General features: G+C 62.6%; 212 protein-coding genes, 5 pseudogenes and 1 riboswitch (2 of these 218 running past the window's edge). Of the genes and pseudogenes, 107 read left to right on the forward strand and 110 right to left on the reverse strand.

Annotated elements, in window-relative coordinates; translation table 11 throughout:
* From A9K68_RS13130 to A9K68_RS13150, 5 genes are all read right to left on the reverse strand, one after another.
* On the reverse strand, positions 1 to 59 hold the 5' portion of the coding sequence (locus A9K68_RS13130; protein WP_065010926.1) for an ABC transporter permease. The gene continues 802 nt to the left of window position 1, outside the view; 59 of the gene's 861 nt are visible here — the first part of the coding sequence; the start codon lies at positions 57 to 59; its stop codon lies beyond the left edge, outside the window.
* Positions 60 to 70: 11 nt separating this feature from the next.
* Positions 71 to 859: an ATP-binding cassette domain-containing protein gene (locus A9K68_RS13135; RefSeq protein ID WP_065010927.1), complete on the reverse strand. Its 789-nt coding sequence runs from the start codon at positions 857 to 859 to the stop codon at positions 71 to 73.
* Between the two features lie 99 nt (positions 860 to 958).
* Positions 959 to 1,534: a hypothetical protein gene (locus tag A9K68_RS13140; RefSeq protein ID WP_246811360.1), complete on the reverse strand. Its 576-nt coding sequence runs from the start codon at positions 1,532 to 1,534 to the stop codon at positions 959 to 961.
* Positions 1,492 to 2,433 (reverse strand): YVTN family beta-propeller repeat protein, encoded by a 942-nt coding sequence (locus tag A9K68_RS13145; protein WP_065010928.1) that lies wholly within the window; start codon positions 2,431 to 2,433, stop codon positions 1,492 to 1,494. The genes A9K68_RS13140 and A9K68_RS13145 overlap by 43 nt, the downstream gene beginning before the upstream one ends.
* Before the next feature lie 65 nt (positions 2,434 to 2,498).
* Positions 2,499 to 3,749 carry an ABC transporter substrate-binding protein gene (locus A9K68_RS13150; protein WP_065010929.1) on the reverse strand — a complete coding sequence of 417 codons (1,251 nt, stop codon included), beginning with the start codon at positions 3,747 to 3,749 and terminating at the stop codon, positions 2,499 to 2,501.
* A 225-nt stretch (positions 3,750 to 3,974) separates the two neighbouring features.
* Between A9K68_RS13150 and A9K68_RS31710 the strand changes: the two genes are divergently transcribed.
* From A9K68_RS31710 to A9K68_RS13175, 4 genes are read left to right on the forward strand one after another with little or no spacing between them, the layout of a single operon-like run.
* The gene (locus A9K68_RS31710; protein ID WP_082982636.1) at positions 3,975 to 5,816 is read left to right on the forward strand and encodes a (5-formylfuran-3-yl)methyl phosphate synthase; all 1,842 of its coding nucleotides are present in this window, start codon (positions 3,975 to 3,977) and stop codon (positions 5,814 to 5,816) included.
* A 3-nt stretch (positions 5,817 to 5,819) separates the two neighbouring features.
* Complete coding sequence (locus A9K68_RS13165) at positions 5,820 to 6,371, forward strand: flavoprotein (protein ID WP_065010930.1); 552 nt, start codon at positions 5,820 to 5,822, stop codon at positions 6,369 to 6,371.
* On the forward strand, positions 6,364 to 7,758 hold the full coding sequence (locus tag A9K68_RS13170; RefSeq protein ID WP_065010931.1) for a DUF6513 domain-containing protein: 1,395 nt from the start codon (positions 6,364 to 6,366) through the stop codon (positions 7,756 to 7,758). The genes A9K68_RS13165 and A9K68_RS13170 overlap by 8 nt, the downstream gene beginning before the upstream one ends.
* Before the next feature lie 3 nt (positions 7,759 to 7,761).
* The gene (locus A9K68_RS13175) at positions 7,762 to 8,352 is read left to right on the forward strand and encodes a DUF447 domain-containing protein (RefSeq protein WP_065010932.1); all 591 of its coding nucleotides are present in this window, start codon (positions 7,762 to 7,764) and stop codon (positions 8,350 to 8,352) included.
* A 407-nt stretch (positions 8,353 to 8,759) separates the two neighbouring features.
* On the opposite strand, the gene A9K68_RS13180 is transcribed toward A9K68_RS13175, so the two are convergent.
* Entirely contained in the window at positions 8,760 to 9,782 is a 1,023-nt protein-coding gene (locus A9K68_RS13180) for an IS110 family transposase (protein WP_065010339.1), read from the reverse strand.
* A 653-nt stretch (positions 9,783 to 10,435) separates the two neighbouring features.
* On the opposite strand from A9K68_RS13180, the gene A9K68_RS13185 reads away from it, so the two are divergent.
* A complete protein-coding gene (locus tag A9K68_RS13185; RefSeq protein WP_065009291.1) occupies positions 10,436 to 12,349 on the forward strand; it encodes an adenylate/guanylate cyclase domain-containing protein in 1,914 nt (637 codons plus the stop codon).
* Here A9K68_RS13185 and A9K68_RS13190 read toward each other — a convergent pair.
* Together A9K68_RS13190 and A9K68_RS13195 are read right to left on the reverse strand one after the other, a co-directional pair.
* Positions 12,346 to 12,873, reverse strand: a complete 528-nt coding sequence (locus A9K68_RS13190; protein ID WP_246811361.1) for a YHS domain-containing (seleno)protein — start codon at positions 12,871 to 12,873, stop codon at positions 12,346 to 12,348. The two genes, A9K68_RS13185 and A9K68_RS13190, sit on opposite strands and share 4 nt — an antisense overlap.
* 373 nt (positions 12,874 to 13,246) lie before the next feature.
* Complete coding sequence (locus A9K68_RS13195; RefSeq protein WP_065009292.1) at positions 13,247 to 14,281, reverse strand: hydantoinase/oxoprolinase family protein; 1,035 nt, start codon at positions 14,279 to 14,281, stop codon at positions 13,247 to 13,249.
* Positions 14,282 to 14,337: 56 nt separating this feature from the next.
* Here A9K68_RS13195 and A9K68_RS13200 point away from each other — a divergent pair, with 56 nt between their 5' ends.
* Positions 14,338 to 15,036, forward strand: a complete 699-nt coding sequence (locus A9K68_RS13200; RefSeq protein ID WP_082982481.1) for a HisA/HisF-related TIM barrel protein — start codon at positions 14,338 to 14,340, stop codon at positions 15,034 to 15,036.
* Between the two features lie 245 nt (positions 15,037 to 15,281).
* Here A9K68_RS13200 and fae read toward each other — a convergent pair whose 3' ends face one another.
* The 7 genes from fae to A9K68_RS13235 form a co-directional block, all read right to left on the reverse strand.
* The gene (fae, locus tag A9K68_RS13205) at positions 15,282 to 15,788 is read right to left on the reverse strand and encodes a formaldehyde-activating enzyme (RefSeq protein ID WP_029350398.1); all 507 of its coding nucleotides are present in this window, start codon (positions 15,786 to 15,788) and stop codon (positions 15,282 to 15,284) included.
* A gap of 168 nt (positions 15,789 to 15,956) precedes the next feature.
* Positions 15,957 to 16,811, reverse strand: a complete 855-nt coding sequence (locus A9K68_RS13210) for a triphosphoribosyl-dephospho-CoA synthase (RefSeq protein WP_348640720.1) — start codon at positions 16,809 to 16,811, stop codon at positions 15,957 to 15,959.
* Entirely contained in the window at positions 16,808 to 17,764 is a 957-nt protein-coding gene (locus A9K68_RS13215) for a RimK family alpha-L-glutamate ligase (protein WP_065009295.1), read from the reverse strand. Before A9K68_RS13215 ends, A9K68_RS13210 begins: the two co-directional genes overlap by 4 nt.
* An 85-nt stretch (positions 17,765 to 17,849) precedes the next feature.
* On the reverse strand, positions 17,850 to 18,806 hold the full coding sequence (gene mch / locus A9K68_RS13220; RefSeq protein ID WP_082982482.1) for a methenyltetrahydromethanopterin cyclohydrolase: 957 nt from the start codon (positions 18,804 to 18,806) through the stop codon (positions 17,850 to 17,852).
* On the reverse strand, positions 18,803 to 19,933 hold the full coding sequence (locus A9K68_RS13225; RefSeq protein WP_246811362.1) for an ATP-grasp domain-containing protein: 1,131 nt from the start codon (positions 19,931 to 19,933) through the stop codon (positions 18,803 to 18,805). Before A9K68_RS13225 ends, mch begins: the two co-directional genes overlap by 4 nt.
* Positions 19,911 to 20,804 carry an NAD(P)-dependent methylenetetrahydromethanopterin dehydrogenase gene (locus tag A9K68_RS13230; RefSeq protein ID WP_065009297.1) on the reverse strand — a complete coding sequence of 298 codons (894 nt, stop codon included), beginning with the start codon at positions 20,802 to 20,804 and terminating at the stop codon, positions 19,911 to 19,913. Before A9K68_RS13230 ends, A9K68_RS13225 begins: the two co-directional genes overlap by 23 nt.
* A 41-nt stretch (positions 20,805 to 20,845) precedes the next feature.
* Positions 20,846 to 21,814 (reverse strand): beta-ribofuranosylaminobenzene 5'-phosphate synthase family protein, encoded by a 969-nt coding sequence (locus tag A9K68_RS13235; protein WP_065009298.1) that lies wholly within the window; start codon positions 21,812 to 21,814, stop codon positions 20,846 to 20,848.
* A gap of 156 nt (positions 21,815 to 21,970) precedes the next feature.
* On the opposite strand from A9K68_RS13235, the gene A9K68_RS13240 reads away from it, so the two are divergent.
* From A9K68_RS13240 to A9K68_RS13260, 5 genes are all read left to right on the forward strand, one after another.
* Complete coding sequence (locus tag A9K68_RS13240; RefSeq protein ID WP_065009299.1) at positions 21,971 to 22,351, forward strand: 4a-hydroxytetrahydrobiopterin dehydratase; 381 nt, start codon at positions 21,971 to 21,973, stop codon at positions 22,349 to 22,351.
* 118 nt (positions 22,352 to 22,469) lie between these two features.
* The gene (locus A9K68_RS13245) at positions 22,470 to 23,564 is read left to right on the forward strand and encodes a tungsten formylmethanofuran dehydrogenase (protein ID WP_065009300.1); all 1,095 of its coding nucleotides are present in this window, start codon (positions 22,470 to 22,472) and stop codon (positions 23,562 to 23,564) included.
* Complete coding sequence (locus A9K68_RS13250; RefSeq protein ID WP_065009301.1) at positions 23,558 to 25,189, forward strand: formylmethanofuran dehydrogenase subunit A; 1,632 nt, start codon at positions 23,558 to 23,560, stop codon at positions 25,187 to 25,189. Before A9K68_RS13245 ends, A9K68_RS13250 begins: the two co-directional genes overlap by 7 nt.
* A complete protein-coding gene (fhcD, locus tag A9K68_RS13255; protein WP_065009302.1) occupies positions 25,177 to 26,085 on the forward strand; it encodes a formylmethanofuran--tetrahydromethanopterin N-formyltransferase in 909 nt (302 codons plus the stop codon). Before A9K68_RS13250 ends, fhcD begins: the two co-directional genes overlap by 13 nt.
* The gene (locus A9K68_RS13260; protein WP_065009303.1) at positions 26,082 to 26,891 is read left to right on the forward strand and encodes a formylmethanofuran dehydrogenase subunit C; all 810 of its coding nucleotides are present in this window, start codon (positions 26,082 to 26,084) and stop codon (positions 26,889 to 26,891) included. The genes fhcD and A9K68_RS13260 overlap by 4 nt, the downstream gene beginning before the upstream one ends.
* Before the next feature lie 65 nt (positions 26,892 to 26,956).
* Here A9K68_RS13260 and A9K68_RS13265 read toward each other — a convergent pair whose 3' ends face one another.
* Genes A9K68_RS13265 through A9K68_RS13275 form a run of 3 tightly spaced genes read right to left on the reverse strand, consistent with a single transcriptional unit; the run spans position 26,957 to position 30,525 of the window.
* A complete protein-coding gene (locus A9K68_RS13265) occupies positions 26,957 to 27,781 on the reverse strand; it encodes an alpha/beta hydrolase (protein WP_065009304.1) in 825 nt (274 codons plus the stop codon).
* 11 nt (positions 27,782 to 27,792) lie between these two features.
* Positions 27,793 to 29,280 (reverse strand): NAD-dependent succinate-semialdehyde dehydrogenase, encoded by a 1,488-nt coding sequence (locus tag A9K68_RS13270; RefSeq protein WP_065009305.1) that lies wholly within the window; start codon positions 29,278 to 29,280, stop codon positions 27,793 to 27,795.
* 18 nt (positions 29,281 to 29,298) lie between these two features.
* Positions 29,299 to 30,525, reverse strand: a complete 1,227-nt coding sequence (locus A9K68_RS13275) for an iron-containing alcohol dehydrogenase (RefSeq protein ID WP_065009306.1) — start codon at positions 30,523 to 30,525, stop codon at positions 29,299 to 29,301.
* Between the two features lie 139 nt (positions 30,526 to 30,664).
* Between A9K68_RS13275 and A9K68_RS13280 the strand changes: the two genes are divergently transcribed.
* Entirely contained in the window at positions 30,665 to 31,366 is a 702-nt protein-coding gene (locus A9K68_RS13280; RefSeq protein WP_065009307.1) for a GntR family transcriptional regulator, read from the forward strand.
* A gap of 174 nt (positions 31,367 to 31,540) precedes the next feature.
* On the forward strand, positions 31,541 to 32,134 hold the full coding sequence (locus A9K68_RS13285) for a DJ-1/PfpI family protein (protein ID WP_065009308.1): 594 nt from the start codon (positions 31,541 to 31,543) through the stop codon (positions 32,132 to 32,134).
* An 87-nt stretch (positions 32,135 to 32,221) separates the two neighbouring features.
* Here the strand turns inward: A9K68_RS13285 and A9K68_RS13290 are convergent.
* A pseudogene (locus A9K68_RS13290) lies at positions 32,222 to 32,887 on the reverse strand (FGGY-family carbohydrate kinase); the annotation flags it as partial.
* On the opposite strand from A9K68_RS13290, the gene A9K68_RS13295 reads away from it, so the two are divergent.
* The gene (locus A9K68_RS13295) at positions 32,821 to 33,654 is read left to right on the forward strand and encodes an ABC transporter ATP-binding protein (RefSeq protein WP_082982484.1); all 834 of its coding nucleotides are present in this window, start codon (positions 32,821 to 32,823) and stop codon (positions 33,652 to 33,654) included. The pseudogene A9K68_RS13290 and the gene A9K68_RS13295 overlap by 67 nt on opposite strands.
* Positions 33,655 to 33,660: 6 nt before the next feature.
* Here the strand turns inward: A9K68_RS13295 and A9K68_RS13300 are convergent, their stop codons facing one another.
* From A9K68_RS13300 to A9K68_RS13325, 6 genes are all read right to left on the reverse strand, one after another.
* Positions 33,661 to 35,169, reverse strand: coding sequence for a tripartite tricarboxylate transporter permease (locus tag A9K68_RS13300; RefSeq protein ID WP_065009310.1), 1,509 nt, complete (start codon positions 35,167 to 35,169; stop codon positions 33,661 to 33,663).
* Between the two features lie 10 nt (positions 35,170 to 35,179).
* Positions 35,180 to 35,641, reverse strand: a complete 462-nt coding sequence (locus A9K68_RS13305; protein ID WP_065009311.1) for a tripartite tricarboxylate transporter TctB family protein — start codon at positions 35,639 to 35,641, stop codon at positions 35,180 to 35,182.
* Between the two features lie 76 nt (positions 35,642 to 35,717).
* Entirely contained in the window at positions 35,718 to 36,689 is a 972-nt protein-coding gene (locus A9K68_RS13310) for a tripartite tricarboxylate transporter substrate-binding protein (protein WP_065009312.1), read from the reverse strand.
* Between the two features lie 451 nt (positions 36,690 to 37,140).
* Positions 37,141 to 38,349: a mannonate dehydratase gene (uxuA, locus tag A9K68_RS13315; protein ID WP_065009313.1), complete on the reverse strand. Its 1,209-nt coding sequence runs from the start codon at positions 38,347 to 38,349 to the stop codon at positions 37,141 to 37,143.
* A 163-nt stretch (positions 38,350 to 38,512) separates the two neighbouring features.
* Complete coding sequence (locus tag A9K68_RS13320) at positions 38,513 to 39,619, reverse strand: glycosyltransferase (protein WP_065009314.1); 1,107 nt, start codon at positions 39,617 to 39,619, stop codon at positions 38,513 to 38,515.
* Positions 39,620 to 39,627: 8 nt separating this feature from the next.
* Positions 39,628 to 41,193, reverse strand: coding sequence for a GumC family protein (locus A9K68_RS13325; RefSeq protein WP_065009315.1), 1,566 nt, complete (start codon positions 41,191 to 41,193; stop codon positions 39,628 to 39,630).
* 204 nt (positions 41,194 to 41,397) lie between these two features.
* On the opposite strand from A9K68_RS13325, the gene A9K68_RS13330 reads away from it, so the two are divergent.
* Complete coding sequence (locus A9K68_RS13330) at positions 41,398 to 42,678, forward strand: VpsF family polysaccharide biosynthesis protein (protein WP_246811363.1); 1,281 nt, start codon at positions 41,398 to 41,400, stop codon at positions 42,676 to 42,678.
* Between the two features lie 18 nt (positions 42,679 to 42,696).
* On the opposite strand, the gene A9K68_RS13335 is transcribed toward A9K68_RS13330, so the two are convergent.
* Positions 42,697 to 44,139, reverse strand: coding sequence for a hypothetical protein (locus tag A9K68_RS13335; RefSeq protein WP_246811364.1), 1,443 nt, complete (start codon positions 44,137 to 44,139; stop codon positions 42,697 to 42,699).
* Between the two features lie 200 nt (positions 44,140 to 44,339).
* On the opposite strand from A9K68_RS13335, the gene wecB reads away from it, so the two are divergent.
* From wecB to A9K68_RS13350, 3 genes are read left to right on the forward strand one after another with little or no spacing between them, the layout of a single operon-like run.
* Positions 44,340 to 45,494: a UDP-N-acetylglucosamine 2-epimerase (non-hydrolyzing) gene (gene wecB / locus A9K68_RS13340; RefSeq protein ID WP_065009317.1), complete on the forward strand. Its 1,155-nt coding sequence runs from the start codon at positions 44,340 to 44,342 to the stop codon at positions 45,492 to 45,494.
* Positions 45,487 to 46,824: a UDP-N-acetyl-D-mannosamine dehydrogenase gene (wecC, locus tag A9K68_RS13345; protein ID WP_065009318.1), complete on the forward strand. Its 1,338-nt coding sequence runs from the start codon at positions 45,487 to 45,489 to the stop codon at positions 46,822 to 46,824. Before wecB ends, wecC begins: the two co-directional genes overlap by 8 nt.
* A complete protein-coding gene (locus A9K68_RS13350; RefSeq protein ID WP_065009319.1) occupies positions 46,821 to 47,633 on the forward strand; it encodes a WecB/TagA/CpsF family glycosyltransferase in 813 nt (270 codons plus the stop codon). The genes wecC and A9K68_RS13350 overlap by 4 nt, the downstream gene beginning before the upstream one ends.
* An 86-nt stretch (positions 47,634 to 47,719) precedes the next feature.
* Here A9K68_RS13350 and A9K68_RS13355 read toward each other — a convergent pair whose 3' ends face one another.
* Positions 47,720 to 49,159 carry a polysaccharide biosynthesis C-terminal domain-containing protein gene (locus tag A9K68_RS13355; protein ID WP_065009320.1) on the reverse strand — a complete coding sequence of 480 codons (1,440 nt, stop codon included), beginning with the start codon at positions 49,157 to 49,159 and terminating at the stop codon, positions 47,720 to 47,722.
* 152 nt (positions 49,160 to 49,311) lie between these two features.
* Here A9K68_RS13355 and A9K68_RS13360 point away from each other — a divergent pair, with 152 nt between their 5' ends.
* The gene (locus A9K68_RS13360) at positions 49,312 to 50,430 is read left to right on the forward strand and encodes a glycosyltransferase family 4 protein (protein ID WP_082982485.1); all 1,119 of its coding nucleotides are present in this window, start codon (positions 49,312 to 49,314) and stop codon (positions 50,428 to 50,430) included.
* 98 nt (positions 50,431 to 50,528) lie between these two features.
* Here the strand turns inward: A9K68_RS13360 and asnB are convergent, their stop codons facing one another.
* Positions 50,529 to 52,418, reverse strand: a complete 1,890-nt coding sequence (gene asnB / locus A9K68_RS13365) for an asparagine synthase (glutamine-hydrolyzing) (protein WP_065009342.1) — start codon at positions 52,416 to 52,418, stop codon at positions 50,529 to 50,531.
* A 275-nt stretch (positions 52,419 to 52,693) separates the two neighbouring features.
* Positions 52,694 to 53,935: a cellulase family glycosylhydrolase gene (locus A9K68_RS13370; protein WP_065009321.1), complete on the reverse strand. Its 1,242-nt coding sequence runs from the start codon at positions 53,933 to 53,935 to the stop codon at positions 52,694 to 52,696.
* A 117-nt stretch (positions 53,936 to 54,052) separates the two neighbouring features.
* Here A9K68_RS13370 and A9K68_RS13375 point away from each other — a divergent pair, with 117 nt between their 5' ends.
* From A9K68_RS13375 to A9K68_RS13385, 3 genes are all read left to right on the forward strand, one after another.
* A complete protein-coding gene (locus A9K68_RS13375; RefSeq protein WP_065009343.1) occupies positions 54,053 to 55,960 on the forward strand; it encodes a heparinase II/III-family protein in 1,908 nt (635 codons plus the stop codon).
* 238 nt (positions 55,961 to 56,198) lie between these two features.
* Positions 56,199 to 57,194 carry a sterol desaturase family protein gene (locus tag A9K68_RS13380; RefSeq protein ID WP_065009322.1) on the forward strand — a complete coding sequence of 332 codons (996 nt, stop codon included), beginning with the start codon at positions 56,199 to 56,201 and terminating at the stop codon, positions 57,192 to 57,194.
* A complete protein-coding gene (locus A9K68_RS13385; RefSeq protein ID WP_065009323.1) occupies positions 57,191 to 58,321 on the forward strand; it encodes a GNAT family N-acetyltransferase in 1,131 nt (376 codons plus the stop codon). The genes A9K68_RS13380 and A9K68_RS13385 overlap by 4 nt, the downstream gene beginning before the upstream one ends.
* Positions 58,322 to 58,419: 98 nt before the next feature.
* Here the strand turns inward: A9K68_RS13385 and A9K68_RS13390 are convergent, their stop codons facing one another.
* From A9K68_RS13390 to coxB, 6 genes are all read right to left on the reverse strand, one after another.
* Positions 58,420 to 59,781 (reverse strand): sorbosone dehydrogenase family protein, encoded by a 1,362-nt coding sequence (locus A9K68_RS13390; RefSeq protein ID WP_065009344.1) that lies wholly within the window; start codon positions 59,779 to 59,781, stop codon positions 58,420 to 58,422.
* A 62-nt stretch (positions 59,782 to 59,843) separates the two neighbouring features.
* Positions 59,844 to 60,929, reverse strand: a complete 1,086-nt coding sequence (locus tag A9K68_RS13395) for a c-type cytochrome (RefSeq protein ID WP_065009324.1) — start codon at positions 60,927 to 60,929, stop codon at positions 59,844 to 59,846.
* Positions 60,929 to 61,552, reverse strand: coding sequence for a cytochrome c oxidase assembly protein (locus A9K68_RS13400; RefSeq protein ID WP_065009345.1), 624 nt, complete (start codon positions 61,550 to 61,552; stop codon positions 60,929 to 60,931). The genes A9K68_RS13395 and A9K68_RS13400 overlap by 1 nt, the downstream gene beginning before the upstream one ends.
* The gene (locus tag A9K68_RS13405; RefSeq protein ID WP_065009325.1) at positions 61,549 to 61,929 is read right to left on the reverse strand and encodes a hypothetical protein; all 381 of its coding nucleotides are present in this window, start codon (positions 61,927 to 61,929) and stop codon (positions 61,549 to 61,551) included. Before A9K68_RS13405 ends, A9K68_RS13400 begins: the two co-directional genes overlap by 4 nt.
* A gap of 7 nt (positions 61,930 to 61,936) precedes the next feature.
* The gene (gene ctaD, locus A9K68_RS13410; protein ID WP_065009326.1) at positions 61,937 to 64,453 is read right to left on the reverse strand and encodes a cytochrome c oxidase subunit I; all 2,517 of its coding nucleotides are present in this window, start codon (positions 64,451 to 64,453) and stop codon (positions 61,937 to 61,939) included.
* The gene (gene coxB / locus A9K68_RS13415; RefSeq protein WP_065009327.1) at positions 64,450 to 65,427 is read right to left on the reverse strand and encodes a cytochrome c oxidase subunit II; all 978 of its coding nucleotides are present in this window, start codon (positions 65,425 to 65,427) and stop codon (positions 64,450 to 64,452) included. The genes ctaD and coxB overlap by 4 nt, the downstream gene beginning before the upstream one ends.
* A gap of 1,000 nt (positions 65,428 to 66,427) precedes the next feature.
* Here coxB and A9K68_RS13420 point away from each other — a divergent pair.
* From A9K68_RS13420 to A9K68_RS13430, 3 genes are read left to right on the forward strand one after another with little or no spacing between them, the layout of a single operon-like run.
* The gene (locus A9K68_RS13420) at positions 66,428 to 68,377 is read left to right on the forward strand and encodes a PrkA family serine protein kinase (RefSeq protein ID WP_029350511.1); all 1,950 of its coding nucleotides are present in this window, start codon (positions 66,428 to 66,430) and stop codon (positions 68,375 to 68,377) included.
* 19 nt (positions 68,378 to 68,396) lie between these two features.
* Positions 68,397 to 69,707: a YeaH/YhbH family protein gene (locus A9K68_RS13425; protein WP_065009328.1), complete on the forward strand. Its 1,311-nt coding sequence runs from the start codon at positions 68,397 to 68,399 to the stop codon at positions 69,705 to 69,707.
* A 9-nt stretch (positions 69,708 to 69,716) separates the two neighbouring features.
* Positions 69,717 to 71,321, forward strand: coding sequence for a SpoVR family protein (locus tag A9K68_RS13430; RefSeq protein WP_065009329.1), 1,605 nt, complete (start codon positions 69,717 to 69,719; stop codon positions 71,319 to 71,321).
* Positions 71,322 to 71,698: 377 nt separating this feature from the next.
* On the opposite strand, the gene A9K68_RS13435 is transcribed toward A9K68_RS13430, so the two are convergent.
* Positions 71,699 to 71,905 carry a hypothetical protein gene (locus A9K68_RS13435; RefSeq protein WP_029350518.1) on the reverse strand — a complete coding sequence of 69 codons (207 nt, stop codon included), beginning with the start codon at positions 71,903 to 71,905 and terminating at the stop codon, positions 71,699 to 71,701.
* A gap of 98 nt (positions 71,906 to 72,003) precedes the next feature.
* Positions 72,004 to 73,995 (reverse strand): protein-L-isoaspartate(D-aspartate) O-methyltransferase, encoded by a 1,992-nt coding sequence (locus A9K68_RS13440; RefSeq protein ID WP_065009330.1) that lies wholly within the window; start codon positions 73,993 to 73,995, stop codon positions 72,004 to 72,006.
* Between the two features lie 262 nt (positions 73,996 to 74,257).
* Between A9K68_RS13440 and A9K68_RS13445 the strand changes: the two genes are divergently transcribed.
* The 5 genes from A9K68_RS13445 to A9K68_RS13465 all read left to right on the forward strand — a co-directional run bounded on the left by A9K68_RS13445 (position 74,258) and on the right by A9K68_RS13465 (position 79,400).
* Positions 74,258 to 76,669, forward strand: coding sequence for a phosphoketolase family protein (locus A9K68_RS13445; RefSeq protein ID WP_065009331.1), 2,412 nt, complete (start codon positions 74,258 to 74,260; stop codon positions 76,667 to 76,669).
* Positions 76,669 to 77,841, forward strand: a complete 1,173-nt coding sequence (locus tag A9K68_RS13450) for an acetate/propionate family kinase (RefSeq protein WP_065009332.1) — start codon at positions 76,669 to 76,671, stop codon at positions 77,839 to 77,841. The genes A9K68_RS13445 and A9K68_RS13450 overlap by 1 nt, the downstream gene beginning before the upstream one ends.
* Complete coding sequence (locus A9K68_RS13455) at positions 77,834 to 78,265, forward strand: hypothetical protein (protein WP_156768391.1); 432 nt, start codon at positions 77,834 to 77,836, stop codon at positions 78,263 to 78,265. Before A9K68_RS13450 ends, A9K68_RS13455 begins: the two co-directional genes overlap by 8 nt.
* 230 nt (positions 78,266 to 78,495) lie before the next feature.
* On the forward strand, positions 78,496 to 79,137 hold the full coding sequence (locus A9K68_RS13460) for a ThuA domain-containing protein (RefSeq protein ID WP_065009346.1): 642 nt from the start codon (positions 78,496 to 78,498) through the stop codon (positions 79,135 to 79,137).
* 86 nt (positions 79,138 to 79,223) lie between these two features.
* Complete coding sequence (locus A9K68_RS13465; RefSeq protein ID WP_156768392.1) at positions 79,224 to 79,400, forward strand: hypothetical protein; 177 nt, start codon at positions 79,224 to 79,226, stop codon at positions 79,398 to 79,400.
* Here the strand turns inward: A9K68_RS13465 and A9K68_RS13470 are convergent.
* The 3 genes from A9K68_RS13470 to A9K68_RS13480 form a co-directional block, all read right to left on the reverse strand.
* The gene (locus tag A9K68_RS13470; RefSeq protein ID WP_065009334.1) at positions 79,390 to 80,055 is read right to left on the reverse strand and encodes a DUF6064 family protein; all 666 of its coding nucleotides are present in this window, start codon (positions 80,053 to 80,055) and stop codon (positions 79,390 to 79,392) included. The two genes, A9K68_RS13465 and A9K68_RS13470, sit on opposite strands and share 11 nt — an antisense overlap.
* Positions 80,056 to 80,874 carry an aldo/keto reductase gene (locus tag A9K68_RS13475; RefSeq protein WP_246811412.1) on the reverse strand — a complete coding sequence of 273 codons (819 nt, stop codon included), beginning with the start codon at positions 80,872 to 80,874 and terminating at the stop codon, positions 80,056 to 80,058.
* A 294-nt stretch (positions 80,875 to 81,168) separates the two neighbouring features.
* On the reverse strand, positions 81,169 to 81,609 hold the full coding sequence (locus A9K68_RS13480; RefSeq protein WP_245485654.1) for a hypothetical protein: 441 nt from the start codon (positions 81,607 to 81,609) through the stop codon (positions 81,169 to 81,171).
* Between the two features lie 463 nt (positions 81,610 to 82,072).
* Between A9K68_RS13480 and A9K68_RS13485 the strand changes: the two genes are divergently transcribed.
* From A9K68_RS13485 to A9K68_RS31310, 3 genes are all read left to right on the forward strand, one after another.
* Positions 82,073 to 82,918 (forward strand): hydrolase, encoded by an 846-nt coding sequence (locus A9K68_RS13485; RefSeq protein WP_029350534.1) that lies wholly within the window; start codon positions 82,073 to 82,075, stop codon positions 82,916 to 82,918.
* Positions 82,919 to 82,967: 49 nt separating this feature from the next.
* The gene (locus A9K68_RS13490; RefSeq protein WP_246811365.1) at positions 82,968 to 84,536 is read left to right on the forward strand and encodes an ABC transporter substrate-binding protein; all 1,569 of its coding nucleotides are present in this window, start codon (positions 82,968 to 82,970) and stop codon (positions 84,534 to 84,536) included.
* 630 nt (positions 84,537 to 85,166) lie between these two features.
* Complete coding sequence (locus A9K68_RS31310) at positions 85,167 to 87,620, forward strand: hypothetical protein (RefSeq protein ID WP_203546905.1); 2,454 nt, start codon at positions 85,167 to 85,169, stop codon at positions 87,618 to 87,620.
* Between the two features lie 167 nt (positions 87,621 to 87,787).
* Here A9K68_RS31310 and A9K68_RS13500 read toward each other — a convergent pair whose 3' ends face one another.
* The 6 genes from A9K68_RS13500 to A9K68_RS13525 all read right to left on the reverse strand — a co-directional run bounded on the left by A9K68_RS13500 (position 87,788) and on the right by A9K68_RS13525 (position 94,123).
* Positions 87,788 to 88,207, reverse strand: coding sequence for a hypothetical protein (locus A9K68_RS13500; RefSeq protein ID WP_163603025.1), 420 nt, complete (start codon positions 88,205 to 88,207; stop codon positions 87,788 to 87,790).
* Between the two features lie 533 nt (positions 88,208 to 88,740).
* A complete protein-coding gene (locus tag A9K68_RS13505; protein WP_065006632.1) occupies positions 88,741 to 89,478 on the reverse strand; it encodes an MOSC domain-containing protein in 738 nt (245 codons plus the stop codon).
* A gap of 25 nt (positions 89,479 to 89,503) precedes the next feature.
* On the reverse strand, positions 89,504 to 91,165 hold the full coding sequence (locus tag A9K68_RS13510; RefSeq protein WP_065006633.1) for a dipeptide ABC transporter ATP-binding protein: 1,662 nt from the start codon (positions 91,163 to 91,165) through the stop codon (positions 89,504 to 89,506).
* Between the two features lie 11 nt (positions 91,166 to 91,176).
* The gene (locus A9K68_RS13515; RefSeq protein WP_065006634.1) at positions 91,177 to 92,004 is read right to left on the reverse strand and encodes an ABC transporter permease; all 828 of its coding nucleotides are present in this window, start codon (positions 92,002 to 92,004) and stop codon (positions 91,177 to 91,179) included.
* Positions 92,001 to 92,942 (reverse strand): ABC transporter permease, encoded by a 942-nt coding sequence (locus A9K68_RS13520; protein ID WP_029350549.1) that lies wholly within the window; start codon positions 92,940 to 92,942, stop codon positions 92,001 to 92,003. The genes A9K68_RS13515 and A9K68_RS13520 overlap by 4 nt, the downstream gene beginning before the upstream one ends.
* Positions 92,924 to 94,123: a C45 family peptidase gene (locus A9K68_RS13525; RefSeq protein ID WP_065006635.1), complete on the reverse strand. Its 1,200-nt coding sequence runs from the start codon at positions 94,121 to 94,123 to the stop codon at positions 92,924 to 92,926. Before A9K68_RS13525 ends, A9K68_RS13520 begins: the two co-directional genes overlap by 19 nt.
* A gap of 135 nt (positions 94,124 to 94,258) precedes the next feature.
* Between A9K68_RS13525 and A9K68_RS13530 the strand changes: the two genes are divergently transcribed.
* Entirely contained in the window at positions 94,259 to 95,191 is a 933-nt protein-coding gene (locus A9K68_RS13530; RefSeq protein ID WP_163603027.1) for a GntR family transcriptional regulator, read from the forward strand.
* 118 nt (positions 95,192 to 95,309) lie between these two features.
* On the opposite strand, the gene A9K68_RS13535 is transcribed toward A9K68_RS13530, so the two are convergent.
* Positions 95,310 to 95,495 carry a hypothetical protein gene (locus tag A9K68_RS13535; RefSeq protein WP_036267210.1) on the reverse strand — a complete coding sequence of 62 codons (186 nt, stop codon included), beginning with the start codon at positions 95,493 to 95,495 and terminating at the stop codon, positions 95,310 to 95,312.
* A 303-nt stretch (positions 95,496 to 95,798) separates the two neighbouring features.
* Here A9K68_RS13535 and A9K68_RS13540 point away from each other — a divergent pair, with 303 nt between their 5' ends.
* On the forward strand, positions 95,799 to 96,233 hold the full coding sequence (locus A9K68_RS13540; RefSeq protein ID WP_082982175.1) for a hypothetical protein: 435 nt from the start codon (positions 95,799 to 95,801) through the stop codon (positions 96,231 to 96,233).
* Between the two features lie 184 nt (positions 96,234 to 96,417).
* Here A9K68_RS13540 and A9K68_RS13545 read toward each other — a convergent pair whose 3' ends face one another.
* Entirely contained in the window at positions 96,418 to 98,124 is a 1,707-nt protein-coding gene (locus A9K68_RS13545; protein ID WP_065006637.1) for an HAD family hydrolase, read from the reverse strand.
* A gap of 197 nt (positions 98,125 to 98,321) precedes the next feature.
* Positions 98,322 to 98,606 carry an acylphosphatase gene (locus tag A9K68_RS13550; RefSeq protein WP_065006638.1) on the reverse strand — a complete coding sequence of 95 codons (285 nt, stop codon included), beginning with the start codon at positions 98,604 to 98,606 and terminating at the stop codon, positions 98,322 to 98,324.
* A gap of 147 nt (positions 98,607 to 98,753) precedes the next feature.
* Between A9K68_RS13550 and A9K68_RS13555 the strand changes: the two genes are divergently transcribed.
* Both A9K68_RS13555 and A9K68_RS13560 read left to right on the forward strand, forming a co-directional pair.
* The gene (locus A9K68_RS13555) at positions 98,754 to 99,566 is read left to right on the forward strand and encodes a nucleotidyltransferase family protein (protein ID WP_029350560.1); all 813 of its coding nucleotides are present in this window, start codon (positions 98,754 to 98,756) and stop codon (positions 99,564 to 99,566) included.
* Positions 99,559 to 100,311, forward strand: coding sequence for a metallophosphoesterase (locus tag A9K68_RS13560; protein WP_029350563.1), 753 nt, complete (start codon positions 99,559 to 99,561; stop codon positions 100,309 to 100,311). Before A9K68_RS13555 ends, A9K68_RS13560 begins: the two co-directional genes overlap by 8 nt.
* Positions 100,312 to 100,327: 16 nt before the next feature.
* Here the strand turns inward: A9K68_RS13560 and A9K68_RS13565 are convergent, their stop codons facing one another.
* From A9K68_RS13565 to A9K68_RS32260, 5 genes are all read right to left on the reverse strand, one after another.
* Positions 100,328 to 101,518 carry an NADH-quinone oxidoreductase subunit D gene (locus A9K68_RS13565; protein WP_065006639.1) on the reverse strand — a complete coding sequence of 397 codons (1,191 nt, stop codon included), beginning with the start codon at positions 101,516 to 101,518 and terminating at the stop codon, positions 100,328 to 100,330.
* A gap of 72 nt (positions 101,519 to 101,590) precedes the next feature.
* A complete protein-coding gene (locus tag A9K68_RS13570; RefSeq protein ID WP_246811366.1) occupies positions 101,591 to 101,989 on the reverse strand; it encodes a hypothetical protein in 399 nt (132 codons plus the stop codon).
* 240 nt (positions 101,990 to 102,229) lie between these two features.
* Positions 102,230 to 102,619: a hypothetical protein gene (locus tag A9K68_RS13575; RefSeq protein ID WP_246811367.1), complete on the reverse strand. Its 390-nt coding sequence runs from the start codon at positions 102,617 to 102,619 to the stop codon at positions 102,230 to 102,232.
* Positions 102,620 to 102,954: 335 nt separating this feature from the next.
* On the reverse strand, positions 102,955 to 104,073 hold the full coding sequence (locus A9K68_RS13580; RefSeq protein ID WP_065006641.1) for an NAD(P)/FAD-dependent oxidoreductase: 1,119 nt from the start codon (positions 104,071 to 104,073) through the stop codon (positions 102,955 to 102,957).
* 2 nt (positions 104,074 to 104,075) lie between these two features.
* Entirely contained in the window at positions 104,076 to 104,198 is a 123-nt protein-coding gene (locus A9K68_RS32260; RefSeq protein ID WP_281409500.1) for a hypothetical protein, read from the reverse strand.
* A 150-nt stretch (positions 104,199 to 104,348) separates the two neighbouring features.
* Between A9K68_RS32260 and A9K68_RS13585 the strand changes: the two genes are divergently transcribed.
* Entirely contained in the window at positions 104,349 to 105,725 is a 1,377-nt protein-coding gene (locus tag A9K68_RS13585) for an aspartate aminotransferase family protein (protein WP_065006642.1), read from the forward strand.
* Positions 105,726 to 106,785: 1,060 nt separating this feature from the next.
* Here the strand turns inward: A9K68_RS13585 and A9K68_RS13590 are convergent.
* Complete coding sequence (locus A9K68_RS13590; protein ID WP_082982176.1) at positions 106,786 to 107,154, reverse strand: DUF2934 domain-containing protein; 369 nt, start codon at positions 107,152 to 107,154, stop codon at positions 106,786 to 106,788.
* 324 nt (positions 107,155 to 107,478) lie between these two features.
* Positions 107,479 to 107,590, forward strand: a riboswitch (TPP riboswitch).
* Between A9K68_RS13590 and A9K68_RS13595 the strand changes: the two genes are divergently transcribed.
* Positions 107,581 to 108,189: a YkoF family thiamine/hydroxymethylpyrimidine-binding protein gene (locus A9K68_RS13595; protein ID WP_065006644.1), complete on the forward strand. Its 609-nt coding sequence runs from the start codon at positions 107,581 to 107,583 to the stop codon at positions 108,187 to 108,189. Its footprint overlaps the riboswitch before it by 10 nt.
* Positions 108,190 to 108,198: 9 nt before the next feature.
* Here the strand turns inward: A9K68_RS13595 and A9K68_RS13600 are convergent, their stop codons facing one another.
* From A9K68_RS13600 to A9K68_RS13615, 4 genes are all read right to left on the reverse strand, one after another.
* Complete coding sequence (locus A9K68_RS13600; RefSeq protein ID WP_065006645.1) at positions 108,199 to 109,308, reverse strand: alcohol dehydrogenase family protein; 1,110 nt, start codon at positions 109,306 to 109,308, stop codon at positions 108,199 to 108,201.
* Positions 109,309 to 109,316: 8 nt separating this feature from the next.
* A complete protein-coding gene (locus A9K68_RS13605) occupies positions 109,317 to 110,696 on the reverse strand; it encodes an aspartate aminotransferase family protein (RefSeq protein ID WP_065006758.1) in 1,380 nt (459 codons plus the stop codon).
* A 34-nt stretch (positions 110,697 to 110,730) separates the two neighbouring features.
* The gene (locus A9K68_RS13610; protein WP_065006646.1) at positions 110,731 to 112,224 is read right to left on the reverse strand and encodes an NAD-dependent succinate-semialdehyde dehydrogenase; all 1,494 of its coding nucleotides are present in this window, start codon (positions 112,222 to 112,224) and stop codon (positions 110,731 to 110,733) included.
* 130 nt (positions 112,225 to 112,354) lie between these two features.
* The gene (locus A9K68_RS13615) at positions 112,355 to 112,834 is read right to left on the reverse strand and encodes an Lrp/AsnC family transcriptional regulator (RefSeq protein ID WP_065006759.1); all 480 of its coding nucleotides are present in this window, start codon (positions 112,832 to 112,834) and stop codon (positions 112,355 to 112,357) included.
* Between the two features lie 92 nt (positions 112,835 to 112,926).
* Between A9K68_RS13615 and A9K68_RS13620 the strand changes: the two genes are divergently transcribed.
* The 10 genes from A9K68_RS13620 (at position 112,927) to doeB (ending at position 122,670) form a co-directional block, all read left to right on the forward strand.
* Positions 112,927 to 114,312, forward strand: coding sequence for a PLP-dependent aminotransferase family protein (locus A9K68_RS13620; protein WP_065006647.1), 1,386 nt, complete (start codon positions 112,927 to 112,929; stop codon positions 114,310 to 114,312).
* Between the two features lie 124 nt (positions 114,313 to 114,436).
* On the forward strand, positions 114,437 to 115,222 hold the full coding sequence (ehuA, locus tag A9K68_RS13625) for an ectoine/hydroxyectoine ABC transporter ATP-binding protein EhuA (RefSeq protein ID WP_065006648.1): 786 nt from the start codon (positions 114,437 to 114,439) through the stop codon (positions 115,220 to 115,222).
* A gap of 72 nt (positions 115,223 to 115,294) precedes the next feature.
* A complete protein-coding gene (gene ehuB / locus A9K68_RS13630) occupies positions 115,295 to 116,146 on the forward strand; it encodes an ectoine/hydroxyectoine ABC transporter substrate-binding protein EhuB (RefSeq protein WP_029350588.1) in 852 nt (283 codons plus the stop codon).
* Between the two features lie 186 nt (positions 116,147 to 116,332).
* Complete coding sequence (gene ehuC, locus A9K68_RS13635; RefSeq protein ID WP_065006649.1) at positions 116,333 to 116,992, forward strand: ectoine/hydroxyectoine ABC transporter permease subunit EhuC; 660 nt, start codon at positions 116,333 to 116,335, stop codon at positions 116,990 to 116,992.
* 16 nt (positions 116,993 to 117,008) lie between these two features.
* Entirely contained in the window at positions 117,009 to 117,668 is a 660-nt protein-coding gene (gene ehuD / locus A9K68_RS13640; RefSeq protein WP_029350592.1) for an ectoine/hydroxyectoine ABC transporter permease subunit EhuD, read from the forward strand.
* A gap of 6 nt (positions 117,669 to 117,674) precedes the next feature.
* Positions 117,675 to 118,448 (forward strand): ectoine utilization protein EutA, encoded by a 774-nt coding sequence (gene eutA, locus A9K68_RS13645; protein WP_029350595.1) that lies wholly within the window; start codon positions 117,675 to 117,677, stop codon positions 118,446 to 118,448.
* Between the two features lie 16 nt (positions 118,449 to 118,464).
* Positions 118,465 to 119,457: a hydroxyectoine utilization dehydratase EutB gene (eutB, locus tag A9K68_RS13650; RefSeq protein WP_065006650.1), complete on the forward strand. Its 993-nt coding sequence runs from the start codon at positions 118,465 to 118,467 to the stop codon at positions 119,455 to 119,457.
* Positions 119,454 to 120,446, forward strand: a complete 993-nt coding sequence (gene eutC, locus A9K68_RS13655; RefSeq protein WP_065006651.1) for an ectoine utilization protein EutC — start codon at positions 119,454 to 119,456, stop codon at positions 120,444 to 120,446. Before eutB ends, eutC begins: the two co-directional genes overlap by 4 nt.
* Before the next feature lie 38 nt (positions 120,447 to 120,484).
* Complete coding sequence (doeA, locus tag A9K68_RS13660) at positions 120,485 to 121,663, forward strand: ectoine hydrolase DoeA (RefSeq protein WP_065006760.1); 1,179 nt, start codon at positions 120,485 to 120,487, stop codon at positions 121,661 to 121,663.
* Between the two features lie 5 nt (positions 121,664 to 121,668).
* Positions 121,669 to 122,670 (forward strand): N(2)-acetyl-L-2,4-diaminobutanoate deacetylase DoeB, encoded by a 1,002-nt coding sequence (gene doeB, locus A9K68_RS13665; protein WP_082982177.1) that lies wholly within the window; start codon positions 121,669 to 121,671, stop codon positions 122,668 to 122,670.
* Between the two features lie 239 nt (positions 122,671 to 122,909).
* Here the strand turns inward: doeB and A9K68_RS13670 are convergent, their stop codons facing one another.
* The 3 genes from A9K68_RS13670 to cueR form a co-directional block, all read right to left on the reverse strand.
* On the reverse strand, positions 122,910 to 123,578 hold the full coding sequence (locus A9K68_RS13670; protein ID WP_065006653.1) for a phytochelatin synthase family protein: 669 nt from the start codon (positions 123,576 to 123,578) through the stop codon (positions 122,910 to 122,912).
* A gap of 110 nt (positions 123,579 to 123,688) precedes the next feature.
* Entirely contained in the window at positions 123,689 to 124,240 is a 552-nt protein-coding gene (locus A9K68_RS13675; RefSeq protein WP_246811368.1) for a cytochrome c, read from the reverse strand.
* Positions 124,237 to 124,635 carry a Cu(I)-responsive transcriptional regulator gene (gene cueR, locus A9K68_RS13680; RefSeq protein ID WP_029350608.1) on the reverse strand — a complete coding sequence of 133 codons (399 nt, stop codon included), beginning with the start codon at positions 124,633 to 124,635 and terminating at the stop codon, positions 124,237 to 124,239. The genes A9K68_RS13675 and cueR overlap by 4 nt, the downstream gene beginning before the upstream one ends.
* An 870-nt stretch (positions 124,636 to 125,505) precedes the next feature.
* On the opposite strand from cueR, the gene A9K68_RS13685 reads away from it, so the two are divergent.
* The 3 genes from A9K68_RS13685 to A9K68_RS13695 are packed head-to-tail and all read left to right on the forward strand — an operon-like array spanning position 125,506 to position 128,518.
* Positions 125,506 to 126,573 carry a type III polyketide synthase gene (locus tag A9K68_RS13685; protein WP_065006655.1) on the forward strand — a complete coding sequence of 356 codons (1,068 nt, stop codon included), beginning with the start codon at positions 125,506 to 125,508 and terminating at the stop codon, positions 126,571 to 126,573.
* Entirely contained in the window at positions 126,570 to 127,283 is a 714-nt protein-coding gene (locus A9K68_RS13690; RefSeq protein ID WP_065006656.1) for a methyltransferase domain-containing protein, read from the forward strand. Before A9K68_RS13685 ends, A9K68_RS13690 begins: the two co-directional genes overlap by 4 nt.
* Positions 127,280 to 128,518: an NAD(P)/FAD-dependent oxidoreductase gene (locus tag A9K68_RS13695; RefSeq protein ID WP_065006657.1), complete on the forward strand. Its 1,239-nt coding sequence runs from the start codon at positions 127,280 to 127,282 to the stop codon at positions 128,516 to 128,518. Before A9K68_RS13690 ends, A9K68_RS13695 begins: the two co-directional genes overlap by 4 nt.
* Before the next feature lie 65 nt (positions 128,519 to 128,583).
* Here A9K68_RS13695 and A9K68_RS13700 read toward each other — a convergent pair whose 3' ends face one another.
* Both A9K68_RS13700 and A9K68_RS13705 read right to left on the reverse strand, forming a co-directional pair.
* Positions 128,584 to 128,880 (reverse strand): hypothetical protein, encoded by a 297-nt coding sequence (locus A9K68_RS13700; protein WP_082982178.1) that lies wholly within the window; start codon positions 128,878 to 128,880, stop codon positions 128,584 to 128,586.
* A 349-nt stretch (positions 128,881 to 129,229) separates the two neighbouring features.
* A complete protein-coding gene (locus tag A9K68_RS13705) occupies positions 129,230 to 129,493 on the reverse strand; it encodes a hypothetical protein (RefSeq protein ID WP_203546906.1) in 264 nt (87 codons plus the stop codon).
* A 210-nt stretch (positions 129,494 to 129,703) separates the two neighbouring features.
* Between A9K68_RS13705 and A9K68_RS13710 the strand changes: the two genes are divergently transcribed.
* From A9K68_RS13710 to A9K68_RS13740, 7 genes are all read left to right on the forward strand, one after another.
* Positions 129,704 to 131,143: an FAD-binding oxidoreductase gene (locus A9K68_RS13710; protein WP_065006659.1), complete on the forward strand. Its 1,440-nt coding sequence runs from the start codon at positions 129,704 to 129,706 to the stop codon at positions 131,141 to 131,143.
* 452 nt (positions 131,144 to 131,595) lie between these two features.
* The gene (locus tag A9K68_RS13715; protein ID WP_065006660.1) at positions 131,596 to 133,092 is read left to right on the forward strand and encodes a tlde1 domain-containing protein; all 1,497 of its coding nucleotides are present in this window, start codon (positions 131,596 to 131,598) and stop codon (positions 133,090 to 133,092) included.
* A 382-nt stretch (positions 133,093 to 133,474) separates the two neighbouring features.
* Positions 133,475 to 134,260 carry a ThuA domain-containing protein gene (locus A9K68_RS13720; RefSeq protein ID WP_065006661.1) on the forward strand — a complete coding sequence of 262 codons (786 nt, stop codon included), beginning with the start codon at positions 133,475 to 133,477 and terminating at the stop codon, positions 134,258 to 134,260.
* Between the two features lie 78 nt (positions 134,261 to 134,338).
* Positions 134,339 to 135,397 (forward strand): Gfo/Idh/MocA family oxidoreductase, encoded by a 1,059-nt coding sequence (locus tag A9K68_RS13725; protein ID WP_065006662.1) that lies wholly within the window; start codon positions 134,339 to 134,341, stop codon positions 135,395 to 135,397.
* A gap of 228 nt (positions 135,398 to 135,625) precedes the next feature.
* Entirely contained in the window at positions 135,626 to 136,438 is an 813-nt protein-coding gene (locus tag A9K68_RS13730) for an N-formylglutamate amidohydrolase (RefSeq protein WP_246811413.1), read from the forward strand.
* A gap of 50 nt (positions 136,439 to 136,488) precedes the next feature.
* Complete coding sequence (locus tag A9K68_RS13735; protein WP_246811369.1) at positions 136,489 to 138,303, forward strand: flavohemoglobin expression-modulating QEGLA motif protein; 1,815 nt, start codon at positions 136,489 to 136,491, stop codon at positions 138,301 to 138,303.
* A gap of 14 nt (positions 138,304 to 138,317) precedes the next feature.
* On the forward strand, positions 138,318 to 139,364 hold the full coding sequence (locus A9K68_RS13740; protein WP_065006665.1) for a glutathione synthetase: 1,047 nt from the start codon (positions 138,318 to 138,320) through the stop codon (positions 139,362 to 139,364).
* A gap of 231 nt (positions 139,365 to 139,595) precedes the next feature.
* Here A9K68_RS13740 and A9K68_RS13745 read toward each other — a convergent pair whose 3' ends face one another.
* From A9K68_RS13745 to A9K68_RS13770, 6 genes and pseudogenes are all read right to left on the reverse strand, one after another.
* Complete coding sequence (locus tag A9K68_RS13745; RefSeq protein ID WP_065006666.1) at positions 139,596 to 142,307, reverse strand: CoA-binding protein; 2,712 nt, start codon at positions 142,305 to 142,307, stop codon at positions 139,596 to 139,598.
* A 12-nt stretch (positions 142,308 to 142,319) separates the two neighbouring features.
* Complete coding sequence (locus tag A9K68_RS13750) at positions 142,320 to 143,546, reverse strand: ATP citrate lyase citrate-binding domain-containing protein (protein WP_246811370.1); 1,227 nt, start codon at positions 143,544 to 143,546, stop codon at positions 142,320 to 142,322.
* A gap of 248 nt (positions 143,547 to 143,794) precedes the next feature.
* Entirely contained in the window at positions 143,795 to 144,571 is a 777-nt protein-coding gene (locus A9K68_RS13755) for an ABC transporter permease (RefSeq protein ID WP_065006667.1), read from the reverse strand.
* Positions 144,555 to 145,385 (reverse strand): annotated as a pseudogene (locus tag A9K68_RS13760) (ABC transporter ATP-binding protein). Before A9K68_RS13760 ends, A9K68_RS13755 begins: the two are co-directional and overlap by 17 nt.
* A 13-nt stretch (positions 145,386 to 145,398) precedes the next feature.
* The gene (locus A9K68_RS13765; RefSeq protein ID WP_065006763.1) at positions 145,399 to 146,400 is read right to left on the reverse strand and encodes an ABC transporter substrate-binding protein; all 1,002 of its coding nucleotides are present in this window, start codon (positions 146,398 to 146,400) and stop codon (positions 145,399 to 145,401) included.
* 47 nt (positions 146,401 to 146,447) lie between these two features.
* On the reverse strand, positions 146,448 to 147,530 hold the full coding sequence (locus A9K68_RS13770) for a 4-oxalomesaconate tautomerase (RefSeq protein ID WP_065006668.1): 1,083 nt from the start codon (positions 147,528 to 147,530) through the stop codon (positions 146,448 to 146,450).
* Between the two features lie 104 nt (positions 147,531 to 147,634).
* Between A9K68_RS13770 and A9K68_RS13775 the strand changes: the two genes are divergently transcribed.
* Entirely contained in the window at positions 147,635 to 148,555 is a 921-nt protein-coding gene (locus tag A9K68_RS13775) for a LysR family transcriptional regulator (RefSeq protein ID WP_065006669.1), read from the forward strand.
* A gap of 494 nt (positions 148,556 to 149,049) precedes the next feature.
* On the opposite strand, the pseudogene A9K68_RS13780 reads toward A9K68_RS13775, so the two are convergent.
* From A9K68_RS13780 to A9K68_RS13785, 3 genes and pseudogenes are all read right to left on the reverse strand, one after another.
* A pseudogene (locus A9K68_RS13780) lies at positions 149,050 to 149,731 on the reverse strand (amino acid ABC transporter ATP-binding protein).
* Positions 149,710 to 149,886, reverse strand: a complete 177-nt coding sequence (locus A9K68_RS31315) for a hypothetical protein (RefSeq protein WP_156768199.1) — start codon at positions 149,884 to 149,886, stop codon at positions 149,710 to 149,712. Before A9K68_RS31315 ends, A9K68_RS13780 begins: the two are co-directional and overlap by 22 nt.
* A 5-nt stretch (positions 149,887 to 149,891) precedes the next feature.
* On the reverse strand, positions 149,892 to 150,824 hold the full coding sequence (locus tag A9K68_RS13785; RefSeq protein WP_065006670.1) for a LysR family transcriptional regulator: 933 nt from the start codon (positions 150,822 to 150,824) through the stop codon (positions 149,892 to 149,894).
* A 93-nt stretch (positions 150,825 to 150,917) separates the two neighbouring features.
* Here A9K68_RS13785 and A9K68_RS13790 point away from each other — a divergent pair, with 93 nt between their 5' ends.
* Entirely contained in the window at positions 150,918 to 151,748 is an 831-nt protein-coding gene (locus A9K68_RS13790) for an NAD(P)H-dependent oxidoreductase (RefSeq protein WP_065006671.1), read from the forward strand.
* Between the two features lie 56 nt (positions 151,749 to 151,804).
* On the opposite strand, the gene A9K68_RS13795 is transcribed toward A9K68_RS13790, so the two are convergent.
* The 3 genes from A9K68_RS13795 to A9K68_RS13805 form a co-directional block, all read right to left on the reverse strand.
* On the reverse strand, positions 151,805 to 152,530 hold the full coding sequence (locus A9K68_RS13795; protein ID WP_065006672.1) for a 3-keto-5-aminohexanoate cleavage protein: 726 nt from the start codon (positions 152,528 to 152,530) through the stop codon (positions 151,805 to 151,807).
* 112 nt (positions 152,531 to 152,642) lie between these two features.
* The gene (locus A9K68_RS13800) at positions 152,643 to 153,998 is read right to left on the reverse strand and encodes a sigma-54 dependent transcriptional regulator (protein ID WP_065006673.1); all 1,356 of its coding nucleotides are present in this window, start codon (positions 153,996 to 153,998) and stop codon (positions 152,643 to 152,645) included.
* 13 nt (positions 153,999 to 154,011) lie between these two features.
* Entirely contained in the window at positions 154,012 to 155,886 is a 1,875-nt protein-coding gene (locus A9K68_RS13805) for an ATP-binding protein (protein ID WP_156768204.1), read from the reverse strand.
* Positions 155,887 to 156,122: 236 nt separating this feature from the next.
* On the opposite strand from A9K68_RS13805, the gene A9K68_RS13810 reads away from it, so the two are divergent.
* The 3 genes from A9K68_RS13810 to A9K68_RS13820 all read left to right on the forward strand — a co-directional run bounded on the left by A9K68_RS13810 (position 156,123) and on the right by A9K68_RS13820 (position 159,830).
* Positions 156,123 to 157,454: a dicarboxylate/amino acid:cation symporter gene (locus tag A9K68_RS13810; RefSeq protein WP_065006764.1), complete on the forward strand. Its 1,332-nt coding sequence runs from the start codon at positions 156,123 to 156,125 to the stop codon at positions 157,452 to 157,454.
* A gap of 485 nt (positions 157,455 to 157,939) precedes the next feature.
* Positions 157,940 to 159,004, forward strand: coding sequence for a glycosyltransferase (locus A9K68_RS13815; RefSeq protein WP_065006675.1), 1,065 nt, complete (start codon positions 157,940 to 157,942; stop codon positions 159,002 to 159,004).
* A gap of 271 nt (positions 159,005 to 159,275) precedes the next feature.
* Positions 159,276 to 159,830 (forward strand): suppressor of fused domain protein, encoded by a 555-nt coding sequence (locus tag A9K68_RS13820; protein ID WP_163603028.1) that lies wholly within the window; start codon positions 159,276 to 159,278, stop codon positions 159,828 to 159,830.
* Positions 159,831 to 159,876: 46 nt separating this feature from the next.
* Here A9K68_RS13820 and A9K68_RS13825 read toward each other — a convergent pair whose 3' ends face one another.
* From A9K68_RS13825 to A9K68_RS13845, 5 genes are all read right to left on the reverse strand, one after another.
* The gene (locus tag A9K68_RS13825; RefSeq protein WP_065006676.1) at positions 159,877 to 160,683 is read right to left on the reverse strand and encodes an ABC transporter permease; all 807 of its coding nucleotides are present in this window, start codon (positions 160,681 to 160,683) and stop codon (positions 159,877 to 159,879) included.
* Positions 160,683 to 161,516 (reverse strand): ABC transporter permease, encoded by an 834-nt coding sequence (locus A9K68_RS13830; RefSeq protein ID WP_065006677.1) that lies wholly within the window; start codon positions 161,514 to 161,516, stop codon positions 160,683 to 160,685. Before A9K68_RS13830 ends, A9K68_RS13825 begins: the two co-directional genes overlap by 1 nt.
* Before the next feature lie 26 nt (positions 161,517 to 161,542).
* Entirely contained in the window at positions 161,543 to 162,655 is a 1,113-nt protein-coding gene (locus tag A9K68_RS13835; protein ID WP_065006765.1) for an ABC transporter substrate-binding protein, read from the reverse strand.
* Between the two features lie 91 nt (positions 162,656 to 162,746).
* A complete protein-coding gene (locus A9K68_RS13840) occupies positions 162,747 to 163,841 on the reverse strand; it encodes an ABC transporter ATP-binding protein (protein WP_065006678.1) in 1,095 nt (364 codons plus the stop codon).
* A gap of 274 nt (positions 163,842 to 164,115) precedes the next feature.
* Positions 164,116 to 165,003, reverse strand: a complete 888-nt coding sequence (locus A9K68_RS13845) for a LysR substrate-binding domain-containing protein (RefSeq protein WP_029350660.1) — start codon at positions 165,001 to 165,003, stop codon at positions 164,116 to 164,118.
* A gap of 76 nt (positions 165,004 to 165,079) precedes the next feature.
* Between A9K68_RS13845 and A9K68_RS13850 the strand changes: the two genes are divergently transcribed.
* Positions 165,080 to 166,675 carry a peptidase M20 gene (locus A9K68_RS13850; RefSeq protein WP_065006679.1) on the forward strand — a complete coding sequence of 532 codons (1,596 nt, stop codon included), beginning with the start codon at positions 165,080 to 165,082 and terminating at the stop codon, positions 166,673 to 166,675.
* Between the two features lie 22 nt (positions 166,676 to 166,697).
* Positions 166,698 to 167,630 (forward strand): dimethylarginine dimethylaminohydrolase family protein, encoded by a 933-nt coding sequence (locus tag A9K68_RS13855; RefSeq protein ID WP_065006680.1) that lies wholly within the window; start codon positions 166,698 to 166,700, stop codon positions 167,628 to 167,630.
* A gap of 88 nt (positions 167,631 to 167,718) precedes the next feature.
* On the opposite strand, the gene A9K68_RS13860 is transcribed toward A9K68_RS13855, so the two are convergent.
* The 3 genes from A9K68_RS13860 to A9K68_RS13870 all read right to left on the reverse strand — a co-directional run bounded on the left by A9K68_RS13860 (position 167,719) and on the right by A9K68_RS13870 (position 169,658).
* On the reverse strand, positions 167,719 to 168,120 hold the full coding sequence (locus A9K68_RS13860) for a GNAT family N-acetyltransferase (protein WP_246811371.1): 402 nt from the start codon (positions 168,118 to 168,120) through the stop codon (positions 167,719 to 167,721).
* A 251-nt stretch (positions 168,121 to 168,371) separates the two neighbouring features.
* Positions 168,372 to 168,755 (reverse strand): SgcJ/EcaC family oxidoreductase, encoded by a 384-nt coding sequence (locus tag A9K68_RS13865; RefSeq protein ID WP_065006681.1) that lies wholly within the window; start codon positions 168,753 to 168,755, stop codon positions 168,372 to 168,374.
* Positions 168,756 to 168,908: 153 nt separating this feature from the next.
* Complete coding sequence (locus A9K68_RS13870; protein ID WP_065006682.1) at positions 168,909 to 169,658, reverse strand: glucose 1-dehydrogenase; 750 nt, start codon at positions 169,656 to 169,658, stop codon at positions 168,909 to 168,911.
* 97 nt (positions 169,659 to 169,755) lie between these two features.
* Between A9K68_RS13870 and A9K68_RS13875 the strand changes: the two genes are divergently transcribed.
* A complete protein-coding gene (locus A9K68_RS13875; protein WP_065006683.1) occupies positions 169,756 to 170,649 on the forward strand; it encodes a LysR family transcriptional regulator in 894 nt (297 codons plus the stop codon).
* A gap of 43 nt (positions 170,650 to 170,692) precedes the next feature.
* Here the strand turns inward: A9K68_RS13875 and A9K68_RS13880 are convergent, their stop codons facing one another.
* Positions 170,693 to 171,115 carry a VOC family protein gene (locus A9K68_RS13880; protein ID WP_065006684.1) on the reverse strand — a complete coding sequence of 141 codons (423 nt, stop codon included), beginning with the start codon at positions 171,113 to 171,115 and terminating at the stop codon, positions 170,693 to 170,695.
* A gap of 212 nt (positions 171,116 to 171,327) precedes the next feature.
* Between A9K68_RS13880 and A9K68_RS13885 the strand changes: the two genes are divergently transcribed.
* The 4 genes from A9K68_RS13885 to galE are packed head-to-tail and all read left to right on the forward strand — an operon-like array spanning position 171,328 to position 174,850.
* Positions 171,328 to 172,530, forward strand: a complete 1,203-nt coding sequence (locus A9K68_RS13885; protein ID WP_065006685.1) for an MFS transporter — start codon at positions 171,328 to 171,330, stop codon at positions 172,528 to 172,530.
* A gap of 15 nt (positions 172,531 to 172,545) precedes the next feature.
* Positions 172,546 to 172,893, forward strand: a complete 348-nt coding sequence (locus A9K68_RS13890; protein ID WP_156768201.1) for a hypothetical protein — start codon at positions 172,546 to 172,548, stop codon at positions 172,891 to 172,893.
* A gap of 11 nt (positions 172,894 to 172,904) precedes the next feature.
* Complete coding sequence (locus A9K68_RS13895; protein ID WP_065006686.1) at positions 172,905 to 173,879, forward strand: UDP-glucuronic acid decarboxylase family protein; 975 nt, start codon at positions 172,905 to 172,907, stop codon at positions 173,877 to 173,879.
* A complete protein-coding gene (galE, locus tag A9K68_RS13900) occupies positions 173,876 to 174,850 on the forward strand; it encodes a UDP-glucose 4-epimerase GalE (protein ID WP_065006687.1) in 975 nt (324 codons plus the stop codon). The genes A9K68_RS13895 and galE overlap by 4 nt, the downstream gene beginning before the upstream one ends.
* A 245-nt stretch (positions 174,851 to 175,095) precedes the next feature.
* Here galE and A9K68_RS13905 read toward each other — a convergent pair whose 3' ends face one another.
* The 5 genes from A9K68_RS13905 to A9K68_RS13925 all read right to left on the reverse strand — a co-directional run bounded on the left by A9K68_RS13905 (position 175,096) and on the right by A9K68_RS13925 (position 181,062).
* On the reverse strand, positions 175,096 to 176,331 hold the full coding sequence (locus tag A9K68_RS13905; RefSeq protein ID WP_065006688.1) for an ABC transporter ATP-binding protein: 1,236 nt from the start codon (positions 176,329 to 176,331) through the stop codon (positions 175,096 to 175,098).
* A gap of 5 nt (positions 176,332 to 176,336) precedes the next feature.
* Entirely contained in the window at positions 176,337 to 177,965 is a 1,629-nt protein-coding gene (locus tag A9K68_RS13910; protein WP_065006689.1) for a glycosyltransferase, read from the reverse strand.
* A 241-nt stretch (positions 177,966 to 178,206) separates the two neighbouring features.
* A complete protein-coding gene (locus A9K68_RS13915; RefSeq protein ID WP_163603030.1) occupies positions 178,207 to 179,157 on the reverse strand; it encodes a glycosyltransferase in 951 nt (316 codons plus the stop codon).
* An 88-nt stretch (positions 179,158 to 179,245) separates the two neighbouring features.
* Positions 179,246 to 180,091, reverse strand: a complete 846-nt coding sequence (locus A9K68_RS13920; protein WP_051695003.1) for an ABC transporter permease — start codon at positions 180,089 to 180,091, stop codon at positions 179,246 to 179,248.
* Entirely contained in the window at positions 180,091 to 181,062 is a 972-nt protein-coding gene (locus A9K68_RS13925; protein WP_065006691.1) for a polysaccharide deacetylase family protein, read from the reverse strand. Before A9K68_RS13925 ends, A9K68_RS13920 begins: the two co-directional genes overlap by 1 nt.
* A gap of 315 nt (positions 181,063 to 181,377) precedes the next feature.
* On the opposite strand from A9K68_RS13925, the gene A9K68_RS13930 reads away from it, so the two are divergent.
* Complete coding sequence (locus A9K68_RS13930; RefSeq protein ID WP_065006692.1) at positions 181,378 to 182,553, forward strand: glycosyltransferase family 2 protein; 1,176 nt, start codon at positions 181,378 to 181,380, stop codon at positions 182,551 to 182,553.
* 80 nt (positions 182,554 to 182,633) lie between these two features.
* On the opposite strand, the gene A9K68_RS13935 is transcribed toward A9K68_RS13930, so the two are convergent.
* Complete coding sequence (locus A9K68_RS13935; RefSeq protein ID WP_065006693.1) at positions 182,634 to 182,819, reverse strand: hypothetical protein; 186 nt, start codon at positions 182,817 to 182,819, stop codon at positions 182,634 to 182,636.
* Positions 182,820 to 182,831: 12 nt separating this feature from the next.
* Between A9K68_RS13935 and A9K68_RS13940 the strand changes: the two genes are divergently transcribed.
* The 5 genes from A9K68_RS13940 to A9K68_RS13960 all read left to right on the forward strand — a co-directional run bounded on the left by A9K68_RS13940 (position 182,832) and on the right by A9K68_RS13960 (position 186,338).
* Complete coding sequence (locus A9K68_RS13940; protein WP_065006694.1) at positions 182,832 to 183,128, forward strand: hypothetical protein; 297 nt, start codon at positions 182,832 to 182,834, stop codon at positions 183,126 to 183,128.
* A 113-nt stretch (positions 183,129 to 183,241) separates the two neighbouring features.
* Positions 183,242 to 183,733, forward strand: a complete 492-nt coding sequence (locus A9K68_RS13945) for a hypothetical protein (RefSeq protein WP_065006695.1) — start codon at positions 183,242 to 183,244, stop codon at positions 183,731 to 183,733.
* Entirely contained in the window at positions 183,733 to 184,539 is an 807-nt protein-coding gene (locus A9K68_RS13950; protein ID WP_065006696.1) for a hypothetical protein, read from the forward strand. Before A9K68_RS13945 ends, A9K68_RS13950 begins: the two co-directional genes overlap by 1 nt.
* Positions 184,536 to 185,408: a hypothetical protein gene (locus A9K68_RS13955; RefSeq protein ID WP_065006697.1), complete on the forward strand. Its 873-nt coding sequence runs from the start codon at positions 184,536 to 184,538 to the stop codon at positions 185,406 to 185,408. Before A9K68_RS13950 ends, A9K68_RS13955 begins: the two co-directional genes overlap by 4 nt.
* A 216-nt stretch (positions 185,409 to 185,624) precedes the next feature.
* A complete protein-coding gene (locus tag A9K68_RS13960) occupies positions 185,625 to 186,338 on the forward strand; it encodes a class I SAM-dependent methyltransferase (protein ID WP_065006698.1) in 714 nt (237 codons plus the stop codon).
* Here A9K68_RS13960 and A9K68_RS13965 read toward each other — a convergent pair.
* The 4 genes from A9K68_RS13965 to A9K68_RS13975 form a co-directional block, all read right to left on the reverse strand.
* Entirely contained in the window at positions 186,331 to 187,017 is a 687-nt protein-coding gene (locus A9K68_RS13965; RefSeq protein WP_281409501.1) for an acyltransferase, read from the reverse strand. The genes A9K68_RS13960 and A9K68_RS13965 overlap by 8 nt on opposite strands.
* A 339-nt stretch (positions 187,018 to 187,356) precedes the next feature.
* On the reverse strand, positions 187,357 to 187,527 hold the full coding sequence (locus A9K68_RS31320; protein WP_203546907.1) for a hypothetical protein: 171 nt from the start codon (positions 187,525 to 187,527) through the stop codon (positions 187,357 to 187,359).
* A gap of 137 nt (positions 187,528 to 187,664) precedes the next feature.
* Positions 187,665 to 187,874 carry a hypothetical protein gene (locus A9K68_RS13970; RefSeq protein ID WP_065006699.1) on the reverse strand — a complete coding sequence of 70 codons (210 nt, stop codon included), beginning with the start codon at positions 187,872 to 187,874 and terminating at the stop codon, positions 187,665 to 187,667.
* Between the two features lie 422 nt (positions 187,875 to 188,296).
* Positions 188,297 to 188,476 carry a hypothetical protein gene (locus A9K68_RS13975; protein WP_065006700.1) on the reverse strand — a complete coding sequence of 60 codons (180 nt, stop codon included), beginning with the start codon at positions 188,474 to 188,476 and terminating at the stop codon, positions 188,297 to 188,299.
* A gap of 99 nt (positions 188,477 to 188,575) precedes the next feature.
* Here A9K68_RS13975 and A9K68_RS31325 point away from each other — a divergent pair.
* The 3 genes and pseudogenes from A9K68_RS31325 to A9K68_RS13985 form a co-directional block, all read left to right on the forward strand.
* A pseudogene (locus tag A9K68_RS31325) lies at positions 188,576 to 188,724 on the forward strand (hypothetical protein); the annotation flags it as partial.
* An 82-nt stretch (positions 188,725 to 188,806) separates the two neighbouring features.
* Positions 188,807 to 189,154, forward strand: coding sequence for a hypothetical protein (locus A9K68_RS31330; RefSeq protein ID WP_065006767.1), 348 nt, complete (start codon positions 188,807 to 188,809; stop codon positions 189,152 to 189,154).
* A gap of 83 nt (positions 189,155 to 189,237) precedes the next feature.
* Positions 189,238 to 189,531, forward strand: coding sequence for a hypothetical protein (locus tag A9K68_RS13985; RefSeq protein ID WP_065006701.1), 294 nt, complete (start codon positions 189,238 to 189,240; stop codon positions 189,529 to 189,531).
* A gap of 72 nt (positions 189,532 to 189,603) precedes the next feature.
* Here the strand turns inward: A9K68_RS13985 and A9K68_RS31335 are convergent, their stop codons facing one another.
* Entirely contained in the window at positions 189,604 to 189,750 is a 147-nt protein-coding gene (locus tag A9K68_RS31335) for a hypothetical protein (protein WP_082982190.1), read from the reverse strand.
* Positions 189,751 to 190,021: 271 nt separating this feature from the next.
* On the opposite strand from A9K68_RS31335, the gene A9K68_RS13990 reads away from it, so the two are divergent.
* The 4 genes from A9K68_RS13990 to A9K68_RS14005 all read left to right on the forward strand — a co-directional run bounded on the left by A9K68_RS13990 (position 190,022) and on the right by A9K68_RS14005 (position 191,538).
* Positions 190,022 to 190,330 (forward strand): hypothetical protein, encoded by a 309-nt coding sequence (locus A9K68_RS13990; RefSeq protein WP_065006768.1) that lies wholly within the window; start codon positions 190,022 to 190,024, stop codon positions 190,328 to 190,330.
* Between the two features lie 322 nt (positions 190,331 to 190,652).
* Positions 190,653 to 190,952 carry a DUF1236 domain-containing protein gene (locus A9K68_RS13995; protein ID WP_065006703.1) on the forward strand — a complete coding sequence of 100 codons (300 nt, stop codon included), beginning with the start codon at positions 190,653 to 190,655 and terminating at the stop codon, positions 190,950 to 190,952.
* A gap of 97 nt (positions 190,953 to 191,049) precedes the next feature.
* On the forward strand, positions 191,050 to 191,256 hold the full coding sequence (locus A9K68_RS14000) for a hypothetical protein (RefSeq protein WP_065006704.1): 207 nt from the start codon (positions 191,050 to 191,052) through the stop codon (positions 191,254 to 191,256).
* Positions 191,257 to 191,328: 72 nt separating this feature from the next.
* Positions 191,329 to 191,538 carry a DUF2934 domain-containing protein gene (locus tag A9K68_RS14005; protein WP_065006769.1) on the forward strand — a complete coding sequence of 70 codons (210 nt, stop codon included), beginning with the start codon at positions 191,329 to 191,331 and terminating at the stop codon, positions 191,536 to 191,538.
* Between the two features lie 87 nt (positions 191,539 to 191,625).
* On the opposite strand, the gene A9K68_RS14010 is transcribed toward A9K68_RS14005, so the two are convergent.
* Entirely contained in the window at positions 191,626 to 191,916 is a 291-nt protein-coding gene (locus A9K68_RS14010; RefSeq protein WP_065006705.1) for a hypothetical protein, read from the reverse strand.
* 295 nt (positions 191,917 to 192,211) lie between these two features.
* Here A9K68_RS14010 and A9K68_RS14015 point away from each other — a divergent pair, with 295 nt between their 5' ends.
* From A9K68_RS14015 to A9K68_RS14055, 9 genes are all read left to right on the forward strand, one after another.
* Positions 192,212 to 192,937, forward strand: coding sequence for a GntR family transcriptional regulator (locus A9K68_RS14015; RefSeq protein ID WP_065006706.1), 726 nt, complete (start codon positions 192,212 to 192,214; stop codon positions 192,935 to 192,937).
* A gap of 2 nt (positions 192,938 to 192,939) precedes the next feature.
* On the forward strand, positions 192,940 to 193,974 hold the full coding sequence (locus tag A9K68_RS14020; protein ID WP_065006707.1) for an ADP-ribosylglycohydrolase family protein: 1,035 nt from the start codon (positions 192,940 to 192,942) through the stop codon (positions 193,972 to 193,974).
* Positions 193,971 to 194,945 (forward strand): PfkB family carbohydrate kinase, encoded by a 975-nt coding sequence (locus A9K68_RS14025; protein WP_065006708.1) that lies wholly within the window; start codon positions 193,971 to 193,973, stop codon positions 194,943 to 194,945. Before A9K68_RS14020 ends, A9K68_RS14025 begins: the two co-directional genes overlap by 4 nt.
* Positions 194,946 to 195,001: 56 nt before the next feature.
* Positions 195,002 to 196,063, forward strand: a complete 1,062-nt coding sequence (locus tag A9K68_RS14030) for an ABC transporter substrate-binding protein (protein WP_065006709.1) — start codon at positions 195,002 to 195,004, stop codon at positions 196,061 to 196,063.
* 25 nt (positions 196,064 to 196,088) lie between these two features.
* Entirely contained in the window at positions 196,089 to 196,958 is an 870-nt protein-coding gene (locus A9K68_RS14035; protein WP_065006710.1) for an ABC transporter permease, read from the forward strand.
* Positions 196,958 to 197,746 (forward strand): ABC transporter permease, encoded by a 789-nt coding sequence (locus A9K68_RS14040; protein WP_065006711.1) that lies wholly within the window; start codon positions 196,958 to 196,960, stop codon positions 197,744 to 197,746. Before A9K68_RS14035 ends, A9K68_RS14040 begins: the two co-directional genes overlap by 1 nt.
* Positions 197,746 to 198,813, forward strand: a complete 1,068-nt coding sequence (locus A9K68_RS14045; protein ID WP_065006712.1) for an ABC transporter ATP-binding protein — start codon at positions 197,746 to 197,748, stop codon at positions 198,811 to 198,813. The genes A9K68_RS14040 and A9K68_RS14045 overlap by 1 nt, the downstream gene beginning before the upstream one ends.
* A 65-nt stretch (positions 198,814 to 198,878) precedes the next feature.
* Positions 198,879 to 200,126: an aconitase X gene (locus A9K68_RS14050; RefSeq protein WP_065006713.1), complete on the forward strand. Its 1,248-nt coding sequence runs from the start codon at positions 198,879 to 198,881 to the stop codon at positions 200,124 to 200,126.
* Positions 200,123 to 200,611 carry a DUF126 domain-containing protein gene (locus A9K68_RS14055; RefSeq protein ID WP_065006714.1) on the forward strand — a complete coding sequence of 163 codons (489 nt, stop codon included), beginning with the start codon at positions 200,123 to 200,125 and terminating at the stop codon, positions 200,609 to 200,611. Before A9K68_RS14050 ends, A9K68_RS14055 begins: the two co-directional genes overlap by 4 nt.
* A 246-nt stretch (positions 200,612 to 200,857) precedes the next feature.
* Here the strand turns inward: A9K68_RS14055 and A9K68_RS14060 are convergent, their stop codons facing one another.
* Entirely contained in the window at positions 200,858 to 201,889 is a 1,032-nt protein-coding gene (locus A9K68_RS14060) for a LacI family DNA-binding transcriptional regulator (protein ID WP_065006715.1), read from the reverse strand.
* A 371-nt stretch (positions 201,890 to 202,260) separates the two neighbouring features.
* On the opposite strand from A9K68_RS14060, the gene A9K68_RS14065 reads away from it, so the two are divergent.
* The 14 genes and pseudogenes from A9K68_RS14065 (at position 202,261) to A9K68_RS14130 (ending at position 216,031) form a co-directional block, all read left to right on the forward strand.
* Positions 202,261 to 203,874, forward strand: coding sequence for an extracellular solute-binding protein (locus tag A9K68_RS14065; RefSeq protein ID WP_065006716.1), 1,614 nt, complete (start codon positions 202,261 to 202,263; stop codon positions 203,872 to 203,874).
* 80 nt (positions 203,875 to 203,954) lie between these two features.
* The gene (locus A9K68_RS14070; RefSeq protein ID WP_065006717.1) at positions 203,955 to 204,815 is read left to right on the forward strand and encodes a carbohydrate ABC transporter permease; all 861 of its coding nucleotides are present in this window, start codon (positions 203,955 to 203,957) and stop codon (positions 204,813 to 204,815) included.
* Positions 204,812 to 205,771, forward strand: a complete 960-nt coding sequence (locus A9K68_RS14075; protein WP_065006718.1) for a sugar ABC transporter permease — start codon at positions 204,812 to 204,814, stop codon at positions 205,769 to 205,771. Before A9K68_RS14070 ends, A9K68_RS14075 begins: the two co-directional genes overlap by 4 nt.
* The gene (locus A9K68_RS14080; RefSeq protein ID WP_065006719.1) at positions 205,768 to 206,466 is read left to right on the forward strand and encodes an ABC transporter ATP-binding protein; all 699 of its coding nucleotides are present in this window, start codon (positions 205,768 to 205,770) and stop codon (positions 206,464 to 206,466) included. The genes A9K68_RS14075 and A9K68_RS14080 overlap by 4 nt, the downstream gene beginning before the upstream one ends.
* A 4-nt stretch (positions 206,467 to 206,470) precedes the next feature.
* Positions 206,471 to 207,560 (forward strand): annotated as a pseudogene (locus A9K68_RS32475) (ABC transporter ATP-binding protein).
* Positions 207,561 to 207,596: 36 nt separating this feature from the next.
* Complete coding sequence (locus tag A9K68_RS14090; RefSeq protein ID WP_065006720.1) at positions 207,597 to 208,694, forward strand: Gfo/Idh/MocA family oxidoreductase; 1,098 nt, start codon at positions 207,597 to 207,599, stop codon at positions 208,692 to 208,694.
* A 26-nt stretch (positions 208,695 to 208,720) separates the two neighbouring features.
* Positions 208,721 to 209,635, forward strand: coding sequence for a sugar phosphate isomerase/epimerase (locus tag A9K68_RS14095; RefSeq protein WP_065006721.1), 915 nt, complete (start codon positions 208,721 to 208,723; stop codon positions 209,633 to 209,635).
* 37 nt (positions 209,636 to 209,672) lie between these two features.
* Positions 209,673 to 210,611, forward strand: a complete 939-nt coding sequence (locus A9K68_RS14100) for a substrate-binding domain-containing protein (protein ID WP_065006722.1) — start codon at positions 209,673 to 209,675, stop codon at positions 210,609 to 210,611.
* 85 nt (positions 210,612 to 210,696) lie between these two features.
* Entirely contained in the window at positions 210,697 to 211,677 is a 981-nt protein-coding gene (locus A9K68_RS14105; protein ID WP_065006770.1) for an ABC transporter permease, read from the forward strand.
* Positions 211,674 to 212,456 (forward strand): ATP-binding cassette domain-containing protein, encoded by a 783-nt coding sequence (locus A9K68_RS14110; protein WP_203546927.1) that lies wholly within the window; start codon positions 211,674 to 211,676, stop codon positions 212,454 to 212,456. Before A9K68_RS14105 ends, A9K68_RS14110 begins: the two co-directional genes overlap by 4 nt.
* A 16-nt stretch (positions 212,457 to 212,472) precedes the next feature.
* Complete coding sequence (locus A9K68_RS14115; protein ID WP_065006724.1) at positions 212,473 to 213,657, forward strand: aldose 1-epimerase family protein; 1,185 nt, start codon at positions 212,473 to 212,475, stop codon at positions 213,655 to 213,657.
* Between the two features lie 88 nt (positions 213,658 to 213,745).
* Positions 213,746 to 214,834: a fatty acid desaturase family protein gene (locus A9K68_RS14120; protein ID WP_065006725.1), complete on the forward strand. Its 1,089-nt coding sequence runs from the start codon at positions 213,746 to 213,748 to the stop codon at positions 214,832 to 214,834.
* Positions 214,835 to 214,878: 44 nt separating this feature from the next.
* Positions 214,879 to 215,193, forward strand: a complete 315-nt coding sequence (locus tag A9K68_RS14125) for a MocE family 2Fe-2S type ferredoxin (RefSeq protein WP_065006726.1) — start codon at positions 214,879 to 214,881, stop codon at positions 215,191 to 215,193.
* Positions 215,194 to 215,230: 37 nt separating this feature from the next.
* On the forward strand, positions 215,231 to 216,031 hold the full coding sequence (locus A9K68_RS14130; protein ID WP_065006727.1) for a 3-methyl-2-oxobutanoate hydroxymethyltransferase: 801 nt from the start codon (positions 215,231 to 215,233) through the stop codon (positions 216,029 to 216,031).
* 59 nt (positions 216,032 to 216,090) lie between these two features.
* Here the strand turns inward: A9K68_RS14130 and hutH are convergent, their stop codons facing one another.
* The 12 genes from hutH to A9K68_RS14190 form a co-directional block, all read right to left on the reverse strand.
* Entirely contained in the window at positions 216,091 to 217,572 is a 1,482-nt protein-coding gene (gene hutH, locus A9K68_RS14135; RefSeq protein WP_065006728.1) for a histidine ammonia-lyase, read from the reverse strand.
* A complete protein-coding gene (locus A9K68_RS14140) occupies positions 217,569 to 218,570 on the reverse strand; it encodes an ornithine cyclodeaminase family protein (protein ID WP_065006729.1) in 1,002 nt (333 codons plus the stop codon). Before A9K68_RS14140 ends, hutH begins: the two co-directional genes overlap by 4 nt.
* Before the next feature lie 470 nt (positions 218,571 to 219,040).
* Positions 219,041 to 219,928 (reverse strand): amidohydrolase, encoded by an 888-nt coding sequence (locus A9K68_RS14145; protein WP_065006771.1) that lies wholly within the window; start codon positions 219,926 to 219,928, stop codon positions 219,041 to 219,043.
* Positions 219,928 to 221,046 carry a VWA domain-containing protein gene (locus A9K68_RS14150; RefSeq protein ID WP_246811375.1) on the reverse strand — a complete coding sequence of 373 codons (1,119 nt, stop codon included), beginning with the start codon at positions 221,044 to 221,046 and terminating at the stop codon, positions 219,928 to 219,930. The genes A9K68_RS14145 and A9K68_RS14150 overlap by 1 nt, the downstream gene beginning before the upstream one ends.
* Positions 221,047 to 221,192: 146 nt before the next feature.
* Positions 221,193 to 222,074, reverse strand: a complete 882-nt coding sequence (locus A9K68_RS14155) for a MoxR family ATPase (protein WP_065006731.1) — start codon at positions 222,072 to 222,074, stop codon at positions 221,193 to 221,195.
* A 9-nt stretch (positions 222,075 to 222,083) separates the two neighbouring features.
* Positions 222,084 to 223,088, reverse strand: coding sequence for a molybdopterin cofactor-binding domain-containing protein (locus A9K68_RS32265; protein ID WP_065006732.1), 1,005 nt, complete (start codon positions 223,086 to 223,088; stop codon positions 222,084 to 222,086).
* A 1-nt stretch (position 223,089) separates the two neighbouring features.
* Positions 223,090 to 224,457, reverse strand: coding sequence for a xanthine dehydrogenase family protein molybdopterin-binding subunit (locus A9K68_RS32270; protein WP_065006733.1), 1,368 nt, complete (start codon positions 224,455 to 224,457; stop codon positions 223,090 to 223,092).
* Positions 224,458 to 224,471: 14 nt separating this feature from the next.
* Positions 224,472 to 224,954 carry a (2Fe-2S)-binding protein gene (locus A9K68_RS14170; protein ID WP_065006734.1) on the reverse strand — a complete coding sequence of 161 codons (483 nt, stop codon included), beginning with the start codon at positions 224,952 to 224,954 and terminating at the stop codon, positions 224,472 to 224,474.
* Between the two features lie 50 nt (positions 224,955 to 225,004).
* The gene (locus A9K68_RS14175) at positions 225,005 to 225,796 is read right to left on the reverse strand and encodes an FAD binding domain-containing protein (protein WP_065006735.1); all 792 of its coding nucleotides are present in this window, start codon (positions 225,794 to 225,796) and stop codon (positions 225,005 to 225,007) included.
* Positions 225,797 to 225,812: 16 nt separating this feature from the next.
* Positions 225,813 to 226,256 carry an SRPBCC family protein gene (locus A9K68_RS14180; protein ID WP_029351643.1) on the reverse strand — a complete coding sequence of 148 codons (444 nt, stop codon included), beginning with the start codon at positions 226,254 to 226,256 and terminating at the stop codon, positions 225,813 to 225,815.
* A gap of 115 nt (positions 226,257 to 226,371) precedes the next feature.
* Entirely contained in the window at positions 226,372 to 227,199 is an 828-nt protein-coding gene (locus tag A9K68_RS14185; protein ID WP_065006736.1) for an AraC family transcriptional regulator, read from the reverse strand.
* Between the two features lie 175 nt (positions 227,200 to 227,374).
* Positions 227,375 to 227,677, reverse strand: the final stretch of a protein-coding gene (locus A9K68_RS14190; protein WP_029351638.1) for an ABC transporter permease. It continues 696 nt past the right edge of the window; the window shows 303 of its 999 coding nt (coding positions 697-999); the start codon falls outside the window, past its right edge; its stop codon occupies positions 227,375 to 227,377.

The raw sequence follows: 227,677 nt of genomic DNA on the forward strand, positions 1-227,677 counted from the left end.
TGGCGCAGGCCGAATTTTTCGAACTTCACCGGGATGATGCCGGCGACTTTCTCGGGCATTGCGGGAGCGCTCATGGCGATATCTCCGCGATGCCGGCTGCCTCGATGCGGCTGAGCCTCGAAAAGGCGTCGCCGATCGAACCGGCGCCGCTCGTCCTGACGACATCGGCAACCTTGCCCTTGGCGACCAGTTCGCCCTGCCGCAGCACGACGACATGGTCGCCGTCTTTGACCTCGTCGATCAGATGCGTCGCCCACAGCACGCCAATGCCCTCGGTTTCGACGAGCTTGCGGATGGTGGCGAGAATGCCCGCACGCGACTGGATGTCGAGACCGACGGTCGCCTCGTCGAGCAGCAGCAGGGAAGGGCGGTGGAGCAGCGCCCTGGCGATCTCGATGCGCCGCATCTGGCCGCCGGAAAGACTGCGTGCCTTGTCATGCTGACGGCCCTGCATGTCGACCGTATCGAGCAGCGCGGCAATGCGCTGCCGGGCCTCGCGTCCGCCGATGCCATGCAGCGCGGCGTGATAGGAGAGGTTCTGGTGGACACTGAGATCGAGGTCGAGCGTGCGGGCCTGGAACACGATGCCGACACGCCTGAGTGCTTCGCCAGAAGCGCGGCTGACATCATGACCGAAGATGCGGATCGATCCGCGGCGCGTGTCGTAAAGATGGCTGATCAGCGAGAACAGAGTTGTCTTGCCGGCGCCGTTAAGGCCGAGAAGGACGGTGAAGGTCGCCGGCGCGATCGAGAATGAGACGTCGTTGAGCGCCCGCTTCGGACCATAGGAATGGCTGACGCCGACCACGTCGAGCGCCGCCACCTCATCTCCTGGTCCGCTTGTCCTCACATGCTGCACGCGGCTGGCTCCTTGTCGTCGACGATAGTCTAGCGCACCTAGCGCACCAGGAGTCTAGCGCACCGGGCCCGATCGCGAAGGTCCCGCTTTCCGGTGACCCTACTTGATCGTGATTGTGCCTTTCATGCCTCTGTCGGCGAGGTCGGGCACCGACCATGTGTAGATGCCGGGCCTCACGGTGGTGAACTGCACCTGGATGGTGCCGTCGGCGTCGAATTCGAGCCACGCGGGTGCGCCGTTCATGTGCACCTCGAGGTCATTGATCACGATCTGGTTGTTCCACACATTGCGGAAGAGGTCGGTATGGAATTTGTACTCCAGCCCGCCCGCCGCGGTGATCTTCCAGCGATAGCCCTGGCCGGCAATCAGCTGGAAGTCCTTCTGGTTGGCGGTGAACTGGTCTTCCTTGCTGCCGAGGATAAGTTCCGGCACGTCCTTGCTGGCCCGGGTTGCCTTCTCGGCTTCGGGGCTGGCGTCAGTTTTGGTGGCCGCACCGGCAGCTGCGTCGTCGTCATGGTCCTGCGCCCAGACCTGGCCCTGCGTGAGTGCCATGCCGACCAGCGCAGCGAAAGTGACGGCCCGAAATATCCGCATGATTTCCTGCCCTTCTGCTGTTTTTCTGTCTGTTTGATTCAATTGGGTTGATTCAAATTGGGCGAGACGACGACGCCCCATGGCAGCGCGCCGACGGTCACCGACTGCACCGGCTCGTCGGTCTCCACGTCGATGAAGGTGATGTCGTTCGACACGCCGTTGGTCGAGATGATGGTTTTCTGGTCCGGAGTGAAAGCGAGCTGCCAGACGCGTTGGCCGACCAGCACGTATTTCTCGACCTCGTATGTCTGCGTGTTGATCACCGCGACGCGGTTGGCCGGTCCGAGCGCTACATAGGCTTTCTTGCCGTCGGCGGTGATGCGCACACCGACCGGCTGGATCGATTCGGCCCTCAGGCCGGCAATCTCGAAGGTGATCTTCTGGACAACTTCGCGCGTTTGATTGTCGATCACCGAAACAGTGCCGCCGATCTCGGCAGTCACCCAGGCCTGCTTGCCGTCGGGGGTGAACTCGACGAAGCGCGGACGCGCATCCACCAGCACGTTGTCGGTGATCTCGTGGGTCGACGTATCGATGAAATGCGCCATGTTTGTCGTTTCGGACGTATTGATCATGATCTTTCCGTCCGGGCTGACGCCCATGCCTTCCGGTTCGACACCGACCGGAATTTCAGCCAGCACCTTCTTATTCTCGATGTCGATGACGGTGACGAGATTGTCGTCCTCATTGGCGACATAAAGCGTCTTGCCGTCAGGCGAGAGCACGAAGAGCTCCGGGTCGGGCCCGGAGGGCAAGGTATCGACGATCTCCAGCGACGCCGTGTCGATCACCTCGATCGAATCGTCGTCGCTGGCGCAGAGATAAATGTGCTTGCCGTTATGCGAGATGGTGATGCCGCGCGGACGTTGCCCGACATTGACGGTCTTCACCACCTGCATCGTCGCGGTGTCGACGACGGACATCGTGTTGTCCTTCTCGTTGGAAACATAGGCCATGTAGGCCGACGCTGGACAGGCCATGAAGCCGGTCGCGAGAATGGCGAGTGCGCAAGCTCGTCTCTGCACTGAATTCCTCCCAATTGGTTCTACTCAAGCACGCATTTTGTTTCGGGTTCATCGACCCCGAGCGTATCGAGCTCCGACACCTGGTGCAAAAAACCTTCCTGCGGCGACGTCGAGACGACCGACCTGTTGTCGCCGAGGAAGATCGGCTGCCGCAACTGCTGGTTCCACTTGCGGAAAGTCAGTTTCTGCCCCTTGAACGCGGCGATCGAAAAATCGTCGGAGCGGATGAAGTCGGCCATCTTGCGCGGGTCGGCACCCTGCGTGCGGGTCGCCGCCTCGCCGAGGATGCGCACCGCGGTCCATGCCGCCATATCCTTCGACATCATGCGGCGGCCGTTTGCCTTGGCGAAGCGGTTCTGGATCTGGGTGCCGCCCCATTGCTCGCTGGCCGGATGCCAGGCCGACGGGGTGAGGCCGGCGGTGCCGGCGACCGGCCGCGGAGTCCAGGTGCGGAACGGAACATAGGTGCCGAACACCTCGCTTTCGTCGGCGACCAGCAACACATCGTGCTCCGGCAGATCCTGGGTGAAGACAGGCATCTGCCGCTGGATTTGGACGACGCCGGAATCGGTCCGCCGTGCCGTCCCGGTATCCTCGAACAGCTTTTCGCCGACGATCTCGCCGCCGAAGCGCGTCGCCGCCCGGCGCAGGGCCTCGGCAAAAAGCTGGTCGCGCTGGTGCGAGCCGTAGATCAGCACCCAGCGCCGCCATTGCTTCCAGATCAGATATTGCGCCAGCCCGTCAGCCAGCATGCTGCGCGTCGGGATGGTGTGGAAGATGTTGGCGCGGCATTCCTCCTCGCGAAGACTGTCGTCGGTGGCGCCGGCATTGAAGATCAGAACGCCGTTGTCGCGGGCAAGGTCGGCGATCGACAGCAATTGTTTGACCGAGAGGTCTGTGATTACGTAGCGGTCGCCTTTGGCGATCATTTCCTGGAAGGCCGCAACGACATCCGCGTCCGGCTTTACCTCGATCACGTCGAGGCTGAATTTCTGGCCGAGGAAGCTGCCGGTCGTGTTGTTGTCGGCAATCGCGACATTGCCGCCGGCAACGCCTTCATCGCGGGGCGGGACGTCGAGCACCGACAAAGCGAGCTGCGGCGCATAGGCGCGTAAATAGCCTATCTTGATTTCGGTCAGCTTTTTTTCCGGCTTGGCCGTTGCGGCCGGTTGCTTGCCCGTCGCTTCCTGGGCCAGCGCGCCCGGAACGTTGACGGTCAGGGAAAAAAAGCACAAAAAGGCCGCGAGAGTGCCCGGCACCGCGCTCGTCATCGATAAAATTACCCGTTCTTGCGCTAAAGTCCGATTGTTGCCGGACCGGCGCGAAGTCAAGGTGCCCGTGATGAGCTTAGCTGACCCGCAAATTTTATCAAACCCTGAAAGTGGACTTCTCGCGTCTGCTTTAGTGGCATGCCTGCTCGCCGGAAGCGCAACTGAGCGGATTTCGGTCTCCGGACCCGAGAGCGCCCTGTCCCTCATGCCGGAGAAAGTCTTCCAATGACCAGAATGCTGGCCAGTGTCACCGGCGTCGACGAGGCGGAGATCGCGCTTTCGGGTGGCGTCGACATCGTCGACCTGAAGGATCCGAAGGCGGGGGCGCTGGGCGCGGTATCCACGCGAACCATCCGCCGGACGATTTCATTCATCGCCGGCCGGGCGCCGGTCAGCGCGGTCTGCGGCGACCTGCCGATGGAACCGGAGACAATCCGCGGCAAGGCCGAAGAGATCGCCGCGACCGGCGTCGATTACGTCAAGATAGGCTTTTTCCCGTCGGAAAATGTCTCCGCCTGCGCGGCGGCGCTCGAGCCGCTCGCCGCGCGAACGAAACTGATCGCCGTGCTTTTCGCCGACCTGGCGCCGGATTTCGAGCTTCTGCCGATGCTTGCCAAACATCGCTTCCATGGCGCCATGGTCGACACTGCGATCAAGGCAAACGGGCGGCTGCTCGACCATCTGCCGCCCGAGCGTATCCCGGGTTTCATCGATCGAGCCAAATCGCTCGGTCTGATTGTTGGCCTGAGCGGATCGCTGGAAACCCCTGATATCCCGCGCCTGCTGCCCTTCGCTCCCGATTTTCTCGGCTTTCGCGGGGCACTGTGCGGCCACTCCGGCCGCGTGGGTTCGATCAGTGCCGAGGCCGTTGCGCAGATCCGCGAATTGGTCCCGGAAGAATCCTGGGCCGGCGGCCCGTCGAGCGTCGACTACCGCCTGCTGGCGGCGAGGGGCTATTCGCCGGGCACCGACCCGACACTGGGCACCGACAAGATCTTCGTGCGGGACTTTGTCCTGCCGGTTCAGATCGGCGCTTACAGCTTCGAGCACGGCCATACACAGAAGGTGCGTTTCGACGTGACCGCCGACGTGCTGCAAGTCACCGACCATCCCGAAGACATGCGCCATGTGTTCTCCTACGACATCATCATGGACGGCATTCGCACCATCGTCGCGCGGGGCCACGTCCAGCTCAGCGAGGCCTTGGCCGAGCAGGTGGCGACCTACATTCTGGAGAGCCCGCGTGTCGTGCGCGTCACGGTAAGGGTGGAAAAACTCGAACTCGGCCCAGGCGGCGTCGGCGTCGAGATCGAACGCAAGCGCCAAGCGGCAGGCCGCGGCGTCGCCTCCGGCCCTGCCGGCCGAAAAGGCCAAATCGCTGCCTCCCAGCCGCGACAAGAAAGGCCTGAGGCCATCAGGCGAGCCGCCGTCAAGCCGTCCGTCGTCAAGCTTGGCGGCAGCACGGTCCATGCGGCGGAAATGGAAAGCTGGATCGCGGCGCTGGCGGGTTCCAAGCTGCCTATCGTCATCGTGCCCGGCGGCGGCCTCTTCGCCGACCAGGTGCGTGAGACGCAGTTCCGGATGGATTTTTCCGATACCGCTGCCCACGCCATGGCGATCCTCGCCATGGAGCAGTTCGGCCAGGTCATACTCGACCGTGACGAAAGGCTGGCGCCGGCACGGTCGCTGGAAGAAATGGTTCGAGGGTTGGATGAAGGGAGGGTACCGGTGTGGCTGCCGTCGTCATTGGCCCTGTCGGCGCCGGACATTCCGGCGTCCTGGGACATTACCTCCGATTCTCTTGCCGCCTGGCTTGCCGGCAAGCTCGGCGCGAATACGCTGCTGCTGATCAAGCAGACCGGCGCCTTCTTCGGCAGCGACACGATCGACGGCCTGGCAGTCAGAGGCATCGTCGATGCCGGCTTCGCCGCTATGCTGCCCGACGGTGTCGATTTCCATCTCGCCGGTCCGAAAGATGCAGCCGAAGCCGGGGCGCTGCTCGCGTCGGGCAATCTGCCCGGGATCCGGATCGCGGCTCCGATCCGGTCGGCAAGAAAAGCAGGGTAGGCGATGGCGACGCTGCATACGCCGCGCTGGGCATGGGTTTTGACCGGTTCCGGTCATTTTTTTACGGAGAGCTTCGCACTCATTCACCAGATAGAGCATTGCGATGTCTTTGTGTCGAAAGCCGCCAACGAAGTGCTGCGCATGTACAAGCTCAAGCTCGATTTCCCGGAGACGACGCGCGTCCTGCACGACAAGACGGCGAGCGCGATCCCGGTCGGGGAATTCTATCACGGTGTCTATCACACGGTTGTGGTGGCGCCGGCCAGTTCCAATACGGTCGCCAAATGCGTGCACGGCATTTCCGACACGCTCGCCACCAACGTCTTTGCCCAGGCGGGAAAATGCCGGGTGCCGGCCATCGTCTTTGCCTGCGACACCGCGCCGGAACTCGAAACCATGGCGCCGCATGGGCTGGTCAAGGTCTATCCGCGCAGGATCGACCTGGAGAATACCAACCAGCTGAAGAGTTTTGAGCGAACACAGGTGGTCGAGTCGCTTGCCGATCTCGAAGCCTCGGTCAGACGGCGCTACGCCGAACTCGCACGCCATGGCTGAGCGGCTGGTCTTTCTTACCGGCCATCTGGCAAAAGTCCGGCTGGAAAGGCTGCTGGCCGGACTGGGCGAAACCGAATTTGCCTGGGAGATCATCGACATCGGCGTCAAGGTTGCGGCGCTGATGAGCGAAGACATCATCAAGCGGCGGCTCAGCCTGACGGGCGGCATCGACCGCCTCATCCTGCCCGGCCGCTATCGCGGCGACATCGAGCATCTGTCGGAGCATTTCGGCGTGCCCTTCATACGCGGCCCCGACGAGATCGCCGATCTGCCGACCTTTCTCGGCCGGGCGGGCGAGCCGCCCGACCTTTCGCGTCACGACATGCGCATCTTCGCCGAAATCGTTGATGCGCCGATGCTATCGATCGAGGCGCTGGTGGCGAGGGCAAGGATGCTGGCTGCGGCCGGCGCCGACGTCATCGATCTCGGCTGCCTGCCGGAAACGCCGTTTCCATTGCTGGAAGCGGCCGTGCTGGAGTTGAAGGCACAGGGATTTCTGGTCAGTGTCGATTCTGCCAGCACGGACGAACTGTCGATCGGCGCACGCGCCGGTGCGGACTATCTTCTCAGCCTCGATGAGAACACGCTGCCGTTGGCCTTCGACCACAAGGCTGTACCGGTGCTGATCCCGTCCACCCCCGGCGACCTGGATTCGCTCGGACGGGCCATCGAAGCGGCGCAAAAGGCCGGCATCGCCTTCATCGCCGATCCCGTGCTCGACCCGATCCATTTCGGCTTTGCCGCCTCACTCGGGCGCTTCATCGAGGCGCGCCGCCGCTGGCCCGAGGTCGAACTGCTGATGGGCACCGGCAATCTCACCGAATTGACCGACGCCGACAGTTCCGGCGTTACCGCCGTTCTAGCCGGGCTCTGCTCGGAACTTCAGATCCGAAACGTGCTTGCCGTGCATGTCAGCCCGCATACGCTGCGAACGATCGAGGAGCACGACATTGCCCGCCGCATCCTGTTTGCCGCCAAGAGTGACGGTGCGCTGCCGCGGAGTTACCATCCAGGGCTGCTGCAGGTTCACGACCGCAAGCCGTTTACGGCCTCGACCGAGGATATCGCAGCACTCGCGGCGGAGGTGCGCGACACCAACTTCCGCATCATGACTGCCGAGGACGGCATCCATGTTTTCAACGGCAAGGGGCATGCGGTTGCCAAGGATGCGTTCGAACTCTTTGCCGGGCTCGGCGTTGAAGCGGATGGAGCACACGCGTTCTATCTCGGCGCGGAGCTGATGAAGGCCGAGATCGCGTGGCGCCTCGGCAAGCGCTATGTGCAGGACGAGCCGCTCGCATGGGGCGTTGCCGCGCCGGCTCCCGAAACCGACCGCAGCCGTCTTGCCGAGGCGGGCCACACGCTTCGCGCGAAGAAAGAGCGCTAAACCATGCCCTACATTCGCGAATCGATCATCACCACGGTCAACAAAGCCGGCGACGTCCACATCGCGCCGATCGGCATAATCGCCGAGAAGGACGGCTGGGTCATCGCGCCGTTTCGACCGTCGATCACGCTCGACAATCTCGCCGAAGTGCCGTTCGCCATTGCCAATTACACCGATGACGTGCGCATCTTTGCCGGCTGCCTGACCGGCCGCAAGCTTTGGCCAACCGTTGCCATCGACGGCTTTGCGGTGCCGCGGCTCGCAGCGGCGCTCGCCCATTCGGTCCTCGAAGTCGAAAGCGTCGATGACGATGCCATGCGGCCTCGCCATTTTTGCCGCGTGGTGCAGGAGGAAACGCATGCGCCGTTCGCCGGCTTCAACCGCGCCAAGGCGGCGGTGCTGGAACTGGCGATCCTGGTCAGCCGGCTCGGCATGCTGCCGCGCGACAAGATCGAGGCGGAAATCGCCTACCTTTCGATTGCCATCGAAAAGACCGCGGGCGAGGGCGAAAAGGAAGCCTGGGGCTGGCTGATGCAGCGTGTCGGCGAGCAGCTGTCGGTCAAGGATGCCAGCGGCGAGGATGCGCGGGGGTGAACCGGATGTGCTGGGTAAGCGTCCGGGCTGATGCGTTTTAGCATGGTACGCGGTGGCGGTGGCCCCTGATCTCAAACGGCAGTTTTCGATCCTTTTGCGGGCATTGAGCCCGGTATGCACGATGACTGGACTGGGGGGCCGTGTATGGACGGCTCTCCGTTGGCAAGGGTTTATTTGAGCATTTTGCAGTTGCTGGTTGGTGCGGCCATGTATCCGACCTGTAAGTGCGGCTTTTCACGCGCCGCTGGCCATAATGCCATTCGCGCGGCTCAGGTCCCGATCGAAAGCTCGCACTCGAGGTGCACGGCCCCAGTGGGTTTTCCTGATCCGGCGGTTTCAACCGGCTCTGTGCATTAGCTCCTGTTCGCCCTTTCCAACTCGTCGGCGATCACTCGCCCTATCTCGATTTATGCGATGATCGGCTCCTTGTAGCGCTCGCCGTTCGTCATCAGTGCCCAGACCATCCGGGCGGTCTTGTTGGCGAGCGCGACCGCCGCCACCTTCGTCGTTCGTCGGGCCATCAGCTGCACGAGCCAGGGTCGCCTCGTCCCGTGCCGCTCGGCATAGCGGATGACCGCCATCGCTCCGACCACGAGCAGCTGGCGCAGGTATCGATTGCCGGCTTTGGAGATGCTGCCGAGCTTCTCCTTGCCCCCGCTTGAGTTCTGCTTGGGAACGAGCCCGATCCAGGCCGAGAGGCATCGCCCCGACTTGAATGCGAGCGGATCGGCGACGGTCGCGACGAACGCACTCGCCAACAGCGGGCCCACCCCTGGTATCTCCATCAACCTGCGACCCAGCTCGGTCTCTCGTGCACTCGCCCGCACCCTGCGATCGTTCTCGAGGATCTGTGCCTTCACGACTGTGAGCTGCGCCTCGAGCATCCGCAGACAGAGCCGCGCGTCAGCCGGTATCCTCGTGTCGTTATCGTCGTTAATGACGACAAGCAGTTGCTCGATCCCGATCCGCCCGATCGGCGCCACGACTCCGAACTCGGACAGATGGGCCCGCAACGCGTTCGATATCTGCGTGCGCTGGCGGTTGAGCATCAACCGAACCCGGTGCAGCATCATCACGCTCTGCTGCTCGGGTGACTTCACCGGGACGAAGCGCATGGTCGGCCTGGTCACCGCCTCGCAGATGGCCTCGGCATCGGCCGCATCGTTCTTCTGTCGCTTCAAATAGGGCTTCACATACTGTGCCGGCAGCAGTCGCACATCATGACCTCGTGCGGTCAGCTCTCTCGCCCAATAGTGCGAGGAACTGCAGGCTTCGATCCCGACCAGACATCGCGGCAGCTTCTCGAAGAACCCCAGCACTCGCCCACGGGTCAGCTTCCTTCGAATGACAACCTGGCCCACGGCATCTACGCCGTGGACTTGAAACACGGACTTCGCGATATCCAGACCAATCGTCGTACCCTTGTCCATCTCAGCTCTCCTCCAGCTCTGGCCCAGCGACTATAGCCGCAAGGCGGAGGAGAGCCGTCCACCGCATCAGAAGCGGACTGACAGCTTCGGGACTTCCGGATGGTAATAGCTGACGTTTTGCTTGGGGCGCTTGAAGTCTCGACCTGACCCAATCCTGACCTTCAGGGACGCATTTCCTTCCAGAAACCAGACATTGAGCCGAACCAGAATTCCTGACCCATTCCAGACCTTCCGGTGCATGCACAGCCAAAGGGCCTTGCGGCGATACAATGCCTCCGACTTCTGCTATGGTGCATTCCTCGGGCATAGGTGGTCTTAAAGAACGCCGTCGTGGATCGCAAGCTTGCTGCCATTCTTGCTGCCGATGTGGTGGGCTACTCCGCGCTGATGGAGCGTGACAGCCAAGCAGGCGGCCGACGCGCGCATGTGGGCCGGGGTCCATTTTCGCTCCGATGTGGTTGCGGGCCAAAAGATCGGTGAGGGTGTGGCCGAGCAGGTCATAGCGTTCGCGGTTCCACCGCCCCAGCGGTGGGCGCGACGCTCGCCTTCGATTGGGGCTCCTTGGGGCTAAGCACTACGGAGCCCCAGGTTCCGTAGTGCTTAGCCCAGAGCTATCGGAAAAAGGTGGCCGAAGCGCACGGGGGAGAGTCGGATTGTCAACCGAGCATGTAGAGCGGCGACTTACGGCCATTCTAGCGGCCGACATCTCCGGCTACAGCCGGCTGATGGGCAACGACGAGGAAGGTACGCTCGCCCAGCTGAAGGCGCATCGGCGTGCTCTGGTCGACCGAAAGATCAACGAACACCGCGGGCGGATTGTCAAGACCACCGGCGATGGGATGCTGGTCGAGTTCCCGAGTGTGGTCGAGGCCGTGCGCTGCGCCGTCGAGATTCAGCGCGGCATGGCGGAACGCAATGTCGCGGTGCCGGCAGGACAACGTATCGAGTTCCGCGTCGGCATCAATGTCGGCGACATCATCATCGAGGATGACGACATTTTCGGGGATGGCGTCAACGTGGCGGCTCGCTTGGAGGGGCTCGCGGAGCCTGGCGGCATCTGCGTCTCGGGCCGCGTGCAGGAAGACGTGCAAGGCAAGCTCGACATTGCCTTTGAGGATATCGGCGAACAGAAGCTCAAGAACATCGCTCGGCCGGTGCGCGGCTTTCGCGTGCGGCTCGACGCCACGGCCGCTCCGGCGCCCGCCGGCTGGCGCCGGGGATTGTTCGCCGCTCTGGCTCTGATGATTTTGCTTATTGTAGGCGCGCTGTGGGCCGGTCTTGGCTCTGAGTGGAAATTTCTCAGCATTCTGCGCTCTGGCGATCAATTCACAAAAAGTGCTGAAGTCAGCACGAAACCCGCGATCGCCATTCTCCCGTTCCTGAACCAGGGCGACGATTCGGCTCGTCAGTATTTCGCGGATGGATTGACGCAGGATATCATCAACGCACTGGGTCGGTTCTCCGCGCTGACCGTAATGTCGTGGAACGCTGTCTTCCCCTACAAGGGAAAGCCCGCAAGCCCGGAGGAGATCGGCCGCGGTCTCGCCGTCAACTATCTGGTCGAAGGCAGCGTCCGCCAGACCGGCGACCGCGTGCGGGTCATCGCGCAACTCGTCGACACAAGGCAGGGACGGGTGATTTGGTCTGCACGCTTCGAGGAGGCGCTGGCGGACGTGTTCGCGCTGCAGGACAACATTGTCACTCGCATCGTCAGAGTCCTGGCGATTCGCGTGACCCGGATTGAGCAAAATCGCGTGTTCGCGAAGCCAACCGAAAATCTCGCAGCCTATGATTACGTGCTGCGCGCCAGGCCGGCATTGCAAAGCCCGACGCATGCAAACAATGTGGAGGCGCGCGCCCTGCTCAGACGCGCCATCGAGCTTGACCCGAACTACGCTGCTGCATATGCGGCACTTGCCGAAACCTATCACATTGCCAGCTCGATGGGCTGGGCGGAATCGCCAACCGCCTTCCTGAGCCGTGCCGAGGAACTGGCAATCAAGGCGCTGAGCCTTGATGATTCCGACGTGCGCGCGCGCATCACTCTCGGCCACATCCACCTCTTTCGTCAGAGATACAACCAGGCAGAGGTTGAGATCGAGCGCGCCATTGCGATCAATCCGAACGATGCTCACGGCCTCGCCGGGCGCGGCACCATCCTGTTGTGGCTGGGACAGACGGATGCGGCGATCGAGGCCTTGGAGCAGGCGCAGCGTATCGACCCCGATCTCAATGCGATCGATCGCTTTGCGCTGAGCCTGGCCTACTATCTGAAACGGCGTTACGACGCGGCGATCGAACAGGCGGAACTTAGTCTTCGAACAACCGCAGGCGCGAACTTCAGCCGTATCCTGCTGGCGGCCGCCTATGCACAAGATGATCGAGCGGAGGACGCCGCGCGTGTCGTGACGATGATACGCCGCATCGACCCAACCTTCGACCCGCAGGAGTTCGGAACCAAGTTTCTAAGCGCTGGCGATCTCGAACATCTGCGCGACGGATTCCGCAAGGCCCGCCTCTACCCCGTCACAGGCGACCTGCCACCGGCCGAGAGAATGAACCGCTAATGTCCTTGAAGTAGCGCGCGGTTCTGGTTGGCCTTCGCGATGTTCGCGGCAAGGTCCTGCAGGAAGAGCGCGGGTCCCATCGGGGCCGGTTTGCCGAAAATATAAAGCTTTCCGTCGCTGATCAGCCAGTTCTCCGGGTTGGCCTCGTCGAGCTCGCCCAGGGCCAGCGCCATTGCACAAAAATTTCCGAACTCTGGCGCGTAGCGAACAGGATCGGCCTTGAAAAGCTCGCGATGCTCGGCGTTCGCGAAGAGGTAGCGGTGCTCATCCCATTCGTACTCGATCTCCGGCAGCCCGCGCGTGGGGCTTCCGATGGTGAAATAGGCGACCGGGTCATAACCCTTGATCGCCAGCGGAACCGCTTCCGTGGCAAAAGAGGGCATCGAGGTCGCAAACAGGGTGGCTGTGACCGCCAGAACGAGGCGAATGGCATTTCGCCGAGAGACATTGTGCATGGCGAATTCCCTGATTTGACCGTCCCGGGCCGCTCCCAGCCCCGCGGCAAGCGAAGCCGTCTGCGTCATTCCGTTCGGGCACTAATTATCGCTCTTGTAGCGCTCGGCCGCAACACGTTTCGGAGATTTTCGGAGTTCGAGTGTGGTGAGGCCGGCGCCCATTGCAGGGGCGCCGGGCTCCATTCTTCGTCTGCTTAGTCCGCAACCGCGACCTCCAGCGTGGTCGCCCCTATCGTCCGCTTTCAGGCGGTGGCAAAGGCATTCTCTACGGCCGAGATTGGGCGCGAACCGGACATGCGCCGAGCGGGTGCCGAACGTCGGGTTTCCACCCTGTTGCGATCCGATTTTGGATGCGCTGGTACGGGTTGAGATCTTTCAAGCCGGGCCAATTCCAGGGCGGTACCTCATCGATCCGACGGATGGGATGGCCATGATATAGCACCTACGATTGCGATCCCGCCAGCAGCGCCACCGCTGACGCAGGCGCCACGCTGCTGGCTTCGCCGCGAACGGCGTCATCTGCGGGGATGATCTCGGCGAAATCGACGAAGCGGCGTTCCATGCGTTCGGCCAGCCGCCTGATCTGCCAGCGGCCGGTTCCGGCGCCGACGATCGGCACATCCCAAGCCAGGGATCCGGCAACCAGGGATGCTGCGTCGTGGATCTTGCGCAACTGCTGTTCGCTAAACCAGCGTGCGACTTCACGCCATTCCGGCGGTGTCAACTCGGCCGCGTCGCGCCCGATCATGCGCGCCAGCCGCGCGATCGAACCGTCGACGGTTTTTTCCTTGCCATCGGCGGAAGCGTGCCTGTCGTCCTTTTCGTCGAGCACCCCCAGGATTCGGTGTGCGTCGGCGATCGAGGCGAAATACTCGTTCATCAGCGGTGTCAGCCGGCCGCGGACGGGGGCCGACGAGGCCACACCGAACAGGAACGTCCTGGTGAAGCCGGTATAGACCAGTTCGCCGCTCAGCAGCCGTCCGGCATCGGTGTAGCCGTCATTGGCGACGGCGCCATTTTTGATGGCGATGATATCGGTGGTAGTGGAGCCCATGTCGACGAACAGGGCATCGCCGGCGAGTGTCGCCACCAACGACGCTGTCGCATGCCAGTTGGCGGACGCGACATCGGCGCTCAGCCGTGCTGCCTGCTCGGCCCCGACAAAGCCGGACGGACCGGCATAGATCAACTTTTCGCCTGGGACCCGCGCTGAAATCTCATCCAGAAGAGCCGCGACGCCGGCATCGCGGGACGGAAAGACGTCCGCCAGTTCGCCGGTCATGGTGAATGCGTTGAGGTCGGCGCCGGTATAGATCGGAGCCGTTTCCTCGAATGCCAAGGTCAGGGTATGGAGCCCTTGCCAGAGCGGCGTGGCGATCGTGACTGCCTCGACGATGCGGCCGTCTTGCGCACGAGTCACCTTCAGATGCGCGCCGCCAATATCGAAGCCGGCAACGATGCTCTTTCTTTTTTCCACAGTTCAAGCTTTCATCACAGTTGGTCAGGGGCAGTTGGTCAGCGAGAAAAACAGCGTTGCGTATCATTCCGGTTCTTGACCTGAAAGGCGGCGAGGTGGTCCGCGCCGAGCAAGGAAAACGCGATCGCTACAGGCCGATCGTCACGCCGCTCAGCCAAACTTCCGATGTCGTCGCGGTCACTGAGGGCCTGCGCCGGCTTTATCCTTTTCCGACCTTCTATATCGCCGATCTCGATGCCATCAAAGGCGGAACGCCAAACAGTGCCGCGCTTGCCCGGCTGAAGGCGATGGCGGAGCCGCCGGAGCTTTGGGTCGATGCCGGCTTCGCCGACGAGAAAACACTTTCGGCGGCACTTGCCGAACCCTGGCTTTGCCCGGTGCTGGGATCCGAATCGCAGCAGGACGACGCGCTGTTGCGGCGTTTTTGCGATCATCCGGAGCTTATCCTGTCGCTGGATTTCTTCGACGACGGGTTTCGCGGTCCGGCATCGTTTCTCGACGAGCCGGCGCTTTGGCCGCAAAAGCTGATCGTCATGACATTGGCCCGGGTCGGTTCCGCCTCCGGTCCCGATTTCACGCGGCTCAAGGCGATCAAGGCGAAGGCTGGAAGCCGCTCCGTCATCGCAGCCGGCGGGGTGCGCCACGCGGCTGACATTCGCGCCCTTTCGTCGCTCGGTATCGCCGCGGCGCTGGTTGCGACCTCGCTGCATGACGGCACGCTCACGCCGGGGCACCTCGCAACGCTTGGCACCTGATATTCGCGTGGCCTCGACTTCGGCCTCGGAAACCCGAGCCTTGCAGAGCGGCGGGCCGTCAAGTCGATTGTCCCGCCGCTCTTTCTCTTTGCTGGAGCATCGGATTTCCCAAAACAAGTCCCACCCTCGGTCAGGCCCGAGGGCAGTTTTGGGTCCGAGCTCTAAAGGCCCAGAAGCTTTTTCAGGCGGCGCAACAGACCATCCGGCTCTGCGGAGGGTTTTGTCTGTGCGGGGCTGTCTCTTGTCTAAGCCGCGAACGGATGCTTCACCTGATCCCGCTTGGCAGTGGCCTCGGCGGCCGTCGGCGTTCCCGAGACCGCGCGCTGGATGGCTTCCTTCGTCGCTTCGTAATTGTACTTCTGGATCTTGGCGTCGTCGGCGGCGTCCCAATGGATGAAAACGCCGACGCAGATGAACAGATCGTCCGCCTCATTGGCGGGAATGATGTCCTCGGCGACGGCATCCTGCACTGCCTTGGCGACCGCATGCTGGGCCGGGCCGAACATCTGCACGGCCTGCTTGGCGCCCTTGATCGTGACCTTGTTGAACATCACGGTGTTGGGCTTGCACTGAAGATTGGGCGCGATGACCGCCAAAAGGGAGGTGAAACCGTCCTTGTTGTTGGTCAGCGCGTTGCAAAATGCTGTTTCGACTGCGCTCCCCCGTGGGCCGATGAGCAGGTCGACATGCGCCACTTCGTTGCCGTCTCCTACCAGCGATTCACCGACCATTACTTTCGAGATCTTTGCCATGCCAATTCTCCTCCAAGACACAGTTATGGTGTCCAAAGACGCCGCAAACCGAGCGAGCGCTCGATGGACAGCTATCCTTGTTGGCAGCGCCCGGAGATCCGGACCGGTTGGCTGGATAGCCGCGGAAGCCCAGCTTCCGCTCCCGAAAGTCAACCACCAACGTTGCGATTATGCAAGCTGAACGCCGAGAGTGTGGACTAAAAGAGTAGCCACGGTCAGGTCGGCCGAGGTGCCGGGATTGACGTTGTTCGCCTTCAGCCGGCGGTCGAGTTCCATGAGCAGACGAATGCGTGATGCCTCGTCGTCGTCGGCATGCAGCGCCGCTTCAACGGCAAGGGCTTCTTGCCGCGCCTGATCTGCGGCTTCAGCGCCATGCTTGCGCACCACATGGCTGTCTGGAAAGCCGGCAAGAAACGCCATGTAGGCGAACACCGTCGGCCACATGCCGCCTTCGCCGCGTGCCAACGCCGCGTCCAGAGCCGCAAGCCCGACGCCGAACACTTCGTCGAAACCGGTAACATACTGGCGGGCGATCATGTCACGGTCGGCCGCCTCCCGCATGGCTTCGAGCAGATGAACCTTCGGCTCCTGCCGCACATCGTTCGCGGCCTCGCCAAGCCCGCCCGGCGCGGCCGCGACGATCGCCTCGAACACCGCCCTGGTATCGTCCATGCTCATCGCGCGCAGCACCGCGTCGAGATTGTCATGTAGTGCGCCGCCGGTCATTTGGGCGGCGCATAGCAGAGGCCCTGCCAGAAGGATGATACCGAGATTGGTGTTGGTCGCGACCGCCAGACGTGTCGCGCGGACCGCTTCCAGCATGCGCTGTCCGACCGGCAGGCGAGGATCGGTCAGCGGCGCGGACGAGACCTCTGCGCTCGTCATGAATTGGGCGGCGGACATGCCGTGTCCGTCGGCGAATAGATGGACGTTGCCGGGTTTGAGCGCCTCGATCTCCATCCGGCAGGCGTCCTTATAGGCAGCCCGGAGGCGTTCTCGCGAAAGCGCCATGCCGTCGGTCACGAATTCGCCGGCGCAGTGAGGCGGGAGGGTCGCGCTGCCGCCGCCTCGGTACGATCGGCCAGGAATTTCAGCAGGGCGTCGGCAATCGCATCGGCGATGTTCACCGCGACGACCGATTGGAGCCCGGACCAGGCGGGCATGCTGTTGACCTCCAGCACGAACAGCTTGCCGTCGGCCGCCGGTACGATGTCGACACCGGCGAAATCAGCGCCGATAGCGGCGGCGGCGGCTCTTGCCAGCGCCGCCAGTTCGGTTTCCGCATGCACCGAAACCTGCCCCGAGACCTGCTCGGGAACCGCCCCGCGATTGACGTTGGTGATCCAGTCGTCGCCACGGCGGCTCATCATCGCCAGGACTTCGCCGGCGCAAACGAAAACGCGAAAATCGCGGAAAGGCGGGCCGGGACGCGGCACATAGTGCTGGAGATAATAGACGCCGTTCACCTCGTCCTCGGCGGGGAGATCGGACAGTGTTTCGATCAGCCTGATGCCGCGGCCCTGCGCGCCGAAAAGCGGCTTCAGCACCAGCGGCGTGAACGGCAGTTCGCGTTCGGCGATCGTTTCGGCCATGGCACGTCCCTCGACCGCTGTTGTCGGCGGCGTCGGCAGGCCGGCATTCTTCAGGAGGAAGGTCGTCATCGACTTGTCGACGCAGCGTTCTATCGCCTGTGCGGAATTCCATACCGGAATGGAAAGCTTGCCGAATGCGTGCAGCACGCCGAGGCGCCGGGTGACCGCTTCGAACGATCCGGCGGCGATCGAACGGACCAGCACGGCGTCGGGCAGCGCGCCGTCGAAGCCGGGGATCGACAGTCCGCTCGGGCTGCCGGTATCGAACGCGATCGCCGCCAGCGGCACGGTTGCGACCACCGCGCCGCGCCGGTCCAGCCTTGCCGCCAGGCCCTTGGCGCGGGCGTCCGAGACGTCGCTGACGATCAGGATGCGGGGGATCATGTCACGCCTCGGATACCGGATATCGAAGGCGCGAGCGGGCGGCCCGGCAGGCGGATGAACGAGGAATCCATTGCAGAGCCATGGTCTAACCGAGGCTCCGTTCGAGCATCTGCAGATCACGCTCGCCGGCGCGAAACGTATCGCCGGTTTCGATCGCCGTGACGATCACTTCGGCCGGGCTGAACAGCAGCGGATCGATGGCATAGAAATCGCCATTGAACCGCTTGAAGACCTCGGCGAAGGGGTGGCCGTGGTCCCGCGAGGCGCGGCTCGGCAGTTGCTCGGCGAGCTCCCTGGCGTCTTTCGACGAGCCCTTTACGAAGAGCTGGACGCTGCCGCCATAGATGATGGCGTCGTTGGTTCTGCCCATGGCGGTCAGGAAATCCGGATGGGGGGCGGGGATAGGCGCCGTTCCGATGCCGTCGACGACGTTCTCCAGCGGAAACTTGAGATCGTTGGTCTTGTGCAAGGCAACCTCGAGCGCGCGCGCAACGATCTGCACGCCGCCCGCAAGGCTTTGTGTCGGCGCGTAGAGGAAGGTGAGCTTTTCGGTTGCCAGTCCGGTTGCCTTGCCGACCTTCTCGACAATCGCCTGGGGCGGCGGTTCGGCCGTCTCCAGGATAAGCACGGCGGATGAGGCGGTGTCGCGATAGGAAAGAGCTTCGAACAGCGGTTCGACGCGGGCGAGCGCCCGCGCCGGGCCGGATCCCATGGCGAAATAATCCTGGCTCGACAGGTTCCAGCCCGCATACTGGCTGCCCAGGCAGGCAAGCACCGGCTGCGAGGACCGCACTTCGACGGTGAGCGGCCATTTCTGCGACGCGCGGTCCATACAGAGCGAAACGCTGCCGAGACCCCCCATCGCGGCTTCCGCCATGCGCAGCCCGGCCTCGACGCCGCCAGCGGCTTTGGCGCCGGCATCGATCAGGCACTCGCCCAATGGCCCGGTGGAAACGGCGATACGCAGGCGTTCGGCGTCGCCGATCATGCCGTCGATGATGCGCTGCGCATTGTCATTCAGGAACGCCGAACCATCTTTCATGTCCGGTCTCCTTCCCATTGGTGTTGCAATCGGCTGGCTTGTTCCTTGATGAGCCGCCTGGTCAAATCGGCGCTCGGACCGCGCGCGAAGATGGTGCAGACAGGATCGCCGGCGATCAGGCGGGTGCCAGGCGACTGATGGTCGGCAGTCCATTCAGGCCAGGCAACCGATGGAAACCGGGCGATCGGCGTCGCGGCGTAGGTCACCATCGATGCCATCGAATCGACGAAGCGCGGCAGCCGGCAGGCCCTGCCTGTCGCGGCGCGCAGATGCGCTTCGATCAGAGGCGCGTCGGCATCGTCGAAAATGTCGAGCGTGGCGCCTGGCCTCGGATTGATCTCGATGAGCTTGTAGCCATCCGGTCCGCGAATGAGATCGGCGCTGCACAATCCAACCAGGCCGGCGCGGCGCACCAGACCTGAAAGCCAGCCGCGGATGATTGCCGCCTGCTTGCGATCGAAGCGTCTCAACCGCACGGCGCCGCCATAGCGATAGGGCGCTGCCGGGGCGGGGGACGCCCATTGTTGGCTGAAGCCGACGATATCAGCGGTTTGGCCGTCGCCGACGAAGAGGGCCGAGATGCTGCGGCCGGGAACGAAATGCTGGAAATAACGGCCGGTGGCCGGGGCTTCTCCGGCGGCCCGTCTGATATGCGTGCCGCCGGCGCCGCCCGCGGTCTTGACCACCCAGTTCTCCGGATCAGGCGGTCGGTCCCATCGGAATTGCGGATGCGGAATGCCGAGCTCGGCGCAATCGGCGGCCAGCAATTGCGGGTCCTTGATCCTGCGGATCGCCTCACCGCTATTGCCGGCGAGCGGAAAATGGCGCGCGACCTCGTCTACGGTCTCCGTCATCCGCTCGAAGCCAGCACCCAGGACGATGGCGACCGGCTGGTCGTCTCCTGCCAATTGCCGAAGCGTCTCAATGATGCGCGCGCCGTCGATGCCGCCCTGTAGGTCGCCCGGCAGCATCGTCGCGCGTTCGGCAAGCGCGACCGTGTCCGTGTCGCAAAAGAAATCGGCGACCAGCGGACGATAGCCGGCGCGACGCGCAGCGGCAGCCAGCGCCCGGCCTGAAATCGCCGCGATCAGGAGAGATCCGGCATTATTTGGCGGTTTCGCGTGCAAGGGAAAATGCTTCCTGGAAATCCAGCGTGATGGTTTTTTCGGCTTCGATCATTCTTTTGAAGAGGCCGAATTCGACCTTGTATTTCACGTTGCCGATGGCAAGCGGACCAATGCCGACAGCTTTTGCCGCTTCGAGCGGATCGCCATTGGCATTGACGGCCACGCCTTCGATGCCGGCCGGCGGAACCGCATTGACGTCGGCGGCAATAAGCAGACCATTGCCTTTCAACTGGGCTTTCGAAACCACCTGGACGCCAGCCTTGGCGCACGCCAGGATCACCTCGCTCGCCTCGACCAGCTTCGTCTTGCGGGCCTCGCTCGACCCGTCAGCCGCATCCACGGCGATGTTGAAACGGCTTTTGATCTCGGCCGCGATCTCCTTCACCCTTTCGATGCCGTCATGCCCGACAAGCGTCACCCCCGCGCCTTCCCCGGCGGCGATGACGGCAGTGCAGAAGCCGACGACGCCGGTGGCGCCGAAAACAGCGATCCTCGTGTCCCTCAGCCCGCGCTCGAATTTCTTCTCCAGCGCTTTTTCGACCTTGGCCACCATCGCCGCGGCCGTGGTGAACGAGCCGGCCGGATCGGCGAATACCGAAACCTGGAAAGGCGGCACCATCGCCTTTCGCGCTGCGTCGAACATGTCGAGCGCCAGCGAGGCGTCCTTGCCGGCGATAAAGATGCCGGTATCAACGCCCGCATCGGGCGGGCGCGAGAAGATCGCGTCCTGAACGAGGCCTGTCACCTCGCCCAGGCTTACACCGACATAGGGGACGACGGCGTCGAAACCTGCATCGAGAGCCATGTTCACGTCGAAAGGGCTCATATGCTTCAACGGCGTCAGCATGTGCAGGATATGTTTGCGGGCCATTTCTCGCCTTTCCTCTTGAACCTGATCGTGTTGCCGGGCCGTCAGCTGCCGACGAGATCAAGTTTGGTCGAACTGATCTTCGCGCCGGAATTCCTGCCCTTGACGATCCTGATCTCGATGCTGTCTTCAACTGTCTGCTGAACCGCGCTGACGAAGCTGACTGCGGCGTCTTGCGATGGGGCGAAGGCAAATCCTGTTGGTCCCCACGAGCTTTGGCCGATGCCGACGGCGCCTGCTTCATTGAGACCGTGGGCCACCCTCTCGACCCGCTTGGAGGTGAACACGCCGCCTTGCGCCGGGGCAAAATGGGTGCCGATCAGCATTTGGATCGCGGCGACGGCGGCGCCGAAGGCTGGAAGGTCGTGCTCGATCAAAGCCGGCATAATGCCCATCAGCACCCGCCGGCAGATCTCGCCGCTGCCGGACGCCGGGAAGGGTTGCAGCGAACGAAACGCCGCGATCTCGGCATCGCCATGCAGTCCATGGCCGCCGTGGTCGAGGATCAGGAGGACGCGCCACTCTTCCGGAAACGGCAGGCGCGCCACGACCGGCGGCGGCCTGCCGCTGTCGTCCTTGCCGGCGTCGACAATGACACCACCGCGTTCGAAACTGGCGATGCCGATGCCGGATCGGCCGCCGCGCTCGAGCAGGGTCGCGTCGCCGCCGATATCGAGAGGTAATTTGTGGAGCGTGCGCAGCGCCGAGGCGACGGCAAGGGCGATCTGCGTGCCGGAGCCCAGGCCGGCATGGCTCGGGATCGACTGTTCGACCACCAGTCGGTGCTGGCCGCGAATGCCGAGATGGCTGCAGAGCGTCGACAAATGCTCGCCGGCGCGACGGCTTTCGGTGCCTTCGACGATGGTCTCGCTGGACCGCGACAGGGTGACGACGGTTTCGGGTTCGCTTAATGGTAGCCCGACGCTGCCAAAGCGGCGGCCGGAATCGCCATTGAGATCGAGGAAGCCGAGGTGCAGGCGGGCGGGCACTCGTATGGTAACAGAATTCGACATCTACCCCCCGATGGGTGCATCATAGACGCATCATGGAAGTTTAGGTGCCCGTCACCATGATAGCTGTTTTCGTCGAAGGGGCAAGCCGGAGAGAGTGCATTCGTTTTATCTGTTTTGGCCCCGGCATGACAGACCGGGCAGTTCGCGGAGATCGAGATGAGCGAGACAGCTAAGGAGAAGGTCTATTCGGAAGCCGAGATTGCTGACCGGCTCGAGAAGGAGCTGCCGAAATGGCGGTACGAGAACGGCTGGATCCGGCGCAAGTACAAGACCCACAGCTGGAAATCGACACTTATGGTCATCAACACGGTCGGCCATCTCGCCGAGGCGGCGTGGCACCATCCCGACATCACCGCCTCCTATGCCTGGGTCGAGGTGCGCCTGATGAACCACGCAGCGAAGGGGATCACCGACAAAGACTTCGAGCTGGCCAAAAAGATCGAGGAGGTCGTCCAGTGGCAGCCGGCCAGGGAAGGCGGGGCGCTGGACGGCACTCCGCCGACGGATCAGCGCTTCGCTTACATCAAATATGATTAAGCGCGATCGGAATTTGTTGATGGCGTATGAAAACATTCGCTCATCTGCTGGCAGGCGGGGTTCACGGCCAATCCAGTTTCGTCTAGGATCGGGCCGGCACCAGAAAGTAGCGTAGTGGATGGCGGTTGCTTGGATCGGCAACCGGGAAACGCTGGTCGAGCGCGCGGCGGCACATGCCGCCGCGCTGTTGGGGTCGAGCCGGTGCCCGGTTTTCAGCTTGGATACGGATATACACGGCACCAGGGCGGCGATCGCGCTGGCTGAGCGGGTTGGCGCGGCATACGATCATGCCGCCGATGGCGCGGCACTTTCGCGGGAGACCGCGCTTTTTACCGACAAGGGCGCGATGACCGTCGCGCCCGGCGAGACGCGCCGGCGCGCCGATGTCGTGGTGATTGTGGGCGAACTCCCGCAAATCCATCATGAATTTGTCGGCGAGCTTGCTGAGACGGTTCCCGATCTCTCGGCCAAGAATCAACGCGAAATCTTTCTGGTCGGATCGAAAGGGGCGTCTGCTCCGCCGCTGAACAACGGGCGGACGGCGACGCTCCTTTCCTGCGGCGAGGCAAGCCTCGGCGCGACGCTGGCGGCGCTGAGGGCGCAGTGCAGGGGGTGTCGGACATCGCAACCGGTCTCGAATTTCGACGATTTCGGCAAAGCCCTGGAGGCTGCGCATTTTCCCGTCTTCCTGTTTTCAGGCGACGCAACCGAAGGGCTGGCGCTGGAGATGCTGCAAGGACTGATCGCCGATCTCAACCGCAAGTCACGCGCATCCGGCCTTCATCTGCCGGCGAACGAAAACGGCTGGGGAAGCGCGCTCGCCTCGACCTGGATGACGGGTTTTCCGTTGCGCACCGGCTTTGCGCGCGGCTTCCCGGAATTAGACCCCTGGCGTTACGATGTCGCGCGCATGATCGCTGCCGGCGAAGCCGACCTGCACCTGCGGATCTCTTCCTCAATTGTCCAGCCGCAGAAGAAAAAGAACCGCATGGCGCTGATTGTGCTGGCGAAAACGCAGGAGCCGATCGCGGGTGCTGCAGTCACCATCGCCATTGGCGAAGCGGGCGTCGATCACGAGGCGGTGGTCTATTCCAGCCGCACCGGTTCGCTAAGGTCGGTCGATGCGCGAGCGGCGTCGGAACTGCCCTCCGCTGCAACTGTTATCCGCCTGGTCGCCAGTCATGTCTCCGCCGAGGCCGCGTTGCCATGCTGACGAAAATCTCGGGCGGCGACATCATCGATCCGGTCAACGGCCGTCTCGGCAAGGGCGACCTCTGGATCAGGGACGACAAGATCGTTGCCGCGCCGGCGGGGGGCGCTGCTGACCGGACCATCGACGCTGCCGGCTGCATCGTGATGGCGGGCGCCATCGACATCCATTCCCACATCGGCGGCGGCAACGTGAATACGGCACGGCTGCTGTTGCCCGAGCAGCATGCCGCGCATCAGGCGCGGCCGGCGACGACGCCGCTCTCCAACGCGGGCTGGTCGACCTTCCAGACCGGCTGCCTCTACGCCAAAATGGGTTTCACGACGGTCGTCGAGCCGGCGATGTCGCCGGGAGCCGCACTTCACACCCACCTCGAACTGGCCGACATCCCGATCATCGACAAGGCGACGCTCGCCATTCTCGGCAACGACGATTTCCTGCTGTCGATGATCCGCGACGACGCCCCCTCAAAGATGATCGAAGACTATGTCGCCTGGACGGTTGCCTCGACGCGGGCGCTTGGGGTCAAGGTGATCAACGCCGGTGCGGCGGCCGCCTTCAAGGAAAACGTCCGCACCTTCTCGCTGGACGACGTCGTGCCTTCCTATGGCGTCAGCTCGCGCAAGATCGTCAAAACGCTGCAGGCGGCCGTCGACAGTCTCGGCGTCCCGCATCCTCTGCATGTCCATTGCAACAATCTGGGCAGCCCCGGATCGGCGGATACGGCGGCCGCGACGATCGCGGCGGCGGAAGGACTGCCGCTGCACCTCGCGCATCTCCAGTTCTACGGCTACGGCACCGAAGGCAAGCGCAGGTTTTCCTCGGCCGCGGCGCGTCTTGCCGAACTGGTCAACGCGACGCCGGAAGTCACCATCGATATCGGCCAGGTGATGTTCGGCCAGACGGTCACTGTCTCCTCCGACGTCATGCGGCAGTTTTCGGCGCGTGGCAGTGCGCAGCCGAAGAAATCCGTCATTCATGATGGGGACGGCAATGGCGGCGGCATCGTGCCCTACAGCTATGGCAAGGATTTCTATGGCACGATGCAGTGGGCGATCGGGCTCGAGCTTTTTCTCCTGATCGACGATCCGTGGCGTGTCTTCTTCACCACCGATCATCCCAATGGCGCGCCCTTTACCGTCTACCCGGCTCTGTTCGAGCTGCTGATGAGCCGGGAAGCGCGCGCCGAAATGATTGCCGAATTTCCAAAATCCGCCATGGCGCTGTCCACCCTGGCCGCAATCGACCGTGAATACACGTTCGAGGAAATTGCCATCATGACGCGCGCGGCCCCAGCCAAGCTGCTCGGGCTGACGGATCGGGGCCATCTCGGCGTCGGCGTCACAGCCGACATCGCTGTCTACCGCAGGGACGAGAGTATTGCGAAAATGTTGGGGCAGGCGGCGTATGTCTTCAAGGATGGCGCTCTCGTCGTGCAAGATGGGGAGATCACCCATTACCGCTGGGGCAAGGCGCTCAGGCTCAATCCGTCGCCGGACAAGGCGATGGTGCGGCGGCTGGAGGACTATCACCAGCAGCGTTACGGCCTGTCGCTGGACTGGTTCAATTTCCCGGATTCCGCGATAGCGCGCGAACAGCCGTTCGGCGAGGTTGCATGCCGAATGTGAGCGTACATGGCATAACGATCGACGATACCTTTGCCGAGGCCTTCGGCATGCGCGCGACCGCCATCATCATCACCGCGCCGAACCGGAAATGGGCGCGCCAGGCGGCGATCACGATGACCGGCTTTGCCACCTCGGTGATCGGCTGCGGCTGCGAAGCGGCAATCGATGTCGAACTGCCGCCATCGGCCACACCGGATGGCCGGCCCGGCTGCCGCGTGATGATTTTCGCGATGGGAACAGACGAGCTGCAGAAACAACTGCTCAATCGCGTCGGCCAGTGTGTCTTGACCTCGCCGGGTTCGGCCTGCTTCGCCGGACTGGAGGGCAGCGCCGAGTTGAAGCTCGGTTCGGCGCTGCGCTATTTCGGCGACGGCTGGCAGATCTCCAAGAAAATCGGCGGCAGGCATTTTTGGCGCGTTCCCGTCATGGATGGCGAATTCCTGTGCGAAGCAACGACCGGGCTGACGAAGGGTGCCGTCGGCGGCGGCAATTTCTTTGTCATGGCTGAAAGCAGCGCCAAGGCCTTGGTTGCTGCCGAGGCCGCCGTTGCCGCGATAGGCCTGGTGCCCGGCGCGATTGTGCCGTTTCCGGGCGGCATCGCCCGTTCGGGCTCCAAGATCGGTGGTAAATACAAGGGCATGATCGCCTCGGCCAACGAAGCCTACGCGCCGACACTGCGCGGTGTTGTCAGGAGTGAGCTCGGGCCCGACATCAACGCCGTCCTGGAAATCGTCATCGACGGCGAGACCAACGAAGCCGTTGCCGCCGCGATGAAGGCCGGCATCAAGGCCGTCATCGAGCTTGGGCCGAAGCGAGGCGCGGTTCGCATAAGCGCCGGCAATTACGGCGGCAAGCTCGGCAAGTTCATCTATTCGCTGAAGGATATGCTGCCATGAAGGCGCTGACCTTCACCCTTGTCGCCGAGCCGCCCGAGCGCCTTGACCTGTCGCCGCTGACGCCGGAGCGGCTTGCCGGGATGGAAAGGCGCGATATCGAAAAAGTCCAGATCGGCATGTCGAAGCATGGATCGAAGGTCGGCGATATCTTTCGCGTCGCCGGCAACGATCCGCTGGACATCGTGTTCGAAGGTGGAAGCGCGCGCCTCGACCGCGTGGCGGAGGGCATGCGGGGCGGTTCGGTTCGCGTCGTCGGTAATGCCGGCGCCCAGGCCGGGCGTGCGATGCGCGGCGGCAAACTCACGGTCGAAGGCAATGCCGGTCCGCATGCCGGCTCCGGCATGCGCGGCGGCAGGCTTGAAATAACAGGCAACGCCGGTGATCACCTTGGGGCGCCGCTCGCCGGGGAACTGGCCGGCATGAATGGCGGCGTGCTGATCGTCAGGGGGAAAGCCGGCGCTTTTTCCGCCGACCGCATGCGGCGCGGCCTGATCGCGGTGCTGAAAGGCTCAGGCGACCATGCCGGCAGCCGCATGATCGCCGGCACGCTGGTGGTGGCCGGCGGCACCGGCGAGATGCCCGGCTATCTGATGCGTCGCGGTTCGATCCTTCTCGATCGCGCGCCGAAAAGCCTGTCGCCGAGCTTCGTCGAATGCGGCGCGCCAGAGAGTGTCTTCGCCGCCATCGTCGATCGCCATCTGATCGCCGAGGGTTTTTTGAAACGGCCGCTTCTGGGCAAGGCGCCGCAGAAATATGGCGGTGACAACGCGGTGCTTGGAATGGGTGAGGTTCTTTTCCCTCGCTGAGGCGTTCAGCAGACGGCATTGCGGTTAAGCCGCCGTGGTGATGGCCGGCATGTCTGCTGGGAGGGTTAGCGGCGGTCGTTGGCAATCAGTTTCGTCAGGCAATCACCCGCCTGGCTCTGGGGCATGCCGAGATCTCTGACACTGTCCATGTGGTTGCGGTTCGTGAGAACAAGCGACGTTGCCGGCGAACCCTGCTGCAGCAGGTTCTCTTTGAATCGATCTGCTTGCTGATGGAAAGGCGGCGTCTCATTGGCTCCGACCAGAACCGTCGCCCTGGTTTGAGGATCATGCCGATAGGCAAGAGGTGTAAACATGGCGACTTCCTCATCGGTGATTCCAATCTCGTTGGCGAGAAAGGAGTTCTGGAGCGGTTTCAAATCGTAGAGCCCGCCGAGCAGAAGGACTGCCCGCACATCCGATGGGGTATTCTCGCTGTTGAACAGAAACGTAGAAAGATGTGCTCCAGCCGAATGGCCGCTGACAGTCAGCTCTGCCGGGTTTCCGCCGTGGTCGGCGATATGGGCCAGAACCCACTGCTTGGCGCGGCGCACCTGGTCGACGATCGTAGCCATTCTGACCTTGGGCATCAGAGCATAGTCGACGATGGCGGCAATCGCACCGGCCTGGGTAATCGTCGTCGCCACGTATGAGTAGTCGCGCTTGGAGAACATTCTCCAGTAGCCGCCATGGATAAACATGTGCACCGGCAAGCCGCTTCTTTTGCCCGAGGGAAAGAACAGGTCGATGGTTTCGGTCTGATCCGGCCCATAGGCAACGTCGGCTGTCATTGGAATGGTTGCGCGAACGGCCTCGCTGCGGTGAACGATGTCCTGCACGATTTTGTCAAAATCCGCGACGTGGTCGCGGATGCGAAACGGATCGCTTTGCACTCTTCCTCCGCTCAGATGCTGATGGCGAGGTATTTCGCCTCCATGAACTCGGCAATGCCGTGATGCTGGCCGCCCTCGCGGCCAAGGCCGCTCTGCTTCACGCCGCCGAAGGGTGCTGCCGGATCGGACATCAAGCCGCGGTTGAGAGCGATCATCCCGGCTTCGATCTTGGATGCCACCCGCATTCCACGCGCAAGATCGCGCGTGTAGATGTAGGCGGCAAGACCGTATTCGGTGTCGTTGGCGCGCGCGATGATTTCGGCTTCCGTTTCGAATCTCGAGATCGGCGCCACCGGCCCAAAAATTTCCTCGTGCGCCATCTCCGCCTCGGCCGGGACGTCGCAGAGCACGGTCGGGGGATAATAGTATCCCGTTCCCAAGCCTGCCTTGCCCCCGCACAGCACCCGCGCGCCACGGGCGACAGCATCGTTGACCAGACGGTCGATCTTGTCGACGGCCTTCCTGGTGATCATCGGCCCGCACTCCGTGGCTGCGTCCGTACCAGCGCCGATCTTGAGTGCCGACATCCGCCTGGCGAGGCATTCGCCAAAGGCATCGTAAACGCCGGACTGGACATAGATGCGGTTTGCAGCCGTGCAAGCTTCGCCGGCGTTGCGCATCTTCGCCACCATCGCCCCATCGACCGCCGCGTCAAGGTCCGCGTCATCGAACACAAGGAATGGCGCATTGCCGCCAAGTTCCATCGAACACGAAACCACGTGCTTTGCGGCCTCGGCCAGCAGAACGCGCCCTACACCTGTCGAGCCGGTAAAGGAGAGTTTCCGCACCCGCGGATCGGCCAGCAGCGCGGCCGTCACAGGGCCGGGATTGGAGGTTGTCAGAACGTTCACCACACCTGGCGGAACGCCTGCTTCCTGGTAGAGCGCGGCAAGCGCGTAGGCCGTGAGCGGGGTCTCGCTGGCTGGCTTCAAAATTACGGTGCATCCGGCAGCCAAGGCGGGCGCGATCTTGCGCGTCGCCATGGCGGCAGGGAAGTTCCAGGGTGTGACAAGGATGCAGATGCCGATGGGCTCGTAGTCGACCACGATCCGGTTCGTGCCGGAAGGCGCCATTCCGAATTCACCGGTGATGCGAACGGCTTCCTCGGCATTCCAGCGAAAGAATTCCGCAGCATAGGCGATCTCGCCACGCGCGTCCCTGAGTGCCTTGCCGTTTTCCAGCGAGATCAGGGTTGCGAGCGTCTCGGAACGTTGCGTCATCAGCTCGAAGCAATTTCTGAGGATTTCGGAACGCTTGCGGGGTGCCGTTGTGCGCCAGCCATCGGCGGCCTTGGCCGCAGCCTCCACGGCGGCCGCGGCATCTTCGATCGTCGCATCGGGAACGGCGGCGATCACTGCCTCGGTGGAAGGGTCCACGACCTGGATTTCCCTGCTGTCGGCGGATTGCCTCCATTGGCCACCGATATACAAGCCGTGGGAAAATCTATGGAAGTCGGCAGTGTCCTGCTCGTCCTCCAGCACCTGATGAGATATGTTCATGGCCTGCTCCTCTATTGCTCACACGACGTAGGTGGCGAGGTCGCCATCATAGGCAGCCTGGATCAGGCCCCGCATGGCTGCCAGATCGAATGGACGCGGATTGTTCTTGATGAGACGGTCAATGCCGAGCGCCTGTTCGGCCGTCCAATCGAGCTTGTCGGCGGGAAGTCCGAGCTTGGCCAGCGTAGGCGTGATCCCGATCGCTCCAAACAGCCGGCCGATCTCGTCGATCGCCGCGTCGGCCATCTCACCGGTACTCCGGTCCCTCCCGTCGAGACCAAGGGCAAGGCCGATCTCGGTCATCTCGGCGGCCGCGGCGACCCGGTTGTACTTCATGACATACGGCAACATGGTGGCGACACCCAGCCCATGCGCGGTGTGAGTAACGGCTCCGATCGGATATTGCACCGCGTGCGCCGCCGCAGTTCCGGCCGTACCGAACGCGCAGCCGGCTGCAAGCGCACCCATCATCACTTCGGCCCGAGCGTCCTCGTCGGTGGGGTCGCGGTATGCCTTCTCGAGACTGCGGCCAAGCAGCTTGATCGCGAGCAGCGCAAAATGATCGGTCAGCGCGCTCTTGCCGATGAAGACATGCTGTTGCGGCAGGTTGGGGTCAGTTCCGCGCCTGACGGCGGTAAAAGCCTCGATCGCATGTGTCAGCGCGTCTGCGCCCGCGATCGCCGTCAGTCCCGGGGGGCATGTCATCGTCAGTTCCGGGTCGCATATGGCGGCTGCCGCAATCAGATGCGGGCTGGAGATGCCTACTTTCATGGTGCGATCCGGATCGGAGATCACCGCGACAGGTGTCACTTCCGAACCGGTGCCGGCTGTCGTTGGCACCGCGATCAACGGCAGCGTCGGACCAGGCACCTTGAACTCGCCGTAGTAGTCCTCGAGCAGGCCGCCGTGACTGATGAGCAACGCGGCGCATTTGGCCATATCGAGACAACTGCCACCTCCGATGCCGATCACCATGTCCGGCGCAAACTCTCGCGCCATCTCTACGCAGACGGCAACCGTGTCTCGTGGCACATCGGGCAGCACACGGTCGTGCACCAGCACATCGATCGATGCGCGCTCGAGCGCCTCCATGATCTCTGCGAAGGCGACAGTTGCGGCAAAGCGCTCGTCCGTACAGACAAGAGCGCGACGGCCCAGCCTGGCTGCAACGGTTGGAATGACATGGCGCTGGCCCTTCCCGAAGAGGATCTCACGCGGGAGCCTTACGGCAGCGAAGAGGCTCATGTTCGTCCCTCGATGATGTTGGGAGTGGAAAGCGAAAGCTCGCCGAGCTCGGCCCTAAATCCTGTATTAAATCGTATATGATATAGGATTGTATTGAGCAAAGCATCGTGTTAGCCAGTGATCCTGTCAAGAGGCAAAGATGCAGGCCATGAACTTAAGCAATGCCCGAGAAGCCGACCCCGCTAGCGGACGCATCCAGCGATCCAACAGCCTGGTGGAGGACGTGTATGAAGCGATCTTCGCGCAACTCATGTCACTAAAGATCGCGCCTGGCTCCCGGATCACCGTCGACAGTCTGGTCAAGGAACTCGATGTATCCCACACGCCAATCCGTGAAGCGCTTGGCCGCCTCGAAGGCGAAGGCCTTGTGCTGAAGACACATTTGATCGGCTACCGCGCGGCGCCGCAGATAACCAAGCGCCGATTTGACGAACTTTATGAGCTTCGCCTGCTGCTCGAGCCGCATGGGGCGGCCAAAGCAGCCGCATTGATGGATGAGGCGAAACTTGCGGTGCTTCAAGAGTCCGCAGGGGGCATGGCGCGCCGCGAAGGCAAGGATGAACGCCTGCGTTACTCAAACTTCGCGCGGCAGGACGCCATTTTCCACGACAGGATCATGGAATTTGCCAACAATGATCTCGTGCGCGAGACTCTCGCATTCCAGCACACGCACTTCCACATCTTCCGCCTGATGTTCCATTCACGCGTTACCGAGGAAGCTCTCGACGAGCATGAGGCCATCCTGGCCGCCTTCGCTGCCTCCGATCCCGCCGCGGCGGAACAGGCAATGCGCCGTCATATCGAGCATTCTCGTGATCGTTTGCTGCTAGCGTTCGATTGAGACTGTCACGATGTCCGTCACCGTCCACATCGGGAGCGCCGCCGTCAAGCTGGATGCATCGTCGATCATGCAGGTAAACGCCCGGGACATCCCGAATCCCCTTTTCCGAGACCCGCGCCGCCGGGCGAGTGCAATGCCCGCCGAACTTCCATCCACAAAACGAGGAAACCGACCATGCCAGGCAAGAAAATACTGATGTTGACCGGTGAGTTTACAGAAGAATACGAGATCTTCGTCTATCAGCAGGCGATGGAGGCTGTCGGCCACATCGTCCACGTTGTCTGTCCTGACAAGAACGCTGGAGACCTGATCAAGACGTCGCTTCACGATTTCGAAGGTGACCAAACCTACACCGAAAAACCCGGCCACTATGCTTTGATGAACAAGACCTTTTCGGAGGCGGAAAAACAGCTCGACCAATATCATGCCGTGTATTGCGCGGGCGGTCGTGGCCCCGAGTACATCCGCACGGATAAGCGCGTGCAGGCGATAGTCCGCCATTTCCACGAAAACAAGAAGCCGATCTTTACGATCTGCCATGGCGTCCAGATCCTGATCGCGGTCGACGGCGTCGTGCGTGGCAAGAAAGTAGGTGCGCTGGCTGCCTGCGAGCCGGAAGTGACCCTCGCCGGCGGAACCTATATCGACCTGTCCCCGACTGAGGCCTATGTCGACGGAACGATGGTCTCGGCAAAGGGCTGGACCGCACTTGCCGCGTTCATCCGCGAGTGCCTGAAGGTGCTGGGAACGGAAATCCGCCACAACTGAGTCAATCGGCCCGATGCATCCCAGACGGGATGCGTCGTGATTGCCAGGTCTGTCGCTGCAGGCACGGCTCCACAGGCCTGAGATGCGTCACGGCTGCGTCGGCCGCGTCGCCGCCGCCAGCGTGTCGATGTCGTCGTAGAGCGCCTGGCTGTGATAGTAGAGCTTGTCGAAAACGGGTTGGGTGCGCCTGTAGGTCTCGGCCCATCTGGGGTCCGGCAGGATTTCGGCGCCGTAGCTCACGAAGCTCTCGGCCGCCTGTTCGACGCGCGAGAAGCGGCCGGTCGCCGTCGCGGCCATCGCGGCACAGCCGACAATGCCGCATTCGGGCTCCCGCGGAACCAGGATCGGAATGTTGAAGGCACTTGCCTTGATCTTCAGCCAGAGTTCGGTGCGCGCCCCGCCACCCGCGGCGATAACGCGCTCCAGCGGCTTGTTTGACGCGCGTTCCATGATGCGGATGTGACGCGTCATGGCAAAGGCGATGCCTTCCAGGATCGAGCGGTGCAGATGTTCCATGCCATGCCCGGCGCCCAATCCGAAGAACTGTGCGCGGGCGTTGCGATGGCGCCCCAGGCGCTCGCCGGTGAGAAAGGGCATGAAGAGCAATGCGTCGCAACCAGCGGGTGCCTCGGCGGCGCAGGCGACGATCTCGTCATAGCACAGCGCGTTGTTGTGGAAGGCGCGGCGTGCCCAGCGCATGCCGTCGCCACCGGTCTCCAGCAGCACGAATTGCGCCCAGTTGCCATCCGCAGTCCTCCGCTCAAGACGCCTCCGTCCGCAGTGCCGCCGTCAAGGTCCACCTTGAGGAGTTCCTCGACCGCTATCCACGGCAGCTTTCCGGCGGTCAGCGGCAGCGCATCGCACTCGCCCGCGCCATGGTGCGGCGGCCGAGCGTCTTCCTGATGGACGAGCCGCTCTCCAATCTGGACGCCAAGCTGCGCGGCCACATGCGCTCGGAGCTGAAACGCCTGCAGGCGGATCTGGGCGTGACGACGATATACGTCACCCACGATCAGATCGAGGCCATGACCTTGGCTCACCGTGTTGCCATCATGAACCGGGGTGTCGTGCAGCAGATCGCGACGCCCCGACAGATCTACGACGATCCGGCGAACCTATTCGTCGCCGGCTTCATCGGCTCGCCGCCGATGAATTTTCTCCAGGGCGAGCTGGTCCAGGGTGCGTTCGCCTGCGCAGAAGGGCGATTTGCGACCAGCGTTGCCGAAAGCCGGAAAAAGGTCACTGCCGGCCTCCGGCCCGAGGATTGCCGGGTCACGGGCGCATCGGAGGGCAAGATCGCGGCGCGGGTCTATGCCGTGGAACTGATGGGCGATCATACCTTGATCACCTGCCAATTCGGTGGGGCCACCGTAACGGTAACGGTCAAGGCCGATAAATCGGCGCATTACGATATGGATGAGCCGATCGGGATCACTTTCCATGACACTGCGGTCTTCCTGTTCGATTCGGAAACCGGCACCCGCATCGGCGGCCGCGGCCGTGGAGAGGCGGCCGCGTGACTCTCGCTAATTCTCCTCCACGAACACCTCTTCGCGCTTCTTCTTGACCGCCGGCAGGAAGACGATGACGAGCACGGCGAGCGCGATGAAGAGCAGGCCGGCGCTGATCGGCCTCGTCACGAAGGTGCTCGGGTCGCCGCGCGCGAGAATCATGGCGCGGCGCAGGTTTTCCTCGAGCAGCGGCCCGAGCACGAAGCCGAGCAGCAGCGGCGCGGGTTCGCAGCGCAGCTTGGTCAGGAGGTAGCCGAGCAAGCCGAAGAAGGCGACGGCGTAGAGGTCGTAGACGTTGGTGTTGACGCTATAAACGCCGATCGAGCAGAACGCCATGATGATCGGGAAGAGCACGTAATAGGGGATTGTCAGGAGTTTAACCCAAAGCCCGATCAGCGGCAGGTTCAAGATGATCAGCATCAGATTGCCGATCCACATCGAGGCGATGATGCCCCAAAACAGCGCCGGCTGTTCGATCGCGACATTGGGGCCGGGCACGATGCCCTGGATGATCATCGCGCCGATCATCAGCGCCATCACCGGGTTGGCCGGAATGCCGAGCGTCAGCATCGGGATGAAGGAGGTCTGCGCGCCGGCATTGTTGGCCGATTCCGGTCCGGCGACGCCTTCGACGGCGCCCTTACCGAATTCCCCCGGGTTTTTCGATACGCGCTTTTCGACCGTGTAGGAGGCAAAGGCTGCAAGGATCGCACCGCCTCCCGGCAGGATGCCGAGCGCCGAACCGATGATCGTTCCGCGCACGATGGGCGCCGCCATGCGTCGAAAGTCCTCGCGGGTCGGCATCAGGCCGGAGACCCTTCGGATCAGCACGGAGCGCTCGTGCTCGTTTTCGAGGTTGCGCAGTATTTCGGCGACGCCGAAGACGCCGACCGCCACCGCGACGAAATTCAGCCCGTCGGCATATTCGCGGATGCCGAGCGTGAAGCGCGGTGTGCCGGTGTAGATGTCGGTGCCGACAATGCCGAGCAGCAGGCCGAGCACCACCATTGCCAGCGCCTTGACAATCGAGCCGTGGGCGAGCGCGACGGACGAGACAAGGCCGACGATCATCAGCGAAAAATACTCGGCTGCGCCGAATTGCAGCGCGATCGCCGTCAGCGGCGGGGCAAAGATGGCGACGAGGAAAGTAGACACCGTGCCGGCGAAGAACGAGCCAATTGCCGCGATGGCGAGTGCCGCACCGGCGCGGCCGTTCTTGGCCATCTGGTAGCCGTCGATTGCGGTGACGGCTGACGAGGATTCGCCGGGCATGTTGATGAGGATGGCAGTGGTCGAGCCGCCATATTGCGCGCCGTAATAGATGCCGGCGAGCATGATCAGGGAGGAGACCGGGTCGCCGATCTGGAAGGTGATCGGCAACAGCATGGCGATGGTGGCGGTGGCGCCGATGCCGGGCAGGACGCCGATCAGCGTGCCGAGAAGGACGCCGATCAGGCAGAAGCCGAGGTTTGCCAGCGACGTAGCTGTCGAAAAGCCGAGCGCGAGGTTGTCGAGGAGTTCCATATTCATCTCCTCAAAACTGCAGCCACGGGCCGAAGCGCCGGAACGGCAGGCCGAGCGCGTAACTGAAGACGAGGAACGCAAACAGCGTCAGGCAAGCGGAGAGCACGAGCGCGGTCAGCGGCCTCATGCGACCGCTGGCAAACGATGCGATCAGCGCCGTCAGGAAGATCGAGGGGAGGAAGCCGAGGCCGCGTACGGTCAGGCCGAAGAAGATCGGGGCAGGCAGGATGAACAGCATGCCGCGCCAGGCTATATGCCCGATCGGCTCGCTCTCGAAGCGCACCGCTTCGATGAGGATGACGACGCCAAGCAGGATCAGGACGATTGCCAGCACCAGGGGGAAATAGCCCGGTCCCATCCGGAAGGCGGTGCCGATTTCGAGGTCGAGCGACTGCAGCGCGAAAAATCCACCGAGAAAGATGAACAGCGCGGCGCATATGCCGTTGGTCGTGTCGATTGTGAAAGGTTTCATGACGTCCTCCCAGGCCCGCGCCGCGCGCGCCGGTGCAGTGCGAAAACGGGGCGCTGGTGGCGCCCCGTTCAAAACCTCAGTCCGCGTACTGGCCGGCGGCTTCGATGATCGGCTTCCAGCGCGCGATCTCGCCTTCCAGCTTGGCCTTTAGCGCGGCCGGAGTCGCGTCTGCTTCGGACGACGGCTTGGTGCCGAGCTCGGCGAAGCGGGCGGCGACATTCTGGTCCTTCAGCGCGACCTGAAGCGACTTCGACAGGCGCTCGGTGACCTCGGCCGGCGTGCCCTTGGGCGCGTAGAGGCCGTGCCAGATGCCGACCTGCACCTCAGGGAGACCGGCTTCCGTCGTTGTCGGGACGTCCGGCAGAACATCGAGGCGCTCAGGCGAGGTGACGGCGTAAGCCTTGATCGTGCCGCCCTGGATCTGTTTGGTGGTATTGGTCGTCTGGTCGCACATGATGTCGACCTGACCACCGAGAAGATCGGTCATGGCCGGGCCGGTGCCCTTGTAGGGCACGGTGACCAGCGGCGTGCCGATGGCGCTCATGAACAGCATGCCGCACAGATGCGAGGCCGCGCCTATGCCGGCATTGGCGACGGTGACGGTGTCCTTGTTGGCCTTGGCGTAGTCGACCAGCCCCTTCAGATCTGTCGGCTCGAGGTCCTTGCGGCCGACGATGGTCATCGGCACCTCGGTGACGAGGCCGACATATTCGAAGCTGTTCAGCGTGTCGTATGCGAGCTTTCGGTACAGCGTCGCGCTGGTCGCCATGCCGATGTGATGGAGGAGCAGCGTATAGCCGTCGGGATCGGCTTGCGCGACGCGACCGGCGCCCAGCGTGCCGCCGGCGCCGCCGACATTCTCGACGATGATCTGCTGGCCGAGATCCTTCGACATGGCTTCCGCGACCAGGCGCGTGACGGTGTCGGTCGGGCCGCCGGCCGAAAACGGCACCACAACGGTGATGGTGCGTTCGGGATAGGTTTGCGCGCCCGCGGCGAGCGAATACAGCGTAGCGGCGGCGCCGAGAGCGGCGGCGAACTTTCTCATCGTGATTTCCTCCCAGGATATGAATTCCCAACCGCCTCCTGGAGTTCTTCTCAACACCGGCTGCGGATGGACCAATAACGAGCGTAACCCAGCGGATTGAAATCGGACTCAAGCCGCAAGCCGCTATTATACACAAGTCCGCGCAAATGGGTGAAAAGCTGCCATCGAGCCGGAGGGCTGCGGAACGCCCAATGCAGCGGCTCAGGACAAATGCTGATCTGCAGTGATCCTTCGCGCCCCCCTCTGTCCTGCCGGACATCCCCCGCTTGGGAGGAGATCGGCCGTCATCGCGGCTTTCGCCAATTGTCTAAGTTGCAGGATTGAGCGAGCGGCCAAGCCGCCAATCTCCCCCCCTTGTGGGGGAGATGTCCGGCAGGACAGAGGGGGCGCCTCCCTCCGCCATCAAAGGTTCTGCACCGTCGTGACGCTCTGATGGCCGACCGGCTGCGCGCTAAGCTGATGTCGATCTGCGAATGGCATGTTCTACGCCGCGGAGTTCGGCCAATCCCTTGAGCCGACCGATGGCCGGATAGCCGGGCTGGGCCCCACGCGTCAGGTCATCGAGGATATCCTGGCCATGGTCGGGGCGCATCGGGATGACGGCGTCCTGGCGTCCTTCCGTCTTGCGCCGCGCTTCCTCGTGGAGCAGCGCCGCCACCACCGCCACCATGTCGGTGTCGCCGGCAAGATGCTCGTCCTCGTGGAACGAGCAGGGGGTGCCGGCCGCTTCCTTGCGCACATTGCGCAGATGAGCGAAGTGGATTTTCGGACCCATCCGCCTGATCATGCCGGGTAGATCATTGTCCGGTCTTGCGCCGAGCGATCCCGTGCACAGTGTCGCGCCGTTGGCCGGGCTGTCGACTGCCTCCAGAATGTATCTGTAGTCGGCCTCGGTCGACATGACGCGCGGCAGGCCCAGCAGCGGGAACGGCGGATCATCCGGATGGCAGCAGAGACGCAGGCCGAGGCGTTCGGCCGTGGGCACGACCTCCGCCAGGAAATCGACGAAGTGCCGGCGCAGGGTTGTTGCGTCGATGCGGTCATAGTTTGACAGTTGAGCAGCGAGACCGTCGAGAGACGTGTCTTCGGTCGAACCGGGCAGACCGGAATTGACGCTTCTTGCCAGGATCTTCCGCGCACCGTCATCCATCTGCGCGTATCGGCGCTCCGCCTCGGAGGCGATCTCCGATGTGTAATCGCCGAGCGCCCCTTGGCGTTTCAGGATATGGATGTCGAATGCGGCGAAGTTGATCAGATCGAAGCGCATGGTGGTGCCGCCATGCGGCAGGCGCCAGGCAAGATCGGTGCGGGTCCAGTCGAGCACCGGCATGAAATTGTAGCAGATGACCGAAATGCCGGCCCGCGCCAGGTTTTCCAGCGATGTAATGTAGTTGGCAATGTGGCTGCGCCATTCGCCGACCTGCGTCTTGATCGCTTCGGAAACCGGCAGGCTTTCGACAATCTCCCAGTTCAGATCGCTTGCGCTTCCATCCGGCAAAGACGCGACTTGGCGCTGACGTCTTTCGATTTCGGTGGGCAGCCAGACGGCGCCGTGAGGAACGTGGTGAAGCGCCGAGACGATGCCTTGCGCCCCGGCTTGACGCGCATCCGCGATCGTCACCTTGTCGACCGGGCCGAACCAACGCCACACATGTCTCATTCGAACACTCCGTTAAAAAGAATCGCCGTGCGGCTGCCCGCCCGCGCTTCCCGCCTCCGCGACCGACCTGCTGCTTCTCTTCATCGGCCGCTATCAGATTCCGGTGTCGGCGCGAATGGCGATAGCGGCTGGCATCGATCGACGCCAGCGCGAAATTCCCTGGCTAAAGCAGCGCTTCGTACAGATCCCCGATCTTTTCGACTTCGAAATCCGCTGCCCTGCTTTTCAGGATGGCGGCGGAAGTGGGGCGGTCCAGCATATCAGCCATAGCCTTTGCCAGGGCCGCGGCATCGCCGACCGGCACCAAGGCGCCGAAACGCCCGTCACCGAGAATCTCGCGCGGGCCATGCGGCGCATCTGTGGAGACTACGGGGACGCCGGCAGCCATGGCCTCGACCAGCACATTGCCAAAGCCTTCGCTCGTCGAGGAAAGGGCGAACAGATCGGCTGCGGCATAGCAGGCCGCAGGGTCGTTGACGTAGCCGGCAAAGAGCACATCGGCGCCAATACCGGATTCCTGGACATAGGCGCGCAGCTCGGCAGCCAGCGGACCTTCGCCGAAGATGACAAGCCGAACGCGGCGGCCGGCGCGCAGGATAGCGAACGCCCGCAGCAAGGTCCGGTGATCCTTGACCGGCACCAGGCGCCCGGCGGTGGCGATGACCGGGCCATCGCCCATCGTCGCCAGCTTGGCCTGCCATGCATAGGAATCTTGCTGGAGCGCCGCAGCCGGCGGCAGCGGGTTGTTGATGACGACAACCTTGGATTGTGGAAAGCCGCGGGCCGCAATGTCGCGGCCGACACCTACTGAGACGGCGATGGCTTTGGTTGCGCGCGCTGCAACCAGCGCGGAAAGCCAGACCGCTATTCTCGCGCCGAGGCTGCTGGAAGGCAGTGAGGCTGCTGCGTGGAAGCTTGGAAAGAACCGCGCTCGGCTTCGCGCCAGGAGAAGCGCCAGCGCTACGACCAGATTGGCAAATTCCGGGGCGCTATAGACCGCATCGGGACCAAGGCGGCTGAACAAACGTGCGCTTCGCACAATGCCTTTCAGCGTCGCCCACTTGCCGTAACCCTCGCCCCGGATGGGAAGGTTGAAATCGACCAGATGCACCGCAGGGGAGCGCAGCGCGGCGTTAGGTCCTTCCGCGTTCCAGGTGAAAAGTGTGACATCGTGCCCACGCGATGCCAATTCATTCGCCATGAGGACGAAGACACGCTCAGCGCCGCCGCCCCTGAGACTGGCAATGTGAAAAACAATGCGCTTCGCCATGCCTGGATTCAGGCTCGGCTGACGTCGATGCCTGATCGGTTCGGCGGCTGGCGCATGTCGCGAACGATGCCCATGGCAATGGCCAGCAGCATGCCTAGCGCAAAGCCGGCGAAAGCTCCCAGGCCTGCCATCAGGGGGGTACGGGGCGGCCACGAGCGCCCCTTTGGCGGCACCGCGGTGGAAATCACCTGTACATTCGTGGTGTCGATCTGCTCGCGCTCGGTGATTTGGCGCGCGCGAGCCAGGAAGCTTTCATAGATCGTCCTCCTTGAAGCGGCATCGCGTTCAAGCTCACGCAGGGCGACCTGGGACTCGCTGTCGGTGAAAACACTGCTCTTCAGATCGTTCATCTTGGCGGTGAGAGAAGCCAATGAGGCGTTGGCCTTGTCCAGGTTGGCTTTTGCGGTGCCAACCGTGCGGGCGAACTCTGCCCTGAGTTGAGAACTGACGGTCTCGAATTCTGTCCTAAGCCGGACAATCGTCGGGTGGCGCGGGCCAAAGGTCATGGACTGAGAATCGATTTGCTGCCGCAGGCTATTTGCCTTGTCGCGCAGTGCTGCGAGTGCTGCCGAAACCGCGGGGTCAGGATTGGCTCCATTGACACCGGAGGCAATTAAGGCGTCGTAACTTGCCTGCGCGGCGATGACGCGCGATTGCGCCTCTCCAATTTCGCTATTGAGCTGCGTCATCGTCTGCGAACTGACAAGCTGGCCATTGCTGGCGGACAGGTTGTGGCTGCGCCTGTAGCTCTCGACCTTCTGTTCGGCTGCCTGCACGTCGCGCTTGAGTTGGCCGAGCCGGCCCTCAAGGGCAGCTGCGGCACGGCTGGCACCAGCAGCTTCGGCCTTGGCCAGTTCGTCCTGGAAAGCCTTCGCTATGGCTTGCGAGATCAGGATTGCCTTGCCGGTGGTTTCTGCCGATACCGAGAGGGTTGTGACGAACGACGTTTCATCTGCAGCGACGCTGACCCGCTCCGCGAGGCTTTTCTGGGCGATGAGCTTCGGATCGGACTTGGTGCCACTCGCTGCAGCACCAGACGTGGAGGCGCTCTGGTCCGGGTCAAAAAACTCCGGATCCCTGGCTAGACCGAGTTCGTCCACTACCCGTGCAAGCACGTTGCCCGAGGTCAAGATGCGCTGCTTGCTGCGCGCGTTAAGTATTTGGCTGTCGACCTGGCCCGGTTGCGAGTAGAGATCGTTTTCCACAACCTGCAAATTGGCGGGATTAATGAGGATTTCCGTCGTAACGGTATAACGCTGTTTGCTCAGCAACCCATAGGCGGCGCCGATGACACCGCCGGCCACTGCCAGCATCAATGCCAAGACGAGCCCGGCACGCAGCCAGACAAACAGGCGTCGAAAATCGAGCTCAAGGAAATCCCCGATCTTGTCGAGCGTCACCGTCGGGACAGGCTCGGGTGTCGGCGGAGTGACAGGGGCGGAGGTGCGTGCCATGACTAGGGCATCCTGTTGCAGCCTTGCCCTGCTGGCGCGCCGTGCATTGGCAATCCGCTCGAGTGCGCTGATATCGGAATCCGCTGCAGAGGGAGGGGTTGTGCCGGAAGCGGCGGACATGGTGCTAACTCTTGTTATTCGCTACGCGGGCCAGCACTACAGAAAGATCGTTAACATCTCATTTTCCAAGTTGGCATATTTTGCCGAGTCACACGCCGCGTCCGTTCGGCGGTCCCCTGAATGGATCTCGTTGGCCAGAATGTCGTTTGAATACCCCACTTGGGATGGGCCATGAGCTTTCCCGCTGCCGCATCGGACCGATTGTTGTCCAGCCAGGCGCGCCGTCAGAACGCGCTGTCGATTCTGTTTTTCCTATGCGCTGCGTTGGCGTTCCTGCTCCGCTTCACGGTGTCACCGCAGATTATGAACTCGGTCGTCGACTATACGGCCGACGGTGGTTCATTCTACGAGAAACTGCATTTCGGTACCTATGCTATCTTTCTGCTGCTTGCTTTGGTTCTTTTCAGCCGACCGTTTCTGCTGCAGGGCGACGAAATCGGAATCTTCAAGGCTTTGCTGCTCTATTCTGCGCTGATTTTCGCGCTGGTGCCGTATTTGTTCATCACCGGCCGCGCGGGCTCCTCTGGGTTCATCATCGATACCTATCTGGTGGCGGGCGCCGCAGGCCTGTTGATGCTGGCCATGAATGCGGAAGTGCGGCGGGCGTTGGGCGACGTCGTGCTTGGAATGGTGATCCTCAGCGCCGTGATGGGCACGATTGAAGCGGTGACTCAACATCGATTTCTGCCTTACGGTCTCAACGAACTGCAGTTCAGGCCAATCGGGCTATCGGCGCACCCGTTGGCCCTAGGCGCGCTCTGCGCCACTGTCATCGGATTCGTGCCGCTGACGCGCTGGCGCATATGGGTGCGGGTGCTGGCGATCTTCGTATTGCTCGTCGGTTGTGCTGCGTCAGGCGCCCGCGCCGCCCTGTTGCTAGCTGCCGGAGAAACCCTCATTCTGCTGATGTTGGTGCCTTGGCCGCGCCTGACCCTCAAGCATCAGCGGCAGGCCAAGTCTGTCGTGCTGCTGTTCGCCCTGGCGGCCGGCGCAGTGCTGGTGGCCATACTGTTTTCGGGCGGACTGCTGAACCGATTCGGCAACACGATCTTTGACGAAAATTTCATGGCTCGGGTGACGATCTACCAGGTGTTCGGACTTGTTAGCTGGAAAGACATCCTGTTTGGCATGAACGTCGACGACCTGCTGGCGATCGTCAACGAGAAGCTGCATCTGCCCTACATCGAGAGCGCGCCGGTGGTCATCATAATGCTCTTCGGCTTGCCCATAGCCGTGCTCTTCATCATGCTGGTATTCTGGTTCATTTTTCGGCTGCTGCGCGGGGCGCCGCTGCCGGCATGGATCGGCACCATGACGTTCCTGCTTGCTGCGCTGTCGAACAACGCGCTCTCATCAAAATCGCCGGAGATTGCGATTATCGTGGTGCTGTTGCTTGCCTATAGAAACGCGCCGTATAGAAACCGGCCGAAGAGCACATCGTCGGCTGCGGCTGCACCCGAGCCGAAACCGGATCGGCTCGGATAAGCACAGGCTCCAGACGCGTCAGCCGGCGCTATCCACAACCTCGACGTTGCCTGCGCGATTAAGCGTGTGAATGCCCGTGCGGGCCCATGCCGGCCCCGGGCCGATCGGGCGGGGCGGCGCAAAACGGACGTCGAAATCGTCAAGCCTATCCAGCCGCATCAACCCGAGACCGCCGCCATAGGCTCTCGACCCGTTTTGCACCGGCAGAACTACTGCGTCACCCCGGCGAATAAAGGCGCCGCCGGGCCGAGCGGCCGAGTGATCGACGGCGATGGGATTGAGCGCATGCGCAACCCACGGCCCGCGCAGCGAGGGTGCGGAATAGACCGTCATCGTATCCGACGCGCTGCCGTAACCGAACCGCTCCGTCCCCAACAACCAGAAGCGCCCATCCGATTCGAGCAGCGTGGCGTCATTGAAATCCTTGTCCGTCATCAGCACGGTGTCGCGCACCCAGCGATCCGGAAAGTGCGCGGCGCGGTAGAGCACAAGCTCGCGCGCCGCCCCACTTTCAGGAATCATGAAAATCTCGCCGGCCTGAGCGAACACCTGCGGATACGACAGGTGGTGCGTTTCCTCCAGCACCACCCTCGGCACACTGAAGGTGCCATCGTCACCCAGCTCGGCGACAGAAATCACGCCGCGACCCGTAGCGTAGGGAAACTCCTCGACAAACAGATAGTGGCGGCCATCCCGCTCGAGGACGAATGGATCGGCATAGAATCGCTGGCCATCGTCCGGGAGGACGGTGAACGGCTTACCGTCAAGTTGCCCGGTTTCGGCGACACCTGACCCGTCGATCAGCCGATAGGCGACCTGCCAATAAAAGGGGCGCCGTCCAAGTTTGAGTTTTTGCACGGCGCGATCGACCAACCCCCTGCAGAAAAAGGGCAGGTAGTGCCGGACAATACCGCCGTTCCTCAGGATCGGCGCCGGGTTATCGACAACTGGCACAAGTTCGCCCGCGGAAGAACGGGCGACGCTTTGCGCAACCAGCGAGATGGCCCCAGCGAGCAGGTCGTTGCAGCTGCGAGATAGCCAGAGCCGGTCACTGATCATCGGTCGCCCCCTGGCGACTGTGACGCCGTCGAGGCGAACGGCAAGTTCGGGCAATCGCCCGCTCGCCAGCATCTCGGCCACACCGGCGGGGAAGGTGCTGTGGCCACAAAATTCGAGCGTCAGGACAGGCGTGCCTCGTCGAGCGGCAGTGCCGGTGAGATCAATTACGAGGTCTGCTGGACCAGAACCGCCAGACGGCAACGGCTCGGAGCGGCTTGCCAATGAGGGACCGAAGCGCCGGCTCTCGATCGCCAGCACAATATCCAGTCCGCGTGCGATCGGCGCAGGGGTCGGCGCGCGGCAGCTCGAAACCACGTGACCAGCTGCGTTCAACCGTACCAGGAGCTCATTTTCCCAGCGCCGAGATCCAATGGTGTGGCCGATAATTAAAATATTAGTCAATCGAATATGTTCTTTTTCAAGACTACTATGCCAGGATACCTATCGGTTTAGGCTTTCATAAGAGTTACCGGGGAGAACGCGGGCTTGGCTGTTAATCATATATTAAGATTTAAGGTCACGAAGGCGGCTTCTGCAGCTAGTATAGCTCTTGTGGCGAATAATCAGCAGGTCGCGACGCCTTCTGGCGACCAGGATCAGCAATGAACGTCCTTTCACATCCGAAACTGCCGGTCAGGCAAAAATTGCTGATCGTGTTCGGCACGAGGCCGGAGGCGCTCAAATGCTTTCCGGTGGTGCGTGCCGCGCTTGCCCATCCGGGTTTTGTTACCGAGACATGCATCACCGGCCAGCATCGCGAGATGGTCGACCAGATCATCGAACTGACCGGCCTGCCGGTGCATCACGACCTCAACATCATGCTGCCCGGCCAGACATTGTTCGACGTCACCTCGCGCGTGCTGCTGGGCATGGCCGAAGTGCTGGAGAAGGCGAAGCCCGATATCGTCCTCGTGCAAGGCGACACGACCACGGCGATGACTGCGGCTCTGGCTGCTTTCTACAAACGCATCCCGGTAGCCCATATCGAGGCAGGATTGCGCAGCCACGATATCAACTCTCCCTTTCCAGAGGAACTGAACCGCAAGATTGCCGGCGACATAGCGACGTGGCATTTCGCGCCGACCATCCAGGCGCGCGACAATCTAATCGCCGAAGGAAAGGCTGCGAACACCATCTTCGTGACCGGCAACACGGTGATCGACACGCTGTTGCATTTTTCCGGCGCGATCGACGCCGACAAGTCGATGAGCGCCAAGCTCGCCGCCCATTTCCCGTTCCTCGATCCCGCCAAGAAAATGATCCTCGTTACCGGTCATCGCCGTGAGAATTTCGACGGCGGCATCCATCGTATCTGCACGGCGCTGAAGGGGTTGGCGGTGCGCGAGGACGTGCAGATCGTCTATCCGGTCCATCCCAACCCCAATGTGCGCTCGGTGGTCAACGCAGAACTGGGTGGCGTGCCGAATATCCACTTGGTCGACCCGCAGGATTATATGCCGTTCCTGTTCCTGCAGAAGCAGAGCTATCTGGTGCTGACCGATAGCGGCGGCGTGCAGGAAGAAGCGCCTTCGCTCGGCAAGCCGGTGCTGGTGATGCGCGAGAATACCGAGCGGCCCGAGGGGGTTGCGGCGGGCACCGCCCGTCTCGTCGGCACCGATATCCAAAAAATCCTGTCGAATGCCAACAGCCTGCTCGACGATCAGGCTGCCTATCGCGGCATGGCGGGACGACACAACCCGTATGGCGATGGCCGGGCCGGTAACCGGATCGTTGAGGAATTGCTGCATCATGGCTGAGATCAAAACCGTTTCCGTTATCGGCATGGGCTATATCGGCCTGCCGACCTGTGCCATCTTCGCCAGTCGAGGGCTCGACGTCATTGGTGTCGACGTCAACGAAGCGGTGGTCGAGAAGGTTAATCGCGGCGAAATCCACATCGTCGAGCCGGACCTCGATGGTTTGATCCAGAAGGTTGTAGCCAACGGCAAGCTCAGGGCATTCAGTACGCCGCAGCCGGCGGACGCGTTTGTCATCGCAGTGCCGACCCCGATGACCGAGGACCACAAGCCTGACGTGAGCTATGTGCTCGCGGCGGCACGAAGCATCGCCTCCGTGCTGAAGCGGGGAGACCTTGTGGTGCTGGAATCGACATCGCCGGTCGGCACGACGCGCATCATGACGGGACTGCTTGCCGAATTGCGGCCCGATCTCAAATTTCCTCTGGTGCATGGCGAAGAGGCCGATGTCCTGGTCGCCTATTCGCCCGAGCGCGTGTTGCCGGGAAAGGTCCTAACCGAGTTGATCAACAACGATCGGTCGATCGGCGGACTGTCGCGCAAGTCGTCGGAACGCACCGCAGCACTCTATTCAACCTTTGTTGCCGGCGACCTGTTCACGACCCGGGCCGAAAGCGCGGAACTGGTGAAGCTGACCGAGAACGCGTTCCGCGACGTCAATATCGCCTTTGCCAACGAGCTTGCGGCAGTGTGCCAGGATCTGTCGCTCAACGTTTGGGAGGTGATCGATCTCGCTAACCGGCATCCCCGCGTCAACATCCTGCAGCCGAGCCCGGGCGTCGGCGGCCACTGCATTGCGGTCGATCCGTATTTTATCATCGATGCCGCGCCTAACAGCACGCGGCTGATGGCTTCGGCACGCCGGATCAATTCCGAGCGTCCCTTGTCGGTGGTCAGAGATATAGAAGCCCTGCTAGATCCTTCCCGCAAGCAGACGATCGCTTGTCTTGGCCTCAGCTTCAAAGCCAATATCGACGATATGCGCGAGAGTCCGGCTGTTGAGGTGGTGAAGCTTTTGTCAGATATTCCCAACCTGAAGATCATCGCGGCAGAACCCAACACAAACAGGCTGCCGCATGAACTCGAGGGTAAAGGCATCGTCTTCACCGATGCGCTTTCCGCCATCGACCAGTGCGATATCGTCGTCCTGCTGGTCGACCATCGGCAGTTTAATCTGGTTGATCCCGAAGCGCTCAAGGACAAGAAGCTCATCGACACAAGGGGTTTGTGGACCTGGCGCAAAGCACGCAAGCCCGACGCCCGCATCGAAGGCAAGAAATCAGCGCTCGAACTCCTGGCACTTCCTGCAAGTGCAGAGGAGGCCGCATGAACGCGCACGACCCAGCATGGGCGCAGCATCGCCTATTGGCGTCACGGCGCCGGGAATTCCTTGGTGCGCCGATCCATGCGCTGACCATGGCCGAGACGCTGGCCATCGCCGATGAGGCGATGACCCTGCGGCGGCCGCTGCATCATGTGGTCGTGAATGTCGCCAAGCTTGTGAACATGCGCAACAACGCCGAACTGCACGAGGACGTGGCAACGGCGGATGTAGTCAACGTCGACGGCATCGGCGTGCTTTGGGGGGCGCGTCTTTGCGGCGTCGCGCTTCCGGAACGGGTAGCGGGTGTCGACATCATGATCAATCTGCTGAGCCTCTGCGACACGCGGGGCTACAGGCTCTTCCTCCTGGGCGCAGAACAATCCGTTCTCGATGCGGTTAGAATGCGACTTGCCAGGGATCATCCGGGTCTCGTCGTCGCCGGCATGCGCAATGGTTATTTCAAGCCGGAAGACGAGGCCGGCATCGTCGAGGCGATCAACGCCTCGGGCGCCGACTGCCTGTTGGTGGCGATGCCGACGCCGCGCAAGGAGCGCTTTCTCAAGCGCTATCGTGACGAACTCACTCCGAGTTTCGTCATGGGCGTGGGCGGCAGTTTCGACGTCTATGGCGGCAAGGTTGCCCGGGCGCCAAAACTGGTTCAAGCGGCCGGTCTGGAGTGGTTGTTTCGCGTGGCACAGGAGCCGCGACGCTTGTGGCGCCGCTACTATGACACCAACACTGCTTACGCAGCGCTGCTGTGCCGGGAGTTATGGGGCCGTCGGGCGACGCCGAAAGGTCGATCTATAAGTAAGTAACGATTGCCCCCAACAAGCGGGCGGCCGCCTGGGCTACAGCCTCGGCCCGAAGTCGGAACCGCTTTTTCTAGGACTACGGCAAGGGTCTATGCGAGCCGTAGCCGCACCCGCAGCTTGGCTATGAATTGCATCGCGGCGGCAGGATAGAACAGCCAGGTCAGCCCGAAGAAAACCACTGCGCCAGCGGTGCCGCCCGCAACGAGCGAGAAGATGGCCGGCATATCGCCGAGAAGAGCGCTGGCAAGACTGGCGGCCAGCCCCGTGCAGACCGAAATGACGATCGAAACACCGATGTCGCGCCATGGCACCGGCACCGGCGTGAGCCGTTCGCTGATGATGATGCAGGCTAAAAGGCCTGCCAGCGATCCGCCCGCCAGCGCCAAAGCAGCGCCGACCTCCGCCATCGGAGGGATCAACAGCACGGACAGCGCGATTGTCGCCACCGAGCCGAAGGAATTGGCGATGATCAGCAGCCACGGCCGCTTGTGCGCGTGCACCACGGTGCCATAGACGAAGCTGGCGAGATTGGCACACAGCACGCTGAAGGCGATGATCGGAAAGAGCAGGCCGAAACGGCCGTGATACTCGGACGGCAGCAGGAGCTGCGTGATATCGCTGCTGAGTGCGACCAGCATCGCTGCAACCGGCAGGCAAAGGCGCATCATCAAGGCCATCAATTGCGACAGCAGCCGGCCCGATGCCGCAGGCCCGTCGTCGTCGAACCGGCTGACCACCTCGGGAAAGGCGCCCATGTTAATGGAGTTGGCGACCATATCGATGGGCTGGCGGGCCAGTGCATAGGCTGCGGCGAAGATCGCCACCGCGCCGGCATCGTAATAGATCTTGAGGAACACACGCTCGGCGCTGTGCAGGCCGAAGCCTACCAACGCCATGATGACCAGGGGCACGCCGAGGACGAAGAACTCCTTCTGGGTGAAGCGTGGCGGACCGGCAACGACGCGTCGGGATGCCATGATGCCTGCCACGATACCGGCAATCAGCACGCCGAGGCTCGAGCCGAGCGATACCGTCAGAAACGAATCTTGAAACATGACGATGGCACCGATCGGCAGCGCGAGTTGCAGCACGGCGCGCAGGAACTCGAGGGTCGAATAGACCGAATGACGCTGCTGCATCTGCAGCACCGTCAACGCGAAGCGGCCGATGGAACCGGCGATCAGGTAGCTGCAGACGGCGATCGCGAACTCGACCCAGCGCTCCGGCACGATCACTGCGGAGGCGGCCACGGATATGATCAGCGCCAGGGCCGTGCTCGCAAGCAACACCCGCCCGGCCAGCATCAGGCTGCCACGGCTGACGTCGCCTTTGCCCCCAAGCCTGAGCAAAGCGATGCGCAGCCAGTTGGTCACGGCAACGTCTGTCATTTCGCCGACGGTCACCACCAGTGTCAGCAGGCCATACTCGGTCTGGTCGATCAGCCGCGTCACGATGACCAGCAGGAGCAGCGCGGAAATCCGCGTCAGCAGGATCGCCGGGGCATAGATGAGCGTGGAGCGCAGCAGCAAAGAGTTGTCCCCGGAAAATTCACCTTCGATTAACCGTCGACCGGCGGAAAATCCAGCGGGATGACGGCAAAGGGTGAACAGATTCAGTTTGAACTAACGGATTCGTCGTAAACCTTGTTTGAAACCTTTGCCTTGTAGTTCCGAATGGAGTCATGTTGCAGCGTCCGGTCCACAATCAAAAAGTCCATGTCCTTGTCGCGACGCCTTCGGGCGTTTCGGGGCAGGGTGGTATCGACCGCATCATGGGGGCGCTGAAGCAGGAGTTCGAGCGGCAGGAGATCGCCGACATCGATGTACGCTTCCTTGCCAGCCGCGGCTCGGGGCATGTCGCGTTTTCGATCTTCTATATGTTTGACTTTTGCTTGCGGATGCTCGCGGCGCGTTTGGCGAAGCGCGCCGATGTCATTCACATCAACATATCGGTTACCGGCAGCACCTATCGCAAGATGGTGATCGCCGCCTGCGCACGGCTGCTGTCGATACCCTATGTCCTGCATTTGCATGGGGCGCAGTATGAGACATTCTGGAAAGACGATCGCAGTTTCATGAGCCGCCGCATCGAAGCTCTGTTCGAGCGTGCCGGTCGGGTGATCGTCTTGGGCAGGCTTTGGCGCGACTTCGTCGCCAGCCGGGCACCGGGGGCGGCCGACAAGATTGTCATCGTTCCAAACGCCACGGCGGTTCCATCCTTGGCGCATGTCGGTGGCGGCGACCATGTGCATCTCCTGTTCCTTGGCCGCATCGGCGACCGCAAGGGCGTCCCGCAATTGCTGGATGCGCTGCACTGCATGGAGCCGATCAAGAGTTGGCGCGCCACGATCGCCGGCGATGGCGACTTCGAGGCGGCACGGATGAGAACGGCCGAACTGGGCCTTGCCGAGCGCGTTACCCTTCCTGGCTGGGTCGGCCCTGACGAGGTCGCTTCGCTGATCGCTTCGGCGGACATTCTGGTGCTGCCCTCCTTTGCCGAAAATCTGCCCGTCTCGGTCATCGAAGGCATGGCTGCAGGTCTCGCGGTAGTGACGACGCCTGTCGGCGCCGTGGAGGACATCATCGCCAACGAGCAATCGGGGTTGCTGGTGCCGCCCGGCGATGTTGCGGCGTTGACCGAGGCGCTGACTCGGCTGGTCGAAAATCCGGCATTGAGAGCCAGGCTTGGTGCTGCCGCGATGGCCGTGCATCGGGAACGGCTTGAGCTCGTACCTTTCGTCGGCGCGATCTGCGACGTCTGGAGGTCGGTCGCGTTAAAAGCTCAATCGGTCAAGCGCTGACGCCATCCTATGTAAACGTGGACGCTGAGCTTGCGCGCCGCGCAGGTGAGCCTAAGACGAGCAGCTGCGGGTCGAGCGCAATATCGATCCCATTGGCGTCACTGCGGCGCTCCAAGCTTAAATTCGCGATGGAATATCTCCAAATTCAACAGCGCCCAAATTAGCTTTTCGTGGTCTGCGGCACCGCTGGTATGCTCCGAGACGATTTGATCAAGGTGTTTGGCGCTCAAATAGCTGCGAATGACGGACTGAGAGGAGCAAAGATGGTCGTCCACGTAGTTCCTCATTGACCCGCGAAACCATTCGGCGACGGGCACCTTGAACCCGACCTTGCGGCGGTTGAGAATTTCCTCAGGAAGCATGTTGGCCATGCTGTTGCGCAAGATCAGCTTACCTTTCCGCCAACCCACCTTGTAGCGATCGGGCAATTTGCTGACGAACGCAACCAGATCGCGATCGAGGAACGGCATTCTTCCTTCGATTGAACCGGCCATCATCATCCGGTCGCCTCGTTCCAAGAGATTGTCAGGCAACCACGATGTCTGATCGAAAAACAGCGCGCGGCGAAGATGGGATGACTTCGCGCTTGAGGAGAACGGGAAGTCCTTGCGTTCATTGCGACAATTGGCCGGCGCACCGATGAGGCGACCGTGTTCCCGCGCTGTCATGGCCCCAAACCAGGAGATCATCCGAGTGGCAAAGTCCCTTTCGCCCGCGCTTCGGGCAAATGTATCGAACTTGGCCGATGCGCCAGGCATGGCGCGTATCAGAGGGGCGAGGACGTTGTTGTGGAGCAAGGCTGGAACGAGCGACCGGTAGATTCCAGCCAGTGACTCCGCGCGATGTTTGGGATACCCGCCGAGAATCTCGTCTGCCCCTTCCCCTGTGAGCACCATCTTGACGTCCTGCGAGGCTCGCTCCGACATCAGGTAAATTGGAATGTCCGAACTTTGTGAAACAGGCGCCCCCAGATGGCGAATCAACTTGGGCAGGTGGTCAATCAGGTCGTCCGCCTCAATGACCAGTTCGCAATGGTCGGTCTTGAAATGATCGGCGACGCGTCGGGCGAATGGAAGTTCACTGTAAGCCGGTTCGCTGAAGCCGACCGAAAATGTACGAATTGGCTTGTCGCTGTGCTTGGTCATCAGGGCAACGATCGCTGACGAGTCGAGGCCTCCGGAGAGAAAGGCGCCAAAGGGTGCATCGCTGCGCATTCTGATCTCGACGGAATGGTCGAGCAGTTCCAGAAATCGCCGCTTGGCGGTTTCGTCGTCGATGTCCTCGGTCAGATCGGTTTGATCTGGAGGCGTATAATATCGCGTTTCCGTCACGGTCCCTTGCGACCAAACGGCATAGCTTCCGGGGTTGAGTTTGCGGATTTGTTTAAAAAGCGTGCGCGGTCCAGGCACGTAACGCCAGCGCAGATACTCGTGCACAGCGTCCAGATCGAGCTGCTGCGCGTTTGGCTGCGATGACAACAACGCGTTGATCTCCGAGGCAAACGACAGCAATTTTTCGCCTTCCATGAGGTAAAGGGGCTTTTTGCCGAAGGGATCGCGGCCGAGGATCAATTCGTGCCTCTGAGCATCCCAGAGCGCAAAAGCGAACATGCCGCTCAATCGGTCAAATACGGACAAGTGCCACTGATCATAAGCTCTGAGCAGCACCTCGGTATCGGAGCGCGTTCGAAAATGATGACCGAGGCCGATCAGTTCCTGGCGCAACTCGATATAGTTGTATATTTCGCCGTTGAAAATAATTCTGAGACGGCCGTCGTCGATATGCATCGGCTGATTTGAATCGGCGTTTAAGTCAATAATCGCCAAGCGGCGATGCACCAATGCCAATTGGTTCCCGCCGGTGTTCAAGTCCAAGAACTCGGTGCCTTCGGCATCGGGGCCACGATGCCGCAATGCGTTGGACATTCCGGCGGCCCGATATTGTGGGTTCTCGACTCTCGGCCCGATCCAGCCGGCAATTCCGCACATCATCTCTTCCCTGGGCGCGCGTGTTCGCGACGCTGTTTACGACGAATGTATTAAACACTTGGTTGCCGACGAACCGGATCGCGGAGAATGCCGCCAAGGTGTTTCAAAGGCGGGCTTGACCGGTTCGATCAGGCTCTGCCGGTCCTGAATGAGGTGCCACCGACGGTTGCCGCGGAGACGGCAGCTCTTGCCGTCGCGTGATTGATCACTAGCTTGTGGCGGGGACAGGATTGGCGTTGCCCGCCCGGCCGCTCATCCGTCAAGAGGCGCGATGGCTACGGCAGGCCCAGTGCCCGCAACATCTCCTGGTCCGGGACCGCAGGCCCTTCGGGCCGGATAACGGTCATCCCATAGGGATTGGAGAATTCCCAGACAGACCATGGTATCGCGAAGCGTTCCGCCTGCTGGCGCACCGCCTTGAGATAGCGCAGACCGTCGGCGTCGAATGCGCCCATGCGGCCGTCCGCAGACATGAGGATCACACCGAATTCACCCATGAAGAGCCGTCGGCTTGGAATGCCATGCGCCTCCGCCCAGTCGACCGCCTGACGGAAGCTCGCCTCGAGTTGGCTCGAGCCCCAATTGTGCTCGAAATATCGGGCGATTGCTTCACGCGCCGCGACCATGTTCATCGTTTGCTCGACCGGGCTCAGGCCGGCGGCCTCCATCTGCGCTTTAAGGGTTTCGGTCACCTTTTCGGGCGTACTGCTGTCGGCCGGCCAGGGCAGGCCCGAGGCGAAGGCGCCTGTCCCGTCGGGCCGCTGGTGCGTGAAACTGTGCGGCTCGTACATATGGAAGCTGTAGTAGAGGTTCGGATCGTCAAAGCCCGGGGTGAGATTGACCAGCCCGGCAATGCTGCCGCCACAGGCGCCTGTTGCGACGATGGTGAGTTCGCTGCTGACTGCGCGAATATCGCGGACCGTGTCTGCCATGATCCGCTGCCAGTCATCGCTGCCGCTCGAATCACAGGGGTAGTATGCCGGCTCGTTGTAAGGCTCGAAGGCTACATTGCCGGTGCCAACCCTGGCCAGCATGGTGGCGACCGCCACAACCATTTCGCGATAGCTGGCAACGCCTTCGCTGTCGGCACCGTCATAGATCATCTCCATGCTGTAGGCCGGAACCTGGGTGACGCCGTGCAGGTCGAAAACCACCTTAAGGCCGGCCGACGTGACCCGCTCGACCGCTGCGGCAAGTATGTCCAGCGCCTGCTGCCGTTTGGCGCCCTCGCTGGCAAGCAGAGGGCCGGGGTCGACGCTCAGCCGGACGAAGTCGAAGCCCATCGATCGAATGCGCGCAAACACTTCGCCATCCGGCCAATCGGTGAGCGGCCTATGTCCAGCGCGCCACGCCTCCTCGCTGCGATAGGGCGGCCAACTGTAGGATCCATCGTCCTCGACCGGCGACCAGTTGAGCCATTCATGCACGCCGACGCCGCGCTGGAGCTGGATCGGCGCAGCGTTGGCGGCTATCGCCATGCCGAGCACCCAGGCTACAACCCACGCCATCCTTCTCATCGCCACTCTTCGCATCATGGTCGGAGATATTAACCGCAGGATCGGAAAAGGAGGATTGCCGTCGTGCGGCTTTTCGACAGCATGGTATATAAGAATCGAAACCTTGGCGGAGCGCGTATGAGAGTCGGCTGGTACATCAACCGGTTGCGCAGCATGGAGCCGGCCGAGGTGTTGCACCGGCTGGGCGAGCAGCGTCGAAGGATCGCTTCGCGCCGCCGCGACGACGGCTGGGAGCGTTATGCTTCCCCCCAGTTGCACCCGGTGCTGCGTGGATTGCGCGATGCTGCGCTGGCTGCGACACCGGAGCAACGGCAAGCCATAGCGGCGGCGGCGCAAAACACGCTTGGGGGCCAGTTTTCCGCACTTGGGCGGACATGGCCACGGCGCGATCGAGATCGGCTGTTTCCTCCCGAGCTTTGGCGCCTTGATCCGGTGACCGGCAGGTTTTGGCCGGGTCCCGAGGCCCATACTTTCGATATCGATTTTCGCCATGGCGGCGGCCGCGGCGATGTAAAATACGTTTGGGAGATCAACCGGCTGCAGCAGTTGCCGCCACTGGGCGCCCACCTGCTTCTCGCCGGCGACGACCAGTCCCGGATGGCCATAGAGGCGGCGATCGACAGCTGGCATTCAGCCAATCCGCCGTTCCGAGGGGTTTGCTGGGCCTCCGGCATCGAAGTAGCGCTGCGAGCCATCAGCCTGATTGTCACCATGGACCTCGTCGGCGACCGATTAGGCGCGGCGACACGGCAGCAAGTGGGTGAAATACTGGCGGCAAGCGCCTATTGGCTGCCGCGGTTCCCTTCTCGATTTTCCTCCGCCAACAACCATCTCGTCGCAGAACTGGCTGGCGAGTATCTGATCGGCCTGGCGTTGGGGACCGAATCCAACGATGTCCGCGGCGCCCTCCTGGCTGAGGCGCGCAAGCAGATTCTCGCCGATGGCGCCGGTGCCGAGCAGACCCCGACATATGCGGCCTTCACCGCCGAACTAATTTTGCTGTGCGCCGCTGTGGCACGCCAGGCCGGAACGCCGTTTCCCTCGCCCGTCGAAGCGCGTCTGGCCGCATTTGCCAATTTCGTCGCTTGGCTCTCCCCAGCTGCCGGCTTTGGCGACAACGATGAAGGTCGCGTGCTGACGCTCGGGGACGAGCCGGACTATGTCCGATCCGTCGCCGCCGCCATCCGTGGCTTTTTACAAATGCCGGGCAACGCGGCGGCGCCACACGATTTTCGGGCGCTTTTCTTTGGCAGGCCGTCGGAACCGGCACCGGCGTCGCATGGGTTGCAAACGTTCACGCAAGGCGGGCTCTCCGTCTGGCGCGGTGAGATGAATGGCCGCAGCATCGATCTGACCTTCGACCACGGCCCGCTCGGCTATCTCTCGATAGCGGCTCACGGCCATGCCGACGCGCTGTCGCTCACCTTGTGCATCGATGGCGAGCCGGTGCTGGTCGACCCCGGCACCTGGCTCTACGGTTCGGGGGGCGTCTGGCGCGACTGGTTCCGCTCGACACCGGCGCATAACACGCTGAATATCGAGGGCAAAAGCCAAAGCATCATCGCCGGGATGTTCAACTGGTCGCACAAGGCGGTTGCGGCATTGGTGGAGAGCGAGCCGGGAACGCACTGGAAGCTGCGCGCCCGGCATGACGGGTATAGAAGCCGCTTCGGTGTCGTGCATCAGCGCACCGTGATGCACCAGGCCGACGGGATCGTCGTGACCGACCAACTGCTCGGCGGCAGGCGCGTGGCCGAGGTCGTCTTTCAACTCGCAGCCGGCCTCGGCACCAACCGAGACGGAAGCACGATCATAGTGCTGCGCGGCGACGAGCCGCTGATGACCGTTCGGTTTCCGGACGCTGCGGTCGACATCCGCGCCGGCGGCGACGCACCGGGGCAGGGCGGCTGGGTTTCACCGCGTTTTGGCGCCAGGCAGCCAGCCGAACGCATCGCCTGGCACGGCGAAGTGGGCGAAGACGGAATTAAGATCCACCTCGCGGCAATCCCACCGTCGCAACGATAGCGACCGGCGAAGCAGCAGAGCGGGCCATCCGCTGTTCCGGCCGTATTCGAGATTAATTACGTTCCGACATTTAGCGTTTTGTTACGGTTGAACTGCTAATCTGGCGCAAATCCGGCATGCTTTTGCTCGTTGCAGCCGCAATAGCCACCTGGTTGCGGGCAACATGCAGTGGGTTTGGCAAGTTTTTTGCTTCGTAATTCGCCGGTAGCCATTTTACGGCCCAGGAGCCACTGCACCGATGTTTTCTGAATTCGCCGGAGTGATTGTGGAAAAGCTTTCGAACGTCAATCTGGTGACGCTCGGCCTCCTATTTCTCACGGCACTGGGGAGCGCGGTGGTCGCTTACTGGCGAACTGTCGAGCACAAGTCCCTCAGGGACTTTTTCGATTTCGCTTTCCCGGCGGAAGTCATCCTGCATCCGTCGGCGCGAGCGGATGTCCTATTTTGGGTCACTAAACGGGCGATAATGCCTTTCCTGCTCATCCCTGCCGGCGTCACCTTCGTTGCCGCCGTGGGCTATGGGACGCACCAGGCAATCGGCTGGCTCCTTGATATCCAGGCGCCGCTCATCGACGGCCCGGCCGGACCGGTGACGATCGTCATCTTCACCGCAACCATGCTGATCGCCTACGACATTTCGTACTATCTCTACCATGTCGCCCAACACCACTTCCCGTTCCTATGGGAATTGCACAAAGTGCATCATTCTGCCGAGGTGATGGTGGGAATCACCAAGGATCGGGTTCATCCGCTGGACGATCTGATGAACCGTATCTGGGATGGTGTCATCCCGGGGATATGCTTCGGCATCTGGAGCCTGATCGCGCTCGATCCTGTAGAGATCGCTATCTTCGGCATCAACGTCTATGTCATTCGCAACATCCTGATGATGGACTTTGTTCGCCATACCCATTTCAAGATTTCCTTCGGCCGGTTGAACAACATCATCTTGTGTCCGCACTGGCACCAGGTGCACCACAGCATCGACCCTCGCCACTACGACAAGAATTTTGGCCTGCTGTTTTCGTTCTGGGATCGCCTGTTCGGGACGCAGTTTGTCCCGGATCCGGATGAAGACCTCAAATTTGGCCTGATAGATCGCGATGTGCGCGACTATCAATCGCTCTTTGGGCTTTACATCCTGCCGCTCAAGAAGATGGGAGGGCATGTCGCCAGACTGTTCCAGAGGCGTCTCGATGTCATTGCACAGCCACAGGATCGTTCCCCTTCATGAACAGCATTGTTTCGATTGACGCTTCGAGCGCAGAGCGCCTGGAAGTTGTCCGCTCGGCGGATCGCCTGGCTGCGATCGAAGCCGATTGGATGCATCTTTGGCATCGCACTGATGGGCTGATCTTTCAGAGCCATGCCTGGATTTCGGCATGGTGGAGTACCGTAGCGGACCGTGACCAGCGCGCGCTGCGGATCGGGTTGGCCTGGAATGGTGACAGGCTCGTTGCCGTCTTTCCCATGGCGATCGGCAAGCGCAAAGGCCTGCGGTTTCTCGAATGGGCGGCCGGCAGCTATACCGATTACGGGGATATTCTCGTTGCTCCGGAATGCTCCTCATCGGCGCTGCAGGACGTATGGGCCCGGATCTGTGAAGCCGGTGGCTTCGATATTGCCTTTCTCAATCATCTCTTGCCGGGTGCGGCGGTCCGCAGAATTTTCACTCCGGATACCTCTGGCGGGATCAGGCTTCGCCCCAATCACAGAGAGGAAGTCAGCTATCGCGTCGCCGGACAATGGGAGAGCGGAGCCGCGTGGTTCGCGGAGCAATCGAAAAAGACGCGGCAGAACTATCGGCGCGGCGTCAAGACGCTGGAAGAAGCCGGGAAAATGAAATTTCGCCTGCTTGCGCCAGACGAGCCGCTGCAGCCGGTACTGGACCGCCTCTCTGCCCTGAAGCGCAGATGGCTGGTGGAGCGCAAGCGTGAATCCCAACTTTTCGAAGAGGGAGCGCCAGTACTCGCCGCACTCGTCGAGGCGCTGGCGCGCGCCGGCGTGCTGCACATTTTCGTACTTGAATGCAATGGCACGATGGTCGCAGTCTCCATCAACTTCGTCCAGCACCACACCATGATGGCCTTCGTGACCACTTTCGATCCGGATTTCAGCCAGGCGTCGCCCGGCATGATCCTGATGATGGACTACATACGGTGGTCGATCGATCACGGCTTGGGCACGGTCGATTTCCTGTGCGGCGCAGAGTCGTTCAAGCACAAATTCGCAACGCAGGGCGTTGTCCTGCAATCCGTTCTTGGGACGCGCACGGCGCAAGGCTCGCTCGCTTCTCTTGCCGATCGTATGCGCCAGACGGTCCGGCATGTACGCGGGCGCGGACTGGTGCCGACAGCTTGATTTTCGGCTTGATCGGCGCCCGGAACACCGTGTCCGACAGGCAATGGCAAGTGGTGTCCTATCGCTTCCCTCGTCGGGTCGCCGGCAGCACGAACCGCTCAAAGTGCCGATTGCGTCTGAGATGGAACGACCCGCCAGACCTTGTTGCCGACATCATCCGCCACCAGCAGGGCGCCGCGACGGTCTATCGCCACCCCCACAGGACGGCCAAAGGCCTTGTCGTCCTCGCTCAGGAAGCCGGTGAGGATGTCCTGAGGCGGGCCTGACGGCTTGCCGCCGGTAAACGGCACGAAAATCACCTTGTAGCCGCTGCGCGGCTTGCGATTCCACGAGCCATGCTGGCCGACGAACGCGCCATTCCTGTATTGAGGACCGAACAGGTCGCCCGTGTAGAAGGTCAGTCCCAATGAAGCCGTGTGCGCCCCGAGCGCATAGTCCGGCTTGATCGCCTGGGCGACGAGGTCGGGCCGCTGCGGCTTGACGCGATTATCGACATGCTGGCCGTAGTAGCTGTAAGGCCAGCCGTAGAAGCCGCCATCCTTCACCGATGTCATGTAGTCCGGCACGAGGTCGCTGCCGATCTCGTCGCGCTCGTTGACGGCGACCCAGAGTTCGCCGCTTTCCGGATTCCAGGACAGGCCGTTCGGATTGCGCAGCCCGGAGGCGAAGAGACGCGACTGCTTCGAAGCGAGATCGATCTCCAGCACTGCGGCGCGGTTCTCCTCTTCCTCCAAGCCGTTCTCGCCGACATTGGAATTGGATCCGACCGTCGCATAGAGCTTCGTGCCGTCCTGCGAGGCGGTCATGTCCTTGGTCCAGTGGTGGTTCCTCCCCGCAGGCAGGTCGACGATCTTCTCCGCCGGTGCGGTGATCTCGGTCGCGCCCTCCTGGTAGGGAAAGGCCACAATTGCATTGGCGTTGGCGACGTAGAGCTTGCCGTTAAGTAGCGTCATGCCGAATGGCGAGAACAGCCCGGTAAGGAAGGCCGTTTTGGTTTCCGCCACCCCGTCGCCATCCTGATCGCGCAGCAACGAGATGCGATTGGCGCTAGACGTTTGCGCGCCGGCCTGGCTCTGGAAGAGGTTTGTGAAGAAGCGGCGTATGCTGCGTAAGCTCTCTATGAAGAAGCTGCGTATGCTGCGTATTCTGAAGCCCTCGTCCGGCTTGGGCGGGGCATTGCTCTCGGCCACCAGCACGTCGCCGTTTGGCAGCACGTATAGCCAGCGCGGATGGTCGAGCCCGCCGGCAAACTCGTTTACTGCAAATCCCTGGGCCGCCGTCGGCTTCGTGCCCTGCGGCCATGGCGCGGCCTTGGCGACATGGACGGTCGGCAGCCAAGTCGGATTCGGCTCCGGCAGGGTCGGGTTGGGGCCATAGGTCTCCGCGATCGGAACCGTCGCCTCTTCGCGCGACAGGAAGAAGACCGCTCCGCCGGCGACGACGAAAAGAACGATCAGCATGAGAAGGGCGGCAAGCAACTTTTTCACCAGAACCTCGAAAATGTGAAAGAACGCAAACGCGCTTATCGCGTTCCGGTTGCGGATGGAGCGGCGGATAGGGCGAAGTAGGCCGCAAGCGCGCGGACGTCGTCGTCCGTGAGACCCTTCGCGGCATTGGCCATGAGATGGCCGAAGCGCGTTCCACCCCGCTTTCCCGCCCTGAACAGCCCAAGCTGCGCCTCGATATAGCGCTCGGGCTGGCCGGCGATGGAGGGATAGAGCGGGCTGCGGTCCTGTCGTCCGTGACAGCCGAGACAGGCTGGCACGCCGGCCTCCTTGATACCCCTCTCGGCGATTTCCCTGCCGCGCCGGACAAGTGCTGGATCGCCCTCGCCCCCGGGGTGCCTCGTCGGCAGGGCGGCGAAATGCTTGGCCAAATCCGGCCAGGATTGAGGCCCTGCCGCAATGGCGGGCAGGCTCATCAAGCCGCTTGCCCGACCTTCCTCGGCATAGGCGCGCAGGCTTTCTAGGAGATAGGCCTCGCTCTGCCCGGCGAGAACGGGGATCGCAGGACCGCGCCCGAGACCGTCCCCACCGTGGCAGCGGCCGCAATCCGCGAGCGCCTGCCGTAGGGTTGCGGCAGCGCCTTCAGGAGGCGCAAGCCTTGCTCCATAGGCGAGGTCACGGTAGGTGGCTTCGTCCATCGACGGCAGTTCGCGCAGGAAGGCTACCATCGCCCAGACCTCGTCGTCGCGTTCCTGCGTCGGCCAGGCCGGCATGCCGGTGAAGCGCACGCCGTGTTTGACGATGCGAAAAAGTTCCGCGTCGGACCATTCGCCGACGGCCCCCGCAAGGTCAGGCGGCTGCGGCAGCATTCTCATGACGACAGGAGATCGCGGCTCGCCCGGCGCACCGTGACAGATGGCGCAGCCGCGCGCGAAATGTCCGGCGGCCGGCTGGATCGCATGACGCGGCAGAGCTTCTGGAACGTCGACCGCCAGCGCATAGGTGCGCACAGCCGATCGCATGGCGAATTGGAGAAACCATTCCGTGATCTTCCAGTGGCCGCTTGACGCACCGACATTGAAAAAGCCGATCCAGGCGGCCAGCACCACGACGAAGGGCAGAATGGCAAGCGCGATGGCGAGCTTCTTCCAACTGATATGCATCAGACCGCCTTCCGCGGCGGGGCGGCGAGCAAGCGCGCAAAAAGTGTCACGCCGCCGGCCAGATAGACCGCTGCGCCGACCAAAAGCATGATTACGCCGCCAAGTTCCTGATCCTGCTGCGCGGAAAGCGCGACGCCGAAGCAGCTTATCTCGCCCGTCCCGTAAAGCGGCCTCGGGGTCAGCGCCAGCAGCGCCCCGAGCAAGGTCATATGGATGGACGTCAGAAGCAAGGCGAAGGCGCCGGCGGCATTGCCTGTGATGTCCGAACCGCGGCGCGGCAGGCAGGTCAGCCACAGGAACAGCCCGGCGGCGAGGAACGTGGCCTGCTCGATGGCGGTCGCAAACAGCGAGCTTTGCGCCAGTGTCCGCAAGGCCGGCGCGTGCCAGGACCAGACAATGATAAGCTCGACGAGGGAGGCGGGGAGGGCGAGGGTGAACGCCCGGTTTGCATCTGATTTCGGGCGGAGCGGGATCCCAATCGCCATCAGCGGCGCAGCGATCGCTACCACTCCCATATGCGCCAGCATGTGCGCCGAAAACGAATCCCGCCAGGCATCGAGCAGCGGTCCGGCCCAGACCAGGGCGAGGACGAGGAGACCGAGGATGAGGCAGGCGCGTCTCACCGGATACACCCCGTCAGGAACAATGCGGGCATCGCGGTGAAGATCACGGCGATGAAGCTGAGACCCGAGAGCAGCAGCGTCGCAAAGCCCTGGAACAGGGTCCGGTCGCGTCTCGTCGGATCGTCGTGCGGCGGATCGTCTGTGCCGAAGCCCCATTGCCGCCAGGCGAGCCATGCGGATAGCGCGATGAGCGAGAGGGCGATCAGGGTGGCGGCGGCGATGCCCGCGCGCACAGCGCTGAAACTCAGCCCGATAAGTTCGGGCTTAGCGCAATAGACCGCCGCGCCGATGTAGCAAACGAGGAAATGCGCAGCCCACACCACGGGCGCGGTAAACAGCGTCCAGAGCGTTTCAATCTCTTTCGGGATGAGCCGCATCGCCGCCTCATATCGCTGCCGGAAAGAGGCCAATGATGGCGAAGGTGATGACGGCGGAGACCAGCACAAAATGCCAGTAGAGAACCACGTTGCTTAGATCCATGTCATGCTTCGGCGTTAGTCGGCCGGCCAAAGAGCGGGCCAGGCAATAGGCCTGCATTACCGTGCCGAGCGCGGCATGGGCGAGCACCCAGATCACGAGGATCCACACGATTGCGGGATAGACGTGGCGCGTCGGGTCCATGCCGGGAGACCACGGCGCGGCCAAGCCTGCGGCGGACGCGGCAACGGTGGTCAGCAGGGACGCTACCAGCAACCCGCGCACAGTGGCCGTGGCGCCGCGCCTGTTGAACATGCGGGCCGCCACCATCAGGCCCCACGCTGCAGCGAAGAGGACGGCAGCCAGCAGAGACCAGATCGCATCAGGCCCGGCAATCCCCGCGGTGAAGTCGGCATGGATCGTCCAGTAAAAGAAATAGCCGAAGACGAGGCTGGCGAAGGCCGTGCCGTCGCCCACCATGGTGATGAACATCGCCCACCAGCCGACCGAATCGGGGCCGGAGGCATAAAGCGGCAGGCTGAGGCCCAGGCCGACATCCTTTTCCGGCTTCTCGGGGATTTCGCCAGTGCCCGTCCAGAGCCAGTAGATGACGGCGCAAAAGCAGGTGATTGCGGCCAGCGCCGTCGCGATCCACCAGTGGAAGGTAAGCGCGATGAAGGCGGCTCCGAGCGAAAGGGCCGAGATGATGGTGATATGGGAACTGCCGCCGACGCGCAGCACCTGGATGGGGTCGGCGTCGAGCACGGAGGTGACCAGTCCCTCGCGCCGTCCTTCTTCCGCGTCGGGCAGGTAACAGCGGCCTTCATTGACCTCGCGCGCAAGATCCTTCTGGTCCCAGAGGGGATAGCGGCTGCGCACGATGGGTATCGAGCGGACGCCCCAGTTCTCCTCCGGCTCGGAAATCCATTCCAGGGTGCCAGCATTCCACGGATTGAGTTCGTCGCGCGGCTCCCGGTGCTTCGGCCTGAGCACGTCGAAGACAACCACCAGCACGCCCGCGGCGAAAATAAAGGCTCCGGCCGTCGAGATCAGGTTCAGCCAATCCCAGCCGATTTCGGCCGGATAGGTGAAGACGCGCCGGGGCATGCCGCGCAGGCCGCTCAGATGCATGGGGAAGAAGCCGATGTTGAAGCCGCAGAACATCAGCCAGAAGGCGAGCCGTCCCAGACGGTCCGAGAGCTTCTTCGCGTCGATCAGCGGGTAATAGTAGTAGAGCCCGGCCACGACCGGGAAAAGCATGCCGCCGATCAGCACATAATGGAGGTGCGCGACGACAAAGTACGTGTCGTGCGCCTGCCAGTCGAAGGGTGCGAGCGCCACCATCACGCCCGTCAGTCCGCCAATGACGAAGATGGCAAGTCCTCCGGTGCCGAACAGCATCGGAGTCGAGAAGATCACCCGGCCGGCCAGCATGGTGGCGATAAAGACGACGATCTGCACGCCCGTCGGGATCGCCACCGCCTCGGAGGCCGCCGAGAAGAAGGCCAGCGAGATTTGCGGCAGGCCTGTCGCAAACATGTGGTGTACCCACAGGCCGAAAGAAAGGAATCCCGTTCCCACTGCCGCGAGCACGATCCAGGAATAACCGACGATTGGACGCTGGGAAAAAGTCGGCACGATCATCGCCATCAGCGCGATAGCCGGCAGGAAGATGATGTAGACTTCCGGATGGCCGAATATCCAGAACAGATGCTGCCACAGCAGCGGGTCGCCGCCGCGCGCTGCGTCGAAGAACGGCCAATCGAACATCCGTTCCATCTCGAACAGGAGGTCGCCGGCGATCAGCGGCGGGAAGGCGAACAGGATCATTCCAGCAACGATCAACAGGTACCAGGCGAAGAGCGGCATCAGGTTGATGCGCATGCCCGGCGCGCGGCATTTCATGATGCCGACGATGAGCTCGACGGCGGCCGCGATCGAGGCGACTTCGATGAAGGAAAGGCCGAGCAGCCAGATGTCGGCGCCGATGCCGGAGAACTCCTTGTCGGTGGCGAGCGGCGGATACATGAACCAGCCTGCCGACGGCGCCGCGCTGAAGAAGATGGAGCCGCAGACGAAGATACCGCCGAGGAAAAAGCTCCAACAACTGAACGCCCCCAGGCGCGGAAACGGCATCTCGCGCGCGCCCAGCATCGGCGGCAGGAGGAAGATCGCGACTGCCTCGAAGATCGGCACTGCGAACAGGAACATCATCACAGTACCGTGCAGGGTGAAAGCCTGGTTGAAGAAGTCGGCCGACAGGAAGTCGTTGTCGGGCACGGCGAGCTGCAGGCGCATCAGCAGCGCGAGCGCGCCGGCGAACAGCATGAAGGCGAAAGCCGCCGAGCCGTACCAGAGGCCGATCTGGAAATTGTTCACCGAGGTCCAGTAGCGCCAGCCGGCCGGATTGGCCCAGACGGCGCGCAGCCGCTCCTCCTGCGCCTTGTATTCCTCCGGCGCGCGCTTCTTGATCGCAGCGCTCATTGCAGGCCTCTCAGCCAGGCGGCGATGGCGCGAATGTCGTCCGGCGGCAACATGTCGAAGGCCGGCATCCTGGAGCCGGGCTTGATTAGTTCGGACCGGGCGATGAAGCGGGCGACGGCGTCTTCGGTGTTGGGCAGGATGCCGGCTCCGACGGTGGCGCGGGAACCGAGATGCGAAAGATCCGGGCCGATCAGGCCGCGCGCATCGGTGCCCGCGACGAAATGGCAGGACCCGCAGCCATGGCGCAGAAACAGCGCGCCGCCGCTCGCGCCGGCGCCTTCCGCGGGAATTGCCTGGGCGGCGAGCCAGGATCGAAATGCTTCGGGCTCCATCGCCACGGCCGAGAACGCCATCAGCGCGTGAGACGTGCCGCAATATTCCGCACAGGGCCCGCGGAAGATGCCGGGTTTCGTAGCCATAAGCGAAAGCCTGTTGGTGCGACCGGGGATCATGTCCATCTTGCCGCCGAGCGGTGGGATCCAGAAGGAATGGATCACATCGGCGCTTTTCAGGGTGAATTCGACGCGCTCGCCGACCGGCAGCCTGACCTCGTTGGCGGACGCGACCGGCGGTCCCTGAGCTGGGCGGTAGACAACTTCCCACCAGAACTGCCTGCCGGTTATTTCAATCCGCAGGCCGGCGGCGCCCGCCTGGGCGAAGGGCCGAAGGCCAGGCGTCAGCCACAGTGCATAGGCGAGCAGGACACAAAGCGTGACCGACGGGAAGACCACGCCGCCCCAAAGGATGGTCCTGCTGGCAGACTTTTCGGCCAGCCTGCGGCGGTTGAATAGGGCTGAATGAAGAAGCACGCCGACCACGCCCAGCCAGATGACGGCGCCGCCACTTAGCATTATCCAAAACAGTATGGCTATCTGCTGCGCTTCCGCTCCCGCGGGCGCAAGTACCGACCGGGCGCCGGCAAAGCCGCTCGCCAGCGATAATGACGCAGCGGACAGGCTGAAATATTGACCCATTTCCAACCCCTCCGCCGTAAACCGGCGAAAGGGGCGGAAGGTTCCGGGCAACTGAGCTTTCGAACCGCTGTTTGACGCACCTTGCGGGATTTGCTGCAGATCGAACTGGCTGCCAATTTTGGGGGCGGGGCTGCCGGTTCTCGTGCGTGGAGCTTTCTATGATCGGTATCGGCCGCGTGATCTGCCGACCAGCAGCCGTTCATTGGAGGACTTCCTGCAGCGGGTGGCCGGGGAGATGAAATCCACTCGACCCGTGAATCCCGAGGATGCGACGAGATCCGTGTCAGAGTTCTCGCCAGGCATGTCGACTTCGGCCAGTTGGTCAAGGTGCGAGACGCGTTGCCGAAGCAGATCCAGGCGCTTTGGCCGCCCGAAAGCGTTGGAGTTTAGCAGCAGCAAGACAAAAGTCTGAGCTCTCGATACGGTTCTCAGCTGCCTCGGCCCGGCCGGTCCTTTTCCTCGCGATACAATCGCTCAGTGGCCCGATCGCTTTCTCTGCGCTCTGCAGGCCCCCGACGGCGCCACGTGAGGAGTGCGTAAGCGATCACGATTGCTAGCAGTAGCGGGCCGCCAGCAACGACGATCAACCACATACTGTTCTCGAACATGGAACATCTCCTTTCCCTCGTTGCCAGAAGGAGCGAAACCGTTGCTCCCTTCCGGTCCAGGGGTGGACAGTGCAGTGTAGATCTCTTCACCGAATGACCTGTGCGCCGCCAACTCAACTGCTAAGCGCAGGCGGCCTGGTTCGTTCCTCCAGAAAAACAGCTTGTTCGCGACGGGCTGTTGCACTCGGCACGCGCTGATGGAAGAATGGATATCCCTCGGAAACGTTCCATTGTGCGAGCCATTCGCTGGCTGGCTTTCAGGCGTTCACTATATCTGTCTCGACCCCTAACATCCGGTCGCAGACGCACTACGTGATGATAGGGAACCACAAAGGCTTTCCGATAGTTGAATGAAGGGCGAGAGCAACCAGACCGGCCGGGGCGAGGATACCATGCGCGAGAACCAGTCCGACGTCTTCGATCTGTTTTCGGAGATTTACACGAATGCGGCGCAGGAGGAGATAAGCATCCAGCAATATCTCCTTGCCTGCCGCGAGGATAAATCGATGTATGCCTCGGCGCCCGAACGGATGGTCGAGGCGATCGGCGAGCCTACCCTGATCGACACCAGCATGGATGAGCGGCTCGGCCGCATTTTCGCCAACAGGACAATCAAGGTCTATCCCACCTTCTCCGAGTTTTATGGCATGGAGGACACGATCGAGCGCATAGCCGGCTATTTCCGCTATGCCTCTCAAGGGCTCGAGGAACGCAAGCAGATCCTCTATCTGCTTGGCCCTGTCGGCGGCGGTAAGTCCTCGCTCGCCGAACGGCTGAAGAAGCTGATGGAGCAGCGTCCGATCTATACGCTGAAGGTGGGCGGCCAGATCAGCCCGGTTTTCGAATCGCCGCTCGGGCTTTTCAATCCTGACCGCATGGGCGACCTTTTGGAGGACAAATACGGCATCGCGCGGCGCCGGCTGAACGGCCTGATCTCGCCGTGGGCGGCCAAGCGCCTCGATGAACTGTCCGGGGACATCTCCAAGTTCAGCGTCGTGAAGCTGATGCCTTCGCGGCTGCGCCAGATCGGCATCGCCAAGACCGAGCCGGGCGATGAGAACAACCAGGACGTTTCGGCCCTGGTCGGCAAGGTCGATATACGACAACTCGAGAATTTCAGCCAATCCGATCCGGACGCCTATTCCTACAGCGGCGGCCTGAACCGGACCACGCAAGGGTTGCTTGAGTTCGTTGAGATGTTCAAGGCGCCGATCAAAGTCCTCCATCCGTTGCTGACCGCTACCCAGGAAGGCAGCTACAACGGTACGGAGAACTTCGGATCTTTTCCTTATCAGGGCATCGTCGTAGCCCATTCCAACGAGTCGGAATGGCTGCAGTTTAAGAACAACAAGAACAACGAGGCGTTCCTCGACCGCATCCTGGTGGTCAAGGTGCCGTACTGCCTGCAGGTCACCGAAGAAAGGCAGATCTACGAAAAGCTGCTGCGCGAAAGCGAATTGGCTTCCAGTCCCTGTGCACCGGAGGTGCTGGACATTCTCAGCCGGTTCACCGTCTCGACCCGTCTGGCCGAGCACGACAATTCGCCACTTTACACGAAGATGCGCGTTTATGACGGCGAGAACCTCAAGGACATAGATCCCAAGGCGAAGTCGGTTCAGGAATACCGCGATGCCGCCGGTGTCGACGAGGGCATGACCGGCGTCAGCACGCGCTTTGCTTTCAAGATCCTGTCGCAGACATTCAACTACGACACCAAGGAAGTGGCCGCCGATCCTGTGCATCTGATGTACATTCTGGAGGAGGCCATCAAGCGCGAGCAGTTCCCGAAGGAAACGGAGGCCGCATATCTCGACTTCATAAAGTCGGAACTGGCGACGCGTTATGCCGAGTTCATCGGCCATGAGATTCAGAAGGCCTATCTGGAGTCCTACAGCGAATACGGCCAGAACCTGTTCGACCGCTACATCGCCTACGCCGATGCCTGGATCGAGGATCAGGACTACAAAGACCCCGATACAGGCCAGATCCTCAATCGCGAGGTACTGGACAACGAACTGTCGCAAGTCGAAAAGCCGGCCGGCATTGCCAATCCCAAGGACTTCCGCAATGAGGTCGTGAAGTTCGCGTTGCGCGCCCGGGCGAGGAACAATGGCCGCAACCCCTCATGGACAAGCTATGAAAAGCTGCGCGAAGTCATCGAGAAGCGGATGTTCGGCCAAGTCGAGGATCTGCTCCCGGTGATCAGCTTCGGCTCCAAGCAGGACAGCGTAACGGAGAAACGGCATACCGAGTTCGTGCATCGGATGGTCGGACGCGGCTATACCGAACGTCAGGTCCGCCGGCTGGTGGACTGGTACATGCGGGTGAACAAGGCGGGCTGAGTCCGGCCGGGGTGGTTCCATGCCGATCTTTGTCGATCGCCGACTGAACCCGAAGGACAAGAGCCTCGGCAACCGCCAGCGCTTCCTGAAGCGTGCGCGCGAAGAGCTGAAGCGAAGCATCCGGGATCGGATTCGTACCGGCAAGATCGCTGATGTCGACAGCGAGCATGCCGTCTCGATGCCGGCGAGGGGCACAGCCGAGCCGAGCTTCAGCGATGCGAAAGACAGCGGCAAGCGGCAGCACATCCTGCCGGGCAATAAGCATTTCGCCCCGGGCGACCGGGTTCCCAAGCCCGGTCAGGGCGGCGGCGGTTCGTCTCCCGGGAAAACGGTCTCGGAGGACGATTTTCGTTTCGTGCTCTCGCGCGAGGAGGTGCTCGACCTTTTCTTCGAGGATCTCGAACTTCCCGACATGGTCAAGCTCAACCTCAAGGAGATACTTGCCTTCAAGCCGCGCCGCGCAGGGTTCGCCGCGACCGGTTCGCCGACCAACATCAATGTCGGGCGCACCATGCGAAACAGCCATGGTCGCCGGATTGCGCTCAGGCGCCCGAAGCAGGAGGAGCTTGATGCGATTGCGGAGCAACTCGGAATCCTGGAGGCAGAGCCCCAGAGCGCGGGGCCGGTACGCCAACGCATCGCAGCGTTGCGGGAAGAGCTTGAGCGACTTGAGCGCCGCCGTAAGCGGATCGCCTATGTCGATCCCGTCGACATCCGCTTCAACCGTTTTGACGCCCAGCCCGTGCCGAATGCCAATGCGGTCATGTTCTGTCTCATGGACGTATCCGGCTCGATGGGCGAACGCGAGAAGGATCTAGCCAAGCGCTTCTTCGTGCTGCTGCACCTGTTCCTGAAACGGCGCTACGACCGCACCGAAATCGTCTTCATCCGCCATACGCACGAGGCGCAAGAGGTGGACGAGGAAACCTTCTTCTACAATACGCAAAGCGGCGGTACGGTCGTTTCCACGGCACTCGAGGAGATGCGCCGTATTATCGAGCAACGCTATCCCAGCAACGAGTGGAACATCTATGCAGCCCAGGCATCGGACGGCGACAATTTCGTAACCGATTCCGAGCGCTGCATCGGCCTGATGGACGGCCAGATCATGCGCCTGTGCCAGTATTTCGCCTATGTCGAGATCATCGACGAACGTGAGAGCCATATTTTCGGCAGCACCGACAATGGAACCTCGCTGTGGCGCGCCTACAGCGCTGTCAACCAGAGATGGCCGAATTTCCAGATGAGCCGTATCGCCAACGCATCCGACATCTATCCGGTCTTTCGCCAGCTCTTTGCCAGGCAGCCGGTCTTCCAGAAAAGCGCTTGAGGGGAGCCGATGGCGAACCAGACCGGCAAATCAGGCCAAACCAGCAAATCAGGCCAAACCAGCAAATCAGGCCAAACCAGCAAATCAGGATTGCTCTTTTCAGGGTCTGACTGGGATTTCAAGACACTGTCGCGCGCCTACCAGGCGATCGAGGCGCTCGCGATCGAAGAGCTTCACCTCGACGTCTATCCGGTGCAGATGGAGATCATCTCGTCCCAGCAGATGCTCGACGCCTATTCCTCGGTCGGCATGCCGCTGATGTATCGCCACTGGTCCTTCGGCAAGCATTTTCTCTACCAGGAATTGCTCTATCGCAAAGGCGGGCGGGGGCTCGCCTATGAACTGGTGATCAATTCCAATCCTTGCATCGTCTACCTGATGGAGGAAAACACCATGGCCCTGCAGGCCCTGGTGACAGCTCATGCAGCGCTTGGCCACAATCATTTTTTCAAGAACAATCATCTGTTCCGGCAATGGACGGATGCCAGCGCTATCCTGGGCTATCTGGACTTCGCCAAGGGTTACATTGCCCGTTGCGAGGAGCGGCATGGCGTCGCCGCGGTGGAGGCCATCCTCGATGCTGCCCACGCGCTGATGGAACAGGGCGTGTTCAGATACCGCCGACCGCCGAAGCTCTCGTCGGAGCGGCAGCGAGAAGGCGTTCGTGAGCGCCTGGAGTACGAAGAGCGTTCTTACAACGATCTGTGGCGCACGCTCCCGCCGTCGAAGGACGGGACCAAGGCCAACGAAACGGACACCGGCATCGCAGAGCGGAAGAAAACGCTCAACCTGCCCGAGGAGAACCTGCTCTACTTCCTGGAAAAAAACAGCCTGGTCCTTGAGCCTTGGCAGCGTGAAATCATCAGGATAGTCCGCGTCGTCGCGCAATACTTCTATCCGCAGCGGCAAACGCAGGTAATGAACGAAGGCTGCGCCACTTTCGTGCACTACACACTCATGAACATGCTGTTCGATCGCGGCCTGATCAATGAAGGCGCGATGCTGGAAATCCTGCGCAACCATTCGAACGTGATCTTTCAGCCAGGCTTCGACGATCCGCGTTTTTCCGGCATCAATCCTTATGCCTTGGGCCTCGACATGATGCAGGACATTCAGCGCATATCGACTGAGCCGACCGCCGAGGATCGTGACTGGTTCCCCGATATCGCCGGCAACGGCAATTGGCGCGAAACCCTGCTCGACGCGTGGGCGAACCATCGCGACGAATCATTCATCCGCCAGTATCTGAGCCCCGCCCTGATGCGGAAATGGCGGTTCTTTATCCTCGCCGATGCCGCTAGCGAACCGCACTACGAAGTCGCGTCGATCCACAATGAGCGTGGCTACGAAAAGATACGCGCCGGGCTCGCCCAGAGCTACGACATCGGTGCGAGCCGGCCGGATATCCAAGTGGTGGATGTTGATCTGCTCGGTGACCGACAATTGCGGCTGGAGCACAAGGTGAAGAACGGCATCATGCTGGAGGAGGCCAGTCGCGACGCCACCCTCCGCCATATCCGCACCCTGTGGGGCTATGAGGTCAGCCTGGCGGCGATCGATGCGCAAACGGGCGGGACGCTCAACGAACGTTCGACCAGCCAAATCGGGGAATGACCAGAACCTGGATGGCCGGCGACGGCGTCGTTCTACAGCCGGGTTTCCACTCTTGGGTCCGATGCTCTGGCCGTCGGACCCGGGAAGGTCGGTTTCGTCGGAATCTCGGATGGTGTCTCGGGAGGAATTTCGACGGGCTGCCTTTGCGGGCTGGGAACGGGATCGGGCGAAGGCGGAGGAACGCCCGGAGGCTCATCCGGCGGAGTTTCCGGCGGAGCAGGCGGCCGGGCAGGCTCAGGATTCGGATTATCCGGTATCGGCACGGGATTGTTCGGATCAGGATCAGGATCGATCATGGGATACTCTCCGAAGCTCGCTTTACATCCCCTCCGCGCCGCGACTCCTCCCTGACCCTTGCCTCGTAACACGCAGCGACGCTACTTGTTCGTCCGCATCTTTTGCCTTGGATTGATCCCGCCAAGGGCGTTGGTGTCGTTCTCGACATCGCCTTCGATCGTGTTTTCGCCTTCGAGTAAGAGTTCGTCGCCTTCCTTGATCGTGCCCTTGGAGGTCCCGATACCGGGATTGTTCCTCAAATCGGCATCGCTCGGCTTTTTCCACTTTGGATGTTTGGTTCCGCTCATGGCACAACTCCTTCGAAAAGGGTCCTGTTGTAGAAAACAGCAGGGCGCGATGAATGTTCCGCCGAAACTCACCTTCATGCGGCGTTGTCCGAGAGGGGCTAAAGCCCGAACGGATAGGTGTCGGGAACGCCCGCTCCCATATGCTCCGGCCCAAGCGGCGTCACCGCGACGGTTTCGTCAAACCAGACGAAGGCGTCAAACTGCTGGGAAAGAGAGGCAGCCGCGTAATGGCTGCGCAGTTCGGTTTCCGGCCGATAAATCACGCCGATGAAGCGCTCCAGCCGACGCTCCAGAAGCCGATCGCGAAGATCGTCGTCGCGCTTGATGTCGAGCAGGAAACGCGAGACGCCGCAATCGTGGCAAAGCCGCTCGTAGCTATCGCTATGCGAGGGCCGCACCCGCTTGATTTCCATCTCGCTGTCCCAGTCGGAGGCCGCGGCCACTGTCCCGGAATGCGTACTGAGCCCGATCAAGGCCGCCTCGTCGCCGAAACGCTGGCGGCAGAGCTGGCCGATGTTTACTTCGTCCCTGACAATCCCCATTTCGGTATAGCGTGCATCTCCGATGTGGGAGTTATGCGCCCACACGACCGCCTTGGCGTTCGGCCCGCGGGCTTCCAGCAGATGCTCGAGTGTCTCGAACATATGGGTGTCGCGCAGGTTCCAGGACTGTGCGCCGCCATAGTACATGATCCGATAGTAGCGTTCCGCGGAAGCGATCAGCCGGGCATTCTGGGTGGCATCCAGAAAATCAACGCCGTCCTGCTGCGCATAGTCGAGCTGCTTGGCAAGCAGTTCGCGGCATTGTTCAAGCACGGCCTGCTCGCATTTCTCGTAACCCGATGTGAGCGCGACGCGGCCGTAGGTGGATGGTTCGTGTTGCCAAGGCGTCAGGCAGCCATAGCGGTCACGCGCGATCTTTGCTGCCTGCGGATCGACCCGATCGAGATATTGCAGAACCGCGCCGATCGATCCGCTCATATTGTAGATGTCGAGGCCATAGAAGCCCGCCAGCCGGGACGATATCCTGATCCGCTCATTGTGTTGTCGCATCCAGTCGACAAACGCGGCAACGTCGGTGTTGCGCCACATCCAGGTGGGAAACCGCTGGAACGGCGGATCGGCGTCAGCCCGCGACGGCCGATGGCGGACGTGGCGGTCAATCGCCGCTGCGTCAGGCCAGTCGGCTTCGACCGCGACGATGGTGAAGCCGTGCTTCTCGATAAGCCTGCGGGTGATCGCCGCACGAGCCCGGTAGAACTCCGACGTACCGTGGCTCGCTTCACCAAGCAGCACGACGCGCCGGTCGCCAAACCGGTCGAACAATTCGCCGAACGCTGGATCGTCCAAATCCGGTAGCGGTTCGGCCGCTGCCGCGATCATCTCTGGCAGGCTGCGCGTGCGTGCGGGTCCGGACCGACGATCCGCGGTACGGCTGCCGCTCTCGGGCCAGCCCTGCTCGCCGATGAGCGGGACAAACCGCACGCCGCCGAAATCCTCCTCGCTGTAAGTTGCAGCGCCAGTTCGGGTGACCTTGAGAAGGCGCTGGTCATGTGGTTCGTCGCCGACCGGGATGACGAGCCTGCCGCCGACGTCGAGCTGTTCCTGAAGGGCAAGCGGCGCACCGGGTCCGCCGGCGGCGACCAGAATGGCGTCGAAGGGCGCTGCGTCGGGCCAGCCTTTGGTGCCATCGCCGGTGCGGACTTCGATATTGTCATAGCCAAGCTCTTCGAACCGCTGTCTCGCCGTTTCGGCCAACCCGGCGTGGCGTTCGATCGTGTAGACGCGTTCGACGATCCGGCTCATCACGGCAGCCGCGTACCCTGAGCCGGTGCCAACCTCCAGGACATGGTCGCCCGGTCCGATCTCTGCCATCTCGATCATCAAGGCGACGATGTAGGGCTGCGATATCGTCTGACCTTCGGCGATCGGCAGCGGCCCATCCTCGTAGGCGAATTCTTCAAAGCCGGGCGAGACGAAAGCCTCGCGTGGAACCTCACGCATCGCTTCCAGCACCTCGCGGTCATGGATGCCACGGCGGCTGAGCTGGACTTCGACCATTCGGTCGCGTGCATCGGGAAGATCGAGCATCTTTTGCTCCTCTTTCGGGCCCCAATCGTGCCTAACGGCTCCCCGGCGACAATCCCTCGATCGGCGTGCACTCTGCTCGGCAGCGCTTGATCTCATTTCGGCGGCTCGTCTCCTTAACCGTTGGCGAGCTTCCAGGTTCCTGCAAAAGAGCGATTGGCAGGCGCGGATGGCGGCTCCAGCCGAACTTATTTCCGTGAAAATCCTTTCTCCGAGGCGATCTCACTCCAGATATCGACGGGCGAACGCATCTGGAGGCTTTTCCATGAATGACGAGGCTCAGAGAGCTGCGACCACAACAGGCCTTTATCAGGTCGATCTCATGGACCGTTATTGGCGGGCCGCGAACTATATTTCGGTTGGCCAGATCTATCTGATGGACAATCCGCTGCTGCGCGAGCCCCTGAAAGCCGAGCACGTCAAGCCGCGGCTGCTCGGCCATTGGGGCACGACACCTGGCCTCAACTTCATCTACGTCCACCTGAACCGCGTTCTCCGGGAACGCGGTCTCGACGTTCTGTTTATCTGCGGCCCAGGTCATGGCGGCCCGGCGATGGTGGCGAACACGTGGCTTGAGGGCACCTACAGCGAGATCTATCCTGAGATCGGCCAGGGCGAAGACGGCCTGAGGAAACTCTTCCGGCAATTCTCCTTCCCCGGTGGAGTGCCGAGCCACGCTGCTCCGGAAACGCCCGGCTCGATCCATGAAGGCGGAGAACTGGGATATGCGCTGGTCCATGCCTTCGGCGCGGCCTTCGACAATCCTGATCTGGTGGTCGCCTGCGTCGTCGGCGACGGTGAAGCGGAGACCGGTCCGCTCGCGGCGGCATGGCACTCCAACAAGTTCCTCAATCCGGCATCCGACGGCGCCGTGCTGCCGATCCTGCATCTCAACGGCTACAAGATCGCCAACCCGACGATCCTTGCCCGCATGGATGACGTGGAATTGCGGGGCCTGTTCGCCGGCTATGGCTACGAACCACTTTTCGTCGAAGGACACGAGCCGATTCCCATGCATCGGTTGATGGCCACGAAGCTGGACACCGCGCTGGACAGAATCCGCTCCATCCAGAAGCGCGCCCGAGCGTCGGGCTGGCAGGGAGAGCGTCCGCTGTGGCCGATGATCGTGCTGCGCAGCCCGAAGGGGTGGACCGGACCGAAGGAGGTCGACGGCAAGAAGGTCGAGGATTTCTGGCGCTCGCATCAAGTTCCGGTGTCGAACGCGCGCGGCAACGAGGCGCACCGCAAGATCCTCGAAGACTGGATGCGGAGCTACGAGCCGGAAAAGCTGTTCGACAACAGCGGGCATCTGCTTCCAGAGTTGGCGGCGCTTGCGCCAACCGGGTCAAAGCGCATGGGCGCAACCCCCTATGCCAATGGCGGATTGCTTAAGCGCGACCTCGTGCTTCCCGATTGGAAAAGCCTGGCCCTCGACGTGCCGCGCCCGGGAGGTGCCACAGCCGAGGCGACGCGGGTTCTCGGAACCTATCTCCGCGACGTCATACGCCTGAATGCGGAGGCCAGAAATTTCCGGCTGATGGGGCCGGATGAGACGTCCTCCAACCGCCTTGACGACGTCTTCGAGGTTACGGACCGGGTCTGGACGCAGCGGATCGAGCCCTACGACGTCCAGCTCTCCCGTGACGGCCGTGTCATGGAAGTGCTCAGCGAGCATCTCTGCCAGGGTTGGCTGGAGGGCTATCTGCTGACCGGCCGGCATGGCCTGTTTTCCTGTTACGAGGCGTTCATCCACATCGTCGATTCCATGGTCAACCAGCATGCGAAATGGCTGAAGACATCCCGCGAGCTTGCCTGGCGCAAGCCGATCGCTTCACTCAATTACCTGCTGACCTCTCATGTCTGGCGGCAGGATCACAACGGCTTCAGTCACCAGGATCCGGGCTTTGCCGATTTTGTCGCCAACAAGAAGGCCGATACCGTCAGGCTCTATTTCCCGCCGGATGCCAACACGCTGCTCTGGATCACCGACCATTGCCTGAGAACCTACAACCGCATCAACGTCATCACCGCCGGCAAGCAGCCGGCGCCGCAATGGCTGTCTGTCGAAGACGCAGAAACCCACTGCAGGGCGGGGGCGGGGATCTGGGAATGGGCCGGAACGGTGGCCAAGGGCGAGGATCCGGATGTGGTGATGGCCTGCGCCGGCGACGTGCCGACACTGGAGACGCTCGCTGCCACCGACATTTTGCGTTCGGCGCTTCCAGACCTGAAGGTTCGCGTCGTCAATGTGGTCGACCTGATGACGCTGCAGTCGAATTCAAAGCATCCGCATGGCCTTGCCGATGAGGATTTCGACGCGCTGTTCACGAAAACCAGGCCGGTCATCTTCGCCTATCACGGCTATCCCTACCTCATCCACCGGCTGACCTACCGACGCGCCAACCATGACAACATGCACGTGCACGGTTTTCGCGAGGAAGGCACCACCACCACGCCGTTCGACATGGTCGTGCTCAATGAACTTGACCGTTTTCACCTGGCGCTCGCCGCGATCGAACGCGTGCCAGGTCTCGCCGAACGGGCGAAAAATCTTGCCGCCGAACTTCTCGGGAAGCTTGCGGAACACAAGGCTTATGTCCGCGAGTACGGCGAAGACATGCCCGAGATTCAGAAGTGGAACTGGCCTGATAACAGTGCGACGAAGGTTGCCGATTGATGCGACACGCAATTCTTGCACTGAACGCCGGCTCCTCCAGTATCAAGTTCGGACTATATGACCTTGAACCGTCGGCAGAACTGCAACTCGTCTCGCGTGGTACGCTGGACCTAGGCAATGCGCCGAGGCTCAGCGTGAAAGCGGCCGATGGAACAATGCAGTGTGATCGGCCGCTTGCTGGAGACGCGCGCAATGCGGGCATCGACGCGTTGCTCGACTGGATCGAGAGCGAACTTGGCGGCAGAAAACTGGTCTCCGCCGGACACCGCATCGTGCATGGCGGGCGCGACTTCGTCGAACCCGTCCGCCTGACGCCTCACGTGATCGAGGCGTTGGACAGGCTGACGCCGCTTGCTCCGCTGCATCAGCCTCGCAGTCTCGCGCCGATCCGCACACTTGCGGCGCTGCGGCCGGATCTGCCGCAGGTCGGATGTTTCGACACAGCCTTCCATCAGACGATCGATCCGATCGTGAGCCGCTTCGCGCTGCCGCGTAGATTTGATGAGGACGGAATCCGCCGCTACGGGTTTCATGGTCTTTCCTACGAATACATCGCCGGGCGGCTCAAGGAGATAGCACCCGGTCTTGCAGCGAAGCGGACGATCGTCGCCCATCTCGGCAACGGAGCGAGCCTGTGCGCGATGCGCGACGGAAGAAGCGTCGATACGACGATGGGCTTTTCCGCGCTCGACGGCCTGGTCATGGGCACGCGTTGCGGCGCTATCGATCCGGGCGTGCTTTTGTACTTCATCCTGGAGAGAGGTATTGCGGGGGAGGCTCTGCAGCACATGCTCTATGAGGAATCCGGGCTGCTCGGAATATCCGGCATCTCGGGCGACATGCGCACGCTGCAAGCGAGCGACAATCCCCACGCCCGCGAAGCGGTAGATCTTTTTGCTTTCCGGGCCGCAAGGGAAGTTGCCGCACTCGCCAACACGTTGGGCGGCCTCGAATGCCTCGTGTTCACCGCCGGCATCGGCGAGCGCTCAGCGCCGGTCCGCAAGGCAATATGCGAAAGGCTTCATTGGCTTGGCGTGGCGATCGACGAGCCATCCAATGGCTCTCATGCCGAGATCATAAGCCGATCGGACAGCAAGGTCGAAATACGCGTCGTCGCGACCGACGAGGAGAGGATCATCGCTCGCCACACGCGCGTGCAGGGGAATGCTTGATAACGCAATCAACGGCGCTGTTTTCCAAGACAAGGAACCCTGCGCGCCTGCGACCGTTCCCCTGTCTGATACCAAAGGGAGAGATCCAATGGCCGAAACCACTAACAACGCAGGCGCCTCAAAGGCGGCAAACGAAGCCCAGGAGGCGATGAAGAAGCAGATCGCTGAGCTTCGCCGCGAGATCACGAAAATAAATCGGACCCTTTCCGACCGCGCCGAGGAGGCAGAGGGCTGGTACGACAGCGCCGCCGAACGGGCCTCGCGCGCAGCCCGGCAATTGCGTAGCCAGGCGCACACCGTGACTGAAACTGTCCAGCAGAATCCAGGCACAATATCTTCGGCGATGATGCTTGGCGGCGTGCTCGGTGTTGTCTTGGGAATTGTGATTGCAAAGAGTTCCGAACCTGAGCGGCGGTGGTTCTAAGGGGCAGATCACCACCCTTGCAGTGCCGAGCCTATCGGCATCAAGCGGCATCGGTTGCCATGAGCGTCGCCAACCATGCGGCGATCCACTGAACCGTGGCCGTCTACCGCGGCGTTGGACTGTGCTGTGCAAACCGCCAAATTCAAACCCGTCACCACTAATTTCGTACAGCTCTTGTTTCATCGATCATCTTGCTGACAGTCTTCATGCACCAACTGACGGAGAAGAATATGCGGCAAGCGCTGATCGTATGGGGCGGCTGGGATGGACACGAGCCGGAAGAAGGTGCGCGCGTCGTCAAGGCGATGCTCGAAGAGGAAGGGTTTGGCGTGCGCGTCGAAACCACGACCGAGATATTCGCCGACCCGGCGATCGCCGATCTGAGCCTGATCGTCCCGATCTACACGATGGCCAAGCTTGCGAAGAACGAGGAGCTCAACCTGACAAAGGCAGTCGAGGGCGGTGTCGGCCTTGCCGGCTATCACGGCGGCATGTGCGATGCCTTTCGTGAAGCCACGGAATACCAGTTCATGTGCGGCGGTCAGTGGGTGGCCCACCCAGGCAACATCATCGACTACCGGGTCGACATCATCAGGCGCGACGATCCGATCATGAACGGCATCGATGATTTCCCGTACCGCTCCGAGCAGTACTACATGCATGTGGATCCATCGAATGAGGTGCTGGCGACCACCACCTTCTCCGGCGAGCACGCGTGCTGGATAGAAGGCGTGGTCATGCCGGTCGTCTGGAAGCGTCGGCACGGCAAGGGAAGGGTGTTCTATTCGGCACTCGGACATGCCGTCAGGGAGTTCGCGGTGCCGCAGATGCGAACGATATTTCGCCGCGGCCTGGTGTGGGCGGCGCGCTGAGAGCGCGACAGTCAGTCCTGCTGGTACTGGTCGCCACGCCAGGAATCCTGCCACGCCGTCAGAGATGGATTTGGAGCCCTGTGAGGATGGCGCCGAACCTGAAACAAAAAACCCGCCTCGGCCGCGGGTCGTTGGCGCGAATAGGCACCATAAACAATTTCATAGCACAGCTGCCGGCACAAACCAAGAACAAACGTGCTGCCCACAATCGCTCACGTTTCTTGCCGGAGCAAATGCCGAAGCGCTATCGCATCACCGAGTAATGCGGCGCAGGGTCAAGGCAGCGACAGTGGTGCCCGCTGCCAGAAGCGGCAGCCAGGCTTGCGCATCGCCCATGGCATGGAGCGTCAGGCCGCTGAGCAGCAGCCACAGCAGCGGGATCGCAAACAGCAGCGGCACAAGCCCGCCGCTCGCTGCAAGCAGGACGCCGAGCGTCGTGATCGCAGTCGGGTCCGGCGCGATGCCGAAGACCTCGGTGCTTGTCCATGGCCGCCGGAAAAGCGGCGGCAGGAGGGGATAGACGACGAGGCCCGCGACCATGATCAGCAGCCCGAGCCTTGCTGCGATGTCCCGGCTGTCGAAGGCGAGGCCGCCGCGCGCGGCACCGCCGAACGCCAGCAGCAGCGCCTGCAGGCCGAAGGCCGGCGCGACATAGGCGATCGCCCAGTTGATCACGGCATAGCGGCTCGATAGGAAGGACCAGCCGACGAAGGCAAAGAGCGCGGCGAGGACGAGCGCAATCCAGGGGCCGTGGCGAGGCGGCCGCCGCAGCACGAGCAGGACAATGGCGAGGCCGGCGGCGAGCGTCAGGAGATGCAGCGGCCAGAAGGCGGCATTGGCCAACTCGAACATGCGCCAGTAGACGCGCGGCGAAAATAGCAGGAAATCTTCCAGCCGGTAGGTCCACCATTCCGACATCTAGAGATTCCGGACGTAGGCCGCCATCTGATCGCGCATGGCCGCGTCGGGGAGGGGACCAGTCGCCGCCAGCACGTTCTCGCGCACGTGTTCTACGCGGGTGGTGGCGGGGATGGCGACGGTTACGGAGGGATGCGAAAGGATGAACTTCAAAATGAACTGCGCCCAGGTCCCGGCACCGACCTCCGCCGCCCAGTCCGGCAGCGTCTCGGCTTCGAGCTGGCGCGTCAGCGCGCCTTGGCGAAACGGCCGGTTGACGATGACGGCCATCCCGCGCTCGGCCGCCAGCGGCAGGAGCCGCTCCTCCGCCTCGCGGTCGACGATGTTATAGGTGAGCTGCACGAAGTCGAGCGGATGCGCGCGCATGATTTGTTCGAACAGGTCGTGCCGTCGTCCTTCGGACGTCGTGATGCCGACATAACGGATCCGCCCGTCCGCCTTCTTGGCGAACAAGGTTTCGAGATGCGTTTCCCAGGCGACGAGGTTGTGGACCTGCACGAGATCGAAGCGCGGCACACCCCACAAGCGGCGCGACTGCTCGATCTGCGCGGGTCCGTCGGCGGCGGAGGAGGTCCAGACCTTCTCGGCGGAAAACAGCGCTTCGGGCCGGCCGAGCTTCTCGAGGCCATAGCCGATCACAGGCTGCGAGGAGCCGTACATGGGCGAGGAATCGATCATGCGGCCGCCCGCCGCGAAAAAGGCCGCCATCACCTCGGCGCACTCGTCGCGCAGCACCGGATCGTCGCCGACATTGAAGGTGATCCAGGTGCCCAGGCCCACAGCGGGAAGCATCTCTCCCGAGGAGGGCACGGCCCGCATCACCGGCGCAGGCGGCGCGCCGCGCGGGGTTCCCGGCAGCACCAGAGCCGCTCCGAAAGTGGCGGCAGCCTTCACGAACGTCCTGCGGGTGATGATCATCGTCTGCCGTCCCTGTACTCCCGACTCCCTGTGCTCCCGACTACTTGTACTCCCGACCACAAGAATGGTTCCGGGCGATCGGCCTTCGCAAGGCTGATCGGCGGGGAGGTCGGTCTCTGGCAGCTGTTCGGAATCGAACGCCTGCCTGAAATAGGAACGAACGGTGCAGGGCCTGGGGTGCGCCAGCCGGCCCGATTACCTGGAAATGGCTCCTGTCCTGACTTGATGGCGCTGGCGGGCATATGCCACGCAGCCGTCTACCGTGCTGACGCAGAGCGCATTGCGGTGGTTCTGCGTGTTGTTGTCGCCGGCGTAGGCGACCTCGGCAACACGGCCACCGACCATTCGGATTTGCGTGTTGCAATAGCCGCCAGGATCGACATTGAGCGATCCTCCAACCGTCGGGACCGCACCCACGGCCAAAGTTGGAATCACGACGTTGAGATTGCCGCGTTGAACGGTACGTTGATACGTCCAGATCTGGCTTCCGCCCGCATCGGCGGTGGCAGTCGGAAAGCCAGCGCACATTCGAACGTCCGCCTCGCTGAGACCGACCATCTCTTTGCGGGCTGCCGCCGTTGTGGCGTCTTCCTTTGAGAGGTTCGACGTGTCGTCAGGGGCGACGCAGGAGGACACGATCGAACTGCCGGCCAGGAGAACAACAACAAGGACAAGCGTTCGGATGCGGGAAGATATCATACCGACTGTAGTGATTTGCGCTGAGGCCCCGAGAACCTAGTTAGGCGAGCAGATAATCGAGTCAACCTGCACAACTTCACGATGTCGTTTGTCATGACGCTCGGCCGACCTTGAGCCGACGGCGCCGATGCGATCGTCGCCGCGATCGAAGCCCAGATGGGCCACGCGCACGCGCCGCTATCGTGCGCGACGTAAACGAGGCGCGATGCGCCTTTTGCAGCACGGCAAGTTTCCGGAACCCCGAACTGACGCGCGACGGCCGGACACCTGCTCATGCCTGCTCCGGAAGCTTCGGCGTTATGCGACGTAAAATACGTACTTTCGTGACATCAGGGTTAAACAAGTGCTTTTCAGTCACACAAAATGATGAAACAATGAGATTGAGATTAGGGAAAATTCGATGCGCAACGTCAGCGGACATGGCAAGCGCCTGTCCTATTACGATTTCGGGCACACCTCGGTGTACGCCTCCCGCTTCGACCAGCGCTTCCCCTATTGTGCCTATGTGCCCGAGGACTATGACGAAGACGGCGGCAAGACCTATCCGCTGGCGGTGATCGTGCATGGCACCGAACGCGGCATGCTCGCCTACCGGGATGCCTTTGCCGACTTCGCCGAACAGAACGGCGTGATCGTGCTCGCCCCGCTCTTCCCGGCAAATATCTGTTTTCCGGGCGATCTTTCCTCTTACAAGATGCTGCGCCAGGGCGACCTCCACTACGATGCCGTGCTGCTCGACATGGTCGAGGAGATGCGCGAGCGTTATCGCATCCGCGGCGACCGTGTGCTGATGTACGGCTTCTCTGGGGGCGGCCATTTCACCCATCGTTTCCTGTTCCTCCATCCCGAACGTCTGCTGGCCGCATCGATCGGTGCGCCGGGCGTCGTGACGCTGCTTGACTTCGATCACGATTTCTGGGTCGGGGTGCGCGACTTCGAGAGAGTGTTCGGCAAGAACGTCGACCTCGACGCCATGCGCAAGGTCGCCGTGCAGATGGTGATCGGTGGTGACGATCTCCAAACCTGGGAGATCACCATCAAGCCGGAGGATGACTGGTGGATGCCCGGCGCCGATCTCGCCGGCGCGACCCGCAACGACCGGATCAGATCGTTGAAGGGCAGCCTGGAGAGACACGGCGTCGAGGTGCAGTTGGATGTCGTGCCTGGCATCGCTCACAACGACCGCGAGCTCATCGCCAAGGTCAAGGAGTTCTTTGCGCGGACATTGAATGCCGCGCCCGCCTGAAAAACTGCAGTCAACAAACTGGAGATAAAAAATGGGAACAGGATTGAGAATGGGAAGACGATTGATCCAGGTGCTGGCGGCAATCGCCGTGATGGCGTGTGCATTGCCGGCGACGGCGCAGGAGCAGCCGAAAACCGGCGGCACGCTCAAGGTTCGCATCAACGCCGACATCCGCGCCACCGACGGTCTCAGCCGAGACGCGAATACCGACACGGTGCTGCACCATATCTTTGAGACGCTGGTGGCATATCGCGCCGATCTCACAGTAGGACCGGCACTGGCCGAATCCTGGAAAGTGTCGGACGACGGCAAGACCTATGCCTTTACCCTGCGCGACGGCGCGGCTTTCCACAATGGCGACGCCGTGACCTCTTCCGACGTCAGATGGAACTGGGATCGCCGCATGGACCCAGCCAACCAGTGGTTCTGCATTCCGTTCTTCGATAGCAGCCAGGGCCTTAAGGTCGAGCAAGTGGCGACGCCTGATCCACGCACCGTCGTCTTCACGCTCAACGCGCCGAATGCGCTCTTTTTGGCGCAGCTCGCCAGTGTCCAGTGCAATGGCTGGGTCGCCAGCCCGAAGAATGTCGGCGCTGACGGCAAATGGATCGCCGATTCCGCCATCGGCAGCGGCCCGTTCACGCTGAAGGAATGGGTCAAGGGCCAGTATTTGGCGCTCGAACGCTTTCCCGACTACAAGCCGGTGAAGGAGGCGCCAAGTGGCTTTGCCGGCAGCCGTGAGGCCTATGTCGACGAGGTGCGCTTCATCGTCATCCCCGACACGGCGGCGGCGGAGACCGCGCTTTTTGCCGGCGAGCTCGACGTGCTTCCCGATCTTGAATCATCGCGTGTCGAGGAAGCCAAGTCGCGGGGCATGACGGTGCTGTCGACGCAAGGCCTGTCATGGACGGCGATCCTGCTGCAAACCAAGGACCCGCTGCTGTCGAATGCCAAGATACGCACGGCGCTGGCGCATGCCGCCGACATCAACCAGATCGCCGCCGCCCGCACCAACGGTGTCGCCACCGGAGATCCCTCGGCCGTCGCCCAGGCGAGCTCGTTCTTCGACGACGAATTCCTTAAATGGCCGGAATACGACCCGGTCAAGGCTAAGGCACTGCTGGACGAGGCCGGCTACAAGGGCCAGCCGATCAAGATCCAGACCAACACCCGCTACCAGGGGATGTATGAGAACGCGGTGCTGCTGCAGGCGATGCTGACGGCCGCGGGCTTCAACGCCCAGCTCGAAGTGCTGGATTGGGCGGCACAGCTCGACAATTACCTTGCCGGCAAATTCCAGATCCAGTCCTTCGGCTACTCGGCTCGTCTCGATCCGTCGCTGATGTATGGCGTCATCCTCGGCGACAAGGCGACCGACCCGACGGCGCAATGGGACAGCAAGGAGGCCCTCGACCTCTACACGAGGTCGATGGCGACGACCGACCCAGCGCAACGCAAGGCGCTGTTCAAGCAGCTCCATGCCCTCATGGCAAAGGATGTGCCGATCCTTGGCCTCTATTACGAGCCATCGGTCGACGCGGTGTCATCGAAGGTGAAGGGCTATTCGGTATGGCCGGCGGCAAACCCCCGCGTATGGGGCGTCTGGAAAAGCGAATAGGAGCTGGCGATTGTCTGTTGCTCGAAAGATCGGAGGCGTGTTGTCCTCCGATCTTTCGTTTGAGGTACCCGGTGTGAAAACCTGACTCTTGGTTCCGGGGCCGTAAACCCGCTCAGGGTGGGAAGGATCCTAAACTCACCAGCTCTCCGACGGCGCGTGTGCGCCCAGGGGCGGTCGTTCGACAGCGATCCGAGCAGCGATGGCCGTTGTGCGTGGCCGAAGTGCTTCTGACGTTTAGTATGAGGTGACGGTTGACCGTGGAGGTCTGTGACCTAGCTTTGTGACCTAGCTTAAAAGTCAGGCGGACCGTCCAGAGCCGGAAATGGCGGAATGGTCCGCACCGTGGGAGAACTCTCGGGACGTTGAGATGCAGAGTTGCAAGTCGGCTTTCAGAGCCTGTGCGCCCTTGGCGACCGATAATCGGCGGCCACGGCATCTTCAAGTTTCGATTCAAATGAAAGTCAGCTGCGCCGGCCTGTCTATCAGCGCGCGACCGGCGCTCCGAGCACTGGAGGGATCTCGAAGCAAGTGACAGCTTCGAAAGCGATCGAAGGCTTCAGCCAGCACAAGGCGAGGACCAAACACCGCTTCACGAACTGAGAATACGCCCAAGAACGCACAGGCACGGCAATGCCAAATCCTCTTGCCGAAATTTACGCAAACGACGCAGATCTCGCCATCCTGGGCGGGACAGCAACACTTGCCTCGGTAGGCCTCTATCTTGTGCTCCGGCGTATCCTTATCGCGGTGCAACGGCATCGCCTCAAATCAGATGTGAGCGAAGGCGGATCTGATCCCCCCGAGGTGGCATCTTGGGATTGGGAAAGCCCGGTCGATCTTGCAAACGAGCCTGCTTCTTCTTCTCGGGTGGCCGTGCCCTCAGACACCGCAGACCTGGACGTTCGGCGTCAGGATGCCAATTACCTTCGGTTCGGGGTGCGAATCGAGTATTTCGACGTGAGCTCCGAAGCTTGCGAGAGCTCGTCTGCGGCCCAGACCAACGCTTCCGCGACGGACATACCGCAACCCGGCCGCCTTGCGACATCGGTCAGAGGAATCGCTGGCTATGTTCGTAGGCAGGTGGCGGCTAATCTTGCCGCCGTAAGTAGTCCAGTATTGAGGGCTCTGAGCCGTATGCCGACACGACTCGCCCCCGCGGAACGTGGGGAGCGAATTTGCGGGTCAGCATGGGATCAATTGGGTCATAAGGCTTCCCCGCGCAAAGTTGCTCAGTTGGCCAATCCGGCGCATCGCGGCTTGAATGTCACAGCTCGAAGGGGAGGGGTCAGCCTGGATCCCGAGCCGACCATCGTAACGGCCTCCCCTCCTCGCCTTCGCAAGCCGATCGGTCTTGTGCCCCGCTTGGGCGTCGCCGCAATCTGTCTGGCCGTGCCGCTTAGCTATGCGATGACGAGACAAAACTGGGTCGAAAGCGCCCCCGCCATTTCGCGGGCCCGAGGCACGAGTGTCGACTTGCTCAGCCCGGATCTCGCGGCTGCCCGGGCGCAAGTCGGGGCAGCCGGTGGTCAGGCAGCCGCCGCAGGGGAATTGGGCGGCCAGGAGCACCGGGTGGCGGAAGGCGAACGCGCAAGGAGCGCCGTTCTGCAGGGAGCACTCCTCGAGTCGCGCAAGCAGATCGATGCGCTGAGGACAAGCATGGCAGCCTCCGACAACGCACGCGAGGAGCGATTGCGCAACGAGCTCGCGGCAGCCCGCACCCTTGACGCATTGCGGCGCATAGCGGGAGATGCCCGCACAATGCTGAGCGAGGCCACCAATTATGTCTTTGCGGAGATGCCCGCTGCTCATCTGGAGCGTCAGCGAGCCGAATGGCGGGCGCGCGAACTGTCGCGAGCGCGGGCGAAAATTGAACAGCTTGAGGCCGAGGCCGCCGAAGATCGCGCCAAGGCCAAGGCATCGCTGGCGCAAGCGAGCGGAATGCTCGACGACGAACGCCGGAAGTCAGAGAACCTTCGTGGGGACCTCGCCGAAGTGAAACTGTCCAATGCCGCACTCATGGAGCGCGCGGACGCGGCTGAGCAGGAACGGACCGGTGCAGTCACAGCGAGAGAAGGAGTGGAGCAGACCGCAGCCGAGACGGAGGGCGCGCTGGCTCGAGAACGCGCTGCAGCAGCGTCGATTCGTGAGGAGCTAAAAAAAGCTCGGCTCGAGCGCCACGCGTCTGAACAGGAACGAGCCAGAGCGGTGTTAGCGAGAGAGCGTGCCGAGCAGACTGCAACCGAGACGGCACAGGCTCTGGCACGAGAACGTGCTGCAGCAGCGTCGGCGCGTGACGAGCTGCAAAAAGCTCGCCTCGAGCGCGTCGCGGCTGAACAGGAACGAGCCAGAGCAGTCTCAGCGAGAGAAGGAGTGGAGCAGACCGCAGCCGAGACGGAGGGCGCGCTGGCTCGAGAACGCGCTGCAGCAGCGTCGATTCGTGAGGAGCTAAAAAAAGCTCGGCTCGAGCGCCACGCGTCTGAACAGGAACGAGCCAGAGCGGTGTTAGCGAGAGAGCGTGCCGAGCAGACTGCAACCGAGACGGCACAGGCTCTGGCACGAGAACGTGCTGCAGCAGCGTCGGCGCGTGACGAGCTGCAAAAAGCTCGCCTCGAGCGCGTCGCGGCTGAACAGGAACGAGCCAGAGCAGTCTCAGCGAGAGAGCGTGCCGAGCAGACTGCAACCGAGACGGCGCAAGCGCTGGCACGAGAACGCGCTGCAGCAGTCTCGACCCATGAGGATCTCGATAAGGCTCGCCTCGAACGCGCCGCCGCCCGAGCACTTTTGGTACGGGTCACCAGGCTGAAGGAGGCTCTGGACAAGCAACGTGAAGCCAATGTTTCTCTTGCCCGCGACTTGGCTGCGGCGCGCGCGGACAATGACAGGCTCAGGGCTGAGCGTCGCAGCGCGCAGATTGAGCGACCGCTGAAGCCGCGCTCCGGCCGCGCAGCAGCCGCTACCGGCCCGGTGAAGGCTGTCAGCCAGAAGACTGCACGTAGCAAGGTTCGCAACCCGTCGCGGATTACCCGGGTGCGTTCTCTCACGCTTCCCTATTCCCTCAGGCCGAGACACGCGACATTGGAGTGATTTCCAAAACGACTGCGCGGTCCTCCTATCGAAGGCCTTCGGAAGGCATTGCCTCGCACCCGCTCACGACGCCGCGGCCACTTCGGGCAAAACAAGGAGCTATGCCAGGATGAAATCACCCGTTCGAATTCATCCTGCTCTCGTCGGCGAGGAGTCTGCGCGATGCGCTATGTCAGCCCGATCACGCCGCCAGTCGCGTTCAATTCGCATTTGATCGGCGCCTGCCGCGTTTCCACCTTGCCCTGCCGTACATAGTCGATGCTGACCTCAATGGGAGCCGAGATCGTATCCAGGCTCAGCTGATGTATGGAACCTGCGCTGCTGACGCGCACACTGGTCGCGCCAAACGCGGCGGCGGCCGACTCGATTGCATCATGGCAGGCGCGAACGACTTCATCCGGGACGCCCGGCAGCGGTTTGATCGGACTGACCGTTGATGGACTGTTGACGTCACTGGGAGGCTGGAGGCTGGGCGGAAGGCCGACCGACCGTCGGGCCTCTACGGACGGGACGACACTGACGGCAGTGGCGGTCGTAGTTGCCGCCACTGCCGCCGGTGCAGCGGTGCTGGTCCCATCGTCATCCACCGGTGGACTACTGCTGGAGCCGCTGGGCTTGCCGCCAGGTCCTTTGTGCGGGCCGCCTTTGCGGCCTTCACCGTGATGGCTGCTAGCGCTATTGCTTCCGCCATGGCTGCCAGCGCTATTGCCTCCGCCACCATGGTCGCCAGCGCTATTGCCTCCGCCGCGCTGGCCGCCGGCTGCAGCTCCTGCGCAAGCTACTGCGATCGAGCAAACGAATACGAAATATGCCCAGCTGGATTCAGGGGATTGACGCACGACCACCTCCATAAAGTGCGTCGGTCCAACCGTCTTTCCGCGGCATGCAGTCAGGACGGCGCAACCGCCGCCGCCCCCAGGCAAACTCGCGACTAAGGCGCCCACGGAGGTAATCTAGGGGATGAATTCGGTGTATCAAGGACGCGGTGCGTAGTGGCCGGCATCAGCAGCGAGTTCGGCAACAACGCATACTCCGCATAGCCGCCATCGAACTTACGGCCCATCTCACCCATCAGCCGCCGCAACGTGCCGCCGTCCGGCATCGAAAGCTGGAAGAAGGGTCAGGCTTCGTTCAAGGTGACCCTGTCGCCCAGCCTGATCTTGCCCGGCTGCACGATCTGGCAGAGCGCGCCGAAGCCGCCTTTACCATGGCGTGCTATGGTTTGCAGCACTGGCGGTTCGAAGGCAAGATCGCCTTGCGCCAGCGCCGTGAACGTGCAGCGCGCACAAGGCTCCGAAATCACGATCCGCGCCTCGCCGATGGAAAGCACTTTCCCAATGATCTGCTGCTCGACGAAACCGTCCTGCGAAGCGTCGGTTTCGATCACGATATTGGGCCGGAACCGCCTGGAATCCACTTGCGACGGATCCGGAACTAGGCCGGCAAGCCTGTTCATCGAGGCTGACGTGACGATGTGGATGTCGGCGCGCTGATAGCGTGGCGCGATACGATCGTGGGCTTGCGAACCGAAGGGGACATGTGGGTGCAGCGCCGCCGGGAAATCAAGTAAGGCCGAAACCAGCTCGCCTGCGAGGCTGGAGTCGGCATCGATCCAGGAGCCATCGTCCAATCCGATTTCCGGCCTGTCGCCTCGCAGCCTTGCAAAAAGGTTCGGCAGCGGCCGCCAATGTTTTAGCTTTTCCGGCGCGGCAACAATTCCGTCGCGCCGGCCGACGACGCCCCAGATCCGGTCGCCCGGAATCCCGCCTTCCGCAAGCTCCGTCCCGTCCAGCCCTTCGCCGCCCATCGAACTGACGGGATATCGCCAGATTTCCTTGATATGGCCGAACGGCGTCATGATGCGGAGACGAGCCGTGTCGCTGTCATTGCGCCACTGCCTTGCGTGCGCCCGCGCCGTCGGCGAAACGGCGATCGATCAGCATCGCCGCATCGAGAAGGGCGCGCGTATAGGCGTGGCGCGGCCGGTCGAAGACGTCGTCGCGGTCGCCGATCTCGACGATCCTTCCCTCCTGCATGACGGCGACCCTATCGGCAACCTGCTCCACCGCACCTAGATCATGCGAGACGAACAGACAGGCGAAACCGTAGCGTTCCTGCAACGACCGGATCAGGAGCAGGATCTGTTTCTGCACCGTCATGTCCAGCGCCGAAACCGGCTCGTCGGCAACGACGAAGGCCGGTCGCCTGACGATCGCCCGCGCGATCGCGACGCGCTGGCGTTGCCCGCCTGACAGCTGATGCGGGAAACGCTCGAGAAGGTCGCGCGTCAGTCCCACTTCCTCGATGACCTCATTCATGCGCGCGATCCGCCGCTTCCGATCCAATTCGGCGTCGAGCTTCAACGGCTCGGTGACGATTTCCGCAATGGACTGGCGAGGGTCCAGCGAGGAATAGGGGTCCTGGAAGACGATCTGCATGTCGCGACGCTGCAATCGCGTGTCAGCCGATCGTCCACTTGCAATCGCCTTGCCAAGAAACGAGATCGTTCCGCTGGACGGCCTGACGAGGCCGACAATGGCGCGCCCGAGCGTCGTTTTGCCGGAGCCCGACGCGCCGACCAACGCCAGGGTTTCGCCACGCCGGATGGTAAGGTCGACGCGGTCTACGGCGCGCTTCGGCTGCGCGCGCGCAAACAGCCTGTGACGGCCCGGATAGTCGATGATGACATTGCTGATCTCGACCAGGGGCGCGCCTTTGACGGATCTTCTCGATCCGCCGGCGCTGCGCTTGGGAAGCGCATCCACCAACCGCCTGGTATAGTCGTGCTGCGGTGCGTGAAGGACCTGGATGCTGCTTCCCTGTTCGACCGCCTTGCCTTCGCACATCACCGTCACGTTGTTCACATAGTGCGACACCATGCCGAGGTCGTGGCTGATCAGCAGGACGGCGGTTCCATTCTCCCGCGTCAGCTCGACCATGAGGTCGAGCACGTCGCGCTGCACCAGCGTGTCGAGCGCCGTGGTCGGCTCGTCGGCGATCAGCAGGCGCGGCTTGAGCAGCATGACCGATGCCAGCATGATGCGTTGGCGCATGCCGCCCGAGAATTCGTGCGGATAGGCCGCAAGGCATTTGCCGGGATCCTTGATCTGGATCCTCTCCAGCATCGCCAGCGAGCGGTCCTTGATCTCGGCGCGCGACATGTCGCGATGCAGGCGAAGCCCTTCCGCCATCTGCTCGCCGATGGTGACGGCGGGATTGAGCGAGACCATCGGCTCCTGGAAAACCATGCCGATCTGTGCACCGCGCATCTGGCGCAGTGCCTTTGCGGCAAGGCCGGTGAGCTCCCGTCCTTCGAAGCGGATGCTGCTGTCAGCGGTCGTGATCAGCGGGGCAGGGAGCAAGCTCAGGATCGAGCGGGCCGCCATCGTCTTGCCCGAACCGGATTCACCGACCAGCGCCAGCATGTCGCCAGAGGCGAGATCGAAATTCAGCTCGTCGACGATCCGCTTTCCCGATGGTCCCACCGAGATCGACAGGTTGCGCACTGAAAGCATCGTGTTGTTGTCCCCGGCCGGCACGAGCATGTTTCCAGCACCTACATATTCGGGTCGAGCCAGTCGCGCACCGCGTCGCCCAGCATGTTGATGCCGAGCAGCGTGATCGAGATGCAGAGACCCGGAAGGATAATCAGATGCGGCGCCTGGCCGATATAGGGCCGCGCCGTCGATAGCATGTTGCCCCAGCTGGGCGCCGGAGGCGGGACGCCCAGTCCCAGAAAGCTCAGCGCGCTTTCCGACAGGATGATCCAGCCGAACATGGTGGTCGCGAGCACGATGATCGGGGCAACGCAATTGGGCAGCACATGCCGCGCCATGGTGATGATCTCGCTATTGCCCATCACGCGCGACGCCTCGACATATTCCCGCTCGCGAATGGACATCACGGAGGCCCGCACCACGCGCACCACGATCGGCATGTAGGCAAGGCCGAGCGCAACGATGATGCCCTCGCGGCTGGCGCCGATCACCGCCATCAGGCCGAGCGCCAGAAGCAGGCCAGGGAAGGCGAGGAAGGCGTCGTTGACCATCATGATGGCGCGATCGACCCAGCCCCGCAGGAAACCGGCGAGAACGCCGAAGAGGGTGCCGGTGATCAATGCGAAGGCGACCGTCGCAAAAGCGATCCAGGCGCTGGTCCGCGCGCCGCCGGCGAGGCGGCTGAGCACGTCGCGGCCGAATTCGTCGGCGCCGAGCAGGTGCACAGGCGAGGGCCCGCTGAGGCGCGACGGCAGATCGAGCTTGAGCGGATCGAAGGGCGCGATCCACGGACCGAACACGGCCAAAAGGATCAATGCCCCGGTGACGGCGATCCCGAAGATCGCGTTGAATTTCAGACCGGGCCGGCCGAGCGCACGGGCGATCATGCGGTAACCCTCGGATCGAGCAGCGGGTAAATCAGGTCGACGAGAAGATTGACCGCGACATAGATGAAGGCGACGAACAGCATCGATCCCTGAATCACGGGATAGTCGCGGGCATAGATCGCGTCGACCAGCAGCCGGCCGAGGCCGGGAATGGTAAAGACGGTCTCGATGACGACGATGCTGGAAAGCAGGCTGCCGAGCACCAAGCCAATCAGGGTCAAGGTGGGCGCGAAGGCATTCTTGAAAGCGTGGCGCCACATCACCGCGCTTTCCGAAAGCCCCTTTGCCCGCGCATGGGTGATGTATTCCAGGCGCGCCACCTCGATCGTGCTGGCCCGGGCCATGCGCGCAATCGGGCCGGACTCGACGAGCACCAAGGTGACCACGGGCAGGATCACATACAGAGCGGCTTGCGCGAAGTCGCGGCTGAAGGGTACGTAGCCGACGACCGGCAGCCAGCCGAGATAGAGGCCGAAGATCAGCATCAGCATCAGCCCCAGCCAGAAACTGGGGATCGAGAGCAGGATGGTCGAGGTGGCGACGACCGTGACGTCGCGGAGACTGTCCTGCTTCCAAGCAGCCAGCATTCCGGCAGGCACGGCGATCGCCGAGGCGACAATCACGGCGAGAAAGACGATGGTCGAGGAGACGGCGAAACGGTCGAGGATGAGCGGCAGCACCTCTTGCCCGCTGCCGATCGAGCGTCCGAAATCGCCTGAAAGGACGTTGCCGGCCCAGATCAGATATTGCACCACCACCGGCTGGTCGAGCCCCATCTGATGCCGCATCGCATCGACCTGTCCGGGCTGCGCGAGCTCGCCCAGCATCAGCGTCGCAGGATCGCCCGGAATGAAGCGCATCATCACGAAGACCGCGACCGAGACCAGGATGAGTGTCGGTACGGCGCTGGCGAGGCGGGTCAGGACAAAGCGGACCATCGTTTCTCCTGTGCTGATATCGAAGGTCTCTCCCGTGCGGGCACTGCCTTCTCCGCCCGCTCGAGGATCTCGTCTTCGATGGTGAGTTCGTAGCGGGTGAATTCACCGTTCTTGGCCGGCAACGGCGCGATCTCCATGATGCCGGCGGCTGGTTCGAAGACGATCATCGCCACCGTCGCCGAGAGATTGCCGCCTTCCTTCCTGATCTGCGGGCGACACACGCTGAACGGCGAAGCGAAGTTGTCGAACAGCGCTTCCTTCAGGTCGTCGATGGTTATGTCTCCATGCCGCGCCGACAGGTGCCGGCGCACGCGGTGGTCGCGATAGAGACTGTCCGGCACGTCGCGAAGTCCGGTTTCGCGCAGCTTAGACAACGCCACCGGGCTCTGCCAGTGATTGGCGTGGACGATCATGTCGTTGTCCGGATAGATGGTGAAGACCTCGTCCGGGGCGCATTCGAAATTGGCCGTGAACCCTTCGGCGGTGCTCAGGATCATGTTGTTGGAACCGGATTTCGGCGTCGTCGCCACCACCTTGATGGCATGGGCGAAATGCTGCGCTTCAAGAGCCCGGCGCCGGATGAAGGGAAGCGGAATTCCGATCCCGCGATAGTCGCGGTCCGATTCGAGATAGTTCGCGGTGATGCCGATACCGGCCGAGTTGAAGCCGCTGCGCGCCAGTCCGCCGGCTTCGGTGAAGGTGAGGAGGTCCGGCCCGTCCGTTCGCCGGATGCGCAACACCACCGAGGTCTCGGCGCATTCGGCCTTCCAGTCCCAGTTCTGGCCATGGATGAGCCTGCCGTTCCGGGTTGCCCCCGGCAGGATCGCCGCGCCCGTGCAGCCGTCGGGCTCGTCGTCGGAAATGCCTTTCTCGCGCCGGGCGAGCTGCAGGATTTCGGTACGCGCATTGACCAGGACGATCGAGGACAGGTCGACATTCGCGCCTGACGCAATTCCTTCCATTTCCTCGACGAGATCGGGCGCCCATTGCCGCAAGCGGGGCAGGAAGATGCCGGAGAACCGCCCGACATCGTCCCGCCTGAAGCCGAAACGGTCGAGCTGCGCGGCATAGAGCGCCACCGAAGCGCCGATGCGCCCGCGCGCCTGTTCGCCATAGGCCATGCCGCGCGCTCTCGGCGCTCCATCGATCTCGACGAGCGGAAACGGTGCGACTGTTGTCATCAAGCGGAAGCCTCAAACTGGTGTGAGCCCGGATACTAATGCATTTTGATGGAATGAAAAGCAGGAAAATTCGCTAGATTGCCAGTTCGAACTGCGTAGCGCATATCTATAATGCGAACGCTTGAGGAAGTGCCTATGAACGAAACGATGATCGACCGGCCGGCACGCAGCGAGGCGGCCAGTCCGCTGCAGATCGATCTGGCGCGGCGGATCCTGGAGCGGATCAGGGATTCAGGCTGGACGGTCGGAACCCGCGTCTCGGTGCCGGACCTTGCCCGCACGTTCGGCGTTTCGCGTTCCCCCGTCAGCGCGGCGCTGGAACTGCTGGTCGCCCAGGGCATCTTAAGTCCCTTCGAGACGAGGGGGCTGCAATTGGCGCGCGATGTCGCCGACCTCGACCCGGAGGATATCCTGCCCAGCTCTCCGCTCGAGGAGCTTTACCGCAGGATGATGCGGGAGCGCGCGCTTGGCCAACTGCCCCAGGAGGTGTCCGAGGCGGAATTGATGCCGCGCTATCAGGTGTCGCGCGGCGTCGTGCGCAAGCTCCTGCTCCGCTTTGCCGCCGAAGGGCTGGTGCAGCGCCTGCCGGGGCATGGCTGGCGTTTCGCCGACACACTTGTTGGCGAGGACGCCTACCGGGAAAGCTATGAATTCCGGATGGCCGTCGAATGCGCGGCGCTGCGGTCGCCCATGTTCAGTGCGGGTCCTCAGCAGCTCGCGCCTGTCCGGCGCGCTCACGAGCGCATCCTGGCGATCGTGTCGACGGGCAAGACACTGATCGGCGGCGACGAATGGTTCCGGATCAATGCATCCTTTCACGAAGGGCTCGCGGCCTGCTCCGGCAACCGGTTCCTGGCCGATGCGGTGCGCCAGCAGAACAATCTGCGCCGGTTGCAGGAATCAGCGGGTTTCGAGGAATTGCCGGCGGAACGCATCGAGCAGTCCTGCCGGGAACATCTGGCCATTCTCGATGCCGTCGAAGCGGGCGAGATCGAATGGGCCGAGGCGCTGCTGCGCCAGCATCTACGGCAGGCATCCGAGTTCGCTTCGCCACAGCGCTCGATCTGATGCCTGCCGGCGACGGCATCGCGCATGCTGCCCACTCGGCCGCGCAATGCCCCGACATCCGGCACTGAGCGATCTGGAACGAGCGTCTCCCCGATTCGCTTGACGCCAATCCGCTCCGTCAAATGTCGGGATTGGATGCTTTAGGACCGATTTTCAGCGGCGCATCATTTTCATCCGGATTGGGGACGGGAGCTTCGTCGGGAAGTCTGTCCGGATCCGGCTCACGTACAGGCTTCGGTTCAGGAAATGGCGGTGGCGTGGGCGCCGGAGTGGGCGTTGGTTCGGGAGTGGGAAGAATGGCCATGGTGTGATTTCCTTCCGCTCGCTGCACTCTGCCTTGGCGGGTCGCCGACGTCCGCCGGATTTTTGAGGCCTACCCGTTTCGACCGGTTTCGCTCTAGGGGCCGATGCACGCAGAACGACCACGCCTGCCTATGGTTCCGATGGGAGCCTCCGATGACCCCGCAGGCATCGAGCGCTCATGACAGGACGGCGCCGTCAGAAAAGTGATCGAATGGTCCGCGCATAAGGGCCTTGTCGGCGTCGTGGAGCGCCATAATTTCCATTTCAGGGTGGGACGAACTCACCTGCTGAATAGGAGGCGGCCGTGAAGCACCAGACACTTGACCAACTGCATACCGTTGCCGACGTTCACGCTGAAGCAACAGACCTCGTAGCGACCCGAAGCCAGCGTCTCGAACGTTGGGCGAAACTGCTGGAGAAAAATCCCGATCGGCGTCTCGAAGCGCTGACGGGCACCGAATATAAGTCCCCTGAGATACGCGAAAAAATGCGTTACAACGACTCGCCTCTCACGGTTGCCTTCGAGGACCCAATCTTTCGTGCGCAAGGCTTGAGAGATGACACCTACGGTGAAGCCAGGCGCTTCTTCGAACTGACTGACTGGCAGTTGCACGAAATTGTCTGCCACTGCCATGTCGGCGCCACGATACGAGCGCGATGGGCTGCCTCTCGCGTCCGTGCGGCAATGTCCGAGAGGTTCGGTTTCTTCGCCTGGCTGCGAGGAACATTCATGCATTGACGCTAGGGCATTCACGCTGCCGGCATTCACACTAGGGGCCGGCATGTTCGGGTGATGGAGGCGGCGAAGCGATTTTCACGCCTCGCATCAGTGGTCGTTGATGTGCGGGTATGCCGTTCGGCGGCGATCCGCCATCGGCGAAGGTCGATACAATGCGACTCGATACGACAGGCATGGGCTGATTTCAGTCGGCAGGCGCCGTGTAGCGGCGATGGACCGCTTCCGCGATGGCGGCGCGGCTTCTATGCGGATCGAGACTCTCGTCATCCTCGATGACAGCCGCTTCCTCCGCAAGTCCCTGGTCCTTGACCTGATCGCGGAACCAGGCCGAATAGTCGCCCGCGCGCAAGTGATGCTCCCAGGTGCGGTCGTCGATCCCCTCGGCGATATGGAGGAACATCATGAGATTTTGGGCTTTCAGGTTGAGCTTGCCGTCCGCGCCGCGGAAATAGAAACTATTGTCGCCAAGATCACCCTCGGCATACTTGCGGATATGGCGCTTGCGTTCCTGCCGGGGACGCTCGATCGAGATCGGTCTTGCGGGATCGCATGTCGACCGGTTCCAATACAAGACCTTGTTTTCCGGTGGCGGCACGACGCCCTGCGGCACGTCTTCGCCAATTGCGGCACAGAAGCTTTCGACGACCTTGTCGGCTTCCGGGCCAAGAGCCAGCACCGTGTCGACACCTGCCAGCACGTCCCGCGAAACCAGATCGGGATGAACTGTGACCAGAATGGTCGCCGAAAGGCTTTTTGGAAGCGCAAAGGATGTGCCATCCCGCGCATGCGGCAACAGGTGGTGTGCTTCGTCGATGATCAGCCAGTGCGGGCGTCCGGTGCGGGCGCGAAGCGCGGCAAGCTCCGGCAGCAGCTTGGCGAAGGCGTTTGGCCGCTCCGCGGTCTTGATCCCGAGCATGTTGACGGCGACATTGTTGGACGGTTTGGACAAGAGGTCGAAGATTTCGCGCGAGCTCGGCGGGCTTTTGGCGTCGCCAACCACCAGCACGTCCTCCAGTTCCTCGTAGTCGCCCTCCGGGTCGAGCACGCAAAACTGGAAGCCTTGCTCGACGAAGCGTTCGGTCAGGGCGGTGGCGAGGGTGGATTTCCCGATCCCCGACGTGCCGGCCAGCAGCACGCCGCCGCCGCGCGGTGAAAGGTGCATCACCGCGCCCGACCCGTCGTCCGCGCCAATCTCAATGCGTTGTCGCGCCGTGTCCAGCAAGGCGGCGTCATGCGAGATGAGGCCATCGATCAACTCCCTCACGCCCGCGCCGCGGGCACCATTCGTCACGTGGCCCGCCGTCTCCCTTACCTTCGGCAGTGCATTGGCAACTGCAACTCCGAAGCCGACGGCGCGCAGAAAGGCATGGTCGTTCTCCGCATCGCCGATGCCGACGACATTGTGGGCGGACAATCCCAGATCTTCGAGGGCAGCCGCAAGACCGGTCGCCTTGTTGACCCCGCTCGGCAGCACCATGACGGCACCCTTGTTGAAGATGATCTCCAGCTCCAGGCCAAGGTCCTTGATCACTTCCAGCACGATGGTCTCGTTGGGCTCCCTGGTGGCGACGACGGAACGTCCTATCGACAGGGGCGCAATCTTGCGGATCATCAGCCTGTCGACGAATTCCGCCGGAGGCGCAGGCGCCAGCATGCGCTCCTCCTTCGAAGCCGGCGTGTAGACGAGCGCGCCATTTTCGGCGACGACCTTGTCGAAAATGCCAAGCTCCGGGAAAACGCTTTCGAGGTCGGCAAGCTCGCGACCGGTGACCATTATCAACTTGCGGCCGGTTTCCTTCAGCCGCCCGAGCGCGGCACGGGTGGCATCGGAAACGATCCCGTTTTCCGCGAGCGTGCCGTCGTAGTCAGTGGCTAGTGCAAGAGCATACATTGAACTGTCCGTCGGTAGTCCGAAGCTGACCCGAGAAGCTTTCTCGCCGAACTGAGCGGAAAGCCATCTGCTCCAGTGACTTTGTCTTGGCTGATCGGTTCAAACGGCGCTGGCTGCCGATTGTTCCCGGCGGCCGAAGGCAAGAGTCGCTGAGGCCTTGCTTTTGCTTAAGCATTTCCAAACCCGGTACCCGCTTGCTAGCCGACAATCCTGAATCCGTTCGGCTCCTGGCCGGGATCGACGTCTTGGGATTTCACGCTGGAGACCGACGCCCCGGTCGGCCCTTCCCACAACCGGTTCATCATCGTCGAAACCGCGCCCTCTGCTCCAACGATCAGTGCCGTTACGGATCCGTCATCCTCGTTGCGAACCCATCCGGACAGACCGAGCTTCTCGGCTTCGGTCCGTGTCCACACGCGAAAAGAGACGCCTTGCACCCTTCCACTCAGCCTGACGCGTACCGCTTTGCGCCCGTCCTCCATGGTCACCTCCGTACAGCTGGTTTGTCCACACCTTCAACTCACTAGCGGCGAAAAAGGCTCCGCCTTGTCGGCAACGGAACCATGGGGCGGCGGCTTTGTTTAAAGACGGACAGTTGCAGGTTGCGGGTGCCTCGGAGCCACGATTTCATGACCAACGATTCTCCAAAGGGACGCGCCATCCCGGCATCCGTTCCGACGATCGACGCAAAAGCGGAGCCAACGCTTCGCTACGCCGAGGCCGAGGTATTCTACACCGAGGCGATCCGCGAGCTTGCCGCGACGGACATTCCCTTTCTTGTCGCCGGCACCTACGCGGTGAGCGCCTACACAGGCGTTACGCGCCAGACGAAGGATCTCGACATTTTCTGCAAGGCCGGCGATTACGCCCGCATTCTCGCTCATTTCAAGCAGGCCGGTTATGCGGTCGAGATATTGGATGACCGGTGGCTCGGCAAGGTCTTCAAGGGCACGCATTTCTTTGACGTCATATTCGCCTCGGCGAACGGAACCATGCCTGTCAGCGACCTGTGGCTGGAGCACGCAAGGCAAATCGATTTGCTGGGCAGTCGGGTGCGGATCGTCGGTCCGACCGAGCTTATCTGGTCCAAGTGCTTCATCCAAGACAGAGGCCGCCATGACGGCGCCGACGTCGCTCATACAATCCTCAAGGCGCAGGATCAGATCGACTGGCACCGGCTGCTTTCCTACCTCGAAGTTCATTGGGAGGTGCTGTTGATGCAGCTTCTCAATTTCCGATGGATCTATCCGAGCGAGCGCGATCATGTACCAGCCTGGCTGCTCGACGAATTGCTTGACCGTCTCGCCAAGCAGAGGGAGCTGCCCACTCCCCGAATGAAGATCTGCCGCGGACGGCTGCTTTCGCCGACCGACTACGAGATCGACGTCAAGGAATGGGGCTTTGCCGGCGTCGGTGGAACAGGAGAATTTCGTGATGGCTGAGAAGGGCATAACCGCCAAGGCAAGGGTTGGGAACGGCGACACGGTGAGGATTGCGGCTGTTGGCGACCTGCACGTGCAGGAAGACGCCGAGACCTCTTGTCGTGATCTCTTCGGCGAGGTCTCGCGCGAAGCGGACGTCCTCGTTCTCACTGGCGACCTCACCAATCTCGGCAGGCCCCGAGAGGCCGAAATCCTTGCTGAGGATTTGCGCGCCTGCGCAATCCCGGTCGTCGCTGTGCTCGGCAACCATGACTATGAATCCGGTGCAGTCGAGGACGTCGCCCACATCCTTCGGCAGGCAGGCGTCCATCTTCTTGACGGTCAGACGGCGGAAATCAAGGAGGTCGGCTTTGTCGGCGTGAAGGGTTTCATTGGCGGTTTTGGATCACGCATGCTCGGCTCGTTCGGCGAGCCGGCGATCAAGGCGATGGTCGCTGAAAGCGTCAGCGAGTCGATGCGGCTCGAAAACGCAATGCGGCAGGTTCGCACCAATCGTACGCTCGTCGTCCTGCACTACGCTCCGGTCGTCGAGACAGTCGCTGGCGAGCCATTGGAGATTTTTCCGTTCCTGGGCTCGTCGCGCCTGGCGGAGACGATCGATCGGTTCAAGGTCAGCGCCGTGGTGCATGGCCACGCGCATCGCGGCGTCTATGAAGGTCGCACGCCCGGCGGTGCCCCGGTATATAACGTCGCCATGCACGTGGCGAAGCCGACCGGCCGTCCTTACGCCTTGCTCGAAATCTGAAACACCCTGTGGGTGGTCAGCGGTCGATCTCGCCGAACACGATATCGAGCGACCCGATGATCGCAGCGACATCGGCGATCATGTGCCCCCGCGACAGAAAATCCGTCGCCTGCAAATGGGCAAAGGACGGCGCCCGGATCTTGCATCGATACGGAGTATTGCTGCCGTTCGACACCAGATAGACGCCGAACTCGCCCTTCGGCGCCTCCACGGCGGCATAGACCTCTCCGGCGGGCACGCGAACACCCTCCGTGTAGAGTTTGAAATGGTGGATAGTCGCTTCCATCGAGCGTTTCATCGTCGCCCGCGGCGGTGGCGTGATTTTGTGGTTTGGAATTGCCACCGGCCCTTGGCCCTCGGGCGATCGCAATTTTTCCAGGCATTGCTTCATGATCCGGACCGATTGGCGCATTTCCTCCATGCGGACGAGATAGCGGTCATAGCAGTCGCCGTTCTTGCCGATCGGAATGTCGAAATCCATCTCGGGGTAGCATTCATATGGCTGTGCCTTGCGCAAATCCCATGCCGCTCCCGACCCGCGCACCATGGGGCCGGAGAAGCCCCAGGCCCAGGCGTCGTCCTGCCCGATCACACCGACATCGACATTGCGCTGCTTGAAGATGCGGTTGCCGGTGAGCAATTCGTCGAGGTTGTCGCAGACCTTGAGGAACGGGTCGCAGAAAGCCCAGATGTCGTCCAGAAGCTTCGCAGGCAAGTCCTGATGCACGCCGCCGACCCTGAAATAATTAGCATGCATGCGGGCGCCGGAGGCGCGCTCGTAGAAAACCATCAGCTTCTCGCGCTCGGCGAAGCCCCAGAGCGGCGGGGTCAGCGCGCCGATGTCCATGGCCTGTGTCGTGACGTTGAGGAGATGCGACAAGAGCCGGCCGATTTCGCAAAAGAGAACACGGATGAGCTGTCCGCGCTTCGGGACCGAGATTTCGAGCAGCTTCTCGGCGGCGAGGCAGAACGCATGCTCCTGGTTCATCGGCGCCACGTAATCGAGCCGGTCGAAATAGGGCAGGGCCTGCAGATAGGTCTTGTACTCGATGAGTTTTTCCGTGCCGCGGTGGAGCAGGCCGATATGGGGATCGGCGCGGTCGACGATCTCGCCGTCCAGTTCCAGCACCAGCCGCAGAACGCCGTGAGCAGAGGGATGCTGCGGCCCGAAGTTGAGGGTGAACTTGCGAACTGCTGCTTCGACCATGACGGTGTTCCCGCCGTACTGGGTTCTTACGGCCGAAGCCGAGTGCTCCGGCCGCCACGCCCGGACCGCCGATCAGGTCGTTGTCTGGATGATCAGCGTCAGCGTGCCATTGCCATCGATGTTGGCGGCGACAACTTGCGAGGAATCCAGGCCGCTCGCCGCCAGCGCCGTTGCTGCCTGCGGCGACGCATCGATCGAGCTCTGCAGGGTAAGCAGATCTTCAACGCTGGTCTGGGTGATCACGGCCTCGGCTTGTGTTTTGAGCTCCGGAGGCAAATCCTCGAGGGCGATGATCGCAATGCCAGTAAAGTTCTGGTCGGTGAAACCCTGATCCGGCACGGCTTGGTCGGGCAGGGCCTGGTCAGGCGGCGTCTGGTCGGGCAGGGTTGGATCGGGCAGGGCTTCCGGGACAGTGGGTGCGATTTGGGGAAGCTGCGGGTCGGTGGATTGCGCGTGGATCGGCTGCGCCAAGGCCAATCCCGAAAGGGCGGCAATCGTCGTCAACATGCGCATGATCGTTCCTTCCGTTTTCCGGTTTGCTCGGGGAGGATCACTTGGTGACCACACAACCATTGTGCCGGATTATGGTTCCCGGTCCGTCAAGGATAAGGCCGTCGGTGAGTACATGCGTCAGGCCGACGCTACGCAACGGCGAATCGATCGATGACCCATAGCCATGTCCTGTCGCCCTGGCGGCGGGCGACTCGGCGGTTACGGTGCCATCGGAAAGGCGGGTTGACGTGAGTGCCAAAATCTCCGCTGATAACAGGCGGGGACTGATTTTCCGGCCACAAATTTTCGGCCCGTTGCGGTGATGTCCGCGAAGAGTGCCCGGATCGCTTCGCGGCCCAGCGTCAGTCGCCTCTCACCGCTGTCGACGACGGCGTTGGGTTCAAAAAGCGCGGCTATGCCGTAGATGTCTCCCTCCCACTGCCGAGAGATCAGCAGGCGCTCCAAATCCTGGGGATCGCGCGCTGGCTCACGGCTTGGTTCATCGGTCATGGCGAGGACTCCTCCGACGCTCGGTACCAAAGCGTTCGAAGGGGAGCCGGCGAAGCTCCGCCATAAGCCGATCGCGAGGTTGAGCAGCTTGGCGGTCATTCTCCCCAGCCGACATCGCGATCCGCAACGCGCCATTCGGCGGCGCCGGCGCGGCACCGGTGGCTGCGGCTGTGGTTGAGGAAGTCGGCGATCCTTGCCGCCGACTTCGCGAGGGGAAGGTGAGCAACCGATCGCGATGGACGACGGGCTCGCCGGTCTCATTGTCCCAGACCTCGAACCGGCAGCTTGGGTTCGGTATGGCTTCGAAACGGTTCTTCATATCGATGGTCCCGGTAATCGACGGACCCAGGTTCTGCGACCCCGACTTACGGATGGCTTACGGGCGTTTTTGGCTATGCTTTTAGCAGCGGGCACGCTCGCGCAGGTCGCCTCGGTTAGCTCGCCTTCGGCGCGAGGCGCTGCGCGACATGGTCGGCGATCGCCAGGCTTGAGGTCAGGCCGGGGCTCTCGATGCCGAACAAATTGACGAGGCTCTCCACGCCGTGCGCCGCCGCGTCCTGGATGACGAAGTCGGCATTGGCTTCGCCGGGACCGGAGAGCTTCGGCCGGATGCCGCTATAGGTCGGCTGCAGGCTGCGATCGGCGAGGTCCGGCCAGTATTTGCGGACCTCGTCGTAAAAGCGCTCGCCACGCGCTGGATCGACGCGATAGTCGAGTTGATCCGTCCATTCGACGTCAGGCCCGAAGCGGGCGACGCCGTCAAGGTCGAGCGTCAGATGCACGCCGAGCCCGCCGGGTTCGGGTATGGGATAGACCAGTCGCGAGAACGGCGCCCGGCCGGCGACCGAAAAATAATTGCCCTTGGCGTAGCGTATTTCTGGCACGAATTGCCGGTCGAGCCCGTCAAGCGAGCCGGCAAGTGCCGTGGCGCCAAGCCCGGCGGCGTTGATGAAGCGCGCGGTGGCGATTTCAAAGCCGCCGCTGGTGCTGTCGACCGTGTCGAGCACGATGCGCCCACTCTCGATACGGCCGGCGACGATGCGGGTGTTGAGGCTGAGTGTCGCCCCGTGCTTCTCGGCGTCGCCCATCAGCGCCAGCATCAGGGCGTGGCTGTCGATGATGCCGGTTGCGGGAGACAAAAGGGCCGCCGTGCATCGCAGCTTCGGCTCCAGCCTGCGCGCCTCGGCGGCGGTTAAGGGCGTCAGGTTGCCCGCGCCGCAAGCAGAGGCGTTGGCCAGGATGGAAGCGAGCACCGGCTCCTGTCCGGCATTCGTGGCGACGATGAGCTTGCCGCAGCGCGCATGCGGCACCGCCCGCTCCTGGCAATAACGGTAGAGCTTTTCCCGGCCTGCCACGCAGAGCCGGGCCTTCAGCGATCCGGCCGGATAGTGGATGCCGGCATGGATAACCTCGGAATTGCGCGAGCTAATCCCGGTGCCGATGGCGTTCTCGGCTTCGACGATCAGGGTGTCCATGCCGCGCTGCGCCATCTCGCGCGCGATCGCGAGGCCGACGACCCCGGCGCCGGCAACGATGCAGTCGACATGGTCCACGATCAGGCCACCTCAGCCTTGATGTTGTGCCTGGTGAGCCGTTTAGGAATGACGTCTCGGCGATGCGCACAGCCGGCTTGGCGCAGGTTCTCGCGTTCTGCGGCCTCGAAGCTGAAATTCTGCATGTCTTCCGTCCATCCGCCAGCGCTTTCGAAAGGGCTTGACACCCTTACAAGAAACAGATGCACCAAACAGCATTAATGCCGGAGGGAGCTGCCGATGCGCGCCGAACGGCGGCAAGGACCCACGTCCCGGCATGCAGGACAGGAACCATCATGGACGCTCGACCGAATTCTCCCGAAGCTCGCGACATCAGCTACCACCTGCACGGCTACACCAATGCCCGCAAGCATGAGGAAGCAGGGCCGCTCGTCATCGAGAAGGGCGACGGCATCTATGTCGAGGATCTCGCCGGGAACCGCTATATCGAAGCGATGGCCGGGCTTTGGAGCGTCGCGGTCGGCTTCTCGGAGAAGCGGCTGGTCGACGCGGCGGTGCGCCAGATGTCCAAGCTGCCCTACTATCACGACTTCGGTTCCAAATCGCATTCGCCGCTGATCGATCTCGCCGAGAAGCTTGTGCAGATGGCGCCGGTGTCGATGAGCAAGGCGTATTTCACCAATTCCGGCTCCGAGGCCAACGATACGGCCATGAAGATGATCTGGTACCGGTCCAATGCGCTCGGCCAGCCGGCACGCAAGAAGATCATCAGCCGCAATCGCGGCTATCACGGCGTCACCATTGCCGCGGCAAGCCTGACCGGCCTACCCAACAACCACATTTCCTTCGACCTGCCGATCGCCAATGTGCTGCACACGTCGACGCCGCACCACTGGCGCGAGGCGCTGCCTGGCGAGAGCGAAGAGCAGTTTTCGAGCCGGCTTGCCGACGACTTGGAAAAGCTGATCCTGGCCGAGGGCCCGGAAACCATCGCCGCCTTCTTCGGCGAACCGATCATGGGCGCCGGCGGCGTCATCGTTCCGCCGGCTGGCTACTGGGAGAAGATCCAGGCGGTGCTGTCGAAATACGACATCCTGCTCGTCGCCGACGAAGTCATCTGCGGTTTTGGCCGCACCGGTGAAATGTTCGGCTCGCAGACCTTCGGCATCAGGCCCGACATCATGGTGCTGTCGAAACAGATCTCTTCCTCCTACCTGCCGATCTCGGCCCTGCTGATCAACGAAAAAGTTTTCGAGCCGATTGCCGACGAAAGCAATCGCATTGGCACCTTCGGCCACGGCTTCACCGGCGGCGGCCATCCCGTTGCGGCCGCGGTCGCGTTGGAGAACCTGAAGCTGATCGAGGAGCGCGATCTCGTCGGCAATGCGCGCACGGTCGGCGCGCATATGCAGAAGCGGCTGCGCAAGTTCGCGTCGCACCCGCTTGTCGGCGAGGTGCGCGGCGTCGGCCTGATCGCGGCGGTCGAACTGGTCGGCGACAAGGCGAGCAAGGCGCCGTGGGAGACGGCCGGCGCGCTTGGCGGGCTCGTCAACGGCTTTATGCAACAGAACGGCGTCATCTCGCGCAACATGGGCGACGCGCTGGCCTTCTGCCCGCCGCTGATCATCACCGAACCCCAGGTCGATCAGGTGGTCGACGCGTTTGAAAGATCACTCGAAGCCGCGGTCAAGCAGGTCGAACCTGAAACCTGAAACAAAAAACTGCCTCAGCGGACTACTATGCCTGCTCAGGCTGCTGACAGCGCGTTCGGCTAAGGTTGCAGGTCGGGTTAAGGACGAACTTTAGGGACTAGTGCTAAAGACCTGTTTCCGGGTTCCAAAACGGATGTGGTCGTGAAAGTCTTCGCGACCGGACATCTTGCTCGATTGGGTCGAACAATGAGAAGCCAACTTCGTTTCATTATGCATACTGATGACGAGGCTGCTCTGGTAACCGAACTTTTGCGCGATCCGGCTATCCTGTTCGTCGATGGCCCGCGGTGGAAGACGGTCACGCCCCCAACCACTCGAGACATTTCTGCTCGGCAGTTACTGCATAATCTGGTCTCCCGAGGACCTGCCACGGCTTTCAGCGGAGTTCATTCAGGCACATAACGATTGGTATTGCCGTGATGAGAATTCCACGATTCAATTCCTGCGATGCAAGATGACCGAAACAGTCATAGTGGAGGGCAGTTTCGCGATCTCGACGGGACCTGCGGAAGCTAACGCCGCGGCCAACGTCGAACGCAGGTACAAGTTCCTGTGCCGTGCAATCAAGAGAACCTACCGGAACTCGGTCGTTCAGTGGCGCAATCCGCGCCGGCCGGACGCACCGGCCGGACCATCCAGGTCAGCAAACCCAAGTGCGCCCGACCGGTCGCTGTGGGTTGGACCAGCGGCGATGACGTGGATGGCTGGCCATGCTGATCGACAGGTCAAACCTTCCTCACTGGTTTTGTGGAGGAAACGATAATCGAACCGGGCTGATGCACTGCTTTCTACCCACACGCGATGCGGGCAGACTTCGACATTGTGTGGGGAACGTGCGGTCGGCCACGCTGACGGAACTCATCAGGACAGGGCCTGCTCCTCGTGAAGCTGGAACATTCCCGGCGCTGATCGCAGCCGACGCTGCTCGTCGAAACGCGCGCATCATCGAGCGTTGAAGGCGAAACGCGTTCGGCCGATGCGGCGGTCCGCTTGGGGGGCGAAGATTGAAAATCTGCGGCGGTGGTCGAGTACAGCGATGGGCTGCCTGGACAGCCGGCGGTTACCTTTCGGATGCTCTAAGGCTCCGCGCCGCCTCATCGAGTGCCAGCGGATCGTCACCGAGGCGGTCGATGAGGTCTTGAGCTTGGTCGCCGGTGATGCCTGTTCTCATCGCCAGCGCTTCCGCTGCCTCAACATCCAATTGACCAGCGGCGCGGTTGCCTTTCTTCACTCGGCTTTGGGTCTGCGTGGGAGCTGGCACATCGGCACCAGATATTGCCGGTGGGCGAGCACCAAGCGAGCGGTCTTCGTTCTCAATTTCGACGGTCGCCTGATTCCAATGGCGCTCGTGCAGACCGTGCGTCTGGCCTTCTCGTTCCCAGATCTCATATGCGCGGCGCCGAATGCGTTCGTGTTTGTCGTCTGACATGGTCGTTCCTCCTTGTTAGGTTTTCACCCAACGCGAAGGAGCGTCGGAACGATCCCACCCTGCACGCCGATTTCGGACAAAAGAGGGGAAGGCTGGCTTCCGGAAGACCATGCCTGCGGCGTTGCGATGCTGCGATGATTTAGGTGGCCCGGAGCAAATCCTCGTGCGGTGCTCGAGAGCAAGTCCTCCATCGCGCTGAAGGGTGCAGCATTGTTTTCCCTACGGAAACGCGCTTCAGGAGAAAGTTCGGCTCCTGCAGCACGATGCCAGACTAAATTAGAGCTGGCCATTGCTTGAACATCGTGCGCGCAGCTGCTACGTCGCCCATATCGACAGGGGCGCTCCGTATTGCCGGGGCTGAGATGGAAGGTGCAAGCCTTCGGTCCCTCAAGCTGATCTGGGTAATGCCAGCGGAGCGAGGCGACTATGTTTTCAGGTGCACAGATTTCCCTGTATCCGATGTGCGATGACTTCGTCGGCGTCATCCTCAAGGCAATTTCGGCGATGGATTTCTATCGGCCGAATTTCCGCATTGAGACCGACGACATCTCGACGCTGATCGTCGGCCCGCCGGAACAGCTTTTTCCGGCCATACGCGATCTGTTCGCCTCGGCGGCGGCAAGTGGTGTGCATTGCGTGTTATCGGCGACCTTGTCGCGTGGCTGCCCTGGCGAGCGTGACGATCCGATCTGCACCCCGATTTCCGGCAGCAGCCACGAGCTGTCCCTGGCCGAGCGCATCGGCGCGGCGCGGGCGCATGTCGACGGTGCGAAAAAACTCGGACAAGAGGTCGCCGCGCAGTTCTCGCTCTATCCGCTCGGCGAGGGCCACCACATGGACGAGATCTACGGCTGCATCGACTTCCTCAAGGCCTCGGGGGTCTTCGACAGGTCGAAGAATTTCTGCACGAAGCTGAGGGGCGACGCTGGACCGGTGTTCGCGACGCTGTCGGAAGCTTTCCTTCGCTTCGGCGCGCCGCAAGGCCATGTCGCGCTCGACCTTACCGTGTCGGCGAACAGCCCGAGCCCTCGTTAGCCTTGGTTGTCAACGGGTTGCAGCGAGATCCGAGACGGCATCCGGAACGACCACCAGCTTGCCGACGAAATCCTTGGCAATGAAATCCGCCTGGGCGCGGTGGAAATCGGACAGCCTGTAGACGCCGCCGACCAGCGGCCGGATTTTCTTGTCCTCGATGTAGCCGACGATGCGGCGAAAATCGTGTCGCGTGCCCTGACTGGACCCGTGCAGCTGCAACTGCTTGAGATACATGGTGCGCAGATCGAGCTGCACGACCGGGCCGGCAATCGCGCCGGCCGTCGTGTAGCGACCTTCGGGCCTGAGGATGCGCAAGAGGTCGTTGAACATGGCGCCGCCGACCAGGTCAGCAACCACGTCGATCGGCCGGCCCTCGGTCGCTGCGTTCACGGCGGCGGGCAGGTCGGCGATGCCACGAGTGATCACCGCTTCGGCCCCGATGTCGAGCACCGCCTTTTCCTTGCCCTTGCCGACGACGGCATAGGGTATGGCGCCGCGCGCCCGCGCCAGCTGCACGATGCCGGAGCCGACGCCGCCAGAAGCGCCAGTGACCAGCACACGCTCGCCAGCCCTTAGTGCGGCACGTTCCAGCATCTGTTCGCCGGTGAGATAGGCACAGCAGAAGGTGGCGAGTTCGACGTCGGTCAGCTCGGTGGCGACGACATGGGCATTCTCGGCCGGCACAGCCTGGTACTCGGCATAGCCGCCGTCACGGCCGTGGCCCATATAGTCGATGTCGGCAAGCGAATCGTCGTCGCGGTTGTAGATCGAGAAGTCGACCATCACCCGCTCGCCGATACGGTCCGGCGAGACGCCATCGCCGACGGCGACGATGTGGCCGACCGTGTCTGTGCCCTGGATGCGCGGGAAAGTCAGCGTGTTGCCTTGGCGGCGCCAAGTCGATACCGCGGCAGCATCTTCCTCCGTGCCATAGGCGCCCTGACGCACCCAGACATCGGTGTTGTTCATGCCGCAAGCGGTGACCTTGACCAGCACTTCACCTGGGGCGGGCGAGGGCACTTTCACGTCGGTGCGGTAGACGAGCTTTTCCGGCCCGCCGTGACCGGTCAGCTGCACGGCGGCCATGGTGGCGGGGAGGGTTTTGGTCATGGCGTTCATGTCGATCTTCAGATGTTTGCAAACACGCTTTTCACCGCATCGGCCGTCTTCGAGACGATGATGTCGGCCTCTTCGCGGGTGAGGCAGAGCGGCGGCGCAAAGCCGAGAATGTCGCCCTGCGGCATGGCGCGGCCGATGACACCGCTTGCGGCGAGGGCGGTTGCGACCTGCGGCCCGATCTTTTGCGATGCATCGAAGAACACGCGATCATTTCTGTCGGCGACGAACTCGATTGCCGCCAGCATGCCGTCGCCGCGCACCTCGCCGACGTTTTTGTGGCCGCCGGCGGCTTTCGCTAGTTCGGCACGGAAATAGGCGCCTGTCTCGGCGGCGTTGGTCACCAGGTCCATCTCGTCGATCAGTTCGAGGTTGGCGACACCGGCGGCAACGCAGATCGGATGCGCCGAATAGGTCCAGCCATGGCCGAGCGAGCCGAGCTTGTCGGAACCCTGCACCAGCACCTGCCAGACCTTGTCCGAGACGATGACGCCCGACAGCGGCGCATAGGCCGAGGTCAGGCCCTTGGCGATGGTGATCAGGTCGGGCTTGATGCCGTAATGGTCGGAGCCGAACATGGTGCCCAGCCGGCCGAAGCCGGTGACCACTTCGTCGGAGACCAGCAGCACGTCGTATTTCTTCAGCACCGCCTGGATCTTTTCCCAATAGAGGGCGGGCGGCGGCACAATGCCGCCGGTGCCGAGGATCGGCTCGCCGATGAAGGCGGCAACCGTGTCCGGGCCTTCAGCCAGGATCATCTCTTCGAGCTTGTCGGCGCAGTATTGGGAAAACTGCTCCTCGCTCAGCGAGCGGTCGGTACGGCGGAAATAATAGGGCGCCTCGGTGTGCAGGATCGGCGCACGCGGCAGGTCGAAGGCGTTGTGGAACAGGTCGAGCCCGGTCAGCGATCCGGTCATGACGCCGGAGCCGTGATAGCCGCGCCAGCGCGAGATGATCTTCTTCTTCTCCGGCCGGCCGAGCACGTTGTTGTAGTACCAGATCAGCTTGATGTTGGTTTCGTTGGCGTCGGAGCCGGAAAGGCCGAAATAAACCCTCGACATGCCTTGCGGGGCGCGGTCGATGATCATCTTGGAAAGCGTGATCGACGCCTCGGTACCGTGGCCGACATAGGCGTGGTAATAGGCGAGGTTCTTGGCTTGCGCGGCAATGGCGTCGGCGATCTTCTGTCGGCCATAGCCGACATTGACGCAATAGAGGCCGGCGAAGGCATCGATGCTCTTGCGGCCATTATTGTCCCAGATGGTGACGCCTTCGCCGCCGGCGATCACGCGGGTCGGGCTCTCGCCGCGCGCGTGGGTACCCATATGGGTCGAGGGATGGAAGAAGTGGTCGCGGTCCCAGGCGGCGAGTTCGTTGGACTGGTCGAGCATCATTTTACTCCTGAGGAAAAGTGTCGGGCGCGGCTTACGCGACGTCCAGGCAGAGATATTTGAGATCGGTAAAGGCTTCGAGCCCGTGGCGCGAGCCCTCGCGGCCGATGCCGGACTGTTTGACGCCGCCGAAGGGGATCGGCGCGCCGGTGATCTTCACGCGGTTGATGGCGACCATGCCATAGTCGAGCGCGCGGCCCATGCGCAATTGGCGGCTGCCGTTCTCGGTGACGACATAGGCGACAAGCCCGTATTCGGTGGCGTTGGCGCGAGCGATGACCTCATCCTCGCTGTCGAAGGGCGTCACGGCGGCGACCGGACCAAAAGTTTCCTCGCGCATGATCAGCGCGTCGTCGGTGACATCGGCGAGCAGGGTCGGGCGGTAGAACAGCGGTCCTGCAGAATCGCGTTTGCCGCCGGTGAGGCAGCGTGCGCCATGGGCGAGCGCATCGGCGACCTGCTCCTCGACCTTCTTGACACCGCGCTCATGCATCAAGGGCCCGATGTCGGTGTCATCAGCCAGGCCATTGCCGGTCCGCAGCGTCTCGATGCGCCTGGCGAAGGCGGCGCAGAAACGATGGTAGATCGGGCGCTGGACATAGATGCGGTTGGCGGCGAGGCAATCCTGGCCGGAAGTGGCGAATTTGGCATCGACGGCTATGGTCACAGCCTTGTCGAGATCGGCGTCGGCGAAGACGATCAGCGGCGCGTGGCCGCCAAGCTCCATCACCAGCCGCTTCATCGTCGGCGCACTTTGCGCGGCGATCAGCCTGCCGATCTCGGTCGAGCCGGTGAAGCTCATGGCCCGGACGCGAGCGTCTTCGCACATCCGCCCAACGATGGTCGAAGCCTTGCCGGTGAGAACGTTGAAGACGCCCGCCGGCAGGCCGGCGCGTTCGCCGAGCTCGGCCAGCGCCAGCGCCGACAGCGGCGTTTCCGACGAAGGGTGCGCGACGATGGTGCAGCCGGCGGCAAGGGCGGCCGCCGCCTTGCGGGTCAGCATGGCCGCGGGAAAATTCCACGGGGTGACAACGCCGACGACGCCGAGCGGTTCGCGCCGCACCATCATCTCGGCGTTTGGCAAGTGGCTGGTGACGCTTTCGGCGTTGAGGCGTTTTGCCTCCTCGGCATACCACTCGACGAAGGAGGCGGCGTAGTCCATCTCGCCAAGCGCTTCCCTAAGCGGCTTGCCCTGTTCGAGCGTCATCAACAGCGCCAGATCATCCTTGGCAGCGATGATCAGATCGAACCATTTTCGCAGAATTCTCGCGCGTTCCTGTGGGAGAGCCGCGCGCCAGGCGGGAAAGGCGCGGGAGGCCGCGTCGATCGCCTTGCTCGTCTGCCTGCTATCGAGCGCGGCAACCCAGGCAACGGTGGTGCCTGTGGCAGGATCGATCACCTCGAAGCTCTCGGCGGCTTCACTCGCAGTCCAGTGGCCGTCGACATAGGCGAGTTCGCGCAGCAGCCGGCGGTCGGCGAGGCGGTCAAGCGCTTCATGGCGCTGTGGGCGGGTAAAATGCGCGGACATGCTCGAGGTCTCCCGGTTCGGAGTGATATGAGAAGACTATCCGCGTGCAGCAGACAGAGAGGCTGTCTGGGCGCCCGCCCGTAGAGAGATTGTCTCTATTGCATCGCTCGGGCAGACGATCTCTCTAGGGTCAGGACGCCGGCAACAAATCCGCTACCGGCAAGGCCATCTCCTCCTTCACCGTCTTGGTGACGATGTAGGTAAAATAGCGGTCGATGCCGATCTCGCGTTCGAGCAGGACGTCGACCAGCCGCTGGTAGGCGTCGATGTCGCGCGCCATCACTTTCAGCAGATAGTCGACGCCGCCGCCCACCGACCAGCAGGCGACGATTTCGGGGACGTCGCGGATGACGCGCTCGAAACGGTCGAAATCGGCCTGGCGGTGGCTGGCCAGCGTCACCTCCATCAGTACGGTGGCGACCGGCGCGACGGCGCGTATCGCAACCTTGGCGTGATAGCCGGAGACGATGCCGGCCTTTTCCAGCTTGCGCAGCCGCATCCAGCACGGCGTCGGCGACAGGCCCACCTTGTCGGCGAGCGCCAGCTTGGTGATGCGCCCGTCGCGCTGGACCACGTCGAGGATTTTGAGGTCGATCTGATCGAGTTTCAATGCGGCCATGAGCGTCTGCTTTTTCTTGCCCGACACCATGACGGCGCATTATTTCGATTGTCAATTGCACTGATTTCGATCTCTAATAAGTCATGACATTATGGCGTCCAGATCCCGCGCTTATCCGGCGGCCGGCCTATCAATCGCTCGCCGACCAGTTCGCGCGCGCGATCCATGATGGGCGGCTGGCCAACGGCGCGCGGCTGCCGACGCATCGCCGGCTGGCCGACGAATTGAAGCTTTCGGTGCAGACGGTCAGTCGCGCCTATGAGGAACTGATCCGCCGGGGCCTGGTCTCCGGCGAGATCGGCCGCGGCAGCTTCGTGCAGACGCAGCGCCGCGAGCCCGAGCCGCCATACCTGCCGGAGCGTCTTGGCGAGGTCATCGACCTCTCCATCCTGAAGCCGGTTTGCGAGCCGATGCATCTGGAGCGGCTGAAACAGGCGCTGGGCTGGCTTGCCGAGAACCTGCCGTCGAGTTCGGCGCTGTCGTTCCGGCCGAACATGGTGTTCCCGCGCCACCGCGCGGTGGCGGTCGAATGGCTGCGGCTGTGCGGTCTCGATGTATCCGCGCAGAATGTCAGCCTGACCAACGGCGCCACGGCCGGCATGACGGTGGCACTGATGAGCGTGGCGCCGCCCGGTTCGACCGTCGCCACCGAGGCGATCGGCCACCATACGCTGATCCCGCTGGCGCGCTATCTCGGCTTCAACCTCGAGGGCCTGCCGATCGACGATAATGGCCTGATCCCGGAGGCGCTCGACGAGGCGTGCCAGCTTTCCGACATCCGCGCCGTATTCGTGCAGCCCTCGGTGATCAACCCGACTGCAACGCTTATGGGCGCCGCGCGGCGCGAGCAAATCGCCGCGGTGGCGCGCAGGCACGACATCGCCATCATCGAGAACGACGTGCTCGGCCCGCTGGTCGAGGGTCGTCCGCCGCCGGTCGCCGCCTTCGCACCCGAGCGCACGCTCTACGTCACCTCCTTCACCAAGATCGTCGTGCCAGGCTTGCGCATTGGTTATCTCGCGGCGCCCGACCGCTATGTCGCCGCCGTCGCCAACCGGCATCTCGTCTCCAACTGGATGGCGACGCCGCTGGTGGCGGAGATCGCGACAAAATGGGTGACCGACGGCACGGCGATGGAGCTTGTCGGCTGGCAACGTTCGGCACTGCGGCGGCGGCAGGAGATTGCCGCTCAGGTGCTTGCCGGGGTCGACTATCGTGTCCATCGCGACGGATTGCATCTGTGGCTGCGGCTACCCGGCGACCGCGCCGAGGAGAGTTTCGTCTCGCAGGCCCGTTTGCAGGGCGTGGCGATCGCGCCAGGCACATCCTTCCGTATTTCCCAGGAGCCCTGGCAGCCGGCAGTGCGCATCTCGCTGGGCTCGACTACCGAGGAGGAACTGCGCGCCGGCCTGAGCGTTGTCACCAAACTTCTGCTCGGCGATCCGGAGCATCTCTTGCTGGCGATCTAGGCAAAGATCGCCGCGGAATTGTGCGGGCCAGAAACATTGTCATGAGTTTATTTTCCTGATTGACATGATTTGGCGCGTTCCGCATCGTTGAAGGCACCAAGCTTCTCCAGCAACGGGGAATTCATTGTCCGCGCCCATCATCAAGATCGACGGCATTTCGAAAAGCTTCGGCACCTTCAAGGTGTTGGACGGCCTGTCGATGCAGGTCATGCCGCGCGAGAAGCTGGCGCTGATCGGCCCATCCGGCTCGGGCAAGACGACGATCCTGCGCATCCTGATGACGCTGGAGAGGATCGACAGCGGCCACATCCAGATCGACGGCGAGCAGCTCTACCACATGGAGCGCAACGGCCAGTTGCTGCCCGCCGACGAACGGCATCTGGCAAGAATGCGCCAGAAGATCGGCATGGTCTTCCAGCTGTTCAACCTGTTTCCGCACAAGAGTGTCATCGACAACGTCACGCTGGCGCCGATCTTGACCAAGGGCATGCCGCGCGCCGCCGCCGAAAAACGGGCGATGGAACTGCTCGACATGGTCGGCATGGCCGACAAGGCGAAAGCGATGCCGGCGCAGCTCTCCGGAGGGCAGAAGCAGCGCGTGGCGATCGCCCGGGCGCTGGCGCTGCAGCCCAGGATCATGCTGTTTGACGAGGTGACATCGGCGCTCGATCCGGAACTGGTCGAGGAGGTGCTTAACGTGTTGTGGCGGCTCTGCTCCGAGACAGACATGACCATGCTGCTCGTCACCCATGAAATGGGTTTTGCCCATGATTTCGCCGACCGGGTGCTGTTTTTCGACCGCGGGAAGATAGTCGAAGAAGGCAAGCCCGACGAGATTTTCCGCAATCCCAAGCAGGAGCGCACGCAAGGCTTCCTGAAGAAGATCATCGCGGCCGGACATCGCGTCTGACCGCCATGCCAAGGCGGCGAAGCCGTCCCGTAGAACGACCAAACCAAAAAGAGAAGCAAGGAGTTGGGAACAATGAAGAAACTTGGCATTCTGGCCGGCGTGGCCGGTGTTGCACTAACCGCAATTCTGGCCGCCTCGACCGCCGGATCGGCCGACGACAGCAAACTCGAAGAGCTCAAGGCACAGGGCTTCGCCCGCGTCGCCATTGCCAATGAGCCGCCCTACACGGCGGTTGCGGCCGACGGCAAGGTTTCGGGCGCGGCGCCCGATGTGGCGCGTGAAATCTTCAAGCGCCTCGGCGTCAACGACATCGTCGCCTCGATCTCGGAATATGGCGCCATGATTCCCGGCCTGCAGGCCGGCCGTTTCGACGTCGTCACCGCCGGCCTGTTTATGAAGCCGGAGCGTTGCGCGGCCGTAGTCTATTCGGAGCCGGTGCTGTGCGACGCCGAGGCGATGCTGGTGAAGAAGGGCAACCCCAAGGGCTTCAAGAGCTACGAGGATGTCGCCAAGGATGCCACCGCGACGATCGGGGCGCCGGGCGGCGGCACCGAGGAGAAGCTGGCGCTCACCGCTGGTGTGCCACGTGACCGCGTCATCGTCGTGCCGGACGGCCAGAGCGGCCTGAAGATGCTGCAGGACGGCCGCATCGACGCCTATTCGCTGCCAGTGCTGTCGATCAATGATCTGGTCAAGAAGGCCAACGACCCGAACCTCGAAGTTGTCGCTCCGGTGGTCGGCGCGCCGGTCTATTGCGACGGCGCAGCCTTCAAGAAGGGCGACGAAGCGCTGCGCGACGCCTATGACGTCGAGTTGGCCAAGCTGAAGGAGTCCGGTGAATTCGCCAAGATCATCGAGCCTTACGGCTTCTCGGCAGCGGCAGCGATGTCGACAAGCCGCGACAAGCTCTGCTCGGCAAAGTAGGCGCCCTTTTCCTTCTCCCCGTTCGCGGGGAGAAGGTGGCTCGAAGGGTCGGATGGGGGCAGCGCCATACTTTGGTTGGTTCGCGCCGCCCCTCATCTGCCTGCCGGCATCATCTCCCCGTGAACGGGGAGATGGACGCTGGAAACAACGTCTCGCTAGACATTCAACGCGGGAACTCTCGACCCAATGACCCAATGGTCCGGCTATTTCGGCCTGATAATGCAGGGAGCGCTTGTTACCATCGAGCTGACGCTGATGGGGTCGGTGCTTGCCCTGATCATGGCGTTTCTCGCCGGGCTGGGGCGGCTGTCGCGTTTTTTCGCCATTCGGGCGCTGGCCACCGCCTATATCGAATTCTTCCGCGGCACCTCGATCTTCGTGCAGCTGTTCTGGGCCTATTTCGTGCTGCCCTTCATCGGCATTTCGCTGACGCCGCTGCAGGCGGGCGTGCTGGCGCTCGGCCTCAATGTCGGCGCCTATGCGGCGGAGGTGGTGCGCGGCGCCATCCAGTCGATCGGCCGCGAACAGTACGAGGCCTGCACCGCGCTTAATCTCGGCCGCTGGCAAGGCATGCGCCATGTCATCCTGCCGCAGGCGCTGCTGGTCATGCTGCCGACCTTCGGCAACAACGCCATCGAATTGCTCAAGGCCACCGCCGTCGTTTCGCTGATCTCGCTCGCCGATCTGACCTTTCAGGCGCAGGTGGTGCGCTCGCAGACCGGCAACACGCTGGTGCCGTTCACCACCATTCTCATCATCTATTTCGTCCTTGCGCTGATCATTTCCTGGGGTGTGAGATCGCTGGAACGCCGCATGGCGCGCGGCCTCGACGGGGTGCGCGTATGATGGATCGGGCCTCATAATGGAGTGGGATTGGAATTTCGTCTGGGAGATCATGCCGACGCTGATCCAGGGCGTGAAGATCACCATCCTGGCGACGCTGCTCGGCTCGGTTCTGGCCGCGATCGTGGGGCTGGCCATCGCGCTGGCGCGGCGCTCGCCGAACAAGGGCTTGTCGCGCACCGTCGGCTTCCTCGCCGAATTCATTCGCGGTACGCCGCTTTTGGTGCAGCTCTATTTCATCTTCTACGTGCTGCCCGATATCGGTATCCTGCTGCCGCCGTTGGTGGCCGGCGTCATCGGCCTCGGCCTGCATTACGGCACCTACACGGCTGAAGTCTATCGCGCCGGTATCGAGAATGTGCCGCGCGGCCAATGGGAAGCCGCCAAGGCCTGCAATCTGAACGCCAGGCAGACCTGGACTCACATTATTATGCCGCAGGCGATTCCGCCGATGATCCCGGCGCTTGCCAACTACTTCATCGCGATGTTCAAGGAGACGCCGCTGCTGTCGGCGATCACCGTGCTGGAACTGATGAACCAGGCCAAGAGCGTCGCCAACACCTATTACCGCTATGTCGAGCCGATGACCTTGGTCGGCGCCTTCTTCCTCGTCATCAGTCTTTTCTCGGTCGTGCTGCTACGCTGGCTGGAACGCCGTTACGGCAAGATCGAGAGGTAGTCTTTCATGAAAAACTCGCCCGAGATCAGACTGACGCCGACACGGCCGGGGCTCGACGCGCGTCCCCTGGAAAAGCGCGTCGGGTTGATCATCCTTGCGACCGACCATACGACCGAACCGGATTTTCGCCGCATGGTGGCGAGCGACCGGATCGGCGTTTATGTCGCGCGCATTCCCTACGCCAATCCGACGACGCCGGACAATTTGCGCAAGATGCAGCCGTCGCTTACGGCGGGCGCGGCGCTCATCCTGCCCGATGAGCCGCTCGACGCGATCTGCTATTCCTGCACCTCGGCCTCCGTGGTCATCGGCGATGCCGAGATCGAGGCGGCGGTGCAGGCGGCCAAGCCCGGCGTGCCGGTGGTTACGCCGCCGATGGCAGGCGTGCGTGGTTTGAAGGCGCTGGGCGCCAGGACGATCAGCATCCTTACTCCCTATACGGTCGAAACCAGCCGGCCGATGGCGGCCTATTTCGCGGCGCATGATTTCGAGATCGCCGGCTTCACCTGTCTCGGCTTCGAGGACGACCGCGAGATGGCGCGGATTGCGCCTGCGTCGCTGGTCGATCTGTCGCTCGATGCGATGGACGAAAAAGCCGACGCGCTGTTCGTCTCCTGCACTGCGCTGCGGGCAGCACTTGCCGTGGTCGGCATGGAAGAGGCGATCGGCCGTCCGGTCGTCACCAGCAACCAGGCGACGGCCTGGAACTGTCTGCGGCTTTGCGGGGACGACGAGCCGCGTGCCGAATTCGGCCGTCTGATGACGCTGCCTTTGAATTGATTGCAAAGCAAAGGTCATGACCGCGAACGACGTCACCCTCTCCGATTTCCGCGCGGCGCGCGAGCGCATCGCAGCTAAGGTCGAACGCACGCCGACCGCGCTTTCTCCGAGTCTTTCCGGCCACTTGGGTGCGCCTGTTTATCTCAAGCTCGAACATCGGCAGACCACCGGCAGCTTCAAGCTGCGGGGTGCCTCGAACGCCATCGCGTCGCTGAACGCCGAGGAGAAGGCGCGTGGCGTGGTCGCCGCCTCGACCGGCAATCACGGCCGGGCGCTGGCTCATGCGGCGAAGCTCGAAGGCATGCGCGCGACGATCTGCATGTCGCGACGGGTGCCGCAGAATAAGCTCGATGAAATCCGTCGGCTTGGCGCCGAGATCCGCATCGTCGGCAACAGCCAGGACGATGCGCAGCAGGAGGTCGACCGGCTGGTCGCGGAAGAGGGGCTGGTCATGCTACCGCCCTTCGACCATCCTGGTATCATCGCCGGGCAAGGCACGCTCGGGCTGGAAATCATCGAGCAGGTTGCGGACGCCGCTTTGGTGCTGGTGCCGCTGTCCGGCGGCGGACTGGCAGCGGGTGTCGCCGCGGCCGTGAAGGGCGTCAGTCCGAGCACGAAGGTCATCGGCGTTTCGATGGCGCGGGGTGCCGCGATGAAGGCGAGCCTCAATGCCGGACATCCAGTTTTGGTCGAGGAACTGCCGACGCTGGCGGATTCGCTTGGCGGTGGCATCGGCCTCGACAACCGGCTGACCTTCTCGATGTGCCGCGACCTGGTCGACGACGTGATCCTGCTCGACGAGGGCGAGATCGCCGCCGGCATCCGCCATGCCTATGAACAGGAGCGCGAGATCGTCGAAGGCGCCGGCGCGGTCGGCATCGCCGCCGTGCTGTCCGGCAAAGTCAGGGCGAGCGGCCCCACGGTGCTCATCCTGTCGGGCCGCAACATCGACATGACATTGCACAGGAAAGTCGTTTGCGGCGCAGCAATTGAGGAGAACGCCGCATGAGCCGAATGACGATACTCACCGAAGCCGAATTGCGCACGATCGTGAAGCTCGATCTCGATGCCGTCGCCTGCGTCGAGAATGCGTTCCGCGCGCTTGCCACCTTGCCAGTGGCGATGCCGCCGATCCTGCGGCTCGACATTCCCGATCATCGCGGCGAGGTCGACGTGAAGACCGCCTATGTGCCTGGGATCGACGGTTTTGCCATCAAGATCAGTCCCGGCTTCTTCGACAATCCGAAGCTCGGCCTGCCCAGCGTCAACGGCATGATGGTGCTGCTGTCGTCAAAAACCGGGCTGGTCGATGCGCTGCTGCTCGACAATGGTTATCTCACCGACATCCGCACAGCGGCGGCCGGAGCGGTCGCGGCTAAACACCTTTCGCGGCCGGACTCCTCGATCGCCGCGATCTTCGGCGCCGGCGTCCAGGCTGGACTGCAGCTCGAGGCGCTTATGCTGGTGCGGCCGATCGCCGAGGCCCGCATCTGGGCCAGGGACGCCGCCAAGGCCGAGGCTGCGGCGAATGCATTGCGCGAAAGACTAGGCATCGCCGTGCGCGCCGACCCCGACGCGGCAAATGCGGCCACCGATGCCGACATCATCGTCACCACGACGCCGTCGACCGAGCCGCTGATCAAAGCCGGCTTCGTCTTGGCCGGCCAGCACATCACCGCCATGGGCTCGGACGCCGAGCACAAGAACGAGATCGCTCCGGCGATCCTGCGCATGGCCGATCTCTACGTCGCCGACAGCGCGAAACAGACGCGGCTGCTAGGCGAACTGCACCATGCCATCGCGGCGGGCGTGATGGCGGCCGATGCCGAAGTGACCGAACTCGGCCAGATCATCGCCGGCGAAAAGCACGGCCGGCGCTCAGCCAGCGACATCACCATCGCCGACTTGACCGGCACCGGCGTCCAGGACACGGCGATCGCCTCGCTCGCCCGCGACCGTGCGCGGGCGGGGAATGCCGGGACTATTTTCGAAAGCTGATGCTGGCCGCAAGGCCCAACAAACGAGGACCAAGAACAATGCAGCCCAATCTCAAATTCTCGCGCGGCGAATATGCGGATCGCCTCGCCAAGACACGGAAGGCCATGGAGGCCAAGGGTGTCGATCTCCTTATTGTCAGCGATCCGTCCAATATGGCCTGGCTGACCGGCTATGACGGCTGGTCGTTCTACGTGCATCAGGCCGTCATCGTGCCGCCGTTGGGCGAACCGGTGTGGTACGGGCGCGGTCAGGACGCCAACGGCGCCAAGCGCACTGCGTATCTCGCGCACGACAATATCGTCGGCTATGCCGACCACTATGTGCAGTCGACCGAACGCCACCCGATGGATTTTCTCTCGCAGGTGCTGGCCGATCGCGGCTGGGGCAAGCTCAGCATCGGCGTCGAGATGGACAATTACTGGTTCTCGGCCGCCGCCTTTGCTTCGCTGCAAAAGCATCTGCCCAACGCCCGCTTCGTCGATGCCACGGCACTCGTCAATTGGCAGCGTGCGGTGAAGAGCCCGACCGAAATCGACTATATGCGCAAGGCAGCCCGGATCGTCGAAGCGATGCACCAGCGTATCGTCGACAAGATCGAAGTCGGCATGCGCAAATGCGATCTGGTCGCCGAGATCTATGATGCCGGCACGCGCGGCGTCGACGGGATCGGTGGCGACTATCCAGCGATCGTACCGCTGCTGCCATCAGGCCCCGATGCGTCGGCGCCACATCTGACCTGGGACGACCGGCCGATGAAGTCGGGCGAGGGTACCTTCTTCGAGATTGCCGGCTGCTATAACCGCTATCACTGTCCGCTTTCCCGGACTGTGTTCCTTGGTAAACCCACGCAGGAATTCCTCGATGCCGAAAAGGCGACGCTGGAAGGTATGGAGGCCGGGCTTGCCGCGGCAAAGCCTGGCAACAGCTGCGAGGACATCGCCAGCGCCTTCTTCGCGGTGCTGAAGAAATACGGCATCGTCAAGGACAACCGCACCGGCTATCCGATCGGGCTTTCCTATCCGCCGGACTGGGGCGAGCGCACCATGAGCCTGCGCCCCGGCGACCGCACCGAGTTGAAGCCGGGCATGACCTTCCATTTCATGACCGGCCTGTGGCTGGAGACGATGGGGCTCGAGATCACCGAATCCATCCTGATCACCGAGACAGGGGTCGAGTGCCTGGCCAATGTGCCGCGCAAGCTGGTGGTGAAGAATTGAGCCCGATGTCCAGCCTTCGCCCCTCACCGATCACGCCGACCGTCGATTTCGACCGCGACGGCGTGCAGCACGGATTCCTGCGGCTGCCTTACAGCCGTGACGATTCAGCCTGGGGATCGGTGATGATCCCGATCTGCGTGATCCGCAACGGCAGCGGGCCGAGCGCATTGCTCACCGGCGGTAATCATGGCGACGAATATGAGGGGCCGCTGGCGCTCTACGATCTCGCCCGTACGCTCGATCCGAAGCACGTCAGCGGCACGGTGATCATCGTGCCGGCGATGAACTATCCGGCGTTCCGTGCCGGCACCCGCACCTCGCCGATCGATAAGGGCAATCTGAATCGCAGCTTTCCCGGCCGGCCCGACGGCACGGTGACCGAGAAAATCGCCGATTACTTCCAGCGCGAACTTTTGCCGCGCACCGATATCGCGCTCGACTTCCATTCCGGCGGCAAGACGCTCGACTTCGTGCCGTTCTGTGCCGCCCATATCCGGCCCGACAAAATGCTGGAGGCGAAGGGGTTCGCGGCGGTCGAAGCGTTCTCGGCGCCGTGGTCGATGAAGATGCTGGAGATCGATGCGGTCGGCATGTTCGACACTGCCGCCGAAGAGATGGGCAAGCTGTTCATCACCACGGAGCTTGGTGGCGGTGGCACCTCCCGCGCGGAAACGGTGCGGATCGCTCGTCGCGGCGTGCTCAATGTGCTGCGCCATTGCGGCATTGTCGCCGGTGCGGTCGAGATGCAGCCGACCCGCTGGCTAGACATGCCGTCGGGCGATTGCTTCTCGTTCGCCGAGGACGATGGGATGATCGAAACGTTGATCGATCTGAGCGAGCCTGTCGAAGAGGGCCAGGTCCTGGCGCGCATCCACTCCATCGGCCGCACCGGTGCCGCACCTCAAGAGATCAGGGCAAGAATGGGCGGCATGCTGGCCGCGCGGCATTTCCCCGGGCTGGTCAAGGCGGGCGACTGCACCGCAGTGGTCGCCGTGCTGGTCGATTGAAAGCAGCCGCAGGGGCTCGGCTCTTGGATTAAGGCAGCTTAATTTAATAGCGCCGCGTCGAGGGGCGCGAGGAAATTCCTCGAGCTCCGCTTTGGCAATGCCGTCGACTTCCTTGAGGAAGCCCGACAGCGCCTCGACCCGCGCATCCCTGACCGCCTTTTTGCAGCACGGCGAGATTGCCCCAGCCCCGGCCGGGGAACTACGCTCGTTGGCGGTCTGCGAAACTGCTTGCGACCGTGCTACTCGATAAGCAGCAAGCCGCGCTTTTTGCCGCCATCGCTGTCGATTGTGTTTATGGCTGAAAACAGGCGCTCACGCTCGATCAGCCAGGGCTTGTAGTCCTCGTTTACGTCGAGGACGAAGACCATGTCCTCGGCCTCCAGATATCCTCCGACTGGGGAAAAATGGCCAGCGCCGGCGCCGAAAATCTTCTCACGGGTGAAGTTGACGATGTAACGGCGGCCGGGATCGTTGGCCCGCTTCATGTGCTCGCGAAACGCATCAGCGCTCAGATTCCGAAGCACGGAAACCTTCCGCCTGGTGTTCGTTCGAGCGACCTCGGCAAGCTCGTCCAGCGTGAGCCCGATGACGCAAAAGCCTGTCCAGCACTTTCCGGTTCCGGCGAGGACTTCGGCTTCGGTTGTCTCCTCCTCGCCGATGGAGCGGAATGTGTTTGCGACACTTGCCGGGCCGCACCTTGATCCGTTTGATTGCCATGTGACGTCGGCATTGAAAGTGGCAGCCACGGGGAGCTTCCAGGCGCTGTCAATCAATTCAGGGGTGCGGATAACCGATGACTGGATTGCATCTTGCGAGACTCTGGACTGGCCAGCAATCAAAAGTGCGCTGCCGCCCAGCAGGCCGACGACGGCGATCACAATCACACCGAAAGCGAGACTGCGCTTCATTGCTGAACCTCGGAGGCAGCAACAGGACAATGCAGAAAAGGCACCGCAACGTCAATCAGCGCCGCACCCGGCCAATCAGCCATCCGGTGATCTCGCGGATCGCTCGGCGATTACAGGACCTTCTGCCGGAACTTCGAATGACAGCTTGAGCAATCCTGCAGGATAAGATGTAGGAGGTGCTCGGCGGGAGCCTTGGAAGGATCGGCTTCTGCCGCTGCCGGCCGCTTGCCAAGCAGGCTGCCGCCGCCCATCGCCGGGCCGGAACCCATCCTCATGTCGTCGGTGATACTGGCGGGCGCCCGCTCGGCCTTGGCGGCCAGTGTGCTCGCCAGCGTCCCGATGTGACGGGCCAGCGCCTCGAATTCTGAACGGGCCTGGTCGATTTCCAACCTGGCGCCCGAAGGCGGACCCAATGTCGCGCTGGGAAATTCCGCAATGAGGGCAGGGCCGGTGCGGGCACGTAACGTCCCGGCCGCAGCCTTGAACGCCACAGCGTCATAGGCCAACTTGCCATCGAACATCCCGGCGATCGTCTTTGCGGCAGCGGCCATCTCCTTCATCGAGGACTGGCGCGTCGCGACGATTGGGTCAGGTCCGGCCGCGGCCACCACCGCGGAGGCGCAGGCAAGCGACAGCATCACCGCGGCGGCGGTCCATTTCACTGAACCACGCCCTCTCCCGCCAATTCGTCGATGATCGGGCAGTCCGGCCTCTCGTCGCCGTGACAGTGCTCGACCAGATGATGCAGCAGGCCGCGCAATCCCACGAGTTCGGCGATCTTCCTGTCGATCTCCACCAGCTTGGCTTCGGCGATAGATTTGACGTCGGCGCTCTCGCGGTCCTTGTCTTGATAGAGCGACAGCAACTGGCGGCATTCGTCGACCGAAAAACCCAGGCTGCGCGAGCGCTGCAGAAACCGGAGGCGGTGGATGTCGGCTACCGAATAGTCGCGATAGCCGTTGTCTGTCCGGGCCGGGCGCAAAAGCCCGATGTCCTCGTAGTAGCGTATCGTCTTGGACGGCAGCCCGGATTTCTCGGATGCGATGCCAATGTTCATGATGAAAATCTCCGTTCGCAAGGAAAATAGACCTTCCAGCAGCTGGAAGGTCAACCGCCCGAGGGTGATTTTCACGCGCCGCAGCCGCAAACTCGAGCGGACGGAGACGTCACCCGCTCAAGGGCAGGAGACGCGGCGTCAAATGAGAGCACTGAGTCTTGGATGGTATCGATTGGGCAGGGACCTTCGCCCGGTGAAGGAGCGGGGTCGTTAGCGCGGATAGCTGCTAAGCCTGCGGACCCCATGTGGGTTCCAGAGCCGTCCCAAGTAACTGCCTACTCACGCGTCGGATTTCGCTAAAGGCGAATCCTAACGTAGGCCAAGGAAGCTAAGTATCGCTATTACGATAACGATGGCCCCGACCAGCCAGATGATGTTGTTCATGACAGCTCTCCTTGTCTTTACCGCGACCCTTATGGCAGCTGGCCATTGTTCCCAAAATCGGGCTTCAAGCCGGCAGGGATCGGGGAAGCCCGCGCCTCTGGAAGAGCGCGGGCCAACCGGGGTCTGGCCCGATCCAGCAGCCAATATCCAAGAGATATTCGCTGTCATCCTACAACTGTTCGTGTGCCCTAGTGTTCCATCGATCAGCAAAAAGGCCGTGCCCGGTGAGGGCCGGACGCAATGGCGCCTCGGCCCGAAGCGCGGGCTCCTGGTGGACGACTCGATAATGGAGCCTATGTTCCTAGTACCGGCGAACCGCAGCATCGCCCGGCAACCGCACATGCTGAACCTCGGGATGAAATCAAGTCTCAGAAACGTTCATCGAACAACACTCAAAACCTGATGTCCGACATCTGGTGCCGATGACCAAACAACCTCCGGCGGTGGCCCCAAATATATATCGTGCACACGCCGAGGAGACAGAATATGCCGGCCAAAGCGTATATCAACCGGATCGCGACAGCGGTGCCGGAGCACGAGGTTCATCAATTCTATCTGCGTTTCGCGGCCTCCATGCTTGCGGCCGATCGCCGAAGAATTTTTAAACGCATGGCTGACCTTGCCGGCATCGAGCACCGCTATTCCTGCTTTGCACCGGCCAGCGACCCCGAAGGACCGTCAGCAGACCTGGCCGGGAGGTTCATCCGGGGCGCCTTTCCTGGAACGGCCGAGAGAATGGCAATGTTCGGAGATGCCGCACCTGTTCTGGCGAAAAAAGGCGTCGAGGGATTAGAGCTTGGTGGCGGCGTTTCCCGCATCACCCATCTTATCGTTACCACCTGCACCGGTTTTTCAGCGCCGGGCATCGACCTGGAGCTGGTTGCGCGATGCGGCCTGCCGGAAAGGGTTGAACGCACGATGATCGGGTTCATGGGCTGCTACGCGGCGATCAATGGCCTCAAGCTTGCCCGCCACATCGTCCGTTCCGACCCGCAGGCGAGGGTCCTGCTGGTCAATATTGAACTTTGCACGATGCATCTGCGGGAATCCAGCGGGCTGGAAAAGCTGCTGTCGTTCTGCCTCTGGGGCGACGGCTGCGCGGCTGCGCTCGTCACCGCCGAGCCGCACGGCATCGAGCTCGAAAGCTTTTACTGTATCGTGGCGAACGAGCGGCGGGATCTGATGAGCTGGAGCATTCGCGACCACGGCTTCGAAATGGCCCTTTCCGGCCAGGTTCCAGCAGCGATCCATGAGGCGTTGCGGAGCAACCAAGATGCCATCCTCGGCGATCGGCCTACCGAGGCGATCGACCTCTGGGCCGTGCACCCGGGTGGACGTTCGGTTCTCGACGCCGTCGAAAGGGCCCTGAGGCTTGCACCCACCGCGCTGGAGCCATCGCGCGAGGTGTTGCGCCAGTACGGAAACATGTCGTCCGCGACCGTCATGTTCGTGATGAAAGAGCTGTTGAAGGCGCCACCAGGCCAACTCGGCTGCGGCATGTCGTTCGGACCCGGGCTGACGGCCGAAACCATGCTTTTCCGAACGGTTTCATGAGCGGCCTGGAGCAGCGCCAGCTTGAGCCGGAAATCCTCGACGGACTTGCGGGCGACGATCCGCGAGCGCTTGCCGCGCGCCGCGACCTCCGTCGGATCAACGCGCTGATGTTTCAGGCGAGGATCATGGCGTCGCTGCTCCGGAAATTTGTGCCAAGGCCGCCACGCCGGATTCTGGAGATCGGTGCCGGCGATGGTTCCTTCATGCTGGCGATAGCGCGGCGCATGGCCGAGCATTGGCCTGGGGTCCAACTGGTAATGCTCGACCGCGTCGACCTCACCACCGCGCAATTGCAAGGTGATTTTGACAGGCTGGGATGGACGGTCGAAGGCGTCACCGCCGATGTCTTCGACTGGGCGAGAAAGAATGAGGGCACGCGGTTCGACGCGATCACCGTCAATCTGTTTCTGCATCATTTCGACGATGCCGAGCTCGTGCGTCTGTTTTCGCTGATGGCGCCGAAGGCCCCGCTGCTGCTGGCGACAGAGCCGTTCCGAGCGAAACTGGCGTTGGCCGCGACGCGTCTTCTGCCGGCAATCGGCGCCAATGACGTGACCCGAAACGACGCTGCTCAAAGCGTGCGTGCCGGCTTTCGCGGCAGCGAGCTTTCCGGTCTCTGGCTCGCAGCAAACGGCAAACCGGTCGAGGAACGGCGCGCCGGCCTTTTTTCCCACATTTTTGTCGGCGCCAGCGCCGGTGATGACCTATGACGCGATTGTCGACCCATGACGCGATCATCATAGGCGCCGGCCCGGCGGGCACGTCCGCCGCGCTGACGCTGGCCCGGCGCGGATGGGCCGTGGCTATTGTGGAAAAGAGCGTGTTCCCGCGCCGCAAGGTCTGCGGCGAATACATGTCGGCAAGCAATCTTGCGCTTCTGGACCAGCTGGAAATCGGCGATGCCTGGCGTGCCAATGCCGGCCCCGAAATCCGCCGCGTCGGCTTCTTTTCCGGCGATGCGAGTGTCGAGGCACCCATGCCTCGTGCAAAAGATGGGCCTCGTGCAAACGATGAACCTTCTGCCAACCCTGGCTTCGGCCGGGCGCTCGGCCGGGATATTCTCGACTGTCTGCTTTTGCAGGCGGCGCGATCGGCGGGCGTCGAAATCTTTCAGCCTTGCCGCGCCGTCGCCATCGATCGGGATGGCGAGATGCAAATGGTGCGAATTCAAGCCGGGAGCGAAACGCCGATGTTGCGTACGCCGGTGATTGTCGCCGCACACGGCTCCTGGGAACCAGGACCGCTGCCCAGCCAGCTCGGGAAGACCAACCGCCCTTCGGACCTGCTCGGCTTCAAGGCGCATTTCACCGGGTCGTCCCTAGCGCCTGATTTGATGCCTCTGCTGGTGTTTCCGGGGGGTTATGGCGGCATGGTTTCGGCGGATCATGGCCGGCTGTCGATTTCGTGCTGCATTCGCCGCGATATGCTCGCACGGTTGCGCAAACAGCCTGGCCCCAACCAGCAGAGCCATTTGTCGGCGGCCGATGCGGTCTCCCGTCATCTGATGGAATCGTGCCGGGGTGTCAGGGATGCCCTGGAGTCAGCTCACCCCGACGGTTCGTGGCTTGCCGCAGGTCCGATCCGGCCGGGAATTCGCTCCTGCTACGAACGGGACATCTTCCGCGTCGGCAATGCAGCCGGAGAGTCTCATCCCGTTGTCGCCGAGGGCATCTCGATGGCGCTTCAGTCCGGCTGGCTGCTGGCCTGCGAACTCGCATGCGCGCCAGACGGCAGGGCAGGGCGCGAGGCTGCCGGCAGACGCTATGAGGCGGCCTGGAAAAAACTGTTTTCGACGCGGGTCTACGCCGCTGCAGCGATTGCTGGAATTACCCTTCGCCCCGGTAACGCCACCTTGATGGCGGCAATTATCCGGAATTTTCCGCAGGCACTGACATTGGGCGCGCAATTAAGCGGCAAGACAAAGCCGGTTCCCGGCTTTGTCTAACAAGCGGTGCGGCGCATCATGCGCAAACGAAGGAACTACAGCGTGCTCAACAAGCGCTAGCTCCGTCACTTGGGGCAATTCTCCATGTCCGAAGTTGCAGTGCCACTGGCGGAGTTTGTATTCGCATCGGCGCCTGCCATATCCTTACACCGGTCACCCATGCCGTCGGGGCCTGTGGTTGTCGAACCGGTTACGTTTGGATCGGCAGGATTTGCGTTATCGGTGCCGGGAGCCATAGTGCCAGTGCCTGTCCCGGTGCCCGCTCCCGGATCGCTGGTGCCGGATCCTGTGCCGGTTGATTGCGCCATCGCCGAAGTGGCAAGGGCGATGCTGAGTACGGTTGCAGAAAGAATTTTCTTCATGATCGGTCTCCATTCGAGTTGCCTCGCTGATTGCGATGATTATCCAACGAGCGTTTTTTGGAGTTGTTCCATCAGACAGAAATTGTGATTGAGCCAATGACAATCCAAGCAGCAATGCTGGCGAAGCAGCGAACGAGCGCCATCTTTTTTCGGTTTCGATGGAACAAGATCCGCCAGCCACGGTTGGAAGCGCAGTCGTTCTACAGCGACTGGAAAGCCGTTCGCACGGCATTCGGACAAGGCCCTGCGCTTCCTCCCCGCGGGGCCTTTTCTGTTGATGCAGGAACCTTCATGGAGCCTGGAGCGCACCCGGAACGGGCCGGCTAGCTGCGCCATTGAATGCTGTCGTTCACGGCTCGTCGATATCTTGCTTCGAGGGGTTGCGCGAGATGGCGCGTTCCTCTTCGTCGTCCGGCAACGCCTCGTCACTTTCCTGGTACGGATTGTCGTCGTCTTCCTCGGGCAGTTCAGCCTCCTTCTCGAGGTCGTACCGGATGTCGCCGTTTCCTGGCACGCTGTCTGGCATAATTTCGCCGCCTTTAATCGCGTCCCAGTCCTGCTGTTCGATAGTCGGGCCTTCGGATGAATCGTCGGGTTTTCTTCGCGGTGCCATCAGAGCTCTCCTATGCATTGGTTGCTGATATGCCTAACTCCGCGGACCGCTGCGTAGTTCCTCGACCGAACCGGCCGACCGCCTTACGGCGTTAGGCGGGTTGCGCAATACCGCCCGGCAAGCCACTAGGAACTTGCTTGACCTCTAATATAAGGGCAAACTTGGAAACGGGTGGGGGAAAACGGCTCAAAAACAATCGGGAGGAAAGCCATGAACAGCATGAGCCTCACCACGCTTGAACGCGGCAAGACGACAGTCGATGCCGCGGCCCTGGACGCGCTTTCGGCGCAATTGCGCGGCACCGTGCTGAGGGAAGGCGACGCCGCCTATGACGAGGCACGCAGCATCTGGAATGCCATGATCGACCGGCGGCCAGGGATGATCGTGCGCTGCGCCGGTACGGCCGACGTTATCGCCGCCGTGAATTTTGCCAGGGAAAACAGGCTGCTCGTCGCGGTTCGCGGCGGCGGCCACAACATCGCCGGCAGCGCCGTCTGCGACGGCGGCCTAATGATCGATCTGTCGCCGATGAAGTCGGTGCGGGTCGATCCGGCGACGCGGCGGGCATGGGTGGAACCTGGCGCGACGCTGGCCGACGTCGACGCGGAAACACAGGCCTTCGAACTGGCGGTGCCGACCGGCATCAACTCGACCACGGGCATTTCAGGCCTGACGCTGGGCGGCGGCTTCGGCTGGATCACGCGGAAATTCGGCCTGACCATCGACAATCTTCTCTGCGCCGATGTGGTTACCGCCGACGGCAAGCTGCAGCGCGCCAGCCAGACCGAAAACCCGGACCTGTTCTGGGCGCTGCGGGGTGGCGGCGGTAATTTCGGCGTCGTCACGGCTTTCGAGTTCAAGCTCCACCAAGTCGGTCCGCAGGTGCTGTCGGGGCTCGTCGTGTATCCTTTCGCCGATGCCGAAAACGTGTTGCGGGAATACCGAGCGGCGCTCGAAGCAGCGCCCAATGAGCTGACCTGCTGGGTGGTCATGCGGCAGGCGCCGCCGCTGCCGTTCCTGCCGGCCGAATGGCATGGCAAGGAGGTGCTGGTCCTGGCCATGTGCTATTGCGGCGACCTTCAGGAGGGCGAGAAAGCGACGCAAAGGCTTCGCGCCATCGGCACACCGATTGCCGATGTTGTCGCCCCTAACCCGTTCACCGGCTGGGAGCAGGCATTCGATCCGTTGCTGGCGCCCGGCGCCCGAAACTACTGGAAGAGCCACGACTTCACCGAGCTCTCCGACAGCGCGATCGAGGTTATCACGGCCGCGATACCCAAGCTTCCGGGGCCTGAATGCGAGATATTCTTCGCCCATGTCGGCGGTGCCGCGGGCCGCGTGACAGCGGATGCAACGGCGTTTCCGCAACGCAGCGCGCATTTCGTCATGAATGTCCACGCCCGCTGGCGCGAACCGCAAATGGACCGCGCCTGCATCGAATGGGCGCGCGGTGTTTACGAGGCGGCTTCGCCCTATGCCGCCGGCACGGCCTATGTGAACTTCATGCCCGAGGACGAGGTCGACCGGGTCGAAGCAGCCTATGGCGGCAACTATCGGCGACTTCTAGAGATCAAGCAGCGTTATGACCCGCTGAACCTGTTCCGCATGAACCAGAATTTGCGCCCGGCGGAAGACCTGCGCGCCGCATAGCGTATGCAATGACAAGGCCCGCGTCTCCGACGGAGAACGCGGGCCTCGTTGCGCGCAGACGATCATGGGTGATGCGACGCTTTTTATCCCGAAACAGCCCTCAGCTGACGCCCGCCCTGGCAAGGTCTAGTCCTTTCGGTTTCTTGACTCGGTTGGCAAAAACGGGCAGCAAAGCCTTATACGGAGGACATTTTCACCATTTTCATAGTCGTGGAGGGAGCTTTTTTGATATCGACCTTCGCCTAATCGGCGATCGGTAGAGGGATTGGTTAACCAAGTTTGTCCATCTTTTGAATCAATCGGCAACAGACGCGAAGCGTGCAGGGGGCACTAGGCGACTGTGATTGTGACGGCTGCGAACCCCGCATGCCGCAAGGCCGATTGAGGTTGGTTGTATGGCGTTTGTGCGTTTGAAAAGCCGGGGTGATAATCCTGATACTGGATTGACTTCGATGAGGCCCGGCCTGCGCTGGGTCGCGATTCCCGTTGTTGGCGTTGCGATCGCTCTGTGGTCGGTGGCGACCATGGCCGGCCTCCATTCGATGGGAACCTCGCTCACCGCTGCCTCCAACAGTCTTCCGCAAAGCCTGCTCGCGCCGCGAACCATCGCGCTCGCCGATCGCTCGCTTCCCAATTCATGGGCCAGTTCGTGGGCGCCGTCACTGGCAAGCCGACAGCGTCAGGCGTCCCTGCTCAGCCGATGCGATGCCGGTTGCGCGCAGGCTGCCGCGAGCTTCGTGCATGAAGGCAAGTTGGCGCGTCTGAAGCCGTTAGCGAAGCCGAATACCGTGCCTGTTGTCGCAAAAATCTCGCGCCAAGCGCGCTTCGACAGTGTGGTGGCGAAAGCCGCGCTGTCGCCGCAAAAGCTCGCTGCTGCCTTCGCCCACGTCACCGCGGCACCTCCTATGCTTGCCAGCCTTCCGGCGGCCGGGCGAGCTGCGGAGCCGGTGCGCCGGCCCGATCAGCATGGTCCCGCGGCCGTGCGCTTCGGGCCCGAGATTGCGGAATCCGAACGATCCTCCCGTCTGGCGCTGGCGCTTGCGAATGCATTGCCGGGAGAGATGATCGACGTGCTGCCCCCAGCTGTTGCGGCAAGCGAGCCTTCTATTCCACAGGAGCCGCAAGAGGGCGAGGTGCAGATGGCCTCGCTGCCGCCGCAGGACGAGATGCCTGACAGCGTCCCCTTGCCGACCTTCCGCCCGCGGGCGGAAATCGATCAGTCAGACGAGGCGCCCGGCGTCGAGGCACCCAGGGCCAAAGCGCCCAAAGTTCAGGCATCGAAGCCCGCCAAGGCGCAGTCTCAGCCATCCAAAGCGAACAAGGGGCAGACGGCCGACGCTCCACAGGTCGAGATACCCCGGGCGCCAGTCTTGTCACCGAGGAGTTCGTCACCGGCGGCGATGCCAAGCATGCAAGCCAGCCGGGGCATGCAAAGCAGCCCGGGCATGCGAAGCAGCCCGAGCAAGCCGGCCAAGCGGTCCAAGGCCAAGGCCGCAGACATGCTGGCCTATGCCAAACCCGACAGCCCGGCGGGCGGCGGGGTCTTCCGCAACCTGTTTAACAAGCCCAGCATCGGCGGCGGCGTCGCCGTCTACGACATTTCGGCGAAAACCGTCTATATGCCGGACGGTTCGCGGCTCGAGGCGCATTCGGGACGAGGCTCGATGGCCGACCAGCCGCGCTACGCCAACCTGAAGAATGTCGGCCCGACACCGCCCCACACCTACGATTTGAGGCTGCGCGAATCGCGCTTCCATGGGGTGGAGGCGCTGCGTCTCATTCCCGTCGATGGCAAGAACAAGTACGGCCGCGACGGCTTTCTTGCCCACACCTACCTGCTGCGCGGCGGCCGCGCGGAATCGAGCGGCTGCGTCGCTTTCAAGGACTATGCCCGTTTCCTCGACGCCTTCAAGAAAGGCAAGATCAAACGCCTCGTCGTGCGCGGCTAACCAGATCGCTGATGCAGTCGGAAAGGCACGGCGCGTAGACCAGCAGCGGCGCAGAATGAAAGCCGCTCTGTAGCGATCCTTCGCGCCCCCCTCTGTCCTACCGGACATCTCCCCCACAAGTGGGGCGACGCTCCGCTCGTTCCTGCAACGTTGGCTATTTGCGAAAGCCGGTGTGACATCCAATCTCCCCCAGGTGGGGAGATGTCCGGCAGGACAGAGGGGGCGCTGTCCCGCCAGGACCGCTGGCTTTGCCGTGTGGACTTTCCCCGCCTGATTTCCACCCAATTGTCAGCAACCGACCTCGAAAGCGTTTTCAATCCCGGCCAGGGATACTATGACTGGATGTACCGGGGCGGCGGCTTCAACCAATCAAGAGGATGTCATGACTATACGCGCTGTCGTTTGGGGCGAGAATATCCATGAGCGGACCAATGACGTGGTCGCGGGGATCTACCCCGAGGGCATGCACGCAACAATCGCCAACGCGCTGAAGCTCGACCCCGGCGTTTCCGTGTCGTGGGCGACGCTCGAGCAACCGGAGCATGGCCTGCCGGCCGACCGTTTGGCGCAAACCGATGTCCTGCTGTGGTGGGGACACAAGGATCATGGCGCCGTCGACGACGAAGTCGTCGAGCGCGTGGCGCGCCGCGTCTGGGGAGGCATGGGGCTGATCATCCTTCATTCCGGCCATTTCTCGAAGATATTCAAGAAACTGATGGGCACGCCCTGCACGCTGAAATGGCGCGAGGCCGGCGAGCGCGAGCGGCTCTGGGTGACGAGCCCCAACCACCCGATCGCTGCCGGGGTCGGCGAGTATTTCGAGCTCGAGAACGAGGAGATGTATGGCGAGCAGTTCGCCGTGCCGGAACCGCTGGAAACGGTGTTCATCTCCTGGTTCCAGGGCGGCGAAGTGTTCCGGTCGGGGCTGACCTGGCGCCGCGGCGCCGGCAACATCTTCTATTTCAGGCCAGGTCACGAGACCTATCCGACCTATCACGACGCGAATGTCCAAAAGGTGCTGCGCAATGCGGTGAAATGGGCGCACAACCCGCAGGGCTCACATCCAGCCATCCTCGACGCGCCGAACGTGCCGGTGGAAAAGGCGCTCGAGCCGATCGTCGAGCGCGGTGGAAAACTCCATGCCGCGGGCGAAGCCGGGTTTCGCTAGACCGCTGTCGCGAAGCTTCGGTTCTGAAAAATCCATGATCGAACAAGCAGATGAGCCCTCATCCTAAGGATAAGAATCATGCGTCTTTTGATACTCGGCACCGGTTGGATGGCGGAAGAGCATGCCAGGCAGTTCAGCAGGATCGAAGGCGTCGAACTGGTCGGCGCCGTCGATCTCGACCGCGCGCGTGTCGACAAGTTTTCGGACAGCTACGCAATCCCCAACCGGTTCGCATCGCTGGAAGACGCGCTCGAATGGGATAAGTTCGACGCGGTGGCGAACGTGACGCCAGACCGCATCCACCATCCGACCACCATGATGCTGATCGCGGCGGGCAAGCCGGTGCTGTGCGAAAAACCGCTGGCCGAAAATTACCAGCGGGCCAGTGAAATGGCCGATGCCGCCGAGCAAGCCGGCATCATCAACATGGTCAACCTGACCTATCGCAACGTCGCGCCGCTGCAGCGGGCGCGCGCCATGGTGCTTGCCGGCGAGATCGGCCAGGTGAGGCACGTCGAAGCGTCCTATCTGCAGAGCTGGCTGGTTTCCAAATTCTGGGGCGACTGGCGCACCGATCCGAAATGGCTGTGGCGGCTGTCACGCGGCCACGGCTCCAATGGCGTGCTGGGCGATGTCGGCATCCACATCCTCGATTTCGCCAGCTATGGCGCGGCGCTCGACATCGATCATGTGTTCTGCCGCCTCAGGTCCTTCGACAAGGCGCCCGGCAACCGGATCGGCGAGTACGAGCTCGACGCCAACGACAGTTTCACCATGGCGCTGGATTTCAGCAACGGCGCCTTCGGCGTCGTCCATGCCAGCCGCTGGGCAACCGGTCATCTCAACGAATTGCGGCTGCGCATCTATGGCGACAAGGGTGGTATCGAGGTCGTGCACAATCTGACCGGTTCGGAACTGAAAGCGTGCATGGGCGAGGACATCGAGAACGCAAAATGGCAGGTTCTCGATGCCGGAACGGTGGCGACCAACTACCAGCGCTTCGTCGATGCGGTGCGCAACCGCGTCCAGGCCGAGCCGTCGTTCCGCCACGCGGCCGAATTGCAGAAGGTGCTCGACCTCGCCGTCGTCTCCGACGAGAAGAGGGCAGAACTCAGGGCCCATGCCGACACGCAATAAGCGTGGGTTCCTCGCCCTCGCGAAGCTAGGGAGATCGGCTGGCCGCACCTTGTCCTTCAAGTAGGAGATGGGGTCGGGACGATGTGAAAGCGCAATCTCCCCCCGCAAGGGGGGAGATCGGCTGGCAGCGGGGCGCAGCCTTCTGATTCAGGGCGGGGCTAAAAAATCGCTTGTTCGATGAATCGGAACCGTCCGCACTCTCCGCGCATTCGATGGACTATGAACAGGATGATTTCCAACAACGATCGGGGCGGATCACCGGCAGGCTGGACAATCAAGCTCGGAGAATCTCCTGTAATCGGTACAGCTATCCACAGCGGCACCGACGTAGGCGGGGCTTGTCGATCGGCCATGTGTCTCTCCGATCCTGACCGGCGTCGGGAAGAGGACCCGTTCACCGAGCGTTTCATCGCCGATTTTCCTACCCAGATCATCGTTCATCGGTCACGCTTCCAAGTGGATCTGAACCGTGCGCGAGACGCTGCGGTCTACCGGTCGCCGGACCAGTCCTGGGGCCTGAAAGTCTGGCGAGAGCAGCCGGACGAGGACATCGTTACGGAGTCTCTTTCCTTTCACGACGCCTTCTACCGTGAGCTGAATCGTATCCTCGCCGATATCGAGAGGCGCTATGGCAAGTTCGTTCTTGTCGACGTCCATAGCTATAATCACCGGCGCGAGGGGCCGGAGGCCATGCCTACGTCTCGCGACGTCGCGCCCGACATCAACATTGGTACGTCTTCCATGGACCGCGAGCGCTGGGCGCCGGTCGTCGACGCTTTCATCGAGACGCTTCGCGGCCAGCGCCTCAACGACGAGCCGATCGACGTGCGCGAGAATGTATCCTTCCAGGGCAAGGGCGAACAGGCCCGTTTCGTCCATGCCAATTTTCCAGAAACCGGCTGTGCCATCGCGGTAGAGTTCAAGAAGATTTTCATGGACGAATGGAATGGCGATCCCGACTGGGGAACGATCGAACGGCTGCGCGCCATGCTGGCGTCTACGGTGCCGGTCCTGGAGTCGGCGCTGCGGGCCATGCGATGAAGCCCAAGCTCGTTGAGCCCGCGGCGCCGTTGGCGCAAATCGAATCGGACTTGGACGCGCTTTTCCGGGACGGCAAGCCGATCCGCCGCGAGTTCGGCAACGGCAACCGTCTGCACGTGGATCGGCCGCTGCCCTTTCTATGCGTCCATGTCGGGTCGCATCAGGACGCGGCATTCCATGCCGTCTCCGCCAACGCGTCCTATCTGATCGCGGCCGACATCGGCCTCGCCGGCGAGGTCGCGCGGCTGGTGGCGCGGAGGATGCACGATCACTGCGGCGCATTCCTCATGCTGGACATCGGCGAGTTGGCCGAAGACCGGTTCCTGACCGAGGATGTTCCGTTCCTGCCGCCCTTCGAGATTGCGCTGGCCTGCGGCGACACGGCGGCGGAGAGAGCGGCACTCAAGCGCTTCGCCACCGCTGCGTCCGGACGCGAAGCAAAATACCGCACGCCCCGCGTCGAAGAACTCAACCCAACGACACGCGCCGAAGCACGGCTGCTGGATGATCTCGGTGATGCGGCGTGCCTGACGGTACGCTTCGCACCGATCTACCGGGTGCCGGGCACCAAGCGCGTCTACCCTGAACTCCACGACCTCATCGTCGCCAACATGGTCGATTCCGCGCTTCAGGCCGTCAGCGCCTTTCTGAGGGCATTAAGTCTGGAACAGCCGGCAACCCATCGGTCACTGGGGCGCCGCGCCTATATCGACGCCGTCGTGCGCGCTGATCGGGCGCTCGACAACGTCGCGTCGGCGTTCGATTTCCTGCTTGCCGTCACGCCGATCAATGCCGAACCGGCCTGGCTTGAATTCCGGGCAGGCGGCTTCGAGCGTGTGCCCGCGCTGCTCTACAGGCCACTCGAGTTCGAGGTCGCCGCCCAGAAGCGGACGCTCTATTCGGTCTCGCTCGATCACCTGGAAGATCCGCTCCTGACCAAGCTGCTCTCCGAAAAGCAGCAGGAACTCGATCTCCAGCTGTCGATGCTCGCGGCACGCGAAACGCCCCGCTTCGTCGAACTCGGTCGCGCGCTCTATGGCAGCGTGGAGCCGAGCCTGGCGGCGAGGGCACGCACTATTCTCGAAAGGCTACCGCGAGTTGCTTCAGCGGCCCGGCAGAAGGCCCTGGATGCTGACGCCGTTGCCGCGGCCGCGCGAGACATGATCGCCGGATACCGGGCCGCCTACCCCGATTTCGATGCTTCCGTGGAGATACGCGGCGACCTGCCGGCCGGCCTTCTGGTCTCGCGAAACCGACTGCTGGTTTCGCGCGATACCAACCTTCCATCGGAGCGTCTGACTGCGCTGCTCAGTCACGAGATCGGTGTTCATCTGCTGACCTATTTCAACGGTGATGCGCAGGGGCTCGCCATCTTCCGCAACGGGCTCGCCGGCTACGAGGGCATGCAGGAGGGACTGGCCGTGCTGGCAGAATATCTGGTCGGCGGCATGACCGCAGCACGCTTGAGGCTGATCGCGGCCAGGGTCATCGCGTGTCAGGCGATGCTCGACGCCGCAACGTTCGAGGAAGCCTTCCGCATTCTCCACAGGGATTTCGGCCTCGACGATCACAGCGCCTTCAACGTCGTTCTGCGTGTCTATCGAGGCGGTGGCCTCGCAAAAGACGCCATCTATCTGCGCGGCCTGGCGCAGATCCTCGATCATCTCAAGAATGGCGGCAGCCTCACTCCCTTCTGGATCGGCAAGATCTCCGCCGCTCATTTCGGCCCGATCCAGGAACTCAACGCGCGCGGCCTGCTGCGCGCGCCGCGCCTAGAACCTGCATTTCTGTCTTCCGACGCGGCGCGTTCGCGCCTCAAGAAAGCGATGGCGGGAATCGATCCGATCGATATGGTTGAAACTTGAGCGGAGTCTCCTCGATGCGCATTGCGTTCTTTGTCAATTCCATTGAGAGCGAGACGCCCGCCTACACGACGACAGCGTTGGCGCTGGCCGCCGCCCAGCGCGGCCATTCCGTTGTCTATGTTGAACCAGGCGACTTCATACTGCGTCCGGATGACGGTCTGGCTCTCAGCGTCGCGGTTCTGCCGGATGCTTCCTACAAGACTCCCGACAAGCTGCATGCTGCCCTGAAGGATGCCGCGAAGCAGAAAAAGACCTTCGCGATAAGCGATATCGACATTGTGTTTCTGCGCAACGACCCGTCGCTGGACGTCACCGATCGACCATGGGCCGCTAACGCAGGCGTTATGTTCGGGCGGCTCGCAGCAGAACGCGGCGTGATCGTCGTCAACGATCCGGACGGCCTGGGGCAGGCACAGAGCAAGCTCTACCTTCAGTCCTTTCCCGAGGCGGTCAGGCCGGCTACCCTGATATCGCGCAATATCACCGAGATCCGCGCATTTATCGACAACCACTCGAAGGGCTGCATCGTCAAACCGCTGCAAGGGTCGGGTGGCAAGAACGTATTCCATATCGCAAAGCCTACCGATTCCAACCTCAACCAGATCTTCGAGGCGGCCAGCGGCGCCGGCTATCTCATCGCGCAGGTCTACATTCCGGAGGCCAAGGCTGGTGACGTGCGTCTTTTCCTGATGAACGGCCTGCCGCTGGCGCGCGACGGCAATTACGCAGCCTTTCGCCGCGTTCCAGCCAAGGGCGACGTCCGGTCCAATATCCATGCTGCCGGAAAAGCCCGCAAGGTCAAGGTAACGGGCACGATGTTGGGCATTGCCGAGATGGTGCGCCCCAAATTGATCAGCGACGGCATGTTTCTGGTTGGGCTCGACATCGTCGGCGACAAACTTCTGGAGATCAACGTCTTCACGCCAGGCGGGCTGACACGGCTTGCCGGCATGTACAACACGGATTTTGCCACACCCGTCATCGTTGCACTGGAGGAGAAGCGGACGCTGCGCCGAGCCTATGGAAAGACCATAACAAATTCCCGGCTGGCGACGCTCTGAGGAACGCAGGCATAACGCGATCTGATCCCTCTGCGGTCGTTCAATTGCGAGCGTCGCATGACGCGATCTGACCCAAGCCGGACATCCATTCGGGCGAAGCAAATGACCCCTAAGGGTGCGGGTTCCGGTCATTCTTAAAGTCAAAGCCAAGGCCGGTGTGGGATCAGTTCAGTATTCCGCAGCGGCATCGCGATGGTGCGGACCGCTGTTGGGTGGCGGGCGGGGTCGCCATCAGACCACGAAGCCGCAGGCGGGCGGGGGGGTGCGGGTGTCCATGTTGCGGCCGCGGTTCAGGTGGTCGTCGATCTCGGCGGCCGCGCCGATCATGCGACCGTATAGGAAGACGGTAAAGGCAGCGGTCTCCAGGTCGCGCTCGGTCAGGGTGGCGGACTTGAAGTCCTTCCACAGCAGCGCCAGCAGCAGCGCCGCAATTACCGCGTCAACGTTGACGCAGAAAACGTAAGGCGAGGCCCCCTGATTGTGGAGTGCTTGGACGAGCTCGCGGTAGAAGGCGTGGAAGACGTTGTACTTTCCTTGCCGCGCCATGAATTCCGCGATGAAGCGCTCGCGCGGATCGTGGTTGACGGGCTTGCCTTTGAAGACCGGGTGGTGGACGCCGGGGAGCGCGCGGACCTCAGTGCCGAGCTCCTTGGCTTGGGCCTTCTCGCGGCGGTACGTGCGCGCGAACGCCGTCGCCATCGGCTTCAGGTCGAGGCCGTGGGCTGGGTCGGAGGGGTCGGTCAGCCCGGTGTCCTTGAATTGCTCGAGCAGGAAGGCCATGCCCTCGAAGCCGTTGCCGCCGTGGCTGTAGCCGGTATGGGTAAGGAAGCCGACCATCGCCTTGTTAATTTGCACGCGCGCGGGCGTCTGTGGCCCGTCCGCCGAGACCGCGCCCTTGGCACCCTGAGCCGAGATCGACCCAGGGCCGTTCGAAATCAGGAGCCCGACGAGCATCTGCATTGGCAGCGCCTCCTCGGGGGTGGGCTTCTTTCCAGTCATGGCGAGGAAGCAGAGGTCGGCCATCGTCCATTGCCCAAAGCGCTCGTCGCGGGGGATGCCCCATAGCGAGCCCGACCGGTGGTGCTCGCCGGGGATCGTCGCGCCAACCATGACGCCATAGAGCCGGAGGTACCAGGGCAGTGTCTCGGCGGTAAGGCGCGAGATGCGCTTGCGCACCAGCGGCCCCCAGGCGATGGTCGTGGCGATGGCCGCGAGAATTGCGTCCCGCGACAACCGGCCGCCGAGGCCTCCAAGGAACTTCAGGAACGCCGACCTGCCGCCGCGGGCTGCGATCGCCGCGAGCATCGCCTCTGGACGCGGGTCGGCGGCCTCGGCCTCAGTGGCCAGGAACAGAGCGCGGGTGGCATCGTCACAGCCAATCCCGGAGGCGTCGAATTCCTCGTCGCGCCCGTCCCTGAGGCCCGAATGGGCGAAGAGCCCGATGAGTGCCCGGGTGCAGCCGAGCGCCCGCTCCACGCGCTTCGGCCCGACGATGGCGGCGGCGGTTGCCATCACCGCATTCGGAGCATTGCCGGCCTCCCGCGCCGCGTCGGCGGCGACGAGGATCGGGTCGCCGACGAGGTTGACCTCGGCTGCGACCGCGACGTCGAGCATCGCCCGGTCGTTCTCGGTGGCGATCTCGTGCACGAGCGGCAGGGCGAAAGTCGCCTCCAGCGGCTCAAGCGCGAGATCGAGCACTGAATGGCCGTGCACGCTCGTCACCTGGGTTTTCGGGTCCATGACCGACGCGCCGGACTTGTCCTTCATGTTCTGCCGCGCGACCACCGCCCCGACCTGGGCGCCGAGCGCGGCGATCTGGCCGGCATAGGGCTCGGGCGCGGTGACGGCCGGCATGGCGAGTTCGGGCGGCAGCCGCAGGCCCTGGTCGTTGGCCACCCAGGGCTTTAGCGCGAGGTCCCCTCGCGGCGCGAAGTCGGGCGCGGCGCCGTTGAGCGCCATCACCGCGGTGAGGGCGGCGGGGATGTCGGCGATGTTGGTAACGACGGCGCCTTTCGCGGATACGACCGGGTTCTCGGGCGTGAAGAGGCCAGGCACGCCGAAGGCCTCCATGAACCAGCGCTCCTTGTCCTCGGCGCTGTCGCCCGAGCCGGCCATAGCGCCGGCATGCCCGACGGCACGGGTCAGCTTCGACTTCCAGCGGCCGACGACGCAGGCGACGACGGGCTTCGTCCAGTCGATGCCCTGCTCGTAGTAGCCGCCGGGTTCGGCATAGAGCACCGCCGCCTTGGAACGGTCGTCGTTGCCGAAGGCGTGGGCGAAATCGGGCGCGGCGTAGTGGATGTAGACGTCCTTGCCGGAGGAGACGAGCGTCGTCGTGCCCCAGCCCGCAGTGCCGAGATACTGGGCGATCGTCGTGGTGAAGCCGCCGGAGTTCGAGAAGATCGCGACCGAACCTTTGAGCAGCGACTCCTCTGGCTTGTCGCCGCCGAGCGCGCCGCCGATGCGCACGCGGTTCCACGAATCGGCGACGCCGAGGCAGTTACCGCCGATGATGTCGATGCCGTTCGCCTGAGCCATCGCCCGAATCTCGCGGGCGTCGTGCACGGAGATCTTCTCGGTGATGATGACGATCTTGCGCAAGCCCGGGTTCACCCGCACGAGCTCGGCCACGCCGTCGCGCACGCCCGACGGCGGCAGGTAGACGACGCCGGTATCGAAGGCGTGGCCGGCGTCGAGCCCCTCGCGCACGTTGTTGTAGACCGGGATATCGCCCACGGGCGTCTTAAGCATCTGCCCGCCGCGGCCGGGCGAGGTGCCGAAGACAACGTTGCCGCCGGAAAAGGCGTGGCTGGTCGGCGTGACCGTGCGCGACTCGCCGCCGAGGATGTTGAGTACGCAGACCCGGTCGTCGCGGGTCGCGATATCGGCCAGTGACCGGACGCCGAGGAAATAGGGAAAGCCTTCAATGCCCTTGTGATACATGTCCGTCCTCCCTCAGGCCGCCGCGGCCTTGAGCCCCAGGGTAGCGGCGATCTCGTCGCGGCCGCCGGCGCGCATCCACGTGTCGACGCGCTTGGCGTAGTTCACGACCTCGGAGATCGCGCTGTCAAAGCCGAAGAAGCAGTAGGGCAGGCCGAGGGACTCCAGCGTCTCGGCGAGGTTGCCCATACCGCGCACCAGGTTCGGACCGCCGCGTCCTACGACGACGTAGAGCGGCGTCGGCCCGTGCGCGGCGAAATATTCACGCAGCGCGTCGCCCATGCCGCGGAAGGTCTCGAGGATGTCGGTGTTGTTCGACTTGCCGCCGATGATGAAGAGCACGTTGGTCTGCGCGAGGAAGTGCCGGTAGCAGATCGAGGCCACCGCCTTCATCTTCTCGTAGGGCGGGTTGCCGCCGAAGTCCGACGAGATGATCGCCGCCTCGCCCAGCACCTCGGTGACGAGGCTGTTGGCGCCGCCGCCGAAGGTCGGGGCAAGGATGGTGCCGCTCTCGTTGATCACGAAGACGTCTGACTGGCCCTGGTGGGTGCGGAGTTGGTTCACCTCCTGCTCGAAGGCTGAGATGTCTGCCGCGAACAGCTGGTCCGGCAGCCCGAGCCGACCCACGCGCGGATCGTCGCGGTCGAAGCCGCACTTGAAGTCGCAGGCCACCGGCGCCAATCGCCCGTCGCGCCCGGGACGCATGCGGATCGGGTTCAACTCCAACGTCGTCATGCCGTAGTGGTGCATCAGCTCCCAGAGCTTCGGCAGGTGCTGCACCAGCGGCGAGATGATCTCCCGCGGCGCGCCAATATCCGTCAGCGCGTTCGCCACCACGAAGGCCTTGAGCCCCGTGAGCGCCTCGAAGGGCATGGTGGCGATGTCGGACTTATCGAGATCCTCGATTTCCACGCCGCCGCGGTGGGTCAGCGTCATGGTCGGCGCGCGGAAATGCGTGTCGTCGGTGATGGCGAAATAGACCTCGTGCTCGGCGGGAATGCCAGCCTCGAAGGTCACGCCGTTCGCCTTGGCGCAGGCGTTGCCGTGGCGGTGCTCGGCGAAGTAGAGCCGCTCCTTTTCGGCGAGCGCGGTCTTGAGGTCCCGCGCCTTGCCGATTAGTCCCGCCTTGCCCTTCTTGCCGACGCCGCCGCGGAAGACCGGCTTGACGAAGATCAGGCCGTGGCGGGCGATCAGGTCCTGGATCGCGTCTTCGCCAGCGTCGGGCCCGAGCACCTCGGACACGGGAAGTCGACGTGGCCGAGCAGCCTCGACCCATAAAGCATGCCGTTGAGGTGCATAGCCGTTCTCCCCAATGACCGAGGCGTGGTTCGGTCGTTTGACCTGATGGGCACTCAATTTACGAATTTGCCGAGGTCGATGGAGCGACCAGGTTAGGCTCAGACGCTGGGCAACAAGCGCCCGGCTAGCCTCAGTTCCGTCGTCACCTTGGTCGCCGGCCGGCATTATTGCCGACCGGCCGTCGGCACCCGTTAGGTGGCCTGGCTCTCGGTCGAATGCGGGCTCCACTTGATCAGACGGGCGTCGGCGAAGTCGAGGATGCGGTCGATGATCAGCACGAACATCGCGAGGATCATAATGCCGGCGAAGACGCCGACCGCGTCGAAGTTGCCTTCCGCCTGGGCAATCAGATAGCCAAGGCCGGCGGAGGCGCCAAGGTATTCGCCGATGATCGCGCCGACCACCGCGAAGCCCACCGAGGTGCGCAGCGACGAGAGGATCCAGCTGGCCGCGGCCGGGAAGTAGACGTGGGTCAGCAGGCTTGAGCGCTTGGCGCCGAGGATCCGCGCGTTCGCCAGCACCACCGGGTTGACTTCCCGCACGCCCTGCATGGCGTTGAAGAAGGTGATGAAGAACACCAGCGTCACCGATAGCGCCACCTTCGACCACAGCCCGAGGCCGAGCCAGAGCACGAAGATCGGAGCGAGCACCACGCGGGGGATGGCGTTCAGCGCCTTTATGAACGGGTCGAGGATGCGATAGGCGCCACGGCTAAGCCCTAGCCAGACGCCGGCCGCCACGCCGAGGGCGGTACCAATCACGTATCCGAGCACCGTCTCGGTGAGCGTGATCGACACGTGCCTGTAAAAGCCCGGGTCGATGATCCAGGCCACGATCTGTTTCATGATGTCGAAGGGTGCGGGGAAGAAGAAGACATCGATCACCCCGGCTTCCACGCCGAGCTGCCACCCGCCGACAATGACGACCAGCAGTCCCAGCTGGATCATGCGTTCAGTCATGGCGTTCATAGCTTTTCTCCACTTCGCCGCGCAGGGACGACCAGATGTTGCGGTAAAGATCCATGAAGCGCGGATCGAGTTAAATTTCCGAGACGTCGCGCGGCCGGGCGAGATCGACGGGGAAGCTGTCGATCACGTGGCTGCAGGGCCCCGCAGCGAGGACGACCACGCGGTCGCCGAGCGCGATGGCTTCCTCGAGATCGTGCGTGATCATCACCACCGCGCGGCGCTCCTCCTGCCACAGCGCGAGCAGCTCGTTCTGCATCAGGTGGCGGGTGTGGATGTCGAGCGCCGAGAAGGGCTCGTCCATCAGGATTACCTTCGGGCCGGTAATCAGCGCCTGCGCCATCTGAACACGCTTGCGCTGGCCGCCCGAAAGCTGGTGCGGGTAACGTTGCTCGAAGCCCTTCAAGCCCACCTTGACGAGCCATTTCATGGACTGTTCGCGCCTTTCGTTCGCGCCTGTTCCCTTGAACATCGGCCCGAGCTCGACATTTTCGAGTGCCGTCTTCCACGGAAGAAGCGCGTCCTGCTGGAAGAGATAGCCGATGTTGTTCTGCACGCCGCCCACCGGCGCCCCGTCAATCGAGACAGTGCCGCTCGCCGGCTTCAGAAGTCCGGCGATGGCGTTGAGAATGGTACTCTTGCCGCACCCCGTCGGACCCACGATCGCCAGAAACTCGCCATCCGCAACGGTCAGGTTGACATTCTGGACGGCGACGAAGGTGCCAAAGGACATAGTGACCGAATCGATCGACACCATTGGCTTTGGTTTGTCTGGACTTTCCATCGGAGTTGCGGATTTCACTACGGCCAGTGCCATGACATCCTCCCTGTCAGTTGGCGACGGCGCGCGGCGCCTTGGCAACGAAGTCGTTCGTGTATGTCTTGGAAAGATCGATTTCAGCCGCCGCGACCTTTTCGTTGAAGCTTTTCAGAACCGCGAGTGGGGTCTTGACATCGTCCTCATTGATGAGGCCATCCGTCGAGAAGATCGCCTTGGCGTTTTCGACGGCCTTGATGTAGGTCCCGCGGTCGCCTGAGATGAACTCCTTTGGCAGCTTTTCGACGATTTCTTCGGCGGAATGGCTGTTCATCCATTCGAGTGCCTCAACTGTTGCGTTGGTGACCTTCTGGACCGTTTCCGGATTGGCGTCGATATAGTCCTGGGTGGCGTAGAGAACCGACGTTGGATAGATGCCGCCGTAGATTTCCTTGGCACCTTCGTCGCTGCGTGCGTCAATCAGGATCTTGCCCACGCCCTTGGCTTCGATGAAGGTGGCAGCCGGGTCGTAGTTGACGAGCAGGTCGACCTTGCCCTGTTCGAGGGCTGCAACAGCAGCAGAGCCGGAGCCGACGCCGATCAGCGACACGTCGTCCGCCGACAGGCCGTTCCGCTGCAGATAGTAGCGGACAAAGAAGTCGGACGAGGAACCAGGCGATGTGATGCCGATTTTCGCGCCTTTGATCGTCTCCGGCTTCGACGGATCGAAGGCGCTGTCCTTGCCGCCGGCCAGCACGAGGCCGGAATTGCGGGAGAGCTGGACGAATGCGACGACCGCCTTGTTCTGGGACTGCATCTGGATGGTGTGGTCGTAGAAGCCGACGGCGATGTCTGTCGAGCCGGCGACGAGCGCCTGAAGGGTCTTCGAGCCGCCCGACGCGAAGTTCTCGACGGTCACTTCCAGCCCTTGCTTTTCGTATAGGCCGAGCCCTGCCGCGACCGGGAAAGGCAGGTTGTTGAGATTGTAGGAACCGACGCTGATGCGCACTGGTTCCGCCAGGGCGGAGCCGGCAAAAGCAACGGTTGCCGCAAGGGCGAGCATGAGCTTACTCATGATTATTTCCTCCAGGTTATGTGGCGCCCTCCCGGCGGCCACTGTCATTATGCCGCGCAGACGACCTGCGTGACAGGTTTTGCGAAAACATATCCTTCGAACAGACGGCGAGCCGTGCGCAGGATGCCCGCCACGATCTTGCCATTCCTGTCCTGAAGCTTGACGTCGAGATGACCGCTTGGATGCTCGATCGACAGGACCACCGGTGGTTTGCGAGTGCCGATCAAGCGGGATGCCACCGTATTTTCGGAGATGCAGGCCGTCGCGATCCCGACAGCACCTGTCGTGGCAAGCGAGGGATGGCACTGGTGCGGCATGAAATAGCGCACATTGATGTCGCCGTCTGCTCTTGGCCGGGAAATCAGCACCGGCTTCGGTGTCACCTGGTTGCTGACATTGCCCATACCCATTCGCTCACCGGCGGCAATGCGCAGGCTCTCGAGCCGTTCGAGCAGCGCCTTGTTTCCGTTTAGTTCGGCGGCTGTCTCGAATCCGCCGACGCCGATGGCCTCCGCCTCAAGCAGTATCATTGGCATGGCGCAGTCGATGCAAGTGACACTGACGCCGCCGATGACCTCGTTCGGCTTGCCTGTGGGAAATAGCTGGCCCGTGCGGGAGCCTGCGGCATCCATGAAGGTAAGCGCAATCGGCGCCGCGCTACCTGGCACGCCGTCAATCGCCGCGTCGCCAAGATAGGAGACGCTACCGTTGGGCGTCGGGACTTCTGCCTCGATCAGCTTTCCGGTGTTGACGTTGTGTATCCGGACGAGCGTCGTAGGACCCTGCGCGGGCGCGAGCCCCGCCTCGATGGCGAAGGGACCGACGGCGGCAAGCATGTTGCCGCAGTTGGGGGACGTATCGACGATCTGCTGGTCGACGCGCACCTGTGCAAAGAGATAGTCGACATCCGCGCCCTTAATGCTTGCGGGACCCACGATGGCCACCTTGCTTGTGACCGGATTGCCACCGCCTATCCCGTCGATTTGCAGCGGATGCCCCGACCCCATGACCGAGAGCAGGATCTGATCGCGAAGGGCCGGATCGGACGGTAGATCGGAGGCGAGGAAGAAGGGCCCCTTGGAGGTTCCGCCGCGCATCAGAGCGCACGGAATGGGGATCAGATCGTTCATCGTGCGATATCCTCCCTTTCATGCGCTTGGCGGTTCAATCGTCTTGTTTGTTACGTGAATCCGATTAATATGAGAAATGCTAAAATCGGAGCGTTTGATGCGTTGTGAACATCAACTGTGAAATTCTGGACCTCCGCGCCTTTCTACTCGTTGTGGAGCTTGCGAGCTTCCACCGGGCAGCGGAGTCGCTCAATCTCTCGCAGCCGGCGCTGAGTCGTCGCATACAGAAACTCGAAAGCTCCATCGGCGCGCCCCTCTTGGAGCGGACGACGCGCCATGTGGCGCCCACCGCAGTCGGCAGGGAGCTGGTCCCGCTTGTGCGCCGGATGCTGGAGGAATTTGATGGTTCGCTCTTCGCCTTCCGCGAGCTTGGGGAGCGGCGAGGCGGTCTTGTCACCATCGCCTGCCTGCCGACGGCAGCCTTCTACTTCTTGCCCTCAGTGATCCGGCAGTTCGATGCGCAGTACCCCAACATCCGCTTCCGGATACTCGACCTTCCGGCGACCGACGGGCTTCAGGCGGTCGCCCGCGGCGAGGTCGAATTCGGGGTCAACATCATGGGTTCGTCTGATCCCGACCTGACCTTCGATCGTCTGATCGAGGACCCTTTCGTGCTCGCCGCACGAAAGGAACATCCGCTGGCATCAAGGGATGTCCTGACCTGGCAGGATCTCGTTCCCTACCAGCTCATCACCGTTCATCGGTCGAGCGCGAACCGGATCCTCTTGGATGCAGCGCTGACGAAGGCGAACCTTGCGCTGCGCTGGTCCTATGAAGTGACGCATCTCTCGACCTCACTCGGTCTAGTCGAAGCCGGTCTCGGGATATCGGTCCTGCCGCGCATGGCGACCCCGCAGGGCGATCATCCCTTCCTGGTTACAAGGCCCATCCGCGATCCCGAAATCTCGCGCACGATCGGGGTCGTGCGTCGACGCGGCGCATCACTCTCACCGCCCGCCGAGAGGTTCATGCAGATGCTGATTGGAACCTGGGGTGATGCTTCAACGCCTCGAACGGCAACCTGAAAAATAGCATTTGGCGGATGCAGCTTGCGGATCGACAAATCGCCTTGCGGAAACCGGCTGACGAGTGAGGCGACCCCCTGGCACTGGGTTATCGCTTGGAGAGTGCCTGAGGGATGTGCCCCTGGCCGGGCTCATGTACTACAAGGAAGTAGGCAGGAGTCTGACATCGGAGCACTATTTCTGGACCGCCCCGGTTCACCTGACCAATTCAAGGGCAAGGACCGCTCGGGGATTACCTGGCCCGCATGCTCCCCAACCAGACGATAGGGATGCGCCGCAACATCAAGGATTATGCACGGCGGTTCGGCTACAAGTCTGGATACAAAGCAGCAGACGCGCTCCAAACCCGCAACGGCAGCTATCGCTATGATTTTTGGCTTTCCGGCCCAGGATGTACACGTCGGCTACTGGCGCGCAGCGGCCTTTTGGACGACCGGCTTCGAATGTCCGTTTCCCTCGGTCTTTGGCGGCGGCCAGCTGATTGAGTCTAGGCCCTAATGCCGCAGGATCTTGCTGAGAAAGGCGCGGCTGCGGTCGGTCTTCGGGTTGGAGAAAAACTCGTCGGGCGTGCCGCTTTCGACGATGGCGCCGGCGTCCATGAACACCACGCGCTGGGCGACCTTGCGGGCAAAGCCCATTTCGTGCGTCACCACCATCATGGTCATGCCTTCCTCGGCCACCGCGACTATGACGTCGAGCACCTCCGAGATCACATCTGGATCGAGCGCCGAAGTCGGCTCGTCGAACAGCATGATCTTGGGGCGCATGCCGAGGCAGCGGGCGATCGCCACGCGCTGCTGCTGGCCGCCAGAGAGTTGCGCCCCGGATAGGCGTCGACCTTGTCGGCAAGGCCGACCTTGGCGAGCAGTTCGCGCCCGGCCTTCTCGGCCTCAGTGCGCGGAATCTTACGGACATGCATCGGCGCCAAGCGTGACGTTCTCGAGCGCGGTCTTGTGCGGATAGAGGTTGAACGACTGGAAGACGAAGCCGATCTCGGTGCGCAGCCGCGTCATGTTGTTGGCGGGGTCGCCAAGGCGCTGGCCGTCGACCACCAGGTCACCGGATCGTCTCCAGACCATTGATGCAGCGGATCAGCGTGCTCTTGCCCGAGCCGCTCGGGCCGCATACGACGACCACTTCGCGCGGCTCGACGCTCAGCGTGATATCCTTGAGCACATTGAGCGCGCCGAACCATTTGTTGAGGGCCTGGTGAAGGCGACCTTCATCGCCCGTGCCAGCGTGGGCGTCATGTCGGCGACCAGAAGATCGACCGGATCCCGGAAAGCGGAGATGTCGTGGTCTTTGCCGGTGCCGCGACCGACCGAGGACATGTCGGCTATCGTTCCGATCGCGGCTTCTCGATCCCCGGAATGCCGCCAATCCGCTCGGCGAGAAAATCGACCAGCAGCCGGACCCTGGCAATGCCGGCGCGCTCCGGGACGATCAGCATGCTCAGCGGAATGGAAGGCGGGGCGTAGTCCGGCAGGATCACTTCCAGCCGGCCGGCGGCGAGGAGATCGTCGACAAGCCAGTGATGGGCAGGTGCGATACCGCGCCCGGCGACGAGCGCTTCGCGTGCGGCAAGCCCATGGTCGACCCGAAATCGGCCGCCAAAGGGCACCGCATGGCGTTCGACGCCCGGCCCCTGCAGGGCGAGCGTGTCGCTTCCCGCGATGTTCGACATCCGGATGCCTTCATGGTCAGGCAGGTCCTGCGGGACAGCCGGTCTGCCCCGCGCCGCCAGATAGGCCGGCGACGCCACCAGCAGACGCCGGGACTGGCCGAGCGCCCGCAGTTTCATCGAGCTGTCGGTGAGCGGACCGAGGCGAAGCGCGATGTCGACGCCCTCCCGCACAAGGTCGATGCGCTCGTCGGTGAGGCTGAGATCGACCCCGATGTCGGGATAGCGGTCCTGAAAGGCGAAGATCAGCCGGCTGATGTGCAAGACCCCGAGCGCCGCCGTGCAGGATATCCGGATCGTGCCGGCCGACGCGCCGCGGGTGCCCCGTGCCTCATCGCCGGCCTGCTCGACGAGGCGCAGGATCTGGACGGCGTCGGCATAGTAACGGCTGCCTTCATCGGTCCTGGTGACACGCCGGGTGGTCCTGCTGAGCAAGGGCACGCCGACGGCGTCTTCGAGCTCGCGCAGATGCCGTGTGACCGTCGACTGCCCAACTCCGAGTTCGCGCGCCACCGCCGAGAGGCTGCCGCGCTCGGCGACGCGAACGAAGGTGCGCATGCGCTCGAGTGTGACGTCAGACCTATCCATTATTCGGCATAATCTTATGCATTACTCAGATATAGCGGATCATCCCGGGGCTGGCTACCTTAGCGTCGATCGTCCTTCCTTCGGAGTTGACCCATGAAAGTCCTGCTTGTTTTTGCTCATCCTGAACCGCGTTCGCTCAACGGTGCACTACGTGACGTCGCCATCAGGGAACTCGAGGCCCAGGGCCACGAGGTGCTGATATCGGACCTCTATGCCGATGGCTGGAAATCCGAGGTGGACCGTGCCGACTTTCCGTCGTGGCCGCCCGAAGAACGCCTCCTGCCGGCTGCGGCATCCAAAAAAGCTTTTGCGACCAACACTCTGACCGGTGACGTTAAAGCGGAAATCGACAAGCTGCTGTGGGCCGACACGCTGATCCTCCAGTTCCCGCTGTGGTGGTACGCCATGCCGGCGATCCTCAAGGGCTGGGTCGACCGGGTGTACGCCTACGGCTTCGCCTATGGTGTCGGCGAGCATAGCGACAAGCGGTGGGGTGATCGCTTTGGTGAGGGAACGCTCGCCGGCAAGCGCGCTATGCTGATCGTGACCACCGGCGGCTGGGAAGAGCATTACTCCGCCCGCGGCGTCAACGGCCCGATCGACGACTTGCTGTTCCCGATCAATCACGGGATCCTTTACTATCCAGGCTACGACGTGCTTCCGCCGTTCGTGGTCTACAGAGTGGATCGTTTTGGGGAGGCCGATTTCGAGCCTGTCGCGGATCGGCTGCGCGAAAGAATGCGGACGCTCGAGACAATCCGGCCCATTCCCTATCGGCAGCAGAATGGCGGGGACTACCACATCCCGAGCATGCAGCTCCGCCCCGAACTGGGCGATCCGGGCGCCGCGGGTTTCGCGCTTCACGAGGATCGCACCGGCGCCAAGTCGGCGACGCCGCGTTCGACTTTGCGGGACGTGGCCTGACGCAGGATCCCGAAAAGATCCTGGTCAGGCAAGGCGCCCGAAACCTGTGGGATGAATCAGCGACCGGCCCGGAAGATCGCGACGGCAGCAGCCGTCAGTGCGGCATTGCCTGATGCCGTAGCGCCGTCCGGAAGCTCTTTGCCGTCTTCCAGCCCGACACGCGTCGACCAGTTGCGCTCTGCCGCCCGGTGCACGAATGGCCAGACTGTCGCGTTTTCGCCATGCAGCAGGATCGCCCGTCGCATCCCGGCGCGGTCAAGCACGGCCGCGATGCCGTCGCTGACTTCCCATGCCGCGTCCAGCGCCTCCTCGGAGATCTCGATCAGGATGCGCAGCACCTGGCTGCCACGGTCGAGCCGGACCAGGCGCTCGGCATCAGCGACGGAGGCGAGCCCGGCCTCGATGCCGATGCCGCGCTGCCGCAGGCTTTGCATGACCTCGGGCGCGGCCTTCTCGCTCAGATTGACCGAGGCATAGTCGGGCAGCTCGCTCCAACTGGCGATCGCGGCAAGCGTCCGCTCGTCGTCGTTCTCGATCCAGGCACCGGTGGAGACACCGATCAGCGTTCCCGGGCAGGCGCGGCGGAGGGCAAGGATGGTGCGGTCGATCGCCTCAGGAGCGAGGCTTTCCCGGCCGTCGAGCCCGCGCGCATGGACATGCAGCTCGGCGGCACCGGCAGCGACGCAGGCCGCGCCGTCACGCGCCATGGCTCCGGGGTCAAGCGGCAGTTGCGGATGAAAATCGGCGCTGCGCGCGCCATTGATGCAGGTCTGGACAATCATGGGTCAGCCCGGTTGAGTTCCTGCAAGTCTAGCGCATGATCGCGAAGATCGGAATCGGCGTTCGGAGCAAGGCCACGGAAGGGTCGCCGACGCTTACCGGCCTGTCGGCCCTTTACCTGGAAAACTCGCTGCGCACGATGCCATGGCGCTGAAGCTTATCGTAGAACGTCTTACGCGGAATCCCCAGCGCTTCGATCGTGCGCCTGACGTCGCCCTCGTTGCGGCCAAGCGTCTCGCGGATGATGTCGGCCTCGTAGCGCTCCAGCCGCTCCGGCAGCTTCATGTCGGCATCCGGCCGGGCTGGCCCAGGGGGAAGCGCTCCAGCGTCTTCTTCCAATCCAAGCACAAACCGCTCGGCGAAATGCGCGAGCTCGCGCACATTGCCCGGCCAGTCATGCTCCCTGAGATGGCGGTGCACCGAGGCCGACACCGCCGGCACCGGACGCCGAAAGCGGGCGGCGGCGCGCTCGGCGAAATAGAAGAACAGCAGGGCGACGTCGTCGCGGCGCTCGCGCAGCGGTGGAATGGAGATCGTCACCACGTTGAGCCGGTAGTAGAGATCCTCGCGGAACGTGCCGCGCTGGCGCGGATCGCCGAGATCGACCTTGGCGGCCGCAACCACGCGCAGGTCGACGGGCCGCAACTCGTTGGTGCCGAGCGGCGTGACCTCGCGCATCTCAAGCACGCGCAGCATCTGCACCTGTGTCGAGACCGGCATGCTTTCGATCTCGTCGAGGAACAGCGTGCCGCCGCTGGCGTGCTCGATGCGGCCGATCCGCTTCTTCTGCGCGCCGGTGAAGGCGCCGGCCTCATGGCCGAACAACTCGCTCTCGATGACCGTCTCCGGCAGAGTGCCGCAATTCAGCGCAACGAAATTGCCCCTGGCGCGGCGGCTCCAGCGATGCAAGAGGCTTGCCACCACCTCCTTGCCGGAGCCGGTCTCGCCGGTCACCAGCACGTCGACGTCGGTGTCGGCGATCTGGCGCAGCGTGCGGCGCAGCCTTTCCATCGCCGGCGTCTGGCCGATCAGCGGCAGGCCGTCCTGCGCTTCTCCGGCCGCTTCGCGCAAGGCGCGGTTCTCCAGCACCAGGCGGCGCTTTTCCGCCGCGCGGCGCACGCTCTGCACCAGCCGGTCGGCGGCGAAGGGTTTGGTGATGAAGTCGTAGGCGCCGTCCTTGATCGCCTTGACGGCAACCGCGATGTCGCCATGCCCGGTGACGAGGATGACCGGAATGTCCGCGTCCAGCCGCAGGATGCGGTCGAAAAGCTGCAAGCCGTCAATCTGAGGCATGCGGATATCCGAAACAACCACGCCGGCAAAACCGGTGTCGAGCCTGGCCAGCGCCTCGGCCGCCACCGAAAAAGGCGAGACCGAAAACCCGGCAAGCTCCAGCGTCTGCGCGGTAGCCCTAAGAAGATCGCTGTCGTCATCGACCAGGATGACCGGCGCTGCGTCCTCGTTCGTCATGCTGCCTTGGCCACTATGCTGCTTTCAAGAGATGGATGATGAAGCGGGTGCCGCTGCCGTCGCTCGAAACCTCGATACGTCCGCCGTAGTCGGCGACGATATCCTTCGAGATGACAAGGCCAAGACCGAGGCCTTTTTCCTTGGATGTGTTGAACGGCGTGAACAGCGATTTGAGAATCCCTGGCGGAATGCCAGGTCCGTTATCGGACACGCCGACCGTCACGCCGTCCGCGGTCTCCTCGACCGAAACCCGCACATGAGCGTCGTTGCGGCCGTCCAGCGCTTCGAGCGCGTTCTGGAAGAGGTTGATCAGCACCTGTTCGAGCCGGACCCGATTGCCCATGACCTTGAGGCTCGGTGATGGCAGGTCGATCGCCAGTGCGTCGAGCCGGCCGGCAAAGCGGCTTCTCAACAGCACGACGGCGCCCTCGAAGACACCGCGCAATTCGACAGGCTCGGCGGCGGTGCGGCCCTTGCGGGCAAAGGCCTTCAATTCTTCGGTGATGGTGCCGATGCGCTCGGTCAGGGCTGCGATGGCGCCGAGGTTTTCCTCGGCGGGTGCGGTTTGCTTCCTGTCGAGGAAGACGCGGGCGTTGTCGGCATAGGCGCGTATGGTGGCAACCGGCTGGTTGATCTCATGGGCGACGCCGGCGGCGACCTGGCCGAGGATGGCGAGGCGGTTGGCCTGGACCAGATCCTGCTGCACCACCTGCAGCTTGGCTTCCGTGCTGCGATGGTCTGATATCTCCGCCTGCAGCCGGTCGCGGGCGCGGCTCAGATCCTCGGTCCGTTCGACGACGCGGCGTTCGAGTTCGGTGCGCGCCGCCAGTTCGGCGGCGATCCGCATTTGTCCCGACTGCCGGCGCCACAACAGATACGCAGCAAGGCCGAGTAACGGGACCAAGACGCCGAGCGCAAGGAGCCGCATTTCACGGGCCGCGGCGGCGATCGGCGCCTCGGCCGGAACGAGATAGTCGAGCCGCCAGGGGGTCGAAGGAACCGGGGCTGAAAGCCGGAGATATTCCGCGTCGCTGCCGCCGGGCGTCACCGCGTGGACGATGGATGTGTCCGGGCTGAGCGCCTGCGAGCGCGTGATCGGCAATGGCATCAGCGGTGCATCGCCGAACTGCTGGCTGTTCTGGATGGCGGCAAGATCAGACGCGGCAAGCGGCGCCGTTGTCATGAAGCGCCAGGACCGCACGCTGGTGATCAGGACGATGCCACGCTCGTCGCTGACATAGGCCGGGCGGTTCACCTCGCTCCAGTCGGCCTCGAGCTGATCGAACTCCGCCTTGACGACGACGACGCCGAGCGGTGCGGCAGCATCGCCGACGCGGCGCGAGATGTAGAGGCCTGGGCGTTTGCTGACATTGCCGAGCGCGAAATATTCGGCGGTTCCGGATTGCATCGCCGCGGAGAAATAGTCGCGGAACCGGTAGTCATTGCCGACAAAACTGATCGGGTCGCGCCAGTTGCTGGAGGCGATCGCCAGCCCGTCGGTGCCGATGACATAGAGCACCGAGGCCTTGGTGCCGGAGACCAGCCCTTCAAGCTTGCGATTCAGCACATCGATTGCAGCAGCACTTTTCTGTGCCAGCGCGTCGCGCACCTGCTGGTCCTCCGACAAAAGCAGGGGCAGGGCGCGCGGGCTCTCCAGCACGGCGCGCAGCAGCGCGACCTTCAGATTGGCGTCGGTGCGGCCTTGCGCCGCCAGTGCCCCAACCTCCGTGGTGCGGCCATAAAGGCCTGCGCCGTAAAGTGCGGCCGTGGCGATCGCAAGGGCGATGGCCGCAAACAGCAGCCAGGCACGGCGCGCTCGCCTGCCGAGTTGCTCGGGCGTGGACGGTTGGGGCGTTGAAAACGGGGCAGCGGCGGGGCTTTGCAGCATCAGCCATTTGTGCATGTTTTCGCACAAAGCACAATTCGGCTATGCGAATATCCGCACTTTCTATGCACGACGAAACCTCGATTTCGAGAATATTCAATAAAATCATAGGGAAATTCTCTTCCCCGCAGTCTGGCACGGCAGTTGCAAACACGAATTCAGCGGTCGCGAGGCTGCTGGGGGTCAATGCAATTGCTCCGGGAGGTCGAGCTTTCGATCGGAGCACAATGGAGGACGTCATGCAGACAGTATTCGCTGCCGCCGAGCCGCGCGGCAAACTTCCCTTCTACCGGCATCTCTATGTGCAGGTGCTGGCGGCGATCGCCACCGGTGTGCTTCTCGGCCACTTCTATCCCGAAACCGGTGAGGCGATGAAGCCGTTCGGCGACGCCTTCATCAAGCTGGTGAAGATGGTGATCGCGCCGGTGATCTTCCTGACGGTGGCAACCGGGATCGCCGGCGTTGCCGACCTGCAGAAGATCGGCCGCGTCGCCGGCAAGGCGATGATCTATTTCCTGGTGTTCTCGACGCTGGCGCTTGTCGTCGGTCTCGTCGTGTCGAACGTCGTCCAGCCGGGTGCCGGGATGCATATCGATCCGGCCACGCTCGACGCCACCAAGGTGGCGACCTATGCCGAAAAGGCGCACGACACCAGCATTGTCGGCTTCCTGATGAATGTAATCCCCGACACGATCACCGGCGCCTTCGCGAAGGGCGACATCCTGCAAGTGCTGTTCTTCTCGGTGCTGTTCGGTGTCGCTTTGGCCATGGTCGGCGACCGCGGCCGTCCGGTCGTCGATTTCCTGCAGGCACTGACCACGCCGATCTTCCGCCTCGTCGCCATCCTGATGAAGGCCGCGCCGATCGGCGCCTTCGGCGCCATGGCCTTCACCATTGGCAAATACGGCATCGGCTCGATCGCCAACCTCGCCATGCTGATCGGCACATTCTATCTGACCGCGCTGCTGTTCGTGCTGGTGGTGCTTGGCGCCGTTGCCCGCTACAACGGCTTCTCGATCCTGGCGCTGATCCGCTACATCAAGGAAGAGCTGCTGCTGGTGCTCGGCACCTCGTCCTCGGAAGCGGCACTGCCGGGACTGATGTCCAAGATGGAGCGCGCCGGCTGCAACCGCTCGGTGGTTGGGTTGGTCATCCCGACCGGCTATTCCTTCAACCTCGATGGCACCAACATCTACATGACGCTGGCCGCTTTGTTCATAGCGCAGGCGACCGACACGCCGCTCACCTTCGGCGACCAGATCCTGCTGCTCGCCGTTGCCATGCTGAGCTCCAAGGGTGCCGCCGGCATCACCGGCGCCGGCTTCATCACGCTCGCCGCGACGCTCTCGGTCGTACCCACGGTGCCGGTCGCCGGCATGGCTTTGATCCTCGGCGTCGACCGCTTCATGTCGGAATGCCGGGCGCTGACCAACTTCGTCGGCAATGCGGTGGCGACCGTGGTCGTGGCGCGCTGGGAAGGGGAACTCGACCAGACCAAGTTTGCCGCAGCAATGGCCGGCGACTTGCCGGAGGAAGCTGACCTGTCGCTGCCAGGGCTGCAGGCCGCCTGATTGTCAGGCTGCATGGTCATAGTCCGAAGCCGGCTGCCGCCGGCTTCGGACTAGCCGCGGCCAATCTCCTACATCTGCGATTATCCACAGGCCACGCCGCTGCGCGCTAGCCTCGAATGTAACAGGCTTGTGAGTCTTGTTGTTGGCGCGGGGCTTGCTCCAGCCATATTTGATGGCCAGTATCCGCCATGCCTTCAAGGCACCCGTCCACTTCGATCCCGACCTGATCGCGACCGAAGGCGAGACATTTCCGTCGGGCTCGGTTGCGAGCGGCCGAAACCGTCGGAGCTTTTGCTGCCGCCGACCACAACCTTGACCAAGGCGGCAGCCCTCGAAGGCATGGCGGCCTCGCTACGAAGTCGCAAGAGACGTGACCCGTCTCCTGACGGAAGGCGCATGCTTCCTCTCAGGAACTCGTCGCGCTTGAAGAGGGGGCGGCCGTGAGCGGGCTTTGCCGAACCAAAGCAAGATGCGAGGTGAACGCGATGCAGTCTGAACCGAGGATTCCGGTATCAATCATTATCCCGAACTACAATTACGCGCGTTTCCTCAAACGCAGCATTGATAGCGCGCTGGAGCAGGACTACGCGGATGTCGAAGTCGTCGTCGTCGACGATGCATCCCAGGACAATTCCACGACAATCATAGAATCCTATCGCGACGAGATCGTCGCATGCCCGCGAGTGCAAAATGGCGGGCATGCCGCCGCGTTCAACACCGGCTTTGCGGCAAGCTCGGGCAAGATCGTCCTGTTCCTCGACGCCGACGACTACCTCTATCCGACCGCTGTTTCCACGATCGTCGACACCTGGGATGCGGCAACGGCCCAGGTGCAGTCCAGGCTGCATATCGTCGACGAGCGGCAACGCATCAAGGACGTCTTTCCGCCGCCCGAACTGCCGTTCGACAGCGGCGACGTCATGCCGAAACTTCTGCACAAGGGCCGCTACCAGACAACCGTAACCAGCGGGCTGGCCTTTGACCGCACAACCCTGGAATCGATCATGCCGATTCCAGAGCCGGAGTTCCGCCAAGGCGCCGACGGCTATCTTGCAACGCTGGCGCCTATGTACGGGCACGTCCAGTCCATTGAGGAATGCGTCGGCGCCTACCGGATCCACGGCGCCAACCATTCGGTCTTCGGTGAAAAGCTCGCCGAGCGGGCGCGCTGGAGGGTAACCCACGATTTCCGCCGCATGCAGGCGCTGTCGGATCAAGCCTCCGGGATCGGCTTAACAATCGTGCCGTCGGAGGCGGTCCGCCACGATCCGGTCCATCTGGAAGAGCGGCTGGCGTCGCTGTGCGCAGACAGACGCCGGCATCCCGTGGCCAATGATTTCCGGCCGGCGCTCGGGGCGGCGGGCGCCGTCGCCAGTCTCGAAATGACCGCGTCCCTGCGGCGGCGCGCCGTCCTTGCCGCCTGGTTCCTGTCAGTCGGGGTGTTGCCACGGAAAATGGCGACGGCGGTGCTGTCGTGGAAGCTCGACGCATCGTCTAGACCGGTGTTCCTTAGCCGTCTGTCCAAGACAATCCGCCACGCGATGGGATAGAGTGACGCGTTGACATGGCTCGGCCAGTTGTCCGACCGAGTGCCCAGGCGCCATCGTCGACTGCAGTCGAATCTTGCCGGGCTCGCCAAACATGTTCCAGGACTATTTTCGTTCCATAAGTTCTGACAAGCTTCGCCAACCTGGACTCACCAGGCAAGTTCGGGGGCGTCCATGGACCTGGAGGAAGTCTGGCGGATCCGGGAAGAGAAAATCTATCCAACCCTCTTCGGCGGAGAGCAACGCGGCATCTTTACGCTTTCGTCTGAGTTGTTTGCGCAAAAGGTTCGGTGTCAAAGAGATCGATCCCACCTGGCCGTTTTACGGCGTATTTGAGTTCGCACCGACGCCACAAAGGCCGTTCTGGCTCTACGTCACTTCGGGTCACTCAAATCCGTGGCACGAGGAAAGCGACGGCCACGATCCTGCCTCTCAATCAGGGGCTGGCATCGAGTTCATTTTTGCATCCGCGGAGCGCGGCGATTGGGCAACCCAATGCCTGCAAAACCTGCTGGCTTTCGACCTGCTACTCGACGTGGGCCATTTCCCGGGCGGTCAGCCATTGACCGAGGGCGATCGCATTCCAATCCGCTCGCCGATCAACGGAAAGGAAAACTGCCTCATCAGAAATGTGATCCTTTCGCGCCCCGCATCTTTGCCGACGGGCTTCCAATTGCCTTCAGGGCAGGTCGATCTCCTGACCTTTACAGGGATCACCGATAGTGAACTGGCCTTCGCAAAGGAGAATGGCACCGAGGCTCTCATCGACCGGCTGCAACCCCTTGGGTTCTTTCCGGTGACCGATCCTCACCGGAGGTCCATCACTTAGCGGCAAGGTGGTGCGGCCATTCGCGTCTGCAGCCAGACCTTGTATCCTAATTCGGCCGGCGCAGCCTGACCACAACACTGCGCGCCGCCAGCACCAGCACCGTGATGATGATCAGGATCACCGAAAGGGCGGCGATCGCCGGGTCGATGTTGTCGCGCAGGCCCATCCACATCAGCCTGGGCAGCGTGATGGCATTGACCGAGGTGATGAACAGGGTGACGCCGATCTCTTCCCAGGACAGTACGAAGGACAGGAGGGCTGCGGTGACGATGCCGAATTTGATGTTGGGCATGATGATGCGGGTGGCGCGCTCCCACACGGTGGCGCCGAGGCCGCGAGCGGCAAGGTCGATGCGCCGGTCGAGCTGGCTGAGCGACACCAGGATCAGCACTGTGGCGAAGGGCACCGTCATCACCGCATGCGCCATGGCGACACCGAGCCAGGTGTCATAGCCGAAGAACGAGCTGACGCCGGAGATCGAGGTCAGCAGGAAGTAGAGCGTGATCGCCGAGACCACAGGCGGCACCACCATCGGCAGCAGCACGAACCCGACGAGTGCAGCGGTAAAGCGCGGCTGGAACATCCACACACCGAGGCTGAAGCACAGCGCCAGCACGGTGGAAAAGGCGCTGCTGACGACGCCGATTCTGATCGAGAGCAGGATCGAGTTGATCCAGCGCGGATCCTCGATCAGCGCCCGGTAATGGCGCAGCGACAATTCGCCTGACGGCATTGCAAGCATGCGGGTCGGCGTCAGCGACACCGGGATGACGGCAAGCAGCGGCAACAGCAGAAATAGCGCAACCAGGGCGGCGAGGACCAGCGAGACGGGGCCGGGGCGGTAGGTCGGCATCAGATCAGCTGCTTCGGTCTGACATAGCGGAACACCAGCGCCATCAGCGCGCCGACGAACAGCACCAGTACGACGCTGATCGCCGCCCCCAGGCCCCAGTCCGGGCTCTGGAAGATGCGGAGATAGATCAGCTCGGCGACCATCACGCTGCGGCCGCCGCCGAGGATCGCCGGCGTCACGAAGAAGCCCAGCGAAAACACGAAGACGATGAGCGCCGAGCCGATGATGCCGGAGCGGGTCATGGGCACGAACACCGACCAGAAGGTGCGCATACGGCTGGAGCCGAGCCCGCGCGCCGCCAGCAGGACGCGGTCGTCAAGGCTGCGCATCGACGACGCCAGTGGAAACACGGCGAAGGGGATAAGGAAATGCGTCATGCCGACGATGACGCCGAATTCGTTGCGTACCAGCGTCAGCGGTTCTGAGATGAAGCCGATCGCCTGCAGCCAGGTATTGAACAGGCCGCGATTGGAAAGCAGCGCCACCCAGCCGAAAGCGCGCGTCAGCACCGAGATCCAGAACGGCACCAGGATGCAGAATTCGGCGATTACGCGCTGCGCCGGCGTGCCGCGCACCCAGACCACGGTGATGGCATAGGCAGCGGCAACCGAAACAATCGTGACGATCGCGGCGATGCGCAGCGTGCGGACGAACACCGACTGAACCAGCGGGTCGCTGAGCAGCGTGCCATACTGCCCGAGCCCCGGCTCTGGCAGCGTGAAGCTCCAATTGACGACGCCGAAAAATGGCCAGGCATAGGCGGCGCCAAGGAACAGGAGCAGCGGCGCCATCAACAGCGCCGCGCCCATCCTGTCGGAGAGATATGCTTTCATCTCGGCCCCGGTTATCCCCGGTCCTATCAGGCGGAGATGATCTTCGTGTATTCGTCGAGTGCGGCCCCGTAGTTCTTGGCGTACCACTCCATGTCGAGCGCGATCTGCTTCTTCATGTTTTCGGGGTCGACCGGGTTGATGCGCTTCTTGTCGGCGGGGATCAGCGCGTCGGCGGCCGGGTTGGCCGGACCCTGGCCGAGCTTGTCGAACATAATGAGCTGCTTTTCCGGATCCTGGGCGCTGGCGATGAACTTCATCGCCGCGTCCTTGCCGCCGGGATTGCCCTTGAGCACCGCGAGCGCGCCGGGCGAGATCAGGCCCTGGTCCCAGATGAATTTGATCTTGCCGCCGGAATCCTGCTCGATCAGCGACGCCCGAGTCGACCAGACGATCGCCATCGAAGCCTCGCCATCGAGCAGCACGCTCTGGCTTTCGGCACCGCCGCCCCAATAGGCCACGACGTTTTCCTTGAAGGCGGCGATCTTGTCATGCGCGCGCTTGAGATCGAGCGGGTAGAGCGAGGCAGGCGCGACGCCGTCGGCGAGCAGTGCCGCTTCCCAGCTCGACACGCCCCATTTGTAGAGCGAGCGCTTGCCGGGGAATTTCGTCACGTCGAAGAAATCGGCCATCCCGGTCGGTGCCTGGCTGCCGAATTTCTCGGAATCATAGGCGATGACATAGGAGAAGAAATAGGTCGAGGCGGCGTGCTCCCAGCCGAAGCCCTCGCGCATCTTCTTCTTGTCGACGATCGAATAGTCGATCGGCTCGAGCATGCCTTGGGCGCCGAGGGTGATGGCCGAGAACGGGTCGACGTCGACCAGGTCCCAGGTCGGGGCGCCGCTCTTGAACTGCGCCGCGATCGCGCCTTCTGTCGGGCCGGAGCCATCCATCTTGACGGTGATGCCGGTCTCCTTGGTGAAGGCCTGGCCATAGGCCGCATCATAGGCGGTGATGGCGTCGCCGCCCCAATTGACCAGCACCAGTTCCTTGGCTTGCGCGAACGCGCCGGTCGAGCGCAGCAGGATCGGCGTGCCGGCCAGCACGAGTGCGGCCAGCTGCGTGAACTGCCGGCGCGAGATCTCACCGCGCGCCGCCCTGGCGGACAGCGTCTCGATAGAGTGTTTCTTGGTTTCGCTCATCTTTGAATTGTTTGTCATGTCAGTTCCCCTTTTTTGTCGTTGATACTTCCCGAAAGTCAGCTTGGCGAATTCAGCTTCGCCACGCCAATCGTCATTGTCCTCCGTCCGGAAGGAGGAAACCTTTTTCCGCCGGCCATGTCAGCCACACGGAATTGCCCTTGCTGAGTGCCGACGCTGCGACCTCGTTCGGCACCGAGACCGTCACCTTGGCGCCCTGGCGCGTCGTGAGATCGAGCCGCGTCGCGGCACCGAGATAGGTCGAAGCGACCGCAGTCGCGGCGATGCCGTTCTCGCCGGCGGCCGCTTCGGGTGCGATCGACATGTATTCGGGCCGGATCGCCAGGATGGCGTTGCTGCCGACGGCGCTTGCATTGCCGCGCAGCGTGATGGTGCGATCTTCGCATAGGCCGGTGGCGCCGTTGTCGGCGTTGCGCACGCCCTTCAGCGGCAGCATGTTGATCTCGCCGAGAAACTCGGCGACGAAACGGCTGGCCGGCCGGTCGTAAACCTCGTCAGGCGCGCCAACCTGCAGCAATTTGCCGTGGTTGAAGATGGCAACGCGCGACGATAGCGCCAGCGCCTCGCTCTGGTCATGGGTGACGAAGACGAAGGTGGTGCCGGTCTCCTGGTGCAGCCGCTTCATCTCGGCCTGCATCTGGCCGCGCAAGCCCTTGTCGAGCGCCGAGAACGGCTCGTCGAGGAGGAGCACGCCCGGCTCGAACACCAGCGCGCGTGCCAGCGCCACGCGCTGCTGCTGGCCGCCGGAAAGCTGCGACGGCAGTTTCTTCTCGTGGCCCTTCAGCCCGACGCGCTCGATCATCTCGCCGACACGTCGTTTGATCTCTGCCGACGATTTCTTGCGCACCTTGAGCGGGAAGGCGATGTTGGCCTCGACCGACATATGCGGGAACAGCGCGTAACCCTGGAAAACCATGCCGGCCGCACGCTGTTCGGCCGGCCGCTCGGTGATGTCGACGCCGTCGCTGTAAAGGCGACCGTCGGTCGGCTGCACGAAACCGGCAAGGATCATCAGGAAGGTGGTCTTGCCCGAACCGGAAGGCCCGAGGAGGGTCAGGAACTCACCGCGGCCGATATCGAGCGTCAGATCGTCCAGTGCACGGAAGGAGCCGAAGCTCTTGCCGATCCCGATTGCCTTGATCTCTGCGGCCCGGCCGGGTTGCTGCATCCTGCCTTTGTCCTCAATGCTGATTGAAATCGTAGGCAGGGCGGCGGCTCACCGCAACCGAATAGTTTTCGCCTGACCGGCAAATTTGATTCATCTATGGTGAGGTGTAGTGCCAAATCTCTCCCCTCGAGGGGGAGATGTCGCCGAAGGCGACAGAGGGGATCGCTGCGCGTGAGCGCCAACTTCCTCTTTCTTTGAAAGCCAGACCGGGCCGAGCCCAGCCGAAGCGACCTCTCTGGCCGCTCCGCGGCCATCTCCCCCTCGAGGGGGGAGATTAACGCTGGTTCTCCGACAGCTTCGACCGCAACCATCCACTGAATACATCCAGCACCGGGTGGCTCGCCTTGGCATGCTCTGAGACGAAGAAGTACGACCGCGGCGAACTGATCGCGATGTCGAAGGGGCGCACCAGTCGGCCTTCGCTCAGCGCCCGGCGGCTGGTCAACTCGTCGCCCATGGCGATGCCCTGGCCGGCGATCGCCGCCGAAAAGACCAGGTTCATGTCGGAAAAGAAGATGCCGCCCTCGATGTCCGGATTCTCGACCTTCGATAGCGCCAGCCACCGCGCCCAGTCCTCGGTGTCGCCGAGATGCAGCAGATTGGCGCGCAGCACGTCGGCCGGCTTGGAAAAGCCGCCGACTTTGTTGAGCAGCGTCGGGCTGCACAGCGGCGTAAACGAGATTTCGCACAATAGCTCGACCGCGCGGTTCGGCCAGTTGCCGACGCCGAAGGCGATGAAGGCGTCGGCTTCGGCATTGCTGACGTCGTCCAGCCGCCGCGGCGTCAGGATGCGCAGCGCGACATCGGGGTACATCTGCCGGAATTCGCCAATGTGAGTGCACAGGAACAGCGAGGCGAAACCCGGCGTGCAGCTGACGCTGAACGAGCCGCCGACGCCGGTGCCGGCGTGGCGAGTCACTGCGTCGCCCAGCACAGTCAGCGCCTTGCGCACGTCGCTGGCATAGCGCTGGCCGCGCGGAGTGAGCGCCACGCCCTTGCCGATGCGCTCGAGCAGATCGAAGCCGAGATCGCGTTCGAGCAGGCGAAGCTGATGGCTGACGGCGCTGCGGGTCAGATGCAGTTCGTCAGCAGCGCGCCAGACGCTGCCGTGACGGGCAAAACTGTCGAGGGCGCGCAGCGCCTGCGTCGATGGAATTCTCAAGAGGTGAACCGAATTTGCATGAGCCGGGAAAACATATCACTTTTTGGCGAGGCGCTTCACTGCTTTCTTCTCATCCATGGAGGAACCGGTGACGAACTCGGCCCAAGCGACCGCGCTTGCCTGTCTGGATGACATCCAGCCGTCGCTGTCGGCGTGGACGCGGACGATCTTCGATTTCGGCGAGACCGCCTGGCGCGAATACCAGTCGGCCGCCTGGTATGTGGAACGTCTGAAGCACGAAGGCTTTTCTGTGGAGGAAGGCTCTGGCGGCATGCCCACCGCCTTCTGCGCCCATTGGACCAACGGCGCCGGGCCGACCATCGGCATGTATGCCGAGTATGACGCCGTACCCGGCAATTGCCAGGATGCGGCGACAGTGAGGCGTCCGCGCCCGGGACTCGGCGAACAGGCCGGCGGCCACACCGATCCGCATTCCGGCCTCGGTATTGCCAGCCTTGGCGGGCTTTTGGCGACCAAAGCGGCGATGCAGCGGCACGGCATACCGGGCACGCTGCGCTTCACCGGCGAGCCGGCGGAGAAGGTGCGGGGATCGAAGCCGATTCATGCGGCAAAGGGCTATTATGACGGGCTTGCCGGCATGATCTCCTTTCATCCCTTCTACATGCTGCCGCTCTGCAACACGGCGCGCTGGGACACGCATTGCGGTGCCGCCTACGCGATGATCTACCGCTTTGTGTGCGACGAACCCGAAAATTGGGTTCGCGCAAGCGATGGTGCACCGATTCCGCAGGCGCATTCGGCGGTCAGGGCGCCGGGTGCCAACGACGCGCTCATGATGATGTACATGGCGTCCAAGGCGCTACGCGATTCCATGCTGCCGCATCAGGGCGGCTGGTCGATCAGCGAGGCGATCCTGACGGCGGGGCAGGCGACCGCCGACAATCTGCCGGCGGGGCTGGCCGAGATCCAGTACATGATCCGCGTGCCGACGCCTGCGATGGCCGAGCAGGTGACCGCCGTGCTCGACCGCAATGCGGAAGCCGCCGCGAAAATGAGCGGCTGCCGCCATGAGCGGCACTGGGTGTCGAAGTCGCGTCCGGGGCTGGCCAATCACGCCATGGCTGATATCGCCTATGAGGCGCTGTCGACGGTCGGGCCACCGCGCTGGGACGAGACGGCCAAGGCGATCGCCCGCGAAATCCAGGTCAATGCCGGCGGCGCGACGACCGACGAGCCGTTCATAGCCGAGATGGAGCACCTGATTGCGCCGCAGGATGCGGAGGCGATCCTGCGCCGCGACTTGCCGCCGTCGCAGCTCAATTCGACCTCGGATGATTACACCGACATGTCATGGCACGCGCCGACGGCGCGGTTCTATGTCGCCCGCCCGGCGCTGCGTTCGCGGAACGGCCACGTCTATCCGTCCTGGGCGATGAACGCGCTGGGCGGTATTTCCGCCACGATCGATCCGATGGTCACCTGCGCGTCGAAGACGATTGCGCTGGCAGCACTTCGCCTGCTGGAAGACAAGTCCGCGCGCGATGCGGCAGTGGGCGAATTCGTCGCCCGCACCGGTGGCGGCATTGGCGGCAGCAATTGGCTGGCGCCACTTTGCGACTACGACCCGCCGATCCATTTCCGCTGGCCGGAATATGTCACCACCCCGCGCGGACGGGACTGGTGGATACCAAGCAACCCGCAAGCCGCGTGATCAACCAAGCGAGGAGAACCCCATGACCGTTCATGACCGTATCGTAGCAGAACCGTTTTCGTTGCAACGCCGCAATCCGGCCGGCGGCACCAAGCCGCTGACTACTTGGGGCTTCGCCAACGAGACCGATGTCTTGACCGACGTCCTGCTCGGCTCGCCCAATTTCCTGCGCCACCTCTCGACCAGCTCGCTGTCGCGCAAACATCTGCGCGAGGCGCCGTGCAACGTCCAGATCGCGCAGGCGCAGCACAAGGATCTGGTCGCCGCCTATGAGCATTTCGGCGTCAACATCCACTGGCACGAGCCGACGCCGGAACTGCCGATGCAGGTGTATTCGCGCGATTCAAGCGTCATGACACCGTACGGCGTCATCATCACCGCGATGGCCAACTGGTGGCGGCGCGGCGAGAACTATGCGGCGATCCGCACTTATGAGAAGCTCGGCATCCCGATCTACGACATGGTCACCGCGGGCACTTTCGAGGGCGGCGACTTCAACGTCATCGAGGACGGCGTGGTGCTGATCGGCTGCGGTGGCGCCCGCACGCAGGAGGAGGGCGCGCGCCAGGTCCAGGCCTGGTTCGACAAGGAGGGTTGGGAAACCCGCATCGCCTTCATCGACGAATACTATGTCCATATCGACCTAATGGTGGTGCCAATCGCCGAGAAGCTGACCGCCGTCTGCCTCGCCTGCACGGAGCCGGGCATCGTCGATTGGCTGAAGGGCAAGGGCCACGAGATCATCGACGTGCCGTTCCAGGACACGATGGCACTCGGCTGCAACTTCATGTCGCTGGGCAAGGACAGGGTGATCGCGCCGACGTCCAGCCAAACGCTAATCGGCCAGCTCAAGGCACGTGGCTTCGAGGTCGCGGCGGTCGATATGAGCGAGATCTCGAAGACCGGAGGCGGCATCCATTGCATGGCGCAGGCGCTGAAGCGCGAGCCGGCCTGAGGGGCAGGTGCGAAGCCGGGTCTGACAATCGGCGCCTCATTCCAGCGTTTTGCGCAAGAAAATGCGGGCGTGACCGTCGTTGCCGAACTCAACCCGGCCAAATTCGTCGTAGCCGTGCCGGAGATAGAAATCCCGGAGCGTGGCAGCTGCTTGTCTCGACGACGACACGCATGCAGCCGCGGCTTCTCGCTTCCTCCTCGACCACCGCGAGAAGCCGTGCACCTTGCGATCTCCCGCGTACGCGCTCCGGCAGGAAAAACATATCGAGAAACAACAACCCAAGCTCAGTCCGGCCCCAAAGGCCGCCCAATACCTCTCCCGAAGAGCTGCAAAGCTCCGCGCCGACCGGCATTCTGTCGTCGATCCCGGTCTTCTCGATATTGTAGCGGTAGAGAGAAGCGGCGGCCCGTTCCTTTGCCTCGAGGTTCGGTGCCCGGAGGTCCGGTGCATGCGTCAGCCGGACCGTCCATTCCCCGCTGTCGTTCGTCATCGCATGGCGCTCCTCCGTTGCCGCAACATAGGGCAGAGATGGTCAACGCAAATGCCGGCTCGATCGGTGCCCGCCACTTCCATCTCTGCGTGAGATCAGCACACAACCGCTTAGATAGCGTGGTGCGAAACGCACACTTCGCCTCCATAGCCGATGTCAAGCCGAACGCCCTGTTGCCGGTGTGATCAGGTGGAGGAGGCTGATCAGGGCGACCTGCATCGCATCCGGTGCAGAGACGCAGGAGACCGGCTCTAGCTTTGCGCAGTCAGCAGGTTTGCGTCGCGCGCGAGCCGCCACTCACCGTCAGCCTCCTTGCGTAGGAGCGTCAGCGTGTATCCCGATTGACGCACCGGCTTCCCGTTCGGCGGCGTCGCGGTCATATCGATACGGCCGCGCATGAAGGCCCAGTCGCCGAGAAGCTGTAGTTCAACGATCTCGTTCGTGCCATCGACATGAACGCCGGCCATCTCCTGCGCGGCCGCCGCGAAGATCTCCTTGTCGAAGGGTTCCCGGCCGGGAACCATGAAGATCGCGTCGTCCGTCATCAGGCTGAGGACGGTCGCGGTGTCTCCACGCTTGCTCGCATCCATCCACGTCTCGACCAGCTTTCGGATTGCTCTTTCGTCGTCCGTCATCCGTTATCTCCCTACCTTCTCGCCGTCATCGATACCGCACGGCGCTCCTCCCTCGCCGCAACATAGGGCTTAGATCGCTCCCGTCATCGATTGCGGTGTTTTATCGACGTCGCGCTGCCTGGGGCGTGAAACGCCCGGTCCGCGGCTCTATGCTTACCGCCAGCCGCCCGAGGCGGTGATGCGCTCGCCGGTCAGCCAGGACGCGTCGTCGGAGGCTAGGAACACCGCGATGCGGGCGATGTCGTCGGGCTGGCCGAAGCGCCCGAGCGGGGTCATGGCGACGATCTGGCTTTCGAATTCGCTGCCGACGATGCCGATGCGTTTCAGACCCTCAGTGTCGACGCCGCCTGGGGCGATGGCGTTGACGCGAATGTTGCGTGCGCCCAATTCTCTCGACATGGACAGCGTGATCGAATCCACCGCGCCCTTGGTGGCGGCGTAGACCAGGGAGTTCGGCTGCGGATTGAAGCTGGCGACCGAGCTGATGTTGATGACGCTGCCCCCTCCGGCACCGAAATGGTTCACCGCTTCCCGGATGGTCAGGATAGTGCCCAGCACATTGGTGTCGAATTCGCGGTGAAACTCGGCCTCGGTCACCGCTTCCAGCGGTTCGAATGCGAAGACGCCGGCATTGTTGACCAGGATGTCCACCGCACCGAACGACGATTTGGCCGCCTCGAACAGGCGGCGCACGTCGGCCGCTTGCGACACGTCGCCGTGGACGGCAACAGCTCGGCCGCCTGCGTCCTTGATCTCGGCAACGACGCGGTCCGCATCTTCCCGCGACGAGGCGTAGTTGACGACCACGGCGGCACCGGCCGCCGCAAGACCCTTGGCGATGCCGGCGCCGATACCCTTGGAGGCGCCGGTGACGATGCCAACCTTGCCGTTCAGCTTGCTCATCAAATCTCTCCTTTGTCGATGATGAGCGGTATTTAATGGTGCTCGGATAGCGTATTAGGATTACCTCGATCGGTTCTTTCGTGCCTGGAATTCTTGAATGACCACAATCCTCGAAAAGACCGCTGGTCTTGTCGCCTTCGTGCGCACGGTCGACGCCGGCTCGTTCCATGCCGCCAGCCGGTTGCTCGGCTCCAGCCCGTCGGCGGTGTCGAAGAGCGTGGCGCGGCTCGAGCGGCGGCTGGGGGTCAGGCTGATCCAGCGCTCGACGCGTCGGCTGGGACTGACCAGCGAAGGCCTCGCCTATTACGAGCGGGTCGCGCCTTTGCTGAGAGCGCTGGACGATGCCGAGGATATCGTTCAGATGGCGGATATGGCGCGCGGCCTGCTGCGCGTCACGGCAGCCGTGGAACTCGGGCGTGGCCTGATCGCCGCATGGGCGCAAGCGTTCCTGGCTCGGCACGACGAGGTGAAACTGGAGCTCAGCGTCACCGACCGCCACGCCGACCTGATCCGCGAAGGCTATGACGTCGCGGTGCGCATGGGAGCGCTGACGGACACCGGGCTCATCGCGCGCAAGATCGCCAATCTGCCGATCGTGCTGGTGGCGTCGCCGGCCTATGTCGAACGGCGTGGCCGGCCGGCCTCGATCGAGGATTTGCAGAGCCACGACTTCGTCCGTTACCAGATGGCCGGCCGGCCCTATCCCGTCACATTGGCCGACGGCACGGTGATCGTGCCGAAGGGGCGGCTCGATACCAATGACGACGGCACCATCCGTCAAGCGGCGCTTGCCGGAGCCGGCATCGCGCATCTGATGCAGTTTGCCGTGCAGGACGATCTCGACGCCGGCCGTCTGGTCCGCATCCTGCCCGAGGTGGCGATGCCGACCATGCCGGTGCACATCGTCCATGCGTATGGGCGACAGCTACCGGTCCGCGCCCGGCTGTTCGTCGACTTCCTGGCGGGCCGGATGGCGGTGCTGACGCGATAGGATAGGTCGGGACGGCCTCCGCCGTCGATCCGTCACCCGGTCATCAGAACGCAATCTTCACCGAGGCGGCGCTGCGGTTCGCCGGCCTGTGAAAGACGGCCTCGATGTTATTGCCGTCGGGATCGAGCAGGAAGGCGGCATAGTAGCCGGGGTGGTAGTGCTGCCGCTCGCCCGGTGCGCCATTGTCCGTGCCGCCGGCCTCGAGGCCGGCCTTGTAGAAGGCGTCGACCATCGCGCGGTCCTTTGCCTGGAAGGCAAGGTGGTGGCGCCCCGTCAGTTTTCCCTGGGCCGCCCGGCTGTCGGCGCTCGAAACGAACAGTTCGTCTGCCCAGAAATAATCCTCGGCGCTGCCGCCGATCGGAACATTGAGCACCTTGAAAACCGACTCGTAGAAGCGGCGGCTGGCCTTGAGATCCCTGACCACCAGCTGGACGTGGTCGATGAGACGGCCGCGATGAAGTTCCATGCCTGTTAGCTCCTGATCGCCAGGTTGGAAATCTAGCTCGGGGCGGTGCACGGTCAATGCAATGGAGCAATTGAGTGGCGCGATTTCCTGACTGGATAAAAAATGCAACCGGATTGTAGGATTCGAAATGTCGCCATCGTCCTTCGGACGCAAGCGGTGTGACGAAGCTCGAAAGAAGTCGCGCCGTGTCCAAACGATCTCGGGAGAAAAATATGAGCCTTTCCTATCGTTGGGTCATCGTCGCGGCTGGCGCCCTGATGACCTGTGTCGCCCTCGGGGCGATGTTCTCGCTGGCGATCTTCCTCGAACCGATGGCGCTCGACACAGATTGGTCGCGTGCCGGCATATCGAGCGCGATGACGCTGAACTTCCTGGTAATGGGCCTCGGCGGCTTCGCCTGGGGCGCCATTTACGATCGCTACGGCGCTCGCATTGTCGTGATAATAGGTGCGGTGCTGCTCGGGCTGGCGCTGGTGCTGGCCAGCCGCACCGGCTCGCTGCTTGTCTTCCAGATCACCTATGGCGTGCTCGTCGGCCTCGCGGCAAGCGCCTTCTTTGCGCCGATGATCGCGCTGACCACGGCCTGGTTTGACAAGAACCGCAGCCTTGCCGTTTCGCTGGTTTCGGCCGGCATGGGCGTGGCACCCATGACGATCTCGCCCTTCGCGCGCTGGCTGATCTCGGCCTATGACTGGCGCACAGCCATGTTCGTCATCGGCGTCGCGGCCTGGGCACTGCTGGTGCCGGCCGCATTGCTGGTGCGTCAGCCGCCCAAGCCTGCCGCTGACGGCGCCGACTCCGATCTTGCCGCCGACGATACCGGCATGTCGGTTCCGCAGGCGCTGCGCTCGCCGCAGTTCATCGTTCTGGCACTGACCTTCTTTGCCTGCTGCGCGGCGCATTCCGGGCCAATCTTCCACATGGTGAGCTATGCGATGCTGTGCGGCATAGCGCCAATGGCGGCGGTCAGCATCTACAGCATCGAGGGCCTGGCGGGGCTGGGCGGCAGGCTTTTATACGGCGTGCTTGCCGACCGGCTGGGGGTCAAGCCGGTGCTGATTACCGGTCTGGCGATACAGTCCGTGGTCATCGCTGCCTATCTCGCCGTCAGTGAGCTTGGTCAATTCTACACGCTCGCCGTCATCTTCGGCGCCACCTATGGCGGCGTGATGCCGCTCTATGCGGTGCTGGCGCGCGAATATTTCGGCCAGCGCATCCTCGGCACGGTGTTTGGTGCTGTGACCATGCTGTCCAGCATCGGCATGGCCTTCGGCCCGCTCGCCGGCGGCATGGTGTTCGATGCCTATGCCAGCTATTCCTGGCTGTTCATCGGCTCGGCCCTGGTCGGGCTCGGCGCGGTGGCGGTGGCGATCGCCTTCCCGCGGCTGCCGCGCAGGGAGTTGCAACCGGCGTAGCACGGCGGAGAGAGGATGCAGGGGGTCGAAAGTGGACATCGCCTATGTCAGCTTTTGACCCCCAATCGCGAGGCGTTTATCGGCGGTGATAGGAGCCGGGTCAAGACTGTGCAGGATCTCCCTTATTTAGCAATCGATCATGCTGCGGCGCAGCGCGTTCACGTCCAAATGCCGATTGCCGGCAAGCCGACGTTCGGACGAAAACCGTCAAAACGGGCGAATGATCGGTTTTTTCGCGTATTTTTGCGCACACCTCACGCGACCATTTCAAGTGCGTTAACATTTTGTGTTTGCTGCGCAGCATTTTTTTCCTATCCTCGCCGCAGGGCTTTGCGCATTCGATTGCGTGAAGAACTGGCGTGAGGACCCCAAAAATGCAGCAGGCAAAGCGAGTCTTGGTGACGGGGGGCGCAGGTTTTCTGGGATCGTTCTTATGCGAGCGGTTGCTTACTGAAGGCCACGAGGTTGTATGCGTCGACAATTTCTTCACAGGAAGTCGGAGAAACGTCTCGCATTTGCTCGACAACAGATCCTTTGAGATCATTCGTCACGACGTGACATTTCCGCTCTACATAGAAGTTGATGAAATATACAACCTCGCTTGCCCGGCAAGCCCGGTTCACTATCAGTTCGATCCGGTCCAGACGACAAAGACCAACGTCCATGGGGCGATCAATATGCTGGGCCTCGCCAAGCGGGTTCGCGCAAAGATCCTTCAGGCGTCCACGTCTGAAGTCTACGGCGATCCCGAGATTCACCCGCAGACCGAGGACTATTGGGGCAGGGTAAACCCGATAGGTCCCCGTTCCTGTTACGACGAAGGCAAGCGGTGTGCCGAAACCCTGTTTTTCGACTATTGGCGGCAGCACAGGCTGCGGATCAAGGTAGCGCGTATCTTCAACACTTACGGTCCGAGGATGCGTCCGGACGACGGCCGCGTCATTTCCAACTTCATCGTGCAGGCACTACGAAACAAGCCGATAACCGTGTACGGCACCGGCCAGCAGACACGCTCATTTTGCTACGTCAATGATCTCATCGACGGTCTGGTTCGCCTGATGGACACGGTCGACGATGTTACCGGTCCAATCAATCTCGGCAACCCGGTCGAATTCACGATGCTCGAACTTGCCAATCTCGTGATCGAACTTACCGGAAGCCGATCCGAGATCAGGTTTTTACCTTTGCCCATCGATGACCCAAGGCAGCGACAGCCTAATATCGGGTGTGCCTTGCGCGATCTCAACTGGAAGCCAAGCATTGCATTGCGCGATGGTCTCGTCACCACCATTGCCTATTTCGATGACTTGGTCTCATCGGGATATGCTCCGTCCGCTGCAGCCGAATGAAAACAGTCTTGGTCACTGGCGGGGCGGGCTATATCGGCTCACACTGTTCCAAGGCATTCGCTGAATCCGGTTGGTCGGTCATTGCGTATGACAACCTCTCGCGCGGTTGGCGCGACGCGGTCAAATGGGGACCGCTTGTCGAGGGCGATATTTGCGATGTCGCAGCGGTGGCAGGAGCGCTGCACCAGTATCGGCCGGATGTGGTGGCGCATTTCGCCGCTTACGCCTATGTCGGCGAGTCCGTCGAGCGCCCGGAACTCTACTACCGAAATAACAGTTTTGGGACGCTGGTCTTGCTCGAGGAAATGCTGAAGATCGGCGTCGACAAGCTGATCTTGTCGAGCACCTGCGCGTCTTACGGGGTTCCGATTCGTTCTCCGATTGACGAAACGCATCCGCAGTCGCCCATCAATCCCTATGGATGGTCGAAATTCATCGTAGAACGAATGGTGGACAATCTTTCGGATGCCCATGGCCTCAACGCGGTTGTGCTCCGGTATTTCAACGCTGCCGGATGTGATCCGGACGGCGACATCGGTGAGCGGCATGAACCGGAAACGCATGTCATTCCGCTCGCTATCGAGGCGGCGGTTAGGTCGGGCCGGATTTTCACCATTAATGGCACCGACTTCGACACAAGGGACGGAACCGCTGTGCGGGACTATGTCCACGTCACCGATCTCGCCCGTGCGCATGTTCTGGCAGGGGAGAAGCTTCTGCGCGATGCGGGAGTCCACGTCTACAATCTCGGCACCGGAACCGGAACTACGGTGAACGAGTTGGTCGAGGCGGTGAGCCGGGCTTCGGGAACGCGCCTTCCGGTGGCCTACGGTCCGCGCAGGGCAGGTGACCCTCCTGCGCTTGTAGCCGCGGCCGGCAAGGCGGCCCGGGAACTCGGCTGGATGCCTGAGCAATCCGGAATCGACCGGATCGTGGAAACGGCGCTGGCCTGGTATCGCAGCCGGTCGTGACGATCCTTTTTGCGGAAGAGCGCTACCGCCTGGTCAATAGGCGATCGAGAGCAGCGGCGGCTGCGGCAAGCGAGAAATTTTTCCTCCATTCGTCTTCGCGGTGCCTGACCGAGGCCTTCCCGCAAGCCCGGATTGTCCTTCAGTCTTTGCAGGACGCGCGCGATTGATTTCAGCGTGCGGTCGCGCGGTCGACGGATTGAACTACGTCGAAGATTCATTTCGCCAGGACGTCACTCCACGCGCCTTCAATCCACCTTAAGCAACTGGGCAGAATGCGACAGTCGCACAATCCCGTGCTCTTTCAGATATGGCCAATAGGAGTCATTGACTGTTGCTGCAACAACGTCGAACGTTAGCAAGTTCTCGCTTGCGAGGTCCGGGTCATCCTCTCCCCACGCATAGAGAGCCGCTCCAGCGGTATAAGTGCCTGGCAACAATCCCAACGATCGCACGCTGAATACGACCTTGGCCTGCCCAACTATGTCAAATTGGCCAACACCTTCCGCGAGGCTTTCGAGCACAGAGATCAAGTTGCCTTCCTGATCAAAAATCTGGATATGAACCACGCTTCGGTGAAACGAATTCCTCGCGCCCAGCTTCAGCACAAAATCGTAATCGCCGCCAAACTTGAGTTGGCTGCATCGCTCGCGCGTACCCGGATACACAATAGCCACCTGCATCCAGAGGTCTTCATCGCCAACGCGCTCGGAACCGTTGCTGCTCAAGGTGGTGTTCGACAGGTACGCATCGATGATCGATGATGCCTCGCCAAAATCCTTCAGAAGGCCGCGGTCCAGATAAATCGCTTTTGTGCAATGCTGCCGAACCATGGCCATGTTGTGGCTCACGAACAGCACGGTCCGACCTTCACCCGCGACGTTCTTCATCGTGCCGATACATTTCCTTTGAAATTCAGCATCGCCGACAGCAAGCACCTCGTCGACGACGAGAATCTCCGGCTCCAGATGAGCAGCGATCGCGAAGGCAAGCCGAACATACATGCCGGACGAATAACGCTTGACCGGCGTTTCGAGAAAGCTGCCGATATCGGCAAAGTTGATGATGCGGTCTAGCTTACGCGTGATCTCGGCCTTACTCATGCCGAGGATCGCGCCGTTGAGGTAGATGTTCTCGATCCCGTCGAGATCCGGATGGAATCCGGCCCCTACCTCCAGCAAGCTTCCGATTCGGCCTCGCATCACCGCCTCGCCCTCATCCGGAGCCGTGATCGAGGTCAAAACCTTGAGCAGCGTGGTCTTTCCCGAGCCGTTGCGTCCGATGATACCGCACACGGTGCCAGTCGGAACGGAAAAAGTGATGTTCTTGATGGCGAAAAATTCGTTGAGGGAAGCTTGGGCTTCCCGCGAGCGCAAACGCGCGACAAGTTGTTCGACCTCCTCACGCAATGAGCGCACGCCGATCGCGCCGCGCCGGTAGCGCTTGGAAAGTCCTCGGACCTCAACGGCTGGTAATTCTGTCATCGATCTCAAGCCGTCACATTTGTGGTTCGACCACCGGGTTGATCCGCGGTCAGCCCGTCCTTCACGACGCGCGCCGTGACAACGATGGGATAGGCGGTATCCCGGACGTCGAGCTTCTGGTCAGAAACTTCTTCCTTGGCGAGTCCCTGGAGAAAACAAACTGCCGCAAAGACGTTGCCGTGGGTTTCGAGCGCCATGTTCGCCGTGCTGAAGGATTTCGCAAGCAACTTCGCCAACGCCGCCTGCGTCAATGACCAGAACCACGTGCTGCCCCACTCGCCGCGATCGACCGCGGTGATGCCAGGAACAGTTAGCAGCAGCACGCCCCCGGGCTTGAGCGCTTCGGCCAGTGCAGCGACCGCGGCCGACATGTCGAAGATCAGATGAAGTGTTTGCGTGAGGATGATGCAATCGAAGGCGTTTGACGGCAGCACTCCGGGCTGCGACAGGTCGCCTATGATGGTCGCGTTTGGATCATCGGGATCAACATGCAGCACGTCGCTCTTGACGACATGAGCACCGCCAAAATGCATCGTGTAGCTGTTATCGCCGATTTCCAGCACACGGCCATGTATGTCGGCCGCATTCAATTGTAAGAAATTCTCGATATAATACCGATCTATTGGCTTGCCGCGATCATATCCAAATGAGTGGCTCATCGGCATCGTGCGTGCGAAATCCCCAAACCGCACCGAACCGACGCGCGGAGCCCGCCGATCGGCGCCGGAAGCGCCGAGCAGCCGTTGCACATGCCTGCCGACCTTGCGTGTGATCTTAAATGCCGCCGTTTGCAGCGTGATCGGCGGCGACATCTGCAAAGCCTGCCGCAGCATGCGAATCGCTTTGGCGGGTTCGGCGCGGATCGCGCGCAAGGCATCAGTAGTCACCTCTCCGGTATAGTAGGTCTTCCAGAACCGCCTACCATCGCGGACTGCAAGACGCACATCGTCGTCAACCGGACCTGCCAACTGCTTGTCAAGCACCGACAATGCTGCAGCGAGCATCATCGATCGATTCTTCGACATGTTGTCGCCGTGCATGCGATATTCGGCGACGACATCGTCGTGCGTTACAATCGAACCGCGCCGGGCGATTCGCAAGAATAGCTCATAGTCTTCGCAGGACCGCATTGAAACGTCGAACCCGCCTATGGCCGCGAGCCTCTCCCGCCGATAAACCACGGTCGCATGCATCGCAATGAAGTTTCCCGTCCGCAGTAACTGAAGATAAGGATCTTCGACAAGCGCGACGTGATGCTTGTCTGACTCGATTGCACCGCTTCCATTGATGAAGCGATGAGCTCCGTAAGAGAGAACCGCATCTGGATGCGCAACCAGCACTCGCACGCCCGTCTCCATGGCATTTGGAAGGAGACGATCATCCGCGTCCAGAAAGGTGATGTAATCGGATCTGGAAGCCGCCAGTCCGGTGTTTCGGGCGGCCGCGAGCCCGCAATTGTCCTGCCTGATCAGGCGCACGCCTGGATGACGCTCGACAACCGATGCCGGATTGTCGGTGGATCCGTCGTCGACGACAATAATTTCATCGATCGGCCGGCTTTGATGAAGACAGCTCTGAATGGCTTCCTCGAGAAAGCGAGTATGGTTGTAAGTTGTTATGACGACTGCGATCATGAAACAGCCAAATTCTCCTTAGCTTCGCAGAGAGGCAACGGGCTGGTGTTCGTTGCCAGAAATCGAACGCGGCCGTAGGCCTCACAAACAGAATTTTGGCACAGAAATGATGAACACTCGTTCGTTTTAGCACGTCGCCCCCAGCGAGGCGATGCGACTTGTCATTCACGTAAAACGGTATCGTTAGTATCAGACATCTCAGGCTCGGTCGCGATCCAATCCGCGCCACCGATCCCGCCCACTACTTCCGTGCTCTCGTCAGCAGCTTGAACACCTTCGACAGGGTGCGGCGTGGCGTCAGCCGCCGGGCGAACCGGCGTCCGGCTTCGATGGCGAGGTCAAACCTATCGCGAAGTGTCAGGGGCCGACGCTGGGCCGGATAGCGCGCAAATGCGAAGCGGAGCGCCCGCTGCAACTCCGGCGTCATCAATCCCGAGGCCGACGCATGCATCTCAACCCATTCGAGGAAGCCGATGCGAGCAGCATGCGGGCGCAGTCGATCATAGATGCCGGAAGCAGTCGCCTTGGCCGATGTCGAATCGAGGTGCTGCCTGTATCGGCCGGTGGGCGTGGATGTCACGAATACCGGATAGCGCAACAGCAGCTTCACTAGAAGGGTCTGGTCTTCGTAGAGCTCGAACGCCTCATCGAAGCCGCCCACCGCTACCAAAGCTTCGCGGTGAACCATGATCGAGCAGATGCACGGCACATGAGCCCGCTGGCGCACGATGACCTGGTCGAGCAGGTCGGGCGGCATGTGCAGACGGTTCGATTGGCGTGGCATCGAGTCGGTCCAGTTCCTGTGCGGCTCATCGGGGAACCACCACAGGGTCGGTCCGTAAAGGACCTTGGCGCGAGGATGCGCATCAAAGATCGCAAGTTCCGTCTCGAATTTTTCCGGCTCAAATATATCGTCGCCATCCAGGAACGTGAAGAACATGCCCGACGCCGCCGCGATTCCGGCATTGCGCGCCGCGGCGGCGCCGCGACGCTGGCCGTTCGATCGAAGGAAACGGATCCGCGGATCGCCGGTTGCTGCAGCCACCGCGATTGCAACGCTCCCGTCGGATGATCCGTCGTCAATAAGAAGCATTTCCCAGTCGGTGAAGGTTTGCACGCGCACGCTTTCGATCGCGTCCGGAAGAAACCGCTCGACATTGAGGAAAGGCGTGATGACGGAGATCAATGGCATCGGCGTCGTGCCCATTGTGCAGAATGCGCGGCGGCCGACGAATGGCGACCTTCACTCTCTACGGGGCCGCAAGGGTTGTCATTTCTCTTCACAGCATGTCCATGGCCGTTCGTTCGACGCGTTGAAAGATCACGACGCCGATGAACAGCACGACCGAGGTCGTGACAAGCGCTGCAGCGATTTGTGGCGCACCGACTGCCGAAGTGCCGAAGAAGCACCAGCGCCATTCATCAATTATGACAGCGAGCGGATTCAGAAATCCAGTCAGCGTCCGGTACTGCTCGGGAATAGCCGAAAAAGGAAAGATGATCGGCGTCACGAACAGCCAGATCTGAATGAGGAACGGAGTCATATGAGCTGTATCGCGGTACTTCGCGGTTGACGCTCCTAGACAAAGCCCAACAGCCAACGAGAATGCCGCGATCTGGATGATCACCAGCGGAAAGAACGCGAGGCGCCACGACAACCCGTCCACTTTTCCTGTCAGCTGGTACCAGAGCAAGAAGGCCAATGCGACGCCAAGCTGGATCGCCAGGGCCACACTGTTCGACAGCAGCGACGACACGGGAACGACGAGTCGCGGGAAGTAGATCTTGCTGAAAAGATGACCGTTAGCAATGAAGACCTGGCTCGCGGTGGAGACGACTTGGGAAAAATACGACCATAGCACCAGCGCTGTCAGATAAAAGATTGGCGCGGGATGGCCACCGGTTGAAATGCCCGCGATACCGCTGATGACGGTGGTCAAGGCTGCGGTAAGCGCCAGGGGCTGCAGGATCAGCCAAGCCGGACCAAGCAAGGTCTGCTTGTAGCGGACTTTGATGTCGCGCATCGCGAACAGGAGCAGCAGATCGCGATAGCGCCACAGGTGCCAGAAATCGAGGTCAAACCAGCCGCGTCGAGGAGTGATAATGGTAGTCTGCTGTGCGTTCATCAGAACAGATGATCCTCGATTTTTCGCAAAAATTCGTCCCCTGACCAGTTGCCGACATGCAATCGAGGTAAACGCAGCACGTCTGCCTCGGGCGCAACGCACCCGGCGCGCGTCGTGCATGCGAACTCAAATCCCGCTTTCCTGACGGCAGATACCGACAGAGCGTCATGGTCTCCGAATGGATATGCAAAAGAGAGAACGCGTTTTCCGGTCATTTGCTCACAGGCCGAACGGCCGTCGACGATCTCGCGAAGCTGGGTCGCGAAGGAATGGGCCGGAAGCGTGGGATGACTGACAGTATGACCGCCAATCGTGATCAGGTCGTCACTGATGTCACCAACTTCCGCGGGAGTCATAATACAGTGCTCTGGCCTGGCGTCGAGACCAACGCCCGCCCATTTCGCAATGTCTTCGACGTGTGCGTTCTGCCGCTCATGCGGCAGCGTTCGGAGCGCCGACCACACCTCCCGGTAGACTTTGTCACGGCCGGCCTGATCCACCATCTTCGGGATAGGCCAGTGATGCCTGCCTCCCTCGATCGTGATGTCGAGTTGGTCAGGCAGTTCAGGCGTCTCAAGACAGATGCGCGTGAGCGCATCCCACCAGAATTCTCTGCCGCTTCCTATTGCTCCCGTCGCAACAAACAGCGTCATCGGGCAGTCGTGACGCTGCAGGATAGGGCGAGCGTTGCTGTAGACGTCGTGATAGCCGTCGTCGAACGTGACAACCGCAAGCGGTTTGCCTGGCTTTCCCTGTGCGATGACATCGAACAGCTCATGCAAATGCACCACCCGCCGGCTCCGCGTCAGCGCTTCGATTTGTTCGTCGAACCTCGCCGGATGGACGGCTAGGTTCCACGGATCGACGGCGATATCTGCAACGCGATGGTACATCAGTATGATGGGAGCACGGCGCAGGCGTCGACGCCGCACCAGCCGACGAAGCTGCAGGAGAACGCGCGGGATCACCATCGTTCTCCCGCCGCAGGAAACGTAAAAACCACGGTCACGTCCGATCGCGGATGCCATCCCGATCGGCAGAAACGCGATACATGTGAGTGTTCAAGCATATAGTTGATGGCAATAAGACCATGAGGCCACGGGCACGGATGTGAGCGAAATGAGGAAGCATGAAGGCATCCACGAGTTTCGGCTGATTGAAACCAGCATATTAGCACATGTCGCCGCCGTAAGTGCGAATACCGGGCGAATTCTCAGATGTTGAAGTAGCCGGTAGGGACAGGCGGCTTGATACCTTCCCGCTCGAGCATGCTAGTATTTAGGCCGGTGGCATTCATCCTTCATCAAAAGCAGGCTTTTTTCGATATGCAACCCGCAGTTTCCGTCATCATTCCTGCCTACAACGCGGAAAAGACCATCCGACACACCCTTCAGTCGGCCGCCTCGCAAACTTTCAACCAGCTGGAGATCATAGTTGTCGATGACGGGTCGACCGACCGGACCGCTGAGATCGTCGAGGCGTTTGCAACCAGTGATCCGCGTATTTCTCTTCTGAAACAGCAGAACCAAGGGGTTGCTGTCGCCAGAAACCTGGCAATTCATGCGGCGAAGGGTGAATTTATAGCGCCACTTGATGCGGATGATGTGTGGCACCCGACAAAGCTGGAGAAGCAGCACGGCCTCTTTCAATCGCGGCCGTCTCTCGGCCTTGTCTACGCATGGTATAGGGTCATCGATGCTGATGATTTGGTGATAGAATGCTCCCCACCAATTCTCGCTCGCGGGGACGTTCACAACTGGCTGCTGGTTGAGAATTTTATCGGCAATGCAAGTTCACCGCTAATCAGGCGATCAGTTCTTACGGCAACCGGGGGATACGACCCGTCGCTCAAAGCCGCAGGGGCGCAAGGAGCCGAAGACTTGCAGATGCAGCTCAACATTGCTGCGATCTGCGATTATGATGTCGTTCCCGAGTATCTGATTGGTTACCGGCGATCACCATCTTCCATGTCGACCAGGTATGTCGCCATGCTGAGGTCGCACCGGATCGTCCTTGAAACAGTCCGCACGCGACATCCCAGGCTAGCGTCTTTCTTGTTTCGTTGGTCCGATGGCGTGGCGTCAGCGTATTATGGCATCGAAGCCGCCCGCACGTCGCCAGGCGCGGCCATCGCTCCGCTTGTCCACGCAACACGGATCGATCCGGCCGCGCTGTTTCATGTCTTCGCAAAGCCGTCCGCACAAGGCCTGTGGCGGCGGCTGTGTCGCTTTGTGCCGAGACTGCTCGCCGTTAAACAGCGCATGGTTCCGACCTCACCGCATTCCATCTGTACCTCCGGACGTTTTTTCGACGCCGATCCGACCTTCATCTGCCAGCCAGTTCCTCCGGAGTGGCTTCGAAGGCGAGTCCAGGTGGCCCTCAAGACGCCGACGCCGCGCCAGCTTCGCGAGTCAAGTCCGAGGAGTATTGATCCGTCCGCTCTCGTCGAAGACGGCGCTTAGGTCTTAAACACGAGGTGCCGGCACCTAAACTCACCTGATCTGAGACCGGCTGAAATGACAGGTGCTAAGCGACTGCTAAGCTACGCCCGCCTAGAAAGCGCAATCTCGGCAGACAGCAGAAAACTGACATGATATTCGAAGCCTGCGCATCCGCAAATACGGACGCGATCGTCGCGGCTGGCATCGACAATCGACGGGCAGGTCCTGTGGTGCGCGTTGAAATCATAGAGCACTTTTAAGCCTCGCTTCGCCGAGGCTTTTTTCATGGAGCAAGCCTGATGGCCCGACCTGCAACTGCCGCCGTTCGACTTCTGACCGGCGAACGCGAACCCGTGCGTCTGGCGACCACAGCCAACATCCTCCTTCATGGCCTGAAAACCATCGACGGCGTACCATGCGAGGTTGGCGACCGCGTGCTGGTCAAGGACCAGTCCGACCCGCCGAAGAACGGGATCTACACGGTGAGCGAAGGCGAATGGCTTCGCGCCGGCGATGCCCGCACCGCCCGCACCTTGCAGAAGGGAACGACGGTCCACACCCAGATAGGGACAGTCAATGTCGACCGGGTGTTTTAGTTTACGGCCGACGAGCCGGTCGTGGGCACCGACGCCATCGCCATTATCCCGTTTGTGTCGCCCGACATTTCAGACGTTGTCGATGAGGCGGAAGCGCTGCGCGAGAAACGAAGGTGCTGAAGGATGCCACTGAGGCCAGTGCCGGCCAGGCAGCTGCCAGCGCCTCCACCTCCGCCGCCAATGCCGGACAAACCGCCGCCGATGTCGTAGCAACCGCGGCCAATCTGGCTAGCGCCCAGGCGGCGCGCGACGCGTCCCTGTATGGCAAGGGCATCTTCCCGACGATCGTGTGGGCGGTCGGCTGTGGTATCGTTGGTAGCGGTGCGCTCGTGGGCGGTGCTGGCGGGACTGATGGGACATTCGATCTCGCCATTACTGGCGGTGTTGGCTCTGGCGCTGCCGGTCGGTTCATCGTCGCTGGCGGCGTAGTCACTATGATCCTCATCACGGCGTCGGGTTCCTATACCATCGCGCCTGCTTTTAGCTTTGGCGCTTCAGCCGGCCTCGCTGGTGCCAGCGCCCCACCGGTTCTTGCCCGGAATGTTGAGGTTGGTGATACTTTTGGACCGAAATCGGCGCCGGTATCCTCGGGGTGGACAACGTAGTGGCGGGGCCGGTTGCCATCGACACGGGCGTTCGCGCGTCAGCGGCGGAAGTCATCGCCTTGATCGGATCGCGGACGGTGGGTCCGGTTGCCATTACCGGCTCGGTCGGCGGCACGGCTATCACTAACACTTCTGTCTATTACTGGCCGGGGTCTCTGTCCGCGATAGATGAAAATCTGTCGAGCGTAGAGCTCGGTTTCGGTGTGACAGCCGGGACCATTCATGTCGTCTTTGCCCACGTCGAGGGCGACGGCACGCTGAGTCTCGTCTCTGAACAAACCATCCTTGCCGTTGCCGGCCCGTCCTCCGTCAACTCGGGGCTCTCGATCCTGAAACCGGCCGGCAGTGTCATGGGCCTCCAGCGCACCGGCTCCGGCACCTGGTACTATACGGCGGGGGCCATTCCGAACGGCGAAGCCGAGTGGTTCACGGCGGCGGTTCCTACGTCGGACACCGCCAAGACCATTGGTTTTACCAATGGCCCGCAATGGAAGGCAACTTTCACGGGCGAAATCGGCGTCAAGGCGCGTGCTGCCTATGCTAGCGCAAACGAACTGGCTGATATTGTCGGATCAGAGCAGGTTGTTGGCTGGCCGTCATTGGTCAACACAGGCACGAATACCCCGTCGAACTACAGCGTTGTCATGCAAACGCCAGCGCCGTCCGATGGGTACATTACCGAAGTTAATGCCGGGGCAAGCGGTTCCGGCTTCATTGGGCGCTGGCCAGCAACCGCCCCGCACACTGGTTCAATCGCGTCACGCAGTTCGCAAATGTCAGTATTGCTGACGATGAACCGGGCATGACGGCGCTGCGGCCAAGCTCTACCTACACGCCCGCCTTCTATGGCATCACGACCAGCGGAACCGTCTCGACGGGAACGCGCGGGCCGCTCGGCGAAAGCATCATCCTTGCGGATGGTGCGTCCCTGGCGTTCACAGGCGCCTATGAACAGGTCGGCGTCCACCACACCCAGGACGCCGGTCAAGGCTCGCTCGCCTTCGCCTTCAACGGCGGCGCGGCCTACAAGACTGTGAACGCTGCCGGTGCTCTGGCACTCGATCAATATTCCGGCCCGTCCCTGACAGGGCGGGCGGCGAGCGGAAACTATACCCTCACGGTCGCAGGCGAACCTGTGGAGATCACCGGGCTTATCCGTCCCGGCATAAAGGCGGCCGGCTCGCGCCCGCGTCTGCGGACGCCGCGCGCCGCGCACGGAAGCTATACATTCGCGTCCTTCAACGGGCCGCGCCTTGCTTCTGCGGTCGCACAATGCGGCTATGCTGGCGGCAAGATCGTGCCGGTCCTCGCCCTGGGCATCAACGACAGCTTTGGCACGCCGCCGGCGACGATTTCAACGAACAACACGTCGATCATCAACACGCTGGAAGCGGCCCTGGCGCCGCCAACGCGCCCGTCCTCGCCTTGGGATGGCAGCTATACGGGCGGCCGAACATACGACGCAGCGCTTGGCGCGATCCGCCAAACCTACCCGGTCGCGCAATGTGCCGACGATCCCGATCGACGGGTTCGATTACATCAGCTCGGGGGCCTATCAAGAAGGCCTGCACTTCAACGACGCCGGCCACGACGGCAATGCATTGCGCTTCATCGAATACGTCGCGGAAAGGGGATAAGGCCACGCCATTCGCTATTCAGTGCAAGGGTAAAGTGATCGCGACGCTTGAAGAGGGCGAGGAATTGGTGATCGTCGGAAAGAAGATCCTAACAGTTCAATGACCCGAACTTATTGTCGAGGAATCACAGTGCCTAAGGACGATGCCGAAGGCTCGTCGAAGTGTGGCTGGGAGGCGCCTAGTCCGCACTGGACGCGGTTCGCGCACTATGGCACGGTTGGCTTGGCGGGGGTGATCCTCAGGAGGATTTCTCTATGGCGGACGCCGGCAGCATTATAGCGATCTATGATGATTACTACGCAGATGGCAAAGTAGCCGCGAAACGCGAAATTGCTTCGCAGCAATCAGTCGGCCATATAGAAGCGATCCTCCGGGGGGAGACCTTCGACAAGATCCTGGACATCGGCGCAGGCGAAGGTGCCGTTCTGGACAAGCTGAACAAGAAAGGTCTCGGGAAGACTCTTGGAGCCGTCGAGATTTCAACAAGTGGCGTCGAGGCCATCAAGGCCAGGAATGTCGCGAACTTAGCCAGCCTGGATATCTTTGACGGCTACCACATCCCTCATCCCGACAAGTCGTTCGATCTCGGTCTCGCCATCCACGTCGTCGAACATGTCGAGCACGAACGGATGTTTTTGATGGAGGCGGCGAGGGTCTGCAAGAAGCTCTACATCGAGGTGCCGCTGGAGCATACGAGAAACCTCAATCGCGCCATTCGGATGTCCGGGCCGTATGGGCACATCAATTTCTACACGCCGTTGACGTTCGAAAATCTGCTGAAGACTTCTGGTCTCAAGGTTGAGAGGCAAATGACTTTCGCCCATGACCTTGCTTATGAGCAGCACCTGGCCGGCCGGTCAAAAGGATGGGTGAAATACAAGTTGCGGACCGAATTTCTCAGGTTCGCGCCCAAGACTGCGGTGCGGAACATGGCGTACATGGCCGGAGCGCTCTGCAGCACTAAATAGTTAATTCTGAAAGGTCGCGGACCTTCTTAGCAGGAACGCCGGCAACGACCGTGAAGGGCTCTACGTCCTTCGTGACGACAGACGCCGCGCCGACGACCGCGCCCTTGCCGATCGTGACGCCTTTCAGGATTGTCACGCCAAAGCCGATCCAGACATTCTCCTCGATCGTGACCGGCGCGATGCCGACACCCGACCAGTTTTTTTTGCCCTGATGCCAGTCCGCGACGTCGTTGGCTCGCTGCTTCCAATCCAGGGAATGCGAGTTATGGTCAACGATCGTCGTACCCCAGGAGATAACGACGTCATCGCCGATCCTGATGTGCTCGGCGGCGACTAGGTGGCTCTTGCCGATGAAGCAGCGGCGGCCGATCGTGATTTGGGCTGCTGACCGGTCAAACGAGAACCGGCAGTTGATGATACCGTCCTCGCCGATCGAGTGATGGCCACGGCGGGCAGTGCGGACGCTCTGAATGGCCATCTTCGTGCCGGCGCCGACATTGACGCCCGCTAGGTGTTGCAGGAAACGCGGCACAAAAGGCATGTCAGTGTGTTCCGTATCGTATCTGTTGCTGTCTCTCGGCGACCTGCGATCCGTCACAGACAATGAGGTTGTGGCATTTGCGCACAAAGCACCCTCCAATGCTGCCCGCGCATCGCGCTCATCGTCGGTTTCCACCATTGGCGCGGGATGCGCCGATCGCTTCGAGCCGGAAAGCGCTGAGGGTTTATGGCACCAGCAGGTCAGTTCGCATCGTCAGGGGCAGATCCGTTGGACCGCCCATCATTTGCGGCAAGCATCTCCGCTTTGCAAGCGTGATGGTGAGGTGTTCACGCGGTAATTCGTTTGGCTCGACACGGCCTCTGGCAACGAGCCAGTGCCGGTAGCATTTCCTCGACCGTAGATAGGTTTGTACCGAGCGATCCTGTGAGTCGAGAATTTCGGCGGCGGCTGGCTGGCTTACGCGTCCAAAAGTCACGCCGTAGCCCGCGCAGGCGAATGGCGCAAATACTGCAAAGACTAATGACTGCTGTCTTGCGACTTGTCGTGAGGCTGGCTGTTCGACCACCAGACAAAATACAGCGAACCTACCTTCATGACCGGCACGCGGCGCTCGCGTTCGCGCACCCGCAATTCGCGATAGACTTTCATCTTGAGGGTGCCGCCCGGCAATTTGATACGCACTGCCATCGGTTCAACTCCCGCCGTGCAACGCAACGATGATGTGCAATGCAGCAAGTAGAGAACTTCCCCAAGGGAAGAGTCAACAGCCGATGGGCACGTTTTGACTGTTTCCGGAAGGATTGAGCGCAGGCGCCTGATGACGTTCAGGGCGTCAAACGCGTCGCCTGGGGTCGGTCAGGATCGCCCGGTGCACCCGGCGGGTCGTTCAAGGGACGCTGGCGGTTCGACCACCAGGTGAAATAGACCGAACCGACCTTTAGGACAGGGATGCGGCGGGTGCGCTCGCGCTCGCGCAATTCCCGATACACCTTCATCTTCAAGGTGCCGCCTGGCAACTTGATACGAACCGCCATCAGCCCAACCCCATTGTGCAGCGCAGCAATTAGAGAGCTTCCGTGGCGGAAGAGTCAATGGCCGGTCATTGACTATTTCTGGGACTATCTTCTGGGACTGTTTCCAGAAGGGTCGGGTCGCAGGGTTATCGTTTTGGCGGGGGCCTGGACGGACGATCCGACATGCTGCTCGGCCACCAGACGATGAAGTAATTTCCGACCTGCCAGACCGGAACTTCGCGCTTCTGTTCGCGGCGGCGCAGCTCGTCCTTCGTCTTGATTTTCAAGGTCCCGCCCGGAAGCCTGATCCTTATTGTCACGTGCCCTCCCGCACCCTGTGTCCCACAAGGTACGAACGGTTCATGGGAGCAGTTTCATCCCGGCTAAGCAATTTCGGATCAGGCAGCAAGACGGATCGAGCTGTTTTCAAATGGTCAACACCGTCACTTGAAGAAATCCGCCATGCCCTGGATGGCCAGGAACGCATAGACGATCGGCCCGGCGACCAGCCCGCAATAGAGGCACAGGATCGCTGCCAGCGCCACAAGCAAGGGCTTGTCGCGGCCGACCGCGCATAGCTCGGCCTTCACCGTCCAGCGCGCCGTTCCTTCATCTTGCGACATGGGCCGCTGTCCTCCCGATCTCCGGTCCTCTTGGGCTCATTTCACACAGTCGGTTGCAAACATCAACCTGCCCGCGACCTGGGCGGAAAGGACAAGACCATGGATACCACGTTCAAGGATGTCGCCAGGCGCCTGGACGACCTCGATCTGCCAAAACTTGGCGCCAGGATCGGCGTCGGCGAGGATGAGATCCACGCCTTTTTCGACGTCGAGACCAGCGGGCACGGCTTCGACGCCCATGGCCGGCCGATCATCCTGTTCGAGCCGCATGTCTTTTTCCGCAACCTGTCGGGGGCGAAGCGTGCGCAAGTGGTGCGGGTGGAGGCCGTGATGATACAGGAGTTTCTCGATGCTCTCGGCATCAAGGCGCCGATGGTGGTCGCCGGCCTGTCCGGCGGCATTTTGCGAGCCTTGTCGCGCCACCGCTACAAGGTCCGCGAGATGGTGGCGTCGCCGATCTGCGGCGCGCTGGCGGCGGCCTACCTGACATTGCCAGTGGTGCACTACATCCGCGCCGGCCTGCCTTTGCCGTCGCCGGACGACGACACCACGACGCTGGCCGCGGCGTTCCTCATCGGCGTCTCGGCGATGTGGATTTCGGATATCGTCTTCGAGGTGGTGTGTTCAAGCCGGAGAAGGAGGAGTGAGATCGCGCCTGTCTTATTGCGCCCGCAGTAACAGCCTCTTGCGGGAGAGCCGGGTGAAGGTGCGGAACCACAGGCGACGGTGCGCGTTACGCACGACCCTCGTGAGGATGCACCATGCCAGCTCGCCCAATCGTCTCGACAGCCGCAGCGATCCTGCTCGCCGCCACAAGCATGGCTTACGCCCGGCCGGATGCGCGCACCATGACATGCGAACAGACGCAGCTTCTGATCCAGAGCCGGCGCGCGGTCGTCCTGACCACCGGCCGCAACACCTATGATCGATATGTCCGCCAATACGGCAACGAGTGCGACTGGCCCGACGTGCCGATCGCCTCCTATGTCCGGACGCTTGACGGTCAATGTCGGGTCCATCGATGTGAGGAACCGGTTTTCGATTTCCCGGACTGAGAAGCAGCCGGCCTCTGATCCAAGGTCTGTTCGCGCGACGTCTCTTCGCGCGACATCGAGGGGGCCGATGCCCTAGAAGCCGAAGAACTGCCAGCCGATCAGATATCCAAGCGCGACGACCGCCAGGGGAAACAAGGCGGGCGCCAGCCGGCTGAGGGCGGGGCTCCTTGCCGGTTCCTTCGGGGCATTCCTGACGGCGTTTCCGAGATTCTTAGTCATGATCCCGCTATAGTAGCAGTCGCTGATTAACGATTCCCCAACATGCTGCGCCGCTCCGGAAACGGGGCGGTTTTCGCGTCTTCCATGGAACTCGTCGCTCTTGCCGCTCAAAACTATCCTGTCAGTCGATAGCATGGAACCGGGCGCGTCGCAGCGTACGGGAACCAATCGCCGCCCACCTGCTTTGGCAAGGAGGTGATCCTTCGCGGGAAAGGAGTTCGACGTGAAACCTTTCGAATTCTTGCCAAGCGCGGTGATGACGGGCACGCTGATGACGGGCACGCTGACGATGGGCATGCTGGGTGCACTAGCGTTGGCGGCGCCGGTTGCCGCCCAGACGGAGACACAAGACCAGGCGCCTGCCGGCCCCTGCCAGGCCCAGCCGCAGAACGGCCAGCAACAGAAGCCGCCCGTCAACAACGGTGCCAGCGACAGCCTGACCGACACGCTTGATCCCTGCAACGGCGTGCTGCAGCCGCCGCCGACCGGCGATCAAGGCATGGCCGCACCGCCGCCGGACCAAGGCAGGACACCGGTGATCAAGCCCGGCGAGGTGCCGGCACAGCCGCCGAAACAATAGATTCGGGCCTTTGCCGCCTCGCGCCTGACGGGTGCCCCGGCAGGCTTTTTCGCCTTCGGCCCGGAACATTAGCTCTTGCTAAATGTTCCTCTCGAAGCAGTCGATATCACCCCCTCCGGTATCGCTGCTGATCGGGCAATCCGATCGGCCCGCGTGCCTGCGTAAGGAACGCGGGCCACTGCGGTCGCATCAGTGCGCTCCAATGCGGCGATCGATTAGCCGCCGCTCACGGAACAAAGAAGGTTACGTCTGCGTTTCGCAATCTGGGCCTGCCGTTCCCGACTGTGGAAGGCGGAGCCCGCAAACCAGACAGGAGAAGACGATGAAAATCCACCTTGTTCCTGCCGCCGCCGGGCTGGTTCTGCTCGCCGGTATCGGCGTGGCCACCGCAGACCAGGTGATTATCACGCCCGAGCAGCAGACAGTCGTCCGCGAATATGTGCAGAAGCACCCGCTGGCGTCGATCAGCCTTTTGGGAGTGGAGCTCAATGTCGGTTCCACTTTGCCCGACACGGTTGAACTTCACGAGGTTCCCGACGTCGAGTACAGATACGTAGTCGTCGACGATCGCACCGTGCTGGTCGACCCCGGCACCCGCAGAATCGTGCAGGTCATCGACTGACCTTCACCCGCCGCTCTCTCGGGAAGACGCGAGAGGGAGCGGCGGCTCGCCGGCAGGCCGCCGGCCGTTGATCGTCTTGTCGCGGGAAGGAGCTTCCATGTTGCCGCATGTCGAGTCACGCAATGTGGCCGCATCTGTCGACAAGCTGCTTGCTGAACGGGGCACTGCCCTCTTGTCGATGAAGGAGTTGATTGGAGCGGTGCGCGAGCGAACTGGAACGGAGCGCTCGGACGCGGATCTGGCGGGGCTGATAACCAAAAAGGCGGCACTTCTCGGTGTCGCGGTTCTGTCCGACCAGGGCTGAAGCCGCCCAAGACGCCGATCGAAATTTCAGCTAAAAGTTGTCGCTCACGGATTTGAGCCGATGGAGGCAACAGTGACGGACGACAGGCAGGAACGCATTCGCCAACGGGCCCACGCGATCTGGGAGCAGGCCGGCCGGCCCGACGGCGCGCACCAGCAGCACTGGGAGCAGGCCACAGCCGAGATCGACGGTGAGGAGAGCAGGCCGAAAGCGAAGGGTCCCGCGACCGGAAAGGCCACCAAGCCAAAAGCTGTCCGACCGCGCAAGAGTTCAGCAAGCTAGAACATAGCGGTTCGTAACACAGCGTTTCGGCCGCGGCACGAAAACTCTGTCCGTGCCGCGGCCGAAAGCGTGGAAAATCGATCTCGGCTACTTGCCGCAGTGGTTGTCGTTGACGGTCGGTGAGACCGTGCCGGGAGCCTTGTTCATTGCATCCGGCATCGCGCCCTGCGGGCCTATAGGGCAGTTACGATCGGCATTAGAATTCAAGTCGGCATTTGAATTCACGTCATCAGGGCCCGCAATAATGCTACCCGTAGTCCCGGGATCGACGGCATTCGGCTCCACGAGGTTCGGATCGACCGGGGCAGGGTCGGTGACGACGCTTCTGTCGCTGCCGGGACCCATGTCAGCGTCTGGGTCGCTGGTATTCTGGGCCATCGCAGAGGTGGCCAGACCCGGCGAGTACGGACGCTGCGAGAATCTTCGTGAGCATGATTTTTCTCCATTTGTCTCCATTTTCTCGGTTGTTGCCGCATTTGCGACTATCGAAAAAACCGCTCGGGGGTGGTGAAGGTTCCCATAAAATTCCAGCCTGCGACGAACCGTTCGTGATCATCAGAGCAATCCTTGCCCGGTATGGGGAACTCAAAAGCGTGCTGGCCACGAGCCGTTGACATGACCGCCATGTCACGGTATTGAACAAGACTATACAGGTCTACTGAACAGGTATTCCATGGCGCGGCGCACGGCTCTGTCGACTCCCGGTACGGGCAAGCCCGAACGGATCGCCACCGTCCTCGAACACGAGATCCGCTCCGGCGTGCTCGGCTTCGGCGACCGCCTGCAGAGCGAGAACGAGCTCGTCCAGCGCTTTTCCGTCAGCCGCAACACCATCCGCAAGGGTCTCGAGGAACTGTCGAGCCGCGGGCTGATCACCACCAAAGTCGGCATCGGCTCGTTCGTCACCTTCGACGGCATGCCGGTCGACGACGCCGTCGGCTGGTCGCGGGCGCTGGCCAATGCCGGCGCCAATGCCGACACGCGCACGCTCAGGCTCGAAGTCATGCAGGATGCCGAGCTCGCTGCTAGGCTGGGCGTCGAAAGCCCGTTCTTCATCGCCGTTGACCGGGTGCGCAGCAACGCCGATGACGGCCACGCCATCTCGATCGAGCGCAGCCGCTTGCCGCTGTCGCCCGAGCTGGAGGACGTGCCGCTGCGCGGCCTGCGCGAGGGCTCGCTGCACCAGACGCTGCGAGGGGCGGGGCTCGTCCCCGATCACGGCGAGGAGTGGGTCGATATCGAGATGCTGAGCGCCGAGGACGCGGCCATTCTCGATTGCGCGCCCGGCGCGCCGTTCCTGCGCACGCGGCGGTTGACGCGCGCGGCCGATGGCCGCGCCATCGAATTTGTCACCAGCCTTCTCAATCCGGCGCATTTCGCACTTCACCTGGAGTTCTGAGTATGGACACGGCCGAGGCGATCGACCGGGCGATGGGCGCGCTTATCGGCGGTGCGCTGGGCGATGCGCTCGGCATGCCGACGCAGTTGTTGTCGCCGGCCCGCATCGCCGAGCTCTACGGCCACGTCGAGGATTTCGTCGCGCCCGTCGCCGACCATCCAGTGTCGAAGGGCCTGGCCGCCGGCACTGTTACCGACGACACCGAACAGGCGCTGCTGCTCGGCCGTATCCTGGTTGTTTCAGGCGATGGCTTCGATCACACGCTCTGGGTCAATGCGCTGCTCGACTGGGAGCGCGAGGTCAAGGCGCGCGGCAGCTACGACCTGCTCGGGCCTTCGACCAAGCGCGCCATCGACGCCATCAATGACGGCGTGCCGGCCGAGGAGGCGGGGCGCAGCGGCGACACCAATGGCGCGGCGATGCGGATCGCGCCGGTTGGCATCATGATGCAGCCGGAGCCGCTAGACGCGCTGGTCGCCAAGGTCGCGGAAACCTGCCGCGCCACGCACAACACATCGATCGCCATTGCTTCGGCCGCCGCCGTCGCTGCCGCCGTCAGCCGCGGCGTTGCCGGCGGCGACTGGCGCGCCGCCGCAGATCGTGCCGTCGTGGCGGCCAAGCGCGGCGCAGAACTCGGTCACTGGATCACCGGTGGCGACATTGCCGCGCGTATCGACTGGGCGAGGAGCCTCGTTCGCGGCAAGGCTGTCACGGAGGCGATCCGGCTGATTGTCGATCTGGTCGGGACCGGGGTCGCCAGCCAGGAATCGATTCCGGCGGCCTTCGCGGTGCTGGAAATCGCCGGCGGCGATCCCTGGCTGGCGGCCGTCATCAGCGCCAATCTCGGCGGCGACACCGACACGATCGGCGCCATTGCCGCCGGCATGGCAGGCGCCTGCGCCGGCTTTTCCCGATTGCCGCAGGAACACATCAACCGGCTCAAAGGCCTCGACATTGCGCAGGTGCGCGCGCTCGCCGCCGACCTGGTCGCGGCGCGGATGGCGAAAAGCATTTCAGGCAAGGACGCGGCGGCATGAGCGGGCGTCTCGTCCATATCGGCAGCGCGGTGGTCGACTATGTCTACCGCATCGACGCCTTGCCGGCGCCCGGCACCGAGAAAACCGCATCGAGCTTTGCCCAGGTCGCCGGCGGCGGCTTCAACATGATGGTCGCGGCCAGCCGCACCGGTATGAAAGTGGCGTTCGGCGGCCAACTCGGCAGCGGACCGAATGGTGACTTCCTGCGTGCCGCCCTCGCGGCGGAAGGCATCGCAACGCTGACCCCGGCATCCACCATGATGGACAGCGGCAATTGCGTCGCCATGATCAGCGGCGACGCCGAGCGCACGTTCGTGTCATGGCCTGGTGCCGAGAGCGTGCTCAGCCTCGGCATGATGGCGCCCGTCCGGGTTGCGCGGGGGGATTGGGTGTTCGCCTCCGGCTACACACTGAGCTATATCGGAAGCCGCGATGCGCTGGCCGACTGGATCGAGGCGCTGCCGGCGGAAATTCCCTTCGTCTTCGATCCGACGCCTGTTATATCAGACATCCCGCGCACCATTCTCGACCGGGTGCTGGCGCGCACGAGCTGGCTGAGCTGCAACATCGTAGAAGCGGCCGAGATCGCCGGCGCCGGCGATGTCGAGGCTGTTGCTGCCGGGCTTCTTTCCAATCACTGTCCGAGCGCCGAGGGGGTCGTCATCCGCGCCGGGGCGAAAGGCTGCTTCGTGCGGCTGGGTGACGGCACCGCGCAGGCCGTGCCCGGTTTTAAGGTCGCCGCCGTCGATACCAACGGCGCCGGCGACACCCATATCGGCGCCTTCGTCAGCGCGCTGTCGCGCGGCGTGCCGCCCTTCGAAGCGGCGCGCTACGCCAATGCGGCGGCGGCGCTCTCGGTCACCCGCCATGGCGGGTCGTCGGCGCCGACCGACCAGGAGATCCAGACATTCCTCGGCCATTACGATCGACTGACGACCGTGCATAGCCGGAAGCAAGAGGCCCATTTCTGACAGCCTAAATGACGTAACAAGCCCGCCAACCGGGCAGAACAATGAGAGGAACGAACATGCGCATGTCCAAACTGACTGCTTTTCTGACGGCGACTGCCGTCTTCACCTCCGCGCTCACGCTGGCCGCCACTGCCGCCGAAGTGCATGTGCTCAACTGGAAGGGCTACGGGGCCGACGAGCCCTGGGCCATCGCGGCCTTCGAGAAGGCGACCGGCAACAAGGTCGTCAACGACTTCTTCAATTCCGAACAGGAAATGCTGACCAAGCTGAGGACCAATCCCGGCCTCTACGACGTCGTCATGATCAACGCAGCCTTCAACGACCAGGCGATGGCGGAAAAGCTGATCCAGCCGATCGACGTCGCCAATATTCCCAATTACGCCGACATCAGCCCGGACAAGGCGGGATCGCCGATGCTCGTTCGTGACGGCAAGGTCTATGGCGTGCCATGGGTGTGGGGCTTAACCGCGCTCGCCATCAACGAGAAGTCCTTCGAGACGCCGCCGACCAGCATCACCGAAATGTGGAACGAGGCCCATAAGGGCCGCGTGGTCATTCGCGACGACGCGGTCGAAGCGGTTCAGTTCGGCGCCATCGCCACCGGCCAGAACATCAACGACATCAAGGACATGGAAGCCGTCAAGGCGAAGCTGACCTCGCTGATGCCGCAGATCAAGACATTCTGGAGCTCGGAGAACGATTGGAACCAGATGGTCGCCTCCAACCAGATCGACATCGGCACCTACTGGAGCGGTTCGGCCGACCGCGCCAAGACGCATTTCAAACTGCCGGTCTCGCTGGTCATCCCAAGGGAAGGCGCCGTCGCCTGGCTCGACGCCTTTTCCATTCCGGTCGGCTCCAAGAATGTCGCCGGCGCCGAGGCGTTCATCAACTACATGATCGATCCCGGCTTCTACGTTGAATGGGTCACCAAGGTCGGCGCGCCGGTCTCGGCCAACACCAAGGCGGTTGCAGCGCTTCCCGAAGATGCGTTCAACCGCAAAGTGATGGGCGATCCCGATGTCGCCAAGCGCATCCAGTTCCAGGCGCCGATCACCGATGCGCAGCGCGAGGCCTATCTGGCGCTGTGGCAAGAGCTCAAGGTCAACGTGAAGTAGCGGGCGGGCTTTCGGGGAGAGGCATATGGCGGAACAGGTCGCGACCGGTTCGAGGAGCGGATTGCGATCGGCTTTGCCCCTGCTTCTGCCCGCTTATCTGTGGCTGACAGTGGCGATCTTCCTGCCGCTGTCGGCCATGGTCTTCTTCTCCTCCATGACCGAGCTGCCGCTGTCGGGGAAGGCGTGGTCGTTCACGCTGGAGAACTACGCCACCTTCTTCTCAGAGCGGTTGTATTTGACGCTGCTGCTGGCGTCGCTCAGGCTCGGGCTTGAGGTGACCCTGTGGTGCGTCGTCATCGGCTTTCCCGCAGCCTATGTGCTGGCCAAGGTGCTGAAAGGGCGCAGCCGCGAGGCGATCTTCCTGCTCGTCATCCTGCCGTTCTGGTCGAACGGGCTGGTGCGCATCTTCTCCTGGGCGATGGTGCTGCGCGAGGGCGGCATTCTCGACACCGCGCTCAACGCCGTGCTGCCGTTCAAGATCAACATCGACGTGATGTATTCGTATCCGGCCGTCGTCATCGGGCTGGTGCATTCCTACGTGCCCTACATGGTGCTGACCTGTTACCTCACGCTGCAGGCCATCGACGACTCGCTGATCGAGGCAGGGCGCTCGCTCGGCGCCTCAAGGCTGCAGATGCTGAGGCGGGTGATCATCCCGCTGTCCATGCCGGGGCTGGTGGCGGGCGCAGCGCTGATCTTCGTGCCCGTCGTCGGCTCCTTCATGGAGCCGCGTATCCTCGGCGGGCGCACCGGTACCTTCTACGGAACGGTCATCGAGGATCAGTTCGTCGCCGTCTTCAACTGGCCGCTGGGCGCAGCGCTGTCCTTCATCCTGCTGGCCGTCGTCCTGGTCATTCTTGCGCTGACATCGCCGGTGCTCAGGAGGGCCGCCTGATGGCGACGACCCGTATCCTCGAATGGCTTGGCCGGCTCTACATCTGGCTGCTGCTCGCCTTCCTCTATCTCCCGATCGTCATCATGGCGCTGATGTCGTTCAACGTCTCGCCCTTCTACCAATTGCCGTTGGAATGGACGACTGAATGGTACGCGTCGCTGTGGCAGAACGACCAGCTGATCTCCGCAACCTCGAACAGCATAGAGATCGCCGTCATCACCACCATCCTTTGCACCGCGCTCGGCACGGCGGCGTCGCTGGCGTTCTATCGCTACGAATTTCGCGGCAAGAAATTCCTGCAAGCGCTGCTGTTTCCGCCGATCGCCATTCCGTGGCTGATCACCGGCACGGCGATGCTGATCTTCTTCTTCGGCGTCGGCATCGGGCGTGGTCTGTTCGCAATCCTGCTCGGCCATGTGGCGCTGGCGCTCCCCTATGTCATCGTCGTCGTCTCGGCACGGCTGCAGACCTTTGCGCCGGAACTGGAAGAGGCGGCGCGATCGCTCGGCGCCAACCAGTGGCAGGTGACGCGGCGCGTGACCTTGCCCTGGATCATGCCGGGCGTCATCGCCGGCGGGCTGTTCGCCTTTGCCGTATCGTTCGACCAGTTCGTAGTGTCCTACTTCCTGTCGACGCCGGGTCAGACAACCTTGCCGGTCGAGATCTACGCCGCGATCCGCAAGGGTTTCACGCCCGAGATCAACGCGGTCTCGACGATCATCATCGTCGTCTCGATGGCGCTGATGCTGCTTACGGCACGTTTCTTCAAATTCGGCGGAGAGAAATAATGGCCGGCGTTCAGGTATCGAATTTGTCGCGCAATTTCGGGGCGCACAAGGCGCTGGATGACGTCTCCATCGATTTTGCCGACGGTGGTTCCTATGCACTGCTTGGGCCCTCGGGCAGCGGCAAGACCACGCTGCTGCGGCAAATCGCGGGCTTCGATTTCCCCGACTCGGGCCGCATCGCGATCGGCGGCGAGAGCGTCGAGCGGGTGCCGGTCGAGAGGCGGCGCATCGGCATGGTGTTTCAGAACTATGCGCTGTTTCCCAATATGAGCGTGGCCGACAATGTTGCCTTCGGCCTGTCGGTGCGTGGCGAGGCCAAGGCAACTATTGCAAGCGAGGTGCAGCGCGCGCTCGATCTGGTACAACTCAGCAAGCTCGGCGGCCGCCGGCCGCACCAGCTGTCCGGCGGTCAGCGCCAGCGGGTTGCGCTGGCCCGCGCCATCGTCACCAAGCCGCGTGTGCTTTTGCTCGACGAACCACTCGGCGCGCTCGACAAGGCGCTGCGGGTCGACATGCAGATCGAACTGAAGCGTATCCAGCGCGAGATCGGCATCACCACCATCTTCGTCACCCACGACCAGGAAGAAGCGCTCACGATGAGCGACCGCATCGGTATCCTGCGCGATGGCCGGCTGGTGCAGGAAGGGCCGCCGGAGGAGATCTACGACAGCCCGAAAAGCGAATTCGCCGCCACCTTCCTCGGCGATGCCAACATCTTTCGCGGCGAGACCACAGGCGTCGGTATCCGGCTGCCCGACGGCACGGCGATCGCCGCCCGGGCAGGGGCAACGCTTGCCGCCGGCGCCAAGGCCAGCTGCGCGGTGCGGCCCGAACGCATCCGCATCGCCATCGATTCCGGAAGCGCGGACCAGGCCAATGGCAATGTGCTCCGTGGCCAAGTTTCCAAGCGTATCTTCGCCGGCAACAACAGTACCTATTTCGTCGAACGCGACGGCCAGACGCTCAAGGTCATCGTGCAGAACACCGGCGCTGACAGGCTGGCCGAAGGCCAGGAGGTGCTGCTGCGCTGGTCGCCGAAGAGTACGGTGCTGATCGCCGCGAACTGATCTTGCCAGGCGGACTGCAATCCGTGAGAGCATGGTCGGGCATAGTGAGGAAAGCGGAACACCCGATGACGCTTGAATTGATGGCGGGCGATCAGTCGATGCTGCAGGGCGAGCACGGGCCGGCCGTGGCCGCAGCGATGAAGATCCTGGTCGCCTTTTCGAAGGCGGTCGGCGCGCGCAAGCTGCTGGATATTGCCGGTGCCCATATCGACGGCTGCCTCTATCACGGCCAGGCCGGTCTCGATTTCGTCGAGAGGCTGGTCGAGGGCGGTGGCAGCGTTCGGGTGCCCACCACATTGAACGTCGGTTCGTTCGACCTCATCCATCCCGGCCTGGTGAAGATGCCGGCCGCCGAAGAAGTGCCGGCGCGGCGGCTGATGAAGGCGCATCTGGAGCTCGGCTGTCAGGCGACCTTCACCTGCGCGCCCTATCAGACGCGGTTCCGGCCGGCTTTCGGCGAGCAGATCGCCTGGGGCGAGTCCAACGCCATCGTCTTTGCCAATTCGGTGATTGGAGCGCGGACCAATCGCTATGGTGATTTCATCGATTTGTGCTGCGCGATGACCGGGCGGGCGCCGGCCTGGGGGCTGCATTTAAGCGAAAACCGGCGCGGCCAGATCCTGTTCGAGCTGACCGGTTCTTTCGAGCCTACCGACGCCCTGTTCGTTGGCGTCGGGCTGATCATCGGGCAGGCGAGTCGCGACCGCATCCCGGTGATATCGGGCCTGCCGCAGCCGCGCGACGAGGACCAGCTGAAGGCGCTGGGTGCGGCGGCGGCAACGACGGGCGCGGTGGCACTGTTTCATGCGGTCGGCATCACGCCGGAAGCAAAGACGCTCGACGAGGCGTTTCGCGGCAAGCCGCCGGAGGAGACGATCCGGATCTCTCGCGCCGACATCGATCATGCTCTGGCCAGGCTGTCCAGCGTCCCCGACGGTGCGCCGCTTGCGGCCGTATCGCTCGGCACGCCGCATTTTTCCCATCACGAGTGGATGCGCCTGCTGCCGATGCTGCGCCATATCGCGCCGGGCAGGGGCATCCCGATCTATGTCAACACCGGGCGCGCGACGCTGACGCGGCTTCAGGACGAAGGCGAGCTGGAGAGTGTGAAGGCGTTCAACCTCATTCCAGTGACCGATACCTGCACCTATGTCACCACCATCATCGAGCGCCTCGACGGCGTGGTGATGACCAACTCCGGCAAATGGGCGCATTACGCCCCCGGCAATATCGGCGTATCGGTGGCGTTCGGCGAGATGGAGGACTGCATCCGCTCGGCAGCGGTCGGGCACGTCGTGAGGGGTGCGCCATGAGTGAACAGGCAAGTCGAGCCCTGAAAAGTCGAGCCCTGAACAGAGTTGGCAGTTTCCAGCTTGCCGGCGAGGCACAAGGCTCGGCGCTGGTGCTGTCGCAAGCGCTCAGTTTCTGGGGCGGCCTGGACATCGAGACGGGCGACATCATCGACCGTTCGCATCCTGCTCTTGGCCAAAATGTCGCTGCCAAGATCCTGGTGATGGCTTCCGGGCGGGGATCTTCGTCCTCGTCCTCGGTTCTGGCCGAGGCGATCCGCAGGGGCACGGCGCCGGCCGGCATTATCCTGCAGCGGCCCGACCCGATTCTGGCCGTCGGCGCCATCGTCGCCGAGTTTCTCTACGATGTCAGCATGCCGCTGGTCGTCTGCGACATATCAGGCATTATTTCCGGCGACCGGATCGCGATCGGCCTTGGCGAGGATGCGCAAGCGATCATGAGCAGGATCCAGCCGGCCATCGGTCCCGCCGCGCCACGTCGCCAATAGGCCGCAGCCAGCGTCTCGTCGCGGCCGAGCCCCAGCGTGCCGCGCCAGTGTTCGCGAACGATCCTCGCGGCAGCCGCTTCCGCCGCGAACCCAGCCGAACGCCCAACCGTTTGCATGCGGAGGAGATCCCGGTCCTCCTCGTCCCGAAGACAATAGCCCGCACGGCATCGAGCTCAGATTACCCTGATCGCCGCAGCGCCACAGCCCCACTTGCTTGCGCGACCTCTCTTATCCCGGAACTTCCGTTCAGATCTCCGGGATGCTTTCCCTGAAGATCACCTGCAGCCTTGGCTGGTGCAGTTCGTAGGGCAAGCCCCTGACCGCATGGGTCAAGGTGTTGAGCGCTTCGCGGGCCTCGACGCGCGGGTTCTGGTCGATGACCGCGTCGAGCGTGCCGTCGAGCAAAAGATCCTTGGTGCCTTCCGTCACCTCGTGGCCGAGAAACACGGTCGACAGTGCGCGCCCACGCTCCTTAAGCGCGCGAGCGATGCCGGTGTTGCCGGCACCGACATTGTAGATCGCGGCCAGGTCCGGATGCCGGTCCAGCAGGGCGGAGGCCTCCGCATAGGCCTTTTCCCGGTCGTCCAGCATCTCGCGCATCTCGACGATCTGCAGATTGGGCGATTCTTCCGTGAGGATGTGGCGGAACCCCATCTCGCGTTCCTCATGGCCGCGATAGGAGAGCGAGCCGGCGAACAGTGCGACCTTGCCCGGACGATCAGCGCCCATGAAGCGATTGAGCAAATAGCCGGCGAGGCGCCCGGCGGCGCGGTTGTCGATGCCGATATAGGCGACCCTCGGCACATGCAGGATGTCGGACGCGATGGTGACGACCTTGACGCCGCTGGCCGACAGCGAGCGGATTGCCTCACGGACGGTCGGATGATCGAGCGCAATGACGCCGACACCTTGCGTCTGGCCGCGCAATTCCTGCAGCAGGCGGGCAAGTCGGTCCGGATTGAAGCCTTCGATCGTGGCGACGCGCACGTCGAGGTCCGGCCGCGACTGCGCCTGCGCCTCGATATGCCGGTGCAGCATCTTGATGAAGGAATTGGTGCCGGCGGGCAGGGCGAAATCGAGCCGTATGACATCGCCGCGCAGTGCGTTGCGCGGGGTCGGGCTGTTCGAATTTTCCGCGATATAGCCAAGCCGCTGCGCCGTTTCCAGCACGACTTCGCGGGTGCGCGCCCTGACCCCGGCGCGGTTGTTGAGCACACGATCGACCGTGGCGGCTGAAACGCCGGCTTCCCGGGCTATGTCTGTCAGGGTGGACCGCATAGTCGATCACCTTACTGCTAGTGCGCTACCAGGCGCATCAAAACCGCGGATTAACGGATGTACGTCGGACGACGACTTCATTGCCATCCGCGATTCTGATGGGAAATGATGTATCCGGCCTTAGCCGATGCGCAAGCCGGCGCGCTACACCAAATCGTCGAGCCGGATCGAAAAGGGTGGGCGCGGCGCACGGTTCCCTCAAATTCAAGCACCAGGTACCGTAGAGTGACCTCGTTGGACTGCATTCTCTCCCCTCATTTGCGATGTTATGACGTATTTTGAGTATCTATGATGTTGACAGCCTCCCCACAGTGTCGTCAATATCCATCATGAGGGCTGTGGAGGAACAAGGCCCCGAGGGAGGACTTCCAATGTCTGATATGATCGGCATGTCGCGGCGCCGTTTGCTGGCGTCCGGTGGAAAGGCGGCAGTGCTTGTTGCCGCCGCAGGTATCGCACCGAAATTCATTCGTCCAAGCCGCGCCTATGCGGCTGATGCGCTCGCGCCGGGCATGATCGGCGGCCCGACGGGCTTCGATGGCTCGGAGCGTTATCAATATGATGCCGACACGCCGGAAGGCCGCGCCATTGAGGCGGCCAAGGCGATGAAGGGCGCCGGCAAGGCGCCTGCCAAGATCGTGCTCGGCCTGTCCGACGGCTCGATCGGCCAGTTGACGCAGCCATTTCCTGCCGGCGCGCCCTCGATCAAGGACCTGTGGGAGAAGGAAACCGGCATTCCGCTCGAGATCGTCGGCGTGCCGAATGGCCAGGAGTTCACGAAGACGATGCAGGACATCTCCACCAAGGGTGGGGCCTATGATATCTACGCGGTGGAATGGAACCGTCTCGGCGATCTCGTCGAAACCGGCGGCATCCTGAAGCTCGACGACTTCGTCGCCCAGTACAAGCCGGAATGGGACGATCCCGAGCGCGGCTATGTCAACGGCGCCAAGGGCGTCTCGCTGCTCAACCAGTATCGCGGCTCGACCTATGGCGTGTCGCTGGATGGCGATTTCCAGACCTGGGTCTACCGCACCGATTTGTTCGGCGACGCGGCCGAAAAGAAAGCCTTCTCCGACAAGCATGGCTACGAATTGGCGCCGCCGAAGACCTGGACGCAGCATGACGAGATCGCGGCCTTCTTCCAGCGCCCGGACAAGGGCTTGTTCGGCTCAACCGATCTGCGCAACCAGGGCTGGGGCTATACCAATTGGTATCAGCGTTATGTCTCAATGGCTTCGCCCAATCAGTTCCTGTTCGACGACACCGGCAAGCCGCTGATCAATTCGGAGCAAGGCATCGCTGCGACCAACGAGTACATCGCCTCGCTGGCCCATCATTCGCCGGACGCGATCTCCTGGGGCTGGCCGGAGCAGTACGGCAATTTCGCCAAGGGCGGCGCCGCCATGACCTGCGCCTTCTCCAACCTGCCGAAATTCCTCGACAATGCCGGTAACAAAGAATCGCAGGTCACCGGCAAGATCGGCTCGATGCTGCCGCCCGGCCGCGAGATCGACGGGAAGCTGATCAGCCGTTCGGTGCTGTGGCTGAACCTCTCGGCTTCGGTCTCCTCGCAGGCCAAGAATCCGGAGGCCTGTTACCTGTTCCTGCAGTGGCTGGGATCCAGCCGGATCTATGCCTGGATGACCGCCAATCCTGGCGGCTATTTCGATCCGTTCCGGCTGTCGGATTTCTCCGACCCGCTGGTCCGCCAGACCTATCACGCCTACCACATGCATGTGGTGCGCGAGACGGTCGCCCGCACCGTGCCGACCATCAACTATCCCGGCGCCACCGCCTTCCACAATGCGCTGGACGAGAACCTCGTCGCAGCACTTACCAAGGCCAAGACCGCCGAGCAGGCGATGGCCGACACCGAGGCCGAATGGAAGAAGATCGCCCGCCGCACCGGCGAGGAGAAGCTTCTCGAAGCCATCAAGACCAACAAGGAAGCCTGGCCTACTGTTCTCGATCCGGTCAGCTGATCCTGCTCCCTGAATCCGAATGGAGGGGAGGAGTGATTGCTCTTCCCCTCTGCAAACGATGACCCCAGCAAAGCTGCAAGATGAAGCGTTCCGTTCCTTTCGAAATATTCCGCTATGCAGCGATCCTTGCGGCCATGGCTGTGACGCTGGTGCCGATCCTGTGGATGGTGTCGATGGCCTTCAAGCCGATCGCCGAATGGTCGGCGACCGGCGCCCACCTGACCTGGTGGCCGAAGAACCCGACGCTCAGCAATTTCCGGTTCGTCTTCGGGGAATCGACCAACAATCTGATCGTCGCGCTCGACCGCACCGCGCTGAAACCGATCCTGTCGTCGCTGCTGTCGACCACGTTCGGCACGGCAATCGCCATGTCGGCCGGCACGGCAGCCGCCTACGGACTGTCGCGCTTCGGCTCGGGCCAGAATCTGCCGCTGGCGCTGATCCAGCTTCGCCTGTTTCCGCCGATGGCGGTGATGACCCCGGTCATGATCATGTGGGCTTTCCTCAACTTCACCGACAGCTGGTGGGGACTGTCGCTGATCTACGGCATCGTCACGCTGCCTTTCGCCTTCTGGCTGATGAAGACCTTCTTCGACGACATGCCGCGCGAGATCGAGGAAGCGGCGCTGGTTGAGGGCTGTTCGCGGTGGCGCGTCTTCACGCGCATCACGCTGCCGATGATGCGCGCACCGCTGGCCAGCGCCGCGCTGTTCGTCTTCATTCTCAACTGGTCGGACTATCTGATCGCGCTGCTTCTGACGACGCGCGAATGGGTGACGGTCCCCGTCTACATGGCCTCGCTGTCCTCCTCGATGACGGGACAGCTCTACGGCGCCAAGGCGGCGCTCGGTCTCATCGCCGCAGTGCCGCCTGTGATCATGGGCGTCGCCATCCAGCGCCATCTGGTGCGCGGGCTGACCTTTGGGGCGCTCAAGCAATGAGCGCGGTGACTGCGACGATTTCGGAGGACGTGATGAAGGCCGTCCAGGCAAAGCCGGCCTTGCGGGACGAAGGGGCAAAGCTCGGCTTCCGGCTGACGCTGCCGGCGCAGATCCTGGTGCTGTTCATCGCCGTCTTCCCGCTGCTCATGCAGTTCTATATTAGCCTGACCGACTGGTCGCCGCTGTCCGGCCTCGGCTGGTGGAACGCCTGGTCGCTGTGGAACAATTTCGCCAACTACACCGACCTTGCCGCCGACGCGCGCTTCTGGAGCGCGCTGAAGCGCACGGCCATCGTCATGATCATCTGCGTGCCTGCGGAATTCCTGCTCGGCCTCGCGCTCGCCACGCTGTTTGCCGACGAGTTTCCGGGCAGGCGGGTATTCTATTCGATCCTGCTGATGCCGATGATGGTGGTGCCGGCGGTGGCCGGTTACATGTTCTTCATGCTGTTCCAGTCGGGCGGCCCGGTCAACGACATCCTGTCGGCGCTATCAGGCTTTCCCGTCACGATCGCCTGGCTTTCGGACCCGACGCTGGCGCTCATCGCCGTCATGGTCGCCGACATCTGGCAGTGGACACCACTGATGTTCCTCATCCTGCTTGCCGGCCTGGTCGGCGTGCCCGAGGACCAGATCAAGGCGGCGACGCTGCTCGGCGCCAATCCCTGGCAGCGCTTCGTCACCATCGTGCTGCCGAAGATGAAGACGATCATCATCGTCGCGCTGGCGATCCGGGTGATCGAGAACTTCAAGATATTCGACACGCTCTACATCATGACCGGCGGCGGTCCCGGCGTCGCAACCGAGACGATCTCCGTCTACATCTACAAGCTCACCACCCAGGACCTGATCTGGGGCTATGTCGCGGCGATCGCGCTGGCCATCCTGATCGTGCTGTCCATCGCAGCGGTATTTGCCATGAAGCGCATGGCGCGGGCGCGGGAGGTGCTGGCATGAGCGCCATCCATCTGCAGAATCTGGTCAAGAAGTTCGGCGACTTCACCGCGCTGAAGACGATGGATCTGGCCATCGCCGACGGCGAGTTCATGGCGCTGCTCGGGCCGTCAGGCTGCGGCAAGTCGACGACCATGAACATGATCGCCGGCATGGAGGAGCCGACCAGCGGGAAGATCCTGTTCGGCGAGCGCGACATGACCGGCGTGCCGATGGGACGGCGCGGCGTCGGCTTCGTCTTCCAGAACTACGCGATCTTCACCCATATGAGCGTGCGGCAGAACCTCGCCTACGGCCCGAAAATGCGCGGCGCGCCAAAGGCCGAGATCGACCGTCGCGTCGGAGCCATTGCCGAAATGCTGCAATTGACGCCGCTGCTCGACCGCAAGGCCGACAGGCTGTCGGTCAACATATTGCAGCGCGTGGCGATCGGCCGTTCGGCGATCATGGAGCCGGCGATCTTCCGGGAGCAGGTGACATTGGCCGAAAGCGGCCGCGGCCTGTCGATGCCGGTGAATTTCGTCGAACGGATCGGCGCGCGTACCATTATCCATCTCGGCGACGGCGAGGCTGCGGTGAAGGCGGTGCTCGACAATGATGTGGGACTGTCGGTCGGGCAAACAGCTGTGATCGCACCGGCCGCGCAGTCGGTACGCGTCTTCGACGCCGCCACCGGCCTCGCCATGAAAGCGGGCTGAGACCATGGCCAATATCGTTTTCCGCAATGTGACGAAACGCCATGGCGCCACGATCGCCGTCGACGATGCCTCGTTCACGGTCAACGACAATGAGTTCTTCTGCTTCTTCGGTCCGCCGCTGTCGGGCAAGTCGACGATGCTGCGTCTGGTGCTCGGCTTGGAAACGCCTGACTCAGGCGAGATCCTGATCGGCGGCAGTCCGGTCAATACAATGTCGCCAGCCGAGCGCAACGTCGCCATGGTGTTCCAGAACCTAGCGCTGTTTCCGCATATGAGCGCGCGCGACAATGTCCGCTTCCCCTTGGTCGAACGCCGGGTCGCCGAGGCCGAAATCGAAAAGCGTGTCGCCGACGTCGCGGCCAAGCTGCATATCGGCCACATCCTGCACAAGCCGCCGGCGCAGCTTTCCGGTGGCGAGCGGCAGCGCGTTGCGATCGCCCGCGCGCTGGTGCGCGATCCCAATGCCTATCTGATGGACGATCCGATCTCGGCGCTCGACGCCAGGCTGCGCGAGGAGACGCGCGTCGATGAAGCGCATCCAGCGCGAGCTCGGCAAGACGCTGATCTATGTCACCCACGACCAGGAAGAGGCGATGTCGGTTGCCGACCGCATCGCCATCCTGGAGAACGGCAGGATCAGACAGATCGGCGCGCCGGCCGAGATCTATGACCGGCCGGCGAGCACTTATGTGGCGCGGCTGCTCGGTTCGCCGATGATGAATATCTTGAAGTCGCTGCGCGGCGAGGGCGGCGTCGAGGCGGCTGAAGGCGCGATCCGTATCGCGGACAAGGCTGCTCCGGCCGATGCCGTCGAAATCGGGCTCAGGCCGGAAGACATCAAGGTGCGGCCCTGGTCGGATGGGGAAATATCGGAGGGTGGAGTCTCAGACGGGCGCGCGGGCCGCCCGGCGCGAGTGTTCGAGGTCGAGCCGCTCGGCGACTATACCGTGGTTACACTCGCTGCCGGGCAGGCGCGCCTCAGGGCACTGCTGCGCGGCCAGCCGGATATCAGGCCGGACGCGATGGTGGCGATATCCTGCGAGCCCGGCCGCGTGCATTATTTCGGGCTAGGCGGGGCAGCGCTGGGACGATGACAGCGGCCGCAAGAAACGAGCTTCGGGAGAAAGACATTGACGAGCAAAGACTTCGAGCCGGACGTTAAAGTCCGCACCAGGGAGTACAAAATCGGCTGTGTCGGCGCCGGCATGATCATGGCCGAATGCCATCTTGCCGCCTACAAGGACGCCGGCTTTCCGGTGGTGGCGATCGCCTCGCGGACCAAGGCCAGTGCCGAAAAGGTCGCCAAGCGCTGGAAGATCCCGACCGTCCACGACACGCCGGAACAATTGATCGAGGACGAAAACGTCGAGATCATCGACCTTGCCTTTCCGCCGGACCAGCAGCCGGCGCTGATCCGCCATGCGCTGAAGCAGAAGCACATCAAGGCGGTCCTGGCGCAGAAGCCGCTGGCGCTGTCGCTCAAGGATGCGATCGACTTGCGCGACGAGGCGGCCAAGGCCGGCAAGATCCTCTCGGTCAACCAGAACATGCGCTACGATCAGTCGATGCGCGTGCTGAAGCAGATCATGGACAGCGGCGCGCTCGGTGACATCGTCTTCGCCCAGATCGACATGCATGCGATCCCCCACTGGCAGACCTTCCTCGAGGACTACGACCGGCTGACGCTTGCCAATATGAGCGTCCACCATCTCGACGTGCTGCGTTTTCTGTTCGGCGATCCCGACGAGATCACGACGCTGACCCGCAAAGATCCGCGCACGCGCTTCGACCATTCGGACGGCATCACTGTTTCGACGCTGCGGTTCCCGTCCGGCGTGCTCGCCGTTTCGCTGGAGGATGTCTGGTCCGGTCCGCGCCAGGAGGGCTACAAGGACGACCAGCACATCAACTGGCGCGTCGACGGCACAAAGGGCGTCGCCAAGGGCACGATCGGCTGGCCGACGGGCGCTGCCTCGACGCTGACCTATGCTTCGACCGAGACCACCGGGGGCGAATGGATGACGCCCAACTGGGACACGATGTGGTTCCCGCATGCCTTCATCGGCGTGATGGAGCAGCTCCAGCACGCGGTGAAGACCGGCACGCCGCCGGCGCTGTCCGTCGCCGACAACGTCAAGACCATGGCGCTGATCGAAGCCGGCTATCGCTCGATCGACGAGAGCCGCACGGTCAAGCTTTCCGAAATCTCGACAAACTCAATCAACTGAATCGCTTACAGGGAGGACTTCACATCATGATGCAGGCAGGTATTTTCACGGGCTATTTCCCGTACAGCCTCGAGGAAACCGCGCAGAAGATCCGCGCGCTCGATTTCAACACGGTGCAGCTCGACCTCCATTTTAAGGATGTTGATCTGTCGGCCGGGCAGATCACCAAGGAAAAGGCCCGGACTGTTCGCGACACCTTCCGCGACCACAATCTGCCGGTGTGCTGCGTGTCAGGCTACACCAATATCATCCATCCGGACATAGGCGAGCGTGATAGGCGTGTCGGCTATCTCAAGGAAATCATCCGCAATGCGCGCGATTTCGGCTCGCCTTACGTTATCTCGGAAACCGGCACCTACAACAGCGAGTCCGATTGGGTGCATCATCCCAAGAACAAGACCGAGGAAGGGTTCGAGGAATGCCGCAAGGTCATATCAGATCTTGCCCAGACCGCATACGACCACGGCGCGGTCTTCCTGCTCGAAACCTATGTCAACAATGTCGTCGGCTCGGTCGAGGAGACGGTGAAGATGTTCGCGCAGGTCGACCATCCCGGTCTCGGCCTTTTGATGGACCCGACCAACTATTTCGAGACGCACAACATCGACAGGATGGACCAGATTCTGAACCAGGTGTTCGACACGCTGACCGACAAGATCAGAATAGCCCATGCCAAGGACGTCAAGCGCTCGGGCGGTGACAAGTCGGAGAAGCACGCCGACATCGGCGACGAGGACGCGCTGGAGAGCCACACTTTCCGCGGTGTTGGCGAGATCGAGCTGCCGGCGCCAGGCCTCGGTTCGCTGAACTACGACCTCTATCTCAGGCGGCTGGCCGAAAAGCACCCGAACATCCCGGTTATCATCGAGCATCTTTCGGAAGATGACGTGCCGCGCGCCAAGAAATTCCTCGACGGCAAATTCCGCGCCAACGGACTGTGACGGCACGGTTCGGCTACCAAAAAAGGGAGGAAGAGAAATGTTGAAATTCGTGTCGAAAATCGCCGTTGCCGCGACCGTGCTCGCCGGCGTGACCATGGGCTCGGCGCTGGCGCAGGATGCTCAAAAGACGTTCTACCTGCTGTCGCATGGCGGCCCATCGGATGCCTTCTGGCTCGACTGGAATGCCGGCGCCACCAAGGCCTGCGACCAGCTCAAGGTGACCTGCAATATCTCCTTCAGCGGCGGCGACATGGCGGCGCAGAAGGAAGCGTTCAACTCGGCGCTCGCCGCCAAGCCCGACGGCATCGGCACCACCTCGGCGCAGCCAGGCCTGTGGACCGAGGAGGTCAAGGCGGCCAAGGCCGCCGGCATCCCGATCGTGTTCTTCAACACCGACGATCCGGCGACCGGACGGCAGGCCTATGTCGGCGCTGACCTCAAGGAGGCCGGCGCCATCTGGGCAAAATACCTGGTCGACCACAAGATGGTGAAGCAGGGCAGCAAGGTGTTCCTGCCGGTCGAAGTGCCGGGAGCCAGCTACCAGCAACTCGAGACCGAAGGCATCGCCAGCGTGTTCGATCCGCTCGGCATCAAATACGACGTCGTCGATTGCGGCACCGATCCGGCCGGTATCATCGCCAAGATGACCGACTATATGGTGGCCAACAATCCGCCGGCGATCATCGCGCTCGGCGATTCCGTGGCGGCCAGCATCAAGCGGGTGTTCGACGGCGCTGGCGTGCCGGCTGGCAAAATCCCGGTCGTCGGCTGGGGCAATTCGAAGGAAACAGCCGAATCCGTCAAGGCCGGCTTCGTCAACGCAGCGGCCTGGCAGTTCCCTTCGGCACAGGGCTTCATGCCGGTTGCTTTGCTCGGGCTCGCCGCCTCGGGTGAGCCGATCGGCTACGACATCCACACGTTCGGCCTCTACGACGCCTCGAGCGTCGAACCGATCCTGAAACTCTACAACAAGTGATGGAAACTGACGTCCGCCGCGCAGGCGGCGGGCGTCACCCTGAGATATGGTCCAAGCAGTCATGACAATCGCCGCAGAAGAGGAAATGCCGCGCTCCAAACGCAAGTCGAGCCTGATCCGCTCGCCGCAATTCTCTTCGCTCGTCATCCTGATTGTCCTGCTGGCGGTGTTCGCCGTTGCCGATGCCAACTTCCTGTCGCCGCTCAACATCTCCAACATGATGGCGTTCCTGCCCGAACTCGGCATCATCGCGCTCGGCATGACGCTGCTTCTCACTGCGGGCGAGTTCGACCTTTCGGTCGGAGCCGTGTTCGGGGTGGCACCGGTCGTGGTCATGCTTCTGGTGCAGAACGGCGGGTTTGACATCGGCATCGCCCTGCTTGTCGGCCTGCTGCTCTGCATAGCGATCGGTGCGGTCAACGGGCTGATCGTCACCAAGATCGGCATCTCCTCCTTCCTGGTCACGCTGTCGATGCTGCTCGTGGTGCGCGGGGCTGCGCTCTACATCACGCAAGGCTTTCCGCTGAAATCCTGGGACCAGCCAGGCTTTTTCGTGACGCTGCTGGCCGGCAGCTTCAATATCGGAACGTTCCGTTTCTATACATCCTTGTGGTGGTTCATCGGCCTGTCGCTGCTGGCGATCTACGTCCTGCACTACGCCAAGCTCGGCAACTGGATAAGCGCCATCGGCTCGAACCGTAACGCTGCTGTGGCGCGCGGCGTGCCGGCCGATGCGGTCAAGGTCTGGCTGTTCATCCTGACGTCCGCGCTGGCCGGTCTCGCCGGCATGATCAGCGCGTTCCGCATCTCTGCCGCCTCGCCGGTGGCCGGCACCGGCTATGAACTCGAAGTGATCGCCATGGTGGTGGTCGGCGGCACGGCGCTGACCGGCGGGCGCGGCACGATCCTGGGCACGATCGTCGGCGCGCTGATGCTGCGCAGCATCCGCAACGGCATCGTGCTAATCGGCGTGCCGGGGCTCGCCTACGACATCTTCGTCGGCGTCATCATCCTTGCCATGCTCATCCTGCACGCTTTGCTGCAGAAGAACGCCGCCAGGAACTGACAATGGAAGTGCTTCGGTTGCAGAACCTGCAAAAGTCCTTCGGCAGCGTCCGCGCCCTGAAGTGCGCATCGTTCGCACTCAATGAAGGTGAAGTGGTGGCCTTGCTCGGCGACAACGGCGCCGGCAAATCCACCCTTATCAAGGCGATCTCCGGCGTGTTTCCCGTCGACCGCGGCGACATCTATGTGCGCGGCCAGAAAGTCTCGATCCGCTCGACGCGCGACGCGATGGATCTCGGCATCGAGACCATCCACCAGGACACGTCGCTGGCGCCGGACCTGAGCATCGCGCGCAATCTCTTTCTCGGTCGCGAACCGGTCAATCTGAAATGGCTGGGCGTGTTCGCGCCGCTCGATCTCGCCAAGCTGCGCGACGCCGCCGCGGCGCTGCTGAAGCGCGTCGGCATTTCGAAAAAGCTCGACGCCGAGGCGCTGGTCAGCACGCTTTCGGGCGGCGAGCGCCAGTCGATCGCCATTTCGCGGGCGATGCAGTTCGCCGCCAAGGTCATCATCCTCGACGAGCCGACCAATAATCTCGGCGTCGAGGAAACACACGGGGTGCTGCGCTTCGTCAAGGAGGTGCGCGCGGCCGGCCATTCGGTGCTTTTGATCACCCACAACATCCATCACGTCTTTCAGGTCGCCGACCGCATCATCGTCATGCGCCGCGGCGAGATCGTCGCTGAGCAGACGGTCGCCGATACCGATCTGTTGACGGTGGAAAGCATCATTACCGGCGCCGATATGTCGGCCCTGCTCAAGGAGACGAGAGCGAAGTGAAGGAACTGGCCGTCACATGGTAGAGCTTTACGGCAAGACGCTGTCGCGCCGGCAGGTTTCGGAACGGTCCGGCATGCTGTCGCAATTCGCCGGCGTGCGGCTGATGACACTTGGCGACGGCGTGGAGCACGGCATTCGCATGCTCGAATTCCGCACCGGCTCCGGCCTGCGTTTCACCGCGCTGGTCGATCGGGCGCTCGATATCGCCGATTGCGACTTCAAGGGCCAGGCGATCGGCTGGCATTCGCCGAGCGGCTTTCGCCATCCCGGTCTGCATGAGTACGAAGGCGAGGAGGGGCTGGCCTGGGCGCGTTCCTTCTCGGGCCTGCTGCTGACCTGCGGTCTCGACCATATATTGTTCATGAACGAGGTTCCCGCCGACAGCTACAATTATCCGCCGAAGAAAACGGTGCGCCATTCGCTGCATGGCCGCATCGGCACCATTCCGGCGCGCCTGACCGGTTACGGCGAGACCTGGGACGGCGACGGCTGCGTGCTGTGGGCCGAAGGCATCGTCCAGCAATCGACTGTGTTCGGCGAGGATCTGCATCTGCTGCGGCGGATCGAAGCCGATGTCGGCGGCAACGAGATCCGGCTTTCGGACCGGGTCTTCAATCACGGGTTCAGCCGGACGCCGCATATGTATTTCTACCACATCAATGTCAGCCATCCGGTGCTCGACGAGGGGGCTCGCTATCTGGCGCCGATCCGTGACGTTGTGTGGGCCGGGCATGCCGGCGAGCGCTACGAGGCGCAGAAGGTCGGCTACCGCACAGTGCCGGCGCCGCAATTGGGTTTCAAAGAGCAGGTCTGGCAGCACGAGCTTGGCGCTAACGGCGCCGGGGAAGTGCCGGTGGCGGTGGTCAACGACCGTCTTGGCCTTGGGCTGGAAGTCGTGACCCGCAAGGATCAGTTGCCTTGTGCCTATGAGTGGCAGAATTTCCAGGCAGGGCACTATGCGCTGGGCATCGAGCCGTCGACGCATCATGTGCTCGGCAATCTGGCGGCCCGAGAACGCGGCGAGATGATCTGGCTGGAGCATGGCGAGAGCCGCTCATACAATGCGGTGTTCCGGGTTCTCGATGGCACCGGCGACATCGCTGCCGCTGAAAGCCGGATCGCGGCGATCGCCCGGCAGCCGCAACAGGATTATCCGCTGCCGTCGGGCAATTTTCCGGTGCTCGGAGGCAGGTCGCGATAATGGCGAAGACGATGCGAAACACCAGTTGGGAGGCTGAGTCCGATCGGAGCGGGGAGGGCTCTCGGGCCATCAGGATTTGGAGGTCACAATGGCTGGCACAGTGAAGCGCGACTACAGCCTGGTCGGCGAGAGCACACGCAGGGCGATCGAGACGGGGCTGGCTTCGGCCGAGTGGTATCACACCGACGTCTCCCGCAAGGCGATCAAGGAGTTGATGCAACGGTCGGATGGCCCGGCGATCCGCGACACGATCATCTGGATCGTCGCCATCCTGGGTTCAGCTGCCGGCGGTATTTATTTCTGGGGCACCTGGTGGTGCGTGCCGTTCTTCTTCGTCTATGGCGTGCTCTACGGCTCCTCCAGCGACTCGCGCTGGCACGAATGTGGTCATGGCACTGCCTTCCGAACGCGCTGGATGAATGATGTGGTCTACCAGATCGCCAGCTTCATGCTGATGCGCAATCCGGTGACCTGGCGCTGGAGCCATGCCCGCCACCACACCGACACCATCATTGTCGGACGCGATGCCGAGATCGCCGTGATGCGCCCGCCGGACCTGCTGCGTACCGCACTCGCTTTCACCGGTATCCTCGATTTTCGCTACTCGCTTCCGGCGTTGGTACGCCAGGCGTTCGGCAAACTGACGCCCGAGGAGAAAAGCTATGTTCCCGAGATGGAACAGCACAAGGCCGTCATCGCCGCGCGCTGGCATATCGTGATCTACATCGCGACCATCGCGGTCGCTCTTTACACGTGGTCGTGGCTGCCGCTGGTGCTGATCGGCGTGCCGCGCCTGTACGGCACCTGGCACATGGTGCTAACCGGCCTGCTGCAGCACATCGGCCTGGCCGACAATGTGGTCGACCACCGGCTCAACACCCGTACCGTGTACATGAACCCGATCAGCCGGTTCATCTATTGGAACATGAATTACCATGTGGAGCATCACATGTTCCCGATGGTGCCCTATCACGCGCTGCCCAGGCTGCACGAATTGATCAAGCACGATTTGCCTGAGCCGAACCCGTCGATGTGGCATGCCTATCGCGAGGTCTGGCCGGTCTTGCTCAGGCAGCTCAAATACGAGGACTATTTCCTCAAGCGCGAACTGCCGCTGACGGCGCGGCCCTATCGTGGCGAGTTCCACGAGGTGAACATGTCGGCGGCCGCGGAATAAGACACTGGGCACTGCCGCAATACAGGATTTCAGGAGAAACAGAGATGGCCGATTGGGTCGAAGCGTGCGCCGTGGACGATGTCGAAGAAGAGGATGTCATCCGCTTCGATCATGGCGGCCGCACCTTCGCGATCTATCGTTCCCCTGACGACGAATTCTTTGCCACCGACGGGTTTTGCACGCATGAGAAGGCCCACCTGGCCGATGGGCTTGTCATGGACGACATCATCGAATGTCCCAAGCACAATGGCCGCTTCAATTACAAGACCGGCCAGGCCAAAGGGGCTCCCGTCTGCATCAATCTGCAGACCTATCCGGTCAAGATCGAAGCGGGCAAAGTGATGATCCAGATCAATTGATCTGCTTTAATACAGGCAACAAAGGGGACCAAAATCGATGAGCCGCAAAAGACCCACGATCGCCGATCTGCGCGCCATGAAGGGCAAGCGGCAATTGACCATGCTGCGCGTGTTGACGATGGACGAGGCCGAGGCAGCCGAAAGAGCCGGGGTCGACATTGTCTCGGTGCCGCCGGAGCTGGTGCTCAACCCGCAATACCGCGATGCCGCACCCAGCCTGTTCACCATGCCGGGCGACAATTTCTACGAGATCGGCACAGGCGACGACTTCGTCCGCTGGGCGTTCCAGCTCTACAAGGCGAGCGCCGACGCGGTCTATTGCAGCGCCGGCTTTGCAACTGTCAAACGGCTGGCCGATGACAACATCCCGGTGATCGGCCATGTCGGACTGATCCCGTCGCGTGCCACCTGGACCGGCGGCTTCAAGGCTGTCGCCAAGACCGCCGACAGCGCCATGCAGATTTTCGAGGCAGTCAAGCAGTACGAGGCCGCAGGCGCGGTCGGCGCCGAGATCGAAGTGGTGCCGGTCGAAGTGGCTAATGCGATTTCGGAGCGGACCTCGCTGATCATGCTGTCGATGGGGGCGGGCACCGGCTGCGACGCGCAATATTTGTTCGCCGACGATATCCTTGGCCAGAACCGTGGCCACATACCGCGCCACTCCAAAGTCTACCGCAATTTCGCCGCCGAATATGACCGCCTGCAGGCGGAACGCATCGCCGCATTTTCCGAATATGTCGCCGACGTGAACAGCCTGGCCTATCCCGAAGACAAGCATGTGGTGCATATGGACCCGGACCAACTCGGTCTGTTCATGGAGAAGATCGACGCCGGATGAAACGCGTCGGCTAGGACCTGCTCGACAATATCGTCAGCCGGCATATGCGACGGCCGGCGCTATGGCAGCCATGTTCCGGTAGCCAGCGCAGCGTAAAGCGCCTCCGCGTCAATACCCAGCCCTCTGTCTTCCCTAAGCGGCGCGACGAGGGCACGCACGGCTGCGTGAATTCCCGCTGTGCCCGGCGCGAGAGTCAGCCCGTCGCGCAGGTCTACGGCCTGTGCGGCGGCCATCAGCTCGAAGGCGATCAGCCGCTGCCACAGCACGATCATGTCGGCGCATTTCGAAACGGCCAGCGGTGCTTGCGTCGCATGGTCCTCAACGCCCTCCGAGACCTGCAGGAAGTCGAGCATCACCGGGTTGGCCCTGTGGCGGATGGCGGCGAGAATAGCACTTACTGTCTTTTGCAGCGGCACGAAGCCGGCCGAAGCGCCGCCGACCGGCGACAGATATTTGGGCAGGCCGTTGCGGCCTGAGCCGGTAAGCTGGATGAAGCGGGCAGCACAGGCGGCCGCACATTGAGCGATGGCAAGACTGAGCGTCTCGAAGGCAAGCGACAGTGACGGGGTGTGAAAATTGCCGGTCGACAGCACCGTGTCGTCGTCGCCCAGCACCAGCGGGTTGTCGGCGGCGGCGTTGAGCTCGATCTCGACAGCTTGCCTGGCCTGATCGATTGCCTGCAACAGCGCGCCATGGATCGACGGCATGCAACGGATCGACAGCGGGTCTTGCAAGGTCGCCGGCGTCGGCGCCTTGTCGCGTGCCAGCAGATCGCGCAAGCGTTGCGCGGCCTGCTGCTGGCCAGCGGCCGGTCGCGCCGCCTGCAGGCGCGGATCGAGGATCGTCTGGTTGGCGCCGATGCCTTCAATGGTCAGCGCGCCCGCCTGCTGTTGCTGTGCGAAGGCGGACAATGCGTCAGCCGCTGCCAGCGCACCGCTGCCGGCGGACACCGCCGAGGCGCTTATCAGCGACAGCCCGTCCTTGGGGGCGAGGCTGACGGGGGCGAGGCGGGCCATCGCAAGCGCCTTGGCCGCCGACATGCGCCGGCCCTGAAAGTCAGCTTCGCCGTCGCCGGTCAGCATGCGACCGAGCGTTGCCATCAGCACCAGGTCGCTGTCGCCGATCGAGCCCAGCGACGGCATCACCGGATGCACGCCGGCATTGAGCGCGCCGATGAGTGCGAGGAAAACCTCTGATGAAATGCCCGAACCGCCGGCCGAAAACATCGCGGTGCGGGCAAGCATCGTCGCCCGCACGATGTCCTGTGGCAGCGCGTCACCCACGGCGCCGCTGCGTCCTTCCAGCAACTGGTGCTGAAAGGCGCTGGCGTCGCCGCTGACCGACGTGCCGAGATTGGCGCCGAGACCGGTATTGAGCCCATAGATCGGCTGGCCAGAAGCGGCGGCGCGGTCGAGCACCTTGCGCGCTCTGTCCAGCCTGTCGATGACAATGGATGCCACTTCCACCTTGCGTCCGTCGCGGGCAACCGCCGCGACGTCCTCGATGCTGACGCCCGTTCCGGTGAGGACAAGCGCGCTCATGCGAAACGCAGCCGCTGGCCGATGCCTTGCGCCTGCGCCTTGGCCAGCATCGCCTTACCCAGCGCGATATCTGAGAGCGACAGGCCGCGATGCCAGAACAGGATCGTCTCGTCGTCGCTCTGGCGCCCCGGCTTGAGGCCGGCGGCGATCTGGCCAAGTTCGGCGTGCAGCGTCTGCTCGCTCAGGCGTCCGGTCTCGACATGGGCGCGCAGCGAGCCGAATTTGCCGCCCTTGCACTGGCCCCAATCGTCGACGACGATCTTTGCCATGATGTCGGTCAACGACAGCTCCACCGCGCTCATCGTGCCGTAGGGCATCACCAGCCCGCCGGGCTTGATCCATGCGGTCTTCAGCAGCGGCTGCGGTTCCGGCAGCCGCGAGGCCTCGACGACGATGTCGGCGCCCTCGACGCAAGCGCGCCAGTCGGCGACCGCCGTGACCTTCTTGCCGAGATCGGCGGACAGCTTGGCGGCAAAGCTGTCGCGACTTTCCGGCCGGCGCGAATGCACGCGGATCTCGTCGAAGTCGAAGAGATGGTCGAGCAGGCGCACGTTCCAGTAGGCCGTGCCGCGCGCGCCGACATGGCCGAGAACCTTCGACGTTTTTTTCGCCAGATGTTTCGCGCCGATGGCGGTGACGGCACCGGTGCGCATGTCGGTGATGACGGTGGCGTCGAGGATGGCGCGGGGCGTGCCGGTGCGCGGATCGAACAGGTTGAGAATGCCGAATTCTGAAGGCAGGCCGTGCAGGTAGTTGTCCACATAATCTCCGACGATCTTGACTCCCGCCGCATCGAGCGGCGCGACGTAGCCGCGCAGGACGTTGAAATGGCCGTTGAAGGACGGGTCCGGCTCGAGATGGACGCGCGGCTCGATCACCGCCTGGCCGTTGCCCTGCGCCACCAGCCCGGCCTCGACCGCTTCGACGATTTCCGCGTCTGCCATATCAAGCGCTTCAATGTCGAGGGCGTTCAGATAGTCGATGTAGATGGGCTTCATGCGCAGATTGGTCCTGATGAAGAGGGGTTCTGGTCAGAAGAGGCGAAACGAAATCGCGAAGTGTCAAAGGCTGGTTCGATGGGGCCAGTCATCGCATAACAGGTCGCGATACGACACGAAAGTTTGTTGGTCCATGTCCTAGACGGTGCCGCCAAAATGCTGTTCAGACCGAAGCGTCTTCGATTTCGGACAATTGCCTGGTTCCCAGTGGCCGGGAAAAACTTTCTCGCACAGTTCTGCGCATGACCGCTATTCCCGAAAACGCTTGCCCGAACCGCTACGGCAGGCGCGGGGGCGCTGATCGTCGCCGTCGCCTTCTTCATGCAGCTTCTGGATTCGACGATCATCGCCTATGGCGTCTGTCCTGTGTCGGTGACAAAGAAAAACTATTTGCGCAGCCGTGCATTAGCGACGTGTGTTCGCACGAAGAATCAAACGTTTGACGTGAAGGAGCAAAGGGAAACGCCGCGCTACACCGGCCGATATACCTTCTCCGCCGTACTCCAGAAGATGTCGGCCTCTGCCGCCCCGCCATGTCTGCCCACCGCGTCGCGGTGCGCGTTGATCAGTTCGGCGTGGCTGGTCCATAGCTTTTCGATCGGGAAGTTCGAGCCGAACATCAGATGGTCGCTGCCGAGGATGTCGATCACGTTGTCGACGATATAGGCGATCAGCGCCGGGTCGTTGCGGTGGACGAAGGTGCCGAGGCCGGAGAGCTTGGCGTAGAGGTTGGGTGCCGCTGAAAGCGTTCGCAGTCCCGCCTTCCAGGCCTCCGTGGTTTCGTCCGACATATCGGTCAGCATGCCGGCATGGGTGAGGATGAAATTGGTCTCAGGATTCTGGCCGACAAGCGTCAGCCCGTCCTTCATCTGGGCGGGGAAAAGCTGCAGATCGAAGGACAGGCCGTAGTCTTTCAGCCGCGCCACATTGGCTCGCACCTTCGGGTCGATGACCTGATCCGGTGCTGCGGCGAAGCGGAAAGCCGACGTTTCGTGCCAGTGCAGCTGCATGCGCACGCCGCGCAGCAGGGGGTACTTGATCAGCCGGTCGATCTGGGGCCTGATATCGTCCACCGTCATGTCGGCATAGCCGACGATGGCATGCGGCCAGCCGGTCTCGTCGGCTGTCTTCTGCAGGAAGGCGACCTCGGTCTCGAAATCCTCCTTGGCCCAGTTGGTCTGGACATAGACCGCCTTCTCGACGCCTGAGCCTTGCTGATCGGCCAGGAATTCCTCGATCGGATAGTCGCGGCGGATCGGTTCATAGGGTCCGAAGATGCGCGCCACCATCGGGCCGACCAGCCATGGCTGGTCCTTTTGGCGCCAGATGTGGAAGTGTGCGTCGATCGCCTTCTGCATCATGATACCCTTTTCCAGATGGCTGAGGCCGCCGGGGCAGGGCGGGCTAGCGACAGGATGAAATCGGCTAGATCGGCGATCGACGAGCCATCGACCAGATCGTCGAGCACAGGCAGGATGGCGCGAAGCGCTGCCGTGGCCGGCTGGAAGCGCGGATCGCCGGCCAGCGGTGTCGCCAGCGAAAGCCGGAAGGCGCGGGCACTCAGCCGGCGCATCGCCGTTTCCAGCTCGGCATGGTCGCCGCGCTCCAGCGCATCCGACAGGATGATGACCGCCGCCCCGCGCGCGAAAGCGGAAAAGCGCGGCACCGACAGGAAGGCGAGCAGCGTCGGCCCCATGCGGGTGCCGCCATCCCAGTCGTCGACCAGTGCTGCCACGCGGGCTAGCGCCTGGTCGCGGTCGCGTATGCGCAACGCCGTCGTGATGCGGTTCAGCCGCGTGCCGAAGGTGAAAATTTCCGCCCGGTCCGCGCCTTGCACCGCGGCGTGCGCCAGTTTGAGATAGTCCGATGTATGCAGCTTCATCGAGCCCGAGACGTCGATCAGGATCAGCAGCTTGCGCGGCACGGTCTGCCGGCGGCGCAGCAACGGCGAGGGGACATCGCCATCGGCGCTAACGATTTCGCGGAGCGAGCGGCGCAGATCGAGCTTGCCATGCGCGTGCGTGCGCACGGTGCGAAAGGAGCGGCGGGCGGGCAAAGCGGTAGCGAGCTTGCGGCGGAAGGCGGCAAGCCCGTCGCCGTCGCGCCGGAAGTCGCGGGCGCTCAACTGTTCGGCGCCAGACGATAGCTCCCCGCCTTCCTCCTGGTGCGCCACCTCGATCTCTTCATCGCTGGTGCCGCCGTCGTCCTTGATGCGGGTTTCCTCGTCGGCCTCGCCCTCGACGAGGGCAGCCATGTTGCCGTAGAAATGGCTTTGGAAATGCGCCTCGAATTCGTCGCGGCGGTCCGGCGGCGGCGCCAGCGTGGCAAGCGCCGCTTCGTGGATATCGATCATCGAGCGCGGGCCAAGCAGCGTCACCGCCTGCAGGAAGCCGGAGATTTGCTCTGGAGCGATCAAAAAGCCGAAGCGGCGCAGCAGCCGGCCAAAGCCGAGGAGAGGTGCAGCCGCCCGCGGCAAGGTCTCCTCTCCCCGTTCACGGGGAGAGGATGCCGGCAGGCAGGTGAGGGGCGGCGTCGACATTCGCGTTTGGCGCTGCCCCTCATTCGCCCCTTTGGGGCACCTTCTCCCCGTGAACGGGGCGAAGGGGTCGTTGACGCCACCCGTCACGCCAGTGCCTCCTCGACGATCCGGCCAAGCTCGGGGGCGATATAGGACAGGTCTTCCTCGTCCTTGATCAGCACGCCAATGGCGCGGCGGAACGCTTCCGGCCAAGGAGTGCCGCCCTGTTCGAGGATGGTCGCGGCGTTCGCCCATTCGATCGCTTCGGCGATGCCCGGCGGTTTGGCCAGCGGGCGGGCGCGAATATCGTGCACGGCAGAAGCCACCGCACGCGCCGTGGCCTCTGCGACGTCACCGGCACGGAGCATGATGATCTCGGCTTCGCGCTCGGCGTCGGGATAGGTGATCCAGTGATAGACGCAGCGGCGACGCAGCGCCTCGGCCAGCTCGCGCGTGCGGTTCGAAGTCAGGATGACGATCGGCTGCGCCTTGGCACGGATGGTGCCGCGCTCGGGAATGCTGATCTGGAAATCGGAAAGGAATTCCAAGAGCAGCGCTTCGAACTCATGATCCGAACGGTCAATCTCGTCGACCAGCAGCACGCGCTTTTCCGGGGCCTTCAGCACCTGCAGCAGCGGCCGCGCGATCAGGAAACGGTCGTCATAGATGTCGACCTCATGCTCGCCGGCGTGGCGGATGGCGAGCAGCTGGCGCTGATAGTTCCATTCGTAGAGCGCATGCGCGGCGTCGATGCCCTCATAGCATTGCAACCGCACCAGATCGCGCCCGAGCAGTTCGGCTATCGCCTTCGCCGCTTCGGTCTTGCCGACGCCGGGCGAGCCTTCGAGCAGCAGCGGCTTGCCCAGCCTTATCGCCAGGAAGACGGCAGTCGCCAAGCTTTCATCGGCGAGATAGTGCGAGGCGGCGAGGTGCGACGCCACCGCCTCCGGCGAGGTCGCGATAGTCTCGGCGCTTCTCTTGGGCATTTCCAACACTCAGTTCGGGGCTTGCGCCTTCAACGCCCGCAGGATGCGCTCCGGCGTGATCGGCAGCGTGTCTATGCGCACGCCGACGGCATCGAAGACGGCATTGGCGACCGCTGGGATTTGCGGGTTGGCGCACATTTCGCCCGGCCCCTTGGCGCCGTACGGGCCGTCGGCCGATGGCCGTTCCAGCACGATGATCTCGGTTTGCGCAAGATCGCCCGGTCCCGGCATCAAATACTGGTTGAAGTCGGTGCCGCCATGATCGCGATTGGGATAATAGGGTTCAGTCGTCTCGTAGAGCGCGTGGCTGATGCCCATCCATGAGCCGCCGATGAGCTGCTGCTCAACCATCTTCGGGTTCAGCGCGCGGCCGATCTCAAAAATGTTCTTGACCGTCAGCACGGTGACCTCGCCGGTCTCGTCATCGACCTCGACCTCGGCCACCGTGCAGGCGTGGGCGTAGCAGGTCGACGGCTTCATCGCGCCGGTTTCTTTCTCGGGATAGGAGCGGGGAATCAAAAACATGCCGCGACCGGAGATCGAGCGGCCGCGCTTGAAGTGAGCCGACAGCGCGACATCGAAGATCGAAATCGATTTTTGCGGCGCGCCCTTGACCAGGATGTTGCCTTGGCCGTCGGTTTCGAGGTCCGACGCATTCACTTCCAGTTCCTCGGCCGCCACTTCCAGCATCACCTGGCGGGCTTCCCTGGCCGCCTGGATGACGGCGTTGCCGGCGCGGTGGGTGCCGCGCGAGGCGAAGGTGCCCATGCAGTGCGGGCCGGTATCGGTGTCGGCGGTGTCGACGACGACGCGGTCGGACGGCACGCCGATCGTCTCGGCGCAGATCTGCGCCATGATCTGCTTCATGCCCTGGCCGAGATCGACGCTCGACAGCGTCACCATGAAATTGCCGGTCGGCGTCGAATGCACCAGCGCCTGGGTCGGGTCACCGCCGAGGTTCATGCCGGTCGGATAGTTGATTGCGGCGACGCCGCGTCCACGCCTGATCGCCATCTCAAGCTCCCTTCGCGTAGGACGACATCGCCATGAACTTCTCCGCCACCGGCCAGTTGGCGGTGCGCGAGGCTTCCTGCATGCACTCGATCAGCGCAGCGCCTTCGGTCGGCTGGCGGTGCGCCTTCATGTCGCCGTCGCGGTAGGCATTGATGAAGCGGAATTCGAGCGGGTCCATGCCGATCAACCGGGCGAGCTTGTCCATCTGCACCTCCAGCGCGAAATCGCCGATGGTGACGCCGAAGCCGCGCATGGCGGAGGAAGGCGTGCGGTTGGTGTAGACGCAGTAGGTGTCGATCCAGACATTCGGGATCGTGTAAGGGCCGGGGTAGTGGCCAGCGCCCTTCTGCGCGCCATAGGGCGAATGGCGTGAGTAGGCGCCGGCATCGGTGTAGCCGGTGACTTTGCGGGCGACGATGCGGCCATCCTTCATGACGCCATCCTTGATGACGACCTTTTCGGCAGCGCGCGGCGAGGAGATCTGCATCTCCTCCTCTCGGCTGTAGATGAAGGAGACCGGCCGCCCGGTCAGCTTGGCGCCGAGGATGGCGATCGGCTCGACAATGACGTCGACCTTGCCGCCAAAGCCGCCGCCGACAGTGCCGCCGACGAAATGCAGCTTGTTGCCGGGCATCTGCAGGATGATTGAGGCATTGTCGAGGGTGAAGAACATCGCCTGCGTGTTGGTGTAGCAGGTGAAGCGGTCATTGCCCTCCGGCGCGACGATACAGCCGGTCGTCTCGGTCGGTGCGTGTTCAATCGGCGAAGATTGGTAGGTCTGCTCAAGCACATGGTCGGCGCCAGCGAAGCCGGCCTCGACATCGCCGAAGCGCACCTTGCGGCATTCACCGCTGTCATAGTGGTAATAGTTCCGGCCGTGATATTCGTTCACTATCGGCGCGCCGGGCTTCAGCGCCTCCTCCATGTCGAAGACTGCCGGCAGCACCTCGTAATCGACCTTGACCCTGGCCGCCGCTTCCTGCGCGGCACGCTCGGTCTCGGCCAGCACCGCCACCACGGCCTCGCCTTTCCAGCGCACCTTGCCGTCGGCCAGAACCGTTTCGTCTTCCGGCCCGATCTGGATCAGGATCAGGATGGTGTAGACATTGTGCGGCACATCCTTGGCGGTCAGCACCTTGACGACGCCCGGATGTTTCTCGGCCTCTGAAGTGTCGATGCTGCGGATGCGGGCGTGATGATGCGGGCTGCGCACCATCTTCAGATGCAGCATGCCGGGAAAATTGCGGTCGGCGAAATAGGCGGTCTTGCCAGTGACGTGACCGGGGGAATCCGAGCGCGGCCTGGGCTGGCCGATCTCGTGCAGATCGTCCTTGCGCTGGTCGGCGAAGTAGCTCTTGCGGAGTTCCATCTTTTCGACTCCCCTCAAGCCGCGTTCTGCGAATTGGATCGCGCGGCGGTCAGCACCGCCTGGATGATCGGCTCGTAGCCGGTGCAGCGGCAGATATTGCCCGACAGCGCCTCGACCACCTCGTCGCGGCTGGGGTTCGGCGTGTGGTCGAGCAGCACCTTGGCGGCCATGATCATGCCCGGCGTGCAGAAGCCGCATTGGGTGGCGAAGGCGTCGAGGAAGGCCCGCTGCAGCGGATGCAGAACGCCGCCTTCCGAAAGCCCCGATGTCGTGGTGATGGCCGCACCGTTGCAGGTTTCGGCCAGCGTCAGGCAGGAGAGCCGGAGCTCACCGTCGATGATGACCGAGCAGGCGCCGCATGTGCCTTGATGGCAGCCGCCTTTCGGTGAGGTGTCGCCGATCTTGTCGCGCAGGGCGTTGAGCAGCGTCGTACCGCTGTCGATGAATTCGGCCTTCTCCGCGCCGTTGAGCGTGAACTGAACCGGGACCTTTGCCATGTTTCCTCCTGGCGCGCCTGCTCGTGGGCAAGCGCGCTCCCCTGGATATTTCAGCCGAGTAGCAGCCGGCCGAGATGGACCGGCAGGACTTCGTTGCGATACCAGGCACTGGCGATCGGATCGGTAACAGGCGAGGTGCCGTCGCCGGCCGCAGCAAGCGCCGGCGCGATGCCATCGCTGGTGAGCGTCCTGCCGAGCAGCGCCTTCTCCGCCGCCGTCGCACGCATCGGCCGGTCGGCCATGCAGCCAAGCGCTATCCGTGCCGAAGACACGGTTCCGTCCGGTGCTTGTTCCAGCACGGCGGCGATGCTCAGCACCGAGACGCCCTTCGGCTTGATCCTCGACACTTTCAGGAAGCGAAAGCCTTCAGCCGGAAACGTAAATCCAACTGCGGTGATGATGGCGTGGTTGCTTTCGCGTTTTGCCAGGAAGGTTTCGATCGGTAGCTCGCCGTCGTCGATATTGACGGTTGCGTCCAGTGCCAGCAGCGCCACGGTGAAGTCGCCATAGGGCGCCGGGGCGAAAAGATTGCCGCCGACGGTCGCCATGGTGCGGATCGCCGGGCCGCCGACGGCGCGCGCCGCGTGGGCAAGCGACGCGAGATCCGGATGACGGGCGATCGCCGCCATGGTCACCGAAGCGCCAATGCGGACCTTGCCGCCGGAAACGGTGATCGCCGACAGCGCCGGCTCGGTCGACCTGATGAGGCTGGAGACCGACACATCGCCTTCATTGGCGGCGCGCACGACCAGCGTGCCGCCGCCGAGGTATCGGGTACCGGCGGCTTTCAGCGCCGCATTGGCGTCCTTGACCGTCGAGAAAGTCTGCAGGGCGAGCGCCATGGAAGGCTCCTTTTGCTCAACTTTGGCCGGCGAAATGACTTTTCAAAGCGTTGAAACCGCCCTGGAAGACGTTGGCGCCCATGCCCTCGGCCAGTTTGTCGGCTTCTTCCGGGGGCGCGTCGAAGCTGGCGGTCCATTCGGCATAGGTGCGGTCGCCATCGGTCACCCGCCGCAGCTGCAGCGTCGCCTTGTGGTTGGTCAGCGGCTGCGGTGTCTCCAGGATGGAGTAGCTGACGAGGAAATTGCCGTCGGAGAAGTCGAGCAACTTTTCGCGAATGCGGGCGCCGCTGGCGAGCTGAAAGTTGCGCACGCAGCCGATCGTGCCGGGATCCTTGCCGTCCTCGATATGGCTTTCGACCATACGCGGATGCCAGCTCGGCAGGCCGTTGAAGTCGCGTATGCGCGCCCAAACCTTTTCGACCGGCGCGTCGATGACGCTGGAGATGGTAACTTTCGCCATAAGGTCGTTCCCTTGCAAGCATGTATGTCGCGAGGGTAGGGCGGCGGGCCCGGCGGCGCTTATCAATGCGTCTTGACCGCCTATCAAATAGTCTGAAAAACGGCTGCCAGGCGGCTCAGGAAATGGCCCGCGCCGCCTCGCGATAGAGTGTCGGCGGAACGCCGACATGATCGCGGAAGAAGCGCGAGAAATTGCCCTGGGTGGTGAAGCCAAGATTGCAGGCGACCGAGATCAGCGGCTCCTGCGACCATTGCAACTGCCGCACGGCTTCCTCCATGCGCAACGTGTTCCAGTAGACGTTGGGCGTCAGATTGGTCTGCTCCTTGAACAGCGCGAAGAAATGCGGCCGCGACAGGCCGACGCTGCGTGCCACATCGTCGAAGCAGATACGCTCGCAGACATTGGCCTTCATCAGCTTGATCGCCTTGCGGACACGGAAATCCTGCATGGTGTGGACGCGGGCGCGTGCTACTTGCGGTGCCGAGGCGTCGGCGGCGTCGAGCACGCTGTCGATGAAGCGCTCGATCTCGTAATTGGCGATGTCGTCGATGCTCTCATTGTCGCTGAGATGGTCGAGAAGGTTGGCTGCCGCCTTGTGCAGCCAGGGCTCCAGCGTGATCCCCGGTGCTGAAAATAGCGGCGCGGACGACGGCAGGTCGCGACGCCGGCGCGCCCAGTCCGGATCGATGTAGAAGGCGAGGAACAGGCCGGGCCGGCCGTCGCTGGACAAAGCGTGGCTGTGCGGCTGGAAGGAATTGATGCCGGCGGCGGTGCCGGGCCCAAGCCGCACCGTTTCGCGACCGATGGTCATCTCGCCGGCCGTGCCTTCCAGCCAGATGATGATATGCGCCTCGACATGGGCATGGGTGACGAAGTCGCTGGCGACGTTCAGGACAGAAACATGTCCGAACCGGCCCCAGTAGAGCCTGATCGCTTCCGTCATGGGTATATCCTCCCGCAGGCGACTGGCCTCCCTTCGCCTGCAATGGGGATAGTGGGGCTCAGTCCGGGCCTGCGTCAAGGCACATGCGCACGCCTGGCGCCCGTCATGGGCCGTACCGGCCGATTATCAGACTGAGCGATAGCAAGGGAAACGAATAGCGTTCGTCAACTGCGGTCTATTCGTTGCGCCTGAAATTGCGGATCCGGTCGAACAGGACCGCCAGCAGAATGGCGCCGCCGATGAACACGCCTTGCCAGAAGGCATTGATGCCGAGCAGGCCGAGACTGTTGCGGATCACTTCGATCAGCGCCGCGCCAACGACGGCGCCAAAGGCCGTGCCCATGCCGCCGGCCAGGTTGGCGCCACCGATGACGGTCGCGGCGATGACCTGAAGCTCCATGCCGTTGCCGAGATTGGTGGTGACGGCGCCAAGCCAGCCGGTCTGGATGATGCCGGCGATACCGGCCGCGAGCGCCGA

Origin of the sequence: Mesorhizobium sp. AA22, from assembly GCF_001672375.2 — a bacterium.
In the GTDB taxonomy this organism is placed as follows: domain Bacteria; phylum Pseudomonadota; class Alphaproteobacteria; order Rhizobiales; family Rhizobiaceae; genus Mesorhizobium; species Mesorhizobium wenxiniae.

Bases quoted from the DNA above. Each gene is read 5' to 3' on its own strand.
- A9K68_RS13140 (WP_246811360.1), bottom strand. From the start codon at position 1,534: ATGGGGCGTCGTCGTCTCGCCCAATTTGAATCAACCCAATTGAATCAA.
- A9K68_RS13145 (WP_065010928.1), bottom strand. From the start codon at position 2,433: ATGGCCTGTCCAGCGTCGGCCTACATGGCCTATGTTTCCAACGAGAAG.
- A9K68_RS13150 (WP_065010929.1), bottom strand. From the start codon at position 3,749: ATGACGAGCGCGGTGCCGGGCACTCTCGCGGCCTTTTTGTGCTTTTTT.
- A9K68_RS31710 (WP_082982636.1), top strand. From the start codon at position 3,975: ATGACCAGAATGCTGGCCAGTGTCACCGGCGTCGACGAGGCGGAGATC.
- A9K68_RS13165 (WP_065010930.1), top strand. From the start codon at position 5,820: ATGGCGACGCTGCATACGCCGCGCTGGGCATGGGTTTTGACCGGTTCC.
- A9K68_RS13170 (WP_065010931.1), top strand. From the start codon at position 6,364: ATGGCTGAGCGGCTGGTCTTTCTTACCGGCCATCTGGCAAAAGTCCGG.
- A9K68_RS13175 (WP_065010932.1), top strand. From the start codon at position 7,762: ATGCCCTACATTCGCGAATCGATCATCACCACGGTCAACAAAGCCGGC.
- A9K68_RS13180 (WP_065010339.1), bottom strand. From the start codon at position 9,782: ATGGACAAGGGTACGACGATTGGTCTGGATATCGCGAAGTCCGTGTTT.
- A9K68_RS13190 (WP_246811361.1), bottom strand. From the start codon at position 12,873: ATGACGCAGACGGCTTCGCTTGCCGCGGGGCTGGGAGCGGCCCGGGAC.
- fae (WP_029350398.1), bottom strand. From the start codon at position 15,788: ATGGCAAAGATCTCGAAAGTAATGGTCGGTGAATCGCTGGTAGGAGAC.
- A9K68_RS13215 (WP_065009295.1), bottom strand. From the start codon at position 17,764: ATGATCCCCCGCATCCTGATCGTCAGCGACGTCTCGGACGCCCGCGCC.
- mch (WP_082982482.1), bottom strand. From the start codon at position 18,806: ATGAAAGATGGTTCGGCGTTCCTGAATGACAATGCGCAGCGCATCATC.
- A9K68_RS13230 (WP_065009297.1), bottom strand. From the start codon at position 20,804: ATGGCCCGCAAACATATCCTGCACATGCTGACGCCGTTGAAGCATATG.
- A9K68_RS13235 (WP_065009298.1), bottom strand. From the start codon at position 21,814: ATGTCGAATTCTGTTACCATACGAGTGCCCGCCCGCCTGCACCTCGGC.
- A9K68_RS13240 (WP_065009299.1), top strand. From the start codon at position 21,971: ATGAGCGAGACAGCTAAGGAGAAGGTCTATTCGGAAGCCGAGATTGCT.
- A9K68_RS13245 (WP_065009300.1), top strand. From the start codon at position 22,470: ATGGCGGTTGCTTGGATCGGCAACCGGGAAACGCTGGTCGAGCGCGCG.
- A9K68_RS13250 (WP_065009301.1), top strand. From the start codon at position 23,558: ATGCTGACGAAAATCTCGGGCGGCGACATCATCGATCCGGTCAACGGC.
- fhcD (WP_065009302.1), top strand. From the start codon at position 25,177: ATGCCGAATGTGAGCGTACATGGCATAACGATCGACGATACCTTTGCC.
- A9K68_RS13260 (WP_065009303.1), top strand. From the start codon at position 26,082: ATGAAGGCGCTGACCTTCACCCTTGTCGCCGAGCCGCCCGAGCGCCTT.
- A9K68_RS13270 (WP_065009305.1), bottom strand. From the start codon at position 29,280: ATGAACATATCTCATCAGGTGCTGGAGGACGAGCAGGACACTGCCGAC.
- A9K68_RS13275 (WP_065009306.1), bottom strand. From the start codon at position 30,525: ATGAGCCTCTTCGCTGCCGTAAGGCTCCCGCGTGAGATCCTCTTCGGG.
- A9K68_RS13280 (WP_065009307.1), top strand. From the start codon at position 30,665: ATGCAGGCCATGAACTTAAGCAATGCCCGAGAAGCCGACCCCGCTAGC.
- A9K68_RS13285 (WP_065009308.1), top strand. From the start codon at position 31,541: ATGCCAGGCAAGAAAATACTGATGTTGACCGGTGAGTTTACAGAAGAA.
- A9K68_RS13300 (WP_065009310.1), bottom strand. From the start codon at position 35,169: ATGGAACTCCTCGACAACCTCGCGCTCGGCTTTTCGACAGCTACGTCG.
- A9K68_RS13305 (WP_065009311.1), bottom strand. From the start codon at position 35,641: ATGAAACCTTTCACAATCGACACGACCAACGGCATATGCGCCGCGCTG.
- A9K68_RS13310 (WP_065009312.1), bottom strand. From the start codon at position 36,689: ATGAGAAAGTTCGCCGCCGCTCTCGGCGCCGCCGCTACGCTGTATTCG.
- uxuA (WP_065009313.1), bottom strand. From the start codon at position 38,349: ATGAGACATGTGTGGCGTTGGTTCGGCCCGGTCGACAAGGTGACGATC.
- A9K68_RS13320 (WP_065009314.1), bottom strand. From the start codon at position 39,619: ATGGCGAAGCGCATTGTTTTTCACATTGCCAGTCTCAGGGGCGGCGGC.
- A9K68_RS13325 (WP_065009315.1), bottom strand. From the start codon at position 41,193: ATGTCCGCCGCTTCCGGCACAACCCCTCCCTCTGCAGCGGATTCCGAT.
- wecB (WP_065009317.1), top strand. From the start codon at position 44,340: ATGAACGTCCTTTCACATCCGAAACTGCCGGTCAGGCAAAAATTGCTG.
- wecC (WP_065009318.1), top strand. From the start codon at position 45,487: ATGGCTGAGATCAAAACCGTTTCCGTTATCGGCATGGGCTATATCGGC.
- A9K68_RS13350 (WP_065009319.1), top strand. From the start codon at position 46,821: ATGAACGCGCACGACCCAGCATGGGCGCAGCATCGCCTATTGGCGTCA.
- A9K68_RS13360 (WP_082982485.1), top strand. From the start codon at position 49,312: ATGTTGCAGCGTCCGGTCCACAATCAAAAAGTCCATGTCCTTGTCGCG.
- asnB (WP_065009342.1), bottom strand. From the start codon at position 52,418: ATGTGCGGAATTGCCGGCTGGATCGGGCCGAGAGTCGAGAACCCACAA.
- A9K68_RS13370 (WP_065009321.1), bottom strand. From the start codon at position 53,935: ATGAGAAGGATGGCGTGGGTTGTAGCCTGGGTGCTCGGCATGGCGATA.
- A9K68_RS13375 (WP_065009343.1), top strand. From the start codon at position 54,053: ATGAGAGTCGGCTGGTACATCAACCGGTTGCGCAGCATGGAGCCGGCC.
- A9K68_RS13380 (WP_065009322.1), top strand. From the start codon at position 56,199: ATGTTTTCTGAATTCGCCGGAGTGATTGTGGAAAAGCTTTCGAACGTC.
- A9K68_RS13385 (WP_065009323.1), top strand. From the start codon at position 57,191: ATGAACAGCATTGTTTCGATTGACGCTTCGAGCGCAGAGCGCCTGGAA.
- A9K68_RS13390 (WP_065009344.1), bottom strand. From the start codon at position 59,781: ATGCTGATCGTTCTTTTCGTCGTCGCCGGCGGAGCGGTCTTCTTCCTG.
- A9K68_RS13395 (WP_065009324.1), bottom strand. From the start codon at position 60,929: ATGCATATCAGTTGGAAGAAGCTCGCCATCGCGCTTGCCATTCTGCCC.
- A9K68_RS13405 (WP_065009325.1), bottom strand. From the start codon at position 61,929: ATGCGGCTCATCCCGAAAGAGATTGAAACGCTCTGGACGCTGTTTACC.
- ctaD (WP_065009326.1), bottom strand. From the start codon at position 64,453: ATGAGCGCTGCGATCAAGAAGCGCGCGCCGGAGGAATACAAGGCGCAG.
- coxB (WP_065009327.1), bottom strand. From the start codon at position 65,427: ATGGGTCAATATTTCAGCCTGTCCGCTGCGTCATTATCGCTGGCGAGC.
- A9K68_RS13420 (WP_029350511.1), top strand. From the start codon at position 66,428: ATGCGCGAGAACCAGTCCGACGTCTTCGATCTGTTTTCGGAGATTTAC.
- A9K68_RS13425 (WP_065009328.1), top strand. From the start codon at position 68,397: ATGCCGATCTTTGTCGATCGCCGACTGAACCCGAAGGACAAGAGCCTC.
- A9K68_RS13430 (WP_065009329.1), top strand. From the start codon at position 69,717: ATGGCGAACCAGACCGGCAAATCAGGCCAAACCAGCAAATCAGGCCAA.
- A9K68_RS13435 (WP_029350518.1), bottom strand. From the start codon at position 71,905: ATGAGCGGAACCAAACATCCAAAGTGGAAAAAGCCGAGCGATGCCGAT.
- A9K68_RS13440 (WP_065009330.1), bottom strand. From the start codon at position 73,995: ATGCTCGATCTTCCCGATGCACGCGACCGAATGGTCGAAGTCCAGCTC.
- A9K68_RS13445 (WP_065009331.1), top strand. From the start codon at position 74,258: ATGAATGACGAGGCTCAGAGAGCTGCGACCACAACAGGCCTTTATCAG.
- A9K68_RS13450 (WP_065009332.1), top strand. From the start codon at position 76,669: ATGCGACACGCAATTCTTGCACTGAACGCCGGCTCCTCCAGTATCAAG.
- A9K68_RS13455 (WP_156768391.1), top strand. From the start codon at position 77,834: ATGCTTGATAACGCAATCAACGGCGCTGTTTTCCAAGACAAGGAACCC.
- A9K68_RS13460 (WP_065009346.1), top strand. From the start codon at position 78,496: ATGCGGCAAGCGCTGATCGTATGGGGCGGCTGGGATGGACACGAGCCG.
- A9K68_RS13465 (WP_156768392.1), top strand. From the start codon at position 79,224: ATGGCGCCGAACCTGAAACAAAAAACCCGCCTCGGCCGCGGGTCGTTG.
- A9K68_RS13470 (WP_065009334.1), bottom strand. From the start codon at position 80,055: ATGTCGGAATGGTGGACCTACCGGCTGGAAGATTTCCTGCTATTTTCG.
- A9K68_RS13475 (WP_246811412.1), bottom strand. From the start codon at position 80,874: ATGCGGGCCGTGCCCTCCTCGGGAGAGATGCTTCCCGCTGTGGGCCTG.
- A9K68_RS13485 (WP_029350534.1), top strand. From the start codon at position 82,073: ATGCGCAACGTCAGCGGACATGGCAAGCGCCTGTCCTATTACGATTTC.
- A9K68_RS13490 (WP_246811365.1), top strand. From the start codon at position 82,968: ATGGGAAGACGATTGATCCAGGTGCTGGCGGCAATCGCCGTGATGGCG.
- A9K68_RS31310 (WP_203546905.1), top strand. From the start codon at position 85,167: ATGCCAAATCCTCTTGCCGAAATTTACGCAAACGACGCAGATCTCGCC.
- A9K68_RS13505 (WP_065006632.1), bottom strand. From the start codon at position 89,478: ATGACGCCGTTCGGCCATATCAAGGAAATCTGGCGATATCCCGTCAGT.
- A9K68_RS13510 (WP_065006633.1), bottom strand. From the start codon at position 91,165: ATGCTCGTGCCGGCCGGGGACAACAACACGATGCTTTCAGTGCGCAAC.
- A9K68_RS13515 (WP_065006634.1), bottom strand. From the start codon at position 92,004: ATGATCGCCCGTGCGCTCGGCCGGCCCGGTCTGAAATTCAACGCGATC.
- A9K68_RS13520 (WP_029350549.1), bottom strand. From the start codon at position 92,942: ATGGTCCGCTTTGTCCTGACCCGCCTCGCCAGCGCCGTACCGACACTC.
- A9K68_RS13525 (WP_065006635.1), bottom strand. From the start codon at position 94,123: ATGACAACAGTCGCACCGTTTCCGCTCGTCGAGATCGATGGAGCGCCG.
- A9K68_RS13530 (WP_163603027.1), top strand. From the start codon at position 94,259: ATGAACGAAACGATGATCGACCGGCCGGCACGCAGCGAGGCGGCCAGT.
- A9K68_RS13535 (WP_036267210.1), bottom strand. From the start codon at position 95,495: ATGGCCATTCTTCCCACTCCCGAACCAACGCCCACTCCGGCGCCCACG.
- A9K68_RS13545 (WP_065006637.1), bottom strand. From the start codon at position 98,124: ATGTATGCTCTTGCACTAGCCACTGACTACGACGGCACGCTCGCGGAA.
- A9K68_RS13550 (WP_065006638.1), bottom strand. From the start codon at position 98,606: ATGGAGGACGGGCGCAAAGCGGTACGCGTCAGGCTGAGTGGAAGGGTG.
- A9K68_RS13555 (WP_029350560.1), top strand. From the start codon at position 98,754: ATGACCAACGATTCTCCAAAGGGACGCGCCATCCCGGCATCCGTTCCG.
- A9K68_RS13560 (WP_029350563.1), top strand. From the start codon at position 99,559: ATGGCTGAGAAGGGCATAACCGCCAAGGCAAGGGTTGGGAACGGCGAC.
- A9K68_RS13565 (WP_065006639.1), bottom strand. From the start codon at position 101,518: ATGGTCGAAGCAGCAGTTCGCAAGTTCACCCTCAACTTCGGGCCGCAG.
- A9K68_RS13575 (WP_246811367.1), bottom strand. From the start codon at position 102,619: ATGACCGCCAAGCTGCTCAACCTCGCGATCGGCTTATGGCGGAGCTTC.
- A9K68_RS32260 (WP_281409500.1), bottom strand. From the start codon at position 104,198: ATGCAGAATTTCAGCTTCGAGGCCGCAGAACGCGAGAACCTGCGCCAA.
- A9K68_RS13585 (WP_065006642.1), top strand. From the start codon at position 104,349: ATGGACGCTCGACCGAATTCTCCCGAAGCTCGCGACATCAGCTACCAC.
- A9K68_RS13590 (WP_082982176.1), bottom strand. From the start codon at position 107,154: ATGTCAGACGACAAACACGAACGCATTCGGCGCCGCGCATATGAGATC.
- A9K68_RS13595 (WP_065006644.1), top strand. From the start codon at position 107,581: ATGTTTTCAGGTGCACAGATTTCCCTGTATCCGATGTGCGATGACTTC.
- A9K68_RS13600 (WP_065006645.1), bottom strand. From the start codon at position 109,308: ATGAACGCCATGACCAAAACCCTCCCCGCCACCATGGCCGCCGTGCAG.
- A9K68_RS13605 (WP_065006758.1), bottom strand. From the start codon at position 110,696: ATGCTCGACCAGTCCAACGAACTCGCCGCCTGGGACCGCGACCACTTC.
- A9K68_RS13610 (WP_065006646.1), bottom strand. From the start codon at position 112,224: ATGTCCGCGCATTTTACCCGCCCACAGCGCCATGAAGCGCTTGACCGC.
- A9K68_RS13620 (WP_065006647.1), top strand. From the start codon at position 112,927: ATGACATTATGGCGTCCAGATCCCGCGCTTATCCGGCGGCCGGCCTAT.
- ehuB (WP_029350588.1), top strand. From the start codon at position 115,295: ATGAAGAAACTTGGCATTCTGGCCGGCGTGGCCGGTGTTGCACTAACC.
- ehuC (WP_065006649.1), top strand. From the start codon at position 116,333: ATGACCCAATGGTCCGGCTATTTCGGCCTGATAATGCAGGGAGCGCTT.
- ehuD (WP_029350592.1), top strand. From the start codon at position 117,009: ATGGAGTGGGATTGGAATTTCGTCTGGGAGATCATGCCGACGCTGATC.
- eutA (WP_029350595.1), top strand. From the start codon at position 117,675: ATGAAAAACTCGCCCGAGATCAGACTGACGCCGACACGGCCGGGGCTC.
- eutB (WP_065006650.1), top strand. From the start codon at position 118,465: ATGACCGCGAACGACGTCACCCTCTCCGATTTCCGCGCGGCGCGCGAG.
- eutC (WP_065006651.1), top strand. From the start codon at position 119,454: ATGAGCCGAATGACGATACTCACCGAAGCCGAATTGCGCACGATCGTG.
- doeA (WP_065006760.1), top strand. From the start codon at position 120,485: ATGCAGCCCAATCTCAAATTCTCGCGCGGCGAATATGCGGATCGCCTC.
- doeB (WP_082982177.1), top strand. From the start codon at position 121,669: ATGTCCAGCCTTCGCCCCTCACCGATCACGCCGACCGTCGATTTCGAC.
- A9K68_RS13670 (WP_065006653.1), bottom strand. From the start codon at position 123,578: ATGAAGCGCAGTCTCGCTTTCGGTGTGATTGTGATCGCCGTCGTCGGC.
- cueR (WP_029350608.1), bottom strand. From the start codon at position 124,635: ATGAACATTGGCATCGCATCCGAGAAATCCGGGCTGCCGTCCAAGACG.
- A9K68_RS13685 (WP_065006655.1), top strand. From the start codon at position 125,506: ATGCCGGCCAAAGCGTATATCAACCGGATCGCGACAGCGGTGCCGGAG.
- A9K68_RS13690 (WP_065006656.1), top strand. From the start codon at position 126,570: ATGAGCGGCCTGGAGCAGCGCCAGCTTGAGCCGGAAATCCTCGACGGA.
- A9K68_RS13695 (WP_065006657.1), top strand. From the start codon at position 127,280: ATGACGCGATTGTCGACCCATGACGCGATCATCATAGGCGCCGGCCCG.
- A9K68_RS13700 (WP_082982178.1), bottom strand. From the start codon at position 128,880: ATGAAGAAAATTCTTTCTGCAACCGTACTCAGCATCGCCCTTGCCACT.
- A9K68_RS13705 (WP_203546906.1), bottom strand. From the start codon at position 129,493: ATGGCACCGCGAAGAAAACCCGACGATTCATCCGAAGGCCCGACTATC.
- A9K68_RS13710 (WP_065006659.1), top strand. From the start codon at position 129,704: ATGAACAGCATGAGCCTCACCACGCTTGAACGCGGCAAGACGACAGTC.
- A9K68_RS13715 (WP_065006660.1), top strand. From the start codon at position 131,596: ATGAGGCCCGGCCTGCGCTGGGTCGCGATTCCCGTTGTTGGCGTTGCG.
- A9K68_RS13720 (WP_065006661.1), top strand. From the start codon at position 133,475: ATGACTATACGCGCTGTCGTTTGGGGCGAGAATATCCATGAGCGGACC.
- A9K68_RS13725 (WP_065006662.1), top strand. From the start codon at position 134,339: ATGCGTCTTTTGATACTCGGCACCGGTTGGATGGCGGAAGAGCATGCC.
- A9K68_RS13730 (WP_246811413.1), top strand. From the start codon at position 135,626: ATGATTTCCAACAACGATCGGGGCGGATCACCGGCAGGCTGGACAATC.
- A9K68_RS13740 (WP_065006665.1), top strand. From the start codon at position 138,318: ATGCGCATTGCGTTCTTTGTCAATTCCATTGAGAGCGAGACGCCCGCC.
- A9K68_RS13745 (WP_065006666.1), bottom strand. From the start codon at position 142,307: ATGTATCACAAGGGCATTGAAGGCTTTCCCTATTTCCTCGGCGTCCGG.
- A9K68_RS13755 (WP_065006667.1), bottom strand. From the start codon at position 144,571: ATGAACGCCATGACTGAACGCATGATCCAGCTGGGACTGCTGGTCGTC.
- A9K68_RS13765 (WP_065006763.1), bottom strand. From the start codon at position 146,400: ATGAGTAAGCTCATGCTCGCCCTTGCGGCAACCGTTGCTTTTGCCGGC.
- A9K68_RS13770 (WP_065006668.1), bottom strand. From the start codon at position 147,530: ATGAACGATCTGATCCCCATTCCGTGCGCTCTGATGCGCGGCGGAACC.
- A9K68_RS31315 (WP_156768199.1), bottom strand. From the start codon at position 149,886: ATGTCCTCGGTCGGTCGCGGCACCGGCAAAGACCACGACATCTCCGCT.
- A9K68_RS13785 (WP_065006670.1), bottom strand. From the start codon at position 150,824: ATGGATAGGTCTGACGTCACACTCGAGCGCATGCGCACCTTCGTTCGC.
- A9K68_RS13790 (WP_065006671.1), top strand. From the start codon at position 150,918: ATGAAAGTCCTGCTTGTTTTTGCTCATCCTGAACCGCGTTCGCTCAAC.
- A9K68_RS13795 (WP_065006672.1), bottom strand. From the start codon at position 152,530: ATGATTGTCCAGACCTGCATCAATGGCGCGCGCAGCGCCGATTTTCAT.
- A9K68_RS13800 (WP_065006673.1), bottom strand. From the start codon at position 153,998: ATGACGAACGAGGACGCAGCGCCGGTCATCCTGGTCGATGACGACAGC.
- A9K68_RS13805 (WP_156768204.1), bottom strand. From the start codon at position 155,886: ATGCTGCAAAGCCCCGCCGCTGCCCCGTTTTCAACGCCCCAACCGTCC.
- A9K68_RS13810 (WP_065006764.1), top strand. From the start codon at position 156,123: ATGCAGACAGTATTCGCTGCCGCCGAGCCGCGCGGCAAACTTCCCTTC.
- A9K68_RS13815 (WP_065006675.1), top strand. From the start codon at position 157,940: ATGCAGTCTGAACCGAGGATTCCGGTATCAATCATTATCCCGAACTAC.
- A9K68_RS13825 (WP_065006676.1), bottom strand. From the start codon at position 160,683: ATGCCGACCTACCGCCCCGGCCCCGTCTCGCTGGTCCTCGCCGCCCTG.
- A9K68_RS13830 (WP_065006677.1), bottom strand. From the start codon at position 161,516: ATGAAAGCATATCTCTCCGACAGGATGGGCGCGGCGCTGTTGATGGCG.
- A9K68_RS13835 (WP_065006765.1), bottom strand. From the start codon at position 162,655: ATGAGCGAAACCAAGAAACACTCTATCGAGACGCTGTCCGCCAGGGCG.
- A9K68_RS13840 (WP_065006678.1), bottom strand. From the start codon at position 163,841: ATGCAGCAACCCGGCCGGGCCGCAGAGATCAAGGCAATCGGGATCGGC.
- A9K68_RS13850 (WP_065006679.1), top strand. From the start codon at position 165,080: ATGGAGGAACCGGTGACGAACTCGGCCCAAGCGACCGCGCTTGCCTGT.
- A9K68_RS13855 (WP_065006680.1), top strand. From the start codon at position 166,698: ATGACCGTTCATGACCGTATCGTAGCAGAACCGTTTTCGTTGCAACGC.
- A9K68_RS13860 (WP_246811371.1), bottom strand. From the start codon at position 168,120: ATGACGAACGACAGCGGGGAATGGACGGTCCGGCTGACGCATGCACCG.
- A9K68_RS13865 (WP_065006681.1), bottom strand. From the start codon at position 168,755: ATGACGGACGACGAAAGAGCAATCCGAAAGCTGGTCGAGACGTGGATG.
- A9K68_RS13870 (WP_065006682.1), bottom strand. From the start codon at position 169,658: ATGAGCAAGCTGAACGGCAAGGTTGGCATCGTCACCGGCGCCTCCAAG.
- A9K68_RS13875 (WP_065006683.1), top strand. From the start codon at position 169,756: ATGACCACAATCCTCGAAAAGACCGCTGGTCTTGTCGCCTTCGTGCGC.
- A9K68_RS13880 (WP_065006684.1), bottom strand. From the start codon at position 171,115: ATGGAACTTCATCGCGGCCGTCTCATCGACCACGTCCAGCTGGTGGTC.
- A9K68_RS13885 (WP_065006685.1), top strand. From the start codon at position 171,328: ATGAGCCTTTCCTATCGTTGGGTCATCGTCGCGGCTGGCGCCCTGATG.
- A9K68_RS13890 (WP_156768201.1), top strand. From the start codon at position 172,546: ATGCAGGGGGTCGAAAGTGGACATCGCCTATGTCAGCTTTTGACCCCC.
- A9K68_RS13895 (WP_065006686.1), top strand. From the start codon at position 172,905: ATGCAGCAGGCAAAGCGAGTCTTGGTGACGGGGGGCGCAGGTTTTCTG.
- galE (WP_065006687.1), top strand. From the start codon at position 173,876: ATGAAAACAGTCTTGGTCACTGGCGGGGCGGGCTATATCGGCTCACAC.
- A9K68_RS13905 (WP_065006688.1), bottom strand. From the start codon at position 176,331: ATGACAGAATTACCAGCCGTTGAGGTCCGAGGACTTTCCAAGCGCTAC.
- A9K68_RS13910 (WP_065006689.1), bottom strand. From the start codon at position 177,965: ATGATCGCAGTCGTCATAACAACTTACAACCATACTCGCTTTCTCGAG.
- A9K68_RS13915 (WP_163603030.1), bottom strand. From the start codon at position 179,157: ATGCCATTGATCTCCGTCATCACGCCTTTCCTCAATGTCGAGCGGTTT.
- A9K68_RS13920 (WP_051695003.1), bottom strand. From the start codon at position 180,091: ATGAACGCACAGCAGACTACCATTATCACTCCTCGACGCGGCTGGTTT.
- A9K68_RS13925 (WP_065006691.1), bottom strand. From the start codon at position 181,062: ATGGTGATCCCGCGCGTTCTCCTGCAGCTTCGTCGGCTGGTGCGGCGT.
- A9K68_RS13935 (WP_065006693.1), bottom strand. From the start codon at position 182,819: ATGAAAAAAGCCTCGGCGAAGCGAGGCTTAAAAGTGCTCTATGATTTC.
- A9K68_RS13940 (WP_065006694.1), top strand. From the start codon at position 182,832: ATGGCCCGACCTGCAACTGCCGCCGTTCGACTTCTGACCGGCGAACGC.
- A9K68_RS13955 (WP_065006697.1), top strand. From the start codon at position 184,536: ATGACGGCGCTGCGGCCAAGCTCTACCTACACGCCCGCCTTCTATGGC.
- A9K68_RS13960 (WP_065006698.1), top strand. From the start codon at position 185,625: ATGGCGGACGCCGGCAGCATTATAGCGATCTATGATGATTACTACGCA.
- A9K68_RS13965 (WP_281409501.1), bottom strand. From the start codon at position 187,017: ATGGTGGAAACCGACGATGAGCGCGATGCGCGGGCAGCATTGGAGGGT.
- A9K68_RS31320 (WP_203546907.1), bottom strand. From the start codon at position 187,527: ATGGCAGTGCGTATCAAATTGCCGGGCGGCACCCTCAAGATGAAAGTC.
- A9K68_RS13970 (WP_065006699.1), bottom strand. From the start codon at position 187,874: ATGGCGGTTCGTATCAAGTTGCCAGGCGGCACCTTGAAGATGAAGGTG.
- A9K68_RS13975 (WP_065006700.1), bottom strand. From the start codon at position 188,476: ATGTCGCAAGATGAAGGAACGGCGCGCTGGACGGTGAAGGCCGAGCTA.
- A9K68_RS31330 (WP_065006767.1), top strand. From the start codon at position 188,807: ATGATACAGGAGTTTCTCGATGCTCTCGGCATCAAGGCGCCGATGGTG.
- A9K68_RS13985 (WP_065006701.1), top strand. From the start codon at position 189,238: ATGCCAGCTCGCCCAATCGTCTCGACAGCCGCAGCGATCCTGCTCGCC.
- A9K68_RS31335 (WP_082982190.1), bottom strand. From the start codon at position 189,750: ATGACTAAGAATCTCGGAAACGCCGTCAGGAATGCCCCGAAGGAACCG.
- A9K68_RS13990 (WP_065006768.1), top strand. From the start codon at position 190,022: ATGACGGGCACGCTGACGATGGGCATGCTGGGTGCACTAGCGTTGGCG.
- A9K68_RS13995 (WP_065006703.1), top strand. From the start codon at position 190,653: ATGAAAATCCACCTTGTTCCTGCCGCCGCCGGGCTGGTTCTGCTCGCC.
- A9K68_RS14000 (WP_065006704.1), top strand. From the start codon at position 191,050: ATGTTGCCGCATGTCGAGTCACGCAATGTGGCCGCATCTGTCGACAAG.
- A9K68_RS14010 (WP_065006705.1), bottom strand. From the start codon at position 191,916: ATGGCCCAGAATACCAGCGACCCAGACGCTGACATGGGTCCCGGCAGC.
- A9K68_RS14015 (WP_065006706.1), top strand. From the start codon at position 192,212: ATGGCGCGGCGCACGGCTCTGTCGACTCCCGGTACGGGCAAGCCCGAA.
- A9K68_RS14020 (WP_065006707.1), top strand. From the start codon at position 192,940: ATGGACACGGCCGAGGCGATCGACCGGGCGATGGGCGCGCTTATCGGC.
- A9K68_RS14025 (WP_065006708.1), top strand. From the start codon at position 193,971: ATGAGCGGGCGTCTCGTCCATATCGGCAGCGCGGTGGTCGACTATGTC.
- A9K68_RS14030 (WP_065006709.1), top strand. From the start codon at position 195,002: ATGCGCATGTCCAAACTGACTGCTTTTCTGACGGCGACTGCCGTCTTC.
- A9K68_RS14035 (WP_065006710.1), top strand. From the start codon at position 196,089: ATGGCGGAACAGGTCGCGACCGGTTCGAGGAGCGGATTGCGATCGGCT.
- A9K68_RS14040 (WP_065006711.1), top strand. From the start codon at position 196,958: ATGGCGACGACCCGTATCCTCGAATGGCTTGGCCGGCTCTACATCTGG.
- A9K68_RS14045 (WP_065006712.1), top strand. From the start codon at position 197,746: ATGGCCGGCGTTCAGGTATCGAATTTGTCGCGCAATTTCGGGGCGCAC.
- A9K68_RS14050 (WP_065006713.1), top strand. From the start codon at position 198,879: ATGACGCTTGAATTGATGGCGGGCGATCAGTCGATGCTGCAGGGCGAG.
- A9K68_RS14055 (WP_065006714.1), top strand. From the start codon at position 200,123: ATGAGTGAACAGGCAAGTCGAGCCCTGAAAAGTCGAGCCCTGAACAGA.
- A9K68_RS14060 (WP_065006715.1), bottom strand. From the start codon at position 201,889: ATGCGGTCCACCCTGACAGACATAGCCCGGGAAGCCGGCGTTTCAGCC.
- A9K68_RS14065 (WP_065006716.1), top strand. From the start codon at position 202,261: ATGTCTGATATGATCGGCATGTCGCGGCGCCGTTTGCTGGCGTCCGGT.
- A9K68_RS14070 (WP_065006717.1), top strand. From the start codon at position 203,955: ATGAAGCGTTCCGTTCCTTTCGAAATATTCCGCTATGCAGCGATCCTT.
- A9K68_RS14075 (WP_065006718.1), top strand. From the start codon at position 204,812: ATGAGCGCGGTGACTGCGACGATTTCGGAGGACGTGATGAAGGCCGTC.
- A9K68_RS14080 (WP_065006719.1), top strand. From the start codon at position 205,768: ATGAGCGCCATCCATCTGCAGAATCTGGTCAAGAAGTTCGGCGACTTC.
- A9K68_RS14095 (WP_065006721.1), top strand. From the start codon at position 208,721: ATGATGCAGGCAGGTATTTTCACGGGCTATTTCCCGTACAGCCTCGAG.
- A9K68_RS14100 (WP_065006722.1), top strand. From the start codon at position 209,673: ATGTTGAAATTCGTGTCGAAAATCGCCGTTGCCGCGACCGTGCTCGCC.
- A9K68_RS14105 (WP_065006770.1), top strand. From the start codon at position 210,697: ATGCCGCGCTCCAAACGCAAGTCGAGCCTGATCCGCTCGCCGCAATTC.
- A9K68_RS14115 (WP_065006724.1), top strand. From the start codon at position 212,473: ATGGTAGAGCTTTACGGCAAGACGCTGTCGCGCCGGCAGGTTTCGGAA.
- A9K68_RS14120 (WP_065006725.1), top strand. From the start codon at position 213,746: ATGGCTGGCACAGTGAAGCGCGACTACAGCCTGGTCGGCGAGAGCACA.
- A9K68_RS14125 (WP_065006726.1), top strand. From the start codon at position 214,879: ATGGCCGATTGGGTCGAAGCGTGCGCCGTGGACGATGTCGAAGAAGAG.
- A9K68_RS14130 (WP_065006727.1), top strand. From the start codon at position 215,231: ATGAGCCGCAAAAGACCCACGATCGCCGATCTGCGCGCCATGAAGGGC.
- hutH (WP_065006728.1), bottom strand. From the start codon at position 217,572: ATGAGCGCGCTTGTCCTCACCGGAACGGGCGTCAGCATCGAGGACGTC.
- A9K68_RS14140 (WP_065006729.1), bottom strand. From the start codon at position 218,570: ATGAAGCCCATCTACATCGACTATCTGAACGCCCTCGACATTGAAGCG.
- A9K68_RS14145 (WP_065006771.1), bottom strand. From the start codon at position 219,928: ATGCAGAAGGCGATCGACGCACACTTCCACATCTGGCGCCAAAAGGAC.
- A9K68_RS14155 (WP_065006731.1), bottom strand. From the start codon at position 222,074: ATGCCCAAGAGAAGCGCCGAGACTATCGCGACCTCGCCGGAGGCGGTG.
- A9K68_RS32265 (WP_065006732.1), bottom strand. From the start codon at position 223,088: ATGGCGATCAGGCGTGGACGCGGCGTCGCCGCAATCAACTATCCGACC.
- A9K68_RS32270 (WP_065006733.1), bottom strand. From the start codon at position 224,457: ATGGAACTCCGCAAGAGCTACTTCGCCGACCAGCGCAAGGACGATCTG.
- A9K68_RS14170 (WP_065006734.1), bottom strand. From the start codon at position 224,954: ATGGCAAAGGTCCCGGTTCAGTTCACGCTCAACGGCGCGGAGAAGGCC.
- A9K68_RS14175 (WP_065006735.1), bottom strand. From the start codon at position 225,796: ATGGCGCTCGCCCTGCAGACTTTCTCGACGGTCAAGGACGCCAATGCG.
- A9K68_RS14180 (WP_029351643.1), bottom strand. From the start codon at position 226,256: ATGGCGAAAGTTACCATCTCCAGCGTCATCGACGCGCCGGTCGAAAAG.
- A9K68_RS14185 (WP_065006736.1), bottom strand. From the start codon at position 227,199: ATGACGGAAGCGATCAGGCTCTACTGGGGCCGGTTCGGACATGTTTCT.